The organism is Rhodococcus baikonurensis, from assembly GCF_040489275.1.
In the GTDB taxonomy this organism is placed as follows: domain Bacteria; phylum Actinomycetota; class Actinomycetes; order Mycobacteriales; family Mycobacteriaceae; genus Rhodococcus_F; species Rhodococcus_F baikonurensis.
This window is the reverse complement of the sequence record NZ_JBEUOQ010000009.1, coordinates 1-230,686: the sequence shown is the minus strand read 5'-3', so window position 1 is coordinate 230,686 and position 230,686 is coordinate 1. Positions and strand designations below refer to the sequence as shown.

Annotated in this window: 189 protein-coding genes and 1 pseudogene (1 of these 190 cut by a window edge); 90 read left to right on the top strand and 100 right to left on the bottom strand. The window is 62.9% G+C overall.

Annotated features, from left to right (window positions below; translation table 11 throughout):
- Both ABWI03_RS21585 and ABWI03_RS21580 read left to right on the top strand, forming a co-directional pair.
- Nucleotides 1-728 carry the end of an arabinosyltransferase domain-containing protein gene (locus ABWI03_RS21585; protein WP_298776791.1) on the top strand. 2,548 nt of this gene lie to the left of the window's left edge, so only the last 728 of its 3,276 coding nucleotides appear in the window; its start codon lies beyond the left edge, outside the window; its stop codon occupies nt 726-728.
- A gap of 73 nt (nt 729-801) precedes the next feature.
- A complete protein-coding gene (locus tag ABWI03_RS21580; protein ID WP_124566837.1) occupies nt 802-4,104 on the top strand; it encodes an arabinosyltransferase domain-containing protein in 3,303 nt (1,100 codons plus the stop codon).
- Here the strand turns inward: ABWI03_RS21580 and ABWI03_RS21575 are convergent.
- Nucleotides 4,101-5,051 (bottom strand): DMT family transporter, encoded by a 951-nt coding sequence (locus ABWI03_RS21575; RefSeq protein ID WP_298776685.1) that lies wholly within the window; start codon nt 5,049-5,051, stop codon nt 4,101-4,103. The genes ABWI03_RS21580 and ABWI03_RS21575 overlap by 4 nt on opposite strands.
- Before the next feature lie 73 nt (nt 5,052-5,124).
- On the opposite strand from ABWI03_RS21575, the gene ABWI03_RS21570 reads away from it, so the two are divergent.
- A complete protein-coding gene (locus ABWI03_RS21570) occupies nt 5,125-6,036 on the top strand; it encodes a LysR family transcriptional regulator (protein WP_298776688.1) in 912 nt (303 codons plus the stop codon).
- Here ABWI03_RS21570 and ABWI03_RS21565 read toward each other — a convergent pair.
- The 17 genes from ABWI03_RS21565 to ABWI03_RS21485 all read right to left on the bottom strand — a co-directional run bounded on the left by ABWI03_RS21565 (nt 6,033) and on the right by ABWI03_RS21485 (nt 32,277).
- Entirely contained in the window at nt 6,033-7,574 is a 1,542-nt protein-coding gene (locus ABWI03_RS21565) for an acyl-CoA carboxylase subunit beta (protein ID WP_095969492.1), read from the bottom strand. The two genes, ABWI03_RS21570 and ABWI03_RS21565, sit on opposite strands and share 4 nt — an antisense overlap.
- Nucleotides 7,571-12,496 carry a polyketide synthase Pks13 gene (gene pks13 / locus ABWI03_RS21560; RefSeq protein ID WP_298776693.1) on the bottom strand — a complete coding sequence of 1,642 codons (4,926 nt, stop codon included), beginning with the start codon at nt 12,494-12,496 and terminating at the stop codon, nt 7,571-7,573. The genes ABWI03_RS21565 and pks13 overlap by 4 nt, the downstream gene beginning before the upstream one ends.
- Nucleotides 12,497-12,533: 37 nt before the next feature.
- Nucleotides 12,534-14,423, bottom strand: a complete 1,890-nt coding sequence (fadD32, locus tag ABWI03_RS21555) for a long-chain-fatty-acid--AMP ligase FadD32 (RefSeq protein WP_003943899.1) — start codon at nt 14,421-14,423, stop codon at nt 12,534-12,536.
- 182 nt (nt 14,424-14,605) lie between these two features.
- Entirely contained in the window at nt 14,606-15,601 is a 996-nt protein-coding gene (locus tag ABWI03_RS21550) for an LLM class F420-dependent oxidoreductase (RefSeq protein ID WP_298776696.1), read from the bottom strand.
- A 206-nt stretch (nt 15,602-15,807) separates the two neighbouring features.
- A complete protein-coding gene (locus ABWI03_RS21545) occupies nt 15,808-16,761 on the bottom strand; it encodes a cutinase family protein (protein WP_298776701.1) in 954 nt (317 codons plus the stop codon).
- Nucleotides 16,762-16,770: 9 nt separating this feature from the next.
- Nucleotides 16,771-17,322 (bottom strand): DUF732 domain-containing protein, encoded by a 552-nt coding sequence (locus ABWI03_RS21540; RefSeq protein WP_095969488.1) that lies wholly within the window; start codon nt 17,320-17,322, stop codon nt 16,771-16,773.
- A gap of 106 nt (nt 17,323-17,428) precedes the next feature.
- On the bottom strand, nt 17,429-19,312 hold the full coding sequence (locus ABWI03_RS21535; protein ID WP_095969487.1) for an alpha/beta hydrolase-fold protein: 1,884 nt from the start codon (nt 19,310-19,312) through the stop codon (nt 17,429-17,431).
- Nucleotides 19,313-19,565: 253 nt separating this feature from the next.
- Complete coding sequence (locus ABWI03_RS21530) at nt 19,566-20,576, bottom strand: alpha/beta hydrolase (protein ID WP_298776708.1); 1,011 nt, start codon at nt 20,574-20,576, stop codon at nt 19,566-19,568.
- Between the two features lie 330 nt (nt 20,577-20,906).
- Nucleotides 20,907-22,826 (bottom strand): arabinofuranosyltransferase AftB family protein, encoded by a 1,920-nt coding sequence (locus ABWI03_RS21525; protein WP_298776710.1) that lies wholly within the window; start codon nt 22,824-22,826, stop codon nt 20,907-20,909.
- A complete protein-coding gene (locus ABWI03_RS21520) occupies nt 22,804-23,709 on the bottom strand; it encodes a decaprenyl-phosphate phosphoribosyltransferase (protein WP_003943808.1) in 906 nt (301 codons plus the stop codon). Before ABWI03_RS21520 ends, ABWI03_RS21525 begins: the two co-directional genes overlap by 23 nt.
- A complete protein-coding gene (locus tag ABWI03_RS21515) occupies nt 23,706-24,239 on the bottom strand; it encodes a phosphatase PAP2 family protein (RefSeq protein ID WP_003943893.1) in 534 nt (177 codons plus the stop codon). The genes ABWI03_RS21520 and ABWI03_RS21515 overlap by 4 nt, the downstream gene beginning before the upstream one ends.
- Nucleotides 24,220-26,133, bottom strand: a complete 1,914-nt coding sequence (locus ABWI03_RS21510) for a glycosyltransferase (RefSeq protein WP_298776713.1) — start codon at nt 26,131-26,133, stop codon at nt 24,220-24,222. Before ABWI03_RS21510 ends, ABWI03_RS21515 begins: the two co-directional genes overlap by 20 nt.
- On the bottom strand, nt 26,130-27,344 hold the full coding sequence (gene glf / locus ABWI03_RS21505) for a UDP-galactopyranose mutase (RefSeq protein WP_064113799.1): 1,215 nt from the start codon (nt 27,342-27,344) through the stop codon (nt 26,130-26,132). Before glf ends, ABWI03_RS21510 begins: the two co-directional genes overlap by 4 nt.
- Nucleotides 27,345-27,413: 69 nt before the next feature.
- Nucleotides 27,414-28,337 carry an MBL fold metallo-hydrolase gene (locus ABWI03_RS21500; protein ID WP_298776720.1) on the bottom strand — a complete coding sequence of 308 codons (924 nt, stop codon included), beginning with the start codon at nt 28,335-28,337 and terminating at the stop codon, nt 27,414-27,416.
- A gap of 110 nt (nt 28,338-28,447) precedes the next feature.
- A complete protein-coding gene (locus ABWI03_RS21495) occupies nt 28,448-29,599 on the bottom strand; it encodes an acyl-CoA dehydrogenase family protein (RefSeq protein WP_007731824.1) in 1,152 nt (383 codons plus the stop codon).
- A 2-nt stretch (nt 29,600-29,601) separates the two neighbouring features.
- Nucleotides 29,602-30,783 (bottom strand): thiolase family protein, encoded by a 1,182-nt coding sequence (locus ABWI03_RS21490; protein WP_353798869.1) that lies wholly within the window; start codon nt 30,781-30,783, stop codon nt 29,602-29,604.
- Between the two features lie 90 nt (nt 30,784-30,873).
- A complete protein-coding gene (locus tag ABWI03_RS21485; RefSeq protein ID WP_095969479.1) occupies nt 30,874-32,277 on the bottom strand; it encodes an amino acid permease in 1,404 nt (467 codons plus the stop codon).
- Nucleotides 32,278-32,447: 170 nt separating this feature from the next.
- Here ABWI03_RS21485 and ABWI03_RS21480 point away from each other — a divergent pair, with 170 nt between their 5' ends.
- Nucleotides 32,448-33,941, top strand: coding sequence for a PucR family transcriptional regulator (locus tag ABWI03_RS21480; RefSeq protein ID WP_298776725.1), 1,494 nt, complete (start codon nt 32,448-32,450; stop codon nt 33,939-33,941).
- A gap of 105 nt (nt 33,942-34,046) precedes the next feature.
- On the opposite strand, the gene ABWI03_RS21475 is transcribed toward ABWI03_RS21480, so the two are convergent.
- The gene (locus tag ABWI03_RS21475) at nt 34,047-35,609 is read right to left on the bottom strand and encodes a SpoIID/LytB domain-containing protein (RefSeq protein WP_298776727.1); all 1,563 of its coding nucleotides are present in this window, start codon (nt 35,607-35,609) and stop codon (nt 34,047-34,049) included.
- A 331-nt stretch (nt 35,610-35,940) separates the two neighbouring features.
- Here ABWI03_RS21475 and ABWI03_RS21470 point away from each other — a divergent pair, with 331 nt between their 5' ends.
- Nucleotides 35,941-37,926, top strand: a complete 1,986-nt coding sequence (locus ABWI03_RS21470; RefSeq protein WP_298776729.1) for an N-acetylmuramoyl-L-alanine amidase — start codon at nt 35,941-35,943, stop codon at nt 37,924-37,926.
- Nucleotides 37,927-37,963: 37 nt separating this feature from the next.
- On the opposite strand, the gene ABWI03_RS21465 is transcribed toward ABWI03_RS21470, so the two are convergent.
- The 3 genes from ABWI03_RS21465 to ABWI03_RS21455 are packed head-to-tail and all read right to left on the bottom strand — an operon-like array spanning nt 37,964 to nt 40,332.
- Complete coding sequence (locus ABWI03_RS21465; protein ID WP_095969678.1) at nt 37,964-38,785, bottom strand: HAD family hydrolase; 822 nt, start codon at nt 38,783-38,785, stop codon at nt 37,964-37,966.
- 53 nt (nt 38,786-38,838) lie between these two features.
- Complete coding sequence (locus tag ABWI03_RS21460; protein WP_095969475.1) at nt 38,839-39,573, bottom strand: lysophospholipid acyltransferase family protein; 735 nt, start codon at nt 39,571-39,573, stop codon at nt 38,839-38,841.
- Nucleotides 39,574-39,576: 3 nt separating this feature from the next.
- Nucleotides 39,577-40,332 (bottom strand): lysophospholipid acyltransferase family protein, encoded by a 756-nt coding sequence (locus ABWI03_RS21455; protein ID WP_298776732.1) that lies wholly within the window; start codon nt 40,330-40,332, stop codon nt 39,577-39,579.
- Nucleotides 40,333-40,425: 93 nt separating this feature from the next.
- Here ABWI03_RS21455 and ABWI03_RS21450 point away from each other — a divergent pair, with 93 nt between their 5' ends.
- Nucleotides 40,426-41,265: a hypothetical protein gene (locus ABWI03_RS21450; RefSeq protein ID WP_235171024.1), complete on the top strand. Its 840-nt coding sequence runs from the start codon at nt 40,426-40,428 to the stop codon at nt 41,263-41,265.
- Nucleotides 41,266-41,275: 10 nt separating this feature from the next.
- Here ABWI03_RS21450 and ABWI03_RS21445 read toward each other — a convergent pair whose 3' ends face one another.
- The 4 genes from ABWI03_RS21445 to ABWI03_RS21430 all read right to left on the bottom strand — a co-directional run bounded on the left by ABWI03_RS21445 (nt 41,276) and on the right by ABWI03_RS21430 (nt 50,002).
- Nucleotides 41,276-44,458, bottom strand: a complete 3,183-nt coding sequence (locus ABWI03_RS21445) for a beta strand repeat-containing protein (RefSeq protein ID WP_298776735.1) — start codon at nt 44,456-44,458, stop codon at nt 41,276-41,278.
- 249 nt (nt 44,459-44,707) lie between these two features.
- Complete coding sequence (locus ABWI03_RS21440; protein WP_353798870.1) at nt 44,708-47,629, bottom strand: beta strand repeat-containing protein; 2,922 nt, start codon at nt 47,627-47,629, stop codon at nt 44,708-44,710.
- Between the two features lie 658 nt (nt 47,630-48,287).
- The gene (gene serS, locus ABWI03_RS21435) at nt 48,288-49,541 is read right to left on the bottom strand and encodes a serine--tRNA ligase (protein ID WP_095969471.1); all 1,254 of its coding nucleotides are present in this window, start codon (nt 49,539-49,541) and stop codon (nt 48,288-48,290) included.
- A gap of 65 nt (nt 49,542-49,606) precedes the next feature.
- A complete protein-coding gene (locus ABWI03_RS21430; RefSeq protein ID WP_095969677.1) occupies nt 49,607-50,002 on the bottom strand; it encodes an ankyrin repeat domain-containing protein in 396 nt (131 codons plus the stop codon).
- 70 nt (nt 50,003-50,072) lie between these two features.
- On the opposite strand from ABWI03_RS21430, the gene ABWI03_RS21425 reads away from it, so the two are divergent.
- From ABWI03_RS21425 to ABWI03_RS21400, 6 genes are all read left to right on the top strand, one after another.
- Nucleotides 50,073-51,179 (top strand): septum formation family protein, encoded by a 1,107-nt coding sequence (locus tag ABWI03_RS21425; RefSeq protein ID WP_003945397.1) that lies wholly within the window; start codon nt 50,073-50,075, stop codon nt 51,177-51,179.
- A 3-nt stretch (nt 51,180-51,182) separates the two neighbouring features.
- The gene (locus ABWI03_RS21420; protein ID WP_124566866.1) at nt 51,183-51,533 is read left to right on the top strand and encodes a metallopeptidase family protein; all 351 of its coding nucleotides are present in this window, start codon (nt 51,183-51,185) and stop codon (nt 51,531-51,533) included.
- Nucleotides 51,534-51,667: 134 nt separating this feature from the next.
- Nucleotides 51,668-51,967 carry a PE family protein gene (locus ABWI03_RS21415; protein ID WP_095969468.1) on the top strand — a complete coding sequence of 100 codons (300 nt, stop codon included), beginning with the start codon at nt 51,668-51,670 and terminating at the stop codon, nt 51,965-51,967.
- Nucleotides 51,968-52,034: 67 nt separating this feature from the next.
- A complete protein-coding gene (locus tag ABWI03_RS21410) occupies nt 52,035-53,288 on the top strand; it encodes a PPE domain-containing protein (RefSeq protein ID WP_298774467.1) in 1,254 nt (417 codons plus the stop codon).
- Entirely contained in the window at nt 53,288-54,106 is an 819-nt protein-coding gene (locus tag ABWI03_RS21405; RefSeq protein ID WP_298774469.1) for an ESX secretion-associated protein EspG, read from the top strand. Before ABWI03_RS21410 ends, ABWI03_RS21405 begins: the two co-directional genes overlap by 1 nt.
- 40 nt (nt 54,107-54,146) lie before the next feature.
- Nucleotides 54,147-56,249 (top strand): acyltransferase family protein, encoded by a 2,103-nt coding sequence (locus tag ABWI03_RS21400; protein WP_298774473.1) that lies wholly within the window; start codon nt 54,147-54,149, stop codon nt 56,247-56,249.
- Between the two features lie 9 nt (nt 56,250-56,258).
- Here the strand turns inward: ABWI03_RS21400 and ABWI03_RS21395 are convergent, their stop codons facing one another.
- The 3 genes from ABWI03_RS21395 to ABWI03_RS21385 are packed head-to-tail and all read right to left on the bottom strand — an operon-like array spanning nt 56,259 to nt 58,508.
- The gene (locus tag ABWI03_RS21395) at nt 56,259-56,927 is read right to left on the bottom strand and encodes a histidine phosphatase family protein (RefSeq protein ID WP_042453186.1); all 669 of its coding nucleotides are present in this window, start codon (nt 56,925-56,927) and stop codon (nt 56,259-56,261) included.
- Nucleotides 56,924-57,838: a prephenate dehydratase gene (gene pheA / locus ABWI03_RS21390; protein ID WP_095969464.1), complete on the bottom strand. Its 915-nt coding sequence runs from the start codon at nt 57,836-57,838 to the stop codon at nt 56,924-56,926. Before pheA ends, ABWI03_RS21395 begins: the two co-directional genes overlap by 4 nt.
- Nucleotides 57,839-57,869: 31 nt before the next feature.
- Nucleotides 57,870-58,508 (bottom strand): hypothetical protein, encoded by a 639-nt coding sequence (locus tag ABWI03_RS21385; protein ID WP_298774478.1) that lies wholly within the window; start codon nt 58,506-58,508, stop codon nt 57,870-57,872.
- 139 nt (nt 58,509-58,647) lie between these two features.
- Between ABWI03_RS21385 and ABWI03_RS21380 the strand changes: the two genes are divergently transcribed.
- From ABWI03_RS21380 to ABWI03_RS21360, 5 genes are all read left to right on the top strand, one after another.
- Nucleotides 58,648-59,427 carry a DUF2470 domain-containing protein gene (locus ABWI03_RS21380; protein WP_070796761.1) on the top strand — a complete coding sequence of 260 codons (780 nt, stop codon included), beginning with the start codon at nt 58,648-58,650 and terminating at the stop codon, nt 59,425-59,427.
- A gap of 10 nt (nt 59,428-59,437) precedes the next feature.
- Nucleotides 59,438-60,259 carry a CPBP family intramembrane glutamic endopeptidase gene (locus tag ABWI03_RS21375; protein ID WP_095969462.1) on the top strand — a complete coding sequence of 274 codons (822 nt, stop codon included), beginning with the start codon at nt 59,438-59,440 and terminating at the stop codon, nt 60,257-60,259.
- Between the two features lie 160 nt (nt 60,260-60,419).
- A complete protein-coding gene (locus tag ABWI03_RS21370) occupies nt 60,420-61,640 on the top strand; it encodes an LCP family protein (protein WP_298774936.1) in 1,221 nt (406 codons plus the stop codon).
- Nucleotides 61,641-61,739: 99 nt separating this feature from the next.
- Nucleotides 61,740-62,210 (top strand): hypothetical protein, encoded by a 471-nt coding sequence (locus ABWI03_RS21365; protein ID WP_235171017.1) that lies wholly within the window; start codon nt 61,740-61,742, stop codon nt 62,208-62,210.
- Between the two features lie 37 nt (nt 62,211-62,247).
- Complete coding sequence (locus tag ABWI03_RS21360) at nt 62,248-62,796, top strand: ferritin (RefSeq protein WP_095969459.1); 549 nt, start codon at nt 62,248-62,250, stop codon at nt 62,794-62,796.
- A gap of 11 nt (nt 62,797-62,807) precedes the next feature.
- On the opposite strand, the gene ABWI03_RS21355 is transcribed toward ABWI03_RS21360, so the two are convergent.
- Nucleotides 62,808-63,749, bottom strand: coding sequence for a cytochrome c oxidase assembly protein (locus ABWI03_RS21355; RefSeq protein ID WP_298774482.1), 942 nt, complete (start codon nt 63,747-63,749; stop codon nt 62,808-62,810).
- A gap of 126 nt (nt 63,750-63,875) precedes the next feature.
- Here ABWI03_RS21355 and ABWI03_RS21350 point away from each other — a divergent pair, with 126 nt between their 5' ends.
- Nucleotides 63,876-64,520: a DsbA family protein gene (locus tag ABWI03_RS21350; RefSeq protein WP_124566873.1), complete on the top strand. Its 645-nt coding sequence runs from the start codon at nt 63,876-63,878 to the stop codon at nt 64,518-64,520.
- Here ABWI03_RS21350 and ABWI03_RS21345 read toward each other — a convergent pair whose 3' ends face one another.
- The 3 genes from ABWI03_RS21345 to ABWI03_RS21335 are packed head-to-tail and all read right to left on the bottom strand — an operon-like array spanning nt 64,521 to nt 66,476.
- A complete protein-coding gene (locus ABWI03_RS21345) occupies nt 64,521-65,468 on the bottom strand; it encodes a M56 family metallopeptidase (RefSeq protein ID WP_095969457.1) in 948 nt (315 codons plus the stop codon).
- A complete protein-coding gene (locus ABWI03_RS21340; RefSeq protein WP_298774485.1) occupies nt 65,465-65,824 on the bottom strand; it encodes a BlaI/MecI/CopY family transcriptional regulator in 360 nt (119 codons plus the stop codon). Before ABWI03_RS21340 ends, ABWI03_RS21345 begins: the two co-directional genes overlap by 4 nt.
- 28 nt (nt 65,825-65,852) lie before the next feature.
- Nucleotides 65,853-66,476 (bottom strand): M23 family metallopeptidase, encoded by a 624-nt coding sequence (locus tag ABWI03_RS21335; protein ID WP_095969456.1) that lies wholly within the window; start codon nt 66,474-66,476, stop codon nt 65,853-65,855.
- Nucleotides 66,477-66,655: 179 nt separating this feature from the next.
- Here ABWI03_RS21335 and ABWI03_RS21330 point away from each other — a divergent pair, with 179 nt between their 5' ends.
- Both ABWI03_RS21330 and ABWI03_RS21325 read left to right on the top strand, forming a co-directional pair.
- On the top strand, nt 66,656-67,582 hold the full coding sequence (locus tag ABWI03_RS21330) for a cation diffusion facilitator family transporter (RefSeq protein ID WP_298774487.1): 927 nt from the start codon (nt 66,656-66,658) through the stop codon (nt 67,580-67,582).
- Nucleotides 67,583-67,736: 154 nt separating this feature from the next.
- Entirely contained in the window at nt 67,737-68,282 is a 546-nt protein-coding gene (locus ABWI03_RS21325) for a ferritin (RefSeq protein WP_024487904.1), read from the top strand.
- Here ABWI03_RS21325 and ABWI03_RS21320 read toward each other — a convergent pair.
- Genes ABWI03_RS21320 through ABWI03_RS21305 form a run of 4 tightly spaced genes read right to left on the bottom strand, consistent with a single transcriptional unit; the run spans nt 68,279 to nt 71,833 of the window.
- Nucleotides 68,279-69,097 (bottom strand): alpha/beta fold hydrolase, encoded by an 819-nt coding sequence (locus ABWI03_RS21320; protein WP_298774489.1) that lies wholly within the window; start codon nt 69,095-69,097, stop codon nt 68,279-68,281. The genes ABWI03_RS21325 and ABWI03_RS21320 overlap by 4 nt on opposite strands.
- A 53-nt stretch (nt 69,098-69,150) precedes the next feature.
- Complete coding sequence (locus ABWI03_RS21315; RefSeq protein WP_166810267.1) at nt 69,151-70,065, bottom strand: DUF5926 family protein; 915 nt, start codon at nt 70,063-70,065, stop codon at nt 69,151-69,153.
- An 11-nt stretch (nt 70,066-70,076) separates the two neighbouring features.
- On the bottom strand, nt 70,077-70,841 hold the full coding sequence (locus ABWI03_RS21310; protein ID WP_095969452.1) for a glycerophosphodiester phosphodiesterase: 765 nt from the start codon (nt 70,839-70,841) through the stop codon (nt 70,077-70,079).
- Complete coding sequence (locus ABWI03_RS21305) at nt 70,838-71,833, bottom strand: DUF4328 domain-containing protein (RefSeq protein WP_298774493.1); 996 nt, start codon at nt 71,831-71,833, stop codon at nt 70,838-70,840. Before ABWI03_RS21305 ends, ABWI03_RS21310 begins: the two co-directional genes overlap by 4 nt.
- A 414-nt stretch (nt 71,834-72,247) precedes the next feature.
- Between ABWI03_RS21305 and ABWI03_RS21300 the strand changes: the two genes are divergently transcribed.
- Complete coding sequence (locus ABWI03_RS21300; protein WP_296554438.1) at nt 72,248-74,023, top strand: hypothetical protein; 1,776 nt, start codon at nt 72,248-72,250, stop codon at nt 74,021-74,023.
- A 21-nt stretch (nt 74,024-74,044) separates the two neighbouring features.
- Entirely contained in the window at nt 74,045-74,974 is a 930-nt protein-coding gene (locus ABWI03_RS21295) for an LLM class F420-dependent oxidoreductase (RefSeq protein ID WP_298774495.1), read from the top strand.
- 15 nt (nt 74,975-74,989) lie between these two features.
- Here the strand turns inward: ABWI03_RS21295 and ABWI03_RS21290 are convergent, their stop codons facing one another.
- The 3 genes from ABWI03_RS21290 to ABWI03_RS21280 all read right to left on the bottom strand — a co-directional run bounded on the left by ABWI03_RS21290 (nt 74,990) and on the right by ABWI03_RS21280 (nt 77,529).
- Complete coding sequence (locus ABWI03_RS21290) at nt 74,990-75,586, bottom strand: Rv1733c family protein (protein ID WP_235171010.1); 597 nt, start codon at nt 75,584-75,586, stop codon at nt 74,990-74,992.
- A gap of 112 nt (nt 75,587-75,698) precedes the next feature.
- A complete protein-coding gene (msrA, locus tag ABWI03_RS21285; protein ID WP_298774501.1) occupies nt 75,699-76,412 on the bottom strand; it encodes a peptide-methionine (S)-S-oxide reductase MsrA in 714 nt (237 codons plus the stop codon).
- Complete coding sequence (locus ABWI03_RS21280) at nt 76,351-77,529, bottom strand: acyltransferase family protein (protein ID WP_166810272.1); 1,179 nt, start codon at nt 77,527-77,529, stop codon at nt 76,351-76,353. Before ABWI03_RS21280 ends, msrA begins: the two co-directional genes overlap by 62 nt.
- Before the next feature lie 260 nt (nt 77,530-77,789).
- On the opposite strand from ABWI03_RS21280, the gene ABWI03_RS21275 reads away from it, so the two are divergent.
- A complete protein-coding gene (locus tag ABWI03_RS21275) occupies nt 77,790-78,413 on the top strand; it encodes a superoxide dismutase (RefSeq protein WP_003944189.1) in 624 nt (207 codons plus the stop codon).
- Here ABWI03_RS21275 and ABWI03_RS21270 read toward each other — a convergent pair.
- From ABWI03_RS21270 to ABWI03_RS21255, 4 genes are all read right to left on the bottom strand, one after another.
- Nucleotides 78,410-79,759, bottom strand: a complete 1,350-nt coding sequence (locus ABWI03_RS21270) for a YhgE/Pip domain-containing protein (protein ID WP_235171009.1) — start codon at nt 79,757-79,759, stop codon at nt 78,410-78,412. The two genes, ABWI03_RS21275 and ABWI03_RS21270, sit on opposite strands and share 4 nt — an antisense overlap.
- Before the next feature lie 43 nt (nt 79,760-79,802).
- Complete coding sequence (locus ABWI03_RS21265) at nt 79,803-80,951, bottom strand: AI-2E family transporter (protein ID WP_095969445.1); 1,149 nt, start codon at nt 80,949-80,951, stop codon at nt 79,803-79,805.
- Nucleotides 80,941-81,513 (bottom strand): HdeD family acid-resistance protein, encoded by a 573-nt coding sequence (locus ABWI03_RS21260; protein WP_095969444.1) that lies wholly within the window; start codon nt 81,511-81,513, stop codon nt 80,941-80,943. Before ABWI03_RS21260 ends, ABWI03_RS21265 begins: the two co-directional genes overlap by 11 nt.
- Nucleotides 81,514-81,669: 156 nt before the next feature.
- Nucleotides 81,670-83,019: a DUF1254 domain-containing protein gene (locus ABWI03_RS21255; protein ID WP_235171007.1), complete on the bottom strand. Its 1,350-nt coding sequence runs from the start codon at nt 83,017-83,019 to the stop codon at nt 81,670-81,672.
- A gap of 165 nt (nt 83,020-83,184) precedes the next feature.
- Between ABWI03_RS21255 and ABWI03_RS21250 the strand changes: the two genes are divergently transcribed.
- Together ABWI03_RS21250 and ABWI03_RS21245 are read left to right on the top strand one after the other, a co-directional pair.
- Nucleotides 83,185-83,712, top strand: a complete 528-nt coding sequence (locus tag ABWI03_RS21250) for a hypothetical protein (protein ID WP_003944138.1) — start codon at nt 83,185-83,187, stop codon at nt 83,710-83,712.
- Nucleotides 83,713-84,006: 294 nt separating this feature from the next.
- On the top strand, nt 84,007-84,726 hold the full coding sequence (locus ABWI03_RS21245; protein ID WP_124566883.1) for a TMEM165/GDT1 family protein: 720 nt from the start codon (nt 84,007-84,009) through the stop codon (nt 84,724-84,726).
- A gap of 3 nt (nt 84,727-84,729) precedes the next feature.
- Here ABWI03_RS21245 and ABWI03_RS21240 read toward each other — a convergent pair whose 3' ends face one another.
- Nucleotides 84,730-85,755, bottom strand: coding sequence for an Lrp/AsnC family transcriptional regulator (locus tag ABWI03_RS21240; RefSeq protein WP_298774510.1), 1,026 nt, complete (start codon nt 85,753-85,755; stop codon nt 84,730-84,732).
- 98 nt (nt 85,756-85,853) lie between these two features.
- Here ABWI03_RS21240 and ABWI03_RS21235 point away from each other — a divergent pair, with 98 nt between their 5' ends.
- From ABWI03_RS21235 to ABWI03_RS21225, 3 genes are read left to right on the top strand one after another with little or no spacing between them, the layout of a single operon-like run.
- Nucleotides 85,854-87,062 (top strand): MFS transporter, encoded by a 1,209-nt coding sequence (locus ABWI03_RS21235; protein ID WP_095969440.1) that lies wholly within the window; start codon nt 85,854-85,856, stop codon nt 87,060-87,062.
- A gap of 26 nt (nt 87,063-87,088) precedes the next feature.
- Nucleotides 87,089-88,351, top strand: a complete 1,263-nt coding sequence (locus tag ABWI03_RS21230) for an amidohydrolase (RefSeq protein WP_298774513.1) — start codon at nt 87,089-87,091, stop codon at nt 88,349-88,351.
- Nucleotides 88,352-88,384: 33 nt separating this feature from the next.
- The gene (locus ABWI03_RS21225) at nt 88,385-89,836 is read left to right on the top strand and encodes an amidase (protein WP_235171001.1); all 1,452 of its coding nucleotides are present in this window, start codon (nt 88,385-88,387) and stop codon (nt 89,834-89,836) included.
- A gap of 12 nt (nt 89,837-89,848) precedes the next feature.
- Here ABWI03_RS21225 and ABWI03_RS21220 read toward each other — a convergent pair whose 3' ends face one another.
- The gene (locus ABWI03_RS21220; RefSeq protein ID WP_095969437.1) at nt 89,849-90,862 is read right to left on the bottom strand and encodes an ABC transporter substrate-binding protein; all 1,014 of its coding nucleotides are present in this window, start codon (nt 90,860-90,862) and stop codon (nt 89,849-89,851) included.
- Nucleotides 90,859-91,881 carry an ABC transporter substrate-binding protein gene (locus ABWI03_RS21215; RefSeq protein WP_298774517.1) on the bottom strand — a complete coding sequence of 341 codons (1,023 nt, stop codon included), beginning with the start codon at nt 91,879-91,881 and terminating at the stop codon, nt 90,859-90,861. The genes ABWI03_RS21220 and ABWI03_RS21215 overlap by 4 nt, the downstream gene beginning before the upstream one ends.
- 191 nt (nt 91,882-92,072) lie before the next feature.
- Between ABWI03_RS21215 and ABWI03_RS21210 the strand changes: the two genes are divergently transcribed.
- The 6 genes from ABWI03_RS21210 (at nt 92,073) to ABWI03_RS21185 (ending at nt 97,143) form a co-directional block, all read left to right on the top strand.
- Nucleotides 92,073-92,888: a helix-turn-helix domain-containing protein gene (locus tag ABWI03_RS21210; protein WP_353802314.1), complete on the top strand. Its 816-nt coding sequence runs from the start codon at nt 92,073-92,075 to the stop codon at nt 92,886-92,888.
- Between the two features lie 53 nt (nt 92,889-92,941).
- Entirely contained in the window at nt 92,942-93,913 is a 972-nt protein-coding gene (locus ABWI03_RS21205; RefSeq protein ID WP_298774521.1) for a TroA family protein, read from the top strand.
- A 54-nt stretch (nt 93,914-93,967) separates the two neighbouring features.
- Nucleotides 93,968-94,690, top strand: a complete 723-nt coding sequence (locus ABWI03_RS21200; RefSeq protein WP_298774522.1) for a FadR/GntR family transcriptional regulator — start codon at nt 93,968-93,970, stop codon at nt 94,688-94,690.
- Nucleotides 94,687-95,337, top strand: coding sequence for a sterol desaturase family protein (locus ABWI03_RS21195; protein ID WP_298774524.1), 651 nt, complete (start codon nt 94,687-94,689; stop codon nt 95,335-95,337). The genes ABWI03_RS21200 and ABWI03_RS21195 overlap by 4 nt, the downstream gene beginning before the upstream one ends.
- 144 nt (nt 95,338-95,481) lie before the next feature.
- Nucleotides 95,482-95,640, top strand: coding sequence for a hypothetical protein (locus tag ABWI03_RS21190; protein WP_003944172.1), 159 nt, complete (start codon nt 95,482-95,484; stop codon nt 95,638-95,640).
- Nucleotides 95,641-95,730: 90 nt separating this feature from the next.
- Nucleotides 95,731-97,143, top strand: coding sequence for an amidase (locus ABWI03_RS21185; RefSeq protein ID WP_298774527.1), 1,413 nt, complete (start codon nt 95,731-95,733; stop codon nt 97,141-97,143).
- A 20-nt stretch (nt 97,144-97,163) separates the two neighbouring features.
- Here the strand turns inward: ABWI03_RS21185 and ABWI03_RS21180 are convergent, their stop codons facing one another.
- The 5 genes from ABWI03_RS21180 to ABWI03_RS21160 are packed head-to-tail and all read right to left on the bottom strand — an operon-like array spanning nt 97,164 to nt 102,821.
- On the bottom strand, nt 97,164-99,362 hold the full coding sequence (locus ABWI03_RS21180) for an acyl-CoA dehydrogenase family protein (protein WP_298774529.1): 2,199 nt from the start codon (nt 99,360-99,362) through the stop codon (nt 97,164-97,166).
- 4 nt (nt 99,363-99,366) lie between these two features.
- Nucleotides 99,367-100,233, bottom strand: a complete 867-nt coding sequence (locus tag ABWI03_RS21175) for an SDR family oxidoreductase (RefSeq protein WP_007735961.1) — start codon at nt 100,231-100,233, stop codon at nt 99,367-99,369.
- A 41-nt stretch (nt 100,234-100,274) separates the two neighbouring features.
- The gene (locus ABWI03_RS21170) at nt 100,275-101,150 is read right to left on the bottom strand and encodes a MaoC/PaaZ C-terminal domain-containing protein (RefSeq protein WP_296554451.1); all 876 of its coding nucleotides are present in this window, start codon (nt 101,148-101,150) and stop codon (nt 100,275-100,277) included.
- 6 nt (nt 101,151-101,156) lie between these two features.
- Nucleotides 101,157-101,588, bottom strand: a complete 432-nt coding sequence (locus ABWI03_RS21165) for a type II toxin-antitoxin system Rv0910 family toxin (protein ID WP_095969428.1) — start codon at nt 101,586-101,588, stop codon at nt 101,157-101,159.
- Nucleotides 101,589-101,630: 42 nt separating this feature from the next.
- On the bottom strand, nt 101,631-102,821 hold the full coding sequence (locus tag ABWI03_RS21160) for a lipid-transfer protein (protein WP_007735955.1): 1,191 nt from the start codon (nt 102,819-102,821) through the stop codon (nt 101,631-101,633).
- A 102-nt stretch (nt 102,822-102,923) separates the two neighbouring features.
- Between ABWI03_RS21160 and ABWI03_RS21155 the strand changes: the two genes are divergently transcribed.
- Nucleotides 102,924-103,607 carry a TetR/AcrR family transcriptional regulator gene (locus ABWI03_RS21155; RefSeq protein WP_095969427.1) on the top strand — a complete coding sequence of 228 codons (684 nt, stop codon included), beginning with the start codon at nt 102,924-102,926 and terminating at the stop codon, nt 103,605-103,607.
- Complete coding sequence (locus ABWI03_RS21150; protein ID WP_298774532.1) at nt 103,604-104,155, top strand: GNAT family N-acetyltransferase; 552 nt, start codon at nt 103,604-103,606, stop codon at nt 104,153-104,155. Before ABWI03_RS21155 ends, ABWI03_RS21150 begins: the two co-directional genes overlap by 4 nt.
- Here ABWI03_RS21150 and ABWI03_RS21145 read toward each other — a convergent pair.
- The 3 genes from ABWI03_RS21145 to ABWI03_RS21135 are packed head-to-tail and all read right to left on the bottom strand — an operon-like array spanning nt 104,133 to nt 106,859.
- The gene (locus tag ABWI03_RS21145; RefSeq protein WP_298774534.1) at nt 104,133-105,590 is read right to left on the bottom strand and encodes an HNH endonuclease signature motif containing protein; all 1,458 of its coding nucleotides are present in this window, start codon (nt 105,588-105,590) and stop codon (nt 104,133-104,135) included. The genes ABWI03_RS21150 and ABWI03_RS21145 overlap by 23 nt on opposite strands.
- Nucleotides 105,591-105,625: 35 nt before the next feature.
- Complete coding sequence (locus ABWI03_RS21140) at nt 105,626-106,276, bottom strand: DUF6308 family protein (RefSeq protein ID WP_095969423.1); 651 nt, start codon at nt 106,274-106,276, stop codon at nt 105,626-105,628.
- A complete protein-coding gene (locus ABWI03_RS21135) occupies nt 106,269-106,859 on the bottom strand; it encodes a hypothetical protein (protein ID WP_166810289.1) in 591 nt (196 codons plus the stop codon). The genes ABWI03_RS21140 and ABWI03_RS21135 overlap by 8 nt, the downstream gene beginning before the upstream one ends.
- A 158-nt stretch (nt 106,860-107,017) precedes the next feature.
- Here ABWI03_RS21135 and ABWI03_RS21130 point away from each other — a divergent pair, with 158 nt between their 5' ends.
- Nucleotides 107,018-107,785 (top strand): SDR family NAD(P)-dependent oxidoreductase, encoded by a 768-nt coding sequence (locus ABWI03_RS21130; RefSeq protein ID WP_003944195.1) that lies wholly within the window; start codon nt 107,018-107,020, stop codon nt 107,783-107,785.
- 55 nt (nt 107,786-107,840) lie between these two features.
- Here ABWI03_RS21130 and ABWI03_RS21125 read toward each other — a convergent pair.
- Nucleotides 107,841-109,191, bottom strand: a pseudogene (locus ABWI03_RS21125) (putative bifunctional diguanylate cyclase/phosphodiesterase).
- Nucleotides 109,192-110,301: 1,110 nt separating this feature from the next.
- On the bottom strand, nt 110,302-111,858 hold the full coding sequence (locus ABWI03_RS21120; protein WP_298774939.1) for a TM0106 family RecB-like putative nuclease: 1,557 nt from the start codon (nt 111,856-111,858) through the stop codon (nt 110,302-110,304).
- 124 nt (nt 111,859-111,982) lie between these two features.
- On the opposite strand from ABWI03_RS21120, the gene ABWI03_RS21115 reads away from it, so the two are divergent.
- The 8 genes from ABWI03_RS21115 (at nt 111,983) to cysC (ending at nt 119,073) form a co-directional block, all read left to right on the top strand.
- Nucleotides 111,983-112,636 (top strand): DUF6474 family protein, encoded by a 654-nt coding sequence (locus ABWI03_RS21115; protein WP_003944178.1) that lies wholly within the window; start codon nt 111,983-111,985, stop codon nt 112,634-112,636.
- 14 nt (nt 112,637-112,650) lie between these two features.
- Complete coding sequence (locus tag ABWI03_RS21110; protein WP_095969421.1) at nt 112,651-113,166, top strand: hypothetical protein; 516 nt, start codon at nt 112,651-112,653, stop codon at nt 113,164-113,166.
- Between the two features lie 51 nt (nt 113,167-113,217).
- On the top strand, nt 113,218-113,886 hold the full coding sequence (locus tag ABWI03_RS21105; protein ID WP_095969420.1) for a YcnI family copper-binding membrane protein: 669 nt from the start codon (nt 113,218-113,220) through the stop codon (nt 113,884-113,886).
- Nucleotides 113,886-114,404 carry a copper resistance CopC family protein gene (locus ABWI03_RS21100; RefSeq protein ID WP_003944137.1) on the top strand — a complete coding sequence of 173 codons (519 nt, stop codon included), beginning with the start codon at nt 113,886-113,888 and terminating at the stop codon, nt 114,402-114,404. Before ABWI03_RS21105 ends, ABWI03_RS21100 begins: the two co-directional genes overlap by 1 nt.
- 4 nt (nt 114,405-114,408) lie before the next feature.
- Nucleotides 114,409-115,350 carry a copper resistance D family protein gene (locus ABWI03_RS21095; protein WP_298774543.1) on the top strand — a complete coding sequence of 314 codons (942 nt, stop codon included), beginning with the start codon at nt 114,409-114,411 and terminating at the stop codon, nt 115,348-115,350.
- 122 nt (nt 115,351-115,472) lie between these two features.
- Nucleotides 115,473-116,282, top strand: coding sequence for a trehalose 2-sulfotransferase (gene stf0, locus ABWI03_RS21090; protein ID WP_298774545.1), 810 nt, complete (start codon nt 115,473-115,475; stop codon nt 116,280-116,282).
- Nucleotides 116,279-117,193 carry a sulfate adenylyltransferase subunit CysD gene (gene cysD / locus ABWI03_RS21085; RefSeq protein WP_298774547.1) on the top strand — a complete coding sequence of 305 codons (915 nt, stop codon included), beginning with the start codon at nt 116,279-116,281 and terminating at the stop codon, nt 117,191-117,193. Before stf0 ends, cysD begins: the two co-directional genes overlap by 4 nt.
- Nucleotides 117,193-119,073 (top strand): adenylyl-sulfate kinase, encoded by a 1,881-nt coding sequence (cysC, locus tag ABWI03_RS21080; protein WP_124566899.1) that lies wholly within the window; start codon nt 117,193-117,195, stop codon nt 119,071-119,073. Before cysD ends, cysC begins: the two co-directional genes overlap by 1 nt.
- Here cysC and ABWI03_RS21075 read toward each other — a convergent pair.
- Genes ABWI03_RS21075 through ABWI03_RS21060 form a run of 4 tightly spaced genes read right to left on the bottom strand, consistent with a single transcriptional unit; the run spans nt 119,070 to nt 126,049 of the window.
- Nucleotides 119,070-120,440 carry a sulfatase family protein gene (locus tag ABWI03_RS21075; RefSeq protein WP_235170972.1) on the bottom strand — a complete coding sequence of 457 codons (1,371 nt, stop codon included), beginning with the start codon at nt 120,438-120,440 and terminating at the stop codon, nt 119,070-119,072. The two genes, cysC and ABWI03_RS21075, sit on opposite strands and share 4 nt — an antisense overlap.
- A gap of 56 nt (nt 120,441-120,496) precedes the next feature.
- The gene (locus ABWI03_RS21070) at nt 120,497-123,694 is read right to left on the bottom strand and encodes a carboxyl transferase domain-containing protein (protein WP_298774554.1); all 3,198 of its coding nucleotides are present in this window, start codon (nt 123,692-123,694) and stop codon (nt 120,497-120,499) included.
- Nucleotides 123,691-125,388, bottom strand: a complete 1,698-nt coding sequence (locus ABWI03_RS21065) for an AMP-binding protein (protein WP_298774558.1) — start codon at nt 125,386-125,388, stop codon at nt 123,691-123,693. The genes ABWI03_RS21070 and ABWI03_RS21065 overlap by 4 nt, the downstream gene beginning before the upstream one ends.
- A 25-nt stretch (nt 125,389-125,413) precedes the next feature.
- Nucleotides 125,414-126,049 carry a TetR/AcrR family transcriptional regulator gene (locus ABWI03_RS21060; RefSeq protein WP_298774559.1) on the bottom strand — a complete coding sequence of 212 codons (636 nt, stop codon included), beginning with the start codon at nt 126,047-126,049 and terminating at the stop codon, nt 125,414-125,416.
- Between the two features lie 150 nt (nt 126,050-126,199).
- On the opposite strand from ABWI03_RS21060, the gene ABWI03_RS21055 reads away from it, so the two are divergent.
- Nucleotides 126,200-127,576 carry a M20/M25/M40 family metallo-hydrolase gene (locus ABWI03_RS21055; protein ID WP_124566903.1) on the top strand — a complete coding sequence of 459 codons (1,377 nt, stop codon included), beginning with the start codon at nt 126,200-126,202 and terminating at the stop codon, nt 127,574-127,576.
- On the top strand, nt 127,573-129,135 hold the full coding sequence (locus ABWI03_RS21050) for a YfcC family protein (protein WP_124566904.1): 1,563 nt from the start codon (nt 127,573-127,575) through the stop codon (nt 129,133-129,135). Before ABWI03_RS21055 ends, ABWI03_RS21050 begins: the two co-directional genes overlap by 4 nt.
- 1 nt (nt 129,136) lies before the next feature.
- On the opposite strand, the gene ABWI03_RS21045 is transcribed toward ABWI03_RS21050, so the two are convergent.
- A complete protein-coding gene (locus ABWI03_RS21045; RefSeq protein WP_298774563.1) occupies nt 129,137-129,724 on the bottom strand; it encodes a DinB family protein in 588 nt (195 codons plus the stop codon).
- A gap of 18 nt (nt 129,725-129,742) precedes the next feature.
- Here ABWI03_RS21045 and ABWI03_RS21040 point away from each other — a divergent pair, with 18 nt between their 5' ends.
- The 4 genes from ABWI03_RS21040 to ABWI03_RS21025 all read left to right on the top strand — a co-directional run bounded on the left by ABWI03_RS21040 (nt 129,743) and on the right by ABWI03_RS21025 (nt 133,453).
- Nucleotides 129,743-130,990 carry a hypothetical protein gene (locus ABWI03_RS21040; protein WP_298774566.1) on the top strand — a complete coding sequence of 416 codons (1,248 nt, stop codon included), beginning with the start codon at nt 129,743-129,745 and terminating at the stop codon, nt 130,988-130,990.
- A 79-nt stretch (nt 130,991-131,069) separates the two neighbouring features.
- Nucleotides 131,070-132,716, top strand: coding sequence for an MFS transporter (locus ABWI03_RS21035; RefSeq protein WP_298774569.1), 1,647 nt, complete (start codon nt 131,070-131,072; stop codon nt 132,714-132,716).
- Between the two features lie 3 nt (nt 132,717-132,719).
- On the top strand, nt 132,720-133,172 hold the full coding sequence (locus tag ABWI03_RS21030) for a DUF6325 family protein (RefSeq protein WP_298774571.1): 453 nt from the start codon (nt 132,720-132,722) through the stop codon (nt 133,170-133,172).
- Complete coding sequence (locus ABWI03_RS21025; protein ID WP_095969406.1) at nt 133,169-133,453, top strand: SHOCT domain-containing protein; 285 nt, start codon at nt 133,169-133,171, stop codon at nt 133,451-133,453. Before ABWI03_RS21030 ends, ABWI03_RS21025 begins: the two co-directional genes overlap by 4 nt.
- Before the next feature lies 1 nt (nt 133,454).
- On the opposite strand, the gene ABWI03_RS21020 is transcribed toward ABWI03_RS21025, so the two are convergent.
- The 5 genes from ABWI03_RS21020 to ABWI03_RS21000 form a co-directional block, all read right to left on the bottom strand.
- Nucleotides 133,455-134,138 (bottom strand): SagB family peptide dehydrogenase, encoded by a 684-nt coding sequence (locus tag ABWI03_RS21020; protein ID WP_298774574.1) that lies wholly within the window; start codon nt 134,136-134,138, stop codon nt 133,455-133,457.
- Nucleotides 134,135-135,115 carry an ABC transporter substrate-binding protein gene (locus ABWI03_RS21015; protein ID WP_298774577.1) on the bottom strand — a complete coding sequence of 327 codons (981 nt, stop codon included), beginning with the start codon at nt 135,113-135,115 and terminating at the stop codon, nt 134,135-134,137. Before ABWI03_RS21015 ends, ABWI03_RS21020 begins: the two co-directional genes overlap by 4 nt.
- Complete coding sequence (locus ABWI03_RS21010) at nt 135,112-135,906, bottom strand: ABC transporter ATP-binding protein (protein ID WP_298774579.1); 795 nt, start codon at nt 135,904-135,906, stop codon at nt 135,112-135,114. The genes ABWI03_RS21015 and ABWI03_RS21010 overlap by 4 nt, the downstream gene beginning before the upstream one ends.
- Nucleotides 135,903-136,970 carry a FecCD family ABC transporter permease gene (locus tag ABWI03_RS21005; RefSeq protein ID WP_298774581.1) on the bottom strand — a complete coding sequence of 356 codons (1,068 nt, stop codon included), beginning with the start codon at nt 136,968-136,970 and terminating at the stop codon, nt 135,903-135,905. The genes ABWI03_RS21010 and ABWI03_RS21005 overlap by 4 nt, the downstream gene beginning before the upstream one ends.
- 84 nt (nt 136,971-137,054) lie before the next feature.
- Entirely contained in the window at nt 137,055-138,314 is a 1,260-nt protein-coding gene (locus ABWI03_RS21000; RefSeq protein ID WP_298774583.1) for an MFS transporter, read from the bottom strand.
- 92 nt (nt 138,315-138,406) lie between these two features.
- Between ABWI03_RS21000 and ABWI03_RS20995 the strand changes: the two genes are divergently transcribed.
- The 5 genes from ABWI03_RS20995 (at nt 138,407) to ABWI03_RS20975 (ending at nt 143,548) form a co-directional block, all read left to right on the top strand.
- Complete coding sequence (locus ABWI03_RS20995) at nt 138,407-138,595, top strand: streptamidine-related RiPP repeat protein (protein ID WP_003943543.1); 189 nt, start codon at nt 138,407-138,409, stop codon at nt 138,593-138,595.
- 94 nt (nt 138,596-138,689) lie between these two features.
- Nucleotides 138,690-139,502 (top strand): hypothetical protein, encoded by an 813-nt coding sequence (locus tag ABWI03_RS20990; protein WP_298774586.1) that lies wholly within the window; start codon nt 138,690-138,692, stop codon nt 139,500-139,502.
- A complete protein-coding gene (locus tag ABWI03_RS20985; protein ID WP_298774587.1) occupies nt 139,499-140,929 on the top strand; it encodes a CocE/NonD family hydrolase in 1,431 nt (476 codons plus the stop codon). The genes ABWI03_RS20990 and ABWI03_RS20985 overlap by 4 nt, the downstream gene beginning before the upstream one ends.
- The gene (locus ABWI03_RS20980) at nt 140,922-142,259 is read left to right on the top strand and encodes a YcaO-like family protein (RefSeq protein WP_298774589.1); all 1,338 of its coding nucleotides are present in this window, start codon (nt 140,922-140,924) and stop codon (nt 142,257-142,259) included. The genes ABWI03_RS20985 and ABWI03_RS20980 overlap by 8 nt, the downstream gene beginning before the upstream one ends.
- Nucleotides 142,256-143,548, top strand: coding sequence for a YcaO-like family protein (locus ABWI03_RS20975; protein WP_298774591.1), 1,293 nt, complete (start codon nt 142,256-142,258; stop codon nt 143,546-143,548). The genes ABWI03_RS20980 and ABWI03_RS20975 overlap by 4 nt, the downstream gene beginning before the upstream one ends.
- Before the next feature lie 29 nt (nt 143,549-143,577).
- Here ABWI03_RS20975 and ABWI03_RS20970 read toward each other — a convergent pair whose 3' ends face one another.
- Nucleotides 143,578-144,351: an SDR family NAD(P)-dependent oxidoreductase gene (locus tag ABWI03_RS20970; RefSeq protein WP_298774594.1), complete on the bottom strand. Its 774-nt coding sequence runs from the start codon at nt 144,349-144,351 to the stop codon at nt 143,578-143,580.
- A 317-nt stretch (nt 144,352-144,668) separates the two neighbouring features.
- On the bottom strand, nt 144,669-145,625 hold the full coding sequence (locus ABWI03_RS20965) for a saccharopine dehydrogenase family protein (protein ID WP_298774595.1): 957 nt from the start codon (nt 145,623-145,625) through the stop codon (nt 144,669-144,671).
- 51 nt (nt 145,626-145,676) lie between these two features.
- Between ABWI03_RS20965 and ABWI03_RS20960 the strand changes: the two genes are divergently transcribed.
- On the top strand, nt 145,677-146,303 hold the full coding sequence (locus ABWI03_RS20960) for a TetR/AcrR family transcriptional regulator (RefSeq protein WP_003943606.1): 627 nt from the start codon (nt 145,677-145,679) through the stop codon (nt 146,301-146,303).
- A gap of 6 nt (nt 146,304-146,309) precedes the next feature.
- Here ABWI03_RS20960 and ABWI03_RS20955 read toward each other — a convergent pair whose 3' ends face one another.
- From ABWI03_RS20955 to ABWI03_RS20945, 3 genes are all read right to left on the bottom strand, one after another.
- Nucleotides 146,310-146,750 carry a PAS domain S-box protein gene (locus ABWI03_RS20955; protein WP_003943598.1) on the bottom strand — a complete coding sequence of 147 codons (441 nt, stop codon included), beginning with the start codon at nt 146,748-146,750 and terminating at the stop codon, nt 146,310-146,312.
- Between the two features lie 111 nt (nt 146,751-146,861).
- Complete coding sequence (locus tag ABWI03_RS20950; protein ID WP_435054148.1) at nt 146,862-147,596, bottom strand: ABC transporter ATP-binding protein; 735 nt, start codon at nt 147,594-147,596, stop codon at nt 146,862-146,864.
- Between the two features lie 2 nt (nt 147,597-147,598).
- Nucleotides 147,599-148,645, bottom strand: coding sequence for an ABC transporter permease (locus ABWI03_RS20945; RefSeq protein WP_235170943.1), 1,047 nt, complete (start codon nt 148,643-148,645; stop codon nt 147,599-147,601).
- 114 nt (nt 148,646-148,759) lie between these two features.
- Between ABWI03_RS20945 and ABWI03_RS20940 the strand changes: the two genes are divergently transcribed.
- The 4 genes from ABWI03_RS20940 to ABWI03_RS20925 all read left to right on the top strand — a co-directional run bounded on the left by ABWI03_RS20940 (nt 148,760) and on the right by ABWI03_RS20925 (nt 152,867).
- Nucleotides 148,760-149,962 carry a sensor histidine kinase gene (locus ABWI03_RS20940; RefSeq protein WP_296554476.1) on the top strand — a complete coding sequence of 401 codons (1,203 nt, stop codon included), beginning with the start codon at nt 148,760-148,762 and terminating at the stop codon, nt 149,960-149,962.
- Nucleotides 149,959-150,576 (top strand): response regulator, encoded by a 618-nt coding sequence (locus ABWI03_RS20935; protein ID WP_019746299.1) that lies wholly within the window; start codon nt 149,959-149,961, stop codon nt 150,574-150,576. Before ABWI03_RS20940 ends, ABWI03_RS20935 begins: the two co-directional genes overlap by 4 nt.
- Nucleotides 150,577-150,668: 92 nt before the next feature.
- Nucleotides 150,669-151,907: an HNH endonuclease signature motif containing protein gene (locus tag ABWI03_RS20930; protein WP_298774609.1), complete on the top strand. Its 1,239-nt coding sequence runs from the start codon at nt 150,669-150,671 to the stop codon at nt 151,905-151,907.
- A 144-nt stretch (nt 151,908-152,051) separates the two neighbouring features.
- Nucleotides 152,052-152,867: a siderophore-interacting protein gene (locus ABWI03_RS20925; RefSeq protein ID WP_298774612.1), complete on the top strand. Its 816-nt coding sequence runs from the start codon at nt 152,052-152,054 to the stop codon at nt 152,865-152,867.
- A gap of 9 nt (nt 152,868-152,876) precedes the next feature.
- Here the strand turns inward: ABWI03_RS20925 and ABWI03_RS20920 are convergent, their stop codons facing one another.
- Nucleotides 152,877-153,347: a hypothetical protein gene (locus ABWI03_RS20920; RefSeq protein ID WP_298774614.1), complete on the bottom strand. Its 471-nt coding sequence runs from the start codon at nt 153,345-153,347 to the stop codon at nt 152,877-152,879.
- 115 nt (nt 153,348-153,462) lie between these two features.
- Here ABWI03_RS20920 and ABWI03_RS20915 point away from each other — a divergent pair, with 115 nt between their 5' ends.
- Complete coding sequence (locus ABWI03_RS20915) at nt 153,463-154,419, top strand: proline dehydrogenase family protein (RefSeq protein ID WP_298774617.1); 957 nt, start codon at nt 153,463-153,465, stop codon at nt 154,417-154,419.
- A gap of 62 nt (nt 154,420-154,481) precedes the next feature.
- Here ABWI03_RS20915 and ABWI03_RS20910 read toward each other — a convergent pair whose 3' ends face one another.
- The 3 genes from ABWI03_RS20910 to ABWI03_RS20900 form a co-directional block, all read right to left on the bottom strand.
- Nucleotides 154,482-154,925, bottom strand: coding sequence for an SRPBCC family protein (locus tag ABWI03_RS20910; protein WP_166810319.1), 444 nt, complete (start codon nt 154,923-154,925; stop codon nt 154,482-154,484).
- 3 nt (nt 154,926-154,928) lie between these two features.
- Nucleotides 154,929-156,482, bottom strand: a complete 1,554-nt coding sequence (locus ABWI03_RS20905; RefSeq protein WP_200317278.1) for a succinic semialdehyde dehydrogenase — start codon at nt 156,480-156,482, stop codon at nt 154,929-154,931.
- A gap of 78 nt (nt 156,483-156,560) precedes the next feature.
- Nucleotides 156,561-157,877, bottom strand: a complete 1,317-nt coding sequence (locus tag ABWI03_RS20900) for an MFS transporter (RefSeq protein ID WP_166810320.1) — start codon at nt 157,875-157,877, stop codon at nt 156,561-156,563.
- 71 nt (nt 157,878-157,948) lie between these two features.
- Here ABWI03_RS20900 and ABWI03_RS20895 point away from each other — a divergent pair, with 71 nt between their 5' ends.
- Together ABWI03_RS20895 and ABWI03_RS20890 are read left to right on the top strand one after the other, a co-directional pair.
- A complete protein-coding gene (locus ABWI03_RS20895; RefSeq protein WP_298774626.1) occupies nt 157,949-158,920 on the top strand; it encodes a GlxA family transcriptional regulator in 972 nt (323 codons plus the stop codon).
- Between the two features lie 30 nt (nt 158,921-158,950).
- A complete protein-coding gene (locus ABWI03_RS20890) occupies nt 158,951-159,328 on the top strand; it encodes a DUF5313 family protein (protein WP_003943558.1) in 378 nt (125 codons plus the stop codon).
- A gap of 7 nt (nt 159,329-159,335) precedes the next feature.
- Here the strand turns inward: ABWI03_RS20890 and ABWI03_RS20885 are convergent, their stop codons facing one another.
- Both ABWI03_RS20885 and ABWI03_RS20880 read right to left on the bottom strand, forming a co-directional pair.
- Entirely contained in the window at nt 159,336-161,063 is a 1,728-nt protein-coding gene (locus tag ABWI03_RS20885) for an oleate hydratase (protein WP_124566930.1), read from the bottom strand.
- Nucleotides 161,064-161,109: 46 nt separating this feature from the next.
- Complete coding sequence (locus ABWI03_RS20880) at nt 161,110-162,036, bottom strand: TetR-type transcription factor C-terminal domain-containing protein (RefSeq protein ID WP_095969375.1); 927 nt, start codon at nt 162,034-162,036, stop codon at nt 161,110-161,112.
- Nucleotides 162,037-162,151: 115 nt separating this feature from the next.
- On the opposite strand from ABWI03_RS20880, the gene ABWI03_RS20875 reads away from it, so the two are divergent.
- From ABWI03_RS20875 to ABWI03_RS20865, 3 genes are all read left to right on the top strand, one after another.
- The gene (locus ABWI03_RS20875; RefSeq protein WP_003943547.1) at nt 162,152-163,105 is read left to right on the top strand and encodes a cyclase family protein; all 954 of its coding nucleotides are present in this window, start codon (nt 162,152-162,154) and stop codon (nt 163,103-163,105) included.
- Entirely contained in the window at nt 163,102-164,751 is a 1,650-nt protein-coding gene (locus ABWI03_RS20870) for a class I adenylate-forming enzyme family protein (RefSeq protein WP_298774631.1), read from the top strand. The genes ABWI03_RS20875 and ABWI03_RS20870 overlap by 4 nt, the downstream gene beginning before the upstream one ends.
- A 376-nt stretch (nt 164,752-165,127) precedes the next feature.
- The gene (locus tag ABWI03_RS20865) at nt 165,128-166,576 is read left to right on the top strand and encodes a histidine-type phosphatase (RefSeq protein WP_298774633.1); all 1,449 of its coding nucleotides are present in this window, start codon (nt 165,128-165,130) and stop codon (nt 166,574-166,576) included.
- Here ABWI03_RS20865 and ABWI03_RS20860 read toward each other — a convergent pair.
- A complete protein-coding gene (locus ABWI03_RS20860; RefSeq protein ID WP_124566939.1) occupies nt 166,522-166,890 on the bottom strand; it encodes a helix-turn-helix domain-containing protein in 369 nt (122 codons plus the stop codon). The two genes, ABWI03_RS20865 and ABWI03_RS20860, sit on opposite strands and share 55 nt — an antisense overlap.
- A 154-nt stretch (nt 166,891-167,044) precedes the next feature.
- Nucleotides 167,045-167,503 (bottom strand): hypothetical protein, encoded by a 459-nt coding sequence (locus tag ABWI03_RS20855; RefSeq protein WP_003943607.1) that lies wholly within the window; start codon nt 167,501-167,503, stop codon nt 167,045-167,047.
- A gap of 172 nt (nt 167,504-167,675) precedes the next feature.
- On the opposite strand from ABWI03_RS20855, the gene ABWI03_RS20850 reads away from it, so the two are divergent.
- Together ABWI03_RS20850 and ABWI03_RS20845 are read left to right on the top strand one after the other, a co-directional pair.
- Nucleotides 167,676-168,572 (top strand): oxygenase MpaB family protein, encoded by an 897-nt coding sequence (locus ABWI03_RS20850; RefSeq protein WP_166810325.1) that lies wholly within the window; start codon nt 167,676-167,678, stop codon nt 168,570-168,572.
- A gap of 21 nt (nt 168,573-168,593) precedes the next feature.
- Nucleotides 168,594-169,091 carry a hypothetical protein gene (locus ABWI03_RS20845; protein WP_298774636.1) on the top strand — a complete coding sequence of 166 codons (498 nt, stop codon included), beginning with the start codon at nt 168,594-168,596 and terminating at the stop codon, nt 169,089-169,091.
- A 7-nt stretch (nt 169,092-169,098) separates the two neighbouring features.
- On the opposite strand, the gene ABWI03_RS20840 is transcribed toward ABWI03_RS20845, so the two are convergent.
- Complete coding sequence (locus tag ABWI03_RS20840) at nt 169,099-170,169, bottom strand: GNAT family N-acetyltransferase (protein WP_298774638.1); 1,071 nt, start codon at nt 170,167-170,169, stop codon at nt 169,099-169,101.
- Between the two features lie 430 nt (nt 170,170-170,599).
- Between ABWI03_RS20840 and ABWI03_RS20835 the strand changes: the two genes are divergently transcribed.
- From ABWI03_RS20835 to ABWI03_RS20820, 4 genes are all read left to right on the top strand, one after another.
- Entirely contained in the window at nt 170,600-171,304 is a 705-nt protein-coding gene (locus tag ABWI03_RS20835) for a DUF8548 family protein (protein WP_298774641.1), read from the top strand.
- Between the two features lie 314 nt (nt 171,305-171,618).
- On the top strand, nt 171,619-172,284 hold the full coding sequence (locus ABWI03_RS20830) for a uracil-DNA glycosylase (RefSeq protein ID WP_298774642.1): 666 nt from the start codon (nt 171,619-171,621) through the stop codon (nt 172,282-172,284).
- Nucleotides 172,277-173,953 carry a restriction system modified-DNA reader domain-containing protein gene (locus tag ABWI03_RS20825; RefSeq protein ID WP_298774645.1) on the top strand — a complete coding sequence of 559 codons (1,677 nt, stop codon included), beginning with the start codon at nt 172,277-172,279 and terminating at the stop codon, nt 173,951-173,953. Before ABWI03_RS20830 ends, ABWI03_RS20825 begins: the two co-directional genes overlap by 8 nt.
- An 85-nt stretch (nt 173,954-174,038) precedes the next feature.
- Nucleotides 174,039-174,614, top strand: coding sequence for a hypothetical protein (locus tag ABWI03_RS20820; protein WP_298774647.1), 576 nt, complete (start codon nt 174,039-174,041; stop codon nt 174,612-174,614).
- 10 nt (nt 174,615-174,624) lie between these two features.
- Here the strand turns inward: ABWI03_RS20820 and ABWI03_RS20815 are convergent, their stop codons facing one another.
- Genes ABWI03_RS20815 through ABWI03_RS20805 form a run of 3 tightly spaced genes read right to left on the bottom strand, consistent with a single transcriptional unit; the run spans nt 174,625 to nt 177,974 of the window.
- Nucleotides 174,625-175,569 carry a tyrosine-protein phosphatase gene (locus ABWI03_RS20815; protein ID WP_124566944.1) on the bottom strand — a complete coding sequence of 315 codons (945 nt, stop codon included), beginning with the start codon at nt 175,567-175,569 and terminating at the stop codon, nt 174,625-174,627.
- A 36-nt stretch (nt 175,570-175,605) separates the two neighbouring features.
- Nucleotides 175,606-176,769 carry an Rv3169 family protein gene (locus ABWI03_RS20810; protein WP_298774651.1) on the bottom strand — a complete coding sequence of 388 codons (1,164 nt, stop codon included), beginning with the start codon at nt 176,767-176,769 and terminating at the stop codon, nt 175,606-175,608.
- Nucleotides 176,766-177,974 (bottom strand): phosphotransferase family protein, encoded by a 1,209-nt coding sequence (locus ABWI03_RS20805; protein ID WP_298774653.1) that lies wholly within the window; start codon nt 177,972-177,974, stop codon nt 176,766-176,768. Before ABWI03_RS20805 ends, ABWI03_RS20810 begins: the two co-directional genes overlap by 4 nt.
- Nucleotides 177,975-178,098: 124 nt before the next feature.
- Between ABWI03_RS20805 and ABWI03_RS20800 the strand changes: the two genes are divergently transcribed.
- The gene (locus ABWI03_RS20800; RefSeq protein ID WP_095969366.1) at nt 178,099-178,722 is read left to right on the top strand and encodes a TetR/AcrR family transcriptional regulator; all 624 of its coding nucleotides are present in this window, start codon (nt 178,099-178,101) and stop codon (nt 178,720-178,722) included.
- A 30-nt stretch (nt 178,723-178,752) separates the two neighbouring features.
- The gene (rraA, locus tag ABWI03_RS20795) at nt 178,753-179,229 is read left to right on the top strand and encodes a ribonuclease E activity regulator RraA (RefSeq protein WP_003943552.1); all 477 of its coding nucleotides are present in this window, start codon (nt 178,753-178,755) and stop codon (nt 179,227-179,229) included.
- A gap of 15 nt (nt 179,230-179,244) precedes the next feature.
- Here the strand turns inward: rraA and ABWI03_RS20790 are convergent, their stop codons facing one another.
- Entirely contained in the window at nt 179,245-179,472 is a 228-nt protein-coding gene (locus tag ABWI03_RS20790; protein WP_003943569.1) for an RNA-binding S4 domain-containing protein, read from the bottom strand.
- An 88-nt stretch (nt 179,473-179,560) separates the two neighbouring features.
- Between ABWI03_RS20790 and lysX the strand changes: the two genes are divergently transcribed.
- From lysX to ABWI03_RS20770, 4 genes are all read left to right on the top strand, one after another.
- Nucleotides 179,561-182,917, top strand: a complete 3,357-nt coding sequence (gene lysX, locus ABWI03_RS20785; protein WP_124566952.1) for a bifunctional lysylphosphatidylglycerol synthetase/lysine--tRNA ligase LysX — start codon at nt 179,561-179,563, stop codon at nt 182,915-182,917.
- 13 nt (nt 182,918-182,930) lie between these two features.
- Entirely contained in the window at nt 182,931-183,827 is an 897-nt protein-coding gene (locus ABWI03_RS20780; RefSeq protein ID WP_298774659.1) for an alpha/beta fold hydrolase, read from the top strand.
- Nucleotides 183,828-183,898: 71 nt separating this feature from the next.
- On the top strand, nt 183,899-185,308 hold the full coding sequence (locus tag ABWI03_RS20775) for a GGDEF domain-containing protein (RefSeq protein ID WP_298774661.1): 1,410 nt from the start codon (nt 183,899-183,901) through the stop codon (nt 185,306-185,308).
- Nucleotides 185,309-185,313: 5 nt separating this feature from the next.
- Entirely contained in the window at nt 185,314-185,913 is a 600-nt protein-coding gene (locus ABWI03_RS20770; RefSeq protein WP_095969672.1) for a histidine phosphatase family protein, read from the top strand.
- A 6-nt stretch (nt 185,914-185,919) separates the two neighbouring features.
- Here the strand turns inward: ABWI03_RS20770 and ABWI03_RS20765 are convergent, their stop codons facing one another.
- From ABWI03_RS20765 to ABWI03_RS20740, 6 genes are all read right to left on the bottom strand, one after another.
- Nucleotides 185,920-186,909, bottom strand: a complete 990-nt coding sequence (locus tag ABWI03_RS20765; RefSeq protein ID WP_095969359.1) for an ABC transporter ATP-binding protein — start codon at nt 186,907-186,909, stop codon at nt 185,920-185,922.
- Entirely contained in the window at nt 186,909-188,006 is a 1,098-nt protein-coding gene (locus tag ABWI03_RS20760; protein WP_298774665.1) for an ABC transporter ATP-binding protein, read from the bottom strand. Before ABWI03_RS20760 ends, ABWI03_RS20765 begins: the two co-directional genes overlap by 1 nt.
- A complete protein-coding gene (locus tag ABWI03_RS20755) occupies nt 188,003-189,097 on the bottom strand; it encodes an ABC transporter permease (RefSeq protein WP_298774942.1) in 1,095 nt (364 codons plus the stop codon). Before ABWI03_RS20755 ends, ABWI03_RS20760 begins: the two co-directional genes overlap by 4 nt.
- Entirely contained in the window at nt 189,090-190,046 is a 957-nt protein-coding gene (locus ABWI03_RS20750) for an ABC transporter permease (protein ID WP_003943571.1), read from the bottom strand. Before ABWI03_RS20750 ends, ABWI03_RS20755 begins: the two co-directional genes overlap by 8 nt.
- Before the next feature lie 127 nt (nt 190,047-190,173).
- Nucleotides 190,174-191,793: an ABC transporter substrate-binding protein gene (locus ABWI03_RS20745; protein ID WP_124566957.1), complete on the bottom strand. Its 1,620-nt coding sequence runs from the start codon at nt 191,791-191,793 to the stop codon at nt 190,174-190,176.
- Between the two features lie 182 nt (nt 191,794-191,975).
- Nucleotides 191,976-193,571, bottom strand: a complete 1,596-nt coding sequence (locus ABWI03_RS20740) for a Na+/H+ antiporter (protein ID WP_030536674.1) — start codon at nt 193,569-193,571, stop codon at nt 191,976-191,978.
- Nucleotides 193,572-193,597: 26 nt separating this feature from the next.
- Here ABWI03_RS20740 and ABWI03_RS20735 point away from each other — a divergent pair, with 26 nt between their 5' ends.
- Both ABWI03_RS20735 and ABWI03_RS20730 read left to right on the top strand, forming a co-directional pair.
- Nucleotides 193,598-193,918: a UBP-type zinc finger domain-containing protein gene (locus ABWI03_RS20735; protein WP_003943615.1), complete on the top strand. Its 321-nt coding sequence runs from the start codon at nt 193,598-193,600 to the stop codon at nt 193,916-193,918.
- A gap of 292 nt (nt 193,919-194,210) precedes the next feature.
- The gene (locus ABWI03_RS20730; RefSeq protein WP_298774672.1) at nt 194,211-196,523 is read left to right on the top strand and encodes a thiamine pyrophosphate-binding protein; all 2,313 of its coding nucleotides are present in this window, start codon (nt 194,211-194,213) and stop codon (nt 196,521-196,523) included.
- 83 nt (nt 196,524-196,606) lie between these two features.
- Here the strand turns inward: ABWI03_RS20730 and ABWI03_RS20725 are convergent, their stop codons facing one another.
- Nucleotides 196,607-198,226: an ABC transporter substrate-binding protein gene (locus tag ABWI03_RS20725; protein ID WP_235170910.1), complete on the bottom strand. Its 1,620-nt coding sequence runs from the start codon at nt 198,224-198,226 to the stop codon at nt 196,607-196,609.
- Nucleotides 198,227-198,400: 174 nt separating this feature from the next.
- Nucleotides 198,401-198,691, bottom strand: a complete 291-nt coding sequence (locus ABWI03_RS20720; protein ID WP_298774677.1) for a putative quinol monooxygenase — start codon at nt 198,689-198,691, stop codon at nt 198,401-198,403.
- Nucleotides 198,692-198,762: 71 nt separating this feature from the next.
- Between ABWI03_RS20720 and ABWI03_RS20715 the strand changes: the two genes are divergently transcribed.
- Nucleotides 198,763-199,665 (top strand): SDR family NAD(P)-dependent oxidoreductase, encoded by a 903-nt coding sequence (locus ABWI03_RS20715; protein ID WP_124566961.1) that lies wholly within the window; start codon nt 198,763-198,765, stop codon nt 199,663-199,665.
- Between the two features lies 1 nt (nt 199,666).
- Here ABWI03_RS20715 and ABWI03_RS20710 read toward each other — a convergent pair whose 3' ends face one another.
- Both ABWI03_RS20710 and ABWI03_RS20705 read right to left on the bottom strand, forming a co-directional pair.
- The gene (locus ABWI03_RS20710; RefSeq protein ID WP_298774681.1) at nt 199,667-200,392 is read right to left on the bottom strand and encodes a hypothetical protein; all 726 of its coding nucleotides are present in this window, start codon (nt 200,390-200,392) and stop codon (nt 199,667-199,669) included.
- Between the two features lie 149 nt (nt 200,393-200,541).
- Nucleotides 200,542-201,369 carry a hypothetical protein gene (locus ABWI03_RS20705; RefSeq protein ID WP_298774686.1) on the bottom strand — a complete coding sequence of 276 codons (828 nt, stop codon included), beginning with the start codon at nt 201,367-201,369 and terminating at the stop codon, nt 200,542-200,544.
- Nucleotides 201,370-201,627: 258 nt separating this feature from the next.
- Here ABWI03_RS20705 and ABWI03_RS20700 point away from each other — a divergent pair, with 258 nt between their 5' ends.
- On the top strand, nt 201,628-202,176 hold the full coding sequence (locus ABWI03_RS20700; protein WP_298774688.1) for a DUF732 domain-containing protein: 549 nt from the start codon (nt 201,628-201,630) through the stop codon (nt 202,174-202,176).
- Here ABWI03_RS20700 and ABWI03_RS20695 read toward each other — a convergent pair whose 3' ends face one another.
- The 3 genes from ABWI03_RS20695 to gltB form a co-directional block, all read right to left on the bottom strand.
- Nucleotides 202,177-203,073, bottom strand: a complete 897-nt coding sequence (locus ABWI03_RS20695) for a cutinase family protein (RefSeq protein ID WP_172436506.1) — start codon at nt 203,071-203,073, stop codon at nt 202,177-202,179.
- 184 nt (nt 203,074-203,257) lie between these two features.
- Nucleotides 203,258-204,709, bottom strand: a complete 1,452-nt coding sequence (locus ABWI03_RS20690) for a glutamate synthase subunit beta (RefSeq protein ID WP_166810343.1) — start codon at nt 204,707-204,709, stop codon at nt 203,258-203,260.
- The gene (gene gltB, locus ABWI03_RS20685) at nt 204,702-209,300 is read right to left on the bottom strand and encodes a glutamate synthase large subunit (RefSeq protein ID WP_083058061.1); all 4,599 of its coding nucleotides are present in this window, start codon (nt 209,298-209,300) and stop codon (nt 204,702-204,704) included. The genes ABWI03_RS20690 and gltB overlap by 8 nt, the downstream gene beginning before the upstream one ends.
- A 556-nt stretch (nt 209,301-209,856) precedes the next feature.
- On the opposite strand from gltB, the gene ABWI03_RS20680 reads away from it, so the two are divergent.
- A complete protein-coding gene (locus ABWI03_RS20680; protein WP_298774697.1) occupies nt 209,857-211,296 on the top strand; it encodes a phytoene desaturase family protein in 1,440 nt (479 codons plus the stop codon).
- A 58-nt stretch (nt 211,297-211,354) separates the two neighbouring features.
- On the opposite strand, the gene ABWI03_RS20675 is transcribed toward ABWI03_RS20680, so the two are convergent.
- Nucleotides 211,355-212,503 (bottom strand): protein NO VEIN domain-containing protein, encoded by a 1,149-nt coding sequence (locus tag ABWI03_RS20675; protein WP_298774698.1) that lies wholly within the window; start codon nt 212,501-212,503, stop codon nt 211,355-211,357.
- A 600-nt stretch (nt 212,504-213,103) separates the two neighbouring features.
- Between ABWI03_RS20675 and ABWI03_RS20670 the strand changes: the two genes are divergently transcribed.
- Complete coding sequence (locus ABWI03_RS20670; protein WP_298774700.1) at nt 213,104-214,975, top strand: hypothetical protein; 1,872 nt, start codon at nt 213,104-213,106, stop codon at nt 214,973-214,975.
- 299 nt (nt 214,976-215,274) lie between these two features.
- The gene (locus ABWI03_RS20665) at nt 215,275-216,228 is read left to right on the top strand and encodes a pentapeptide repeat-containing protein (protein WP_298774702.1); all 954 of its coding nucleotides are present in this window, start codon (nt 215,275-215,277) and stop codon (nt 216,226-216,228) included.
- A 173-nt stretch (nt 216,229-216,401) separates the two neighbouring features.
- Here ABWI03_RS20665 and ABWI03_RS20660 read toward each other — a convergent pair whose 3' ends face one another.
- On the bottom strand, nt 216,402-219,056 hold the full coding sequence (locus ABWI03_RS20660) for a DEAD/DEAH box helicase (RefSeq protein ID WP_298774705.1): 2,655 nt from the start codon (nt 219,054-219,056) through the stop codon (nt 216,402-216,404).
- A 116-nt stretch (nt 219,057-219,172) separates the two neighbouring features.
- On the opposite strand from ABWI03_RS20660, the gene ABWI03_RS20655 reads away from it, so the two are divergent.
- From ABWI03_RS20655 to ABWI03_RS20640, 4 genes are all read left to right on the top strand, one after another.
- Nucleotides 219,173-222,586, top strand: a complete 3,414-nt coding sequence (locus tag ABWI03_RS20655; RefSeq protein ID WP_298774707.1) for a helicase-related protein — start codon at nt 219,173-219,175, stop codon at nt 222,584-222,586.
- 124 nt (nt 222,587-222,710) lie between these two features.
- Nucleotides 222,711-225,479, top strand: a complete 2,769-nt coding sequence (locus tag ABWI03_RS20650; protein ID WP_298774709.1) for a DUF1156 domain-containing protein — start codon at nt 222,711-222,713, stop codon at nt 225,477-225,479.
- Entirely contained in the window at nt 225,476-227,164 is a 1,689-nt protein-coding gene (locus tag ABWI03_RS20645; RefSeq protein ID WP_298774712.1) for a DUF262 domain-containing protein, read from the top strand. Before ABWI03_RS20650 ends, ABWI03_RS20645 begins: the two co-directional genes overlap by 4 nt.
- A gap of 1 nt (nt 227,165) precedes the next feature.
- On the top strand, nt 227,166-230,531 hold the full coding sequence (locus ABWI03_RS20640; protein ID WP_298774715.1) for a Swt1 family HEPN domain-containing protein: 3,366 nt from the start codon (nt 227,166-227,168) through the stop codon (nt 230,529-230,531).
- The last annotated feature ends 155 nt before the right edge of the window (nt 230,532-230,686 follow it).

The following is a 230,686-nucleotide window of genomic DNA, read 5'->3' as shown; positions in this document are numbered from 1 at the left end:
CGTCGCTGACCACCGGTTGGTACTCACTACCCGAGCGCAACGACGCCGCACCGCTCCTCACCGTCGCGGCGGCGGGACGTATTCGCTACGTCAATTCCGACGGCATCGTCACCCCCGGCGCGGTACTGCAGGTCGAGTACGGCAAGAAGCAGGCCGACGGAAGCGTCGACGCGCTGGGACGAGTCGATCCGATCGACATCGGCCCGTCGCCGTCGTGGCGCAACCTGCGCGTTCCGATGGATCAGCTGCCCGCCGACGCCGACACCGTGCGTCTGGTCGCCAGTGACACCGACATCAGTGCGGACCAGTGGCTGGCGGTCACACCGCCGCGAGTGCCGACGATGCGCACGCTGCAGGATGTCGTCGGATCCACCGATCCGGTCCTGATGGACTGGGCCGTCGGTCTGGCCTTCCCGTGCCAACGTCCGGTCGATCATCTGTACGGCGTCGCCGAGATCCCCGAGTGGCGCATCCTGCCCGACCGCATCGGCGCAGAGTCCACCAACGCCTGGCAGGACCACTACGGCGGCGGACCACTCGGTTGGACCAGCGAACTGCTCTCGGCCAGAGCGTTGCCCACCTATCTGGACAACGACTGGGATCGGGACTGGGGTTCGCTCGAGCAGTACACACCGCTCGATTCGGACGCGGTTCCCGCGCAGATGAACGTCACCACCGAGACCCGGTCGGGCACCTGGACACCGGGCCCGATTCGTTACCAGTCGTAACTGTTACGCGTGGACCTACCAACCACCCGGGCACGGTAGGTCCACGCTCAGCCCTGACATACCATCGGTAGCCGTGCCCGACGCCGTGACAGCTTCACCTCAGACTTCGAGTTCGCCGCCTCCTGCTGGTCAGGATGCCCGCGAGCGTTTCCATCGCACTCGATGGGTCGCGATCATCGCCGGCTTGCTCGGCTTCGTGCTCGCACTGGCAACTCCGTTGCTTCCTGTCGTGCAGACGACGGCGACGGTCAACTGGCCACAGAACGGCGTGATCGGCGACGTCGAGGCACCTCTGATGGCGCAGGTTCCCATCGACGTCAACGCGTCGATCCCCTGCACCGCGGTCAGCTCGCTGCCCGAGGGCGGCGGCATCCTCATGTCGACAGCGCCTGCTCAGGGCGACGGCGCCGCACTCTCCTCGATGTTCGTCCGCGTGTCCGCGACCAGCGTCGACGTGCTCGATCGCAACGTCGTGGTCGCTTCGGCGGCGCGTGAGGACGTCGAGTCGAGTCGCTGCGGAGCCATCGCGTTCAGCTCGGACGTCAATCGGACCGCCGCCGAGTTCGTCGGACTGACCTATCCCGACGGCAACCCGATTCGTGGCCAGCTCGACGGCGACTTCCGCCCGCAGGTGGTCGGTGTCTTCAGCGACCTGCCCGACGGCGCTGCCCCCGACGGCCTCGGCTTCTCGATGACGATCGACTCACGATTCTCGTCGAGCCCCAGCGTCGTGAAGCTGGTCGCGATGATCGTGGCCGTCCTCTCGACCATCGTCGCGCTGATCGCCCTGGCCCGCCTCGACGGCACCGACGGCCGCAAGCACCGACGCTTCCTGCCCGCACGCTGGTGGAAATTCTCCGGCATCGACGGAGTTGTGGTCGGCACACTGGTCGTCTGGCACTTCATCGGCGCGAACACCGCCGACGACGGTTATCTCCTCACCATGGCCCGAGTCTCGCCGGACGCGGGATACATGGCCAACTACTTCCGTTGGTTCGGCGTTCCCGAGGCTCCGTTCGGTTGGTACTACGAAGTGCTGGCCGTGATGGCGAAGATCTCGACCGCGAGCCCGTTCATGCGCCTGCCCGCTCTGCTCGCCGGAATCCTCTGCTGGATGGTCATCAGCCGCGAGGTCGTCCCGCGTCTCGGCCGGGCGGTTCGCCGGAGCAACGTCGCCCTGTGGACCGGCGGGCTGGTGTTCCTGTCCTTCTGGCTGGCGTACAACAACGGTCTTCGCCCCGAGCCCATCGTGGCTCTCGGCGCACTGCTCACCTGGTGCTCCATCGAGCGCGCCATCGCCACCGGACGCCTGCTTCCCGCGGCCACCGCAATCTTGATCGGTGCCTTCACTCTTGCCGCCGCACCCACCGGATTGATGTGTATCGCAGCCCTTCTCGCCGGTGTGCGCCCATTGGTGCGCATCGTCGTCAAGCGTCACCGACTGGTCGGCACACTGCCGCTTCTCGCTCCGATCGCCGCTGCCGGAACCATCGTGCTGGTGGTCATCTTCGCCGACCAGACCTTTGCCGGCGTCATGGAAGCCACGCGCGTCCGAACGATCATCGGGCCCAATCTCGAGTGGTACCAGGACTTCCTGCGCTACTACTACCTCTTCGTCCAGACCGTCGACGGCTCGGTTGCCCGACGCTTCGCGTTCTTGACGATGATCCTGTGCCTCTTCACGACGCTCTTCGTGTTGTTGCGCCGCGGCCGCGTCCCCGGCGCGGCAACCGGTCCGTCGTGGCGCCTGGTCGGCGTCGTCTTCGGCACGATGTTCCTGATGATGTTCAACCCCACCAAGTGGACTCACCACTTCGGTGCGTACGCGGGCATCGCCGGTTCTCTCGCCGCGCTGACCGCCGTCGCCGTGTCCGCGTCGGCCCTGCGCTCACGTCGTAACCGATCGGTGTTCGTGGCCGGACTGCTCCTGATGCTGGCGTTGACGTTCGCCGGTATCAACGGCTACTGGTACGTCTCGAGTTACGGCGTGCCGTGGTTCGACAAGACCATCTCCTACGACGGCCGTGAATCCAACACACTGTTCCTCGCGCTCTTTGCTCTCGCCTTGGCCTTTGCCGCCTGGCAGTATCTGCGTGAGGGATTTGCAGCTCCGCCCGAGAAGCCGAACACGGCCAAGGGCAGACGAATTCGCAAGTTCGCGGCCGCTCCGCTCACCGTGATCGCCGGTCTGATGGTCCTGTTCGAGGTGCTCTCGCTGCTCAAGGGAGCGGTGTCGCAGTACCCGGCGTACTCGCTGGGCCGAAGCAACATCGAGGCACTCGCGGGCAAGACCTGCGGCATGGCCGAGGACGTCCTGGTCGAGACCGACGTCAATTCCGGGAATCTACGTCCGCTCACCGCTCCCGGATTCAACGCCGAGGATCCGTTGTCCGGAGTTGATTCGAAGGGCTTCTCCCCCAATGGGGTTCCGAGCGATCTGACTGCGGATTACATCGAAGTCAAGCAGGGCATGGGCAATACCGACACCCAGAGTGTCGGCCCCAGCTTCGCCACCGGTTCCGGCGCCGGAACCAGCGGCGGCACCGGCAACATCGGCGTCAACGGCAGCACGGCCAAACTCCCCTTCGGTCTCGATCCGTCGAAGACGCCGGTCATGGGCAGCTACCAGCCCGGCGTGCAGGAACCTGCTTCCCTCATCTCGAGTTGGTACGGATTGCCCACTCGCAGTGAAGAATCACCGCTGGTGGTCATGTCCGTGGCGGGCCGCGTGTGGTCCGTCGACAACACCGGTGCGATCACGTACGGCCAGTCGCTGCTGGTCGAGTACGGAAAAACTCAGCCCGACGGAACCGTGCAGGTCCAGGGTTCGTACATGCCGCGGGACATCGGGCCCGCGCCGTCGTGGCGCAACGTCCGCATCCCCATCGACGAACTCGCGCCGGACGCCGACGCCGTTCGAGTGGTCGCGTTCGATCCCAACCTCACAGGCGATCAGTGGATGGCATTCACGCCGCCGCGCGTGCCGAAGCTCGAGTCCCTGAACTCGTACATCGGCAACGAGCAGCCGGTCCTCCTGGACTGGGCTGTCGGCCTTCAGTTCCCGTGCCAACGTCCGTTCACACATCAGAACGGTGTGGCCGAGATGCCGAACTTCCGCATCCTCCCGGACCGTCCCCTGGCCGTCAGCTCCACCGACACCTGGCAGTCCGCGGACAACGGTGGCCCACTCGGGTTCACCGAGGTCCTCGCCGGTGCGACGACGGTTCCGACGTACCTGAAGGACGACTGGGCGCGGGACTGGGGATCACTGGAGCGGTACGACCGGTACTTCCCGAATGCTGTTCCGGCAGAGGTGGAGACGGGCACGGCAACCCGCTCGGGCATGTGGATGCCCGGCGAGATGCGGGTGCACTAGCCTGCGCTGCCTACTCGGGTGACTGCTCGGGTGCGACGTACGGAGACGGCCGAGACCGCTCCGACAACGACGACGCACCCGAGTAGTTGCCCAACGCCTGGCCGTTCGCCGAGCAGCAAAACCGCGAGCAGTACGGCGAGCACCGGTTGCATGAGCAGGAGCGTCGCGCCCACCTCGGCGGGAAGCCGAGGGAGCGAGTGGCCCATCAGCATCCAGCCGAACACCTGGCCCACCAGCGCCAGTGCCGCGAGCCAGCCGAACGCTTCCCAACCCGGGACGAAATCGATCCGGCCCCACAGTGATCCGATCGCGGAGCCGGCGATGCCCGCGGACGTCGTCGAGATCAACACCTGGCTCGCTGCCCGATCCGCCTCGCCCGTCCGGCCGACCACGAAGATGTAGCCGCCGTAGGCGATTCCGGAGACGAGCGAGAGCGCCGTTCCCCACAGCAGTTCGTCGCCAGTGCCCCCGCCCCCGAACACGCCGCCCGCCACGGCGATTCCCGTGAACATGAACGGCAGGGCAAAGACGAAGCGCATCGGAACCTTGTTGCCGAACACCAACCAGGACAGTGTGGGCACCACGATCACCTGCACGTTCACGACGACGCTCGCCATACCCGCGCCGATCATGAGTATCGACTGCGACCACAACGCGAAATCCAGTCCGAGCAGCAGACCACCCAGGACCTGCAGAACGACTGCCCGCCTGCTCGGCTTGCCCACCCGGCGGTACTCCCGCCACGCCAACCACAACAGCGGCGGCAAAGCGAGGAAGCAGCGGAAGAAGACTGCCGTCGAAGGCCCGACATCGGCCAGCTTGATGAGGAGCGAACTGATCGAGATCGCAGCTGCGCCTCCGACGACAAGCAGTCGAGGGTCGATGCGCCCCCGAGGAGTTCGGGTGGGTGTCGGTGTCTGCGCAGTCGCGGAGGTCAGAGTGGTCACTCGACAATGTTCCTGCCGCTAACTATTCAGCACAAGCAAATGTTCAGACCGTATATTCAGTAGTATTACTACCGTGTTGAATCTCGAAAGACTTCGCGCCCTGCACGCTGTCGCCGAGAACGGATCAGTGGCGGCAGCCGCCCGTACCTTGCATGTCACACCGTCCGGCATTTCGCAGCAGTTGAACAAACTCGAGCGCGAGGTCGGTGTTCCGCTCCTCGAACCACAGGGCCGCGGTGTGCGACTCACCGAAGCGGGCCGGATCCTCGCGCGCCGAACCGCAGAGGTTCTCTCGACGCTTGCTCAGGCCGAGGCGGAAATCGCGTCGCTGCAGAGCGAAGTGACGGGCCGCGTACGTATCGGCGCCCTGGTCTCCCCCAGCAGGACGGTGCTGCCGCGAGCCATCGCCGAGATCAGGCACGCACACCCACAGCTCGAAATCACCTTCAACGAAGGCGAATCCGAAGAACTGCTCCCCGCACTGATTCGCCGCGACCTCGACGTCGTGGTGGTAGACAGCTGGAGCACTCTGCCCGTCGAACTTCCCGACGGACTCTCCTTCACACCCGTGTACTACGACGTGGCGCTACTTGCACTCCCGGCATCACATCCGCTGGCGGAGAACAAGGTTGTCGCACTGAGCGAGCTGTCCGAGCATGCCTGGGCGACGTGGACGCGGGGAACGGATTTTCACACCTTCACCGTCAGGACCCTGCGTGCGCAGGGGTTCGACCCTCGAATCGAGTACGAGGTCGCCGAGTTTCCCACCCAGGTCGAATTCGTCGCTCAGGGTCTCGCCGTCGCTTTGATTCCGCGACTGGCGAGAGTTGTACCGCCGGAAGGTGTTCGAATGCTCGACACGGTTCCGCCGTTGGGGCGAGACATCTACCTCGCCTGGCGGACCGACAGCGAGAGGCCGGCCGTCCTGGCGGCGATAGAAGCGCTACGCCGCCAGTTCGACGCTCTCGGTGACAGCCGGAATTAGAGCGGCATCAAGTTGTGCTTGCGCGGGTTCTTGAAGATCGTCTTGTCCTTGAGCAACTTCAGAGCCTTGCGGATTTCGAGACGCGTCTGCGAAGGCTCGATCACCGCGTCGATGTATCCGCGCTCGGCCGCGATGTACGGCGTCGCGACGAACTCGTTGTAGAAGTTGATCAGCTGCGCACGCACTGCGGGAGCATTCTCGCCCGCCTCGGCGAGCTGACGACGTCCCATGATGTTGACGGCACCCTCGGCGCCCATCACGGCGATACGTGCGGTCGGCCACGCGAGGTTGATGTCGGCACCGAGCTGCTTGCAGCCCATGACGGCGTAACCGCCGCCGTACGCCTTACGAACCACCACGGTCACCTTCGGCACGGTGGCTTCGATGTACGAGAACAGGAAACGTCCGCCGCGCTTGATGACGCCGACCTTTTCCTGATCGACGCCGGGAAGGAAGCCCGGTGTGTCGACGACGAACACGAGCGGGATGTTGAACGCGTCGCACAGGCGCACGAAGTGTGCGGCCTTGTCGGAGCTGTCCGCGTCGAGGGCGCCACTGAGGTAGGTGGGCTGGTTGGCCACGACACCGACGGGCAGTCCGTCGACGCGGGAGAACCCGGTGATCACGTTGTGCGCGACCTGGGCTCCGATTTCGTGGAAGGTTCCGTCGTCGAAGATCCGGAGAATGATGTCGTGCATGTCGTAGCCGGCGTTGTCGGCATCCGGCATGAAGGCATCGAGTTCGAGATCCGACTCGGTGATCTCGGGTTCGAGACCCGGGTTGATCAGCGGAGCCTTCTCCTGGCACGAGGACGGCATGAAGCTCAGGTACTCACGCACCCAGTCGAAGGCAGCCTTCTCGTCGGGAGCGACGTGATGGATGTTTCCGTACTCCGCCTGCTTACGCGCTCCGCCCAGGTCCTCGAGGCTGACCTCTTCGCCGGTGACCGACTTGATGACGTCGGGTCCGGTGACGAACATGTACGACTCTTCGGTCGCGACCACGACATCGGTGTTGATCGGGGCGTACACGGCACCGCCGGCGCACTTGCCGAGGATGACCGAGATCTGCGGGCACAGCCCCGACAGCGGCTCCTGACGTGAACCCATGTTGGCGTACCAGGCCAACGAGGAAACGGCGTCCTGGATACGGGCTCCACCGGAATCGTTGATACCGACGACCGGGCAGCCCACCTTCAGTGCAAAGTCGTTGACCGCCGCGACCTTACGGCCGAACATCTCTCCGGCGGCACCGCCGAACACCGTCTGATCGTGCGCGAACACGGCAACCGGACGCCCGTCGACGGTTCCGTGACCGGTCATGACGCCGTCGCTGTACGGGTTGCCCTCGCCCGCCATCTTCACCAGGGCACCGATCTCGATGAAGCTACCGGGGTCGAGCAACATGTCGATGCGCTGGCGCGGCGTACTGTGCCCTGCTGCATCGCGCTTGGCAATGGCCCGAGCCGAGCCGGGTTCCTTTGCCTTCTCCAACTTTTCGCGGAGTTCAGCGAGCTTCTCCGCGGTGGTTGTCGTCACTTCTGAACTCCGGTTTCCGCTGCTTTGGTCTGAGCTGTCTCGATCTGGGCCAGCTTGGTGGTGAGGTCTGCCGCAACCTTCGCGATGTACGGCTCGTCGACGATCTGCAGGTGGTCCCCGCCGATGTAGACGACCTCGAGGTTCTTCACGTAGTCACCCCAGCCACCATCCGCCTTGCGAGTCTTGAATGCAGGCTCGAGCGTCATCAGCTCGTCGTGGTACTTGTCGGCCATGTAGAGCACGACGTCGCCGTCGTAGCTGCTGAACTCGGCCGTCTGGATGGCGCGATTGTCCAACCACGACGTCCGCTGATGCTCGATGATGCCGCCGGGAATCTTGGCGCCGCTCATCTTGATCATGTCCATCAAGATCTGGATCTGATCCTCGTCGGCTTCGGTGGAAGCCAGAACATCGAGCGGCAGCGGCACATCCAGGTTGTAGGTGCGCTTGGCGAACTTGCCGTAGCGCTCCCACCGCTTGCGTCGTTCCGCCTCGGTGTCCGGCACGACCTCGCCGGCCATGACGGTGTCGAGCAGTCCGACCACACGCACGTCAGCGCCCTGCTCACGCAGCAACTTCGCGACCGCATACGACATCACGCCGCCGAACGACCAGCCGCACAGCACGTACGGCCCGTCACCCTGGATCTCACGAAGCAGCGGAACGTAGGCCGCAGCACGGGTTTCGATCGAGCCTTCGACCCGCTCGAACCCGTACATCGGCGTGCCGGCAGGCAGGCGCTTGAGCAAAGGCTCGTACGTCACCGTCGAACCACCGGCAGCATGGAAGACGAATACCGGTACGGCCGTGGAGCCTTCGGGACGAGCACGCAGCGTACGAACGAGTCCGTCGATCTTGCCGTCGTCCTCGAGGTACTGGCGAACGACGTCCGCGAGTTCTTCGATGGTGGTGGAGTCGAGCACGTCGTCGAGCGTGATCTCGCCGCCCGCACGCTCGGAAAGCCGAGCTGCCAGCTTCTCGGCGACCTCGTCACCGACGATCGGCAGATCGTTGAAGATGCCCTTGGCCGACTTCCCGGTGACGACGGCCCACGTCGCAAACGTCAAGCGCTCGGCCGCATCTCGCGGCGGAACGTCGGAGCCGGCGTCGTCGGCAGTTCCGGCACGGGAGGGATCGGCAGGCGCGGCAGCAACCGGAGCAGTCGCCGGCAGTTCCACCGACACCTCGGCGGGAGCAGCGTCCTCGTCAGCAGCATCGGCCGCCAGCTTCTCCGCGGCCTGCTTGTCGGCCATCGCCTGAACCTCTTCGCGATTGTCGATCGCGTAGCGCAGGTACTTGTTGACCTCGTTGAGGCTCGCGTCCTTGACTGCCTGGAGCTGGAGTTGCGGAATGTCGAACTCGTACTCGACGCGGTTCTTGATACGCATCGCCATGAGCGAGTCGAGGCCCAGTTCGATCAGCGGAACCTCGGCCGGAAGATCCTCCGGCGAGTACCCCATCGACTCGGCAACGACGATCTTGAGGCGGTCGTCGAGGCTCTGCGAACCGTTCGGATCCCACTTGTCTCCGGCGTCTTCGACGACCTCGGCCAGGGTTTCCATCGGCGCACTGGTCTTGACCGGCGCACTGACGACCAGCTCGGGAAGCGGCTCACCGGACGTGACGACGGCGTCGAACAGCAAACGGAACGTAGCGCCCTCACGAGCGTGCACCTGCACCGACGCTCCACCCGGGTGCGGGTTGAGAGTTGTCGTCAGGGTCGCAGCACCGGCCAGCTCACCGTGGGGAACCGCAGCCGTCAGAGCGACGTCCGAAAGAACCTGTCCGGCAGCGGCAGTCACGAGCACCGCCAGGTCGGTGACGGCCGAAGCGTCGACCTCCCACACGTGACGGCCGTCGGGCAGAGCGACGTGCGAACCGGGAACGCGGGCCGAACCGCCGGCACTGACGCGAATGTCGAGCCAGTACGGCTTACGCACGAATGCGGTGCGCGGCACCGAAGCGAAATCGCCTGCGGGAAGCAGAGACTCGAGGTTCACGGCATGACCGTGGACGTACAGCTGCGCGAGAGCGGCAAGCACACCCGCGGACTCGTCTTCCTTACGCTTGAGCGTCTGGATGAGCTCCATGTCGTGCAGACCCGAATCGAAAGCGGTAGCCGCCACCGACATCAGCGTCACCGGGTTGGGTGCGAGCTCGACGAAGGTGGTGTGGCCGTGGGCAACCGCACCGCGCACCGCGTTGGTGAAGTACACGCTGTGGCGAAGACCCTTGACCCAGTACGCCTCTTGATGGATCGGCTCGTGGCCGGGACGGTAGAAGGTGTCCTTGTCGACGGACGAGTAGACACCGAGCTTCAACGTCGTCGGCTCGATACCGGCCAACTCCGCGGCAAGCTCACCGAGCAACGGATCTACCTGCGAAGTATGGCTGGCACCCTTGGTCTGCAGGACACGCGCCATCTTGCCGTCAGCCTCGGCGGCCGCGACGATCGCCTCGATGTCCGGCTGCGGTCCACCGATCACCGTGTGCGTCGGAGCTGCGTAGACGCAGACCTCGAGCTTGGGGTACGTGGGCAGCAACGCCTCGATCTCGGATGCGCTGTACTCGAGCAGTGCCATCAGACGGATGTCGTCGCCGACGAGCGCGCCCTCGGCCTCACCCATCAGCCGTGAACGTGAACAGATCACGCGGACAGCGTCTTCCAGGTTCAGACCACCGGAAACGTACGCAGCAGCGGCCTCACCCATCGAGTGCGGAACCACGGCTTCCGCCTCGGCGCCGTGGTGACGCAGCAACGCGGCAAGACCGACCTGGATGGTGAAGATTCCCACCTGTGCGGTCTCGACGTTGTACTCGATCGAGTCGTCGAGGAACATCTCGACCATCGAGTAACCGGCCTCGTCCTGGATCAGCGCGTCGACCTCGTCGACGGCTGCCTTGAAAGCCGAGTTCTCCGTGTAGAGCTGCTTGGCCATCTTGCGGTGCTGCGAGCCGAAGCCCGAGAACACCCACACCGCACCCTTGGGCGACGGCGAGTCGGCCGAGAAGACTCCTTGAGCCGGCTTGCCTGCGGCGACGGCGCGCAGCGAGCTGATGGCCTCGGACCGCGTCTTCGCCAGAACAGCGGCGCGCGAGCGTCCGTGGTTGCGACGCGCGAGTGTGCGCGCGACGTCGGCGAGGGGCGTCTTGCTTCCCTCTTCGGTTTCGAGCCAGTCGGCCAGATCTGCAGCTGCGCGACGACGACGCGACGGCAGCGCGCCGGACACAGCCAGCACAACGGTGCTCTCGGCTTCCACAGGTGCATCGACGACAGGGGCATCCGCTACCGTCTCGGCAGGCACGTATTCCTTGACGACGACGTGCGCGTTGGTACCACCGAAACCGAAACCGGAAACACCGGCGACGGCCTTGCCGGTGTAGCGCGGCCAGTCGGTGGCCTCGGGCGTCACCTGCAGGTGTGCCTTCTCGAAGTCGATGTGCGGGTTCGGACCCAGGTAGTTGATCGTCGCGGGAATCTTGTTTTCCTGCATCGCCAGAACGACCTTGATGAGGCCGGCGGCGCCTGCCGCTGCCTCCAGGTGCCCGAAGTTGGTCTTCGCACTACCGAGCAGTGCCGGCTTGTCGTCGTCACGGCCACGACCGACGACACGGCTGAGCGCGTCGGCCTCGATCGGATCACCGAGATCGGTACCCGTCCCGTGTGCCTCGATGTAGTCGACGGTGGTCGGCAGGATGCCGGCGTCGCGGTACGCGAAACGCAGCACGTCGGCCTGGGCATCGGGATTGGGTGCGAGCAGACCGTTGGAACGGCCGTCCTGATTGATCGCGGATCCGGCGATCACCGCGAGGATGGAATCGCCGTCACGCTCGGCGTCTTCGAGACGCTTGAGCACGACGAGTCCGCCGCCCTCGCTGCGAACGATTCCCTGAGCCTGTGCGGAGAAGGCACGCAGTTTGCCGTCGGGAGCGAGCATCCCGGTCTGGTCGAAACCGAGGGTTCCGGGAGGGGCCAGCAGCATGTTGACGCCACCGGCCAGCGCGATGTTGGAATCACCACTACGCAGCGAACGCACAGCCTCGTGAACGGCAACCAACGACGACGAGCATGCGGTGTCCAGAGCGATGGACGGTCCACGGAAGTCGAAGAAGTACGAGACACGGTTAGCGACGATGGCCGTCGACGTTCCGGTCAGCGCGTAAGGATGCGCCGTCGTCGGATCGCTGACCGCGAGCAGCTGGTAGTCGTTGGCGGAACTGCCGATGAAAACACCGACCTGCTTGCCCTTGAGCCCACTTGCCGGAATGCGCGCGTGCTCGAGCGCTTCCCACGCGAGCTCGAGCGCGAGGCGCTGCTGCGGATCGACGTTGACGACCTCGAGCGGAGACATCGCGAAGAACTCGGCGTCAAAGCCCTTGACGTCGTCGAGGTACCCACCCTTGGTGTTGGCGTTCTCGACCGCGGCCTTGATGGCGGGATCCGACATGAACTCGGCCCAGCGGTCCTCGGGGAGGTCGCTGATGCCGTCGCGTCCGGCCGCCAGCATTTCCCACATGTCCGAAGGCGTGTGCCCGGCACCGGGGAATCGTGTGGACAGTCCGACGATGGCGATGTCGTGCGCGTCCGTCGCGCCGCCTGAGACGTAGTACGACGCGTCGACGGTCTCCTCCGGCGCCTCGGGCTCACCTTCGATGATCCGAGTCGCCAGCGAAGCGATGGTGGGGTGTTGATAGGCAACCGTGGCGGTCAGCGTGACGCCGAGCAGATCCTCGATGTCTCCGCTCAGAGCGACTGCGTCTCGCGAAGCGAGCCCGAACTCTTCCATCGGGCGATCGTCCGTGATCGCCCCGACCGGCTGACCGGTCGCGTTGGCGATCCAATTGCGAAGCCACTCCCGCAGCTGCGCGACACTCATCTCGCTCACGACGTCTTTGCTCTGCGCACCATCTTGTTCAACCATCAACTCACCAAGCCACCGATCATGAAGGGACTGCTCCTCAAACGCTATCGGGGAATGCGGTCTGCTGATAGCCGCCTCGCAGCGTTCCCTCGATATAGCTCGCCTTACATGCGCGGCGAGCGATCTTGCCGCTGGACGTTCGCGGAATCGAACCGGCAGGAACGAGCAGGATGTCTCGGGCTGTAACGCCGTGACGGGAAGAAATCGCCGCACGCACGGTGTCCGCGATCGGCTGCGGATCGGCCTTGCCTGCGCCGGGAGCACGCTCGGCCACGATGACCAACTGCTCCGAGGAATCGTCGTCGTCGAACTTCAGACCCGAATGCGTGTTGGAGAACACGACGGAGGGCAGCTGGTTGGCCGGCACGGCAAACGCAGCGATGAAGCCGGGGCGCAGGGCGGGGCTGGCTTCCTGAGCCGAAGCCTCGAGATCCTGCGGGTAATGATTGCGGCCGTCGACGATCACGAGGTCCTTGACGCGACCGGTGATGTACAGCTCGCCGTCGACGTAGACGCCGAAGTCGCCGGTACGCATCCAGTTGGCATCCGCGGGCGTGCCCTCGGTGTGACTGTCTTCGCTCAGCCGGTTGTCCAGCTTGTTGTGGAAGGTCTCCGCCGTCTCGTCGGGGCGTCCCCAGTAGCCGATGCCGATGTTCTCGCCGTGCAACCAGATTTCACCGACGTGATTGTCGGGGACCTCGGTCAGCGTCTCGGGATCGACGATCGCCGCCCACTGACTACGCGAGACGTACCCACAGGAGACCTGCGCGATGGCGTTCTCGGAGTACTGGTCGACGATGACCATGCGGCCCTTGTTGAGTTCCGTGCGGTCGACGTAGATGACCTTGGCCTCGTCGGAATGCTTGGTCGAGGAGACGAAGAGCGTCGCTTCGGCCATGCCGTACGACGGCTTGATCGCAGTCTTGGGCAGACCGTACTGAGCAAAAGCGTCGTTGAACTTGCGCATCGACGACGTCGTGACCGGCTCACTGCCGTTGATCAGTCCGATGACGTTGCTCAGGTCGAGGGTCTCGCCGTCCTTCGGCAGGCCGCGCGCGGCAGCGTGCTCGAAAGCGAAGTTGGGAGCGGCAGCGAAGGTGCCGGCGCCGTCGGAGACCGCAGCCAGTTCCTTGATCCACCGGTACGGCCGCTGCACGAAAGCACGCGGGCTCATGATGGTGATGTACTTGCCGCCCAGAGCAGGCAGGATGACCGTCAGCAGGCCCATGTCGTGGAACAGCGGCAGCCACGTGACGCCGCGTGAATCCTCGTTGAGTTCGATCGAGTCGACCATCTGGAGCGCGTTCGTTCCGACAGCGCGGTGGGTGATCTCCACGCCGGCGGGAACTCGGGTCGAACCGGAGGTGTACTGCAGGTACGCGATGTCGTCGAGTTCGATGTCTGGACGAACCCACGTCTCACCGACGGTGTCGGGAATCGCGTCGACGGCGATGATGCGCGGACGCTCGGCAGCGGGAAGCGAGCGGAACAACTGACGAACACCGGCCGCCGACGATGCGGCAGTCAGAATCGCAGTCGGCTTGCAGTCACCGAGAACAGCGTGAAGACGGTCGGTGTGCCCGGGCTCGTCCGGATCGAAGAGCGGCACCGCGATGGAACCGGCCTGGATGGCGGCGAAGAACGAAATGACGTAGTCGAGCCCCTGCGGAGCAAGAATCGCGACACGGTCGCCACGCTTGGTGACCTGCTGCAGACGGGCCGCAACAGCGCGCAGACGCACACCGAACTGCTCCCAGGTCAGCTCCAGGGCTTCACCGTCACGTTCGCGTGAGTAATCGATGTACCGATACGCGAGCTCGTCCGCGTTGACACGCGAGTGTTGCTCGACGTAGTCGACCAGCGTGAAGCCTGGTTGCAGGCGAATCTGGCCCTTCTCGTCGAGAAAGCCATCGAACAGCGCGTTCATTCCATCTCCTCCGAAGCGATCACACAAGCACTGTCCTTCATGCCTGCGCCCCAGACTTCCTTCGCTCTCTCGGGTCCATCTTCGATCAATCGAATCGCACTTTGTGCGCAACTCACCTGAATCACTTCATCGATCCCAAACCATCGATATGTTACAGATTCGCATCGTCCGTATTCTCCGGCCTACTCGCCCGCCAGTAACGGGATGATCGGGGCGAACGCTTCCATCTGCGTCGGGAAGACCCCCACATACGACATCGACGTCTTCTCGCGGACCAGTCGAATCTGGTCTGCGATCTCCTCGAAAGTGCCCACAGCCAGGTATGGAGAGTTCAGCAACTCCTCCACGCTCAGCTTACGATCCACTTCGATGTTCGGCGGAAAACCTTGCTCCAGAGCGGCGATTGCCATCTCCGCAGCCTGCTCTCGGTCGTCGGTGATCATGATCATGGTGATGGTCCAGTTGAGTTCGATCTCATCGAAACGCTCGCCGGCAGCTTCGCGGATGCGCTCGACACGTTCGATGGTCTTTTCCATCGTGATTCCGGAGAGCAGAAGTCGCCCGTCACGGTTGGTCGGTGTGGCGACCGAGATGATGTCCGCGTACTTCGCGGCGAGAGCGAGCATCTTCGGTCCGCCGCCACCGACGATGATCGGCGGCCGCGGGCCCTGCCGCGGTCGCGGGCTGCCCTTGAGACCACGCACCTGATAGTGCTTGCCTTCGAAAGTGCATTCCTGCCCGCGCAGCAGTGTGTCGAGAATCTGCAGAGACTCCTCGAGTTTCTCGATTCGAACGCCGGGGCTTTCGTAGGCGATACCGCCCTTGTCGAACTCTTCCTTCATCCAGCCTGCGCCGATACCGAGTTCGAGTCGACCACCGGACAGCACGTCGATGGTCGCCGCGTCCTTCGCGAGCACAGCAGGATGACGGAAGCCGTTGGCCAACACGGCAGTGCCGAGACGAATCTTGTCCGTGGCCACCGCGAGCGCTCCCAGAGCGGCAATCGGGCCGACCTGATTACCCAGGTGATCCGGAATCATGAACGAGTCGTAGCCGAGTTCCTCGGCCTTCTGCGCAAGCTTGACGAAGCGTCGCGCACCACCCTCTTCGGCGTTGCCCTCGCCACCGGCCGCAAACCGGAATTTGCGTAGGGCATCGCTGCCGTGGGTGGAACTCATATAACGATTCTCCTGTGATGGACACGTACGTCGTACTCGGACTTTGAAACCGGACAAATCGAACCTACTCGCCAGTCACTTACGTGACAGCACTGTAGAGGAAGCCCCCGGACCGTGCAGCACTCTACCGGGACCAAACGAGCAGATTACCCGCGAGCGAACTCCCGAGACGCCCGATTGTGACGAATCAACAGTGCGGCGGTGACTCAACTGTGGGGCGGCGTCGGCGCGGCGTCGATCTTCTCCGCAGCCCACTGTGCCATCCATTGGGTGGCCGTCGTGCCGTTCGGATCGACTTGGAAGGAGTTGTACATCGCGTGCACAGGGTTGTTGTAGTACTCGAGCAGGCGCGGCGCCGAACTCAGCCAGTTGGTCGGATTGAGAGCGGCGGCCGGAGCGTCGCAGATACCGTCACTGGGCGCGCAGATCTGATAGGTCCGATCGTTGAGGTCACCGAACCCGCCGGGCCTCGGGCCGGTCATCGTGAGACCGGGAAGTTTCAGCCCGTTCAGTGACAGCTCGGCACCGACGCCGGCAACGCTCGGGCCAACGGTGTTCCCGAACGCCGGATCGCGCCGACCGTCGGCGATCAGACCGACGCCGAGAACCAGATCGGCCGGTACCGCACCGGTACCGTCACCGATGCTCGCGGCGACGTCACCCGCGATCACCGCGCCCTGGGAAAATCCGGTCAGGACGTAGCTCGTGAGCGGGCACTCGGCGTGCCGCTTCATCAGAAAGTCGTTAGTGGCAGTAGTTCCCGCCGCCCGACTGTTGTTGTAGGACTGCTGTCCGTCCGGCGGGATCGCAACCGGATTCGAAAACTGTGCGACGTACGGAACGGTGTAGACGTCGGCCCTCGAAGTATCGAACTGCTCCTGCAGAGGACGGGTCACGTTCAGCATCAACGACGCCGGATTGGCCGTCGGGTTGTACGGGTCGTCGGCAGCGCTCGACTCCCACGTACCCGGTATGGCTACTACCTGGACATCGGGGCAACTGGCCGGCTGAGACACCGGCGGCTCCGGACTCGGCGGGATCGGAGTCGGCGAAGGCACCCGCCCGGCCAGGATGTACCAACCGCCGATCACGACCGCTGCGACCACAAGAATGATCAGCAGCGGGATCAGGCACCCACGACGCTTTCCAGACCTCGCCATGACCCGCGCCTACTTGCAGTAGGTGGCGTTGGCGACGTCGACGTAGATCTGAGCGTTCGCACCTGCCTGCTCGGGAGTGATCTGCTTGCCCTCCGCCGACGCTTCCTGGCCGACGAAGGCAGTCACGAAGGTCAGGACCTCGTCGTCGGTCTGAGGACCGGCAGCGCAGATGTAATTGGCTGTATTGACGGCGATGCTTCCGTCACCGGCCGGGGTGATTCCCTTCGCCTTCAGTCCGTCGAGGAACTTCTGAGCCTCGGGACTGACCTCGACGACTGTGGGACCCGGGAAGCCTTCGATGCTCTGCGGCTGCTCCGGCGGCGCGGTGGCCGCTGCTCCCGGACTGGTGGGCGCAGCCGACGCCGTCGTGGTCGCAGAGGCGGACGCAGACGCCGAACCGCTCGAGGACGAAGCCGCAGCGGACGTCGTGGTGACCGGATTGGAGGTTGCAGTGGAGTCGTCACTACCGCACGCGACCAGTGCGCCACCCGTGGCGAGCGCCAAGGCGCCGACCGCGATCGCGCGTGCACAAGTGTTTCGGTTACCCGAGAAAAGCGACATCAATGTCCGTCCTTGCCTTCAGTCGAAAGTCCATCAACAGGTTACGCAACGCACGCGGGCGGGCACCGATCCGTGATCGGGCCCGCCCGTCGTGCACCACTGTGAGTTAGTGAACTTCTGTCTTGTCACCGATCACCGTGATGTAGCCGAACTGGAAGTTCTGCTGAACACCACCGGGAATGTCGAACTTGTCACTGATCGGGAATCCGAGGCGGCCGCCTTCGTATCCGACGCTCTTCCAACCGTCGAACAGCGGGCCGTTCTCGACGGACCATGCACCGGTGCCGGGGCTCCAGTAGATGTTGCCGCCCTCGAACTCGGTGAAGCGTCCGTTGTCCTTGATCGGAACCTCGTTCGACTTCGGGAATCCGAGCCAGCCGTTTTCCCAACCGAGTTCGCCGTACTTGCCCATGATCATTCCGAGAACGGCATGAGTTCCGTTGGCGCTGCTGTACATCGCGCCGATCTCGAATCCCTGAACCTTGCCGGGCTTGCCGGGGGTCGCGATCTCGTCGGCAGTCGGGTAGCCGAGCGGGCCGCCTTCCCATCCCTGTGCGGACCACTCGGTGAGGATGTCGCCGCTGACGGGGTGAGCGCCGGTCTGCGGGGTCCAGTAGATGGAGCCGTTCTGGAAGTGGTTGAAGCGTCCGCGTCCGTCGGGGGTACCGAGTTCCGGGGTACGCGGGAAGCCGAGCGGGCCGGCCGCTGCTCCGGTGTTCATGTACGCGCCGGCGATACGACCGGCGACAGGCTGGGCGCCCGTTCCACTGGTGAAGTAGATGCGACCGTTGCGGAAGTCCTGTGCCAGGCCACCCGCGACGCTGTACTCGGGGGTGATGCAGTCGCCGATCCAGCCGTTGGCTGCGGCCGTCGCACCGATCGCACCCGAAGTGCCACAAGCCGGCTTCTCGACCTCGACGCCGATGGCGTTGGCCAACTGCGGCCACAGCTGATGAAGCTCGAACTGCCAGTACGGCCACGAGTGGGTTCCGGACGGGCGGTAGTTGACCTGTGCGGGGATACCGAGCTGGTTGAGCTTGGTGGCGAAAGTCTGCGAAGTCAGGCGAGCGAGAATCTCGAGGCCCATACCTGCGTAGTTGGTGCTGACACCGGGAATTCCCGACGGCTGGTCGTAGGGGCCGGTCGTACCGCTACCGCTCGAGACGTACAGGCTGACGCCCTTGAGCTTCTCGGCGAGCGCGTACGGATCATGTGCGGCCCACTGCGGGTTGGACGGGGGTCCCCACATTGCGGCGGAGTTGTATCCACCGGCGTCGGTCATCGCGAACTGGATTGCCTGAGGCATTCCGAGCGAGGTGGTGGTGAGGATGCCGGAGAGCGAAGCGGCGAACTTGAAGAAGCCGGGGTTGCGCGCCGTGAGGAACATCGCGGACGTGCCGCCCATCGACAGTCCGACGACACCGCGTGTCTGCGTGGTCCGCCAGTCCTTTTCGAGGATGGGGGGCAGTTCCTTGGTCAGGAACGTCTCCCACTGGTAGTTCTTGCCGTTGTCGGGCTGGAGCCAGTCGGAGTAGAAGCTGGACTGACCGCCGACCGGGAGGATGACGTTGACGTTCTTGTCCGCGTAGAAGGACTCGGCGTCGGTCTCGTAGGTCCAGGCGTTCTCGTTGTCGGTCGCGCGAAGACCGTCGAGCATCCAGACCGAGGGGAAGCTGGCCGACGGATTGACGTTCCAATCGCGGGCCAACAGGATCTGCACCTGAATCGGGGCGCCCATCGCGGGAGAGTTCACCCACAGCGCGACGCGACGCTCGCTGAGCCAGTCGACCTTCGTGACCGCTGCACCGGTGGGGTTCTGGGTGGCGGCCGGTGCGGCCTGAGCAGGTGCCGGCGCGGCTGCCGCGGTTCCGGCCGTGGTCAAGCCCGCGGCGATCGGCAGAACCAGCATCGCTGCCAGTGCGCCGACGACCTTTGTCCGGAAGGTTGCCCGGGACCGGCGACGGTCCTCCGTGGCAAGGCCTACTCGCATGAGCTCACTCTCTTTCCTTACAGTCGGTCCGCGCGTCGATCGTGTGGCCGCCTGAGCAGCCAGACCCCCGTTGAAACTATTTCTACACGCAAACGATCCCCGCTTGGGGTAGCCGCGCTGTTACTGGTGGTGCAATTGTTACTGACATCGGGCGCTTGTGCAGCACCTGAATACACAAGTGCCGTCCCGGTTCTCCTTCGAGGGAGTCCGGAACGGCACTGGTGAAGTGACTAGGTCACGGGATCGCGCACGATCACCAAGCGTTCATGGTGTCGAGGATCTGGCCGCGAGCCTTCCACAGCTCTGCCGACCAGTACGGCCACGAGTGCGTGCCGTTGGACGGGAAGCTGTAGGTGGCCGGGATACCCAGCGAGTTCATGCGGATCTGGAATGCACGGGTGTTGACCAGGGCGAGAGCTTCGAGGCCCATGCCGTTGGCCGTGTTGTAGTAGTCGATCGGTGCGCGCGGGTGGTCGTATTCACCGGGCAGGCCGCTTGCCGACGAGATGTACATCGACAGGCCCTGCAGACGCGGCGCGAAGACGAACGGGTCGTTGCGCAGCCAGGACGGGCTCCACGGCGGTCCCCACATGGAGTCGACGTTGAAGCGACCGGCATCGAGCATTGCGACGCGGATTGCTTCGCGCATGCCGGGAGCCGAGATGTTCAGGTAGCCCGAGAGCGAGCCGGCGAACTTGAACTGGTCACGGTGGTACGCAGCCAGCGTCAGAGCAGCGCTGCCGCCCATCGAGAGACCGAGAACCGCGTTGTTGGTGGGCGAAACGCCGTAGTTCGCGAGGAAGTTGGGGAGTTCCTGCGTGAGGAACGTTTCCCACTTGTACGTGATCTGCTGGCCGTTGAAGTTCGACGGTGCGTACCAGTCGCTGTAGAAGCTGGACTCGCCACCGACGGGCATCACGAGGGTGATGTTGTCGTTGCGGTACTGGTCCATCGCGTTGGTCTCGAAGCTCCACGCGTTGGCGTCGTTACGCGCACGCAGGCCGTCGAGGAGGTAGAGAGCAGCGTTTCCGCCGCGTGCGGCCCACTGGACCTGGACCTTGATGTTGCCCATCGAGGAGGGCACCCACAGCTCGTCGTATCCGCCCGAGGGAGCGGTGTGGCTGGGAGCAGTGTGCGCGGGCGCAGCAGAGGCGACAGCACTACCGGCAACACCTGCAGCAAGGGGGAGCACAAGTGCTGCGGCACCGATGGCCAACGCTCGGTGCTTGAGGCGCTGGGTCAGCCTCTTTCTGGCAAAACGCATGGATACTGCTCTCTCTCTTCGTCTGCGGAACCCACTCGGTGGAGTGGTTCCGGCGGATTCCGTCGGGGAACAGGCTTTTCTGCCAGCCCGAACGAGTTCGGGTCGGCAGCGGACCTCTTCCAAGTCACACTGCGCTCGCTGGACTTTATGTCACAGGTTCAGCTGTGACAAATAGGTGGACCGTTACGTCCCAGTCTGCGAGCGACGCCGTCTTCACCCCTGGGGGTGATTCAGGTTAGGTGAATCGTCTTCGAGTACATCGTGGTCAATCAATTCGGTGTTACTGAATCGAAATATTCAAACCTTCAACAGCCGGTGATGCTGATCACATCACCGGGGTGGCTCTGGCGGAACGAGCCCGCAGCGTTCCAATTCGTAGGCCGGAACCCGGTCGAATCGGTACTTCGCGAAGTCGAATGCCTGCTGGAAATTCTGCTTGAATCTCGCCCAGGTCAACTCGGAGCGGTACGACGTGAGCAGCTCCTGTGTTTCCGGGCAGGTGATGGCCAGCTTCGCGTCGGCAACCCAGTCTTCGTCGAGGAAGAACGGCAGCCACGGGCGAACGTCGATCATTCCGGTATCCGCGACCACCCAGTCCGGATAGAGATTCTTGTCGTGGCCGATCCGGCCGTCCTCGAGTCGCTCGGTGTGAGCGGCCAAGGGGTACGCCAGCCCCATCTGATCGAGCACCCGAACGTCGAGCCCGACGTTCATGCTCGTCATTCCGAGGTTGAGGAAGAAGACCACGTGCTCGGCCGGCTCCTCGAGCGGCCCCGGCGGGGGGACGACGAACCAGGAATCGTAGTTGGCGGACGGCAACAGCAGCCCGCCCTCCGGAGTCCGTGCGATGGTCTCGACCATGGCACGCATCCGTGGATAGTCGAGGTAGTCCTCGGCAAGGATCGGGTGCTTGTGACCGGTGTTGAGGGCGTAGAACGCTCGCTCGTCGACGATTCCCGAGCGCCCCACCACGGACCCTTCGGGCATACCCGTCGTGTTCGCGGCGAAGAAGGCCCAGATGATCGTGCCGATCCACAGCACCGCCGAGACCCCGAAGATCGCGGTGTCTCGGTTGCTCCCGAACGCTGTCCGCGCCGGAACTCGCAACGGAATGACGGCGACCGGGATGAGCAGGCAGAACAGCACCGGCAACAGGACGCGTCCGTGCATGAAGTCGCCGCCGACGCGCAGAGAGTAGATCCCGAGAATCAGTCCGCTGCCGAGAATGAACGTGACGACGGCCCGCGGCGTGCGCAGAAACTGTTGAAAGCGCTGCCACAGCGGGCGTGCAGGTTGATCGGTGGTGGTGGCCGGTGCGTCCGCTCGGTTTCGCCACACGAGCAGCAGCGCACCGATGAGCAGGAACAGCAGCGGCAGCCAGAGCAGGTACGGCCCGACGAGGTTCCACAGGTACGCAAATCCCTGCGCCCACTTCGCGCCACCGGCGTCCTTCGACACTGCCGTGTTCGGGTACGGCAGGGCGTAATAGCCCATTCGCCAGATCTGATAGCCCACCGGGACAAGTCCCGCCACGACCACGATCAGTGCGCGAATCTTCCAGGTCAGGCCGGCGGAGAGAACGATCATCATCAACGCGGCGGCACCGGGAATTGCCATCTCGGGTCGGACCAGTGGTCCGAGTCCTGCCACGAACGAGAGAGTCAGGATCGACGCCGTGGACGGCGTCGACGCCTGCGCCCACCGAACGAGCAGTAGCCACAGGAGCGCGATCCAGAAGATCACCAAGCACGTCTCGAGGCCGGAAGTGGCGAAATCTCGCGCAGGCGGAACCGCGATGTAGACGAGAACACCGGCCGGTACCAGCAGGATCGTTCCGCCCGCCGACGGCCGTACGCCTCGGTACAGACGACCGGTACCGAGCATCGCCAACACGACGGCAGCAGTCGAGAGTACGAGCGCGATCGTCAGAACGACGTATTCGAGGCGGATCTGTGTGAGCCAGCTGAATGCGTAGACGATGTACGTCCACGCGGTACTCGTGTTCGCCTCGACACGCTCACCCGCGTTGAAGACCGGGCCGTTCCCCGCGAGCAGGTTGCGGACGGTTCGCAAGACGATGAGTCCGTCGTCGGCGATCCAACGACGTTCCCACGCACCCCAGAACATGAGGGCAGCAGCAAGCACCACCCCGCCGAGAAAAACTCCTCGACTGAGGGTGGTGCGGTTCGCCGCAGTGTCGACGTGCGGGTCGGCCTCGGTGCGTGGCTCAGACGAGGTAGACAGCGACACCCACTACTCCGATCCACGCAATCGCGAGGAGTTGCAGCACCCGGTCACCGAGCGCGATCTCCTCAGGCTCTCCGGCTTCGCCGCCGTCGACGTCCACCGCGTATCGCAGCACCGCGATGGTGAACGGCACCATCGAGATGGCGTACCAGTTGGTGCCCTTGATGGCGTCCTGCTGGAACGCCCACAGTCCGTAGCAGAGGACCAGCGTCGTCGCTGCCATCGTCCACACGAAACGCAGGTACGTCATCGTGTAGCTCTCGAGGGACTTACGGATCTTCGCGCCGGTCTTCTCGGCCAACTGCAGTTCGGCGTAGCGCTTGCCGGCCGCCATGAACAGTGAACCGAACGCCATCATCAGCAGGAACCACTGCGAGAGGTCGATCTCGGCGGCAACGCCACCGGCGATCGCTCGAAGCAGGAAGCCGGACGAGACGATGCAGATGTCGATGACGGCCTGATGCTTGAGACCGAAGCAGTAGGCGAGCTGGATGACGATGTACACGCCCATGACCACGGCGAGTTGCCAGTTGGCCAGGAACGACAGTCCGATCGCACCGGCCAGCAGCACGACTGCCATGCCGTACGCGATGTTGACGGGTAGAACTCCGGCCGCGATGGGACGGAAACGCTTCGTGGGGTGAGCGCGGTCGGCTTCGACATCCATCGCGTCGTTGACGAGGTAGATGCCCGATGCCGCCATACAGAACACGACGAACGCCAGCGCGACGGGCAACAGCACGTCGGCTTCGGTGGCGGTTCCGGCCGCGATGGGCGCTGCCAGCACAAGGACGTTCTTGACCCACTGACGTGGGCGAAGCGCCTTGACGATGCCGGCGGGCAGGGACTTCGGGGGTCCGCTGACCGTAGCCGGTTCCTCGCTCATTTATCTCCACATTTCTGTTCGGCTCTGGCTTCTTCGACCCGGCGAACTACCGCCGCGGATGCGGCTCCCAGTGCCGCTCCGGCGAGTACGTCGGTCGGGTAGTGAACTCCCAGGACCAGACGCGAGAGCATCATCGGGGGCACCAGCAACGCCGGTAAGGGTAGCCCGGTGAGTCGACCGATCAGCACAGCCGCCGCCGTCGTCGACGTCGCGTGTGAGGACGGGAAGCTGAGCTTGCTCGGTGTCGAGACGTTGACCTGCACCGAAGGGTCGGAAGGTCGCTTGCGCCTGACCACTCGTTTGATCACGACGGAGGCGGCGTGTGCACCGAATGCTCCGACAGCTGCTCCGGCCCATTCACGTCGACGCGGCTTGTCCACGGCAGCTCCGACGGCAGCGATCGCGATCCACCCGAGGGAGTGCTCACCGAAGTGAGACATACCGCGAGCGACCTTCACTGCTCCCGGAAGCTGCCCGACGGTCGATTGAATCCCGGCCAGAATCTGTACTTCAGGAGATGCCGAAGACACGTTCCCACCTTTCCGTGCTGGTCAGTGAAGGAACGGCGTCCTGGTACTGCTTCTTGAGCTCAGGGAAACGTGCGGCGAGTTCGCGGCGCAACCGTGTGGCTTCCTTGAGCAGTTCGAGCGCAAGCTTGGGATTGCGCTTGCGGTAGACGACGCCGCGGCCGTCGGCTGTGGTGACAGTGACGCCGTCGACCTGTGAGAGCAGGAACCAACGGGCGTCGATGGTCGGCACGTTGAGCTGAGGGCGCTCGAGGTGTTCCGGCTTGGCCGGCTTCACGTTGTGCACTCCTGCCTTGAGTACCCGGGTGATCTTCGCAACGGTCGACAGGGGCAGGCTCACGTCCCCGACATCCGCACCCGAGGGCAGCGGCAGCGCAGTCGACGAGGGCAGTACGACGGCGTCGGAGAATTCCTTGCGCTGGGCGTGCACCTCGCCGAGTGCGGTCGGCAGCATGTTCGCGACATGTTCCGGACCGGCGAGGAAGTCCGCGATTGCCTTGTTCTGGATCGCGACGGTGGAGTACTCGAGGCACAGCAGGTGCTTGAGTGTTGCCTTCACCGTGTTGACGACGAGACCGCGGCCGTTGCCCGGCATGTGGAGGGCTGCCACCACCAGGCGGTTACGGAGGTGGAAGTACGCCTGCCAGTCGATGGCGTCGTCCTTGTCGCTCCACGCCATGTGCCAGATCGCGGCACCGGGCAGCGTGACGGTCGGGTATCCGGCTTTCTTTGCGCGCAAACCGTATTCGCAGTCGTCCCACTTGATGAAAAGCGGTAGCGGCTGCTTGATTTCTTCGGCGACCTGGCGCGGGATCATGCACATCCACCAGCCGTTGAAGTCGACGTCGATGCGGCGGTGCAGGAGTTTCGATTCGCGCAGCGGCTTCTTCGAGAAATCGTGGTCGTATTCGACGTTCGGTGCCGCGGTCCACATGAAGATGCCGCGGTCGACCACTTCACCCATCACGTGGAGGTGGCTTCGTTCCTGCAGGTTGAGCATCTGCCCACCCACCAGCATCGGCGACTTCGCGAAACGCGAGAACGAAAGCGCACGCAGAATCGAGTCCGGTTCGATCTCGATGTCGTCGTCCATGAACAGGATGTGCTGGCACTGCGTCGTCTTGAGTGCCTCGTACATGATTCGGCTGTATCCGCCCGAGCCGCCGAGGTTGCCCTGATCGTGAATGGCGAGCCGATCACCGAGCGCTGCAGCAGCTTCGGCGAATCCGGGTTCGTCACGCACCTTGCGGGTGCCCTGATCCGGCATGATGACGGCCTTGATCACGTCCGACACCAGCGGATCCGAAGCCAGTGCAGCAAGCGCCTTGACCGCGTCGGTCGGACGGTTGAACGTCGGAATACCAACGGCGACAGTCGCTTCGCCTGGAGCCTCGACGGGCGCGTACCAGCCGCCGCTCTCGACGACCACTGCCGTATCGGTGGTGATGTCGAACCAGATCCAGCCACCGTCCTCGAACGGCGCCAGTTCCACCTCGAACTCGACCGCGGCATCGCCGTCGGCAAATTCCTTGCCTTCCACGTGAATTCGCGAGGAATCCGCCTTGGAACGGTAGATGTCGACGCGGCCGTGGCCGGACAGCTCGAGACGAAGGACCACCGATTTCAGGATGGACCATCGACGCCAGTAGCTGGCAGGGAACGCGTTGAAGTACGTGGCGAACGAGACCTCGGTCTCGGCGCCGAGCGCTACCGACGTGCGCGAGGTCGAGTGCGCCCGCCGACTGTTGGACCAGGACTCTTCCAAGTACAACGTGCGGACGTCGAGCGGCTCACCGGCGCGGGGCAGGATGATCCGCTGAAGCAGGGACTTGCCGAGGTAGGTCACCTCGTCGCCGCTGACGGCATCTTCGCCTTCGAGTAGATGACGTGCGTTCATTCGCTCTCCCCTGCCAATTCCGCACCCGTTTCGAGATGCGGGCGCAGGGTGTTCTCGAACATCGTCAGCGCGCTGGCGATCGCCATGTGCATGTCCAGGTACTGGTAGGTGCCGAGACGCCCACCGAAGAGGACCTTGTTCTCCGCGGTCTCCTTCTTGGCGCGTGAGCGGTACGCGGAGAGCTTCTCGCGATCCTCGGGAGTGTTGATCGGGTAGTACGGCTCGTCCTTCGCCTCCGCGGCACGTGAGAACTCACGCATGATGACGGTCTTGTCGGTCGGGTACTCGCGCTCCGGATGGAAGTGACGGAACTCGTGGATACGGGTGAACGGCACGTCGGCGTCGTTGTAGTTCATGACCGGGGTGCCCTGGAAGTCTCCGGTGGGCAGAACCTCGGTCTCGAAATCGAGGGTGCGCCATCCCAGTGCACCTTCGGAGTAGTCGAAGTAGCGGTCGAGCGGGCCCGTGTAGATGACGGGTGCGTCGGGGCTGGCGGTGCGCAGTTCGTCGCGGACGTCGAAGTAATCGGTGTCGAGGCGGACCTCGATCTTCGGATCCTTCGCCATGTTCTCGAGCCACGCCGTGTAGCCGTCGACGGGCAGGCCCTCGTACGTGTCGTTGAAGTAGCGGTTGTCGAAGTTGTAGCGGACCGGCAGGCGGGCGATATTCGCCGCGGGCAGCTCGGTGGGGTCGGTCTGCCACTGCTTAGCCGTGTAGTCACGCACAAATGCTTCGTAGAGCGGGCGCCCGATCAGGGAGATCGCCTTCTCTTCGAGATTGGAGGCGTCCTTCGAATCGATCTCGCTGGACTGCTCGGCGATGAGGGCGCGTGCTTCTTCGGGAGTGAAGTACCGACCGAAGAACTGCGACACGAGACCGAGTCCCAGCGGGAACTGGTACGCCTGTCCCTTGTGCAGCGCGAAGACGCGGTGCTGGTAGTTCGTGAACTCCGTGAACTGGGTGACATAGTCCCAGACCTTCTTGTTGGAGGTGTGGAACAGGTGGGCACCGTACTTGTGGACCTCGATGCCGGTCTCCGGCTCAGCCTCCGAGTATGCGTTCCCCCCCAGGTGGTGACGGCGATCCAGCACCAGCACGCGCTTACCCAGCTGGGTAGCGGCACGCTCGGCGATGGTCAGCCCGAAGAATCCCGAGCCGACGACGATCAGGTCGTACTGGGCACGGGCGGTCTCTGAATTTGCAGCGGTCACGATGTACCAGGGTATCGGACCTGTTCGGAAGCCGAGGGTTGGATGCGTCACCAGGGACGATGCGGCAAGTCAGGACGCTGCGCGACCGAACAGAGCCGACGCCGTCGGCAGACCGTCCGCGTCGAACCGAACCGTGATCGGTTCGTCGACGGAGAAGTGCGCGGGAAGCAGAAGGAGTCCCTCCGACGCGCAGCGTTCGAGAAGTTCGCGGCGGGTGACCCTCGCGATCTCGGGATCCGCGTCGCCGCCCTGACTGAGGTCCGGGTACAGAAACTGGATCGGATGGTGGATCACGTCGCCGGAGATGACGGCGCCGCCGTCGGCAGTGCGGATCTCGATCACGATATGGCCCGGAGTGTGGCCGGGCGCGCTGCGCACGACGACGCTTGTGCCTGCCGATTCGGCCAGGACGTGACCGTCGCCGACCGCCTCCCACTTCGCCCCGTCCAGAACGGGACGGACGCTGTCCTCGAAGGTCTGCGCGAGATCCGAGACCACTCCTTCGTGCGGACCGTCGGCGGCGAGTTGTTCGAGCGCGGCCAGTTCGGTGCGATCGAAAACGTAGGTCGCGCGGGGAAAGGTAGGCCGCCAGGTTTCGGCGTCGAGGGCGGTGTTCCAACCACAGTGGTCGGGGTGCAGATGTGTGCTGACCACCAGATCGACGTCGTCGACGGACACACCGGTGGCTGCGAAGCGGGAGAGGTAGTCGGTACCGAACATGTGATGCGGCAGGAGGTTCGGCCGGTGCTTGCTGTTGCCGTTGCCGGTGTCGACGACGATGGCTTTGCCGCCGATCTCCACCAGGTAGGTGTGGATGGCAAGTACGAGGTCACCGCTACCGGCGTCGAAGAACTCCCGTGTCAGCCGTGCCGACGCGTCCTCGATCTCCGCCTCACCCGCGTGCGGAAAAAGCTCTCGCGGCGGAAACGGCCAGTGTGCCAGCTCTGTCAGTTGGGTGACGCGCGCCGATCCGACGTCGATGGTGAAGCTCATCAGTGATTGCCTTCCGAACAGCTCGATACCGCTTGTAGGCACACACAAAGGCACCCACCGAAATGCTCGGTGGGTGCCTGTTCGGTGTCAATGGTTTTCGACGCCGGTGATCAAAGACTCTTCGCGATGATGCCCTTCATCACTTCGTTGGCGCCGGCGTAGATCTTCTGGACGCGGGAGTCCTCGTACATGCGCGCGATCGGGTACTCACGCATGTAGCCGTATCCGCCGTAGAGCTGCACGCACCGGTCGACGACGGCGCATTGCTGCTCGGTGAGCCAGTACTTGACCATCGCGGCGTCTGCGCCGTCCAGCTCGCCGTTGAGGTGATCCTCGATGCAGTTGTCGAGGAAGACACGGCAGGTGCGTGCGATCGTCTGGCACTCGGCCAGCTCGAAGGCGGTGTTCTGGAACTCGAAGAGGCTGTGCCCGAACGCTTGACGCGCCTTGGTGTACGCGACGGTCTCCTCGACGGCACGCTCGATGGTGCCGATGGCCTGCGCGCCGATGATGAGGCGTTCCTGCACCAACTGTGCCATCAGCTGACCGAAACCGAGCCCCTCGGACTCACCGAGGAGGTTCGAGACGGGAACGCGGACATCGGTGAAGGACAGCTCGGACGTATCGGCGCCGTGCTGACCGACCTTGTCGAGGACGCGGCCGACTGCAAAGCCTTCGCAGTCACGAAGATCCACGATCAGGAGCGAGACGCCCTTGGCGCCGGCCTTGGGATCGGTCTTGACGGCGAGGACGATCATGTCTGCGCTGCCACCGTTGGTGATGAAGGTCTTCGACCCGTTCACGACGTAGTGGTCACCGTCGCGGATCGCGGACGTGGTGATTGCCTTGAGGTCGGAACCTGTTCCCGGCTCGGTCATTCCGATGGCACCGAGGATTTCGCCCGTCGCCATCCCTGGCAGCCAGGCCTTCTTCTGCTCTTCACTTCCGTACTCGAGCACGTAGTGGGCGACGATGCCACTGTGCACGGAGTTACCGAGTGCATAGTCACCGCAGTAGCCCTGCGCCTCGAAGACAGCGAGATCGTGTGCGAAGGTTCCACCGCCCCCGCCGTATTCCTCGGGAATCGAGCAGCACAGCAGGCCGAGCTTGCCGGCTTCGAGCCACACGGACCGGTCGACACGATGCTGGGCGTCCCACTGCTCACGCTTGGCGATCAGTTCACGATCGAAGAAACCACGGGCCAGTTCGGCCACTGCCGTGATCTCGTCGTCGTGCCACGACGGCTTGCGCTTCGTCGCCATGATCAGACCCGCTTCAGCAGGGCAGCGAGTGCCTGACCGCCGCCGATGCACATGGTGACGATGCCGAATTCGAGGTCGCGGCGGACCATGTCGCGGGCGGCACGCAGGGTCAGGATGGCTCCGGTGGCGCCGACCGGGTGTCCGAGGGCGATTGCTCCGCCGTACGGGTTGGTCTTCTCCGGATCCAGGCCACTGTCACGGATGACGGCGATGGCCTGCGAAGCGAACGCCTCGTTGACCTCGGCGGTGCCGATGTCGGACGGCTTCAATCCTGTTTGCGCAAAGAGCTTTTCGAGAGCGAGCACGGGCGCGTAGCCCATCAGGCCGGGCTCCATGGCTGCCGTCGTGACAGTTTCGAGCGTGACCAGTCCGGTGAGGCCGCGCTTGGCTACCTCGGTGCCCGTCGCGAGGACGAGTGCGCCGGCGCCGTCGTTGATGCCCGACGCGTTACCGGCGGTGACGGATCCGCCCTCTTCGAATGCGGGGCGCAGCTTGGCGAGGGTTTCGACGGTGGTTCCGGGCTTGGGGTGTTCGTCCTCGGTGACGGTGACCGAGCGCCGGCCACCGGTCTCGACGGGAGTGATTTCCTCGGCGAATGCTGCCTTGGCTGCGTCGGTTGCAGCGCGGCGCTGTGATTCGACGGCGAACTCGTCCTGCTGCTCGCGGCTGACGCCGTACTTGCGGGCGACGGCTTCGGCGGTGCGGCCCATGTGGGCTTTGCTGAACGGGTCGGTGAGCATGGCGACGGTGCCGTCGACGAGGCTGCGATCGCCGAGCTTGTAGCCCGAGCGGGCGGCGAAGTCGTAGAAGGGCATGCGGGACATGCTCTCGTCACCGCCGGCGAGCGTGATGGCAGCTGCACCCCAGCGCATCTGCATTGCCGCCGACCACACTGCCTGCAGGCCGCTGCCACAGAGGCGGTTGACGGTGTAGGCGGGGACGTTCTCGGGCAGTCCGGCGGCAATGCCGACGCGGCGTGCGTTGTAGGCGTCCGGGCCGACCTGGCCGATGCAGCCCATGACGACCTCGTCGATGTCTTCGGGGGCAACGCCGGCGCGGCTCAGCGCGGCCTTGGTTGCTGCGGCACCCAGCTCGTGCGCGGGTACGTCCTTGAAGACGCCGCCGAAGCTACCGACTGGGGTCCTGGCCCCGTCGACGATGACGATCGGTTCGGGTGTGGTCATGATTGTCCCCATCTGCTGTGCTCACGTCGATTTCTCTGTCCGTGGCCGATACTAGGACATCGAAGTATCTCGCAGATGGGGACGTTGGTGTCAGGGTGTGGGAGCGCTCTCGGCTACCGGCACGACCTCGGCTTCGGTGTCTTTGTGGTTCCGGTAGCGGTAGAGCCCGATACCCACGAGGATCGCTGCGAGTCCCAGGGACACGATCATCTGACTGCGCGTCGAGTCCAGGGTGAGCATGCCGATGCAGAGCGCGATGATGGCGGCGATCGTGGCGTAGGTCAGATACGGGAAGAACCACATCTTCAGCTCGAGTTCCTGGCCCGAGGCTTCGAGCTTGCGGCGGGTGCGCAGCTGAGACACCGAGATGACGAGCCAGACGAACAGCGCGATCGCTCCGGAGGAGTTGACCAGGAACAGGAAGACCTTGTCCGGGGAGAGGTAGTTCATGCCGACGGTCAGGAAGCCGACGATCGTCGAGACCAGGACGGCGCGCATCGGGACGCCGGTCTTCTCGATGCGTGAGAGCGACTTGGGGGCGTCGCCGCGGCCGGCGAGGGAGAAGATCATGCGGCTGGCGGTGTAGAGACCGGAGTTGAGGCAGGACAGAACCGACGTGAGGACGACGACGTCCATGATGTTGCCTGCGGCCGGAATGCCGTAGGAGTCCATGACGGCGACGTACGGGCTGAGCGCGACCGACGCACTGTCCCAGGGAAGCAGGGTGACGACCACCGCGATCGAGCCGATGTAGAAGATGAGAATTCGCCAGACGACGGACTTGACGGCAGCGCGAACGGCTTCGAGCGGGTTGGCCGATTCACCGGCGGCGATGGTGGCGATTTCGGCGCCGAAGAACGAGAACACGACCACGAGGACTGCGGCGAGCATGGCTCCCGTGCCGTTGGGCAGGAAACCGCCGTGACCGGTCAGGTTGGTCATTCCGGGTGCTTCGACGCCGGGCATCCAGCCGCAGATCGCCACGATGCCCATGCCGAGGAACGCGATGATGGCGACGACCTTGATGGAGGCGAACCAGAACTCGAACTCGCCGAACGACTTGACCGAGATGATGTTGGTCAGCGTCAGCACGATCATCAGAATCAAGGCCCAGGTCCACTGGGGAACGCCGGGAACCCAACGATTCATGATGAGAGCACCGGCGGTGGCCTCGATGCCGAGCACGATGATCCAGAACCATGCGTACAGCCAGCCGATCGAGAAGCCCGCCCAGCGGCCGATGGCCTTGTCGGCGTACGAGGAGAACGAGCCGGTTTCCGGCGACGCTGCCGACATCTCGCCGAGCATGCGCATCACGAGGATGACGACGACGCCGGCGAGCGCGTAGGAAATCAGGACACCCGGTCCTGTCTCCTGGATCGCCACACCGGAGCCGACGAACAGTCCGGCGCCGATGACGCCCGCGATCGCAATCATCGACAGATGCCGCTTCTTCAGCGTGTGCTGAAGTGCCGGCTGGTCTGTACTGGACATCAGTACTCCTTGTGGGCTGTTCGGGACGTGGATCTCGGTGACGCTCTTCTGGAGCGCATTTTCGATAGCGCCAGTGTCGGACCTTCGGCAAGCTCGCGTCAGGCTCCACTTTGTACAAACGTGACCGCAGGCACTACAAAGTGGCGAGTCCGAGGTGTCAGACTGGACCCATGCCCATCACGCTCCGCCAGCTTTGTGCGACCGAACAGTTCGGCCTTCGCGTCCTGGCTGGGCACGACCAGCTCGACCGCACCCTGACCTGGGCACATGTCTCCGAACTTCCCGACCCGACACCCTTCCTCGACGGCGGCGAACTACTCCTCATCACCGGGGTGTCACTACCGACGACGGCCGCGGAAACGACCCGATTCGTACGGACCCTGGTGGCGGCCGGAATTGCCGGAATCGGTTTCGGAACCGGCCTCGGATACGAGCAGGCGCCACAGACTCTGGTGGATGCGGCCACCCGTTTCAGTGTGCCCCTTCTCGACGTCCCATTGCGAACACCTTTCATCGCCCTGACCAAAGCGGTGTCGAAGGCGCAATCCGACGACGACATGAAAGCGCTGCGCAGCAATTACCAAAGCCTGCGGCGGCTGCTTCAAGCTGCGGTGACGGTCAACGGCACCCGGGCAGTCGTACGACGGGTGGCGGAATTGATCGGCGGATGGGCGGCTCTGCTGGACTCGGCCGGACATACCGTCGAGATCTCACACACCGCCGCGGCCGCAGGAATCGAGCGAACGGCCCCCGAGCGCGACGCCCGCCCGATGGAAGTCAGTTTCCTCACGAGTGAGAACGAGGACGTCATCTCCCACCCTCTGCTGACGTCGAGGGGAAAGCTGATGGGATACCTCGTTGCCGGCTGCCCCGGCGCCGTCGGTTCTCTGAATCAGGGCATCGTCATCGCAGCCGCGTCTCTGCTCACCTTGATGACGGCTCGAACCCGAGACGCGCAGCTGACGATGAACCACCTGCGCACCGTTGCGATGCATCAGCTCTTCGAAGGCCAGAATGCGCTCGCCCACAACATCTCCGGGGAATTGTGGGGAGGATTTCCAGTCGAGCCTTTCCAGGTCTTCCACGTGGCGGGCCCGAGCGGACTGCTCGAGAGCGTGTCCGTCTCACTGCTCGACGGCCTCAGCCGCGATCTGGCATTCGGCATCACCGACGGTGCGCTGATCGCCGTCGTCTCAGCCACGGACAGCGGGCGAATCCTCGCCCGTGTCAACGAAATCGACGTAACCGTCGGCGTGTCGGACATGTTGTGGTGGGACGATCTCTCGCGCGCCAGACGCCAAGCCGCGCAGGCAGCAGCCGAGGCCGGCGCCCGCAACCTGCCTTCGATGCGGTTCGCCGAACTCTCGGAGAGCGGATTGTCCGCGTTTCTCGATCAGGATCGCTCGACGGCATTCGCGGCGGCACACTTGCGCCCGCTTCTGGAAGCGAAGGGCGGTAGCGATCTCTACCGAACCTTGGCCATGTGGTTGGCACACAACGGGGTGGGCGACGCCGCGGCCACTGCACTCAACATTCACCGGCATACGTTGCGCAGCAGACTCGCTCGGATCGAGAGCCTTCTCCAGCTCGACCTCGGCTCCCCCACCGAACGTGCGGAGTTGTGGCTCGAGTACCGCCTGCTCGGTGACGCTCCGACCATCTGACCGTCAACCGATACAACACCCGAAGCGACCTGAAGGGCCCCCACCGGATTGCGGCGGAGACCCTTCAGAGTCGATACGTGCGAGTTGTTACCGACCGACCTTCCCCTAGCTTCCGCCCGTCGGTATCCACTCGCGGAGCACGTTGGCATCAACTACCTGCGCACCCAAAACCTTTGTCCAGATGATGGTTCCGTTTTCGTAGACACGGAAAGTGCCTGCTTCGGAGGGCAACTGCATCTCCGGGCCGACAGGAGCACCGAGAGTGCCGGTTTCACCGCCGAGCTCCCGATACTTCTTCTCGATCTGCGTCTCCGTAACCGTACCCGATGGATCCTCGGATGGCGAATTGGATTCCGGCACTGTCGATTCCGAATCAGGCGCCACTACCACACCAGCCCCGTCACCAATGGTGAACCAGTCCGATTTGAGGCCGAGTTTCTGACGGAACTGAATACCGGTAGCGCCGACAGTTGCACCCGTACCGACTACCTCGACTGCCGTCACTCGCCCACCGTCGGCACCGAAGCCGTTGCGCGAGAGAATCTTGAGCGACTGCAGCTCGCCGACACCGAAAGCGTCCGCAATCTGCCCTGCGGTCAGATTCACGGTCCAGTCATGATTGGGAGACAGGGCGTCACCAAGATCCTCGACGGCCGGGAATTCACCGCCGGAGCTGTAACCTCCTGTGGACGAAGAGAATTCGGTGGCCACGATCTTGCCGTCACGCGACAGAACGGCGCCGGCGGTGGACCGAACGGCCTCGGTGGTGCGGGGATCTTCCTTACCTGCTCCCCCGTACACCTGGCAGTCCTGTGTATCGCAGGTGTCGGCGTACGAAGACCGATGTTCGGTTGCAGCGTACGAACGTGCTGCCACCGCTTGCGCCCGTAGTGCTTCGGCCCCACCGGAATCGGCCCATTCCGCCTTGGCCTCGACCGGCACCACGCCGAGCAGGTAGTCCTCCATGTCGAGAAGATTCACCGTCCGCGCCGAGCCGTTGTCGAGCACCACGCCGAGGGCACCTCTGTAGGGCGCGTCGTTGTCGCACAGCTTCAGGAACTGGTCGGCGGGTCGATCAGGACTGAGATCCACCGGATCCACCCACGGATGATCGGTGACCGCTTCCCAGACGACTCCGCCACCGCAACCACTGGTGACAACCACCTGTGCACCGCCGCCAGGCAGCGCGGTGAGATGGGCCGCCTCGCCGGGCGCGGTGCGCTGACCGTTGACCACGAGGCCGGCGTCGGAGTAGACGTCGAGTGTCGAGTTGTCCTGAGCGGTCAGCCGCACACTCATCTGCGCGGGCGGCATGGAGTCCAGGACTGTTCCGCCGTAGTAGTGACTGAGGATTCGCTCGCCGGACCAGCCGTCGTTCTTGGCGTAACCGTAAGCGCCCCACTGACCCATTCCGCGGCCATGCCCGTTGCCGTGACCGGAGAGCGTGAATTGCGTGTCGGCGGCGACGGCGTGCAAAATCGACGGCTCGTCAGCACGGATTTGCGTGAAACCTCCGATCGCGACGCCGAGTGCGAGAGCTGGAACCAGCCCGAGGACCGAGACCCGCATCAGCGAGGTCCGCCTCCCGGGTCCGCCCACCAGAAAGCGACCTGCGCGACCGGATGCAGGCTTCTTACCTGCAGTTCCGCTTCTTCCGCTTCTCGCCATCAATGCTCTCCTCATCGCTACCGGCCTCACGAGTCCGCGAAGTCGGTACTCCGCGCGCAGGCCAGTCCACAACGATTTAACTAAAGTCTCACCCTAAGGTTGAGCGTTATGGACTTTTGTGACTAGTGTGGCAAGAGTGTTTGGAGTTAGCAACACCAGTCACACGAGTCACACCAGCATCACGAGTTGCAGACGTACGCGTCCGAAAACTGGAGTTCAACCCCAGAACATGGCATCCGACCTGCTCGGATCCGGTTTTGAAGGATTCCGTTCACGGCCGTCATCGGCCCTGAAGTTCGCTCGCAAGTAACTACAACCGAGGAGTAATCCCTTGCCACACCGTCGACCGAAGCCCTCGCTCGTACTCGGGGCTGTAGCCGCAGTGGCTGTCGCAAGTCCTTTTGCGGTCTACGGCCTCACGAGCACTACGTCCGATGTACGTTCCGCGAACGAGACGACGTCAGTAGCAGTGCCGACCCAGATCGCAGAGGTGCTCCTCGCGTCGGTGCCCGACATCATCATCCCGGTCAAGGAGCTGACCGGTCTCGATCTGCCCGACATCAACCTGGGCGATCTCAGAAACCTCAAGCTCCCGACCGAAATTCCGCTTCCGCCAGGGATCACGTTGCCGACCGAACTCTTCCCGGCACCCGCTGCCCCCGGTGCCCCGACCGAAACCGCTCCGGTTCCTTCCGAGGAAGAGCCAGGCGCAGTGGTCAAGGAAGTCACCCGCGACACTCCGTTCAGCATGGTCGCGTTGACCTCGGACACGATCGCCTCGGCGCAGTCCAAGGTCCGCGCCCTGGCCGAAGACGGCACCTGGGGCCCGTGGTTCACCCCTGACGCCATCGACTCCGCCAGTTCGGATCAGGCCACCAACACCGGTACCGCCACCGAACCCGTCTTCGTCGGCGCCACCAAGTCCATCCAGATCCTCACCCCGCAGGGCGTCGCGGCTCCCGCGCCGGAAGCTGTCCCCGCCCCCGCACCTGCTGAAGCGCCCGCCGAAGCACCTGCACCTGCTGAAGCACCGGTGCCTGCTGAAGCCCCCGCAGCCACCGGCGAACTCGGATACACCCCAGCTTCGGTGTCCAAGCCGCTTCGCCAGGCGACGACGGCAGCAGACGCCGTCACCGCCGTGTTGATCGATCCGGGTGCCAGCGAGGCAGACAGCAATCTGCAGGCCGTCGCAGCGCCGCTCGGCGGCAGCGGGCCTTCCGTCATCACCCGCGCACAGTGGGGAGCTGACGAGTCACTTCGCTGCGACTCCCCCACGTACGACGACTTCATCGGTGGCGCGACCGTTCACCACACCGCAGGTAGCAACAACTACACGAAGGCCGAATCGGCCGGAATCGTCCGCTCGATCTACGCCTACCACGCACAGACTCTCGGCTGGTGCGACGTCGGATACAACGTCCTCGTCGACAAGTACGGTCAGACCTTCGAAGGCCGCGCAGGCGGACTCGACAAGGCAGTTCAGGGTGCACACGCCGGCGGCTTCAACGAGAACACCACCGGTATCGCGATGATGGGCGACTACTCCACCGTCGAGCCTTCGCAGGCGACGCTGAACTCCGTCGGCAAGTTCCTCGGATGGAAGCTCGGCATGGCCGGCCTCGACCCGAAGGGCCGAACGACGATGTACTCCGAGGGCACCGAGTTCACGCCGTACCCGCAGGGCGCAGCAGTCGACCTGCCGATCATCTTCGCGCACCGCGACGTCGGAAACACCGCTTGCCCGGGTGATGCCGCGTACGCACACATGAACGACATCCGGAACATCGCGGCCGCGAATATCGGGGGAACGTTGAACCCCTCGAACCCCTCCAATCCGTCGACGCCTGCGCCCAAGCCGACCACTCCGGTCGACACGGTCACCGGTGGCACCGGTTCGTCGATCCCGGATCTGGTCACCCAGATTCTGCAGATCACCGACAATTCACCGCTCGCGCAGAAGTGGATCGCCGAAGGTGGCGAAATCGGCCGCCTCGGCCAGGCTCTGTCCGGAATTCTGCAGGCGAAGCTCGGCAACCAGGGTGCGCTGTTCCAGAACGGTGCTGTCTACACCTCACCGAACGGCGGAGTGTTCACCGTGCTCGGCGAGATCTTCAAGTCGTGGCAGAGCTTCGGTTCCGACGCGGGTGAACTCGGATTGCCGATCTCGGACGAGTACTCGATCCCGGACGGCTTGCGCAGTGACTTCGAGAACGGTTCGCTGATCTTCAACCAGATCACCGGCATGGTCACGAAGGTCCTCAAGACCTACAACGAGACCTTTGCCCAGGAAATGGCCAACAGCGCGCCTGTCGGCTGACGCTCGAGCAGTACACGTCCTCGGGCGCTGGTGGGTTCTACGACCACCAGCGCTCGAGGACTTTTGCGACCCCGTTCTCCGAATTGGCGTCGGTGACCTCGTCGGCTGCGGCTTTGGCTTCGGGGTGAGCGTTACCCATGGCCACGCCGAGCCGCGCCAAGCCCAGCATCGGGATGTCGTTGGGCATGTCCCCGAAGGCCACCAGACCCGACAGGTCGAAGCCGAACCTTTCCGCCGCGGCAACCAGCCCCGACGCCTTCGTGATTCCCGGTGCCGAGAGTTCGATCAGTCCGTTCTCGGTGGAGTACGTCATGTCGGCGAGTGCACCGACGTGCGGAGCAAGAGCGTCGTACATTGCCGTGCTGGTCATGCCCGGGCGGCGAATCAGGAGTTTGACGGCCGGCGCTGCGAGCACTTCGTCCTCGGACATCTCGGTGTTGTCCGGGTTGAGCCAGGCGTGTTCGTAATCCGGTGAGCTGACGAACTGTGGAGTGGCGGCATCGTGTGCGCTCTCCCCCACCCGTTCCGCGGCCAGCCCCGCCCCGGGGAGCGCGACCAGAGCCAGCTCGGAGAGCTCGGTGAGTGCGTCGACAGACAAGGTCGCGGCGCTGAGGACGCGGTCGGCGTAACTGTCGTAGACAACGGCTCCGTTGGCGCAGACGGCAAGTGGCGCGTATCCCAAACCTTCGACGACGGGCGAAATCCATCGCGGAGGACGCCCGGTTGCCAGCAGGAACGGCGTGCCGGATTCGACGACGGCATGCACGGCGGCGCGGGTGCGGGCGCTGACCAACTCGTCGTGATCGATGAGGGTCCCGTCGACGTCGGAGGCGACCAAGGTCGGGCGGTCAGGGCTGATACGACGGTCTGGGCTCACACCGCCATTGTGCCTGTCGGCTACGACGGTCTCGCTCAGCGCGCCCGCTTCGCGCGTTCCTGTGCGTCCATGGCTGCGGCTTCCTCGGGTGTCGGCGCGCCACCGCCGAGTCGACGAGGCACCCAGTACGCACCGGGCTCGTGCACGAACCCGTCCTGAACGTGGCGCAGGATCGCATCCATCTCGATGCGCAGGATCTCGCTCAGCGCTTCGGCTGGTTCGACCGGATCGATCGGTGCACCCACCTCCACCGAGATCGGGAAATGATTGCGGCCCAGATTCTTCGGTCCGCCCTTGGTGACGATCCGCTGGGCGCCCCAGACGATCAGCGGAATGATCGGCACGCCGGCGTCGATGGCCATCCGAGCTGCGCCGGATTTCATTTCCTTGATCTCGAAGCTCCGGCTGATCGTCGCTTCCGGGTAGACGCCAACCAATTCGCCGCGCTCGAGGGCGTCGACTCCGGCTCGATACGCCTGCGCTCCGGCAGAGCGATCGACTTCGATGACGCCGCATCCACGCATGAGGAAGCCGAGTACCTTGTTGTCCGCAAGCTCAGCCTTGGCCATCACCCTGAGCTTGCGTTTTGCGGTCCCAACCGCCAGAGCCGCCGGGATGAAATCGAGGTAGCTCGTGTGGTTGATCGCGATGACGGCACCGCCGGACACCGGGACGTGCTCCGTCCCGGTGCGGGTGACTTTCACGCCCTGGAAACCGCTCAGACCACGCGCGACTACCTCGACGGCGGTGTAAACGGGTTCGAAGGACATGGGTCAGCCTTCGGACTTCCGTGCCTCGCGTGCTTTGGCTTTCGCCTCAGCCTCGTCGGCATCCATCTTGTCGGCCTGCTCGAGCGTCGGCGCGCTGCCACCGAGGCGGGCAGGCACCCAGTACTCGCCGGCCGGATGGTCGTAGCTCTTCTGCAGATCGAGTAGCAACTCCTGCATCGTCGACCGCAGCTTCGCCGTCAGCTCACTCGCCGGTTCGAAAGGCGCGATCGGCTCGCCGACGGCGATGGAGATCGGAGTGTTGGTGCGGCCCAAACGCTTCGGATAGCCCTTCGTCCAGACTCGCTGAGCGCCCCAGATGACGACGGGAACGATCGGCACTCCGGCCTCGATCGCCATCCGAGCGGCGCCGGACTTGAATTCCTTGATCTCGAAGCTCCGACTGATCGTGGCTTCGGGGTACACGCCCACCAATTCGCCGCGTTTCAGGAAATCGACGGCGGCCTTGTAGGAGTCGGCGCCTGCCCCGCGATCGACCGGGATGTGCTTGAGGGCCCGCATGATCGGTCCGGAAATCTTGTTGTCGAAGACTTCCTTCTTCGCCATGAACCGGATGTAGCGCTTGGGGGTCCGCGCCGGCAGTCCCGCATACGTGAAGTCCATGTATCCGGTGTGGTTGATCGCGATCACGGCGCCACCGGACACCGGGATGTTCTGCTCTCCCTTGACGGAGAACTTCAGGCCCTCGAAAGCGAAGACGGTACGGGCGATGCCGATGACTGTTCTGTAAACGGGATCCACAGTTCGCTAGCGTAGACGGGAATCCGTGATCTGACCCGCAGCAGTTATGGGGTGGATGTTGGTCAGAATGTCGCAAAAGGGGCGTACGAACGAATGAAGTCGGCAGGACGAGCGGCAGTGGGGGCAGTCGCACTCGCCATGACGTTGGCGATAACCGCATGTGAGGACGACGGACGGACGGGAATCCTGACGGACGAACCGTCTCCGCCGACGACTGAAACCACGACGACAACCACTCTCACGCCCACGACCACCACTGCGCCCGCCGCGCCGGTCGCGCCACCTCCGGTTGGTGACGTGCCCGGCAATCCGGCTGCTGCGCCGGCGCTGGCGGCCTGGGCGACGGACCTGGTGTCTTTGGACGTCGACGCGCTCACGAACGCATGCTGGACCATGCCGCCCACGACGATCGCCGACCGATACTCGGACGTGCCCGCCATCTTGACGGCCATCGCCGCGCCAGGTGTCGACGGCCAGTACGCGGTCACCTGGAGCGGCGGCGGACTCTCCGTCGCCGCCAAACGCTCGGAGATCGCTTCCGGCTATGCCTGCCCGTTCGTCTTCCCTGCGGGGCAATCAAACTTCTACACCGCGGCCGACGCTTCCCACGCCGTCGTCAGGTTTCTCTCGCGCGCAACGGGGAGGCCGGTCAACACCCGTGACGTCGAGACGTTCTATCCGCTGATCTGCCCAGGCAACAGCCCGTGGGATCCGGACGGCACGGGCGCCACCGGCCAGCCGCCACTCAAGCTCGATCCGAATCAGCTGGCCGGTATCAAGTCCTTCGACGCCGACGCTGCAACAGTCACTCCGGTTCGAGGCGACTACGTCCGTGTCACGCTGCCCGTCACCGACGGGACGGGTAACTCACGCTCGATGCAGTTCACTCTGTCGATCGGCCCCGAGGGTTATTGCCTCGGGGCCGCGACCTGAACTGTTCCGGTCAGGAACCGAACGGAAGGAAATCGCTCGAACCAGCGCTGCCTGAACCGAGGCTGCCCGTGCCACCGCCGGTTGCGGCCTTGATCTGAATTGCCTGGGCCGTCGAGGTCGAGCCCGTGAATCCGGTTGCGCCACTGAAGATTGCCGAGATCGAGTGCGCACCAGTGGTGGTGAAGGTGTGGTTGAGCGCCGCAATCCCGTTGACCACTGCCACAGCGTCACCGATCGGTGTATCCCCATCCATGAACTGCACAGTTCCACCGTTCTGCACCGAGGTTACGGTCGCCGACAGGGTCACCGACTTGTTCACGACGGCATCGGTAGGCACCGTCACCACAGTCTCTGTGGTGACATCCGAAGGTGCAGGGTCCGTAACGTTCACCGTCCGGGCCGGAGCCGAGGACCCGACTACGCCGGTTCCACCCGAGTACACCGCCGTGATGCTGTGCGCTCCGGCGGAGGTAAACGTATGCGATAGACCAGCGACTCCGGCCGTCACCGCTTCAGGACCGCCGATTGCGACGCCACCGTCGTAGAACTGCACGGTACCGACACCGACAGCGTCATCCGACGAAGTGCGGACGGTGGCCCACAAGTCGGTCGCCACACCAGTTTTGGCGTCAGTGGGGATATTCAGTTCGACTACGGATTCCTGATCGGAAACACTGACCTGAATGGACTTCGCACTCGCAACCGAGTTCTTGAATCCGGAGCCAGCGGTGAAGTCCGCGGTGATGCTCTGAGCACCAGCAGCATCGAAGGAATGCGACAGAGTCGCGGTCCCACCGGAAACCGTCACCGGAGAACCGATCGCCGCACCGTTCGACTTGAACTGCATCGAACCCACAGCATTGGAGGGAGCCACGGTGGCCGTCAGGTTAACCGCAGTACCCGTGACCGCCGTCGCCGGAACCGACAGCGACGTCGTCGTCTCGACATCCACCGGAGCCGGATCGGAAACCGTCACCGTCTGAGCAGATGCCGACGAACTCACAAACCCAGCGCCAGCCGTGAAATCAGCGGTAACACTCTGAGCACCAGCAACATCGAACGCATGGCTCAATGTCGCAACGCCGCCAGTCACCGTGACAGGGGAACCGATAGCCGTGCCGTTCGACTTGAACTGCACCGTACCGACAGCGTTGTTCGGAGCAACCGTCGCCGTCAGATCAACCGCGCTGCCCGTGATCGCCGTAGCCGGAACCGAAATCGACGTCGTGGTCTCGACATCCACCGGAGCCGGATCAGAGACCGTCACCGTCTGAGCAGATGCCGACGAACTGACAAACCCAGCGCCAGCGGTGAAGTCAGCGGTAACACTCTGCGCACCAGCAGCATCGAAGGTATGCGACAGCGTCGCAACACCCGAGGAGACTGTCACCGGTGAACCGATCGCAACACCATTCGACTTGAACTGCACCGTACCGACCGCATTGTTCGGAGCAACCGCCGCCGTCAGATCAACCGCCGTACCCGTGATCGCCGTAGCCGGAACCGACAACGACGTCGTCGTCTCCACATCCACCGGAGCCGGATCAGAGACCGTCACCGTCTGAGCCGACGCCGACGAACTGACAAACCCCGCACCAGCGGTGAAATCAGCGGTAACACTCTGCGCACCAGCAGCATCGAAGGTGTGCGACAGAGTCGCGGTCCCACCGGAAACCGTCACCGGAGAACCGATCGCAACACCATTCGACTTGAACTGCACCGAACCCACAGCATTCGAGGGAGCCACTGTCGCCGTCAGATCAACCGCACTACCCGTAACTGCCGTAGCCGGAACCTGAAGCGTCGTGGTTGTGCTCTGCGCTGAGCTCGAGATCTCAATGGACTGAGCCTGAGAACTCGAACCGCCGAAACCTGCAGTGCCGGAATAGACCGCGGTGATCGAGTGTGTTCCCGTCGTGGTGAACGTATGATCCAGGGTCGCTGCTCCGGCAGTCACCGCGATGGATCCGCCGATGTCCACGCCACCGTCCTTGAACTGGACCGTTCCACCTTCGGCTGCCGGTGCAATGTTTGCGGTCAGCGCGACCGAGGTCTGCTCGACCGCGCTGCTCGGCACCGTGAGCGACGTGGTCGTCTGCACATCGGCAGCAGCCACACTGACTGTGTGCGCCGCCGACGTGGAGGTCAGGAACTCGAGAACTCCGTCGTACACAGCGGTGATGGAGTGATCTCCCGCCGCAGTGAATGTATGAGGCAGTGCGGCAACGCCATTGACGACGGCCACGGGGGCGCCGATGTCAGTCCCGCCGTCCTTGAACTGAACGGTGCCGCCTGTCGGTGCCGGGGAGACCTGCGCAACCAAATCCGTCGATTGACCGATCGTTGCCGACCCGCCGGACGTCACTGCAGTCGTGGTCCCGGCTTGCGCGACGACGTTGACGGTGGCCAACGCCTGACCGCCCGCATTCAACCCACCACCACTCGAATCGCGCGGAGAGCAGTTGTACCGCTCCCAGTACCCTGGCCACAGGGTCTCGTACTGCAAGAACGTGAACGCATTCTTCGGCGAATTGAACGCACCCGAATCACCATCAGTGACACGCAACTTCGGCTGCACCGTACTACCAGCGACACCGGCGACAACCGTCACGTCGATCGCGGGCAGCCGGAAGGTCTTCCCCGCCCCTACCTCGATTCCACCGTCACTGTTCTTGCTCGTGCTCGGGCCGTTGCCACCCTTGTTGTTTGAGTCAGCAGTCTGATTGTTCCCCGAAATACGCAGATGCGTACCCGTGCCATCCGGCGAACCGCCATCGTTGATCCGAATCACCGACGGAGTCACACCGGACAAATTCGACGACGTACCCGCGACAACCTGAGCGTCCACCAACGACACCCCTGCAGGTATATCGAAGTCGTACTTGAGTCGCGTCCACTTACCGACGCTGCGGCCCGCGTGCCCACCCGTCGGCACCGACATCACATTCGGCTGAACGCGATAGGTGAACGTCGACCCCGCCACCACCTTCTCCGGAGCCGACACCGTCACACCCGTCGAATGAAACACATCCGCAATATCAACAGCCAGGTGTTCATAACCATCGCAACCCAGCTTGAACCCGATCGAGTTCTCCACTGCGGGAGATGACGTCGGAGCTGCCGAAGCAACACCACCGGCCACCAGCACGCCACCGACCAACGCCGCCACCACAACCGCGGAACTTCTTCTCACCAACACGAACTCTCCTCAGCTAGCAACAGACGTGGATCGGGAACCGCACGGAAGGAGGTCACTCGAACAGGGCGGAATCGGAATGGAGCTGGACGCTCGTACAGTACCCGTCAAAAGTAGTACTTGTATCAGTAATTTCAGACAAATATTCGCGAATTGCCGGTAGTTCCGCTAACGACCAATCATCGATTCGCGAAGAGCGATGCCCCTTGCACCCGTGGGCGCAAGGGGCATCACGTCATCGGAGAATCAGGAACCGAACGGCAGCGACAACGATCCGAGCGAACCGAAGTCACCGCCCCCGTTACCGACGTTCACAACCGACGCAGTCGACGTGGAACCCGTAACGCCCTGGGCTCCGCTGTAGACCGCGGTGATCGAATGGTTGCCCGTCGTGGTGAAGGTGTGGCTCAACACAGCCTGCCCACCGACAACATCGACGGCAGCACCGATCGGAGTCGTTCCGTCGAAGAACTGGACGGTTCCCGACGTCGCGCCGGAAGAACTGACCACAGCCTTCATCTGCACCGACGTGCCGACCTTTGCCGAAGACGGAGCCGTCAACGACGTGGAACTCTCGACATCCGACGGAGTCGGAACGGTGACATTGACGTCGACGGATTCCGCAGTGGACGACGTGAACACACCGGATCCACTGAATACAGCCGTGACTGCAAAGGTGCCTTCAGCTCCGAACACGTGCGGGAGCTTGGCAACTCCGTCCACAACCGCGACCGGGGCGCCCTGATCGACTCCACCGATCTTGAACTGGACCGTTCCGCCGGATGGCACCAGAGCGTCCGAGGGATCTTCGGACACTGTCGCGAAGAGATCGACGGGGAGTCCGACCTTGGCTTCACCCTGAACGCTCAGAACCGTCTTCGTCGCTTTGTCGACCGGAGTCGGATCGGAGACCGTCACCGTCTGCGCCGACGCCGACGAACTCACAAAGCCAGCGCCAGCGGTGAAGTCAGCCGTAACACTCTGAGCACCAGCAACATCGAAGGAATGCGACAGAGTCGCCGTCCCACCGGAAACGGTCACCGGAGTGCCGATCGCAACACCATTCGACTTGAACTGCACCGTACCGACCGCATTGTTCGGAGCCACGGTAGCGGTCAGATCAACCGCCGTACCCGTGATTGCCGTCGCGGGAACCGACAGCGACGTCGTGGTCTCCACGTCCACCGGAGCCGGATCGGACACCGTCACCGTCTGAGCCGCCGCCGACGAACTCACAAACCCAGCGCCAGCGGTGAAGTCAGCCGTAACGCTCTGCGCGCCAGCAACATCGAAGGAATGCGACAGAGTCGCCGTCCCACCGGAAACGGTCACCGGAGTGCCGATCGCAACACCATTCGACTTGAACTGCACCGTACCGACAGCGTTGTTCGGAGCAACTGTCGCCGTCAGATCAACCGCCGTACCCGTGATTGCCGTCGCGGGAACCGACAGCGACGTCGTGGTCTCCACGTCCACCGGAGCCGGATCGGACACCGTCACCGTCTGCGCCGACGCCGACGAACTCACAAACCCAGCGCCAGCGGTGAAGTCAGCCGTAACGCTCTGCGCGCCAGCAACATCGAAGGAATGCGACAGAGTCGCAACACCCGAGGAGACTGTCACCGGAGAACCGATCGCAACACCATTCGACTTGAACTGCACCGTGCCCACCGCATTGTTCGGAGCAACCGTCGCCGTCAGATCAACCGCAGTACCCGTGATCGCCGTCGCGGGAACCGACAACGACGTCGTCGTCTCCACATCCACCGGAGCCGGATCAGAGACCGTCACCGTCTGAGCCGCCGCCGACGAACTCACAAACCCAGCGCCAGCGGTGAAGTCAGCCGTAACACTCTGCGCACCCGCAACATCAAACGAGTAGTTCAATGTCGCAACACCCGCGGAGACTGCAACCGGGGAACCGATCGCCGCACCGTTCGACTTGAACTGCACAGTGCCGACGGCGTTGCTCGGAGCAACCGTCGCGGTCAGATCAACCGCAGTACCCGTGACCGCCGTCGCGGGAACCGACAACGCCGTCGTTGTCACCACATCCACCGGAGCCGGATCGGACACCGTCACCGTCTGAGCCGCCGCCGACGAACTCACGAAACCTGCACCGGCGGTGAAGTCAGCGGTAACACTCTGCGCACCAGCAACATCGAACGCATGGCTCAACGTCGCAACACCGCCAGTCACCGTGACAGGGGAACCGATAGCCGTGCCGTTCGACTTGAACTGCACCGTACCGACCGCATTGTTCGGAGCAACGGTAGCCGTCAGATCAACCGCACTGCCCGTGATGGCAGTCGCCGGAACCGAGAGCGACGTCGTGGTCTCCACGTCCACCGGAGCCGGATCGGACACCGTCACCGTCTGAGCTGCCGCCGACGAACTCACAAAGCCAGCGCCAGCGGTGAAATCAGCGGTAACACTCTGCGCACCAGCAACATCGAACGCATGGCTCAACGTCGCAACACCGCCAGTCACCGTGACAGGGGAACCGATAGCCGTGCCGTTCGACTTGAACTGCACCGTGCCCACCGCATTGTTCGGAGCAACGGTAGCCGTCAGATCAACCGCACTGCCCGTGATCGCCGTCGCCGGAACCGAGAGCGACGTCGTGGTCTCGACATCGACCGGAGCCGAAGCAATGCTGATTGTCGCGAGCGGACCCGCGCCCGCGTTCAGGTTCGCATTTCCCTTTGCATCGCGCGGGCTGCACCTGGTCGGCGCCCATTGTGTGCCACCAAGGAAACTGGCGCGAGCCAGCTGAGTATTGAAATTCTTGTCGTCGCCGTAGTTGGCGGCAGTACCAGCCGTTCGAATTGTCGGTTGAATTACGCCCGATGCGCCTGCGACCATAGTCACGTCTATCGCGGGCAACCTGAACCAACTGTCGCCGTTGCTGTTTGTGCTGCCGTCCAAGTTCTTCTTGGTTTTGGGAGCGCGGATACCGCCCTCGCTGTTGGTGCTGTTGGCAGCACCATTCCCAACCACCTGATTACTACCTGAAATTCGCAGGTAAGGACCATTTGCATCCTCGACACCCGCATCACTGATTCGAATGACAGAGGGCGCAACACCATCGAGGTTGAACGAAGTCCCCGCGACGATTGTCGCGCTGACGAAGGTCGCGTTGCCCGGCAGCGTGAAATCGTTCTTCAAGCGCGACAGGTTGGTCGTCGTCGCACCTGAATCAGAGTTTGGATAAGAGGATGCATTTGTCTGCATCCGGAAGGTGAATGTTTCTCCGGGAGAGACTGTTTGGGGAGCATCAACTGTAACGGAACTGGTCGTCATCTTGTCGACGGTGAGCACGGACTTCGCCTGACACGCAGTCTGAAAGGTCGTCGTAACGGGAGCCGCGGACGCGGGCGTGCCGACCAGCAGCATCCCGGCGACCATGGCGGTTCCGGTTATGGGCACGGCGAATCGCCGCAACTGAGAGATTTGGGGCATGGGCACTTCCTTCGGAAGGGCAAACATGAGCAGTGGATTCGGACAAAACGTGTGCGCGCCGTCACAACATAACGAAAAAACTAGTACGCGTACTACTTTTGGCAAGACACTTGTCCAATTCACCCCGGACTCACCCTCGTATCACCAGACGCGGGATGGAAAAGCAGGGTATGGAAACCCGATTGAACGCAAAACTACCGCCAAAGCGGCCTATCGACAACGCTTTTGGTGGCCACCACGCCCATCCGCGGGAAAAAGTTGATTTTCCGTCAGTTCGGAAAAAGTTCCAAACCTACCAGTACGAAAGTACGAATCAGGGCCGCGACGGAGTCCGCCGCGGCCCTGATTGTGTTTGTTCAGTGTGTCAGCGAAGCACATCCGTGCCGACAAACGGCACCAATGCCTCGGGCACTCGCACCGAGCCGTCGGCCTGCTGATGGTTCTCGAGAATCGACACGATCCAGCGCGTCGTGGCCAGGGTGCCGTTGAGAGTAGCGGCCGTCTGCGGCTTGCCGTTCTCGTCGCGGTACCGAACTCCGAGGCGACGGGCCTGGAAGGTCGTGCAGTTGGACGTCGATGTCAGCTCACGGTAGGTGCCCTGCGTCGGAACCCACGCCTCGCAGTCGAACTTACGCGCGGCCGAAGAACCGAGATCTCCGCCGGCGACGTCGATCACGCGGTACGGAACGTCGATGGCGGCCAACATGTCTCGCTCCCAGCCGAGCAGACGCTGGTGTTCGGCGTCGGCATCCTCTGGACGGCAGTACGTGAACATCTCGACCTTGTCGAACTGATGGACACGGATGATGCCGCGGGTGTCCTTGCCGTAGCTGCCGGCCTCGCGGCGGAAGCACGAGGACCAACCGGCGTAGCGCTTCGGGCCTTCGTTCAGCTCGAGGATCTCGCCCGAGTGGTAGCCGGCCATGGGCACCTCGGAAGTTCCGACGAGGTACAGGTCGTCATCCTGCAAGTGGTAGATCTCGTCCGAGTGAGCACCGAGGAAGCCGGTACCCGCCATGATTTCCGGGCGTACGAGTACCGGCGGAATCATCATCGTGAATCCGTTGGCGATCGCCTTCTGCGCCGCCAACTGCAGCAGTCCGAGCTGGAGCATGGCTCCGTAGCCGGTCATGAAGTAGAAGCGCGAACCCGAAACCTTGGCGCCGCGTTCCATGTCGATCAGGCCGAGCGACTCACCCAGCTCGAGGTGATCCTTCGGCTCGAAGTCGAAGCTCGGAATCTCCCCGACGTGTTCGAGCACGATGTAGTCGTCCTCGCCTCCGGCCGGCGCGCCTTCTTGTACGACGTTGGAAATCGCGCGGTGTGCGGCGTCGAGCGCGGCCTGCGCTTCGTGCTGCGCGGCCTCGGCTTCCTTGACCTTGGCTGCCAGTTCCTTGGAACCCTCGAGCAGCGCGGGGCGCTCCTCCGGAGATGCCTGGCCGACCTTCTTGCCGAAGGCCTTCTGCTCTGCGCGGAGGTTGTCTCCGGTCAGGACGGCAGCGCGTCGGGACGCATCGGCTTCGAGCAGAGCATCGACCAGTCCTGGATCTTCTCCACGGGTGCGCTGCGACTCGCGGACGATTTCGGGGTTCTCACGGAGAAACTTGAGGTCAATCACGACTTCGAACTTTACCCACTCACCGCAGCTCGCCGACGGTCACGTCCACGTCGGAGAGGGGGAGATCACGATTCGAGCAGACTCAGGTAGTCCTCGCGTCCGAACATCCGAGCCGCGTCGACGGCAGTCGGGTGTCCACCTTTCGGGTCGGCTCCCCCGCTCACCAGCGCTTTCACCACCGCGTCCTCGCCCTTGAAGACGGCTCCGGCGAGGGGTGTCTGGTTCTTGTCGTTGGGCCGGTTGACGTCGGCACCGCGCTCGATCAAGGCAATGACGGCGTCAGCGTGACCGTGGTACGCCGCCAACATGACGAGCGTGTCGCCACTCTCGTTGGTCAGATTGACGGGAACTCCGGCATCGACGTACGACGCCAAGCCGGCCGCGTCGCCGGTTCGTGCCATGTCGAAGAGCCGGCCCGCCAGCTCGACAGCCTCGGGATCGAGTGGGGTGTTTTCGCTCATGACTACAAAATACTCACAGACGCGTTTGTGAGTTTTGTAGTGAAGGTTCGATATCGCCACGGCAACAGGCATGATGGAATCGATGTCCGAAGACAAGATCGAGAAGTCGCCAGATCCGGCAGATCCCCAGGGGACGCCGGCGAAGAAAACTGTCTCAGCGAGTCGCACCCGTCGGGTCCTGGCTGCTGTGGCGGTAGGTGCGGTGGTCGCCGCGATCGCAACGATCGCGATTTCCGGTGGATTGAACAAGGACGACTCGTCCTCGGTCAGTGTCAGTGGTGGCGGTCCAGCAGCGACGGGATCCACTCGCGACGACGCCTTCACCGCGGCGGCCGCCGGCGACTGCCTCAACTGGACGCCTGCGACCGAGTCGGGCGGAGACCGCACGGACATGTCGAAGGTTCAGTGCGGAACTGAACACCGCTTCGAGGTAGCCGGACCACTCGACCTGTCGGTCTTCCCCGGCGCCGAGTTCGGCCCCGGTTCCCGGTACCCGGGCGCCCTTCGATTCGCCGAACTCCGCGACGAGCACTGCACACCCATCGTCATGTCCTACCTCGATTCGAAGTTCGATCCCAAGGGCAAGTTCAGCGTCGGCCTGATGTTCCCGAGCGAATCGGGTTGGGCTTCGGGCGAGCGCGCACTGCGTTGCGGCTTGCAGTTCTCGACAACAACCGGCGAACTTCAACCGTTCGTGGGCCGCGTGGCGGACCAGGACCAGTCGAACGTGTGGGACGTCGGCACGTGCATCGGCATCAACCAGAACCTACCGACCGATCCGGTCGACTGCGCGAAACCCCATGCATACGAGGTCATTTCGGTTATCGACCTCGGCACTCAATTCCCGGGCGCAATGCCGTCGGTCGAAGATCAGGACCGTTACCTCGAGGGCGTCTGCACTCAGGCGTCCAACGAGTACCTGGGTTCCGCAGACGCACTTCGCGACAAGACGCTGACGCTGTTCTGGGACAACATATCTTTGGAAAGCTGGTTGGCCGGTAGCCGTCGCGTCAATTGTTCGATCGGCAAAGAGGTCGAAACCGGCGGGTTCGCCGCGATCACCGGAAGCGCAAAGGGCGACATCCTGATCAACGGCGCCGCCCCGGTCCCGCCACCCGCTGCACCGGAAGGTCGGTCGTTGCCGACGCCGTTGCCCGGCGCAGCTCCCCCGTCGTAAGCCATGACGGTGACTATGACGCCCGACCGGTTCGAGGAACTGGTCGGCGAAGCACTCGATCTGATTCCGCCTGAACTTGCCAAGGCCATCGACAACGTCGTGGTGCTTGTCGAAGCACGTGACGAGGAAGAACCGGGGCTGCTCGGGTTGTATCAGGGCGTCGCCCTGACCGAGCGCGATTCTCACTACGGCGGGTACCTGCCGGACACGGTCACCATTTACCGCGATTCGATACTCGACATCTGCGCATCGGAGGACGAGGTTGTTCACGAGGTTGCAGTGACCGTCATCCACGAGATCGCGCATTACTTCGGAATCGAAGAAGACAGGTTGCACGAACTCGGCTGGGGCTGATCGCAAAGTCGTCCGATTTCGGGGGGAACCGAAAGCGGCCGGTATGCATCAAACTATGTGCGGGGGGATTTCGACGGCTGTGTGCACGACCTCCCGACCACTTATCCGCCCTGGTCAGGAAGGAGTTCGACACTATGTACGTCGACCCTCAAGCCCTAGTTGCCGCCGCAATGGAACTCGAGTCTGCGGCGACGCGATTGCGCGGAATCGTCTCTACTGCGCAGCCGACGCTACGCGTTCTCCCAGCGGGATCCGAAGAAGTGTCCGGTAGCGCGGCCAATTATTTCAACACCATCTCGGGCAGCCTTGCCTCGTCCACCGATCGGGCAATCGAGGAGCTCACCGCTGCTGCGGCCGCTCTGCGCAAGAATGCAGCTGCCTACGAACTCGAAGACCAGCTCACAAAGACCAGCCTGGCCGCCGCACCGATCTGATCGACAGAAATCGAACGCGACACCTTCGAGCGCGACACAACAGTCACACTTCCTGGGGGGAAGAACAATGGTCGGCATCACCGGCGTCATCTGGTATCCACGGGGCGCAGCACCCAACTCCGCAGCACTGGTCGCCGGGGCCGGGCCGGTCCCTCTCGGCGTGGCGGCCGGGGCCTGGTCCACGGTTTCGTCCGGACTGACCGACACCGCAGCGTCCATCTCTCGCGTGATGGCGGACCTTCGCACCGGGTGGTCAGGCGAAGCCGCGGATGCCGCACTGAGCAAGTTCGCACCGTTCCAGGAATGGGCTGCCGCTGCCGCGCTGCTCGCGGGAGAAACCGCAGGTAAAGCCCAAGTGCAGTCCGGTTCCTACACCGTCGCGACCCTGGCCATGCCGTCCTTGGCGGAGATCGCGGCAGTTCAAGCAGCCAAGGTCGCGGCGTACTCCGTCGGCGGTGCCCTGGTCGGCGGTGCCGCTGCCGCCGAGGCTGCCGAAGAAGCTCTCAAGATTCGAGCGGCGGTCACGATGGAAACGTACGACGCCGCAACTGCCCATCTGGCCGTGCAGCAGAACTTCGACTCACCACCGTCCATCGCGGAACCCACAGCTGGGGCATCCGCTTCGGCCCAAAGCCCAGGGCGCGCCGCACAACAGTCCGTCGTGCAAACGGCATCAACGCTCGCTGACGCAGTTGCGGATCCCGTGCGCGCCGCAACCGCTGCTGTCGCATCCGTAGTGTCCAACCCGGTATTTGCCGCCGCTGCCTCACAGGCCGGTGCCATCTCCGGTGGAGCGTCGGCCGCTGTCAGTGCCACGACCGCCGCCGTCACGAGCGCCACCACTGCCGCCTCAGCCCTCGCGACGGCCGGAGCAGGGCTCACCGGACTGGGCGGCGCAGGCCTCGGCGGCGCGAGACTCGGTGCTTCCACACCATCGCTGTTCGGCACCCCGTCGGCAAGCCGGGCACCGGCACAGGTCAGCGCAGCTTCCGCGGCTACCGGAGCCGGAGCAATCGCGGGCTCGTCGTCGAGCAGCAGCACCGGTCGGCATGCTCTTCCTGATCCCTCTACCGGCCAGAGCGCCGCACGCCAGAACCCCGTGACCTCGCCGGTTCAGGGCACCGCGGATACCGTCAAGGTGGATCCGGCCCGAACCGCTGGCGGATCTGCGCCGATCGCCGGCGGCCGTCATACGGTCCAGCCTGAAGACGAGACCGAGTACGACACACCCGATTACCTGAAGCACTTCGAGCACTTCGCCGACGGCCGAACAGTCATCCCGTCCGTGATCGGTGGCGCACTCGAAACTGCAGAGCGTTGATGGTGGACCTCGGCACCTCACCTGATGGGTGGAATTTGCCTGTCGTCGCCCTGTCACAGAACGAAATCGATTATGTACGTGAGCGACTCGGGCTCGATGCGCTTCCCGTGGTCCTCGGTGGCGCGACGGTTCACGGCAGTGCGAGCGCTCACCGTACGGCGATGCAGTCCGCGGCAGATTCGCTCTCCGAGCGCGATCTCCTCCCCGGCGGGGAGATCCATCACGAACTCAGTGCCCGCCTGCGCGTCCTGACCCACCCCAAGTGGGAGTTGGCTCTGCGTCGGCATGCCGGTGGAAGAATTTCACGCCTCTGCGTCGCGCAGGGCGAATTCCTTTGTGTCGAAGCAACTTCAAACGAATCATCGTTCGCGTTACGGAGTGTCACCGCCGAACCTGCGTCACCCGTTGTCACCGCGCTCGGCAGCACCGAAGCAATGCCGATTGCCGTGATCAACGCACCGACCGAGATGCTCAGCCTGGCATTCGGTGCCGCCCCGGATGCAGACAGCGTGACCTCGGCCTTGATCAACGCTGGGATACCCGAAGACGACGCGCGCCAACTGGGTAGTGCCATCGTCACCTGTACCACCTTCGCCGAATTGGTCGGAATACCACACAGTTTGGGAGCGACGACGCTCATGACCGGCGCAGTGACTGTGTACGACACGTTGGCCGGCCGACTCGTAGGTTCGACCACTCGGGCTGCCGACGGCACCGAATGGACGTCCATCAGTTCCGGAACACCCCATCGCCTGCGACAAGCCGTGAATGCACTGGTTACCGAACTCGAGGAATCTACTCGGGAGCCTTCCAGGTAACCTCGGGGCGTCCCTTCAACGCCCGGAGCCTTTCTTCAGCATGCAGTTCTCGCGTCAACCGTCGTCACCGGGCGAACAAGGCTCGGTCGCCACTATCGACCGGCCGGCTGAAGAGCGGGCAACAACACCGCACCGACAAGACCTGAACGGACTGCGTGGCCTCGCCATCGGTTTGGTGGTCGTGTTCCACGTGTGGTTCGGACGGGTATCGGGCGGGGTGGACGTCTTCCTGGTTCTGTCCGGATACTTCTTCGTCGGCTCATTGGTTCGTCGCGCCGAAGCCGGGGGTTCACTGAATCCGCTACCGGCGCTGCGGCGGGTATTTCTGCGGCTGTTCCCCCTGATCGCGGTGGTCAGCATTTTGACCGCACTGGGAACCGCGTTGCTGCTGCCACGCACACGCTGGGCCGATCTGGGTGATCAACTGATCGCGGTGCTCGGGTTCTTCCAGAACTGGCAGCTCGCCAGCACCGCAAGCGACTACCTGGCCGCCGACGGCTCGGTCACTCCCCTGCAGCACCTGTGGTCGATGGCCGTGCAAGGTCAGTTCTACCTCTTGGCCATCGCACTCGTCTCCGTGATCGCTTACCTGGCTTCACGCGTGAATCCCAACTATTTCCGCCCGTCACTCGCGGTCACCCTTCTGATTCTGACCGCAGGATCTTTTCTCTACGCACTCGCCAAATCTTCCCGTCACCAAGCCTGGGCGTACTACGACTCCGGTGCCAGGTTGTGGGAATTGGCCCTCGGTGGTCTGCTGGCCGTTCTGATGACCAGCACGCGCAGTCGGCAGATCGCATCCCTGCCGTTCTCGGTCAGAGCGACGATCGGCTGGGCGGGTCTTTCGTCGATCCTGTTGTGCGGCATAGTGCTCGACGGTGCCCAGCAGTTCCCCGGCCCGTGGGCGCTGGTACCGGTGCTGGCCACTCTTGCGCTGATCCTGTCCGGAGTCGGCGACGACACACCCTGGACGTCGAAGACGCTTGCCCATCCTGCCCTGACGTGGCTCGGCTCGTTCGCGTTCGCGCTGTACCTGATTCACTGGCCGATTCTGGTGTTTGCACTCGTGATCACCGGACGCCCCGAAGCCGGCCCGCTCGGCGGGGCACTGATCATCGCTCTCTCCGTCGCCGGGGCGCTTGCACTCCGGCGCCTGATCGAGGTTCCGGTGGAACGTGGAGGCCGCTCGCGCCGGTACACCGTCCTGGCTTGCGTCGTCACTGCTGCCGTGGTCCTCGCCGCTTCGGTTGCCTGGCAGTCGTACGCGAGCAGTCAGACGACGGGCCAGCGAGCGGTCGATACCCTCGACCTCTCGACCCATCCCGGCGCACTCGCGCTCACCGACGGTGCCGAGGTGCCCAAGGCGTCGATGGTTCCCTCGATCTTCGATGCGCCACTGGACCTTCCGGCCAGTACGCTCGACGGCTGTATCGCCGATTTTCTCGAGCGGGACGTCGTCCACTGCACCTACGGCGACACCGACGCGGACAGAACCATCGCGCTCGCAGGTGGTTCGCACTCCGAGCACTGGCTCACCGCGCTCGACGAACTCGGCAAGAGCCACGGGTTCCGCGTCGACACGTATCTGAAGATGGGCTGCCCGCTCACTGTCGACTCCATGCAGACGTTGTCGGACAACGACTATCCGGATTGCGTCGACTGGTCCCGTGGCGTGCTGACCGAGTTGGCCGACGCCTCACCCGATTTCGTGTTCACGACGGCAACCAGGCCGAGTTCCGACGGCCCTGGCGACGTGACGCCCGAGTCGTACGTGCACGTGTGGCAGGAACTGGGGCGCGACGGTATCGACGTACTCGCCATCCGCGATACCCCCTGGCTGCACCACGACGGCGTCGCCTATCGCGCGATCGACTGTCTGGCGACAACCACGTCACCCGATCACTGCGCGATGCCACGGTCCGAAATGCTCAGCGACGTCAATCCGGCGCCGTCTGCAATTGCCGATCTGACCAACGTCCGTCTACTCGACCTCAGCGACGGCGTGTGTGGGCCGGAGCTGTGCCGGGTCGTGGAGGGAAATGTGTTGGTGTATCACGATTCCCACCACCTGACAGCCAGCTACGTGAGCACGCTGTCCGCTGAACTCGGGCGCCAACTGAGCGTCCAGACCGGCTGGTGGTGAAGCCGGCCGTCAGCCCATCACGTCGTCGGCACCGGGGATGAGCCGGTGCTCGAACGGCGGGTTGACGGTTCCCCAACGCAGGCACTCCCAACCGCCGTCGACCGAAGGCAACAGTTCGACGGTCTCGGTGTTGGCCAAGTGGTTGTTGGCGGCGAACAGACCGGGGACACCGGCAAGTTGGGCGGCGACAAGACGGATCGCAGCACCATGACTCACCACGACGATGTCGCCGCCGTCGCGTGAGCCTTCGAGAAATTCTTCCCGCAACGCATTGACGACGGGGACGTACCGCTCCAGGACGTCGTATCCCGTTTCACCGCCGGGAATGCGGGCGCCGAGGTTGCCGGTGTGCCAGTGATGGAACGTCTCCATGAACAGTCGGTGCGCGGCCTCGTCGGTGCGATCCTCGAGGTCACCGGCCTGGACCTCGTGCAATCCGTCCCGCACGTCCAGGGATACGCCGGCGGCTTGCTCCACGAAACCTGCTGTCTGCCGGGCGCGCAATGCCAAGGACGATACGAGTGCCAGCGGCGGCGCCGAAGCCAGGCCGATGCCCAACGTCTCGGCCTGCGCCAATCCTTCCGGCGTGAGCTTTGCTCCGGGTAGGGCGGTGTCGAGGCGTTTGGCGACGTTCGCCTCCGTCTGACCGTGCCGAACGAGGATGAGCCTTCCGGTCATCGTTCTCCCCCTCCATGCTTGAGTTCGTCGATCCACCGAATCGCTTCTTCGTCCGAAGGAGGTTGTGGCCCGGTCGAATTCGCTGTCGCCCACGACCCCAGGAAGCGGACTCCGGATTTACGATGCAGCGCACGCATCGCCTCGGCCACCAGCGAGTCCTCGACGTGTCCGACGCAGTCCACGAAGAACCGGTAGGTGCCCAATTCCGTTCGCATCGGACGTGATTCGATCCGAGTCAGATCGATACCGCGAGCGGCGAATTCGGAGAGTGCGCGCACCAGGGAGCCGGGAGCGTTGTCCAGGTGAAGCACCAACGCGGTGCGATCGGCACCGGTCCGTGCCGGAACCGGGGCCGGCTTGGTGACCAGCACGAAACGTGTGCGGGCGCCGCCCACGTCTGCGACGTTGTCCGCCAGGCTGTCGAGTCCGAGCATCTGACCTGCCAAAGCCGTGGACACACCGGCGTCGACGGTTCCGGCCTGCACATCCAGCGCTGCACCGGCGTTGGACGAGGCCAACACCACCTCGGCCTGGGGCAGGTTCTCGGAAATCCAGCCGCGGACCTGCGCACCCGCATGCGGGTAGGCCCCGATCGTCCGGACCTGATCGGCGGTGGTCCCGGCCCGAACCAGAATCGAGAAGCTCACGTCCAGGTCGGTTTCGGCAACGATCTGCAGGGGCGAACCGAGAGCCAGTGAATCGAGCGTCGGAGCGACGCCGCCTTCCACCGAGTTCTCGAAGGGAACCACGGCCCCGTCCACGGAGCCGTCCCGAACCATGTCGAGAGTCGCCGGCGGACTGCCTGCCGGTACTCGCTCGACGGTTTCGCCGAACGCGCCCTCAGCCTCCAACTGGGCGAGAGCTATCTCCGTGAACGTTCCCGACGGACCGAAATACGCGATTCTTGGCACGCCTAAAAGATTACGCACCGACCCACGCCGGTCACTGCAAACCCGCGGCACGCAAGGCCGTTTCCACCGCCGGCAGATCCGCGACCTCGATCGTGAGCAGCACCTCGCGCATGGCCGACGCGGCTTCGGGGATCAGGGCGGCAAGTTTTTCCGGCTTCGGATCGACCATCGCAGCGCGCACGTCGTCGCCGCGCAGTGCAGCGACGGTGCCACACAGCAGAGCGATCACCTCGTCGCCGTCAGCCGCGCGGGCTACGAAACCGACGGACTCGTGCGCGAGTACCGCCAGGAAATCAGCCACTTCGGTGGGCGTACGACCGGCGGCGAGTCCGGGGATCCGTCCACCTTCACACAGGCGCAGCGCCGCTTCGGCCGGCGTCAGATCCTCTTCGCCGCCGTCGACGTACACCGCGAGCGGAGCGGGCAGACGTAGCGCGATCGCGTCGTCGATCTGGTCGGTGGTGACGTCGACGTCGAAACGGACGGCCTCGTACGACGCATCCGTGTCCGCGCGCAGTTCTTCCGGATCGATATCGAGGCGGACGACGACCCGGCCGGCCGCTTCGGCACCGATCAGGGCGGACGCCGGCACGACCGGGGGAAAGAGTGCTTCGAGGAGTCCGCGCGAGTTTCTCGGGGCGGGCAGCCCGAGTGAGAGAGGAATGGCCACAGACAAACCGTAACCCCGGCGAAGTCGACGGATTCCACGCGAGTTGCGCAAAAGTCTTGCGATTCACACCGAAGCACCTTAGGTTAGGGTTACCTCATCATCCGATGGAGTTCGAGAGAACACCCGCCAAGGGGGCAGCATGGCAACGAAGACCAGCACCGGCCCGTCCACCGCTGAACGCGTCCGCAGCGCCTGTGTGCGCGCACAGGACGCAGTTCTCGCCATCGAAGGCAGCGATCCCACCGCCACGTCGGTGCATCACCTGCGTTCGAACGGTGACGTCGTCGTTGCAGTCCCTCATGCCTCCGCAGCTGCGGCCCTGGCCTGGAACTCGGGTGGCGGCGGCTTGCCTGCCGTCCTCGAGATCACCGATCACGCACCACTGCGACTGCGTGAGCCCGTGCGCTCCCTCGTGTGGCTTCGCGGCTCGTTGCACGCCGTGCCCGACTACGAGGCGCGTGTCCTCGCCGACGACGTCGCGTCCGAGCACCCCCACCCGGGTCTCCTCGACATCGGCCACACCTCGGTTCTCCTTCGCCTGAGCCTGGCCTCGGCCGTTGTCGCAGACTCGACAGGGGCAGAACCTGTCGCCGTGGACGAACTGCTGAACGCCAGCCCCGACCCCTTCTGGGAAATGGAGACGGCGTGGCTGCAGCATCTCGACGAAGACCACCGCGATCTCGTGGACCTGCTCGTGCGCAAACTTCCCCCGTACATGCGCACAGGACGCGTTCGCCCACTCGGCATCGACCGCTACGGACTGCGCCTGCGGGTCGAGGATCACACCGGTGACCGCGACGTGTGGATGCCGTTCGCCAACCCCGTCGACGACGCTCCCGCGCTGAGCCGCGCCATCCGCATGCTGGTCGGGTGCCCTTTCCTCAACGGCCTCCGATCGGGAGGCGCTGCAAACGGCTAGCGTTGCGCGGGTGAATGCCCGCGAAACCGTCCGCACCTGGTTACGGCCGCCGTCTCCCGTTCGAACCGGCCCGGAACTCGATCCCGCCGCCAGACGCGGAATTCGGATCGAGATCACCATCGTTCTGCTGGTCACCTTCGGGCTCAGCGGATTGTCCGGAATCCTCTCGCTCGCCGAATCCTTGGCGACGCCGGTTGCGCTCTCGGATCAGACTGTTGCGCTCAACCCGTCGCGGGCTGCCATCGACTGGATCGACCTGGCGCGCCAATTACTGGGCGTCGCAAAGCTTCTCGCGTGGGCAGCGCTGGGACTCTATCTGCTGTGGCGCTCGGGGATCGGTCCACGTGCCGCTGGCTTGACTCCCAAACCTCGATTCGGGCGCGACATAGCTCCGGGATTCGGCTTGGCCGCCGTGATCGGTCTCCCCGGTCTGCTGTTCTACCTCGTCGCTCAGGCGCTCAGCGTCAATCTCACCGTCCAGGCCAGCGCGCTCGACGACCACTGGTGGCGGGTTCCGATCCTCGTACTGTCCGCGATCGCGAACTCCGGCGCCGAAGAGGTACTGGTTGTCGCCTACCTGATCACTCGCCTCCGGACACTCGGCTGGAGCGAGAACAAGTCACTGCTCGCGTCGTCACTTCTGCGGGGCAGTTATCACCTCTATCAGGGCTTCGGCGGCGGTGTCGGAAACGTGATCATGGGGCTCGTGTTCGGTCGATACTGGCAGCGCACCGGCAAGCTGTGGCCGCTGATCATCGCCCACGCGCTCATCGACATGGTGGCGTTCATCGGTTACGCCCTCCTGCGCGATCACGTCTCCTGGCTGCCGTGACCGGTACCGTGAACTGGTGACCGGCGACTCCGAATATCCTCAGCGCCCTCCGCGGCGCCAGCCGCCAGGGCCACCTCCGCGTGGGCCGATGCCGCCGAGGCAGAACCCGCCCCGCCAGAATCCACCCCGTCAGGGCCCACCCCCGCAGCGACGTCCACCGATGCCGCCGGAGGGGCCGACGGTCATTCGCCGCGACGGACGTCCACCGCAGCAGAATCCGGCCAATCAGGCCTGGTCACAGGTCCCACCACAAGCGCCGCAGCAACCCAGGCGTGAGGACTGGGCGCCGACCCAACGCCCGCAGCCGTTCCAGGACGACCCCCGCCGTCGGGATCCGCAGCGCCAGGCCAAGTACGCACCCGCGCCGCCGCGTCGAACCCCGCCGAATGCCCCGCCGCGCCCGCCTGAACCACCGAAGCAGCGACGCCCTCGTAAGCGTCGTAGCTGGGGTAAACGTATCGGCATCACGTTGTTGGTGTTGCTGCTCGCGCTGGCCGGTGCGATCTATTACGTCGACAGTTCGCTCAATCGAATCGACGCGCTGCCCGACTACGCGGGACGCGTCGCCGATACTCCGGGCACGAACTGGTTGATCGTCGGCTCCGACAGTCGTGAGGGGCTCACCCCCGAGCAGGAGCAAGCTCTCGCGACGGGCGGCGACACCGGCCCCAAGCGCACTGACACGGTCATCCTGGTCCACGTCCCCAAGAGTGGGAAGACGACCATGGTCAGCATCCCCCGCGACTCGTACGTTCCGATTCCCGGCTACGGCTCCGACAAGATCAACGCCGCCTTCGCTTTCGGTGGTGCCCCCTTGTTGGTGCAGACCGTCGAGGAAGCAACGGGACTTCGCATCGACCACTACGCCGAGATCGGATTCAGCGGGTTCGCCGGCATCGTCGACGCCGTCGGTGGCGTCAACGTGTGCCTTGCACAGCCGATCGACGATCCGCTGGCCGGGATCAACCTCCCCGCCGGATGCCAGGACCTGAAGGGTTCGGACGCACTCGGGTTCGTGCGAACTCGCGCGACGGCACTCGCCGACCTCGACCGCATGAACAACCAGCGCCAGTTCATGTCGGCGTTGCTGTCGAAGGCGACAAGTCCGAGTACATTCCTCAATCCGTTCCGGTTGTGGCCGCTCGTCTCCGATACCGCCAAGTCCCTGCAGGTCGACGAGGGCGATCACATCTGGAATCTGGCCTCACTCGCCTGGGCGCTTCGCGGCGGGATGACCACCACGACGGTTCCGGTCGCCGGTTTCGAGGACGTGGACGGGTCGGGCAACGTGTTGTTGTGGGACACGGCGCGCGCTTCGCAGTTCTTCGACGCCCTGGCCGACGATCAGCAGATTCCGCAGGATCTGATCACCACCGGGTGATCGCCCTGAGTTTCGGTAGTACCCCGGGAGGACGGGCCGAGCGAACAAATCGCTTTCCGGCAGGACGCGAAAGCTGCGGCCGAAAAATACCGTGAAGGTATGAATAAAGCGCACCGCCGATTCCGCACTGTCGCCGTCATCGCCGCCTCGGCCGGAGCGGCACTACTGGCAACGTCCTGCTCCGGAACCTTCGACAAGTTCGACGATTCCAAGGCATACAAGAAGACCGAAACCTTCTCTTTTGCACGGACATCCAACGGAATCGACACACTGCCGAGTTGGGTTCCCCCCGGCGCGACGGGTATCGACGAGGTCATCCGCACCACCGGCAACGAACGTATCCTGCGCATGACTGCGAACATCGCAGAGATAGATCACAACGTCTGCACAGCGATACCCACTGTCGAAGCTCGTCCGGCGTCGCTGTCCGCACAGTGGTGGCCGGCGGGGGTCGAGAAGAGCAGCTCGTTCCAGTGCGGCGACTGGTACGTCGGCGAAACGGACTCGTTCGTCTACGGGTACCGACCGGAAACTCTCGGCTTCATCATCGATCAGCTCGACAAGAAGTAGCTCCCGCTCAGCGGCGACGACCCAGTAACCTGTTGGGATGACACAGGCGAAGAACTCGAGCGAATTCACCACTCTGCTGCGTCAGCAGATCCGTAACGAGTTCACTGCATCACAGCAGTACATCGCGGTAGCGGTGTACTTCGATGCTCACGATCTTCCGCAGATGGCCGCGCGCTTCTACAGCCAGGCCACCGAGGAGCGCGGTCACGCGATGATGATGATCCAGTACCTGCTCGACAACGACCTCGACGTGGACGTGCCCGGCATCGACGACGTCGTGACGAAGTTCGACAGTGTCCGGGCGCCGGTCGAACTGGCGCTCGAGCAGGAGAAGACGGTCACCGAGCAGATCACGCAGTTGGCGCGCACCGCGCGCGATACCGGCGACTACCTGGGTGAGCAGTTCATGCAGTGGTTCCTCAAGGAGCAGGTCGAGGAAGTTGCAAGCATGACAACACTTCTCACCATCGTCGACCGCGCCGGCGACAACCTCTTCCACCTCGAAACGTTTGTCGCACGCGAGATGAACACCCCGGCCGCTGCCGACGCAATGGCGCCGACTCCCGCCGGTGGCGTCGGCGTCTGAGGACCACCGGGCTACCGAGTCTCTGGCCGCTCGACGGCGCTCAGTGATCTGAGGAAATTGTTGTACGCCTCCAGATCACTGTCGCCGTCGATCTCGGCGCGACGGTCCAAGGCGGCATTCATCCGTTTGTCGTCGCGGTTCCAGCGCATCGCGAAGATCACGACCACCACCAGCGCGACGGGCTCACCGTACGACCACGCGAGGGCGCCGGCCAACTGCTGGTCCTGCATCACGTCCACGCCCCACTCCGGAGGCGGATCCACGAACGTGGTCAGCAGCGGCTTTGTCGCCATCATGAGTACGACGCCGATGAACACGTGCAGCGGCATCTCCACGAACAGGTCGAAACACCGGCCGAGGTAGCTCTGTCGCACCGGCAGTGGGCCGGTGGCGAGCACCGGCATGATGAAGAGCAGACCGCTGGCGAGAAAGAAGATCTCGAGCGAGACGTGTCCGGCCGGTAACGCCGAGACGGTGTCGAAGATCGGCGACAGGTAGATCCCGTAGTAACTGAACAGAAATACCGGGATCGTGAACCCGGGGTGCAGCACCCACCGCGCCGGCGGGCTACGCAATGCCGAGAGGGCAAGCGCAAGAACGCCTCTCCCTATCCCTCGGTGCGGCGTCGAACGCAGTAGCAGCAGTCCCGGCGAGCCCAGTACCCAGAGCGGCGGGATCGCCATCGAGAGCGTCAGGTGTTGGAACATCCAGACGCTGAAGAGTTCGTAGCCGTAGCTCTCGACCTTCAGTCCGGTTACCGCGATCAGCAGCAGGCATCCACCCAGGAAACACGCTGTCCGATGCCACGGCCATGGTCGCCCACTCGCGCGAACTCGCTGAGCCCCGGTCCAATACCAGAGTGCAAGAACAACTCCCAGCACAGGAAGAAGCGGGAGGGCCGAAGTATCCCACTCCAGCATCTGCCCGATCGACGGCGGCGGCGTGTCATTCACGAACGCTTCACCAGCGGGCCCTCCTTCGTCTCCATGCGGGTACCGTCGACTCTACACCTAACTACTATGTTGGATAGTATTTAGGAATTCGACGGAAGGTCCAGGTGCACAGCAGTGTCCAGAAGCATGAAGATATCCGCCGCCCTGATCGCGGTGTTCGCGGTAGCACTGATCACGTTCATCACCATCGATCCGATCAGGGCGGACAACGAGAGCACCGATCGGGCGGCACAATCCACCGCCGTCCTCACCGACGACGCGTACCGGTTGACCTCGGCCGCCGACGGCAAGGTGAATCTTGTCGAGTTCCTCGACTTCGAATGCGAAGCCTGCCGCGCGCTGTACCCGACGATGGAGCGAATCAGAGCCGAGTACGAGGATCGAATCACCTTCGGCATCAGATACTTTCCGATTCCGAGTCACACCAACAGCACTCTCGCGGCGCAGGTCGTCGAATCCGCATCTCGCCAGGGCAAGTTCGTCGAGATGTATCAACGGATGTATGAGACTCAGTCGCAGTGGGGTGAATCCGCCGAATCGCAGGAGGCGCTGTTCCGCTCCTACGCACAAGATCTCGGCCTGGACATGACCCGATTCGAATCCGACCTCAGCAGCCGCGGAGTCCGCGAGCGGGTCGAGCGAGACTTCGAGGAAGGTCGACGCCTCGGCGTCCAGGGCACGCCGACCCTCTTTCTGAATGACGTGAAGCTGGACCAGATGCCGACCTACGAAGATCTGAAAGCCCAGATCGACTCGGCTTTGGGAGAATGATCAGGTCAGAACAGCGCAGATACCCGCGGAGACGGCCACCGTCACGGCTGCGGCAACGGCCGTCGTGACAGCGGCCGGCACACACGCCGCCACGGCGCAGGTCAGTCGCCGGGGCGACGCCACCTCGCCGTTGTCGAGGGAACGCAATCGCACCGCGGTCGCACCGCCGCGATCGCCCAAACTCCAGTCCGGCTGAGGAAGCGGCGATTTCGACACCACGGCAAGGGCGGAACGCACTGCAGCCGGACTGGTGACGCGGGCAGCGTGCCGGTCGGCCGACAGTTCCACGATCGCACCGACGGCAGCGGGCGCCGCCGCGAACAACGGCACGCGTGGCAGAACAGCGGCCAAGACTTCACACGCACCGACGATTCGGTGATGACCGCCGCTCAGGTGCGCACGCTCGTGCGCGAGGACCGCGTCACGCTCGCCCCCGGTAAGAGCGGATGACAAGCCTTGCGTCGCAACGACGAATCCCGGCTTTCCGGCGACGCTGTACGCCATAGGCAGCGGATGATCCAACCACAACACGTCGGACTCCGAGTTGTCGCGGCGCGCGACGATCGAGAGAACATCACGATGGAAATCCCGGACCCGCGCGTGCTCACGTGCCTGCTTGCGACCGGCGAGCACGATCCGAACGGCGATCACACCCACCACAGCAACGGCTGTGCCGGTGATCAGTTCACTCACCCATGCACTCGTGCCGTGCGCGAAGGCGCTGAAACACAGAGCGATACCGTCGACCAGACCCTCGACCGGCGCGTGGCTCGGCCACACCAGGACCAAGACCGCGGAGAGAGCGAGATACAGCGCCGACGCCATACTGCCGAGCCACGCCGCGAGAAGCACTGTCGGCGACAACGCCGAGGAGACCGCTCGCAACACTCTCGGAACCAGGAATCCCACGAACACCGCACCGAGAAGCATCGGCAACGCCAATGTCATTGCGAACCTTCCCCGGAAAGACCCCGGCGAAGGGCCTCGTTCTCGGCGTCCGTCATGGTCTTGGCGAAGTGCAGCAGCACGGCAGCGGAATCGGAGCTGCTGTCCAACAATTCGCGCAAAGCCCTGGACGTGGCTTCTTCACGACTGCGACTCGGCCGATAGAAGTAGGCGCGACTCTTCTTCTCACGACTCACCCACCCCTTGTCGTAGAGATGAGTCACGACGGTCAGGATGGTGGTGTACGCGAGTTGTCGGCGCTCACCCAAGATCTCGACCAGATCCTTGACCGAGAGCGCGTCGTCGGACTGCCAGAGCACATCCATGACCTCGGCTTCGAGTCCGCCCAGCCCCTGCATTGCTCCTCCATCGCGTCGTGACAGAACTTCAGTCGCCCGCGGTCTTCTCCCCGAACGACACGCCCCGGGAATTCAGATACGCGAGCGGATCAGTCTTCTGCCCGTCAGATTGCCACACCTCGTAGTGCAGGTGTGGTCCCGTCGATTGTCCACGATTGCCGACGGTCGCGATCAGTTCACCCGCCCGCACCTTCTGACCGGCGACCACGAGCGCCTCGTTGATATGTCCGTAGACGCCGACGGTCCCGTCGTCCTGCTGGATGCGGACCCAGAGCCCGAACCCCGCGGCGGGTCCGGATTCGAGCACGACACCGTCGGTCGCCGAAACGATGGGCGTACCGATCGCGTTCGCGATGTCGAGACCGTAGTGGGTAGTTCCCCAGCGTGGACCGAAGTTGGACGTCATCGTCCCGCTGACGGGGGCCATCACCTGTGGCTTTTCGGCCTCGAACACCGCCCGCTCGGATTCGAGTTGTCTCGTCTTACCGAGTTGTTCGGCTATCCCGGCAAGATCCGTCGTCCGGACAAGGTCGAGAATCTCCGGCACCGACACCGCAGATGCATCCTCGACTGCAACCGGCGGCGGCGACGCGTGCCCGATCGATGTGCCAGACGCGAGGATTGCGCCCGTCGCCACGGAAACCGCAGCCATGCGCCCGCCGGGTCTGATCGGCTCGGATTTTCGATGTCTTCCCACTTCTCGGTCCTCGCGTCGATGGCAAATGAAGGTCTACGCCGCAACCTTACAACTATGTTGCATAGTTTTTAAGACATGCACTATTGCGCATATATGCATATGTGTCTAGGCTGACGTCGACGAAAGGACCTTCGATGTCACACGGACACGGGCACGGAATCTCCCCCGCCGAAGCTGCGACCAGCAACAGCGGCAAGCATGTCAACAAACTGTGGATCGCCGCCGGCCTCGGGTTGGTGACGTTCGTGCTGCAGGTGACGGTCGGCCTCTTCACCTCGTCGCTGGCACTGCTCTCGGACTCGGCGCATGTTTTCACCGACATCTTCGGCATCTTCATGGCGCTCGCCGCAATCCTCGTCGCACAGCGTGCGGCTCGGCGCCCCGACCGCACTTTCGGCATGTATCGCACGGAAGTGTTTGCGGCACTGGCCAATGCGATCCTGCTCTTCGCAGTCGCCGGGTGGGTGCTCTACGAGGCGGCCAGCCGCTTCTCGGATCCGCCCGAAGTCCCCGGCCTGCCCGTCGCGATAGTCGCCGTCGTCGGTTTGGCGATGAACGTCATCGCCTTCCTGATGCTCCGCAGCGGTGCGAAGGAAAGCATCAACATCCGCGGCGCCTACCTCGAGGTCATGGCAGACATGGTCGGATCCATAGGCGTCCTGGTCAGCGGCTTGGTCACGCTCGCGTTCGGTTGGCGCTACGCCGACCCCGTCATCGGCGTCGCCATCGGACTTTTCGTCTTGCCACGTGCCTTCAACCTGGGCCGCCATGCCGTCCGTATCTTGCTCCAGCAGGCTCCCGATCGCATCGACGTCACCTCGATCATCGAGAAGATCAACGCACTCCCGGGAGTCCTCGACGCACACGATCTGCACGTCTGGACACTCACCTCGGGGATGGAAGTTGCTTCCGTTCACGTCACCGCGGTCGGTGACGCCGATCCCACTACCGTGCTCGCGGCCACCCAAACCTTGCTGGCCGAGGATTTCGAACTGGGGCATGCCACCGTCCAGGTGGAACTACAGGGAAGTGACGGTAAATGCGCGGAACTCGCCTGGTGAAAAGGATATTTCTCAATGAAACATTCGATTTCACACCAATGGATAACCGCACCGAATTCGAAGAGAAATTAGGTCTTCTTTAGTTTGGGAACGCTTACCACAATAAGGTCAGACTGGGGTGACAGGGCCCCTGACCTGCACTATCTTGGAATTCATGACTTCTGGGGAGACTCACATGACCAAATTCCACGCACTACTCCGAGACCAGATTCGCAACGAGTTCAACGCTTCGCATCAGTACATCGCGACAGCGGTTTACTTCGACAATGCTGATCTGCCACAGCTGGCAAAGCACTTCTACAAGCAGGCTGTAGAAGAGCGTAACCACGCCATGATGATCGTTCAGTATTTCCTCGATCGCGACATCAACGTCGAACTCACCGGCGTCGACGCTGCGAAGGCCGACTTCAAGGATGCTCGTGAGCCCATCGCTCTCGCGCTGACGCAGGAGAAGACGGTCACCGAGCAGATCGTCCAGCTCGCGAGCACCGCCCGCGAAGAAGGCGACTACCTCGGCGAGCAGTTCATGCAGTGGTTCCTCAAGGAACAGGTCGAGGAAGTTGCAAGCATGACAACACTTCTCACCATCGCGGACCGCGCAGGCGCCAACCTGTTCGACCTCGAAGATTTCGTTTCCCGCGAGATGAGCACCGTCGGTGACACCACTGGTGCGCCGAACGCAGCGGGCGGAACCATCTAGCCTGCAGCACTCACAGATTTCGCCCTCGAGCCGAACGGTTCGCTTCCTGCCAGCAGGATCGAACTGATCAGCTCGGGGGCATCTGTCATCGGTACGTGTCCCAGTCCGGGCAAAACCATCAACTTCGCCTGCGGGAACGGCTTTTTCACGCGCTGCGCTTGATACACGGGCAGAATGAGATCGCGTCGACCCCACGCAACCGTCACCGGCACAGTGGGATCCACGATGGGCGGCAGCACGAATTCCATCTCGAGACCGAGATCGACGAGTTCGTTGGACACGAGCGAACGGCAGTCGGCCAACGCCGCCGCATAACCGACGTGACTCGGATGAGCGAAGAACGCGGCGAGCGCCGGATAGCGAATCAGCTTGTACCGCAATGCGCGTGGCAGACCATCACCCATGAGCTTGGCTGTGCCGCGCAGTGCACGGAACGTGTTGATCGCACGCACCTGATCGAGGTGATTGACAAAGAACCCGGCCGGCGAAAGAGCTGTAGCCGACGCGACGTCACCGCGCGCTGCCAGCGAGAGTGCAATCCATCCGCCGAGTGAGTTTCCGGCGACGTGGGCGCGCTCCCCCGCCGGAGTCACCTCCTTGACGAACTCGCTCACATCGTCGATCAGCTGTCCCATGACATCCGGGCCGAGTTCGGGCAGCAGCGACTCTCCGTGACCCGGCAGGTCGACGGTGACGACGCGTCGGTACGGCGTCAGTTGGTCCACAATTGAATCCCACGCCTGCCGTCGATGGACGATGCCATGGACGAGCACAAGCGTGGGACCGCTACCGGAGATGTCGTGCGACAAAGTCATGCCGCCAACATTAACCGTAACTTTGCGTAACGCCTATAGTTCTGGCGAAAAAATCAGCGCAGCGTGACCTGGCGTCCGCGCAGGCCGTCGCGCGAGCGCAACTCGGCCGAGTTCAGCGGAGCGTCGACGGCCAGCGCCTCGGCAAGACGCTCACCGAGCTCGACGGTTGCCGCTACCCACTCGTTTGCATGCTTTTCGCGGTCGAGGTCGAAGACCGGGACCAACAGGCCGTGGGTACGGAACGAGCCTGCGTAGCGCGAGCCCTCACCCAGGTGCAGCCCACCGGTCGCGTGCACGCGCGCCAGCGCGAGCATCAGATCGTCTTCGCTCTCGGGGCGAACCCAACGCAGGTGCGCCTTCTCGCCGGCGTCGACCCACCACGCGGCAACGAGGCCGTCACCTTCGAGGCGTGCAGACGGCATGATCGCCGAGTTGGCGTGCTGCACGGTGGCGGCAACCTCGGGATCGGTTTCGACGCCCTCGGGGATCCACCAGTTGAAGTCCTGGTGCACCGTGATGTCGAGCAGAGCCGAGGGATCGACAACCGCGGTGACTGCGGGTGTCTCGGAATCGGGGTTCGCGGCAGAAAGCGCGTCGCCGGGGGCTGCGTCCTTGATCCAGTTCACCGAAGCCGCGAGGTCTGCGCCGAGGTCGGCAGAGTGCGCCTGAACCTGCACACCGACAAATCCGGTGGCCGTCTCGCCCTCGTCGCGAACGAGTGCGGCAACAGCGCCGGGGAGGACCGTCGCCAACGTGACGGGACGGTCGGAGCCGATGACCGGCAACGGAGCCGTGGCGGACGGAACGAATTCGCGCAGCGCGACCAGATCGCACTCGGCGGCAAGGCCCTCGAACGGGCGGTTCACTGCGCCGGCAGCGGCTTCACGCTCTGCTTGGCGTGCCGCCAGCTTCTCTGCGCGTGCGCTGCCCTGCTTCGGTCCACTGTTTCTTTTGCTCTTCTTGGCCACGAGGGCAAAATCTACACGCTGCCCAGCCATTGCTTCGTGCGCCCGGGATGGTTGGTTGCGACCCAACTGACCCCGAGCTCACGACACAGGTCCACATCCGCCTTGTCGTCGACGGTCCAGCAGTACGTCGCGCGCCCCGCCGCGGCAGCTCGATCGACCAGATCGGGATGTTCACGCAGCGCCTTGATCGACGGCCCGATCGCCGTGGCGCCGACAGCCGTCGACGCACCACCGCCGAGGTACCGCGACGCGTCACCGAGCAGGACCGTCGGCAGCAGCGGCGCCGAACGACGCACTCGCCAGACGGCAGTAGCCGAGAAAGACATGACGACAGCGCGAGAGTGGTCGGCCGACGGCGGCGACGCGATCCCGAAGCGGTGCAATTCTGCGAGAAGTTTTGCTTCGACCAAGCCGCCGAACCGCACGGGGTGCTTGGTCTCGATGAACAGCTTCACCGGGCGCGCGAAATCCAAGGCGAGGGTGATGAGGTCGGAGAGAGTCAGCAGTTCGGCCGGTTCGCTCGTCGACCCGTAGTCCAGAGCGTTCAGCGAGTCGAGCGTCATCTCGCTGACGATCCCCGTGCCGCTGGAGGTTCGGTCGACCTTGCGATCGTGAACGCAAACCAGGTGTCCGTCGCGGGTGAGCCGGACGTCGCATTCGAGCCCGTCGGCGCCCTCCTCCAGAGCCAACTCGTACGCGGCGAGGGTGTGCTCGGGCAGCGCAGCCGACGCACCTCGGTGCGCAACGACGAGTGGACCGCGACGATCTGGACTCACAGGGCAGCGGTCTCCTTCTCTTCCAGCACCGATTTCTTTTCCAGCACCGATTTCTTTTCCAGCACCGACTTCTCTTCCAGCACCGAGCGCGGCACTGGCACCCATCGGGTTTCCGATTCGGGTTCGCCGCGCCAGCTCTTGCGCTCGATCCGGCGAATCACGACGAGCGTCAACGCCGCGGTGACGGCAGCGACCAGTGCGATGAAGGCGTTCAGCAGTACCCCGTCGGCCATTGCCTGAATACCCGGGCGTGATCGCCAGTACGCGTTGACCACCAGCAACAGAGCGCTGAATCCCCAAAAGCCCCACCAGATCTTCACAAGCAGTGTTCCGCGCGGATCGCGGCGGACCAACTCGAGGACATAAACGGCCGGCATCACCAGGTTGAGGATCGGCACAGCGCAGCCGACGACCACTTCCGACGCTGTGCGCGGATCGGATTCACGGGCACCCGCGAAGTGTTCACGACGCCGACGAAGCAGCCAGCACACAGCGGCGATTGCCGCGAAGACGGAGATCAGCAGTCCACCCAGCTGAGTGAAGTAGACGGCAGCGTCGGAGACCGTGAGCAGCCACTGCGGGATCAGCGTGGTGCGGTTACGCACCAGGATCGCGTATCTGCCCAGTTCGGCGAACACAGCCAGTCCGTAGAAGATGGTCGCGAGCGTCAGCAGCGGCCCGACTCGGTCGGCCATGCGGTCCGCACGCGAGGGCGGCACCGGTGCGGTGTCGACGACGTCGTGGAGTCCCCACTGCGGGACGGCGTCGTATCGCGGCGTGGCGAGGTTACGACGCACTGGTGCGTCCCCCACTCCGCGTGGATCGGACGGGGAACGCGCGATCCAGCGGAAGCCACGACGGTTGGGCGGTTGGTAGATCTCGGTGCGGGTGGGGATGAGGAGGACGCCGCTGCAGCGCGGGCACCACTGCGTTGGGCCGCCGAGGACGGGCCAGCGCGCGGCGCATCGGGCGCAGACCTGAACGACACTCACAACTTCGATTCTGTCACGCCGTATCGGTAACGGCAGCAAATGGATTCACTCCCGATTTGTGATCGAACCTCCACCCCGTTCACCTGCATTGTTCGAATAATGTGACCTCCGCCACTTAAAACCTTGAGTTATCCACAGTTTCCACAGGTTCATCCACAGTTCTGGATGAATGAAACGGGCTTTATCCACAGGTCACGGGCAAGACCCTGAGAATTTGCTGACAGGTGTTAGCGAACGATGCACAGGCTCGAGGATGAATTTGACACCGCAGGTCAGTGAACTTTTGGGCGTCGGCGTCATTTATCCCGGCAAAGTTCACAATGCATTCAGAAATTGCTCCCGAAAAGACAGAAAAGACCGTTATCCCCTTTTTGTCGAAGACCGGTTTTGACACACCTGGAAGCATGGCCGTCGATGACTTCTCCACAGCCCGAGCCAACTCTGACGTTCACCCCGAAACGGGTCGCGCAACTCGCGTTCGTGTTGATCGGATGTCAGCTCGTCATTCGTGCCTGGGTTGCCGCGAGCAATTACTTCTACTGGGACGACCTCATCTTGATGGGCCGCGGAGGACGCTTCCCTCTCTTCTCGAGCGAACTCCTGCTCTACGACCACGACGGTCACTTCATGCCCGCGGCCTTCTTCTTCACCGGGTTGATCACCCGCGTCGCGCCGTACAACTGGGCGCTGTCGGCGGCACTGCTCGTCATCGGTCAGGCCGCAGCGTCGTTGGCGCTTCTGCGCACTCTTCGGTTGGTCCTTGGTTGGCGACCGGCGCTGTTGATTCCGCTGATGCTGTATCTCTTCGTCCCGCTGACGCTTCCGGCGTTCTCGTGGTGGGCAGCCGCGCTCAATGCGTTGCCGCTCCAGATCGCGCTGGCCTGGGCATGCGGCGACGCAATCAAGCTGTACCGCACCGGGCATGTGCGCTACGTGTTCTCGGGCACCGCGGTTTTTGTCGTCTCCTTGCTGTTCTTCGAGAAGGCGGTGCTCGTTCCGTTCGTGGCACTCGCTTTCCTGGTGCTGTACTTACGCACACAAGGTGAAGGAACGCCGATACGAAGTGCGATCACGAAGTGCCGACTCCTGTGGACGGCCTGCGCCGCCGTGCTCGCGATCTGGATTCCGGTGTATCTGACCACTGTCGAATCACCGATCACCGGATACGGCCGTTCGATGTCCACCGAACTGCTGCATCACGGCACGTCTTTGGGGATGCTTCCCACTCTTCTCGGCGGCCCCTGGCGCTGGGAGCGGTGGATCCCCAGCCCCGCCTGGGCCGATCCACCGACGGCCTTGGTAGTCGCGGCCTGGGCCTTGCTGCTGACGACGGTCGTGATGACAGTGCGTGCCCGACGCGGCGCTGCCTGGATCTGGGCCTCCGCCACTCTGTACTTCCTGGCCTCCGTGGTGGCGATGACCGCTACCCGATCCGACGCCGACACCACCTACGAGTTGGCGCAGACCTTGCGTTACTTCACGGATTCGGCGACGGTGTTCGCCCTCGTCGCCGCCCTGATACTCGCTGCGCCTCGGCGGCGTCCGTCTCGGATACCCGTCGCAGTCGCCGCTGGGTTGTCGGCGCTCTTCGTTGTCAGTTCGCTCGTCTCGACCGTCACGTTCGTCGACATCTGGCGCGAGAACCCGACTCGCGACTACCTCGCGAATGCGCGAATGTCGTTGTCACAGAATCAGGATGCTCCACTGCTCGAGCAACCCGTCGCGATCCAGGTGCTCCTTCCCGTCGCCTTTCCGAACAATTTGGCAAGCAACGTTTTCGCGCCGCTGCCTGATCGCCCCGAATTCTCTTCCAGCACTCCGATTCTGCGCACCATCGACGACAGTGGCCAGATCGTCGATGCCGAAGTGACCTGGACGAGAAGGATTCTCGAAGGGACGACACCGAACTGCGGCACCCGTGCCGAAGGCCCGACCGAACTACCCCTCGACGGTCCCTTGGCCGGCTGGGAATGGACGGTTCAGCTCAATTACCTCGCGAGCGCCGACGGAACGATCGATGTTGCGTTGGAAGCCGGCGACGCAGTATCCGTACCCGTGACGCAGGGTTTGCACTCGGCATTCGTGCGCCTGGTCGGCCACGGAAACAGCGTGAAGATCACGCCGACAACGCCGGGACTGACCCTGTGTTTCGGCGCCGGACAAGTCGGTGCCGTCGTCCCGACCCAGTGAAATAGTGGCAGAGTAGAAGTCATGGAGCTGCGTATATTCACCGAACCCCAGCAGGGCGCTACCTACGAACAACTACTGACTGTTGCCCAGATCGCCGAAAAACTCGGCTACGGCGCATTTTTCCGCTCGGACCACTATCTCGCCATGAATTCCGACGGCCTTCCCGGACCCACCGACGCATGGATCACGCTCGCCGGAATCGCCCGCGAAACGTCCACCATCCGCCTCGGCACTCTGGTGACGTCGGCTACGTTCCGTCACGCCGGTCCGCTGGCCATCTCGGTCGCACAGGTCGATCAGATGAGTGGTGGCCGCGTGGACCTCGGCATCGGTGCCGGCTGGTACGAGGAAGAGCACCAGGCGTACGGCATCCCGTTCCCGGCGCTCAAGGATCGCTTCGAACTGCTCGAGGAAACTCTCGACGTCGTGACCGGCCTGTGGCGTACGCCGGTGGGCGAGACGTTCGATTACGACGGTAAGCACGTGCAGATCAAGAACTCTCCCGCGCTTCCCAAACCGCACCAGGTCGACGGTCCGCCGATCCTGATCGGTGGCACGGGCAAGAAGAAGACTCCGGCGCTCGCCGCTCGGTTCGCGAACGAGTTCAACATCCCGTTCAAGTCCCTCGAGGAAACGAAGGACATCTTTGCGCGGGTACGTCAGGCTTGCGTCGACATCGAGCGTGATCCGAACGAATTGGTGTACTCCAACGCTCTCGTCCTGTGCTGTGGCCGCGACGAGGCGGAGATCAAGAAGCGCGCCGAGGCTATCGGACGCGACGTGGACGAGCTACGTGAGAACGGTCTGGCCGGAACGCCTTCGGAGCTGGTCGACAAGATCGGCACTTTCGCCGAGGCCGGTTCACAGCGCGTGTATCTGCAGACTCTCGATCTCGCCGACCTGGATCATCTCGAACTCGTCGCAAGCGAGGTCATGCCCCAACTGCAGTGAGAAATGGGCCGGGATCTACAGCGCGTTCGCGTCGAGGAACGCGCGTAGGTCTCGGTCCCACTGGGCCGAGCGGGACCGGTCGAGAAAAACCCGCACCAGCATGAACGCGATGACCAGCAAGGACATCACGCTGAACCAGGTGAAAACCCCGGTCACCACGGCTGCGACGTCGGCAGCGCTCTGAGTGATCGGCGCTACGGTCTTGTCGCCCTTGTCGTTGACGTAGATAGAGATCTCGGTACCGGCCGGCGTCGTGGAGTCGACGGTGATGTCACCCGTGTGAACCTGACCGTTCCAGTTCCACTGCGCGCTGGCCATTTCGGTGGTCGGCGCAATGTAATCGGCTGTCGATGCGGTGGTCTGCGTCGAATCTGCGGTCGTCGTCGCCGTGATGCTGTGCAATTCGGCGGATTGTTTGGCGATCAGTGCGTTCTGGCTCGAGGCCGTCGCAGCGCCCGCCCATACTGCGATAGGCAGCAGAAGAATCGCGAAAATGATCAGACCGAAGGACATGAATCCTTCGATCCGATCACTGCGGCGAACCATCGGATCGTGGCCTACATGAATGGTGCGTCGGAGCAGCGACGCAGTTCCTCGCGTACTACCTGACATTATGAGCTCAGTTCTCTCGACGACACACTCTTACATCGAGATTCCCTTTGTTTCGATCTAGTTGCAAGTGTTAACGAGCTGAATCACATGTGTCCTCCAACACCTGTTCCAGTTATTCGCTCGGCGGAAGGATGTCCGTCTGCGCCGGGACCTGGTCCTGACGGAGCAATCCGACCGGGCAACTGACGCCGGTGGCATGCACCGGGCAGTAACCGCCGGGATTCTTCGCCAGATATTGCTGGTGGTAATCCTCCGCGTAGAAGAAGTCGCGCAGCGGACCGATTTCGGTGGTGATCGCGCCGTATCCGGCTTCGGCAAGTCGTTCCCCGAAAGCGACAGCCGACGCATGAGCGATTTCTTCCTGCTCCGCGGACGTCGTGAAGATTGCCGACCGGTACTGCGAGCCCTGGTCGTTACCCTGACGCATCCCCTGCGTCGGATCGTGGTTCTCCCAGAAGTGCGCCAGGATCTGCTCGTACGAGATCACTGCGGGATCGAAGACCACCAGCACCACTTCGGTGTGACCGGTACGGCCGGAGCACGTCTCTTCGTACGTCGGATTGGGAGTGAAGCCGCCCGCGTAACCCGCAGCAGTCGTGTACACACCGGGAAGCTGCCAGAACTCCTTCTCCGCACCCCAGAAACAACCCATGCCGACGACGACGGTCTGCAGTTCGGCCGGAAACGGCGGCGTCAACGGATGCCCGTTGACGTAGTGCGCGGTAGGTACCGGCATTTTCTGCTCTCGCCCGGGGAGAGCGTCCTCAGGCTCGATCAGCGTGGATTTTGCGGACGCTCGTCCCAGAATGTCGTCGTACCAGCTCATGCTTCGATGCTACGCGCGAGCGACTGTTTCGCCACGCCGTGATCGCGCGGGCGCCCGGCAGTTCCACCCACCGGTAGCCGATTTCTGCTACCGCGGCCGTGGCCAGAAGGAATAATGCAAACGCCAGCGTCGGTCCGACGTATAGAACAGTGTTCTCGACGACGCGGTACAGGATCAGCGTGTGCACGAGATAGATGACGTAACTGCGCGTCGAGAGCCACGTCACGACCGGCCAACGCGTCGGGACGCCGTCGTAGCGGCCGATGAGGACAACCGCTGCGGCGACTACCGAGATGGTCCACAGATAGTGCTCGCCGGCCCAGTACACGCGGAACTGAGTCGCCACGATGATGACGTGCATCTGGACGAGGACGGCGACGATCAGCCAGCGGCCGGGAGCGAGCTTCGCCCATGCGAGGTACATGATCTGGCCGAGGAAGACGGCAGGCAGCGTCGCGGCGATCTTGGACAGCATCGGCACGGTGTACGGCAACGGCGCGTAGACGTTGTAGAGCAGAACCAGTGAGCAGAGCGCACCACCGGCGAGCGGCATGACGATCGGGCGCAGGCGCAGTATCGGTCGAGCCGCGACGCAAGCGAGATAGAAGAGGAATTGGACGGTGAGAGTCCAGGTCACTCCGAGAACTGCCACCTCGGGCTTGAGAAAGAATCCGCCGAGAAAAAAGCTCATCAACGCTTCGGTATCGGAAATACCTTCCTGACCGCTGAACATTCCGTTGATTCCGAGTCGGACCAGAAGAATGGCAATCGCGGTTGCCACCCAGAATGCGGGCAGCAGTCGACTGAATCGGTTGGTCAAGAACTTTCCGGGACCGTCGCGAATCGCGGACCGCGTCACCAGAGCACCTGTGAGCATCATGAATACCGCGACGCCGACAAAAGAGAGATGTTGGTTGAGTTCGGCCGGCTCGATCAAAACGCCGTAGACGACGTCGATCACCCACCAACCCGAGCCGAGATCGTCGATGACGTAGAAAGAGATGTGGGAGTAGATCACGGCGGCAACCGCCAGGGCTCGCAGCAGGTCAGCGCCCGGAAGATTCACCCGAGGCGCGGCCGCCTCTGGTGATTCCGGGAGGAAAACTGGTGCGGGCATCGCGCAAGTTTAAGGTTCCGTTCACCTTTACGACGAATTTGCGCATATTAGCTTACCCTTAGATCGGACTGAGTTCGGTTTCCCGAACTTTATTCTTTGGTGATTACTACCTGAGCCGGACTGTTGCGGACGGTGTACGAATGTTATTGGGTGGAAACCCGAAGAATGATTTGCACATACGCGAGTGACGTCACGCCGTGACCGGTGATCGACGCACTCTAAAGCACCAGGGCTCACCAGCCCGCAAAGAAGGGACCCTCGTGTCTGTTTACACGCTGCCGGAACTCCCCTACGACTACGCAGCCCTCGAGCCGCACATCTCGGGCAAGATCATGGAGCTGCATCACGACAAGCACCACGCGGCTTACGTTGCCGGTGCCAACGCTGCACTCGAGAAGCTGGCCGAGGCTCGTGAGAACGACACCATCGCAGCGCAGGCCAACCTGCTCGAGAAGAACCTGGCGTTCCACCTCGGTGGCCACACCAACCACACCGTTTTCTGGAACAACCTCAGCGCTGACGGTGGCGACAAGCCCGAAGGCGAACTCGCCGCAGCGATCGACGACAACTTCGGTTCGTTCGATCTCTTCCGCGCTCACTTCTCCGCGAACGCCAACGCCATCCAGGGCTCCGGCTGGTCCATCCTCGCGTGGGACTCGATCGGACAGCGTCTGATCATCGTCCAGCTCTACGATCAGCAGGGCAACATCTCCATCGGCCTCACGCCGCTGCTGCTCCTCGACATGTGGGAGCACGCTTTCTACCTCGATTACCAGAACGTCAAGGGCGACTACGTCAAGGCATTCTGGAACATCGTCAACTGGAACGACGTTTCGGCTCGCTTCGACCGTGCACGTACCCAGACCGCAGGTCTGATCGTCTAGTCACGTTCTTCTTGCGAACGGCGGCGCCTCACCAGGGGCGCCGCCGTTCGTGTCAGCAGAGCACCACCGAGCAGAACCGTCGTCGCTCCGAAGACCAATGCCAGTGTGCGAGTTCCGGAGTCACCGCTGCTCGCGCTGGTCTGATTCACAGCCACCGGATCCGACAGCACCGAGGTCAGCTGAACCTGCTGCGGAGTAGTCATCGCGGGAATACCGGATTTCGCCCCGTCGAGGCCCGTGACCAATGACTTGGCGATCCCTTGCAGCGTCGTGAATCCCTGGGTGATCTGATCGGTCACGTCACCGAGCATCTGCGGCGCCTGATCGGCGATCGGGATGAGGCCGTCGTTCAACTGTCCGGCAGCACTGCTCAGTTGATCGCTCGCGCCTTGCAGCTGCCCGACAGCGGTGCGGACTAGATCACCGAGCTCCGTATCGGGTCCGACGGAGCCACCCAACAGCGCCGGAACGGTGCCCAATTGCGCATTCAGCGCACCGAGATCCGAACTCACACCGGCCAGTTGCGCTGTCACGTCAGGCGGGATCGGAAGGCCGTTCAGCGCAGTCTGCAGCGTGTCGATTCGTGTCTTCAGTTCCGCGGTTTGCGACGACGCCTCCCCCAGCGTCAGGCCCAGTGAGTCCGCGCGCGTGGCCAGCTCTTCCGCCGATCCCGACGCCTGATCGACAACGCCGGACACCTGATCCGCGACGCTCATCAGCTCCAACGCCCCAGACCGTGCGGTCTCGAGGTACGGCAGCAGAGTGCCTGCGCCTGCTTTCACCTGATCGATGGACTTTCCGGCCTCGTTGGTTCCGGCGACCAGAATCTGTGCGGTGGTGAGGTTTTGATCGATCGAGCGTCGGGCCGCCGACGTCTGAGCCAGCAGCCCCTTGATGCCGTCCGCGCCGACCTGCGCCGATACGGCCCGAGTCAACTCGGCCGACTTCTCCGAATCCGAGCCCTTCACCTCGAGGTCGACGCTCGCCTGCCGTGGATCCATGCCGAACATCGACGCGACGGTTTCGCTGAAGTCTTCCGGCACCGTCAACGTCGCGAAGTAGTTGCCGCCGGGGTTGTCGACCACCTGGAAGTCGAAGTCTTCGTTCTTGCCCAGGGTGTCCACCAGCGTCTCGCCCGCCCGAAGTTCCTTGCCGTCGAGAGTGGTTCCGGCGTCGGCGTTCACGATCGCGACGGTGTTCGAGGTGTCGGCACCGCCCGCGAAGATCACGAACCCGATCCCCGCCACCGCAGCCGCGACGATCGCGGCCACACCGCCCACCGCCAGCCGTCGACCGAGGCGTGACGGCCGGCGGTGGGAGTTTTCGGTGGTGTTCTCGGCGCTCATGGGCGAGACGATAAAGCAACAACTTGTAGAAACACTGAGAGCCCTAGTGTGCGGGCGTTGCCGGCTTTTCGGGCTCCTCGGGTTCCTCCTTCGGCATGTCCCGAGGCCCACTGATCAAAATGTCCGCCCAGCGTGTGGCCGGGTCGATGTCGAGCAGGACGGCCTTCACCAACAACGACAGCGGGATCGCCAGCAGCGCTCCGAGCGCCCCGAGAACCCACGACCAGAAGACAAGTGAGAGGAACGTCATCGTCACCGACAGCCCGACGGCGTCACCGACGAACTTGGGCTGAATGATGGACTGGATGACGAAGTTGATGACGGAGTAGACGACGATCACCCACAGCATCAGCCACGGCCCGCCCTGAAGGAGCCCCAGTAGCGCCGGCGGAATCACACCGATGACGAACCCGATGTTGGGGATGTAGTTGGTGATGAAGGACAGCAATGCCCACAGAACGGGTAGCTGAATGCCCATGAGCCACAGCGCGCCACCGTCGAGTACCGCAACGATGAGGCCGAATACCGTCGAGACAACCAGGTACTTGCGGGTTCCGGCGGCAAAGGTGGAGAGCGCGTAGGAGATTTCGGGACGTTGCTCGGACAGCACGTGCAAACGCGAGCGGATGCTCATGCCGTCGAAGGCCATGAACAGCAACAGCGCGAGGATGAACACCAGATCCGACAGAATGCCGAGCAGGCCCTCCAGTCCGCTTTCGAGTACGCCCACCACCTTCGTGAGATCGATACTGCTGAGCGTGCTTTGAATCTGTTCCGTGCTCACTCCGAAGTCGGCCAACTTGTCGCGGCCCTCGTTGAGGAGATTGGTCATCTCCTCGGAGTACTGCGGCAGGATCGTCGCCAACTGGGCTGTCGACACGATCAACGACGCCGCCAACCCGAGCAGAATCAGGTACACGGTGACCAGTGAGCCGAGCATTCCAACCCATTTGGGCCACCCACGTCGCTGCGACCAATCCTGAATGGGCTGAACGGCAATCGTCAGCACCAGCGCAAGGAACACCGGCCCGAGGATGCCACCGAACACCTTCATTCCGCCGACGGTGACCACGGTGGCCGCGAGCCCCAGGAGGACGATCAAACCACGAGGGATCGACCAGTTCTCACTGCCGGACAGCGTGGGGATCGGAGCGGGAGCCGCGACGGCCGGCTTTCCCTTCTTAGAGAACACCGGCTTCCTTTGCCCGGCTCCTGATCTGGAATGCACCCACGATCATGAAGAGGCCGAACAAGATTGCGTACCAACCCAACAACCAGATGAGGCTGATGATGCCCTCGCCTGGCGCGATGAGGAGAATGATGCCGAAAATGACCGCGAGCACCGATGCGGCGAGCAACCAACCCCAACTGGATCCGGGCAGCGCCTTCATCTTGAAGGCGCCGACAATTCCGAAGATTCCGAACATGATGGCGTAGAAGGCAATTATGTACAGCAGGACCAGCGCAGTGATGCCGGGCCAGACCAGCGCGACGATACCGGCGCCCACCGAAACGACGCCGGTGAATACCCACCATCCCCACGAACTCAGGTGTTCACGGTCCCTGATGGCCCGAACGATCGTGATCAAGCCGTCGGCAACGGAGTAGATGCCGAACAGGAAAACCAAGGCCACCACGGTGATTCCCGGCCACACGAGCGCGATGATTCCGAAGATCACGCCGAAGATTCCGCGGATCAGGATCATCCACCAGATCTCTTTGCCGTACTGCACGAACGGGTTCTGCGTGACCATCAGTAGCCTCCGAAGCAAGCGGGTGTCTCTGACCGATTCAACAGCTCTTCAAACAGGGCAATACCGACAGATCGTAGGGCGAGCGTGACCTTTCCGCCCGTCGAAACGCGCGGCTGATACCGAGTTGTGCTCTTCGGGTACGAAGCGAGAGGACCTTCAGCCTGCTTCCCGGATATTTGCTTCCCGAATACCGGGCGCGGTCCACGATCCCGAGAGGACTGCAGCCTTCGGCCAGTACAGGCGCAGAAAAACGTTGAAGTCACCGGACGGGGCCGGCAGCCAGTTCCGCTCCTTCTCGCCACCAGGTGATTCGTGCTGGAGGTAGATGTCCAGGGAACCGTCGTCGGCAAACACCAGATCGCTTCGATCGCCGATGGCGTATCGGTCGATCGGGTTGTCCACGAAGAACTGTCGCTCGTTCATCATGGTGAGCGACCAGAATCCCTCGACCGGCGGCAGCTCGTCCTTCTCGAAATGCAGTACGTACTTCTTCGTGCCGGTCAGCGGCTTCCCGTCGACGTCCGTGGTGGCGTGCGGGTACACGGCATCAGCGTCGAGGTTGGCCCCGAAACCGAGCCAGACGATCAGAGCACGCTGAGCGTAATGAGTTCCGTAATGCCCCAAGCCGCGGTGCATCGTCCACCCGTTCTTCGGACTGCCCTCGGCCTCTTTGGCGATCTCGCTGAGCACGTCCATTCCGGTTCGCGCCGCTCGGTCGAGCGCATCACGCACCTCTTGCGGACGCGACTTCCAGGGCAACGAGGAGCCGATTCCTATGTCGGACAGCTGTTTCATCATCTCGGTGTCCTCCGGACGCGGAGGATTGTCGTCGAGAAGTGCATCGAGAGTGGTGAAGAAGGCCTCGCCGTCCATTGCGGCCACCTGGTCCACCGGCGGTGTGCGCGTGTCGACGGCAGGGTTCACCGGCACTTCCCCGGGCGTGTAGTCCTGTGGGTCACCCGTCCACTCCGACAGAGGAGTAAGTCGCGTCCGGTCCTGCAAGCTGTGCACTTCTGCCAGATCCGTTCCCCCTGAGGTCGCGTAGCGAGCGACTATCCAGTTCATCGCCGTCGGAGAACGCAGCAGCGTCAAACCCTTGGGCACGTTGCCTTTCCAATCCGGCCCGGCTACCAGATACGGTCCTCCGGTCCGCCCCACCGTCCGAGATCCCGGCACCGTGAACACGTCGCTCCACGCGTCGAGGATGGGTACAAGCCAGTACCGCGTGCCGAAGTCCGGCAGTGAGAGCACCTGCGGTTCCGTCGACACGTCCAACCAGCCCGACGAATAGAGAGTGTCCGCATTGGGTGAGACGACATCGGTGAAGGACGCGTCCGGCGTCGTTCGCGCGTAAGCGAACTGGTTGAGCGGGGCTTTCATCGCCACCGGCGAAGGCACCGCCGTCATGACATCCCGCGATACTGCCGCAATCAACAGTGGATATCCGAAGATCCACGCCTGCGTCGCCAGGTCTTCCAGCCGAGAACGGTTCTTCGACAGAGTCATGCCTGCGCATACCACCGCCCTCACCAGCGCAAACCTGGCTGGCACTCTCCCTGTCTTGTGTGCCAGTACCGAATGGGTGCATATTTCGATTACCCAACGAGGTGTGCCGGACCGACGCATGCGCGTCTGCCCGAGATTTGCCCCAGCACCGAGGGAGGAACAGAAATGAACAGAAACGAAGCAATAGGCATTTCTCCGTTCCAGGCAGCCGGATCGTTGCAGGGGTTCGTCATTTCCGGTCGTTGGCCGGACACAACTCAGGAGTGGGCGCAGCTTCTCGCATTGGCTGTCCGAGTGGCCTCGATGCCGGGTTTGTTGCCGACGACGACGGTCTTCGGGGTTCGCGAGGACGTTCCCGAGGACCCGCAGCCGGGCACCGTGGGTCTGGTGGTTGCCGAGGGGCCGGTGCTGGGCGATTTCGCCCTGACGCCCGGACGCTTCTCCGATCATCAGCCACCGGCACTGATCATGCTGCACCCACCGTCGGAAACTACGCCCAGCCTGCCGGAATGCGAGGGCAGCGCATCGGGATGTGTACTACTTCCCGGCCTTCCCTACCTGGGTTTGGAGCATCGGGCGGCGTGGGTCGAAGCAGAGCCGGACGGCACTGTCGTCTCCATGATCAGTCGCGTCGGCATCGATCCGATCAGCGATCCCGACACCGCTGTTTTGGCCATGCTCCTCGCTTCGTGACGGTCTCGGTAAGCGATAAGTTCGGACTCCCAAACTTGCTGTGCGCTTTGCCAATTCGCTTCGACCGCGCTAACGTAAGTGGCAACGAAGGGGAGTAGCCCCCAATCGCCTGTGTCGACATACTGGTTCGACGCGCTCCGTCATGTGCGGATCGCGAAGCACCCGGCCTGGCGAACCGAAGGTCCTGAGGCCTCGGTGGGCGAGACCTTCGGCCGGACAAGCGCACCCACTGCGCCTGCCCAGGCCGGAGGCTCGCATTTTTCCTCCGACCCACACCGACCGGAGGAGTTAATCTTGCTTGCCGCAATACTTTTGAGTTTCGGCGTCATCTTCGTCGCGGAACTCGGCGACAAGTCGCAACTGATGGCAATGACGTTTGCCTTGCGCTATCGCTGGTGGGTTGTTCTCGGCGGTATCACCGTCGCCACCACTCTTGTTCACCTGGTTTCGGTCGCCGTGGGCCACTACCTGGGCGTCGCGCTTCCGACTGCGGCAATCTCCATCGTCGGCGGTATCGCGTTCCTGATCTTCGGCCTCTGGACCCTACGCGGTGACGATCTCACCGACGACGAGCAAAGCAAGGCCGGTCGCGTCACGCGATCCGCCTTCATTGCCGTCGCCTCGGCCTTCTTCCTGGCAGAACTCGGCGACAAGACCATGCTTGCCACCATCACCCTTGCGACCGACAACGACTGGATCGGCGTCTGGATCGGGTCGACGGTAGGCATGGTGGCGGCCGACGCTCTCGCCATCATCGTCGGCTCGGTGCTGGGCAAGCACCTTCCGGATGGATTCATCAAGATCGGCGCCGCGGTGCTGTTCTTCGTCTTCGGTGTCTGGCTTCTGCTCGAGGGCATCTTCCCGGACTCGTCGGCCGGCATCGTCGGCGGTGGCGTTGTCCTGGCCGTGTCCGTGGTGGGTGCACTGGCTCGGATGATCTGGAAGCGCTCCCGTGCGACCGATACCGATACCGATACGCACCTCGTCGACGACAACCGGACCCCGATCGACTGAGACTCAACGAAGCATGTCGCCGGCACCCCAAATCGCGACCGGCACATGACCTTCTGCCACCCCGCTCGGTCCGAGCAGCTGCCCGAACCGTTTCATCGGGTACAGCGAGACACGTCGATCGAGGATCCGCACATTACCGATTCGACGTAGCCGATCCTCGAGGACAAGACTCTGTGCGAGGCTGCTCAGCCACACGCTGATCAACATGTTGGCTGTTCCGGTGGTCGCCACCAACAGCCGGGTCTCCGGCCAACTCGACACGAGTTGGCCGAGTTCGTCGGTGGAGCCGTCCACAGCGACGTCGAAGATCACTTCGAACGGTGAGCCGACGGCCTGTTGGGAGACATCGCAGCGAAAAATCAACTGGTGCGACGCGGTCAGTTGCGCCAGGCGCCGTCGTATCGCGGTCTCGTTCGTTTCACAGATCGCGGCCAGGCGCGCATAGCTGGCACGTCCGTCGCGGCCGAGCGCATCCAACAGGGCACCGTCGGACTGGCGGAACACTGCCGGTGCCTCCGCCGCCTTTGTCGATGCCGGTGCCAGCTGAGCGCGACCGGCTTGCCCCAGAGCCCCCGGCTCCCAACTGAAGCCGTCTCGGTACACCTTCACCCCGACCCGGCTTCTGATCGACAGAATTCCAGGATCAGCAGCAAGGTGCTCACACACCAAAGCGTCCAAACTCTTCTGATCGGCGGCCACCACACCGACGAAGTACTCGAATTCGCCTTCCGTCCTGGCCAACAGATAGGCACAGGACAGTTGACGTAACCGCTCCCCCACCTCGGCAACCGAGTCCTGGGTGGCACTGATCATCAGATAGCCGAAGATGTGGGCTCGCCCGATGGCAACCGCGTTCACCCAGGCATGGCCGTCGGCGACGAGACGACGCCACCGCCGGGCGATCGTCGTCGAATCCATGTCGAGTACCGACGCCAGCTCGGTCCACGACGCGCGGGGGTTGAGCTGAAGTGCATTGACGATCTCCAGGTCAGATTCCGCGATCACAAATGTGTCGGATTCCGGCTTCATCGGTCCAGTATTGCCGGATTGCTGCATTCTGACTGTTGATCACTGCGCATTTGCCAAAGATATGTGAATCACTTCACAGGTTCACGTTTGGAGGCTCGGTGCTTCGCTCCACGAAAGTCACGGTTGCGCTGCTGTTCGTCGCCTACGCGATCGACTACATAGACCGGCTCGCGATCAATCTCGCTCTACCCCTGCTCGGTGAAGAGTTCGATCTCGACTACTCCCAGCGCGGATTGATCATTTCCACGTTCTTCATCGCGTACACCTTGGCCCAGCTGCCCGGTGGACTGCTCGCCGATCGATACGGCGCAGTCCGGATGGCACTGATCGGATTGGTGGCATGGAGTGTCTTCACCGGCCTCACCGCCCTTGCGTGGTCCTTCGGGACGCTTCTGGTTGTTCGCTTTCTCTTCGGACTCGCGCAGGGCGTGTTTCCAGCCGCCGCTGTGAAGCTCGTTGCTGAACGCAGCATCCCGGAGCAACGGGCCACTGCCACGGGCTGGATGAACAGCTCCAACGCGGTCGGCACACTGCTCGCCATTGTCGTTGCGGCAGCACTCCTCCCGTTGATCGGCTGGCGTGGGATGTTTCTGGCCGTCGCGGTGCTCGGAGTACTGTCGCTCGTCAGCATCAAGTTGTGGCTTCCGCCCGCACTGCCGGCGGAGATCGACCGCGGTCCGGATTCCTCGTGGAGCAACATGCGCACCGTGCTTCGCTCACGAGCGATGTGGCTCTTCGCCTTGATGTTCTTCGGGTACGACTTCGTGATCTGGGGAATGTCGTCCTGGGTTCCGTCCTACCTCCACGACGAACGTGGAATCGCCCTCTCGAGCGCAAGTCTCCTCCTCATCCCGGCAACGGTCGTGGCCGCCGTGACCACGGTCATCGGGGGGCGGATCTCGGATCGGTTGGCAGGCAACAGTCGTATCGTCGTGATCCCGTCCATGCTCGCGTGCATAGTCATGCTCGCGTCAATACCCTTCGTCTCCAATACAGCCTTGTTCGTCGTTCTCGTCACCCTCGGATCTGCCGCTGCCTCTTTCGCTTTCATGCCGTGTTTTGCACTACCACTGCGGGCCCTGCCCTCGTCGGTGGTCGGGGCAGCCTCGTCGATGATCATTTTCGGCGGCATGGTCGCCGGAATAGTCGCGCCGCTCGTGTTCGGATTCATCGTCGACCATCTCTCCTGGTCAGCGGCATTCGTATCGCTCGCGCTCGGGCCCGTCGTGGCGATCATCGCGGTTATGGCAGCACCACAGACCCGCGAGAAAATGCTGGACCTCGTTCAACTGAAAATCGCCAACTGAACACCACCATCGAAAGAAGATCGACCATGAACCAACTGCTTTCGAACCTTGAATTCGGAGACCCGTCGCGGCTGCGAACCGTTGAGCCGCACTGGTTCGATCTGTACCAGGACCTGCATGCACACCCAGAGTTGTCCGGTGACGAAACTCGCACTGCTGCAATCGTTGCCGAGGAACTTCGGCGAATCGGCGGCTGGGACGTCACTGTCGGGGTCGGCGGTACGGGTGTCGTCGGAGTACTCACGGGGAGCAGCGGTCCGGTGATCCTGCTGCGCGCCGACATGGACGCGTTGCCGGTAGCAGAAGACACCGGTCTGTCCTACGCCTCCAAGACGGATGGCGTGATGCACGCATGTGGACACGACGTCCACGTAACCGCGCTACTTGCCACGTGCGCAGCGCTTTCCGCGGATCCGGCAGCGATCACGGGGACAATCGTTGCCGTCTTCCAGCCTGCCGAGGAGACCGGCTCCGGCGCTCGTGCGATGGTCGACGACGGAATCTTCGACCGCTTCCCGCGACCGGACCTCTGCCTGGGCCAACACGTGGGGCCGACTCCTGCGGGGATGCTGGTCAGCAAACCCGACATCTTGATGGCCGCATCCGACACGATTCGAGTGGTCTTTCACGGCCGCGGTGGCCATGCGTCCTCGCCGTACGCATGCATCGACCCCTTGTTGATGGCAGCATCTTTCGCGCTGCGCATTCAAGGTCTGGTCGCTCATGAAGCGGCAACTCCGACAGCACCCGTGCTCACGGTCGGAGCCTTGCACGCCGGCACAGCTGCGAACATCATCGCCGACGACGCCGAACTACTGCTCAGCCTGCGAACTTTCAACGCATCGTCGCGCGAACACATGCTCGAATCGGTGGGACGGATCGCTCGTGCAGAAGCGGACGGAGCCGGCGCCGTCGAACAGCCGGACGTTCATGCGTACAACGGCTTTCCGGCTACGGTCAACACTCCGGACGCAACGTCCACGGTGATGTCGGACCTACGCCGGGCCGGGTTGGGAATGTACACTCTGCCGCAACCGCTTTCAGGCAGCGAGGACTTCGGCGTCTTCGGCACTGCCGCCCAATGCCCTTCCGTATTCTGGCATTTCGGCGGGACCGCGCTTCAGAGTTTCGACGAAACTGCCCTCGCCGCGCTCGCCGAGGGGCGGATTCCTCCCGGCACGCCGTCGAATCATTCACCGCGCTTTGCGCCCGATCCGTCCGCGGCTCTACCCGAAGGTGTCACGGCCATGACTGCCGCCGCGTTGGGTGCCCTTGCACGAAGCGCGTGATTCCTACCGACACCCCTCCAGGGAGATAACGTCATGACAGACGAACTGCATTACCTCAGCGCCACCGACGCGATTGCCCACTTTCGCACGCGAGAACTGTCTCCGGTCGAACTGCTACAAGCAGTCGTCGACCGAACGGAGAAGTTCGAACCGCATATCAATGCTTTCACCGAAGAGATGTTCGACGAGGCACTCGCCGGCGCTCGGGAGGCAGAGCGCCGCTACGGCGGCCAAGGACCAGACCCGCGGCCGCTGGAGGGAATTCCGGTAGCTGCCAAGGAAAAACACGCTATCGCCGGAAGGTCACTGACCGAGGGCTCACTGGCTGGGCGCGGCAACATCGCCCGCGAGAACGCGCCGGTGATCGATCGAGTTCTGGCAGCAGGCGGCCTGATCCATGCCCGCACGACGACGCCGGAGTTCTGCGTTGCGGCGTTCACCCACTCTCCACTGTGGGGGGTGACTCGTAATCCCTGGAACCTCGAGTACAGCCCTGGCGGCTCCTCCGGAGGAGCGGGCGCCGCACTGGCCGCCGGAACTACCACTCTGGCAACAGCATCCGATATCGGTGGGTCGACTCGCGGCCCGGCGGGTTTCACCGGCACCGTCGGCCTCAAAGCGTCGTACGGACGCATTCCCGGGGTCGCCCCGCTCTCCATGGATTCCTACCGCGGCGACGGTCCCATGGCCAGAACTGTCGACGACGCGATTCTGTTGGCCAACGTTCTGATCGGGCCGGACCCGCGTGATCATTCTTCGCTGAGGCCGGCGATCACGCTGCCGCACGAGTACCCGTCGGTCGAGGGAATGCGAATTGCCCTGTGCCTGCGGCTCGGTGACTTCCCCATCGAACCTGACATCGAGGCGAATACACGGGCGCTCGCGCAGTCGTTGGTCGACGCAGGAGCGATCGTCGAGGAGATCGAACTGCCGTGGACTCGCGATTCGATGGCGGCAGCGGTGAAAGTGCATTTCGGAACGATCATGGGGGCATCCGTCGCGGAAGTTGCTCGCGCCCACGGTGATCTTCTTGCCGATTACACGCTCGACAATGTCGCGATCACGTCGAAGGGCGCTGCGGAAATGTCATTTCTGGACGGCCTTCGCAAGGAAACGCAGATGCAACGAGAGCTCGCCGAGGCAATGGCTCCTTTCGATGCGCTGATCTGCCCGACCTCCGGCACCATCGCCTTCCCGGCAGGCGAGTCTTTGCTCGACGGCCTCACTGTGGCGGGCCAGCACGTGAACACCACCGCCGAAGCACTTCTCACGTTGCCGTTCAACGTCGCCAATCGGTGCCCCGTATTGGCGGTACCCAGTGGACACGCACACAACGGCGTTCCCACGGGCGTCCAGATCGTCGGCCACACCTACGACGAACCGACCGTGTTCCGGATCGGCAAAGCACTGGAGAAGATCCGCCCGTGGGCATACACCGAGAAGCATCAACCGAGACTGGATGTGGTGACGCCGGCTTCCTCTTGATCGCTGAGGAGGTCAGAGCTTGGCTCTGATCTCCTCGGCGATCGGCTGGAACTGCTCGAGGAACGTCAGGGCCCAACCGAATGACGCGACGCCCTCGTAGTCGAACGAATACACCTGATCGTTCTTGACGGCGCGCAGACGCTGGAAGATGGTGTCGTTCGCCAACTTCTCGTCGATGGGACCCTTGCCACTGTTGGTGATGATGACGTCGGCCTCGTCGAGCAACTCCAACTGCTCCTTCGGGAACCACTCGTTGCTGCCGGCAGGGATTGCGAGTGAGCGGTCGTTGAACTGGAACCCGGCTTCGCTGATGACCGTCGTCTGATACTTGGTCGGCGAGTACAGCGAGAAGCCACTTTCCTCGAAGTACGTGGTGTAGACGACCTTCACCTTGCTCAACACATCAGCGTTGTCGCTACGGAACTTGGCGATCCGCGCCTGGTAACGATCTGCCAACTCCTGAACCTTCGCGCTCTGGTTGAGCGCGTCCGCGACTCCGAGGGCGCGCTCCTTCCACGCGTACTGCCCGTCTTCGGCAAAAACCGCGGTCGGGGCGATCGACCGGATCTGCTCGTAGAGATCCGGGTTGTTCTCCGACAGCAGGTTGGTCATCACGATCAAGTCGGGAGACAAAGCCGCAATCGCCTCGGCGTTCGGCTCGTACCAACGCCCCACCTTCGGGAGGGACCGCAGCGCAGACGCGTACGGTTCCGGGACACCGTCGGCGTTCTCGTAGTCGACCGGCAGTCCGACGGGAGTGAATCCGGCGTCGAACATCGCGGGGCCCGTGTAGTAATCGGCGCTGACCACCCGTTGCGGATTGGTGGGAACCTCCATCTGGCCAAGAGCAGTGTTGATGGTGCGCATCGAGCCCTCGGCAGATTCACCGGAGCTGGTTCCACAGGCCGTGAGCAATCCGATCCCGGCCAGCGCGCCGGCCCCGAGAAAACCTCGCCGGGTCAGTGCAGCGGTGATGCGAGCGAACTCGGCATCGGTGTCGGATGTAGGTAGGAGAAGTGATGTCATGAAAGTGCCTCCAAGGCGCCGGATTCGAGTTCGCTGAGCCAATTGATCGCTGTGCCGTAGTCGGTGACCTGCGTGCTGATTCCGAATGACTGCCCGGACGCGATCGCAGGAATGCGGCTCCACAGCGGGTTGGCGAAGATGGATTTCATTCCCGCAGAATCGGTTCCGTCGGGTTGCTTGGGGTAGATCACCACGGTGACGTCCCGCAGCATTTCGAGTTGTTCGAAGGGAAAAGCCTCGAAGCCGGTGGACGGATTGAGATCAGGGACGAACTCGCCGCGGGTCACGTCGAGGTCGGCGAGCATCGCTCCCGTGACGCCGGTCGGATACAGAATCGAGAAGAGTCCTTCCGAGCCTCCGATTGCGACCTGGGCCCAACGGTTGCCCCGAAGCTGAGCGGAGTATTCGGTGCGGATTCGCTCCTGCATCGCCTGGTATTTCTCGCGGTTCGATGTCAGAGCCGAACCCTTGTTGACCGCGTCTGCCACTCCCTCGGCGACGGTGCGCCAGTCCGATCGATTGCTGCCCGAATACACTGCTGTAGGAGCAATTTTCGAGAGCTCGCGGAACATGTCCTCGTCGATCTCGTAAGCATCGCCCACGATGAGATCGGGCGCAGCAGCGACGACCGCTTCGCGGTTCACCTCGAGAAAGACCCCCACTGAGGACAAACCGTCGACGAACTTCTGCTGCGCGGGCGTGAACTGGTCGATGTACGCGCTGTAGTCGAGCGTCGCCACGGGTTGGGCGCCGACGGCCTGCAGCTGCCACGGAGTGTTGTACGAGACGGCGACGATGCGCTGCGGATCGACGGGAACGTCCACGGGGCCGTAGTGGGTCTGCACCGTCCGAGTTTCGCCGTCCGCACCGCCACCGGCGTCCCCGCTGCTACATCCGGCAAGAGCGAGCATGGACAGTGCGGCGGCACTTCCGCCGAGAAAGCCGCGACGAGTCAGTGCAGCGGTGATGCGAGCGAACTCGGCATCGGTATCTGGCGTCGGTAACAGGAGTGGTGTCATGGGTTTCCTGACGGTCTTCCGAATTAGGGCTACCTAAAATTACTCTCACCTGCGCTGTTTCGGTGAAGCATCATGGCCAACCACTATTTCGATCGAGCCATGGATACGCGTGCCCCCTCGGTCGACGGCAGGAAGCCGGTACGTTCTTGGTTCGTGACGCCATCGCGACAGGACTTCTCCGGCATCATGTTGTGGGGAGCCCCGACCCTGGAACCGGCGACGTGGAGCCGTGGTCCGTCAGCACCATCCGGTTCGAGAGCACCGCAACGGGCGTCTGGGATTTCCATACCCACCACGAACATGAACTGCTGTGGTCGGCGGGTGGGACCGTCACACTCGAAGCGTCCGAACACCTCTGGATGGTTCCGCCGATGCTCGGCATCTGGATACCCGCAGGCACGCCACATAGAGTTCGCTCCGATCACGGCGCCGTCATCTTCGCGACGTACCTGAATCCGGATCATGTCGAGGCCGACCGGACGACAGTGGTCGGCATACCCATGACCGGTGCACTTCGGGAGGTGTTGTTACACAACGAGAACAACGCCATGCCCGACCCGAAGCGACCACGGCTTCAGCAGGTGGCAATCGACCTCATCCATCCTGTTCAGGCCGCGAGTCTCGACATTCCGTTGCCGAGAACGCCTGACCTTCTTTCGATTGCCCGGCAGATCATCGCCGATCCGGCGGACGACCGCACCACTTCCGACTGGGCGCGCACCATCGGCGTGAGTGGCCGGACCTTGATGCGCCGCTTCCAGGCCGACACCGGCACGACGCTCACTCAATGGCGAATTCTGGTGCGCGTCCGCGTTGCATTGATCGAGATCGCCGCAGGCAAACCTGTCGTCGCCGTGGCCCGCGGCCTCGGGTATGCCAACCCTGGAACATTCATCGACCTGTTCAGGCAGGTCATCGGCCACACCCCCGCCGCGTACTTCCGCTCGTTCTCACCTGTCACGAAACCGCATCAGAATGGCACCAAACCCGCACGGGTGACACGTTAGCGTCGTTAGGCAAGGCAAACCATGTTGCCCGAACACGTTGGAGAACACCACAAATGCACCACCGCCGCCGTTTTGCCAGGTCTATCGCGCTCGCGGTCGGCGCGATCCTGATCGGCACGCTCGCCTCGTGCAGCTCGTCCGACGACCAGCCCTCGCCTTCGACCGAGACCATCGACTACAGCTTCGCGGGGTACTCCGCCCAGATACCTGCCGACCCGCAGCGAGTGGTTGTGATCGACTCCCGGACGTCCCTCGAGTTCGCACTTCTCGCCGAATACCCGATCGTTGCCCTCGATTACGACGAGTCGAGCCATCTCGCATCCAAGGTCCCTGCCGATGCGGGGCACCTGGGCGGCAATCTCAGCAAAGAGGACGTGCTGAGCTACAACCCGGACCTGATCCTCATCTCCGTCGGCTGGTACGAGAGCTACAAGTCGAAGAACCTCACTTTCGAGGACATCGCACCGGTTCTGGTGATCCAGGACGGCAGCTCGCCCGACAAGGAGACCGAATCACTCGGCGGTCCTATGGGATTCATGGGCGAGCAACTGGCACTGCTGGGCAAGACCGAAGCCGCCTCGGCAGCACAGGCGCGCTATCAAGATGCTCTCGGCGCCGCTCGCGACGACGTCGGTTCCGTCGCGCAAACCAAGACGATCGCCTTCGTATCGCTGATCGAGGACAAGTTCTTCGTGTTCAACACCCCGAACAACCTGACCGTCGACGTAGCGTCGTCACTCGGGTACACGATCCTGTCCAACGACGCGATCACCGCCGCCCAATCGGCCGCGATCGGTGGCTACAGCGCCGAATTCGGTTGGGAGAATGCGGATGTGCTCGCCGACGCCGATGTCGTCGTTGCCCAGAATCTCGACTCCTGGCCGGGCAACCCGGCGTGGGATCGTGTTCCAGCCGTGGCCCTCGGCAATGTCGCACCGCTCGACTACGACGACAAGGTCGGATTCGCACTCACCTACACGGACTTCCTGAACAAGCTGACGGACATCACCCGCAGCCTGAAGTGAGGTTCACTGGTAATACCACTTGACCTCTCACCAGTGGGCGTTTACGGTCAGTACATGTTCCAACCCGTTGCACGTACCTCGGCCTCCGGCGCAGTCTTCGACCAGATTTCCGTGAAAGTACTGGCCGGAGAGCTGGCTGCAGGTGAAGCCCTGCCCAGTGAGCGGAAACTCGCCGAGGCGTTCGGCGTCTCCCGGCCCGCCGTCCGAGAAGCAATCCAGAAGCTCGCCCAGGCCGGACTGGTAGAAGTCCGCCAGGGCGAGTCCACGTCGGTGCGTGATTTCCGACGCCAGGCCGGACCCGAACTTCTCCCCCAGTTGCTGGTCAGAGACGGCGTCCCCGACCTGACCGTCGTGCGCAGCGTACTTGAAACTCGTGAACTGATGGGACCGCAGATCGCGGTGCTGGCCGCCCGTCGCATCTCCGCAGAATCTGCCCGGAAACTCGACACGGCCGTGGATCAACTAGGGGCCACCGAAGATCCAGTGGAGTTGCAAGACCGCGCTCTGGTGTTCTGGGACGTCGTCGTCGACAGCGCGGATTCCATCGCCTTCCGCTTGATCTTCAACAGCCTGCGCGCCGCGTACGAGCCGGCCATGACTGCACTTGCCTCCGTCATGGTCGCCGAAGTCGGCCAGACCGACCTGTATCGAAAACTGGCTTCCGCCATCACTTCACACGACGAGTCAACCGCCGAGGCGTCAGCAGCGCAGCTCCTCCACACCGGCACGACTGCGATCAGCGACGCTCTCACCTTCCTGGAAGGACTGAAACCATGAGCAAGCCCCTCACTCTGGCCGACGCCGCACGGACGTTCCGCAAGTCACCGACGCCGTGGATGATCGGCACCATGCTGCTGGCCGCCGCGGCGGCGCGCATCTCGTTGGGCGACTGGCAGATCACCGACGCACTGGTTCCACTCGTGATGCTTGCCGCATTCCCCTTCGTGGAGTGGGTTATTCACGTGTTCGTTCTACATTGGAAGCCGCGGACCATTGCCGGCGTCACCCTCGATTCACGCCTGGCGCGCAGCCATCGGGAGCACCATTTCGCCCCGCGAACCGTCTCACTCATCTTCATTCCGTGGCAGACACTCCTGATCGTGATTCCTGTCCTGACGGCCGTCGCCCTCCTGGCATTTCCCCGCGTCGAACTCGGCCTGACGTTCCTGACCTGCATTTCCGTCCTCGGTTTCGGCTACGAGTGGACCCATTTCCTCATCCACAGTGACTACAAGCCGAAAACTGCTCTCTACCGGTCGGTTTGGCGCAACCATCGCAACCATCACTTCAAGAACGAACACTACTGGTTCACCGTCACCACCGCGGGAACGGCCGATCGCGTACTGGGCACGTATCCCGACCCCAAATCCGTCGAGACATCCCCGACGGCCAAGAACCTGCACGGCACCGCGTCGAAGCTGTGAACAAACGTCGATTCCTGGCCCCCAGCTGGCAATGAACTTGAACGTGACTGTGTATCAGTGATTTTCGTTGAAACTCGCCAGAACCGTGCTTAGTGTCGGTGGAGTAAGAAGTTCGAAAACCGCTGTAACCGAAGGACACAACACATGTTCAACGATGTATTCAACAACGTCATTCACCCGATGGTCACGAACTTCCAGCAGTTGGGCCCTCAGCAGTTCATCCCCCAGCAGTTCATTCCGCAGGGCGTGTTCCAGCAGGCGCCGCAAGCAGCCGAGCAGGCTGTGACGATTTTCGGTAGCTGATACCGCAATCCACAGATAGCGCCACTCAGGGGTCGTCCGTCCAATATGCTGGACGGACGACCTGAGTGCCTCCGCCTGACAAGGATCCCCATGACCGCGAACACCCCCGTCCACGCCTTCACCGACGACGCCCTGGGCGATCTCGACGCCACCGGCATCGCCGCCCGGATCGAATCGGGCGAGGTGACCGCGCGGGAAGTCATGGAGGCGTCGATCGCCCGGGCAGAGGCGGTTCAGGGCCAATTGAACGGCCTGGCCTGCACCGATTTCGACCGTGCCCTCGCCAGAAGCAACCGCCCCGCCAAGGGCGTCTTTGCCGGTGTCCCCACCGCGATCAAGGACAACACCGACAGCGCCGGCCTCCCCACCCAGCAGGGCAGCACCGCCTTCACCGCGGTCCCCGCAAAGGCCGACAGCGATTTCGCGAAACAGTTCCTCTCCACCGGGGCCATCTCGATCGGCAAGACCCGGCTGCCCGAGTTCGGATTCAGCGCGTCTACCGAATACATGGCCGAAGAGCCCGTCCACAACCCGTGGAACCCGGCGTATTCGTCCGGCGCTTCATCGGGTGGCGCTGCCGCACTGGTTGCTGCCGGAGTCCTCCCGATCGCGCACGCCAACGACGGTGGTGGATCGATTCGCATTCCCGCCGCTGCCTGCGGACTGGTCGGACTCAAACCCACTCGCGGCCGTACCATCGCCGATCCCGCCGACAAGTCGATGCCGATCCGGCTGATCGCTCAGGGCGCCGTCACCCGCACGGTTCGCGACACTGCACGATGGATGTCAGCGGCCGAAAGTTACTACCGCAATCCACGACTCGCACCGGTTCGCCTGATCGAAGGACCCAGCTCAACCCGCCTGCGCGTCGGCGTGATCACCGATTCCGTGACAGTCACCAAGACCGACGACGAGACGCGCAAGTCCGTCGAAGCCACGGCCGAGCTCCTTGCCGGCCTCGGCCATCACGTCGAAGACGCGGCATTGCCCGTCGGCCCGGAATTCATCGAAGATTTCAGTATCTACTGGGGATTCCTGTCGTTTGCCATCTCCACCGGTGGCAAACAGATGCTCGGACCCGACTTCGGCAAGTCCGGCACCGACAACCTCACCAAGGGCCTGTACTCGCTGTACCGGAAGAACCTGGTGAAGACGCCGCGCGTGCTCTATCGCCTGCGACGCCTCCAGCAGCAGTACAGCGCCATGTTCTTGAAGTACGACGTCGTGCTTTCGCCGGCTCTGGGACACACCACCCCCGAGCTCGGATACCTCTCCCCCGCTCAGCCTTTCGAGGAACTCTTCGACAAGTTGATCGCGTACACGTCGTTCACCCCGCTCAACAACATCTCCGGCGGCCCCGCGATTTCGCTACCGCTGCATCAGACCAGCAACGGTTTGCCGTTGGCTTCGCATTTCTCCGCCGATCTCGGCGATGAGCGCACGCTCCTCGAATTGGCCTTCGAACTGGAAGAGGCTCAGCCCTGGAGAAGAATCCAGGACTGAGCCCCACCCGGTCAATACTGTCAGTCGCGCGGCAACCCGAGCATGCGCTCACCGATCACGTTGAGCTGCACCTCGGTTGTGCCGCCGTAAATGGTGGTGGCACGTCCCGAAATGAGCTGCTCCATCGCCTTGTCGCTGGGCTGACCTGGGATGCTGACCGCTCCGGCAGCACCCAGTTCGGCGACGACGAACTCGGCGATCGACTGGCTGATCTTCATCGCCAACAGCTTGCCGACGCTCGACGTTGTGCTCACGTCGATGCCCGAAAGTTGCTTGAGCACAACGCGAGAGCCGATGAGGTCGATCGCCTGGCTCTCGGCCACCAGCTCGCCGACGCGGTAGCGACCGATCGGGCTCAGGTCTGCCGACTTCGCGAACTTCAGCAGATCGGAGTCCGAGGCGTACGCCTCCATCTTCTGGCTCAGCGCGACGCGCTCGCCGGCCAGCGTCGTACGCGCGACGTTCCAACCGTCGTTGACCTCGCCGACCACGTTCTCGTCGGGGATGAACACGTCGTCGAGGAACACCTCGTTGAACAGCGCCGAGCCCGTCATCTCACGCAGCGGTCGGACGGTGATGCCCGGCGTCGACATGTCCAGCACGAAGTACGTGATGCCCTGATGCTTCGGCTTGGTGGCGTCCGTACGGGCGATCAGCATTGCCCAGTCGGAGAACTGCGCAACCGTGGTCCAGATCTTCTGGCCGGTGATCTTCCAACCGCCGTCGACCTTTTCGGCCTTCGTGGACAATGACGCGAGGTCGGAACCAGCACCGGGCTCACTGAAGAGCTGGCACCACACCAGCTCACCCTGCAGGGTCGGTACTGCCAGTTCCTGCTTCTGCTTGTCCGAACCATGCGCCACGACGGCCTGCACTGCCCAGGTGCCCATCAGGAGCTGTGGCATCGAGATACCCGCAGCCTTGATCTCCTGGGAGATGACGATCTGCTCGAGCGGAGCGGCGCTGCGCCCGTAGGGCTTCGGCAGGTGCGGCTGAACCCAGCCGCCGTCGCCGAGCGCGATCAGCTGGTCGTCCTCGTCGAGCTCGACCAACTTGGCAAGCTCGGCCGCGATGTCGCCGCGGATCTCCTCTGCCTCCGCCGGCAGTTCGAGAACGGAAGCCCGGCTGACACCGTCGAGCGCCTGCTGCGCAACACGATTGGCACGATCCTCGCGAGTACCGAGAATGCCGCGGATCGAGAGCGCGCGGCGGTAGTACAGGTGGGCGTCGTGCTCCCACGTGAATCCGATACCGCCGTGGACCTGCACACAATCCTGCGCTACCTGCACTGCGGCGTCCGGCACGATGACCGCGGCGATGTCGGCGGCAAAATCTGCCGTGTCGTCGCCCTTGTCCAATGCGCTTGCCGCATCCCACACAACGGCGCGTGCCTGCTCGAGCGCAATGCCCATCTGCGCGCACTTGTGCTTGACGCCCTGGAACTGGCCGATGGGTCGCCCGAACTGCACGCGTGTCTTGGCGTACTCCGACGCGGTGGAGACGCACCAGGACATGACGCCGACGTCTTCGGCACCGAGAACGACTGCGGCAATGGACCGTACCCGCGCCTCGGTGAGACCGTCGAGTATCCGTTCGGCGCTGATCTGAACATTGTCAGCTTCGATCCGCGCACTGCCGCGCAGCACGTCGATGCTGTCCTGCACGGTGATCGAGACCGCGCTGCTCTCGAGCACCGCATAGCGAACACCCTCGGGCAACTGGATCGGGACCAGCAGCACGTCGGCGTGTTCACCACCGAGCACACCGTCGAGTGCGCCCGCGATCGTGTACCCGCCGTCCGACGACTCGGCCGCAAACGGCGCACCCAAGGCGACTGCTGCCGTACGACTTCCGTCGATCAGACCGGGCAGAAACTCCAGACCCGCCTTGGAATCGGCGGCACCGAGAACTGCGCTTGCCAATACCGTCGGAACGAACGGGCCGGGAGAGACAGTGCGGCCCAATGCTTCCAGTGCCACCGCCAAGGTCAGCAGACCGGCGCCGTGACCACCCTGTTCTTCCGGAACCGCGAGCCCGAGAAGGTCCTGCCCGACCAGTGCCGTCCAGAACTGCGGGAACTTGTCCTCGGTCCGCGACTCCACCGCCGCGCGCACCTGCTCGGTGGTGATGGTGCGCTCGGCAAAGGAGCGCACCGAATCTGCGAGTGCGGTGTGCTCCTCGCTCAGCCCGAGGCCGAGTTCGTATGCGTTGCGTGCCATGCGCTTACAGACGTTCTGCGAGGTCGGCGGTGGTCCAGGGACCCTCGCTCTCGATGGTGTTCACACCGTGCCAGCCGGCGAGTTCCGTGATGGCTCCGCCCTGAACGGCGTACACCTTGCCGGTGAGCTTGCAGTCCGCGGCCGCGAGATAGGCCACCAACGGTGAGATGTTGGACGGCGCGAAGGCGTCGAACTCGCCCTCGGGTACCTCGGCGGCAAACAGTGCCCCCATGCCGGGTGTCGCCAGCGTCAGCCGAGTGCGTGCAATCGGCGCAATTGCGTTGACGCGCACGCCGTATCGATCGAGCTCGTCAGCGGCCACCAAGGTCAGGGCTGCGATGCCCGCCTTGGCGGCACCGTAGTTACCCTGGCCCGCATTGGGCATGAACGTACCCGAAGCCGACGCAGTGTTGATGACCGAAGCATTGACGGTCTCTCCCGCCTTGCTCTGGTCCTTCCAGTAGGCGGCAGCGTGGTGCAGCGTCGCCGCGTGCCCCTTCAGGTGCACGGCGATGACTGCGTCCCACTGACTCTCGTCCATGCCCGCGATGAAGGCGTCGCGAAGAATGCCGGCGTTGTTGACCAGCACGTCGAGTCGACCGAACTCGCTGACGGCCTGCTTGACGAGGCCCTCGGCCCCGTCCCAGGTGGCAATGTTGTCTGTGTTGGCAACGGCCTTGCCGCCTGCAGCGACGATCTCGTCGACTACTTGCTGTGCGGGACCGGCATCTGCGCCGGATCCGTCGTTTGCTCCGCCGAGATCGTTGACCACGACGCTCGCACCCTCGCGAGCGAAGAGCAGCGCATGCTCACGGCCGATGCCGCGTCCTGCTCCGGTGATGATCGCTACGCGACCGTCGAGACTTCCCATCAGTTCAGATTCCCATCAGTTCAGTTGTCGGACATGAAGACTCATTTGTCGGAGATGACCGCGAGGCCGTCCTTGATGACGAGGTCACCGACCGCACTGGTTTCGTACGAGTACGACGTGGCTCCGTCCGCCGAACCCGACTTGTAGAACACCGTCTCGATGTCCTGGGTCGGGAGGACCGGCTTCGCGAATCGCACTGCGAGACGGCGCAACCGCTCGGTCTCTCCGCCCGCCAGTTCGGTCAGGGCGCCCCATGACGTGAACGCCATCGTGCACAGTCCGTGGTTGATGATTCCGGGCAGCCCGGACATCCGAGCGATCTCCTCGTCGAGGTGGATCGGCATCGGATCGCCGGAGGCCGGTGAGTACCGGAACGTCTGGTCCTCGTCGATGTGCTGATTCACCACCGCAGCCGGACTACCCGCGCGAAGAGCGTCGTCGAATCGGTGTTCGGGAGCCTTCTCGCCCAGTCCGGGGCCCGCGTCGACCTTGCGGAAGAATGCGGTCATCCACTGCTCGTTGACCAATTCACCCTTGTCGGTTTTGGTTTCGATGTAGATGACGACGGTGGAACCGTTGTCGCGGCCCTCGAATCCGATGGGTTTTGCCCGGGCCACCAGATGGTCGCCGGGGTAGATCGGACGGTGGAACAGGAAGTCCTGCTCACCGTGAACGAGCTTCATCAGCAGTTCCACCGGTGCCACCGACAGCGCTGCCGGTGCCATCGACATGAAGACGGGTACCACCGCGAAGACCGGCGGAGCGATCTCGCCCTTCAGATGTCGCTCGATGGGATCGTTGGTGGCAGCGGCATATTCGGCGATGCGCTCGGCCGTCACCTCGAAGTGCTCCGGATCAGTCCATACGTCCAGCCCGGACGTATCGAATTCGACCGCGTTGGTCTTCGGTGTTGTCATCGAGCGTTATCCGACCAACTCGGCGAACTTGGCCAGCGAGGCCTCGAGGTCAGCCTTGGCGTTCTTGGCAACTGCCTTGCCGATCGGTCCGACGATCATGGTGCCCTTGAAGCTGGCGTCGACGGTTGCCTTCGAGCCCGAACCGTCGGCCTCGACCGAGAGAACGAATTCGACGGTGACACCGGCCATTCCGGTACCGGCAATCTTGACCATCTTCGGAACCTCGACCTCTTCGACGGTCCACTCGATCTTGTTGGCCATACCCATCACGGAGACGACCTCGGTGAACTTGGCGCCCAACGCAACCTCGGTGGGGAGTTCACTCTTCCAGCCCTGGTGAATGGTGAGCCACTCTTCCCAACGAGACAGGTCGGAGAGCGCATCCCAGGTCTTCTCGGGGGATGCGGGCAGTACGGCGGAGACGGAAACGGAAGCCATGATGAAACTCCTAGTGGGTAGCTAGCGGATTGAGGGTGTGATTCAGCGTGCGTAGGGCTTGTATGCGGTCACGACAACTGCGCCGCCGAGTCCGATGTTGTGTTGGAGGGCGACCTTCGCGCCGTCGACCTGACGCTTGTCGGCGGTGCCGCGGAGCTGCCAGGTGAGTTCGGCGCACTGTGCGAGGCCGGTTGCGCCGAGGGGGTGCCCCTTGGAGATGAGGCCGCCGGACGGGTTGACGACCCAGCGTCCGCCGTAGGTGGTGTCGTCGGCGTCGACGAGCTTGCCGCCGTCACCTTCGGCGCACAGTCCGAGCGCCTCGTAGGTCAACAACTCGTTGGTGGAGAAGCAGTCGTGGAGTTCGATGACGTCGACGTCGTCGGCGGTGATCCCGGCCTGCGCGTACACCTTCTCAGCGGCCTTACGGGTCATGTCCGCGCCGACAAGACTGATCGCGCTCTTGTCCTCGAAGGTGCTGTTCATGTCGGTGACCATGGCCTGTCCGACGATCTCGATCGCCTGAGCAGCGAGCCCGTGCTTCTCGACGAATGCTTCGCTGGCGATGATCGCCGCGCCGGATCCGTCCGAGGTAGGCGAGCACTGGAGCTTGGTGAGCGGCCCGTGGATCTGCCGTGCTTCGAGGATCTGCTCGAGGGTGTACTCGTCCTGGAACTGCGCGTACGGGTTGTTCAGTGAGTGCTTGTGGTTCTTGACGGCGATCTTCGCGAACTGCTCTGCAGTGGTTCCGAAGCGTTCCATGTGCTCGACGCCGGCCGCGCCGAACATGTACGGAGCGGGCGGCATCGCGAACTCCTGCAGCTCGGCGAGAGCGAGGAGGTGCCGCATGAGTGGCTGTTCACGGTCGTCGTAGGTGGATCCGAGGGACCCGGACTGCATCTTCTCGAAGCCCAGCGCCAAGGCGCAGTCGGCCTGACCACTCTTGACTGCCTGCGTGGCGAGGTAGAGCGCGGTCGATCCCGTCGAACAGTTGTTGTTGACGTTGACGATGGGGATTCCCGTCAGACCCAACTCGTAGACAGCCCGCTGACCTGCGGTGGACTCGCCGTAGACGTAGCCGACGTATGCCTGCTCGACCTCGGTGTAGTCGATACCCGCGTCTTCGAGCGCCTTGGTACCCGACTCGCGTGCCATGTCGGGGTAGTCCCACTCGCGGGCTCCCGGCTTCTCGAACTTCGTCATGCCGACGCCGACGACAAAAACCCTGTTACTCATTGCCACTCCTGAAGAGAACGGTATCTGTGTGTGACACGCTGTCCCACCAAAGTATGTGAGACATCTTGTCCAGTCAATGGCGGGGTGAGTATCGTTCGATTTATGACAAAAACAGCCGAGTCGGCGCAGCCCGACGGGCGCAGCACTCGCTGGAACGATCACAAGGAGCAGCGCAAAGCGCGGATCCTCGACGCAGCACTCGATGCAGTCAACGAAGGCGGCGCCGACGTCGGCGTCCAGCAGATCGCCGAGCGCGCCGACGTCCCCCGTTCCGTTGTCTACCGAATCTTCAAGGATCGAGCCGACCTCGACGAGCAGCTGCGAGTCCGCATCCTCGAGATGATGATGACCGACCTGACACCCACTCTCACGCCGCAGGGCACGGTCGGCGAGGCCATCTCACGGGCAGTCGAGACCTACCTCCAATGGATTGTGAAATATCCACGACTGCACCACTTTTTAGGCAAGGGCTCGCCGAGCACGCGGGCCACCGGTTCGAAAGTGGTGACCGGAACCAAGACGGCCATCGCCGTCCAGTTGGGAAACCTCTTGGGCGCGATCCTCACCAGCCGTGGCAAACCGTCGAAGATGGCGGAGCCCTTGGCTTTCGGCGTGATCGGATTGGTCGACGTCAGCGTAAACCGTTGGCTCAGCCAGCCGGGTTCCGATGTGACCAGTGCGGAATTGGCCGAGTTCCTCGAGCGTTCCATCTGGCAGGTTCTGGACGGCAATCTCCGGAGCATCGGCGTCGACATAACTCTGTCGACTCCGATCGCCGACCTGTGACCGTCACCGAACTACCCTGGGCACTCGACGGATGCAGCCTTCAACTGATCCACGTTCCATCACTCGCCCTCCACGCGCTGGGTGAAGATAACGCGGCTCTCGCAATGGAACTCGCGCCGAACCTCCTGACCCCGTATCTCCTCGGCGAAGAATGCCAGGGCTTGTGGCGCTACCGGAGCAAGCAGATAGCAGAGAATCCCCTCGACAGCGCGTGGATCACCCGCATCGCCGTCGATGCCCGCACCTCGGCGCCGGTGGGGTTGGCCGGATTTCACGGCCGCCCCGATGCGCGCGGGATGGTGGAGATCGGATATCGCATCGACCCGGCGTTCCGGCGCCAGGGACACGCTCGAACTGCTCTCGAGATACTTCTGGACATCGCCAGTCGCGAATCCGAAGTACACGTCGTTCGAGCGACCGTCAGCCCGGACAATGCTGCGTCTCGAAACCTGATCAGCCAGTACGGTTTCAACGAAGTCGGTGAGCAGTGGGACGAAGAAGACGGTCTGGAAACCATCTTCGAAGTCAGCGCCTCTCCGGAACCGTGACAGCCATCAACCCGCTGGTGCTGTCGGTCCAGTGAATGGCACGATCCTCCAGCATTACCGGCGTCCACAACCTGTATGTCTTCACCTGATGGTGATGACGACACAGGCATTGGAGGTTGGTCACAATGGTCCACCCACCACGCCGCGGATCGGACGGATCGAATTCGGTGATGTGGTCGAGTTGGCACCTGTTTGCGGGCACCGAACAGCCAGGGAACCGGCAGTGACCGTCGACGGCCCGCACCAGCGCTGCCAGTGCCGCTCCCGGAGCATAGGTCAGCGCACCGGGAGGTGGATCGGGCTGGGCGCCATGCCCATCCGATCTTCGAACTATGTCCGGGGTTCTCGCGACCAACCGTTGCATTGCCCGAATCCGATCTCCGCAGCCTTTCGGTTCGCGACTTAGGCGATCACGTCGGGTGACAAGCGGGAGTGCAGTCGAAGCATGTTGTCGGCGCGGTCGATTCCCGGCGGCCTGGGCGCGGAAGTCGGCGAACAAAGCCTGCCAGGTGGAATCAGCAGCAAGCTCGCGAGCAAAATCGGGGTCGATCGGCCCGTATCCGTCGATGCTCGCGGCATCTGACGTCAATCCGAGAAGCGTCGCCAGGTCACACACGATGTGCAGCAGAGGCTTCCGACGTGAGGGCGCAGTCGATCGAGCTGGGGTGGATGCTGCCTCGCACGTTTCGCTGCCACACTGGCAAGTCAGCCCCTGTTCGCCGTGCAGGAGAGCAACCAGCGCGTCAGCCCGGCGCGTCGAGACGTTTCGTGGATCGCGGTTACAGACGCTTCCGGCGGCCTCGTTGATCAGGCCGAGCGCCTCGACGGCCTCGTTTGCGCTGAGTGTTGCCTGCAACTGTGCCAGACCGTGACGATCGGCACGCGTGCGAACGTCGCGGTGCTCCAGCATCTTCCGGCGACGTTCGGCGGCAGCATCCGGATCGTAGGCAAACAGCTGACGTTCGATGTCACGCTCCAATTGACCGGGCGGAAGACGGTGCGCGGAGGCAAGTATTCGGCGCTCGAGTGCTGCGATCGCTTCGGGGTCGGCCCCGGTGAGCCCGTCGACGATCTTGCGCACACGCGCATAGTCCAGCTCGCCGGCAGCGAAAGCCGCCTTGGTGAGCGGAAGGAACTCGCGCAGGGCGTCACCGATCTCGATGTGGACTTCGGCAGTACGACGTGAGCACGTGAGCATGACCGCGATCTCGTTGCACGCGATCCGCCACGCCTTGTCGACATCACCGGACACATCGAGTTCCGCATTGAATCTCGACTCCGACAACATCGATGCGCCGAGCACCTTCTGCGCGGCGAGCATGTTCTCACTCTGCGCCGTCGCAAAAAGCATGTCCGGCAACACGAGTGGGTCGACGACAGGACGGCTGTCATCTACGACTGTCCCCACACCGCCCGCCGATCTATTATCGAACATACATTCGATACTAGATCGACCCACCGACAAGAAAGCTAAGTCGCCGGTTTGTATCCCTTCCCCTGCATCCAGGCGAGCACATCCAGCACCCGGATCGCCGGAATGGCATCGTCCAGTCCGGCCCGAACGCGCAAGTCGAGCAATCGCACGTGCAACTCTCCGTCGCACAAGGCCTCTCGTACGGGTTCCAGATGGGCAGCCTTCGTTCCCAACTCCCGCCCGATGACGTCGTCGTAGATCGGGTAGAGCCGCGGACGCTTACGGGCGATGAGCTTGGATGCCATCGTGCGCCCGACGCCGTGAATCTCTCGGAGCGCCGTTTCCAAACGCCACACCGGAGATTCCGGAGTGAAGGGGTCGGGTTCGTTCGAAAGATCGCGATCCGGTCCGACGTCAACCAGAAGGTGGTTGAGCTCGGCGTTGTTCTCGCCGAGAAGAAAGAAGGCTCCCTGAGCCGGAACCTGAACCGACAAAAGCGTCACCGCAACAAGATCTTCTGCGGTGAAGATGTTTGCATCACGATCGCGATTGCCACTGGGATCCCAGGAATCCCACAGTGCGCCGGTTCGCAGATAACCCGTCTTGCGGAGCGGTCGTGTGAAGTATTCCTGCAGCACGTCGACCGCGCCGTCATCGTCCCCGTCTCGCAGCACACGCGGGAGTCGGATGGGCAACTGATCAACCATGGTCGAGTGACCTTTCCAGTACATATTTGGCGAACCCGGAGTTGTGGTACTGCCGAAATGGACCCTTGCCCTTGGCAACAAGATGCTCCGCGAGTGGACGAACCGTCGTCATGTCGACGGGCAGTTGCGCAAACTGCTCCAACGCATCCGAGTCCTCGAGACTGCAGTCGATCACGGTCCCGTCGCCGTCGGCCGACGCCAACTCCGTGCGTCTGATGGCGACCAGATCGTGCTTGGCATCGAGTTCTTCGATGCTGCAGCCGGTTCGCGACTCCAATGCCGAACTGGAAACGTACACGGACATGACGTGCTCGATCGGCTCACCGCCGACCAGATGGCACTCGACGCTCAGAATCTCCATCGGACCGATGTTGAGAGTGAACAAGCGATGGCGCTCCGCCGATCGATTTGTCGAAGGCAGGCAACTGATCGTCCACTGTTCGATCTCGACGGCGGCGGGCGCGTCGAACGCGTAGGAGAGAACTTCGGCAATCAGCTCGGCAAGATCTTCGAAGAGCGGGTCGCGCTGCAACCGCTCGAAATTCTCGACAGAAGCGGCGGGACGCACAGGCGCCTTGCTCACGCAGGTCCCCTCTCGTCCGGTGCTTTGCTCTCAGACCTCGCGTCCAAGGTACCCAGCCCGGCGCGGGTCTTGCGCGTTCGCCCTCACATGCACCCTCGCGTTATGGTTCTCGACACGCACCACCGCCTTACCGATCGCTAACTCGAGGAGCACACGAAGTGGAAATCAAGGGAACCGCAGCACTGGTCACCGGAGCGGCATCAGGCCTGGGCGCCGCAACAGCCAAGCGCCTCGCCGACGCCGGCGCTACCGTCTTCGGCCTGGATCTGCCCGCGTCGATCGAGCGCGCAGGTGACAACGTCCCCGCCGGCGTCACCCTCATCCCCACCGACGTGACCAGCGGCGAAGAGGTCGAAGCAGCGATCAACCAGATCGTCGAGTCGGGCTCCCCGCTGCGCATCGTCGTCAACTGTGCCGGTGTCGGCTGGGCCGGACGCATCCTGTCCAAGAAGGGCCCGCACGACCTCGAGCTGTTCCGCACGGTCATCACCGTCAACCTGCTCGGTACCTTCAACGTCATGCGCCTGGCCGCCGACGCCATCGCCAAGACCGAGGCCGTCGACGAGTCGGGCCAGCGCGGCGTTGTCATCAATACCGCTTCCGTTGCCGCCTTCGAAGGCCAGATCGGCCAGATCGCGTACTCCGCCTCCAAGGGTGGCGTGCACGGCATGACTGTTCCGGCTGCCCGCGACCTCGCGCAGTTCGGCATCCGCGTCAACACCATCGCTCCCGGCATCATCGACACCCCGATGCTCGCAGGCGTCACCGACGAGTACCGCAAGGGCCTCGAAGCCGGCGTCCCGTTCCCGTCGCGTCTGGGCCAGCCGTCCGAGTACGCACAGCTCGCGCAGATGATCGTCGAACACGACTACCTCAACGGCGAGACCATCCGCATGGACGGCGCACTCCGCATGGCGCCGCGCTAACCTCCCTGCTGTGCGCCTTTATTAACCGCCCGCGGTTAATAAAGGCGCACAGTTGTCAGAACGAATGAAAATACCCACCGCTGGTTTGTGCAGTTGCGCTCAGATATTCGGCCACCTCGGCCGCGGGTATCGGCCGACTGATGTAGTAACCCTGAACCAATTCGCAACCGGCGGTGCGCAGGAGCCTCAACTGGTCGGCCGTCTCCACGCCTTCCGCCAATGACTGCATTCCGAGCGCCTTCGACACCTCGACCACCGACGTGACGACTGCCGAATCACCCTCGCTCAATTCGGTGATGAACGACGGTCGATCTTGAGAATGTCCAATGGCAGTTTCTTCAAACTCTCGAAAGACGAATAGCCGGTCCCGAAGTCGTCCAGGGCGATCGCAATCCCGGTGGCACGCAGACGATCCAGTTCGGCGACGGCAAGCTCCTCTACCGCTCCCGTCTCTGTGATCTCCAGCTGGAGCCGTTTGCTGGACAGACCGGACGCCTCCAGCGCATCGTTCACGGCCGATCCGAAGCCGGACGACATCAGTTGCACCGGAGAGACATTCACCGTCACGTAGGTGTCATCGGGCCACGTCGTCGCTTCAGCGCAGGCCATGTGTAAACCTGAAGCCCCAGCGGGACGATCAAACCCGTCTCTTCCGCGACGTCGATGAAAATGTGCGGCGCAAGCACTCCACGCACCGGATGATTCCAGCGAAGCAGTGCCTCGAAACCCTCGACGCGGCCGGTGTCCGCACGAACCTGCGGTTGGTAGTACAGCTCGAACTGCCGAGACTCGATCGCAAGCCCAAGCTCTTGCAGGGCCGATGCTCGCTCCCTGGCCCGCGCGCGCAGGACCGGCGAGTATTTTCCGACCCGGTTCTTGCCGGCGGATTTTGCCGCATACAGCGCCAGGTCCGCGGACATGACAAGCGTGTCCGCGTCTTCGGAATCTGCCGGTGAGCTGGCATAACCGATCGATGCACGAACCTCGATGCGATTCCCCCGCACGAAAAACGGCTCACGCAATGCGCCCAGATAGCGGGCAAACACCTCGCCGCCGTCCCCTGTTCCCCGCAGGACGACGCCAAATTCGTCGCCCCCGATTCGCGCACACATGGCGCCGTCGACCAATCGATTGAGCCGTGCAGCAACGGAAATCAACAATTTGTCACCGACAGGGTGCCCCAGCGTGTCGTTCACCGACTTGAAATTGTCCAGGTCGAGGATGCCGACCAGAACCTGCTCGCCGGTCCGGACGGTGCCGAGTGCGTCGGACAGCTCCGAGCCGAACGTCCGGCGATTAGGGAGCCCGGTCAGTCCGTCGGTTGCAGCAAGCCACAGAATGCGCCGCTCGTAGTTGTACTTCTCGGTGATGTCCGAGCCCACACCTCGCCAACCCACGAACTCCATGGCCTCGGAAAGCCTGGGATGACCCGACAGAGACCACCATCGGTCGACGCCGCCAACACGAACGGGAACGACGACCTCACGAAACGGCATGAGGCGGTCGAGGTGATCTCCGATGACCTGGACCGCGGCTCGACCACTCTTCGTCGAACCGACGTCGAGCCGATCCAACAATCCGCGCAGCGACAGGGTTCGCAGGTCGGAGACGGGAACTCCCGAGATCTGTGACAGCCGAGCGGAGGTGTGCGACAACGTCCCGGTGGTGTCGACTTCCCACAGCCAGTCGCGTGACCCGCCCTCGAAATCGTCGAGAAGTAAACTGACCGTCTGGCGCTCGGCAGCAGCCTCGAACTCTGCAAGACAACGACTTCGGAACGACGCCCACAGATAGACAACGCCGACGCACAGAATGCTGATGTAGACGACGAGTTGAAACGAAAGGACGAAGTACTCGGCCGTCGCCCCGGCAAGCATGACGAACAACAATCCCAGACCGTGCACCAGAATCCAGGCCAAACCCAGCGACCGAACAGTCGACAGCGCAACTGCACCGGCACCCACCACGCCGGCGATGGTCGCGATCAGAACCAGCTTTCGCGAACCGTCTATCACCGGAAGCATCTCGGCTGCAAGGATCGTGTACAGAACGCCCAGCAGTACCACCTCGAGCATCAGTGCCCAGTAGTCGTACCGCGTCGTGTGCTTGGGCGAATAGCTCTCTCCCTGAATGACCCTCGGCAACCACACACGCACCGAATTGAGAATGACTGCGAGCGCTGCCGCTCCCCAGATCACACGGAAATCTTCGCGCCCCGGAGGCACGACATAGGCCAGCAAGGCGCATGCACTGAAGAAATTCGCGACGTTGGCCAGTGGAGCGACCGTTGTCACTTGGCGGACTTGGCGCGCGAAGAGGTCACGTCGCTCGACGTCAGACAGTTCGGCGTCGCTCGCACTCGAAGTCAGCCTGCTCAGCATTCAATACCCTCCATCGTGGAGCCGACCAGATGAAGGTAGCGCGGATACGGGTTCCAGACACACGATGACGAGAAACTTCGAATCGAAACATCCTGTTAAATAGGACGTTTCAGACAATAGCGACAGAGGTCAGTGCTACAGCTCGGAAGCCAACGGAATTTCCTTCTCCGCGCGGTCCGTCATCCACTCACGTAGGACCTTGGTGGCAATGACGTCGTCCTCGTTGTACTGCAGGATGCGTGTCCGTTGCGTCTCGTCCGGCTCACCGTCGTAGCCGACCGCCTCGCGGTACCACGCCATCGACGCTTCACCACCAGCTTCGGCGTCACGCCAGTTGAACCCGGCCACGGGCGCAATCTTCTTGAGTCCCTTGCCGTTCGGGCAGATGAACTGATCACTCACCGCTTGATAGATGTCGACCCACTGCGGGCTGTCGATGAACTCACGGATCTCGTCCTTGCTCGGAATCCCGGGTTCACCGGCAAACCTGCGCGCCGAGTCCAACAACCACTTGTCCTCGGCCGAACGCGAATAGCAGTATGCGGCAAAGGTTTTACCCGAAGCAGCCGCCGCGGCACGCTCCGCCATCAGCCAACCCCAGAACTCCGCGAACGACCGCGCCTCGTCACGCGTCGGCAGCGGATCCCACGTCGCGAATCCTCGATACATCGAGAAGCCACCGACATTGAGCAACGTTCCCCACAGGTAGGCGCCGTGCTCCTGATAGCTCTCCATGTCGACGTCGATCTCGATGTCCGCCCGGGTCACCGAGATCTTCTCGAACCGCCGCACCAACGGGGCGTCTGCCAACCACGCCTTCGCGATCACCACTGCGTCGTCGAAATTTCCGTGCGGCCAATCCTCGAGCGGCTCACCTTCCCAGGCGGCCAACTGATCGATCGTGTTGCAGCCGACATCACGCAGAAGCTCGGCTCGCGATCCGACAGCGACAAGGCTGACGTCGCGGTTTCGGACCAACTCCTGCTTGCATTCGGTCCACCACGGGCACGATTTGCACTCGCTCACCTGTGACGGGGACGTCAGCACCTCACCGCGGGCAACAGCGATGCGGTCGGCGAAACGCTCGTCGTAATCGTCGAGAATCGCGCTGAGGTCGTGGACGAGGATGCAGTCGCCGTTGTAACCGATCGCGCCGGCTGTCAGAGACGGGCTAGCCAGCCCACGACGCTCGAGCATCCGATAGACCTGCGCGACGCGCATCTGATCGCGGACCTGACTGCGGACCTTGCGTTTGGGATCGACCGCTGGCTCCCAGTCGAAGAGCCCCGAGGTGATCGCGCCCTGGCCTGGATCGGTCACCTTGTGATTGACGACAATGACAGGGATGTACCCGCCGCCTCCCTCGTCACGGATGAGCATTTCGCATCGGCCCTTGCGGCCGGTGTCTCGCTCGACCGGCAACACGGCGCCCCAGATCCGGTCCGCGCCGGCCTCACAGGCAGCCAGAGTGTCTCGAGCCTGAGCCGACGCCGATTGATCGGGGTTGATCTTCACCCAACGCGCGGGAGCAGCACCGATCACCAGTTCGGCGATCTCGGCACGCTTTGCGATCGCGGCATCCTGGCGTTGCTTCACGCCGGTGTCGACGGGTTCCGAAGCCGATTTCCCGGGAAACAACCCGTCCAGACGCACCCGATGGCGGCATCGGGTCAACGCCCCCGAATCGATGATCGGGAGCTGGGGCGCGGGGTTGTTAACGGAACACACGATGACGAAGATTATGTGCTCCCCTAGGCTGAAGCCGAAGCGCAGGTACCTGGCAACACACAAACACCTGGAAACGGGGTCCTTTTCGATGGGGTTGTTCAAGAAGCGAAAGTCTCGTGCCACCCGCAAGGCGGAGGCAAAGGCTCTCAAGCACAAGGCTGAGGTCGAGGCGAAGCTCAACGCCAAGAGCCAGCGTAAGCGCGACAAGGTCGAGACCAAGTCGCTCAAGAAGCTGGAGAAAGCCGAGATCGAGTCACAGCACAAGATCGAAAAGGCGCAAATCGCGACCCTGAAGGCGCAGGAGAAGGCTGCTGCGAATCAGGGCCTGACCGTCGCCAAGGTTCGCAAGTACCTGGGCGTGGCACGTCTGCTTGCCCCTGTTCTCCTGCCGATCGCGTACCGCGCGGCTACGGCAGTTCGCGCCCAGCTCGACACCACGCGCGCACAGAAGATGGGCATCGCCGTCGACCAGCTCGGCGACTACACCGGTCACGGCGCGAAGTTGAGCGCTCGTATCGCCGGTGCCGAGAGCTCGGTCACCGAGATCCTCAGCCGCAAGCCCGACGACGCGGAGACGCAGCGTTTCGCTGCCGCCATCCGTGAGCGCCTCGGCGATCTCAGCACGGCAGTTCGTGCTGCCGAGCAGATGCCGCAGGCTCGCCGAAAGGCAGCTCATCAGGCAATTTCTTCCGAACTCGACGGCGTCGAAGCAGATCTGCTCGCACGCCTCGGCGTGCGCTAGACCTGAGAAAGACAGTGAGAGCAGCCGAGCAGACCGCGACCCTCCGGGGGACAGCTGTCGGTTCCGCTTCGGCTGCTCTCGCTGTCGCTGCGCACGGAATCGGTGGAGGTGAGCTGCCACAGTCGTCTTCGCTGACCCTGCTGCTCGCAGTCTGCGCAACCGTCGGTGCCGTCACAGCCACCCTCCCCGCCCTCTCGCGGGGGCCCGCCGCCCTGATCGTGGCTCTGGGCCTGGGTCAGCTTGCCGCGCACACCACCATGACGCTCTCCGAGCACGCTCATTCGCCCGCTCCGGGATTGGTGATGCTCGGTGCTCACGCCGGTGCCACCGTCGCCTGTGCGCTGGCGGTCCTGGCTGCCGAGCGCCTCTACCGGGTTGTCACTCACGCTCTTCACGTCGTCCTGGCGTCCCTGGCGCCCGCCGCCGTCACTTCCCGCGGCCACACCGTCTCGACCGGAATCCATCACGGACCTGTCGACGCTCTGCTTCGCGCCAGCATCTCGCGGCGCGGTCCTCCTGCCCTGGTCTGAAGATTCGTAGAACTCCCCACCCCTTCACCAGACCAGAGGACACTTCCCGACATGAAGAACACCCTGATTTCGCGTGCGGTTGTCACGACCGTCGCTACCGGCAGCGCGGTGCTGCTGGCCGCCGGAATTGCTTCAGCACACGTCAGCGTCGTCGCACCGGGAGCCACCCAGGGCGGATACTCCGTTCTCACGTTCCGCGTGCCCACCGAATCCGACACCGCTTCGACCACCAAGCTGACGGTGGCACTCCCCGACCTCAAGTCGGCACGTACCGAACCGATGCCCGGCTGGACCGCTGTCGTGGAGAAGGACCCCACCTCGCTGGTCGCGAAGTCCGTGACCTGGACGGCCGATCCCGGCGTCGGCATCGCCCCCGGCCAGTTCCAGCAGTTCGTCCTTTCTGCCGGCCCGCTGCCGGAGCAGGAAGAGGTCGAGTTCAAGGCCGTCCAGACGTACAGCGACGGCAACGTCGTCAACTGGGATCAGGAAGAGCTTGCCGACGGCAGTGAGCCGGACAAGCCCGCGCCGACGCTGACTCTCGCCGCGTCCACCGGTGACGCGCACGGAGCGCCCTCTGCCGATAACACTGCCGAGACGTCCGCTGCCTCCGAATCTTCTTCGTCGGACAACACCGCCCGCTGGCTCGGCGGCGTCGGCCTGGTGCTCGGCGCGTTGGGCGCTGCACTCGGCCTCGGCGCACTGGTCAGGAGCAAGCGCTGATGAGTACCCGGATCAAGGTCATCGCCGTCGGCATGCTCGCGATGCTGGCCACGATGCTCGGAATGGGCACAGCCAGCGCGCACTCCGCAGTGGTCGGTTCCAACCCCGAAAACGGTGCGTCGATTCAAGTTGCACCCGATACGGTTTCGGTCACGTTCAACGAGGCCCTGCAGGCGCAGTTCGCGGCACTGACCGTCACCGGTCCCGACGGCAACCTCTGGACCAAGAGCGATCCGTCCGTCGAAGGTCCCACTGTCAGTGCAGACCTCGGTGATCTCGGGCCGACCGGCGTCTACACGATCGCGTACCGCGTCACCTCCGCTGACGGCCACCCCGTCAACGGAACCCTGACGTTCACCCTCACCGAGGCGGGGTCGGGCACTCCCGGCGCTGCCGCCGCGTCGAGTACGGGTGAGTCGGAGTCCGGCAGCATGCCGGTGTGGATCTTCATCGTCGCCGGCGTCGTCGTGTTCGGCGGTGCGCTGTTCTTCGTGCTCCGTAAGCCGAAGTCGAGCTGATCGCGTGACGGGTACGGCAAACAGGTGGTGGTTGCTGTTTGCCGTACCCACAGCTCTGCTGGGAGTCCTGATCGCCTGGGGGCTCGCGAGTCCGTCAGGACCCGAATCGTCGAGCACGGTCCGCGTTCTCGCGATCGGATGCGGCTCGTTGACGCTCGGCATCGCGACGCTTGCCTGGATGGGCCGCAGTGAACGCCGCCCGGCAACATCCCCCGCCGTCATGTGGACTCAGCTCACCGCGGTGGCAGCAGTGTGGCTCGTCGCCGAGATCACGCTCCTCGTGCTCAATGCCGCAGCGGCCGACGGCGCCCCGGTCACCTCGCTGACCATCGGGCACTTCGGCGCATTCGTCTCCGAGGTCAACGTCGGCCGCGTCGGCGTCGCGATCATCGCGTGCGCGTTTGCCGTCGTCTGTTACGGCATCTACGGATTCACAAACCCCGAGACGGTGCCCGTCGCACCGGCATTGGTCGTCTCCGCGTTGGCGCTCGCTGCCCGCCCGATCACCGGGCACATGGCGCAGCAGAGCTTCGGATCGATCCTCGACGCCGTTCACGTCCTCGCGGCGGCCCTGTGGTTCGGCGTGCTCGCCGCACTCGCCCTTGCCGTACCGTCGCGCGGTTCATGGGCGATCTGGTTGCCCAAGTACTCCGCCCTCGCCTGGCGATGCGTCCTCGCGTTGGTCGTCACCGGTATCGTCAACGCCGTTGTGCGACTCGACTCACTCTCCGCCTTCTACGACACCGCATACGGCCGGGTGATCCTCGCCAAGATCGTGGTGATCGCGCTGCTCGTCGCCCTGGGATGGTGGTGGCGCCGGACGTGGGTGGTCGTGAGTGCTGCACACCGCATGAGTTCGGACGGATCCCTGCGCCGCGCCATCGGTGAAGTTGTGTTCATGGCCATCGCTTTCGGGCTCGCCGCGGCCCTTGCGACAACTGCGTAAGACGTGCATCAGCGCAAGATTTCGTGACCCGCACATTTAACGTTTCACGTCGAGATTTAACCTCTACGTGAGTTTATTTTCCCAGCTTGCGGCGGTTTCCGGCCGCCCTTAGCGTTGCTCGCATGACGGAGGCCCAACGCTCGTTTCTCGTCTGCGCTTCGCAGCGCAGCGGCAGTACTTTGCTGGTCGAATCCCTGCGAGCAACCGGGGTCGCGGGTGAGCCGGAAGAGTTCTTCCAGTACCTCCCCGAGACCTCTCGATCGCCTCAACCGAGGCAGTGGTTCGAGGACGTCACGGACGAGTCCGTCCTGAGCCTGCTCGCCCCGTTTCACCCGGGCACGCCGGACACTCGCACCTCCGAACAGTGGCGCACACAACTACTCGAACTCGGCCGAACCCCCAACGGAGTCTGGGGCGGCAAGCTGATGTGGAATCAGACGCCGCTCCTGCTCGATCGCGCGGCCGGACTGCCGTGGCGCAGTGGGACGGACCTTCGTTCGGCACTCCACGACACCCTCGATCACGACCTGCAGTTCATCCACGTCTATCGAGAAGATGTTGTCGCTCAAGCTGTGTCGATGTGGCGCGCCGTGCAGACACAGGTCTGGCGCGACGACGCGACTCCACCGAATCTCTCGGACGGTGCGCAGTACAACGCGCTCGGAATCGCGCACCTGGTGACGATTCTCGGTGAGCAGGAACGCCACTGGAAGCGCTGGTTCGAGGAGGAGGACATCTCTCCCATCGAGATCGGGTTCCGCGATCTCACCGAAGACCCGCAGTCCGTGGTCGCAAAAACTCTCATCTCCCTCGGCCTCGACGGACAACTGGCCCCACCACCGCCGCTGCGCCGTCAGAGCGACGGACGATCCCGCGAATGGGTGCAGCGCTACCGCATCGACGCCGAACAGAACGGATACCCCGTCACATGAGCACCGTCACCGATGTGGTCGACGAACTCCGAGTTCTCGAATCCGAAGCGGTTCACATCATTCGAGAGGTGGTGGCAGAGCTCGAAAGACCGGTACTGCTCTTCTCGGCCGGCAAGGATTCGATAGTCCTGCTTCGACTGGCCGAGAAGGCGTTTCGGCCGTCCCCGCTCCCCTTCCCGGTTCTGCACGTCGACACCGGTCACAATTTCGAGGAGGTCATCGAATTTCGCGACCGCCGAATCAAGGAGGGTGGACACACACTTCTGGTTGCCTCCGTTCAGGATTCGATCGACCAGGGCAGAGTGCAGGAGTCGACCGAGACCAGCGGATCGCGAAACCGCCTGCAGACCAGAACCCTGCTCGACGCTCTCGAAGGTGGAAGGTTCGACGCCGCGTTCGGCGGCGCCCGCCGGGACGAGGAACGCGCGCGAGCCAAGGAACGAGTCCTCAGCTTCCGTGACGAGTTCGGCCAGTGGGACCCGCGAGCGCAACGGGCCGAACCGTGGTCGCTCTACAACGGTCGGATCAGACGCGGCGAGTCCGTTCGTGTCTTCCCCCTGAGCAACTGGACCGAGCTCGACATCTGGCGCTACATCGCCCAGGAGGAACTGGAACTGCCGTCCATCTATTTCGCGCACCAACGGCGGGTGTTCGAGCGCGACGGAATGCTCCTCGCTGCTTCCGAATTCAGCACAGACGCCGAGAACGCCGCGGCAACGAGCGAGTGGGTGCGATATCGAACCGTCGGCGATCTGACCATCACCGGCGCCGTTCGATCGCACGCCACCACCATCGACGACGTCGTCACCGAAATCTCGGCCGCGACGGTGTCCGAACGAGGCGAGACTCGCGCAGACGACCGAACGTCGGTCGCCGCGATGGAAGACCGAAAGCGTGAGGGCTACTTCTGATGACCACCACCATCACTCGCCAACTCCTGCGGCTGGCAACGGCGGGTAGCGTCGACGACGGCAAGAGCACGCTGATCGGCCGACTGTTGCACGACACCGACAGCCTGCCAACCGATCACCTCGATTCCGTGACCGACGAGCACGGTGTCGCCGACCTGGCTGCACTCTCCGACGGACTACGCGCCGAGCGTGAACAGGGCATCACGATCGACGTCGCGTACCGATTCTTCTCCACTCCGACAAGAAGTTACGTACTCGCCGACACCCCGGGACACGAGCGCTACACGCGCAACATGTTCACCGGAGCCTCCAATGCGCACGTGGCGGTCCTGCTGGTCGACGCGAGGACCGGCGTGCTGCGTCAGACGCGTCGGCACGCCAGAATCGCTGCGCTACTGGGTGTTCCGAACCTTGTGGCCGTGGTGAACAAGATCGATCTGGTGGATTTCGACGAAGCGAGGTTCGCTCAGGTGCAGGAAGAACTGCGAGCCTTGGCGCGGCAAGTCGGACGCGAGGACGTACTTGCCATCCCGGTCTCCGCGAAGGCCGGCGACAACGTCGTGACGCGTTCCGAGAACACCGCGTGGTACGACGGGCCGACACTTCTCGAATATCTCGAAGGCGTCGAACTCCATGCGCCTGCGACACACATCGAGGAGCTTCGGCTTCCCGTGCAGTGGGTTTCGCGTCCCGATCCACAGAATCGGCGCCGGTACACCGGCCGAATATCGGCAGGCACACTGAGCGTCGGAGACGAGGTAGTGGTCCTGCCGTCCGGCTCGAAGAGCACCGTGATCGGCCTCGACACCCTCGACGACAACCGCACTACCGCCGTTGCACCACTGTCGGTTTCGGTGGAACTGGCCGACGACATCGACGTCGGACGTGGCGACGTTCTGGTCAGCGGAGGTGCGCAGGCCCACTTGCCGGTTCTGGCCCGAGAACTCGAAGCCACGATCTGCTGGTTGTCGAACACGCCACTGCGAGCCGGCGATCGGATAGCACTCAAACATACGTCCCGGACCGTGCGAGCGACCGTTCAAGAACTGCACACCCGACTCGATCCCGAGACGCTCGACGAGCAGGACAGCCCGGTGGAGTTGGGGCTCAACGACATCGGAACGGTGACGCTCCGAACCAGTTCCGTGGTGGTCGCCGATACCTACGACCATAATCGGGACTCCGGCGCGTTCATTCTGATCGACGAGCAGAGTAACGACACCGTCGGCGCAGGCACCATTCTCGAACCACGCGTCGTCGTTCCCGGTGAACAGACCCGCAACGACATCAAATGGCATCCGTCCTCACTCGAACGTCAACGGCGGTGGGCGTCTACCACCCAGAAGGGCGCGACGATCTGGTTGACCGGCCTGCCCGCCTCCGGAAAATCCACCGTAGCTGTGGCTGTCGAACGTGCGCTGGTCGACGCGGGACGCACCGCGTACCTCCTGGACGGTGACAACGTCCGCCACGGTATCTCCGACGATCTCGGGTTCTCACCGGGAGATCGGGCCGAGAACATCCGGCGCGTCGGACATCTCACTCGACTGTTCGCCGACGCCGGCGTGGTGGCCATCGCGTCGATGGTTTCGCCACTGCGTTCGGACCGGGCAATTGCGCGTGCTCTCAACGAAGCTGCCGGGCTCACCTTTCTCGAAATTGCTGTCACCACTCCCGTCGAAGAATGCGAACGCCGAGATCCCAAGGGCCTGTATGCACGTGCGCGAGCGGGTGAACTGAAGGGACTCACCGGTATCGACGCGCCGTACGAGACCCCGGAGGACCCGGACCTGGCTTTCGACACGACGGGGGCTGACATCTCCGAGTTGGTCGAGCGGGTCATCGCATTGTTGGAAGAACGCGAAGCCACCAGGCCCTAGGGGTTTTCGGTGTCCGACTCGAGATAGCCGCGGTCCGCGCTGTAGGCGGACCGCACGTTGGGTCGGACACCGATCTTTTCGAGATATGCCGCCATGCGGTGCACGGCCATCGCGCTACCCAATGCCTCGTCGGGAAGACGATCATCCGTTTCGGCGCGCCACGTGTGAAGCTGCGAGGACAATTCCGCCTGTACCGCCGACACTTCCGGTCGATCGATCAGATTGATCTTCTCGTCAGGGTCGGACCGCAGGTCGTACAGCTCCCGAGGCGCACGTACCGCCAGATGCTCGGTGCCGAGCGCCTTTCCGGAGAGACTGTCCTCGATGTCGAGCGGTAGATCCAGAGCCGGGCGGACGGCGTAGTTCTCGATATAGCTGTAGTCCTTGGTGCGCACCGCTCGAATGGGATCGAAGCTGTCGTGAAAGGTCTTCTCCGTGAACAAGGAAGTCCGGACGGGCTCGGAAGGCTGGGTTCCACGATCGACGAGGGCATCGGCGTGCGAGCGACCTTCCACCTCGGCGGGGACATCGATGCCGAGGAGATCGAGAATGGTCGGAACAAGGTCCACACCGCTGAAGAGTGTCTCGTATTCCTTTCCGCCACTGCGATACCGAGCCGGAGGGCGAGCGATCAACGCAATTCCGGTACCCGGGGCGTAGAGCGTCGACTTGGCACGCGGGAACGCGGCGCCGTGATCGGTGAGGAAGAAGACCCACGTGTTCTCGTCGAGCCCCTCTTCCTCGAGCGTCCCGAGCAGATCACCCACCGCGGCGTCGGCCACCTCTACGCTGCCGTGGAATTCGGCCAGATCCTCGCGTACCTGCGGCACGTCGGGAAGGTATCCGGGAACCTCCAGCGCTGCGGTGTCCGCCGGTGTGTAGCGATCGGCCGGGTACGGCCGATGCGTTTCGAAGAACCCCGTGGTGAGCAGGAACGGCTCGGGTGGGAAGCGTCGTAACCAGTTCTGGGCACGCGGAACCACGTAGTCGCAGAACGAGTTGGTGACGTCGTACTCGTGATAGCCCAGTCGCTTCGGATACGCAGTCTCGTGCTGCATGCCGAACAGCGAGGTGTACCAGCCGTTGTCGGAGAGGATTTGCGGGAGCGTCTGCACCTCGGCGTGGTACTCCCAGCCGTGGTGCGCCAACCCGATCAGACCGTTGTTGTGCGGATACCTGCCCGAGAAGAGCGAACCGCGCGAAGGTGAGCACAGCGGCGCCGTCGCGTGTGCGTCGGTGAAGCGGATACCTTCTGCTGCCAGTCGGTCGAGATGGGGGCTGTTGACCCCGGCGACACCGTAACTCGCGAGGTGTCGCCCCAGGTCGTGCCAATGAATGATCAGGACGTTATCTCGCGCAGCCGACACGTGGGCAAGGCTAGTTGCCCCGCCCACGTGCGGCAACAGCTCGAATCAGCAGGATCTCAACTGTTTCTGCCGAGCTGCCTGATCCAGGCTCGGGTGTCGGCCGGATCGATGACGTCGTCCAGTTCGAACGTGGTCGCCGCCATCAGAGCCTTGCCCTGTGCGTAGGCCAGTTCCACGAACTGACCGAACAGGGTTTCCCGAGCCTCCGGATCTTCGACGGACTCGAGTTCCTTGCGGAAACCGAGACGCACCGCGCCTTCCAGACCCATCGGCCCGATCTCGCCGGTCGGCCACGCCACCGTGAACTCGGGTGCGTGGAAGGAACCACCGGCCATCGCCATGGCGCCCAACCCGTAACCTTTGCGCAGGATGATCGTTCCGAACGGCACCGTGAGGCGAGCACCGGCAACGAAGAACCTGCCGAACCTTCGGACCGTCGCTTCCTCCTCCGAGTCCGGGCCCACCATGAATCCCGGTGTGTCGCACAGGGTCACCAGAGGAATGCGGTGCGCTTCCAGCAGCTCCAGGAAATCCGAAGCCTTGTCGGAGGCTTCCGCGTCGATCGCTCCGCCGAGATGCTCGCTGCTGTTCGCCAGCACACCGTACGGAACTCCTTCGACGCGAACGAGTGCAGTGACTACACCGCGACCGTAATCTCGACGCAGTTCCAGGACGCTGTCGACATCCGCGATCGCCTCGATCGCTCCACGAACGTCGTACGAGCGCAGGCGATTCTCCGGCACCACGTGCCGCGAGAGCCGCGGATCCGGAGCCGCCCACTCTCCGCTCGCGCCCTGGAAATAGCCGAGGTACTGCTTGGCCAGGGCCACAGCATGAGCGTCGTCGTCAGCGACCAGGTGTACGACGCCGTTGCGGCGCTGCACGTCGATGGGGCCGATGTCCTCGGGGCGGAAGTTTCCGAGCCCGCCGCCCTCGACCATGGCAGGGCCTCCCATGCCGATGTTGGCGTCGGGCGTCGCGATCAGTACGTCGCACGCGCCGGCCAGGGCCGCGTTGCCCGCGAAACAACGACCGGACACGACGGCGACCATGGGCACCCGTCCGCTCAGAGCCGCCATGGCTCGGAACGTTCCCAGCTCGAGGCCCGCCCCCGCGCCCGCGTCGGTGTCGCCCGGGCGACCGCCGCCACCTTCCGCGAACAGAACCACCGGAACTCGCTTGCGATCGGCGATCTCGAGCAGGCGGTCGGTCTTGGCGTGATTGCGCATGCCCTGGGTACCGGCAAGCACCGAGTAGTCGTACGAGATCACGACGCTCTCGCCGCCGCTGATGGTCGCCACTCCGCCGATCAGTCCGTCGGCGGGTGTGTTGGCGATCAGGTCTTCCTCGCTGCGTCGACTGCGCTGCGCTGCCAGCGCGAGAGCGCCGTACTCGACCAGGCTGTCGTCGTCGACCAGGTCGTAGACGTTCTCGCGAGCAGTCCGGCGTCCCAGCTTGTGGCGCTTGGCCACAGCTGCGGGCCGCGCCGCGTCCAGGGTCACCTCGTGGCGAGCGATGATCTCCGCGAGATCGGGGCGGACGTCGTCGAGGTCCACCTCGTCGACCTCGGCGAGCTTCGAGCCCGCGCTTGCGCTACGAACGACGAGCAATGGTTCGCCCGCTCCGACCGATCGTCCCGGTGACGACAACACTCGGACCACTTCGAGGTCACCGGGCGCCGAAAGTACATGCTGCATCTTCATCGCCTCGAGGACGGCAACCTGGCCTCCCGCATGGACACCGTCACCGACGGCGGCAAGTTCGACGACGATGCCCGCCATCTGTGCACGAACCACGTCTTCGTCCGGTGCCACGTCCACGTTCGAGGAAGGCGTTTGCGGACCGGCTTCGGGAACAAGATCCGCCAATCGCGAACCCAACCAGTCGACGTCGACCAGACCGTCGCGGAAGTCCTTGTCGGACAATATGGCCTGCAGGAATTCGAGGTTGGTCGCCACACCGTCGATGGTGAACTCACTCAGAGCTGCAATCGACTTGCGCACTGCAGCAGGGAAATCCGATCGACGCGTGTGGGTGACGACCTTCGCCAGCAGCGAATCGTACCGCGCACTCGGCGAGAGGCCGACCGTACCGAAGGTGTCCACTCGCACGCCGGGCCCGCCCGGAGGGGTGAAGTTGTCGAGGGTGCCCGACGACGGCAACGCATTGCCGTCCGGCGTCATGGTTTCCATGTTGACGCGAGCCTGGATCGCGATTCCCGATGCGATTGCCACGGATCCGACTGTCTCCGAGTCCTTCTCGACAGCGGTGATTCCGGTTGGCAGGTCCAGATTCTCGAACGGAACTCCGTCCGCGATCGCGAGCTGTACGGCGACGAGGTCGACTCCGGTGACCTCCTCGGTCACCGTGTGCTCCACCTGAATTCGGGGATTGACCTCGAGGAAGACGAATCCGCGTTCCTCGACCAGAAACTCGACGGTCGCGATGCCGCGGTAGCCGACCTCGGCGCACAGCCTCGCGGCCGCAGCGTGAAGACGCTCGCGCAGGGCCTCCGACAGCCCCTGCGCGGGCGCAACCTCGATCAACTTCTGATGCCGACGTTGGACGCTGCAATCGCGGTCACCCAGAGCGAGCGCGTGAGTTCCGCCTTGCCCCGGTGCCGCCACGATCTGCACTTCGATGTGCCGAGCGTGCTCACTGAGTACCTCGGCGAACAGTGCCGAACTACCGAACCCCGACTGGGCTTCGGCCGCACACACACGGTACGCGTCGTCGAGAGCTTTCGGGTCCCGCACCGCGCGCATGCCGCGACCACCGCCACCGCTGAGCGCCTTGATCATGATGCCGCGGGAGTTGCGCTCGAAGAATTCACGTACCTCCGCGAGGTCGGCATTCGCCGATGTCGACGGCAGGACCGGTACGCCCGAGTCGACAGCCGCGGTCCGGGCGCCGGCTTTGTCTCCGAAAGTCCGGAGGACCTGGGCGTCCGGGCCGACGAAGACGATGCCCGCCTCGGTACACGCCTGCGCGAATTCGGCATTCTCACTGAGGAATCCGTAGCCCGGGTGCACGTGCGTGGCGCCCGTTTCGGCCGCGATCTTCAGCAGTGCGCTCTGATCGAGATACGCGGATGCGCCCGAAGCTCCGAGCGGCACCGACTCCGTCGCCGCCGAGACGTGCGGACTGGACGCGTCGTCCTCGGCGTAAACCGACACCGTTTCGATCCCGAGTTCACGGGCAGTTCGAATGATCCGCAGCGCAATTTCGCCGCGGTTCGCAATCAGCAGTCTCACTTTTCCCCCTGAGTGCGCTCGAACAGATCACCCTTGCGCACCTTTCCTGTTGCAGTCATCGGAAGCGCCTCGAGCACTTCCACTTCGGGCACCTTGTACGTGGCCATGTTCTCCTTCGCCCACGAGACGATCTCGTCGGCCGCGGTGTCGGAACCCTCGACCAGCTGGACAAACGCAAAAGCAACCTGCCCCTTGTCCTGATCCGGTTTCGGCACCACCGCAGCCTTTTCGATCGCGGGATGGAGCATCAGCAGCGCTTCCACCTCGGAGGGAAAGACACTCATGCCGTTGGTCTTGATCATTTCCTTGTTACGCGCCAGGTAGTGCAAACCACCACGCTCACTGAACTTTCCGACGTCGCCTGTCTGCAACCAGCCGTCACGAATGGCGTCGGCGGTGGCAGCCTCGTTGCGGTAGTACGCGGAAAGGATCGACGGACTGCGCACGATGATCTGTCCGTGCTCGCCGACGGGAACCGGCCTGCCGTCGTGATCGACGATCAGAACGTCGGTACCGGGCACCGGAATTCCGCAGAACACCGGCTCGCTTTTCAGGTCGTAGTCGCCGTCCTGGAAACCGAGGGTGATCGTGTCCGCGGTGTGGGTTTCGGTCATGCCGTAGCTCGCTTCGCGCAGAACACCGCCGGTAGCCTCGCGCCACCGCTGGCGCGTGGCCGGATCGAGTTTGAGAACGAACGAGACTGCCATGGCATTCTGGAGTGTCGAGAGATTTCGCTCCGCGAACCCTGATGTGTCCATCATTTCGACGTAATTGTCGACGGTTCCGACCAGTGAGGTCACACCGTAGGTCTCGACCGCGTCGAGCGTGGTCTCCGCATCCCAACGATTCAGCAGGACAACGGTTCCGCCGTTGACGAGCGGAACCAGAATGCCGAAGTCCTCACCCGCGATCCAGAAGATCGGCAGAAACACCAGAGATACCGGCGGATTGGCACCCACCTGGTCACCACCGGCAAGCGTCGCGGTGGCCGCGGTGTAAACCATGTGACGCTGAGTGTGCTCACAACCCTTGGGCATTCCCGTCGTTCCGCCCGTGTAGTTCAGGGCGGCGAGGGAATCGAGTTCGGTGGCAACGGGAGTCGCACGCTCACTGGTGATGATCGACTGCCAGTCGCTCAGGCGCGGATCGTCGACCTCGAAGGGCAGTTCGACGGTGGGGATCGCGGTAAGCATGTCGGAGACGGCAGTCTTCGCGACGTGTTCGAGTGGTGTCTGCGAACGAATCTTCTTCACCAACTTCGAGAAGGTGTTCTGCGTCAGAAGAACCGTGACACCCGCATCGTTGAGTTCGTGTATCAATTCGTGTTCACGGAAGAGCGGATTGATCGGCACGTGAACCGCACCGACCTTGAGAATGCCGAGCATCGCGATATGGAACTGCGGGCAATTGACCAGGTGAACGCCGACGCGATCGCCGCGTTCGACTCCGAGTGAAAGCAGCCATCCGGCAAAACGATCCGAAAGCTCGTCGTATTCGGAATACGTGACGACCCGGCCGTAGAAGACGATTGCGGGAGTATCCGGCCGCTCGACCGCCCAATGCCGCAAGTAGTCGACAAGTCCCCCACCTTCGAGCGGATACTCGACGGCGCGGGGAATGCCGGCGGGCCAATGCGCTTGTTGCAGCGCGGAGATTTCCGCCAGAGCCGCTTCGAGCACGTCTTGTTCTGCCACCGATCACTCCATTCGTAAAAGAAATCTATTTCGACTCTTCGAACCCGATCAACCGCTCGGACATCGTCGTCATATCCGCAATGAACTGGTTCTGCTCTTCGAGACTCGCCTTACTCAGTCGTGCTCCACCGGCCATCTGTGCGTCCGAGATCATCTGAACGAGCACCGGGGGCGAAACGCAGGGATCCACGTCGTGAACCTGTTGAATCCGTTCGACGAAGCGCACGTAGCGGCTCACGAGCTTTTCGCGAACCGCCGACCAACTGCGCTCGACCTCGGAATCCACCCGCGCCCGATGCTCGATCACCGCGAGCAGGTCACCGTAGGTGTACACGGCCGTGATGAACGCCGACGTGGTCGTTCGGAGAACTTCGCGTAGATCCTCGGCCGCCGGGCCCTCCATGTGCTGAGCGTCGAGGAACCGTCGACACATCATTTCGGCGACGGCACGGAAGACCTCGTCCTTCGAGGAGAAGTACGCGTAGAAGGTCGCCCGGGAAACATCAGCCCTGGTCGTGATCGTCTCGACGGTCACAGCGTCGTATCCGAGTTCGCCGAAACAGAGCGCAGCGGTATCGAGCAGGCCGGCCCGGCGTGGACCGTCCCCGAGCTTGCGGGCTGTCCGCGCTCGCTCCTGCGTTTCGCTGGTGGTCACCGTCACAGTGTGTGTTGACGTTGACGTCAATGTCAAGAACCGACCCCGCGTCGACCGAATTGGATCTTTTGTTCGGGTTGCCCTTTCACAGCCCATATATCGGGTGTAAGACTCTGCCTCTAATGCTTTTCGCCTTTCCCAGAAGGAGTCAGTTCCGTGCCGGAAGAATCCGCCTCACCCTCCTATTCCACAATCAAGGAAACAGTTGCAGCTTTGATGCCGGAACTGGAGTCGGAACTTGTCGAACTCGTTCGTATTCCGTCGATAGCAACAGAGGGTTTCCCCAGCAAACCCCTGTTCGAGGCTCACGACCTGATCGTTTCTCTACTGGAAAAGTCCGGAGTCACGAAGATAGAGAAACTCGAGATAACAGGTAAAACCGCGCCCGTCATCATCGCAACAGTTCCCGGCCCCGCCGGGTCCCCGACAGTATTGATGTATTCGCACTACGACGTCGTTCCCGCCGACGACATCGAACTCTGGGATTCTCCGCCTTTCGAGCCGACCAGACGCGACGGCGCGATATACGGCCGCGGTACAGCAGATTCGAAGGCAAATGTCATCGGCATGATCGGCGCACTTCGCGTATTCGACGGAAAGCCGCCGGTGACGGTCAAGCTCGTCATCGAAGGCCAGGAAGAATTCGGCAGCCCCTTCGACAACTATCCGCCCGAAGCCCCCGAATTGTTTGCGGCCGACGCAATGGTCATCGCCGACGTCGGCAGCGTTCGCCCCGGATCGCCGACTCTGACCGTCGCATTGCGCGGATCCGCCCAGGTGATCGTCGAACTCACCACTCTCGGAGCCGACAAGCACAACGGCCTCTACGGCGGCGCCGCACCGGACGCCCGCCTCGCGCTCATCCGCGCACTGGCGTCGCTGCACGACGACAACGGTGACGTCGCCGTCGACGGCCTCCTGCGCGAACCGTGGACCGGCAGTTCATATACCGAGGACGAGTTTCGCACCCTCGCCGAGATCCGCGACGGGCTTCCGCTACTGGGCACCGGCGGCATCGGCGAACGCATCTGGTCGGGCCCGGCCGTCACCGTGACCGGAATCGACGCTCCTCCGGTGGACGGTGCCGTCAATGCCGTCGCCAGCACCGCCCGCGCCGTGATCAATCTGCGCGTGCACCCGCGCCAACCTGCCACCGAGGCGCAGGCTGCTCTGGTCCGGCACCTGGAAGCCTTGCGGCCCTTCGGGTTGGCGTTGACCGTCACTGCAGGAGAAACGGGCGACGGGTTTGCCGCGGCCGAAGGCGGACCGGCCTTCGACGCAGCGCTGTCAGCACTCTCGCAGTCATGGGGTGAGCCGGCCGGACTGATGGCAGGCGGCGGATCGATCCCCCTCGTCATGGCCTTGGATACAGCAGTGCCGACCGCTGAGAAGCTGTTGTTCGGCGCCACCGACGGCTACGCGAACATCCACGGCCCCAACGAACGCGTCCTGCTCGACGAGCTGGAGAAGGCCGTCGTCGCCAAAGCCCTGTTCTTTCAGGAGTATGCACACACCTTCGAGGGGAAGAAATGAGCACCGAGACCGACACGGGATCCGCGCAGACACCGGCCAAGAAGAAGTTCGAGTTCCCCGGTGCGGTCACGATGCTCGCGATCGTCACCGTCCTGGTCTGGGTTGCAGCACTGTTCATTCCGGCCGGACGCTTCGGCGTCGACGTGGACGGCTCACCCGTTCCCGGCAGCTTCGAGACCGTCACGTCTCCGCTCTCGTTCTGGGAACGAATCCAGCAGCTGATCCTCTCCCCCGTGAACGGCCTGTACGGCGTGCAGGATTCGATCACCGGGTTCGTCGACACCGACAACATCGGACGGCTCTTCGGCTCGGTCGGCGTCGTCCTCTTCATCATGGCGCTCGGTGCGTTCATCTCCGTCAGCTTTGCCACCCGCAGCCTCGAAACCGCTGTCTCCCAACTCGCCACCAAGCTCAGCGACAAGGGCTGGCTGCTCATCACCGTCATCATGGTGCTGTTCTCGCTGCTGGGTTCGACGATGGGCTTCTCGGTCGAGACCTTCGGCTTCTACGCCCTGCTCATACCGCTGATGACGGCACTGGGTTACGACCGCATGGTCGCGGCCACCATGATCATCCTCGGCGCACTGGTCGGAAACATGGCGTCGACGGTCAACCCGTTCTCGATCGGCGTCGCCTCGGGTGAAGCAGGCGTCTCCATCGGTGACGGCATCGTGCTGCGCGTGATCCTGTGGATCGTATTGACCGCAGTAGCAGTGGTATTCGTTCTCCGCTACGCCGCGAAGGTGAAGAAGGACCCGTCCAAGTCGCTCGTCGGTTTCGACATCGAGGACGACGAAGACGAGGAGCCGGCCGAGCCGGTGGACATCGACGGCAAGCTCACCGGAACTCAAAAGCTGGTGCTGCTCATCACCGGGCTCACCTTCGGATTGATGATCTTCTCCGTCATCCCCTGGTCGAGCATCTTCGGAGCCACCACCGGACCGGCCGAGTACGACGCGTACCACGTCACCACCACCGAACCCTACTGGTTCGAGTTGAACTGGTGGTTCCCGCAATTGGCGATGCTGTTCATCCTCGCCGCAGTTCTCGTCGGCATCGTCGCGAAGATGGGTGAGAAGAAAATCGTCTCCCTGATCACGCGTGGAGCCGGCGACATGGTCGGCCCGGCAATCGTCATCCTGCTCGCTCGCGGCGTCTCGGTGATCATGACGAACACCGAAACCCTCGACACCATCCTCAATGCGATGGAGCAATTGGTCAGCGGCGCTTCGGCCGGAGTCTTCGCGATCCTCGTGATGCTCGTCAACATCCCGTTGGCGTTTCTGATCCCGTCCAGCTCCGGTCACGCCACCCTGGCGATGCCGCTGCTCGCTCCGCTCGGCGACTTCGCCGGAGTCAGCCGCGCACTCGTCATCACCGCCTTCCAGATGGGCCACGGCCTGATGCTGATGGTCGCCCCGACCAACGTCGTCGTTGTCGGCGGGCTGGCGATGGCGAAGGTGGGCTACGACAAGTTCCTACGCTTCGTCTGGCCACTCCTGCTGATCAACTTCGTGATCGTCGTCGTGGTGATCGGGGCGGCAGCAGTATTCGAGTAGTTCAGGCGTGGTCGGCCTCGCGTGCCGCCGTCTCCAGACGGTCGTTGTACTCGGCCCACCACGCCTGATCACCGGGAGCCAGATTGTCGTCGCCCGCCTTCATCCCCGCTCCGCCGTCGATCAACTCCCGGACGATGTCCGCATGGCCGGCGTGCCGATGGATCTCGGTGACGACGTGAACGAGTATCCGATGCAACGTGACGTCGCGCCGATTCTCCGGCCAATGCTTCACGAAGCCGGGGGCATCGAGATCGTGCTCCTCGATCGTGGCGTCGGCGAAAGCCCAGGTACGGCGATAGGTTTCGACGATGTCGGCCCTGGACTCGTCGGCGCGGGCCCACATGTCGACGTTGAGTTCCTCCGAACGCAACCACGCAGGTAGATCGGGAACACGTCGGCCGAACGTCGGACCGAAATACCCGAGCTCGACGCCGATCATGTGTTTGACCAGACCCAACAAGTTGGTCCCTGTCCGGGTCATCGGACGCCGAATGTCATACTCCGACAGCCCGTCGAGCTTCCAGACGAGCACGTCGCGCGCTGCCTGCAGGTACCGCCGGAGATCTTCCTTTTCCGAGTTGGTGGTCATGAAACCAACCTAAACCGAGTGGAGCACACATTGACAGCGGTGGAGGATCTGACCGAGGTTGCCTCCCGGGCCGTCGCCGCCGAGCGTGACGCCAGATCGGTGCGCTGGCACAACCCGACGGCGGTCCGCAAAGCCGCCGCGTCCGTCCGCGATTCGCTCGACGACGAACGAACTGCGCTGAGCCGACCGTCGTACAGTGGGTTGTCGCCCTCGCCGCACATGGCGCACCAACTCGAACTGATCACCCGGTTGCAACCACCGCTTCCCGCCGACGCCACCATCGGTACCGCCGCGCAGGCCGAGGCCGACGCCGTTGCCGCGGTCACCACTGCACGGATAGCCCTGCGCGCCGCCCACCTTGCGGTTCTCGAAGCACGCGTCGCTGCGCTCGATGCCGGTGACACCGATACCGTCGCCGCTGCGATTCGCGGTTACGTCCCGCTGACCTCGGGCAACCCCGTCGTCCGGCATGTACAGGGTCTCGGCTCGCGGATCCGTGAGGAAGCACGGCACGTCGTGAGTGGCAAGCCTCGGTCGATCGCTTTTCGGCTGGGGCTGAGCCTCGGAATGGGCTTGGCATACCTGGCTTTCATCCGCCTCTTCCAGTGGGACGCCAAGGAAGATCGACTGCCTTACCTTGCGCTGTACGCACTCTCGGGTGTGGTCGGAAGCGTCGTGTGCACCAATGCACTCAGCTTCGACGCCGGCCGCGTCCGTGCTGCGTTGTCCGGCGGCACCAGGCTCTGGCACGTACTGGTCGCGAAGAACGCGGTGATGCTGCTTCTCGTCGGCAGCGCCGGGTTCCTGCTCAGCGCCGTCCTCGCCTGGCGCTCCGGAAGCAGCGCTGATCTGGTGAAGGCGTGCGGTCAGGTGCTGACCATGATCCTGCTGTGGCTCGGCGTCGCCAACGTGATGTCCGTGGCGTTGCCGCTGCGGGCCGAACCGATGACGGCACGGCGCCACGACGGCACGTGGAAGCAGTTCCTGCTGTCTTTCTTCATCTCCTACGGTGTCGGACTGATCGTCAATCTGATGCTCTACTGGCGAGTCTGGGCCAAGACGACGCTGCTCGAGCAAATGGGCGGACCATGGATTCCGGTCCTGTTGCTCCTCGCGAGCGCGGCGGCTACCTGGCTGCTGCTGACCGTCCTGGCCGTACTCGTGGCCGAGCAACCACGCTTCCGACGCGCCTTGCAACGGGAGATGGTGGTCTACCGCGAAGAAACCAACCACCTGCAGGCGACCATTCAGCACAATTCCGGCTAATGTAACCGTGCGTGGCTGATCCGGGCACGTCGCGAGTACACCCCGAGTACACGCAGTGTCGAGGAAGGCGTGACCCATCATGTCCGTAAAGCCTGGCGCAGCCGCCACAACGGCCGCCGTGAGTACCGCCTCCTGGCTACCACTCGTCGTGGTGGTCCTGACCCAGATCCAGGCGTCGTTCGCCGTCAACGCCCTGACCGTCTCGATGGCCGGTATCACCACCGACCTCGACACGCCCGCAACAAGTGTCGGCACCGCGATCACCGCGGGCACCTTCGCCATGGCTGCCTTCATTCTGCTGGGAGCCAAGATCGGCGCCCGGTACGGAACGCGTTCGGTCTTCCAGATTGCGGTCGCGATTCACGGCCTCGCGATGGCCGCGGTTGCTCTGAGTCAGAGCCCGGCAATGCTGTTCGTGGCGCAAGCTGCGTCCGGCGCAGTGATCGCCCTCATCGCTCCCGCATTGACGGTCTTCATCGCCACGAACTTCAGTGGCGATCAGCAGGCAAAGGCCATCGGTTACCTGGCAGCAGCAATCCCAGCAGCCGGTGTGCTGGCACTGCTCATCGCCGGTTCCTTCGCGACGACGATCGGGTGGCGTTACTCGTTCGCTCTCGTCGTGGCGCTCGCCGTGGTCAACCTGATCCTGAGCTTCCGTGTCAAACCTGTTCCCCCACAGAAGGACATCACCATCGACTGGGCCGGCGCCGCCATTGCTGCCGTTGCCGTCATCCTGCTCAGCTTCGGATTCAGCGGCCTGAACTCGTGGGGCGTCATCCTTGCCACCGACTCTGCGCCGTTCTCGGTCATCGGTGTTTCACCCGCGGCAATCCTGATCGTCCTCGGCACCATCTGCGCGCAGGGCTTCTTCCAGTGGACGCGAAGCCGCAAGGCACAGAACAAGCCTCAGCTCTTCAACCTCGACGTTCTCAAGACCGGCGCCGAGCGCGCCACCACGATCTGCATGGCGACGATGATGTTCGTGGGAACGGCGGCCAACTTCCTCATTCCGCTGTACATGCAGATCATCCAGGGCCGCACCAGCTTGCAGACGTCGTTCTCGATCATCCCGTACACACTCTCGATCTTCATCGCGAGCACCGTCGTCGCGCGCCTGTACAAGACGTACTCCCCGCGCCTGATCGCACGAGCCGGGTTCGTCGTTGTTGCCGCTGGACTCATCCTGTTGGCCTTCACCATTCGTGGCGACTGGCATCAGATCTTCGTCGTCATCGGGCTGATCACTCTCGGCCTCGGGCAGGGCGCCATCGTTGCGCTGGTGTTCAACACCCTCCTCACCGCAGCCCCCAAGGAACTGGCCGGTGACGTCGGTGCCTGGCGAGGACTGGTACACAACATGTCCGGCAGCGTCGGCATCGCGGTGGCCAGCGTGTTCGCCGTCGGAATCCTCGGTACCCTCGTCAGCGCGCAGCTGATCGACAACCCCACCATCCCGGCATCGCTCAAGGTCGAGTCCGGGATCAATCTCGACCAGGTCAACTTCGTCCCGAACGATCAACTCGTCGTGACGCTCGAAAACACCTCGGCGACACAAGCGCAGATCGACGAAGCCATCCGGATCAACACCGAAGCGCGCCTGCGCGCACTGCGAACCTCGCTGCTCGTACTCGCCGGACTCTCTCTGCTCGCCGTCATTCCGGCCGGGCGCATGCCCAACGAAGTACCTGCTCTGGAAGAACCGCAACCCACGAAGGGCAAGAAGTAACCGATGTCCAACCCAGACCAGTTCGGCCCCATCGAATACGTAGCCGTCGAGTTTCCCAGCGGTGCACCGACCTCCGCGGGATTCGAGCAGCTGCTCACTCTCGTCGACTCCGGAGCGATCCGCATCCTCGACCTCGAGTTCGTCACCAAGGCCGCCGACGGATCGGTATCCGTCGTACCGGCCTCCACCTTCGAACTCGAAGATTTCGATCTGGCGCAGTTCGACGGCGCTGCCTCCGGACTGCTCGACGCCGGCGACATCGCTGCCGTTGGTGACGAGTTGGCCGCCGGAAGTGTTGCCGCCCTACTCGTCTACGAGGAACTGGCCATACTGCCTGCCATCGATGCCTGGACACGCAGCGGCGCAAAGGTTGTCACCGAAGGTCACCTGAGCTTGGACGAACTGGCTGATGCACTCGACAACACCGCACCGGAAAATACGGAGAAGGACGCATGAGTTTCTTGAGGCGAGCCGGCCGGGTAGCCGTCGCGAGCTCCATTCACGGCAATGTTCAGCGCCGTCAGCGGACCCGTTGGGCCGCCGAAGATCAGGCTCGCGCAGCCCAGGCCCAGCCGGTGCCGCCGATTCCGGATCTACCGCCCCTGCCGCCGCAGGCAGCCCCGACAGCGTCGATGGACGCGAAGATCGAACAGCTCACCAAGCTGGGCGAACTCAAGAACGCCGGCGTATTGACGGACGCCGAGTTCGAGACCCAGAAGGCGCGCATTCTCGCCTGAACTAGCCGGGCCGCCCGAGGGCAAAAGCCATGACGGGAAGCTGCGTCGTCGCGAGATTCAACAGAGATGCCACTCGCGGATCGGTGAATCCTGCGATGGCACAGCCCACAAGTCCCATCGCCTCGGTCACCAGGTACAGATTCTGAACCAGCACACCGGCATCCACGTGCATCGTGCGGTAGTGCCGCATCGCATACTTCTCGAGCGGTGCTTCCGCGTCGGCGACCACGAACAGAAGAACCGGGAACACGTCGACGAACTCGGGTTGGAGAAGGCTCGCACGAAGGTGCTCTCGTACGTCGCCCAGCCGGACAGCTTCGGCGCGGTCCGGGGCGTATCGGTACACCCCGACTCCGAGCGGATCACTGGGCTGGGTGACAACCATCAACACCGTCAGTTCGCGCATCCCGCCGGCCGTCGGACTACTGACCAGACTGTGGTGCAGCACATTTGACAGTTCGACTGCTCCCAACGCAACTGCTGCCGGGTTGTAGCGACTCCGTCGTGCCTGCAAGATGTCCGGAAAGTCCCGGGCCGGTAGTGGCGTCGGGGCCGGTAATTCAACGAACTCAGACGTCACCGGCGGCAGTGCGCCCTCGTCGAACGGTCGCTCCGACGGACTCACCGTCCGGTCCAGCGCAGCATGCAGCGATACGACGGCCTCGATCCGCTCGAGTGCGGTCACGAACCCGGGTGCAGCAGGCGGGAAACCTCGGCAGCGCCGTCTATCGATACCAACTCGCCTGCGAACCACGCCTCCGGGACGGCAAAGATCGCATTAGACGCCGCGGCGGGAGTGCCGGCAAATGCCGTGCGGGCAGCCTCGAGGGTGGATGCCCGCGTCGACTCGGTGGAGTAGACGACGAGGATTGCCTGCGGCGACTTCGCGAGTACCGACTCCGTCGCTACCTGGCCGAAGTACTTTCCGTCAGGGAGGTCGCTCTCGAAGAGGTTCTTTCCCCCGGCCGCCTCGAGCACACTGCTGTAGAGACCCCTTGCCAGAGCGTAGGACTGCCCCTCCGAAACCTGAAGCATCACAGTGGGAACCGGCTCCTTCCCGGCCACGGACGCCTCGGTGGCGGCGAGCGACTTCTTGCCGTCTGCCAGGAGAGTTGCCGCTTCGTCGCTCGTTCCCGTCAAGGCGCCGAGAGCGTCGAGATCGGACCAGACGTCGTCGATCCGTCCTTCGGTGACTGCCTTGTGGCAATAGCCGCTGTTCACGAAAATCGGGATGCCGAGGTCGCGTAGTTCGTCCATGCTCTGCAATCGGTCACCGTCGAACCAGTATTCGCCGTCGGAGACGATCAGATCAGGACGGGCGTCGAGCAGTGCTTCTTTCGCGGGAACTCCGGTGCTCAGTACCGGCACGGCGGCGAACTGTTGCGCGAGATCGGGACTCGGTGGTGAGAGGTCGGTATTCGATTGTCCGACAATGCGGTCGGCGGCGCCGAGCTGAATCAGAAGCTCCGTCATCGACGGATACAGCGAGACTATCCTTTCAGCCGACGTCGGTAACGTGATGTCACGATCACAATTCGTGACAGTGATCTTCTCGGAGGACGCTGCCGCCGAATCCACAGTGGAGTTCCCGCAGGCGGTCAGTACAGCTGTGGTAGCTACTGCCGAGCAGAACAGCGCGGCAGTACGTTTCGATGTTTTCAAGACACTGCTTCTTTCGTAGGTAGGAGCGGAGGGGCGAACGAGAGCAGGGGACGACCGGTCAACGGATGAGTGCCGAGATGCACCTGAACGCCGAATACTTCGGACAACAGATCCTCGGTCAGAACCTCGGCGGTCGGGCCCGACGAGACAACCGCACCCTCCGAAAGCAGACACACGTAGTCGCAATAGGCGGCGGCCAGAGCAAGCTCGTGGATCGCGACAACCGTCGTGGTACCGAGTTCGATGACCAGTTCCATCAATTCGAGCTGAGCGCGGATGTCGAGGTGGTTGGTGGGCTCGTCCAGGACCAGCACCGACGGCTGTTGAGCAATGGCCCTCGCCAACATCACACGCTGCTTCTCACCACCGGACAGTTCAGCGAAGAGCCGTGATTCGAAGCCGCGCATACCGGTTCGTGCCAGTGCGGCACTGACGATGTCCCGGTCGATTTCACCCAGTCGGGAGAACGCGCTGTGATGCGGCGTTCGGCCCGTCGCGACAACCTCGCGGACACTGAACGAGAAGTCGGATGAATGCTCCTGCCCGACGACACCGATGATGCGGGCAGCCGATCGGGGCGAGAGATCGTCCCAGACATTCACCTCGTCCACCTTCACGACTCCGCTTCGAGGCTTCATCGAGCGATACAACGCGCGCAGGAGGGAGGACTTTCCGCTGCCGTTCGGTCCGACGAGCCCGACCACACTTCCCTCCGGTGCTTCCAGATCCACACCCGAAATCACCAGGCGCCCGCCCAGAACGATCTGAATTCCGCTGGCCGACAATCTCACGACTGCGCACCGCCGTCCCGTCGAAGCAACCAGAGAAAGAACGGAGCGCCCAATCCCGCGGTGATGATCCCGAGTGGCAATTCGTTGGGCGCATCCAGCATTCGAGCTGCAAGATCCACGATCACCAGGAAGGTGGCGCCGACGAGCGCGGTGGCGGGGAGCAGCTTGCCGTGATCGGATCCGACGAGGAGCCGTACGGCGTGCGGCACGAGTAGCCCCACGAAACCGATTCCGCCGGCGACGGATACGACCACAGCGGTCAGCAACGACGCGATCACCAGCAACAGCAATCTGGTACGACGCACATCGACGCCTACCGATTGCGCACTCTCGTCACCCATCGCCAGCGCATTGAGTTGGCGCGATTGCGTCAGCAACACCGCTGCGCACAAGGTGATTACCGCGGCCGACACACCGAGATCCGACCAACTTGCCCCGCTCACCGAACCGAGTAACCAGAAGAGCACTCCCGAAAGCTGGCTCGGGTCGGCACGCAGCTGCACGAAACTTGTTGCAGCCGAAAGTAGATAGCCGATGGCAACACCGGCCAGGACCATGCGTAGCGGGACGAGCATTCCCTCGCGCCTGCCCAGAACGAGAACCGCGATCAGGGAGATCATCGCTCCCAGGAAGGCCGCCACCGGGACACCGATCGACAGCCCGGTTCCGATGCCCGTCGTCATGATCAGCACCGCGCCGAAGGACGCTCCCGAACCGACACCCAGAATGTAGGGATCGGCAATCGGGTTGCGCACCAATGCTTGCAGCACGGCGCCGGCCAGAGACAACCCTGCGCCGGCCAATGCCGCGATCAGAATGCGCGGGACCCGTAGTCCCCATACGATCCGATCGAGCAGTGGATCGACCGGCGGGCCACCGACGTGAGCGTACAACACTGCGAACACGTCGGCGAAGGACAGCGACGCAGCACCGGACCACACTGCGACGGTGGAGACCGCGACGAGCACAACGGCCGTGGCCAATAGAAACGGACCGTACCCACGCTGGCCGACGGGGTGTGCACGCGACGGCGCGTCAGGTACTGCTTCGCTGGTCAGCGTCATCGCGCTCCTGAGTTAGTGGCGTTCGCAGTCGTGAACAGGTGGATCTAACCATAACGACAGTCGTTTTCATTAATAGTGACATGCTCATCTGTGCGGGTGAGGGTCGGACCGCAGAGCGCTCGCCCATGCGAAGAGTGCCCCGACCAGCGCAAAGATGCACGCAACAAGGTAAGCGGTGCCGATGTCCCACCGTCCGGCAATTACCCCGGCAATCAAGGCACCCACCGGCGAACCACCCCAGGCGACCATCCGCGCCGTGGTGTTCACCCGGCCCTGAAGGCGATCCGGCGTCAGGCGTTGCCGTGCACCGATCCCATTGAGGATGGTGACAGTCGCACAGCCGGAGTAGACGGCCAGAGCAGTGATCGCGGAGGCGGTGTTGCTGGTTGTCGCAACTACGAACAGCACCGCCGGGGCGATGGTCAACGCACCGATCGTGATCGCCCCTACCGGCCACCGCGCCGGTAGGCGCGGGAGCAAGACTGCGCCCACCACACCACCGACGGAGACTGCTGTCCACACGGCCCCGATCATCGGACTCGACGTCGAAATCCCCAGCCTCTCGGTCGCGTACACCACCAGGAGCGCCGTGACAGCGCCCTGCGTCAGCGAATTGACGAAGCCGACGCCGGTCAAGGCTCGCAGGAGCGGAGACTGCCAGAGAAAGCTGAGGCCTTCGCGTATGTCACGCGCAATTCCAGGTTCCGACTTCTTCGGCACCGCAGGGGTAATCGAAAACGAGGCTCCGATCGACGCCATGGCCAGTCCGGCCAATACATAGGCCAGCGCATCAGCACCCAATGCGTAGGCCGGGCCGATCGATGCCACGAGCACTCCGGCAATCGCCGGAAAGGCAACATCGATCAGCGTGCCGGCCGTCCACAGCGCACTGTTGGCGGCCGGTATCCTCTGCCGACCGACCAGAGCAGGCAGCGCTCCGAAAGCTGCAGCGTCGAACCACACGAAACACGTTCCGATGCACATCGATACGCCGACGGCATGCCACGCGGTCAAGACACCAAGCGCCTGGGCCACCGGAACACTCGCCAAGGCAAGAGCAGCTGCGGCCTGCGCACACAGGATGACCGTGCGCCGATCGACTCGGTCTGCCACCGCGCCGGCGAACAAACCGAACACGAGGTACGGCAGAACCGTCCCAGCGGCCGCGAGCGAGGTGAGAAACGGAGACCGACTGATGTCGAACACCAGGATCGGCATGGCCACTCCGGTCACCGCCGCACCGGCCACGGCAATCGTGCGGGCGGTGAAGAACAATCGAAACGATCTGTCCCGAAACACATGTGGTTGCGCTTCGACGGATCCCGTCGTCGGGGTCTCGCTCATGTATGCACTCTCTTGTACCTGTTGCTCTCCGTCGCGATCTTTCGTACGGTGGCATCGTAATGGAAATGGTTTCCATTACGGAAGGGATGACAATGAGCAACATTTCGTTCGACAGCGTCTCCAACTCGGCTCCGGCCAATGCACTCCAGGGCGTCGGCACCAATGCCCTCGTCGACAACCCGTTCACTTTCGAGCCGGTTGCCGAGGCTACGTCAGCACACGCTCTGCAGGGTGTGGGTACCAACGCTCTCGTCGACAACCCTTTCAGCTTCCAGAGCTGAAACCTTCCTTGATCCAGCCTGTTTCGACAGTCTGATCTGCTGATGACCCCGCCCGCATCCGACTCGTCGGGTGCGGGCCTCGACAAGGAGATCCGTGTACGCCCTCGCCGACGGACACCAGCTGTACCCGACCCCGGACGGTTCTTGGCACTACCTGACACCGGACGAGAACGCAGTCACGATCGGTGCGCCTGCCGAAAATCTCGCGGAACTCGACAGCTTCCTCCGACGGTCGAACTCGCCGCTCGGCGCGGGATCGATCGAGATCGCCGACGCCCTCCTCGCACGCGGCGTGCTGGTTGTTCCAGGTGAAGTACCGGAGATTCCAGTCCTCCGACATGTACTGGTCGACGGAACCGGGCCCGTTGCCGATGCCTGCATCGCCCTGCTCTCCGAAGCTCTTCCGGATCTCGAAGTCATATTCACCACTGCGCCAATCGAAGACGACGTTGCGGCATCGGACCTCGTACTGTCGGTTGCCGACGCTCCCCCTCACGACGCGTGGTCGGAACTCGATACCTGGTGCCGCCGCAGCCGAACTCCGTGGCAACGCGTCCACTCCGAGCTGGGCGAGATATACATAGGCCCCTTCTTCGACGGAATCGACAGCTCGAGCTACCGGGACGTCTGCGGACGACGGCTTGCCGCGTCGCGTGTACCGGATCATCTGCAGGCACTGTGGAAACACCTCGCCGGCAGCGACCGCCGTCCGCTTGAACTTTCGCCCACCGCAGCCGCAATGGTCAGTGCACTTGCATGTTCGGTCGTCGTGGCTGGTTCCTACGGCGCACCGCAATCACACCTTCACCACCAGATCCGGATGAATCCACGAACCCTCATGACGACTCGCCATCCCGTGTTACCACTGCCAGGCGGCGTTCTCGACCCTTTGCCGACGCTCCGGTGATCTCCCTCGGTGTCGAGGTTCCGGCCGCTGACGGTTCTCTGCTCGCTACGGATGTGCTTCTCCCATCAGAGTCTTCACCTCGAGGGCTGATCGTGATCCGCACCCCGTACGGGCGTGGGTGGCATCTGGCCGAGGGAATCGAATGGCGATCGCGAGGAATTGCGTTCCTCTGTCAGGACGTGCGTGGGCGGCACGATTCCACCGGCTCTTGGGAACCGTACGTCCACGAGCGAGAGGACGGCGCCGCCCTGGCCGAGTGGCTGCAGGATCAGCCTTGGACGCCGAAGTGCGTCATCGCCAGCGGGGCTTCGTACGCGGCAGGAACCGCCTGGGCATTTGCTGCCGAGACCAACAGCGCCGATCGGTCATTTCGCGTTGACGCCGTCGTCTCCAAAGTGCCGACCATCGGAAGCGATCGAGTCAAACGTGATCCGTCGGGGATACTTCTCCTCGCCGAGCATCTGGCGTGGTGGGGCGAGCACGGAGATTCCTCGTCCTCCCGTGAGGGATTCATCCCGGCTCTGATGCGCTCGGATTCAGCTTTGCTGGAACATCTCCCGGCGCAGTCGATGATCGAGAAGGTCGGCCTGACCTCCGATTCGCCGGGTTGGGTGACGCCGATCAACCGGGCTCGTGAACGCCAGCCGTACGGCAGCGACGATCTCGTCTCCGCGGACGACCTGTCCGAACTCGATGTCGCCGGATTACACATCGGAGGTTGGGACGACGCGATGATCCGGGAGACGCTGAGACACTACGCATCCGTGGAGCGCGGACCACAAAGTTTGATCGTGGGCCCCTGGGCGCATGACCTCCGCCCCGGAATGGTCGGCGAGACAAGTTTCGGCCACCTTCAGGTCGAGTGGATGGAATCGATATTCTCGGCGCGGCCCGCGACCATCAATCGGGTGTTCGACCGGGGTGCCGGCGAATGGTCGACCGAACCGTATGTCATGGGCGCGAATCGCGTTCGTCTCGAACCAGATCCGGGGACGGCACCTTTCAGCTTCACGCACCACGCGGACGAGGGCCGAAACGACTGTGTTGTCTGGACTTTCGACATGGAGGTCGAGTGTGTGCTGTCGGGAACGCCTTCGGCGGAGTTGACAGTGCATTCGCCCGAGGGCGAAGCCGACTGGATCGTCGAGCTGAGCATCGTCGACAGCGCCGGAGTCAGCAGGTCGATCGCTCGTGGGGCCGGCGTCAGCCTTTGCTCCGGCACGTTGACCATAGATCTCGATCCCGTGTTGCACACCCTGCGTCCCGGTGACGTTCTGTCACTGCAGATCGCCGGCTCGGACTTCCCCCGCCTCGCACGCAATCTGGGAGACGGCGATCGCTATCGGGGAACCCGCTGTACCGCACTGCACCAATCATTTTCCGGGTCGTTGACCCTGCCGATACTCGGAGGAACTGACGGTGAATGACTTGCTCGTCGACGCCCGGAGCGGCGTACTGACCTCACTCGACCCCCACATTCGCTCCGACATGCCGACGGGTTGGGTCGGGTGGGCCGCGAGGGTGGCCGATACCCGCAACTTCGGCGGCAGCAGACGGTTCCGCGCCGACCCTTACGGATTCGGGGCTTCGATACGCGACGACGCCGCGGCCCGCGGCGCGGCAACCGGTGAGGCCGTCGAGCGGTATTGCGGCAACGTGATCCCCGAAGATCTGGTCCGCAGCAGCGCGTCGGCGCTGGAGCGGTCCGGTGCACGGGTCGTCGATCCGGCGAGTTTCGCGCTGTACAGCGAGGACCAGTACCGCCTTGCCGGGTTCCCCTTTGTTCCCTTCACCTCTGCCCTGGATATTCGCTGGGCACTCGGTCACACCATGGACGAGAAAGTGCCCACCTATGTGCCTGCAGCCCTGACGTATCTCGGGTACTACACAGGCGCCCGTCGCGGAGAACCACCGATCGCATCGTTGCAGTACGCCGGAATCGCTGCGGGGCGCTCACGCGCCGAGGCCGAGATGTCAGCTCTGCTGGAACTTCTCGAACGCGATGCCACCGCACTGTGGTGGTGCGGAGACCGGTCACTGCCGGCAGTCGAACTCGCCGACTGGGAGCGGTTGCCCGCGCACCGACAGCTCGGAGATCTGGAGAGCGACACTCGACGCGTCAGAGTGCTGCTGCTTCCCTCCCCCTTCGGCATTCCCGTCGCCGCAGTGTGGATCAGGGACGACCGACGTGGACTGGTCGCCCTGGGCACGGCTTGTCGACCGACCGTGGAAGCTGCAGTATCGAAGGCCCTTGTCGAGGCGTACGCCGTACTGGCCATCACGATCGACCTCGCCGACCCCGACGGACCGACCTGGCGCAGCGTGGCGGACGGAACGCTGCCCGCGCACCTGTACAAACCCTTTCGGACCGACCGTCGTTACCGAGACGAATTCGAGGCGCGATGGAAGGACGTCGTCGATCTGCCGACCGTCGCCCAGCTGTATCTCGACCCCGTGATGGCCGAGGCAGCGGAAGAGCATCTTTTCGACTACACCGAAACACGCTCGGTATCAGAGATTCCCGACGAGGCGCCGTTGAATCTGAATTCTCTGATTGCTCTCCTGACGTCCCGAGGGCACCAGCCGATTTCCGTCGATCTCACCACTCGCGACATCTCGATCGCCGGGTTACACGTCGTCCGTGTCCACTCGCCCGGCCTGTACAACAATGCCCCGGCAGCTTTTCCCCTTCTTGGAGGTAGCAGATTGACCAGCGCATCGACCACCCATCTGCATCTGCCGGTCCCTCTCGCATGAGGTCGTTGCTCGTCGACCGCCGAACCGGGATCATTCGAGAGTTGGTCGACGCCGTTGTTCCCCAGCACTTTCCGCCGGAGTTCAAGCTGATTCACTCGTATGTCTCCGACTCGGCACGCTTCTCACCCTGGTCCAGCGACTCGGCGGGTGCCGGATACTGCTTCGATCTCGGTGACCGTGCGCGACCTACCGCTGCCGCAATAGGTGAAGCGGTGGAACGATATTGCGGGAACATCGTCGCCAAACCGATCGTCCGCGGATCAGCCGAGACGGTGATCGGCGCAAGCATCGACCTGTCACGACTCGCGCGTTTCGGCGCCACCCAGTACGCGCAGCCACGGTTCCCGTTCGTCGAACCAACCGACGATCTGGAGATGGACTGGACTCTCGGAGTCGACCTGATCACGGGTTCGGATATCTGGGTGCCGGCCGAACTCGTCTGGGGTTCCTATCCTCATTTCGTCGCCCGGACGGGCCCGGCGATCTCACCGGTGGCTCAGGCGGGTCTCGCCGCCGGTCCCACGACGAGGTTCGCGATACGGAATGCACTGCGCGAGATAGTCGAGCGCGACGCGATGACGCTCTCCTGGACCGGAAGGCGCGGCGTTCGGATCGTCACCGGGATGCCAGAGCAGCTCCTTCGACTGGGCAATCACGAAACCCTGTCGACTAGATGGCTGGCATTCGAGAGTGATTTCGGGATCCCGGTACTCGGCGCCCTCGTCCGCGACCACCGCACCGGATACTCCACCATGGGAACCGCCTGCCACGAGGACGCACAGACCGCTGCGTTCAAGTCGCTCGGCGAAGCGCTTCAGCTGCAACTTCTTTCCGCCGACTACGACGACCCGGAGAGCGGCATCGGTCGAGCCGCAGCCTCCCCGAACAGCCCGCTTGCGCCGTGGCGAGCCGATCGACGCTACGCGGACGTCTACCGATCGGACTTTGCCGACGTCATGGACTACGGATGCCACTTGCAACTCCACCTGGACCCGGAGATCCAAACACGATTCGAGAGTGAGCTGGCAGGTGCCGTCGACGGCGAGGTGGAACTCGACTCTCTGACGTCACCCATCGACACCGAAAGCGCACTGACAGGCTCGGGTTTCAGGCCGGCATGGGTCGACCTCACCACTACTGATGTTCTCCGAACTGGCCTGCATGTCGTCCGCGTCGTCGTACCCGGTTGTCTCACCAATGCGGCCGCCGGATTGCCGTTTCTCGGATCGCCGCGACTAGTCGACAGTCTTGCCGGACATCCGTCTCGCACCATCCCATTGCCGCACTGACAGTTCGTTCAGGCCGTGATGGCGTGGGCTCACGGTTCCGGCAACGGAAGGATGCCGAGATTGGCGTCGAGACCCCCGTCGACGACGAGCGTCGTACCGGTGATGTAGCTCGCCGCGGGGGACGCGAGGAACCAGATCGCCTCCGCCTGCTCGACAGGTTCGGCGAATCGGCCCAGAGGAATTCGTCGTTCGATTGCCGCCAGCAGTGTCGGATCGGAAGTGACGTTCGCAGTGATCCCGGTCCGGGTCAGACCCGGCGCGAGGGCGTTGATCCGAACGCCGACCCCGGCATAGTCGATTGCGAAGGCGCGCACCAGATTCACGAGAGCGCCTTTGGTGGCGTTGTAGGCCCAGTTACCGGGATCACCCCGCAGACCGGCGACGGACGCGGTGAAGACGGCAGAGCCCTGGCTTGCGCGTAGGGCCGGAATCGCGGCCCGCAGTCCGTGGATGGGACCCCGAAGATTGACGCCGATGATGCGGTCGGCATTCTCGATGGCACGGGGAGACTCGAGCGGAGGTGTGCCCCCAGTCCCGGCATTGAGGACGGCAGTGTCGAGTCGGCCGAAGTGTTCGAGTGCGGCATCGACAGCCGCCTTGTTGACCTGCTCCTCGGTGACACTACCGACTACCGTGACCACGCCGTCGAGTCGATTCAGAGATTCCAGCCCACGTTCGGAGACGTCGACGGCCACCACGGCATGCCCACGCGAGGCGAACAGTTCGACGGTGGCCTTACCGATTCCCGATGCGGCTCCGGTGACCAGAGCGACCCGGCGTGTATCGGCGGACGGTGTACTCATGATGAGCCTTTCTACAGGTGAATTCGAGCGGGATCAGCGCGATTGAGTTCGACGTGCGTTCGACCACCACTCCGTTCTTCCTCACTGAAACGCGGGAGCCGATCCGAGTGACTCGACAGGGTCGAGTATCAAGTCATTTGGATCATGATGGTTTGAACTATGTTGCGCTGCAACTGAAACCATAGATCACAGTCGGCAACTCCCGCACCCTCGACGTCGAACCGGGGCGTTCCGACGGCCTGCCTACAGTCTCGATCGGGTGGGCGAACTTCCGGAATCGGAAGACTTCGGACTCGAACTGGTGGCACGACGGTGGATTACCGTTCGCTGCTCGCACCCACCCATTGCCGCACCGACAGTTCGGGAACCGCAGCTTGCAACGACTCGGCGGTCTCCAGCGAGTGAAACCACGTCGGCTTCGAAATCGCGGCGCCTTCAAGCACCTGCACTGCGCGCGCGGCGATTGCTGCCGTCGCGGCCGACTGGCCACGCCCCGAAACCCACAGTGCCGGGCCCGTATCCGTTCGAGCCATCGCTACCCAACGATCCGAACCCCACAGCTTCTTCGGCACCACCTTCTGGAGAGCGGGCGCCCACGTCATGGCGGCAAGCCCAAGCGTCGCGGTGGACGTGTCCAATCGCAGGTACGTCCGCACCGGTACGCCAAGGTCGCGCGTCAGGGCATGTTGGTCCGAAAAATCGGCCCGCACAGCAGGGCCGGTGCGGTAGCCGGTCGCATCGGCCGGCATTCGAAAGCTCTTCATTCCGGTGTAGTTCCGGATCGATCGCCCGCCGGGATCGGGAAAACTCGTGCCCAACATCCCGTACGTCCACGCCGTCGCGGCCGGTCCGTGTAGTTCTCCTCCGCCGAGGCCGATCATGATGTCCACGGGTCCGTCGCCGAGTCGATGCGCCTCGGCGGCAAGGACACTGGTCAATCCGGGCGCCAACCCGACGCCCATCAGGACAGGTCCGTCGACCGCTTCCAGTTCTTCGCAGTAGTTCGAGGTCGCGGTGACGTCGACGAATGCCGCCCCACTGCGTACCGCTTCTTCTGCCAGGCGAAGGTCCTCGAAACCCGAGGCATTCACCACGACATCGAAGTCTCGAACCACAGCCGAATACGCGCCGGGCTCTTTAAGATCAACGACGACGTCAGCGCGAGCACGATCGCGCCCGGCGGAGTACGCGGAGATTTCGGGGACCTTCGCGAGTTGTTTCATCAGGGGAACCCCGACGGCACCGTAGCCACCGAGTACCAGAACCTTCGTCATTATTTCGCCTCCCGAGTCGCTAGAGTTCGACTCTAGAGTTAAACTCTAATCATGACTGAGGTACTTCGGGAAGACACGTCGGCGCGGCGCAAGATCATCGAGGCAGCGCGCGAAGTTTTTGTCGATCCCGGCTACGCGGCCGCCACGATCAAGCAGCTCGCCGCGGCGGCGGGCGTGTCGGTGCAGAGTGTCTATTTCGTGTTCGGCAACAAGCCGAGCGTGCTGTCAGCACTGCTCGACGTGGCCGTTGCGGGCGACGAGGAAAAGACGGCCACTCTCGACCGTCCGTGGGTGGCGGCAGCGCTCGGCGCCCCACATCCACTCGGGCAACTCCGGATTCAGGTTCACCACGGACGGCTCATTCTGGAGCGCACCGCGGACATCCTGTTGGCCCTGCGGGCCGCTGCTTCCGCGGACGAGGACGCCGCCCGGTTGTGGCAAATCAACCGCACTCAACGACGCACGGTTCAGGAACATCTGATGGTGGGCATCGTCGAAAAAGCACCGACCGTCGACCTCGAAACAGCCGTCAACGTGGCACTCACGCTACTCAGCCCCGAGACGTACACCGACCTCGTGGTCGGCGCAGGTTGGACCGGCCAACAGTACGAAGAATGGGTGGTCAACACCCTTGCTGCAACCCTCGGCCTGGACCGGACGGTCAAATCCCGAAAATAACCGGGTCTACTTGGTGGGCTTGTCGTCGATGTGCCGCGGGTTGTTCCACAGGCGCTCCGTCAGATCGTGGAGGACGGCAAGCGTGATCGTGTCGTCGTCCCGTCGGAGCAGCGACTGACTGACCGTCGCCCGCACCAACGTGCTGTCCGAGTGCACGAACTCCTTGACCGAACCCGGCTCGGAACTCAGTTCACGATGAGCCTGCTCGGCACTGACGTCGTCGGCATCCTTGTCGTAGAGGATGTCCTGCAAACGCAACGCCGAGACGGCCTTCTTGGGATATCCCAGCATGTCAGCGAAGGACGGATTGGCAAAAACGATGCTGCCGTCGCGGTGAACGGCCATGACCGGCACCGGAAGCCTGTCGAGGAGAATCAGGGCAGGCATCTGCTCCAGATCCGCGATCGGCGATTGTGGCGGCTGCGCAACGTTGCGGCGGCGTTCCATAACACGTCCTCTCAAGTTGCCCGAGTCGACAACAGTCTAACTGCCCAGCAAATCGCGGGTTGACTTCCCGCCCGGATGCAGTGACGAATGCCCGAATCGTGCCCGCCTGAGTCACGCCGCGAGCGCCTCCTGATCCTCCGTCAAGGAACCGTCAACAACACGATAGACAGTATCCATCCGAGACAGGTGACTTCGGTCGTGTGTCACGAGAAGGGTTGCCGCCTCGTGTTCCCGCACCACCCCGATGATCAGATCCATGACAGCGGCACCGCGCTCCTGATCGAGCGCGCTGGTGGGCTCGTCCACCACCAGCAGCTGCGGATCGTTCATCAATGCCCGCGCGAGATTGACCCGCTGTCGCTGTCCGCCCGACAGCTGGGACGGCCGTTTTCCGCTCTGATCCGCGAGCCCGACAGCGTCCAGCAAATCCATCGCTTTTGATTTCACGTCTGTGCGGCGGGCCCGCGAGGTGAACACGGACTGCCCAAGATGCGCCATCACCTCGAGCTGTTCCAGAGCCGTCAGCGACGACACGAGATTGGACTGCTGGAAGACGATCCCGATCGACGAGCGTCGCAGTTCCGACGCCGCCCGCCGACTCAGCGCTGCAATGTCGGTGCTGCCTTCCGGCGTCCGGAGATAGACGTGCCCGGAATCCGGACGGATCAGGGTCGACGCCACTGACAACAGGCTGGACTTGCCCGAACCCGAGGGTCCGGTGATCGCGGCGATCTCGCCGCGGTGCAGCCGCAGAGACACGTCGTCCAGCGCCGTCACCCGCGATTGCCCGTCGGGAAACGTCAGATCGACGTTCTGGATGTCGAGAACTGTGGTGCCGGTTGTCATGGTCATCGTGCGCTCCCCAATGCTGTGAGTGGATCGGTGGTCGAGAGGAATCGAAGTGCAAAGGCCGCGCCGAGCAGACCGAGTCCGATCAATGCCACGGCAGGTACGACGGTGGTGGATGCGTCCAGCACAAACGGCATGGCGTCACCGATCAGCGAGCCGGCCACGGCCGTCAGCCCGATTCCGACGGTGACGCCGGCAATCAGGACGATGAGGGCCTGACCCAGTGCGTCGCGTACCAGAGAACCGGTGGTTGCGCCGAGCGCTTTCAACGTCGCGATGTCCGGGGTTCGCTGGATCGTCCACACCGTGAAGAACGCACCGATCACCAGGGCCGAGATCGCGAACAACATGAGCGTCATCAGGGTCAACGACCCGTTCTCCGATTTGTACGAACCGATCGCGTCAAGCGAACCGCTGACCGTCGTCGACGTCGTCGCGGCTGACTTGTCCGTTGCGGAAGCGTCGGAGGCTCCGCTGACAGCCAGTACTGTCGCAACTCCGCCGCGTGGATTGGCCGCCTGCCAGTCATCGAGCGTCATCCAGACGACAGGCGAATGGCTGTACCAGTCGTCGCCGCGAACGTCACTGACGGTGAACTGCTGCGTACCGACGCTCACCTGGTCGCCGGCGGCCGCCCCCAGATCGCGGGCGGCACCTTCGCTCAACACCACCGTGCCTGACGCCGACGGCGTTACGTCACCGAAACCGCCGTCAGCACCGAACAGGGCCACCGACTTCTGATTTCCGTCGGCCAATCCTGCCTTGCCGCGGCCGATTCCGACGGGATCGACGTCCTTCGCGGCGCCGGCCCAGGCGTTGACCTGGTCCTGCGTGAGCGCCGACTCGTCGAACGACGCCCCAGCTCCGGTGTCGGCAAACACCACCGTGTCGGCATTCATGGCCTCGATGGCCGACACGTTCTGATGGCGAAGTCCTGCAGTCAACCCACTGAGAAAACTGACCAGAAGTGCAACCAACAGAACCACGACGGAGATCAGCGCGAAACGACCTCGCGCTGCCCGTAAGTCCCTCATTGCGACAAACACTGTGAATTCCTTTCCTGTGCTTGCCTCTACGCTCTCGCGGATGCAGACTCTTTCCATCGCACCTCGGATCGACATTCCAGCGCTCGAAAGAACCATCCCGGTTTACAACTTTTGATGGATGAACCAGGCCCGAACCTCGCTAAGCTGGGCGAGATGCACCGATCTCCGCTCACGCCTGTCTTCGCCGGCTTACAACTGGGCCTGCATGTCCTTGTCATGGCGCTGGCCGGTGTGGTGTTTCTTCGAGCGCTGATCGACGAATCCGACCTGACCGCGACAATCACCGCGTTGGCCGTGATCTTTGTTGCCGTCTATCTGTTCGGAGTCGCCAAAAGGCTGCGCGGCAACGCTGCCCGCTGGTGGCTAGCGGTGCTGACCCTCGTCTGGATCGCGACGATGGCGGTATCCGCCGACGCCGCCTACCTCGCGTTCGGACTTTTCTTCCTCTATCTCCATATTCTGCGACGCCCCTGGAGCCTGCTAGCCGTCACCGCGGCAACAGCTGTCGCCGTGATCGGCACCGGGCTGCATCGTGGATGGACGATCGCCGGCGCCGTCGGCCCGATCATCGGCGCCGCCGTGGCGGTTGCCATCGGTCTCGGCTATCAAGCGCTGTACCGCGAGGCAGCCGAGCGCGGTCGTCTCATCGACGAATTGATGAACACCCGTGAAGAATTGGCGTCGACGTCTCGCGATGCCGGAAAATTCGCGGAACGCGAAAGACTCGCGGCCGAGATTCACGACACCGTAGCCCAAGGACTTTCGAGCATCCAGATGCTCCTTCACGCTGCCGAACGCGCCGATCCGGAGAGCCCGGCCATCCGTCAGATCAGCCTCGCACGGGAAACCGCTGCGGACAGTCTTGCCGAAACCCGCCAACTCATAGCCGAATTGACACCCGCGGCCCTGGACGGTCAATCGCTCGCCGATGCGCTTCGTCGAATCTGCGAACGCGCGAGCAGTCCTGAACTGGAAGCGCGCTCCGTGGTCGAAGGTGAGGCAATCCGGCTGCCGATGCCCCTCGAAGCAACACTGGTGCGCATCGCGCAGGGTGCGGTGTCCAATGTTCTCCGCCATGCAAATGCAACCAGAATGGCTGTGACACTGACCTATTCCGACAACACAGTCAGCCTCGACGTGGTCGACAACGGCCGCGGCTTCGACGTGAAAGTCCTCGACCGTGGACCGGCGGAATCTTTTGGCCTCAACGCAATTCGACGACGCGTCGAGTTGCAGGGCGGAACGTTCTCCATCGAGTCCGAGCCGGGACACACCGCCGTCGCGGTGACGTTTCCCCTCGAAACCGGTGAACAGTGATCCGCCTGCTGCTCGCCGACGATCACGCGATCGTGCGCGCCGGGCTACGAGCGCTGCTCGAAAGCGAATCCGACATCGAGGTGGTCGGCGAAGCAGGGACCGCCGAGGAAGCCATAGCCTTCTGCGCCACCACGCCGGTCGACCTCGTGCTCATGGACCTGCGGTTCGGGCCAGGCAAGACGGGGGTCGACGCCACCCGCGCGGTATGCGCGCTGCCGAATCCGCCGCACGTACTCGTCGTGACCAACTACGACACGGACGCGGACATCTTGAGCGCCGTCGAAGCCGGAGCCAGCGGCTATCTGCTCAAGGACACTCCACCGGTCGAGCTGCTGTCGGCCGTCCGCGCCGCCGCAAGCGGGGACAGCGTTCTCTCCCCCGCCATCGCGTCGAAGCTCATGACTCGCGTCCGTAAGCCCGAAACCAGCCTCAGCCCAAGAGAAATCGAGGTGCTGAAGCTGGTGGCGGCGGGACGCTCCAACCGCGAGATCGGTAAAGAACTGTTCCTGAGCGAGACCACAGTCAAATCGCATCTGGTCCACATCTTCGGCAAGTTGGGCGTGAAGTCGCGGACGTCGGCGGTAGCTCGTGCACGGGAGTTGGGTTCGATCTGACGTTTGTCCGACTTGTCGAAAGTAGCTGTACAGCAGCAATTTTCGATTTCGATTCCCTTGTGTTCGAATCTTTGTTCGAATATGATTGTCGCATGGACAGTCGGGATGCGTGGCAGCTGGATGGTGAGGACCTCAAGAGTGAGGTTCTGGATCTGGTGCGCGCCCGGCACGAGTTGCAGTCGCGGATGGTGTTGCTGATCGTGGAGATGTTTTCCCGGGATGTTCTTGGCGGGAAGGGTTTCCGGGCGATCGCGCAGTGGTTGCATGGTTCGACGAATCTGGAGATCGGGGAGTGCAGTCTGCTGGTCGGGTTGGCGCGGTTGTTGATGCTCGAACCTGTGGTGGGCGATGCGTTTCACCGGGGTGATGTGGATGCGTTGAAGGCCCGGCAGGTGGCGTCGTTTTGTCAGCATCCACCGAAGAACATGACCCTGGCCGATGTGGACAAGGCCCGCGGAATCCTGCTCGGCCTGGCGTCGAAGAACATTGCCGATTGTGATGCGGTGCGGGCGGCGATCCGGCGGATCGAGAAGCAGTACGGCAAGCGTGAGGACGGAGTTCCGGTCGGCGAGGATTCGGAGCGCAATGAGTTCTACGCCTCGAAAGGCTTGTACGGGCGGGTCTCTGTGAAGGGTGACTTGGATGCTGTGAACGGGGCCCGTCTGATCACCTTGTTGTCTAGCCTGTCCGCTCCGACACCGGAGAAGGACGGCGTCAAGGACACTCGCACTCCTGCTTTACGACGCGCGGACGGGTTTTGTGAGTTGTTGCGTCGGTACGAGCGGGCGGGGTTGGGTCCGATCGAGGGTGGGGTGAAACCTCACGTCACGGTAACGGCCAGTGCGAAAGACATGACAGATCTGCAAGCTCTGAAAGACCTCCTGCCGTCGACCGAAGAACTCGGGTTCGCGTGGACGGATTGGGTGGGCCCGATCAGTATCGACACCGCCCGGATGCTCGCCTGCGATTGCACCGTCACCCGGATCCTCCTGGATGAGAACGGTGTTCCGCTCGACTGCGGCAAGGAAGCGAGAACCGCGACCGTTCCGCAGCGACGGGCGTTGGCAGTTCGGGATGGTGGGTGCGCGTTTCCAGGGTGCGGGACTCCGTCGGGGTGGTGCGATGCTCACCATATCGTTCACTGGAATGATGGTGGCCCAACAGATCTCGATAATCTGATCTTGTTGTGCGGCCACCATCACCGGACACTGCACCACACGGAATGGAGAGTGGAGATCGGAGCGGATCGGAAGTCGGTGTTTTATCCGCCGATGTCGATCGACCCGTATCAGCAGCCGATCGGAGGGAACAGCCCACCGACAGCCGCCTGAACGGACATAACTGAAAATGCCAGCGTATGCACCGGGGAGAAACCATGCCTCGGGGCATACGCTGGCGTTTTCAGCTGTACTTGATGTCCGTCTTGCGACAGCATCTGTCTCCACTTCGACACGCAGGACCCTTAGGGTCGAGGAATGTCTTTCTGCGAACCCGCCCGCGTTGTCACCGTCACGTCACTGACCCCGCACATGCGGCGAATCAGCATCGAAGCAGAAGGTGACTGGCACTGGCCTACCGGCGGACAGGGCGACGAGCGCATCGACATCGCGTTCCCGAAACCCGGTGAAACAGAAGCAGAATACGACTACTTCAACAATCCCGACTACGGCAAGGCCGATCTCGGAACCGAGCCACCGTGGCGGCACTACACCGTGCGCAAGGTGCACGACGGCGGCCGACGTCTGGACATCGACTTCGTCGTGCACCCTGGCGGTATTGCAGCGGATTGGGCCCTGCGGGCCGAACCAGGTCACCTACTAGGCGTCTTCTGGTCGGACAGTTCGCGTTCCCATTACCAAGCACCGGCGGGTCCTCGTTGGCAGCTGCTGGTCGCAGACGCCACGGGTCTCCCCGGACTGGGCAGGATTGTCGAAGAACTTCGAGAGGGCGATGTCGCACAGGCGATCATCGAGGTCGAAACCGAAGAGGATCGACAGGAATTCGTCACTCGCGGCGACGTCACGTACACGTGGCTCGTGGGGAGTGGTCTCGGAAAGGCGCCGAGCGCGCTGTTCGAGGCTGTGGAGAAGGTCGAGTTTCCCGAATCCGAACCGGCCGACGTCTACGCCTGGGTGGCGTGCGAAAGCGCAACCAGCCGTCGTATTCGTAAGCATCTGAGGGAAGTTCGAGGAATCGCTCGCGACAAGCACAATGTTGTCGGGTACTGGCGAGAGGGCGTCGACGGCCACGTTTCCGGCATGAACAGCGAAGAAGTCACCGTCGGCGCCTGAGCCCCGTGATCACTCTGCCGGCAGCGTGTCGGCAGATTCTGCGACTGTAGCTTCTGCGTCAGCCGGCTCTTTGTCGGCCGGCTGCACGTCAGCGGGCTTTTCCGCCAGCATCTCGAACAATGCCCGGCGTGCTTCGGCGAGAATTGCCTCTGCCTTGGCTACCTGCTCAGCGGTCCCACCTGCGGCTACCGCGACGGCGGCACCTCGGAGTAGACCCATCGCGGGGCGGAGAGTTGCGCCGGCTTCGCCGAAGTGAGGGCGGCCGTGTCCGCGCTGGTCGGGTCGACCGAATTCACGCTGACCTTGGCGACCACGTCGGCCTTCAGGGCGTCCTTCAGGACGTCCTTCTGCTCGATCCTCGAAGCGACCCTCGGGGCGCTCTCCCTCGAATCCTCGACGGAAACCATGTCCACGATGCGGGCCTCGACGGCCGTGCTCGCGACGTTCTTGCATTTCTGGGTTGTTGTGTGGGGCGTACATGTTGTCCTCCTGGACTGTCTGTGTTTGTTTGACGTATCGACGATATATCGACAATAGATCGAACGCAAGGGTTCGAAGAATAATTCCCGCCCACTCATCCGGATACGCTGAAGCCGTGAACACGGATCTGCAAGCCCAGGCCGCCGACGTCCTACGCCGCCTCGCACTCGACGAATCCCTGAAAGAACGCACCATGGCGGACGCTGCAACGGCAGCACTCGCACGGAAAGTGGCCGCTCGCTACATCGGCGGCGAAACCATCGACGACGCCTTCGATCGTCTTCCCTCGATCTTCGCCCGAGGGCACAAGGCGAGCATCGAATACACCGGGGAAAGCGTCCGGGATCCCGAGCTCGCGAACGTCGAAACCGATGTTTTCGTGGAACTGGCGGAACGGATCGGCACGTCGGGTGTCGACAGCACCGTGTCGTTCGACCTCTCACACATCGGCTTGGTGATCGATCCGGAGCAGTGCTTTCGCAATGTCGTGCGCCTGGCCGAGGCCACGGAACGCGTGGGTGCCGAGCTGATCATTTCCGCCGAAGCGTCCGATCGCACCGACCTGGTCCTCGACATGCATGCGCGGCTGACCGAGCGTTTCACTCACGTGGGGATCACCGTTCAGGCCCGACTGCACCGGACCGCAAAGGATCTCGCCGCTCTGCTGGACCGACCCGGTCGCATCCGTCTCGTGAAGGGCGCCTTCCTCGAAGCCGAATCCGTCGCCTACCCGCGCGGTAGTGCCGAACTGCGCGGGGCGTATCTCGACTACGCAGCCCGGATCGTCGACTCGGGCCACCAGGTTTCCATCGCGACGCATGACCACGACATCCTCGAAGCATTACGCGCCGAGCATGATTCGAAGCTCAGAGCCGAACATGTGGAGTTCGAGATGCTGCTCGGCCTCGGTACCGAGCAACTGGACGCACTCCGAGCAGCGGGGTTCACCACACGCGAATACGTCATCTTCGGAACACAGTGGTGGCTGTACGTGCTCAATCGTATTGCCGAAGAACCGGAGCGTGTCTATACCGCGCTCATCGATGCTGCGCTTGGCAGCACTGCAAACTGATCGGCAGTAAACAGAAAGTGGGGCTGCACTCGAATCGAGTGCAGCCCCACTTTCGTATGTGTCTAGCTCTCCAGAAACGCCTTGATGCGCGCCAGAGTGGTTTCCATTCCGGTCTGCATCAGCTGATCTCGGCCCCGGCCGAGTAGGCCGCTACCCGACATCATGCGCACGTAAAGCGCAGGCGTCGCATAGATTTCACGAGTCTCGGTAAGCACAGTGCCCGTTCCCGAAGGCTCGAGCACAAAGGTCCACCGCGCTTTCGGCTCGTCCGATTCGAAGGAGAACTTCCGGCAGTCGACCACGTCGACCACCGTGCAGTGCGTGCTCCACCGAATCAGGCCGTGCTTGTTGGTGCCCTTGAACTTTGCACCCACGGTTCCCGGGGTTCCGGAAGTCCATGTTCCGCCGGTGTTTTCAGGACTGAAGCGACCCATACCTTCGATGTCGCTGACAACCTTCCACACCGATACCGGAGTTGCCTCGATGTATGCGCTGGCGGTTTCCACCCGTTACCGGCCCGGAACCCAGGACATGATCTTGATGGCGTGAGGCATGAGCTTTGCCCACGCCTTGGCCGGAAGTCCGCGCGGTCCACCGAGATTCATGACGCGAGTGGTAGCAACGGTCTGCGGCTCGGTGTACTTGATCAGACCTTCGGCGCCGTGACGACGTCCGACGCCCGAGACGCCCATGCCGCCCATCGGTGCAGCGGTGCTGCCCCAGGTAGGTGCGTAACCCTCGTCGACGTTGACGGTGCCGGCGTGGATGCGCGCTGCGATGGCTTCGCCGGCAGCCTTGCTTCCCGCCCACACACTGGCGTTGAGGCCGTACTCGGTGTCGTTGGCCTGCGCGATGGCCTCTTCGACGTCCTTGACGGGGTAGATCGAGACCAGCGGCCCGAAGGTCTCGTCGCGGTAGCACTCGGCGTCCTCGGGAACCCCGGTGAGCAGGGTGGGCTCGTAGAACAGCGGTCCGATGTCCGGACGGGCCTTGCCACCGGCAATGACGGTGGCGCCCTTGACGACTGCGTCGTCGACATGAGCAGAGATTGCCTTGACCTGGGCCTCGGATACGAGGCTGCCCATCTCGATTCCGAATTCGTAACCGGCGGCGAGGTTCATCTTCTTGACGCGGTCACCGAACATACGGATGAACTCGGGTGCGATGGACTCTTCGACGTAGATGCGCTCGATGGAGATGCACAGCTGACCGGAGTTGGAGAAGCACGCACGCACAGCGGCGTCGGTGACCTCGCGCAGGTCTGCGCCGGCCGCGACGATCATCGGGTTCTTGCCACCGAGTTCGGCGGAGAAGCCGATCAGTCGACGGCCGGCCTGCTCGGCGAGAAGCTGACCGGTCGCGGTGGAACCGGTGAACATGAGGTAGTCGGTGTTCTCGACCAGCGCGGTGCCGACGACGGAGCCCGGTCCGGGAACCACGGCGAAGAGGTCGCGGGGCAGACCAGCCTTGTAGAGCAGTTCGACGCAGGCGAGGGCGCAGTACGGCGTCTGACTGTCCGGCTTGAGGACAACGGCGTTGCCGGCGAGCAGCGCGGCGATGGCGTCGGACACGGCCAGCGTCATCGGGTAGTTCCACGGCGAGATGACGCCGACGACACCCTTGGGCTGGTAGCGGACGACGGTCTTCGTCAGACCCGGGAGCATGCCGGAGACACGACGCGGACGCAGCAGCTTCGGAGCCACACGTGCGTAGTGACGCGACGTCATCGAGATGTCGAGGACTTCTTCCTGAGCTGCGGTACGCGACTTCCCGGTCTCGGCCTGAGCCATGTCCATGAGGGCGTCGCGGTTCTCGAGAATGAGGTCGCGGTAGCGGTGGAAGACGGCAGCGCGGTCGAGGACGGAGCGCTTGGCCCATTCCTTCTGGGCGACGCGGGCACGGGCGATGGCGGCAAGTGCGTCGTCGGCGGTGCCGACGGGGATGGTCGCCAGCTCCTTGCCGGTGAACACCTCGGTGATGGACTTCGTCGGGCGATCGGCAACATTGTCGATGGCGATCAGATCGGCGAGCCGCGAGAAGGTCGCAGCGGACGGAGCAGGCATTTCAGTACCCCTACTGGTGAGTAGTTCTTGGAGTTACACACAACTTACCCCGTCGGTGGTACCGATCACAGTGCCGAATCAGACAGAGTCAACCAATACTGCCTCTTTCGGACGTTTTGCGATCAACAACGACATGACTGCAGCGATCGCGCAGAGCGCGCCGGCCACCAAGAAGGCAGCGTCGTACGAGCCGATCTGATCGCGAACGAGGCCGGCCAAGAAGGCCACCAGACCCGCGCCGATCTGATGAGATGCCAGCACCCAACCGAACACGATGGGAGCGTCGGCGCCGAAGTGCTGACGGCACAGCGCGACGGTCGGCGGAACCGTCGCCACCCAATCGAGCCCGTAGAAGATGACGAACGCGATCATCGGCGGATTCACGGTGTTGGCGAGCAACAAGGGCAGAAAGAGCAGCGAGATGCCGCGGAACAGGTAGTAGATCCCGAGGAGTTTTCGCGAGTCCATCCGATCGGTGAACCAACCCGAAGCGATGGTGCCGACCATGTCGAGGATTCCGATCAACGCCAGCAGCGACGCGGCCGTGGTGATCGGCATCCCGTGATCGTGCGACGCCGGAACGAAGTGCGTTCCGATCAGGCCGTTGGTACTCGCGCCGCAGATCGCGAACGTACCGGCGAGAAGCCAGAACACCTTGGTCTTCGACGCCATGACCAGTACCGAGATCGCCCGGCCTCCGGCGCCGCCGCGCTGGTAGACAGGCTTGGCGGGTGGGGCGTAGTCGGCGGGCGCTCCGTACGGCGTCGTTCCCACGTCGGACGGATAGTTGCGCAGGAACAGCAGAACGAACGGCACGACGGCCAGCGCGGCAAACGAGACCGTGAAGGCGACGCTCTTCCAGTCGTACGTTTCCGCGATCTTCGCCAGGACGGGCAGAAACACCAGCTGACCGGCAGCACCACCGGCCGTCAGGATGCCGGTCACGAGACCGCGTTTCTCGACGAACCATCGATCTACGACGGTGGCGACAAACGCCAGCGCCATCGAACCGGTGCCGAGTCCGACGAACACGCCCCACAGCAGGATGAGCTGCCAACTCGAGGTCATGAAGATCGTGAGACCACTGCCGAGCGAGATGAGCGCCAACGCCGAAGTGACAACCGCCCGGATGCCGAACCTTTCCATCAGGGCAGCAGCGAACGGCGAGGTCAACCCGTACAGGATCAAGTTGACCGAGACGGCGGCCGAGATGCTGGCGCGAGACCACCCGAAATCCTCGTGCAGTGGATCGATCAGCACGGATGGGGCAGCGCGGAAGCTCGCCGCACCGACCAACGCCAGGAATGCCACGATCGCGACGGACCAGGCGCGGTGAAAGCGCGGCGGGCTCACCTGATGTTGGCCCGATTCGGGGAGAGCGGTCTCAGAAGTCACAGAGAGAATTCTGCAGTTCGGATTCGATCGAGAACAGTGGCCAGATTGCCAATATATGAAAGAATCGAGCCATGTCTGGTCCGCATCGCGTCGTCGCACTGGCTCTGAACGGAGTCATTCCCTTCGAGCTCGGTATCCCGGCGCGCATTTTCGGGCGCGCCCTCGACGTCGAGGATCGGCCGCTGTACGAGATCCTGACGTGCACCGTCGACGGCAATCCCGTGCAGACCGACGCAGACTTCAGCATCTCGGTCGACCACGGGAGCGAGCTGCTCGCCACCGCCGACACCGTCGTCATTCCCGCGTCGTACGAACTGGGTCCGGCCTACGAAGACGGTTACCTCTCCCCCGAGTTGGCCGCAGCGTTCCGACACATCCGCCCGGGCACTCGACTGGTCTCGATCTGCACCGGTTCGTACATCCTCGCCGCGGCGGGTTTGCTCGACGGACTTCGCGCCACGACGCACTGGCGCAACACCGACCATTTCCAGCGTGTCTACCCCAAGGTGAACGTGGATCCCGACGTGCTGTTCGTCGACGAAGGCCACATCCTGACCTCGGCCGGTGTGGCGTCAGGGGTCGATCTCTGCCTGCACATCGTCAGGCGCGACCACGGCATGGAAGTGGCGAACACCGTCGCGAGGCGTTGCGTCGTACCGCCGTGGCGCGACGGTGGCCAAGCGCAGTACATCCGGCGCCCGCTGGCCGACAAACCCTCGGAATCGACTGCTGACGCTCGGCATTGGGCCCTCGAACATCTCGGCGACCCGATCACCTTGGCGGACCTGGCGACGCGTGCCAACATGAGCGTCCGTACGTTCAGTCGTCGATTCCGCGACGAAGTCGGAACGACGCCGAACCACTGGCTGACCAGCAGACGCGTCGATCGAGCACGCGAGCTGCTGGAGGAATCCGACCTGTCGATCGATGCAATTGCCGCTCGAACCGGCTTCGGGACCGCGACATCGATGCGTCAACACATGAACGAGGCGCTCGGCGTTTCACCGAGCGCCTACCGACGTACGTTCAAGGCACCCGCGTAAGCGGCGGTACCAGGCACTATCCTGGAAGCCATGGCCGAACAGACTCGCCCGAACTTTCCCCAGTACTGCGGATACCTCCTGGGAAAGACCCTCCCCGACCGGTACCAGGACTGGGTGCGAAACGATCTGGTCGGCCCGGGTGCACAGGCCCGCTACATCATCCGCTTCACCGTGCCGGCGACGCTGATCCTTCTGCTGTTCCTCTTGATTCCGGGACCGATCTGGATTCCCTTGGCCATGATGGCCTTGTTGCTCATCCCGCTCGCGTACTTCGTCGTAGCGCTCGGGACCATCTACCGCCGTCACCGCCTGCTGAGCCATGGACTCGATCCCGAATTGCTCGACGAGAAGGCCCAGCGCCGCGCCGATCGCACTCGCGAGGACTACGAGAAGCGGCACGGTCGCTGAGCACCCTTCAGCGGAACATCGTCACTGCGGCCTTGGCGAGAACCTTCGGGTCCTTCTCGTAGTGATGCATCTTGGTGAGCTTGTCTTCCGGAATCCCCAGGAACTTGTAGACGGCCACCTGAGCGCAGCGCACCGAGTACTGCTCGGTGAACACCATGTCGAACGGCAGCTCCGCGAACTGACTGATGAAGGCCAGGTTCTTGGAATGCTTCGGCACCACCAGCGGCCGGTCACCCACGGCACGCCGATTGAACAGCGCACTGGCGTAAGGCATGTGGCTGGGAATCGAATTGACGACGCTGTCCATGATCTCTTGTCTGCGCGCGGCCAGCGCACCGTTCTCGTCGAGCGCCTCGAGGTGTCCGAGCGTCTCTTCCAGCATTTCCCGGCCGGTCATCTCGATGAACGGCTTCTTCACGTAGTCACCGTTCTTTCGCGGGAACAGACAGTAGCCCCAGAAGACTCCTTCGTTCTCCTTCTGCGCGTGATAGTGCGGCTGATGGTGAACCACGATCGACAGAAGTACGTTCGAGTCCACGAAGGTGTTGAGCGCATTTCCGGGGAGCTGCTTGGTGATTCGGGAAATCTCGTTGATGAGCTCGTGTGACGAGGTGGTGACGGTGAAGCTGGTCCACTCACTCTGCTCCCGATCTCCGAAGAACTTGTCGGGATTCCCGAGATCGTAGAAGTGCTCGGTTGCCTGCTTCCACAGCAGCGCACTCGGCGCGTACCTCATGTCTTCCACGATCGGGGTATCCAGATCGCCGATCGACGAACTGTCGGTGATGCTGCCGTTGGTGTCGAAGACGAAATCGCCCTCCGCTACGTCGATTCGGCCCTTCTCACCGGTGCGGACGTTCTCGTAGTCGAGTCCCGTCACGGTGATCTCGTCGCGAAGCGGAGTGTCCTTGAACACGAACTCCGTGATCTTCAGTTCGTTGACGAACTTCACACCCTTGCCTTCGAGGAAGGTCCGCATCGGCAAGATGATGCTCTCGTACTGGTTGTACGGGGACCTGGTGACACCCGCGAGAGTCTGAATGCGACTGAACTCGAGAATCATTCGATTCATGTACCGGCGCAGCTCCATCGCCGAACTCACCCGCTTGAACGCAAATGTGGTCTCCCACATGTACCAGAAGTTGGTGGTGAAAAAGTGCGGAGTGTCCTCGAACCACTGCTCGATACTGATGTCGTCGAGTTTTGCCTCGTCCGACTCCGGCATCGTCATCAGCTTCGTCAACAAGTATCGATCCTTGTTGTCGAATTGCATGTGCTTGTAGTCGTTCTCGCCCTTGTTGCGAATACCGTCGCGGTCGATCAACCGTGCAACGTCGTGTGTCGGATGCGCGTGGTCGAAATCGAGAATGTCATCCGTCACCGACTTTCCCGGGTTGTCCAGCGACGGAACCGCACTCAGCACGTCCCAGAGGTTCTCGTAGGTCTCCTCGTTGAGCATGCGACCACCACGGTTGATGAAGCCCGCGTCGTTGCCTAGCTCGCGATGGCCGTACTGGTGCTGGAAAGTAGCGGCGGATTCGCCGTCGTTCGCTCCGTGCATGTCCAGGCCCATGATGGTGATGTCCTCACCGCTCCACTTACCGTCCCGAATCAAATAGACGGCAGCCGAAAGATTTCCGATGCCGGCACCGATCATGTACGCCTTGTGAGACAGCTTGGAAGACATTGTTTTTCGTTCCTTACTCGAGTCGCGGTACGGATACCTTCCAAGCATGGACCCCTTTGCCCGCAGGCGCATCACCCGAACCGGATGACGTCCGTCACGGTCGCTGAAGGCGCACCAGATCTAGCGCAAAACGCGCGTAGTCGCGTGCAATTTCCTCGGGCGTTTGCGGTCCGCTCGGCCGATACCATTGCGCGACAGAGACACACATCACGACGATTGCACGCGCGGCCTGTCGCGGCCGATCCGTCTCGAAAACGCCGGCGGCGATTCCGTCATCGACTTGCTTCGTCATCAACCATTGCTGGTAGTTGCGTGATTCCGTGATGCGCAACCTGTTCTCGGCTGTGAGACTGCGCATTTCGCTGGCACCGAGAAATCCTTGATCGCGCCGATAGATATGGAACAAGGTCACACATTCGACAAGGAAAGCCAGTCTTTCGCAGGGACTTTCGCCCTCGTCGATCGCCGCCAACGATCTCGTGTTGAGCTCTGCCATGGTGAGGTCGAGAATTTCGGCCAACATTTGTTGCTTACTGGAATAGTGGTGATAGAGACCCGGAACACTCATCTGCGCACGTTTGGCGATCTCACGCATCGCAGCGCCGTGATATCCGGTCTTCACCATCTCCGCGAGCGCGGCCGCCAACACCGGATCGAACGAACTCGGGCCGAATCTTCGCCACTCGTTCGGAAGGAAATGCGTATTCGGGTCGGCGTCGTCGCCACCCCATCGTGGCTGTTCCGGCGGACGCACTATCGCAGCCGGGAGCAGAGCGTCGAAACGCACTCCGAGAATCCCGCCGATTGCCGCCAACCGGTCGACGCTGACCCTGGTCTTTCCGGTCTCGACGGCGCTGAGGGTAGCCGCGCTGACGTCGAGACGCCTGGCCAATTCGCGCAGCGAGAGCCCGCTGTGACGCCGGGCTTGCCGGATCGACGCTCCGATCAGGACAGCATTCTCGAATTCGGTCACATTGTTCAGTATTCCCGAACATAGGATTTCCAACAATGCCATGACCACGGCAATCGCTGAACCTGTTGACTACTGATTATCGGCCTGAACATGATGTGGATCACAAAGACCCAGGTCCGCCCGAGCGATCGTTCGGTGTCGGTAGCGAGAGGATCAGATCACCATGACCGAGGCGCCATATCTTGGAGAACTCCTGCGCGACGCACCCAGCAACTGGGGCAAGTGGGGAGAGTCCGACGAGGTCGGTTCACTGAATTACCTCGACGCCGGACAGGTGCTTCGTGGCGTCGGAACCATCAAGCAGGGTTCCGTGTTCACACTTCAACGGCTCATCGGCGACCCCAAGGGTGATCCCGTGTGGCCGGGACGCAGCCCTGCCGAGCGCACACAGATCTTCGACGAGAGCAGCTGGGACGGCGACGACGCACCCAACTTCCCCGGCGGTCTGCATTACGCGGACGACAAGATCGACGCGTTCCTGCAGGGTTCGACGCAGTACGACGCACTCGGCCACGTCTGGTACGACGGCGCGCTGTGGAACGGATACTCCGCTGACACGACTGTCGGCGGCCTCGAGAAGGCCAGCGTCGAACCGATTGCCGACCGTGGCGTCGTCGGACGCGCAGTGCTACTCGACATGGCGAAGTTTCGCGGCAAGGAGAATCTCGATAAGGCCGAAACCTTCACGCACCATGATCTTTTGGCCTGTGCCGAAGCGCAGGGTGTCACCATCGAGAAGCGCGACATTCTCGTCATCCGCACCAACTTCCTCAAGCTGTTCTTCGACCAGGGCGAAGCCTTCTACGAGGGATTCTGCGAGCCCGGCCTGATCTACAGCCCCGAACTCGTCCAGTGGTTCCAGGACATGGAGATTCCGAACCTGGTGACGGACACCATCGCCAACGAGGTCACCACCGATCCCGAAAACGGTGTGGCACTGGTGCTCCACAACGCTCTGATGCGCAACCTCGGCGTGGTGTTCACCGAGATCTGCGATCTGGAGAAGCTGGCCGCAGACTGTGCGTCCGACGGCCAGTACACGTTCCTGTACGTCGCCGCACCACTCAAGGTCGCCAAGGCCAGCGGCTCTCCCGTGAATCCGGTTGCCATCAAATGACATACGAAGATCGCCCTTGGTTGGCGTTGTACCGTAACGACGTTCCCCCCGACATCGACGTCGAGCACCCCACGATGCTCGAGATGTTGGCGGCCACGGTCCGCTCCGATCCGGACGCCACAGCTGTGAAGTACTTCGACGGTCAACTCAGCTTCGCCGAGCTGGACCATCAGAGCGATGCCCTGGCCCGAGCACTCCGAGCCGGTGGACTCGTGAAGGGTGACCGCGTTGCCCTGTTCCTGCAGAACGTTCCACAGTTCGTGCTCGCCCTCACCGGAATCTGGAAAGCCGGCGGCGTCGCAGTCTCGATCAATCCCATGAGCCGTGAGCGAGAACTGGGATACCAACTCGAAGATTCCGGAGCTGCCGTTCTCATCGCACTCGAGGGGCTCTACGAGTCCGTGGGCCGCAATGTCGTCTCGGACTCGCCGGTGAGGCGCGTCATCACCACCTCGGAACTCGAGTACCAAAGCCGCAACGATCCAAGAATTTTCGACGGAATCGCTAAGAAGGATCTCGGTACCGACGATCTTGCGACGCTGATCGACCAGCATCGTATCGGCGATCCGATCACTACCGACGCTGCACCGGAAGACATTGCGGTACTGACGTATACATCGGGAACCACTGGTCCACCGAAGGGAGCGATGACCTCTCACGCGAACATGACCTTCAACGCCCAGGTGTACCGGGACTGGCTGGGGCTCACCCCGAAAGACACCGTTCTCGGCGTAGCACCGCTCTTCCACATCACGGGGTTGATCGGTCACATCGCGGTATCCGTACTGACGAGAATGCCGCTGGTGCTGGCCTACCGCTTCCAGCCCGAGGTGATGCTCGACGCGATTCGTGAGCACCGACCGACGTTCACCGTCGGCGCCATCACCGCGTTCACAGCATTGCTCAACACTCCAGGTTGCGCGCCGGAAGACTTCACCTCCATGCGGCTGCTGTATTCCGGCGGCGCACCCATCTCACCGACCGCCGCCGAGGCCGTCCGAGCCATGACCGGTGCTGCGCTGCACAACATCTACGGCCTGACAGAGACCACGTCGCCGACCCATGCCGTTCCCGTCGGCGCGGATACGCCGGTCGACCCCACGTCCGGGGCACTGTCCGTCGGTGTTCCAGTACCCAACACCGTGGTCCGCATCGAAGACGAGGGCGGTGCGGTCCTGCCGATCGGAGAGATCGGCGAGCTGGTCGTCCGTGGTCCACAGGTGGTGCGCGGTTACTGGAACAAGCCGGAGGAGAGTGCGTCGGCCATTCTCGACGGGTGGTTCCACACCGGCGACGTGGGGTTCATGGACGAAGCCGGCTGGTTCTACGTCGTCGACCGCAAGAAGGACATGATCATCGCTTCCGGCTACAAGGTGTGGCCACGCGAGGTCGAAGACGTTCTCGCCGAACATCCCGCGGTCCGCGAGGCAGCTGTCGTCGGGATCGCCGACGAATACCGCGGTGAGACGGTGAAGGCATTCGTCAGCCTCGTCGCGGGGGCGTCGGTGACGCCGGACGAACTGATCGATCACTGCAAGCAACGGATGGCGGCGTACAAGTACCCACGGTCCGTCGTGCTGGTGGAGGAGCTTCCCAAGACCGTCACCGGCAAGATACTGCGACGGGAACTGCGCACGACCTCTTGACGCCGACGGCGGGCGGGCCTCCAGGCTCGCCCGCTGTCTGATCGCACACTTTTTCGCGTCGACCGCGCCATCGGGGTAATGGAACAGTAATATGTGCTGAGTACCCACGGACAAACGGGAGACATCAGTGAGCAAGTTCGGACGTAAGAAGCAGCCCACGCCCAAGAGCTACCAGTGGCTGGCCATGACCCTCATCGCGTTGTCGCTGTCCGTCTCGATCGGGATCGCCGCCAAACCCTCCTGAGCTCGGCGAATCCGAAACTTGTAACCCTGCGTCCATCTGCACATGGACAAATAGGCGCAAATCGGACGCTTAGCTGTTCTAACTTTCCTTCCGTCGTGCCACCTCGGCACCGACGGAGAGGATTCACACACCATGCGAAGCCCACGCTTCGGTTTGCTGGCGGCTGCCGGCGCGGTCGGACTCGTGCTCGTTACCAGTGGCGCTCAGTCCATCGCCGCGGCGTCGCCCTTTGGCTCGCTCGACACCGCGTCGAGTTCCGGCTCGGCTGAGACCCCGGCGTCGACCGACGGCGGCTTCACGTCCAAGACGCCGTACTCACCCGGCCAGCGTATCGCCGACTATCAAGCACCACCGACGGGATACTCGCCCGTGTACACGGAAAGCGTTGCGCGCCACGGCTCCCGGGCACTGTCGAGCCTGAAGTACGACGACCTGAGCCTGCAGCTGTGGGAACTCGCCGAAGCCGAGAACGCATTGACTTCCGTCGGCAAGGAATTCGGACCGGCGCTTCGCGATCTCATGGCCGCGAACAAGAAGCTGGGATACGGCAACCTCAGCGGACTCGGAGTCACCGAACATCGGCAACTCGGAGCACGGGTCACCGAGCGCCTCCCCCAACTGTTCGACGCCATCGCTGCGCAACAGGGAACCATCACGTTGACCTCGTCGGGTGTCGACCGTGCCGTGGACAGCGCCGAGAACTTCGCCCAGGGCCTGACCGGTGCGTTTCCGGCCGTCGCCGGCGATGTTGCGCCGGTGACCACGGATGCCGACCTTCTCTACTTCCACGACTCGGATGCAAACGCCGACTACAAGGACTACGAGGATTCCGATCCGCGATTGAAGGCCGTCGACGATCAGATTGCCGATCTTCCCCGCACCCGCGAGGTCTCGCGGCACATGATGATCAAGCTCTACTCCGAGGACTTCGTCAACCGCCTGAGCGCGGGCGAGTTCTCACTCGTCGACCGCGGCAAGGGTTCCAGCACGATCGACAACGAGGTCGACGCCGCGTACATGCTGTACAACACGTACATCATCACTCCGGGCATGGCCGAAGAAGGCAAGTGGAATTTCGAGCGGTTCATCGAACCTGCGGACGCGCAGTGGCTCGCGTACACGAACGATGCCGAGGACTTCTACGCCAAGGGCCCGGGCTTCACCGGTGAAGACGTCACCTACCGGATGGCAACCGTCTTGCGCGACGAGTTCCTGCGCGGCTTACAAGAACACACCGGGGCCGCCGCCGTACCGGGAGCGGACTTCCGGTTTGCCCACGCAGAAACGATCATCCCCTTCGCCGCGCTCTTGAAACTGCCGGGAAGCACCGTCTCACAGGCCGAGGGTGACCTGTACACCTATGCGAACAACCCCTGGCGCGGAGCGCAGGTCAGCCCGATGGCCGCCAACGTGCAGTGGGACGTGTTCGGCGGACCGGACGGTAAGCGCCTGGTCCGAATGCTCTACAACGAGCGCGAGACAGCGTTTGCTGCCCCGTGCGCTCCGGTGAACTCCGGGAGTTTCTTCTACACGCCGGACGAACTGGCCCGCTGCCTACCGGAGATTTCACCGGCAGCCTGAGATCCGGACCGAGGTCGACGAGGGCGCGCCCATGCCTGGTGCAACGCCAGCATGCGCGCCTTTTCGTCGTCTTCCATCAACAAGGCGTCGCAGATACGAACGATGACGGGGGCCGAAACACCAACGGACGTACCCTGTTCCAGCCGTTGGTAGTGATTGAAACTGATGTCGGCGATCTGCGCGACATCACGCCGGCTGAGGCCGTGCATGCGGCGAGCACCCTCGCATCGCATGCCGACCTTCTCGGGCGCAAGACTGTTTCGTTTCTCGACGAGCATCTGGCTCATCAACTGACGCGCGCTCGACCCATTCACGTCGCCACCTTTTCCATCCCTGAAATATGCTTTCAAATAACATGTTTCAGAATATGGGATGACGCGGACACAGCGGTATCTCCGAGATGACAGATAATCACGCGATACCGCCAACCCTGTGCCCGTTCACGCTGTATAGATCAGGCTGTGAGGATCAGGCTATGAACCTGCCGATCGTCGGATTCGACTGGCAGATGGGACTACTGCCCCAGTTGATCGAACCGAATGCCGTCGCAACGACATTGCCGACGCCGGTGTTCACCGTCGCGGACAAGTACGGGTAAGTACCGACCAGGTCGACGATTCCGGACTTGCCCGTGTCGGTGTTGACCCACGCAACGGTCACCTGACCCGCCGCCGGGATGGGCGCAGCCGCCGGGAACGAATCGAAGCGGATGTCACCCTTGGCGATGGGCGGATTGGACTCTGGTCCGGACTGGCCGGTGAGTCCGGTCAGCGAGGCCAGCGACCCCTGATTCGGACACCCGATGGTGACGGCGGCGCCACCGAAAGGATGGGGCGGATCAGCCGAGGCGACTCCGGCGAACATGACGCTCGCGGCAATCGGTAGTCCGATGGCCGCGAAAACCCCGGCCGTGCGTGTGACGCTCATAGCTGCTCCTCGGGTCGACAACACTTTCCGGATACCCCTGGTACAACGCCCGAAACGATGGACAGTCGACTATTCACACCCCCCTAGACAACGCGTGTTGTCAGAACTACAGTCGGTGGTGCAGCTCACACCTACCTCTGCCGCGCGCAGACCAGTCCCAGGGAGTGTTCAGATGAAGCGCTACGACCTCCGCAGTCGCACGGATCGACTCGATCCCGAAACCGATTACGAAGAGATGTCGCGCATTCTCGCGGCGCAAGAGTTTCCCTGGGACATCAATCAGGCGCTCAGCTTCGCCCTTTTTCGCACGTACGCCGTTCCCTCGATCGGCAAACTTCTCTTCTCCACCGGGGAGTTCACCGACAAGGTTCAGAAGCGCTACGACGACACCAGCCTGATCCTCGACGCCATCCTCGAGCACGGCCTCAGCAGCACCGAAGGCCGCAAGAGTGTGCGTCGAATGAACCAGATGCACGGTTCGTACGACATCTCCAACGACGACATGCTCTACGTTCTGGCCACCTTCGTCGTCACCCCGGTCAGATGGCTCGACGAGTACGGCTGGCGGAAGATGACCGAGAACGAGATCGTCGGGTCGACGAACTACTACCGCCACTTGGGCAGGTACATGAACATCAAGGACACGCCGGACACCTACGAGGGGTTCGTCAGACTTCTCGATGACTATGAGCGCAAACACTTTTCATTCGACCCCGGCGCTCGGGCGGTCGCCGACTCCACTCTCGACCTGATGTGCACCTTCCCGCCCAACAATCTGGCGCCGAAGTCTCTGGTCAAGGGATTCGCCTTCGCCCTCATGGACGATCACCTACTCGACGCCTTCCACTACAAGCACCCGAGCACCGCGATGCGCGTCGTCTCACGCGGCGCGCTGAAAGTCCGCGCGCGTCTGCTGCGGTTCTTCCCGGTGCGCACGAAGCGGAAATTCGCCCGCGAGCTGCCCAACATCCGCAGCTACCCGAGCGGTTACAAGGTCGAAGACCTCGGCACCTTCCCCACGGGGTGCCCGGTCAAGCACCTGCAGGCAGACCAGCAAGCCCAAGCGTAGACGCGTTGGGATACTCGAACGGTGGCGCAACTCTGGATGCTCGAGGATCTCGAACCGTGGCGCGACACCCCCATGCCTGGCGATACGTGCGAACCGACGACCTACTGGGCCAGTCCCGAAATGCTGGACCTTCCTGCCGAGGTGTGCTGCGAAATCGATGCACGCATCACGACCGTGACAATCGACGGCCGCACTGAGCACATAGCCCATCTCGGACACGGATTTACGACACTGATCGGCGACGATGTCGGAAGCGTCGGCGAGGTGCGGCTGAGAGGTTGCCTGGTGTGGGATCGCTACCTCTGGACGCAATACCGCACGCAGCCCACCGGGCGCGTGCGGGTGAAAGCGCGGCCCGGCCACCTCGTTCAACACGAAACACTCTTGACGACAATTCATTCCGGTCTCTTCAACGTCGTCTTCGACGGGCCGACGGTGTACTGCGAGACGGGTCAGGTCCCCACAAATTTCGGCGTCCGCTGGAACACACTGGTCGTCGAACTCGAGACTTGGCCGTGATCGGTCGTCAGTGCCAATACGGCGGAACGATATCCGGGTCGTCGAGGACGGCATCGATCCGCGAATCGGCCACAATTCGAATGATCGCTTCCTCGGGGGCGGCGATGATCGCGAAATGTGGGTCGACATCATTGGTTATGCACCATGCATGATCCGCCGGCCAGATGAAGGCCGGATCAGGGGAAGAACCCCACGGCCAACGAACTGAGTTCTCCACGCTCCAATCGGCGTAGTCGGCAAGCGTTCCACGCAAGAGCCAGTAGTCACGATTGGGGATCTCGAACCGCGGAACGTCATCACCGACTGCCGACCCCCACCCGGTCCACATGCAGAAATAGCACTCGTCGGGTGTGGTTGTGTAACTGGACAACACATCCAGGGCAAAGCCGATCAGCACTTTCTCTTCCGGCCCGGTCTGATCGAAATCGACATCATTCGATTTCTGACCGGGAAAGCTCGGATCTGGGATGAACCGTAAGCGCGCATACTTCGGAAATCCGATCGGGCCGCGCCCTGCCAACTGATACCAAGGCAGATCCTGATCGACCAGCCAATCGGTAGCCGCCAGATCTGTGCACAATGTCAGGCCCGTGCTGGGCTCATCCGTATCCCTCATGGCCGAGTGACGGAGGAGTCTCGCGCCGTACGACGCAGGGTGATCAATTTCATGGTTTGTCTCGACGTCGAGTCGACGCCCCTCTTCTTCGAACTCCATCAGCGCATAGAACCTGCGGGCCCGATCGTTGAGTGTGTAAACCTCGAGTGTCACCTCGTCGTGCATGGTGGTGGCGTGTTCGACCAACGCCCTCCCGACTCCCAACCCCTGTGATGCCGGCGCGACGAACAGTCCCCCGATTTCGGAGCCGATCATTCCCAACAGGCCGACAACTTCGGAGTTGTGCTCAGCCACCCAATTATCGGCCTGGATCAGATAGACCTCTCGCATCTTCTGCTCCCGATCGCCCGTTCCCTCACCCACAAGGAACGGATGGGCTTCACTGGCAGCATTCGACCACAGGTCGACGACCACGTCCTCATCCGAGGGTAAGTAGCGGCGAATGATCAGATCCTGGTTCACAATCCGACCATACCCTCCGGTATCAGAGGACTTACCGGTGTCGGAGGCAATCCATTCGAAATCGTTTCGATCTCAGGATGATCCGCAGCATTAACGCGGAAAGCATTGATGAACAATAGCTTTCGATCTTCTCCAGGCAATGCGCCATTTGCTCCGCAGCATCATTGCACTCGGCTTCTCGAACCACCACTACGGTGAGTGCAGCGGTCCGACATTCCGCGAGTTGATTGTGCGCATAGATAGTGCCTAGTTTATTCAGACGCAAAACGAACTACTCTCGTCGAAATCGATTTCGTCGCATTTGCATCACCCCCCAACATCGCCCTCCAACAACACCGCGCCTTACCCATTACTTACAGATTTGTCAGAGGGGTGGTGCATAGTGCATCGAGAACTTCACTGAGCGCATATTCAGAACAGAGGACATAGCATGCCCGCAACAACAGATGATCGGGTTGACCTTCTCGCAAAGCGCTGCGACAGCGATCTCGGCGACCCCGACCTGTGGTTCCGACCCGACGGTTATCCGCACAGTCTTGCCCTGTGCATCATCGACTCGATCGCGTCTACCGGCGCGCACTACAACTCTGTCAAGAACCTCCTGCGTCACTACATCGAATATCGGCAGGCCCAGGGCGGCAATGCGGATACCGATAATGCGGGAGCTCTACTGGCCACCTTCACAGAACTCGGCGGTCCACAGCAATGGGCTGAGATGACGAACAATCGCAAACCAACCTCGACGAGCAAGGGTGCTCCGCTCAAGGCTGCGGCTATTCACGCGGCTGCTGTTCAGCTGCGTGAGCAGGGAATCGACAGTACCTATGACCTCCTCAACGCCGCCCCAAGCAAAATCGAGGAGGCAAAGAAGGCATGGATCCGAGTGCCGGGACAGCGCTCCGGGATCACCTGGAACTACTTCTTGATGCTCGCGGGTATTGGGGGTGTGAAAGCTGACCGCATGGTCATCCGCTTTGTGGCGGATGCGATCGGATCTGCGCCCGAGAATGTCAGCCCCACTGACGCGGCGAACCTGGTGAAAGCGGTAGCCGAGAAGTCGGGCCGCAATGTCACACATCTTGATCATGCGATCTGGCGATTCGAATCCGGCCGACCCGTGAACCAGCAACACTGAGCACAAAGCGAGGATTCGATCGAGATCTCCCCGAAGCACGGGAAAAGTTGACCAGCGACGCACGGTTCGAATAAGAAGTTTCAATCTGATGGCGGTTGCGGAATTTGGCCGTGCGCTGCGCAGAATAGACCGGGAGTGGAGAACAGATGAGTGGCACGAAAAAGAATTCATCCGCTGAAGGGGTGGTGGAATTCATCAGTTTTCTCATCGTCCTGGCGATTGTCGTCGGCGGGATTGTCGCCGCATGCTCCTGATCGTCATTCGTTGCATAAAGTACCGACCTCCACCGTTCCAAGGAGTACTGACATCAACGCATGGCCACCGCTATGAGTAACGGACGCAACGCCGACCCGGCCGTTGTCGCCGAAAAGAAGCGCCGCATCCACGACCCCCATGTGGCGCCGTTGAACTCGCTTGCGAATCGGATAGCCGACGCCGAAGGCATTCCTCATGGATACGTGCCCTACGTGGATCCAGACCAGGGCGGAATCGATGCACGGGTCTTTGTCCTGCTCGATAATCCGTCCACGAAAGCCGAAGCCGGCACGGGATCTGGCCTACTCAGCCTCGACAACAACGACCGCACTGCACGCAACTGCCGCGAAGCGTACTCACGTGCCGGCATCTCGTCCTCAGACGTCGTGCATTGGAATGTCGTCCCCTTCCCCGTTTCCGGCGTCAAGAACGGTGGTTCGACGCCCGCCGAACGCGCCCGCGGGACCCAATGGACTACCGAATTCGTGGGGTTGTGCCCAAACCTGGAGATCGTGCTGCTGCTGGGCGTCGCAGCTCGAGATGGATGGAACCGTGCAGGAATCGAACGGGACCTGTACGTCATCCCGGGAAGGGTTCCACACTGCTCTGACCGGGGCTTGAACTCACCCGGAGGACGAGAGCGATTCGAAACCGCGGTCTCCGCGGTCGCCCACAGACTCGCCGCAAAAACACGACACCGACAGGATGCACGCCCCGATGAATGACACACCGGCTGTGAAGAACTCCATTTCCCCTGCCGTTGCCGATGGCAGTGGTCCAGGAACCGAACTCGCTATATCCGTTGAGCCCGAAGGTATTCTCGTCGCCGGAGACCCAGAGGTCGTTGCCGGGTATCTCGCACGAATGACCGATCTCGCCGGCGAAGCCCTGGACGTGTCCGGCGTCAGCAAGTCATCCATGGCCGGAGCTGCGGCCGCAGCGTTCGGCGTGCAGTCCATTCTCGCCCAGGCCGGTCAGTTCGTGCGACTGTCCCCGGAAAGCGTTCAAGCCTTGAAAACTCACCGGGTCCTCCCCGGGGACAACGGTTTCTTCCGAATGACCGTTGTCGATCAGAGCGGAAAATTCCGGAATCAACTGCAATGGCAGAAGGTGCCTCTCGGTCCCACTCAGGCGCTGTCCCTGCAACTACTCGCCGTGCAGGTCGCACTCTCGGCAGCGATCGCGTCGGTGAACGAGTCGATCGCCCGCGTCGACGGCAAAGTCGAACAGCTACTCGTCCTTGCTCAAGCGACCCGCGTCGGAGACGTAGTCGGGCACTTCTCCACCCTCGACCGTCTCGTGGCCACTCTCGACGACCACGACGCGCTTCCGACTGCCGACTGGGAATCGGTTGCCGGACTCCGTCCCGCGCTGATTGTGACCATTGAACGCCTCCGCGAACACGTCAAGCGCACCCTCGCCGGGTTCGATCCCACTCGCCCGGTCCAGGATCGGGCTGATTACCTACGCCGCGCAATCGAAGAAAATCGGCTCGGTGAATCCTTGCACCTGCTGGTGGTCAGCGAGCAGTCGCTGTATCTGTGGCAACGACTGCGGATCGCCCGCGTTCAGGCCACCGAGCCGCAGCATCTGCAGATGGTGCTCGACGATGCGCGCGCCGTGTTGACCGAGCATTTCGAACGCGACGGCCAACTCCTAGTCCATGCTCGCTCGGAGCTGTCGAACTTTGCGCAGATGCGCCGACTCGATGGATTTCGGTGGGGCGCAGCCCACAACCTCACCCACGATATCGTCACGCTCAAAAACGATCTCGACGATTTTGCGCAGGCTCGCGGCAGTCAAGTCATGGGGTGGACCGAGCACGAGAGCCCCAGCGTTATCGACGCCCTCGCAGAGGTGGGAAGTAGAGCAGTCGCCGTCGGCAGTGCGGCAGGAAAGGCGATCGGCTCCGGTGTGTCAGGAGTCGGTGCCGGATTCGGGTGGCTGGGGCGTGGAATTGGGAATTTGGTCGGATCGCAGCAACCGCAACCCGAGAAGATCGACCTACATGCCACCAGCGACATCTCCACGGCCCAGCATGTCGCAGGAGCCCCGGGCGCCACGCACGCTCCCCCGCCGGAACAACCAGCTCGCACCGAAGTCATCGATCCTCGAGTCACCTACGACGACGACATTCTGCAGCTCATGCTATTCGGGCATCTGCAGGTCGACCAGCAGCTGACCTACCGCGACGTCGGGCGCGGGCTGAACTACACCGCGACGGTCACACGGGACGGAGCTCTCGAGGTGAACGGAAAACGCTACGGTGCCCCCTCGGCACCTCTGACCGAACTCATGGGAGAACAGAGGCACGGCTGGAGAGACTGGCAACTCGCAGACGGTCGAAACCTTTCCCAACTGCGACGCGAGGGCCGCACCGAAATGGCCCGGTAAGCGCAGCTAGACTTCCTCGGCGAGTCAGCGGGAGAACAATTCGATTCGTTGCCCCACAATTACCGCCTTGTGCAAGGGTTGTCCGATGACCGATGGTGATCCGACAACTGAGCGTGGAGGTCCGGCATCCTGGTGGAAGGCGACTGCGATTGTCACCGCAGTGCTTGTCGCTCTCACGTGCGGCGTCATCGTGTGGTCCTTCATGCCGCCGGTTGTGTACTTTCCATTCTTTGCGCTCGCCGCCTCAGTGTTGCTCGGTTTGGGTGGAGTGTGGTTGATACTCAGCCTGATTGGTTGGATGAAGTACAAAACCTTGCGTTTGAGCACGATCGCGCCGGTGATAGTCCTCGTCACCGGCGCGCTCGTGACGTTGTCCGTCCCTTCGCATGTTGCGTTTGCACTGTCGAAAGACTCCCTCGAAGCAGTGGCCGCGGATTGCCAGAAGTCGTTGGAAAACCAAACAATTGGCGTCTACCGGGTCCTGCAGGTCTGGCCCGTCGGCAACGGGTGCCGCTTCCATATCGAGGGTGGTCTGATCGATCCGATCGGATTGGCATACTTACCGGACGGCGCACCATATCTCGGCAAGCCCCGCCATGACGGCGACATCGGCTACCAGGAGTTCGACGGCGACTGGTACTCGTTCGTTCAACGGTTCTAGCAGCGTGAAACTAGCCGACTAGCTTGACCTTCAGAAGTGCGATCGTGTCCGCAGTGAGTCCCAGACCTTCGGTGAGATAACCGTCGACGGTTCCGTAATCGCTGGCTATCTGCGCAAGTCCAGCTTCCAGGTACGACGCATCGACACCGAGGGCCGGCTCGAGATTGGTCGCCACCTGCGGGCTCAGGGCTTGAGAGATCTGCGCAAGGATCTTCTCGTTGGTCGCCTGAAGGTAGGTGTTGCTCAACAGATAGTCATCCATGATCGTCTGGGCGGGGACACCGGCAATGGACTGCAACAGCATCGCGGTCCAACCCGTGCGGTCCTTGCCTGAAGTGCAATGGAACAACTGCACCCCGTCACCAGCAGCGATGTCCGAGAGAACCTGCTTGAAGCCGGCGCGGCGCACGGGATCGGTGACAAAACTGCGGTTGGTATCGACCAAGAACTGCTTGGCCTCCTCCGGCGACTTGATCGTCGTCGCGAGCTGGGTCAGATCCTTGAACTCGATCGGAATGTTCGTGTACGTCACACCGTCCGGGAGCTTGTCCGCGCCACCGATGAACGGGTTGGAGATCTCGGTTGCACCACGCAGGTCATAGGCGTCGGCAAGTCCGAGGCCGGTGAGCGTCGCCTTGTCTGCGTCGCTGGTCGCAGTCAGCGCATTGGATCGGTAGATGACGCCGCGCTTGAGGTGTGAGCCGTCGACGGTGGCGTATCCCCTCCCGTCGTTGCCGGCGACGTCGCGAAAGTTGGCCACGGAGGCCAAGTTCGGCGTCGGCGCGAGGACAGGATCGAGCGAGCCTAGATCGACGGATCCGAGCGATCCCGTGTTCAGAGAACCCAGGTCGAGCGGGATGGCCGTGGCGGGAGCAGCAAACAACAGACCTCCGGTGACAACAAGGGCGGCGGCCTTCGCAGTGCGAGCGAACGACATTCGTGAGCGTGTGGACATGTGGCAGTACCTCTCTTTGTGGTTGGTGCGCTGTGGTTACGGTGCGACGTCACCGATTCCGGTGAACCCGTATCGCTGGTGGGGCCCAATGACTACTACCTCGAACAGGCCTGTCCCGGTGCGAGTTACGCCGTCTTCCACAAGGGTGAACCGGGCCAAATTGTCGACCGGGCACAGCATCTTCTTCCACGGTTCGATGTCCGAAACCTTTTCTCGCAGGCCTTGAACCACCAGTTCGCCCTGCCACATCCCGTGGCGCCAATCCTGCTCGAGTCCGTAGCCCGTGCCCACACCGATGTAGTTGGGCAGAATCGGTTCGCAGGTGATCTCCAGGATGTGGTCGGATTCGCCTGGTGCACCGGGGCGCCGGAAGTACAGAGTTCCGCTCTTCACCTCGCGGGTACCGGAAATGAAGGTGAGCTGGTGGTCCGGTCGACCCAACCACTCCGACTCCCGCGAGCGGTCCGCCCAGACGCGCGTCGCATCCTCCAAAATGCGGCGTCCCTGCTGATCTTCTTGAACGACCGTGACGACCGTGAAGTCACCGAATTGCATGATCGAGTAGATCCAGAAGAAGTTCTGACTGCCGGCGATCGACGGATCCGCCTTGCGTCCAGGAGGTTCCGCCTCGCCGACCGGTCGAACACCCCAGGATCGATCGCGATTACCCCGCCACGCCTCCGGGGTGACCGGGATGACGTCACCGTCGACGGTCAGGGATCCGGACCATGTTCCGGTCTGCACAAATCGTTGCGTGTCGAAGGTGACTCGTTCCAGCTGACGGTGGAAATGCCTTGCCTCGAGATTGGCGGGGCCGTCGGACTCGAAGGTGAGGTCGAAGTTCAAGTCCGGCGCTTCGGGACTCGGGTCCAACACCACCCGCAGACGGTGCAGACCCTCGATGATCTCGATCCTCAACGGGCCTACTGACAGGTCCATACGATCGTCACCCAAGGCGCGGGATGCCCGGAAGACGATATGATCGTCGCCGCGCCGAAGAACCGCAAAGCCGTCGCACACACCAAGATTGGGGTACTGACCGAGACCGATGATGAGAAACAGCGGCTCGCTGTCGCCGTCGACGCCGGCATGACAGTTGAAGTAGTAGCGGTCGTAGAAGTTTCGATCCGAGGTGCCCACGCGGCGGATGGTCTCGGCGATCTGATGTACGGGGTAGTCGTCGAGCGGGGACAGTGTCATCGTGCTTCTCCTGGTGCGACCGGGGCCGTAGCGAGCGATTCCCAATAGGTGCCGTCGAGCATGGCTTCGAGTGTCTTGTGGTGTAGGATCATCTCGTCCGGGTTGTCGGGGAATTCGGCCTGACCGAAAGCCACTGCGCGGCTTTGTACTCGGAACATGATCACCGCGTGCCGCAGCGCGGCGTAAAGGATGTAGAAATCCAGATCCGCAACCTGGTGGCCGGAAAGCGAGCCGTAGGCATCGGCCACGTCCTCACGACGCAGGAAGTCCGGCATTCCGGGGAGGCCTGCCATGGCAGCGAGATCCTCGAAGAACCTGTGCTGGAAGATCATCCAGCCGAGATCCAGCTCACGCGGCCCCAGTGCCGCCATCTCCCAGTCGAGGACCGCCGCCGGCTCGAAGTCGCGGTAGATGACGTTTCCGATCCGCGAGTCTCCCCAGCACAGCACTGCGGCACCGGCATCGGTGGGAAAGTTCGCCTCGATCCAGTCGAAACCGCGCTCGATCAACGGAGATCCTGGTCCGTCGGCGGTTGCCCACTCGTAATAGCGGCGCTGCTCCTCGAGATGCGCTCGAAGTGCTTCTGCCCCAGTCGGTTCGGCACCGAAGCCGCACAACTCGGGGAGGGCCAGGTGCGGATCGGCCATAGCGTGCAACTCCGTGAGCACCCGGACCGATGACTCCTGGAGTCGAGAACAGTCGTCCTCTGAAGCCTCCGAGAGCCAGGATCCGAACGTGTACGGCATGACGTCTGGCGGAATTTCGCCGTCGCGCCGTTCCATTACGAAGAACTCACCGCCGAGCGCGTCCGGGTTGCTCTCGGACCAGTACACCCGCGGGACCGGCACCGATGTGTGAGCCGCGACGGCGCTCATGACCCGAAACTGCTGGCCCAGGTTGTACGACGGGAAGATCGGTACCGCACTGTCGCGCGGGGCGATGCGAGCGACCAGGCGATGCTCACCTCGAACCCCGTCCTCGATCCACGTCGCGTCGAAAAGCACAGTTTCGTTGGACATGCCGTTCGCTGCCGGTATCTCGACGGAGGTCACGGAAGGTTTCGAGCCTCGCCACAACACGGTCGCGAGCCAGCCTTCGAGGCTGCGTCGCATCTCTGCCGGGTCGTTGCGGGATTCGCCAGGCCTGGCGAATTCGGCGTAGTCGGGATCTTCGCCTGAGGTTTCTGTTTCGGTTCGAAGGTTCATCACCACTCCTCGTGGTTCGGTGGCGCCGATGCGCACGTGCCGATAGTCGATACAATATGTATCGACTAAAGCCGTGACAGAATGTAACGGCCATCACAGCGATACCGCAAGGGATTTGCCCAAAATGTCCAAAGATTTTGAGACTCAGCACCGCCTGGGCCCGCAGCGAAACCCTGCAATCGACGACGCAGTACTGGACGCGACCAGGCAACTGTTGGAAGAAAAGGGGTACGCGGGCACGTCCATCGACGCCATCGCCACGCGTGCCGGAGTGGGGCGTCCGGCCATCTACCGTCGGTGGCCGTCGAAGGCACACATCGTCAACGACGCGATCTACCCGGTGCTCGACATCGAACAAGGTGCGGACATCGACACCGAACTCGGCACCGAGGGAACGATCGCGGATCAGATTCGCGCGCTTGTCCAGGGCGCGGTGGCACTATTCGCCGCTCCTGCCACGCGAGCCGCTGCACCCGGGCTCATGAGCGAGGTGCGGACGAACAGCGAGCTGCGTGAAGTTCTGGTGGTGCGGCAACTGGCCGGAGTCAGAGTCGAGCTGAACCGTCGACTGGAGGCGGCGAGGGAGCGCGGCGACATCCGAAGCGGCGTCGACGCCGACGCTCTTCTCGACATCATGGCGGGCGCGGCCATCTTTGCGATGTCGGTTCGCGACGTCTCGGACCCGGGACCGTTTGCCGATTCTCTCGCCGACATAGTGCTGAACGGCATACTCCCCGAGGCCCACTAGGCCCGAACCCTGCCGACTATCCTGTGGGGCATGACCGAGCCTGTAGCGACCGCTGACCTTGCCGACGAGATCGGACCCGACATCCGTAGCTGCGACACGCAGTTCACCCAGTTCGGTGGACGTGAAGTGTTTGCCGGTCCCATCACCACCATCAAGTGCTTCCAGGACAACCTGCTCGTGAAGCAGACCCTCAGCGAACCGGGCAACGGTGGAGTCCTCGTCGTCGACGGTGACGCGAGCATCCACACCGCCCTGGTCGGCGACATCATCGCCGGCCGCGGCGTCGACAACGGCTGGGCCGGCGTCATCGTCAACGGAGCTGTCCGCGACTCGGCGATCCTGCGCACCCTCGACATCGGCGTCAAGGCTTTGGGCACCAACCCGCGCAAGAGCACTCAGACCGGTTCGGGCGAGAAGAACGTGCCGATCGAAATCGGCGGCGTCACGTTCAACCCCGGCGAGATCGTCTACAGCGACCAGGACGGCGTCGTCGTTCGCGAAAGCTAGTCGGAAGTCGCGGGATCAGGCGGGGGCTTCCACTTTGGCGGCCATCCCGCCGATCTCGACGACATCGCCGTCACGAAGCTGACGGCCACGACGATCTTCGACCTCACCGTTGACCGACACCATGCCGTCGGCGATCACTTCCTTGGCCTCCGCGCCCGATTCGATGAGGTTCGCGAGCTTCAGAAACTGACCGAGCCGAATCATTTCGTCGCGGATGGGTACTGCTGGAATGTTGTCGGTCATGTCAATCATCTTCCTCCTCCCACAAAACTGGACACGACAGACCACACTTAGCGTGAGGATCTGATCGACCGGTAGGAGAGGAAGCTCGATGGCACCATTGACCGAGGTATCGGACACCACTGCAGAGTTGGTGGAATCGCCACCCGAAAATCCGCGCCAGGCGCGTCGATTCCGCAAAGGGCGGTTCAGCCAGGTTCCCCATATCTCGGGACTGATCCTCGGAGTCTTCTCCGTACTGGTGTTCCTGTGGAGCATCTCGCCGGTACTGCGGCACATCCTCCGCGTCCCACGCGAATACATCGACAGCTACTACTTCGACGCACCGGATACGAGCCTGTCGTGGGCGCTCGTCGTCGCCTTGCTCGCCGCCGCCCTCGCGAGCCGCAAGCGCATCGCCTGGTGGCTGTTGACGATCTACCTGTCGCTGATCACCCTCACCAACATCGCCTCCGCGATCGTCGACAAGAACCCGAACAACGCCGTCGCCGTTGTCGTTCTGCTTGTCGTGATCGGAATCCTCATCGCGGCGAGGCCCGAGTTCTACACACGCGTACGACGCGGCGCCGGTTGGAAAGCGCTCGGCGTTCTGATCGGCGGCATGGCCGTCGCGACCGTGATCGGTTGGGGCCTTGTCGAACTCTTCCCAGGTGACCTACCGCAGAACCAACGATTCCTCTGGGCCTTGAACCGCGTCACCGCAGCCGCTTCGGTCGACAACGAGGTGTTCGACGGCCACCCGCGCGTCTTCGTCAACACGGTCCTCGGTCTGCTCGGCGCCATCGCGCTACTCGCCGCGGTCATGACGCTCTTCCGCGCGCAACGCTCCAACAACGCCCTCACCGGAAACGACGAGTCCGCGATCCGCGGGTTGATCCAGAACTTCGGTGCAGACGACTCCCTCGCTTACTTCGCCACCCGCCGCGACAAGGCCGTCATCTTCGCGCCGAGCGGCAAGGCAGCGATCACGTACCGCGTCGAGATCGGCGTCTGCCTCGCCAGTGGTGATCCCATCGGCGATCCCGAAGCGTGGCCGCACGCCATCGAAGCGTGGCAGGGGCTCGCGTCGCAGTACGGCTGGGCGACGGCCGTCATGGGCGCCAGCGAAACCGGGGCGACGGCGTACAAGAAGGCAGGCTTGAGCGTCCTGCAACTCGGCGACGAAGCGATCCTGCGCACGCGCGAGTTCAACCTCAACGGACGCGACATGCGCCCGGTGCGTCAGGCCGTCACCCGCGTGCGGCGCCACGGCGTCACCGTCCGGATGCGACGCCATCGCGACATCCCGCCCGAGGACATGGCGGCCGTCATCATCCGCGCCGACGACTGGCGCGACACCGACACCGAGCGCGGCTTCTCCATGGCACTCGGCCGACTGGGCGATCACCTCGACGGCGACTGCCTCCTCGTCGAAGCCGTCATGGGTGAAGGCACCGAGGACGAAAGCGTCGTCGGCATGCTTTCGCTCGTGCCGTGGGGACCGAACGGCGTTTCGCTCGACCTGATGCGTCGCAAGCCGACGGCGCCCAACGGTGTCGTCGAATTGATGGTCTCGGAGTTGGCCACACGTTCGGACGAGATCGGCGTCGTGCGGGTCTCACTCAACTTCGCCGTGTTCCGCTCGGTGTTCGAGGAAGGTTCTCGCATCGGCGCCGGCCCGATCCTCCGCATCTGGCGCTCGGTGCTCGTCTTCTTCTCGCGCTGGTGGCAACTCGAAGCGCTCTACCGCTCGAACGTGAAGTACCAGCCGGATTGGGAGCCGCGCTTCCTCTGCTTCGAGGACAACCGTGAGCTGCCGCGCGTCGGATTCGCGTCGGCCATCGCCGAAGGCTTCGTGGTGCTGCCCAGTTTCGGGCGCAAGTCGAGCCAGGTCGTCAAGCACACCGGAACGCATGCGGCGGTGCCTGCAGCTCTGGTGACGTCCGAAGGGTTGCATGCTGACGGCAGCCCACCGGACTCGGCGCCGTCGTTCACGACCAACGGTCCGCGACGCCCCGAGCAGGTTCGGGTGCGTATGAACAAGCTCGCGCAACTCGCCGACGAAGGGATCGCCGCCTACCCCGTCGCCTATCCGCCGACCCACACGATCGCTGCCGCAGCGAAGTCGCCGGAGGGCACCCGCGTACGCATCGCGGGACGCCTGCTGAGGGTTCGCGACTACGGCGGAGTCGTGTTCACGGACGTGCGCGACTGGTCCGGCGACATCCAGGTTCTGGTCGACCAGGACAACGTCGGCCGGGAGAAGCTGGCGGAGTTCGCCGCCGAGTTCGATCTCGGTGACCTGATCGAGGTCAGCGGAACCATCGGGCGCAGCCGCAAGGGCGAGCTGTCGCTCATCGCCGTCGAGTGGCGCATGAACGGCAAGTGCCTGCACCCGTTGCCCGACAAGTGGAAGGGCCTCTCGGATCCCGAGACTCGCGTCCGCCAGCGGTACCTCGACATCGCCCTCAACCCGAAGGCCCGCGAACTGCTCGAGGCCCGAAGCGCCGTCGTGAAGTCGCTGCGCGATTCACTCGGTGGTCGCGGATACCTCGAAGTCGAGACCCCGATTCTGCAGCAGGTGCACGGCGGAGCGAATGCCGCTCCGTTCCTGACACACATCAACGCGTACAACCTGGACCTCTATCTCCGCATCGCACCCGAGCTGTACCTGAAGCGCTTGTGCGTCGCAGGTATGGAGAAGGTGTTCGAGATCGGCCGCGTGTTCCGCAACGAGGGCGTCGACTTCAAACACAACCCCGAGTTCACGATCCTCGAGGCCTACGAAGCCCACAGCGATTACGAGGGCATGATGCGGATGTGCCGCGAGCTGATCCAGGCGGCGGCCGTCGCAGCCTTCGGTCGCGAGATCATCATGCGACCCGGCCCGGACGGCGAACTGGTCGAGGTCGACATCTCCGGCGAATGGCCGGTGAAGACGATGCACGGCGCCGTCGCCGAAAAACTTGGTGTCGACGTCTCCCCCGAGACAAGTCTCGAAGACCTGCAGAAGCTGTGCGACGCCAACGAGATCCCGTACCAGTCCAGCTGGGACACCGGTGCCATCGCGCAGGAAATGTACGAGCACCTGGTCGAGGACTACACCGAGTTCCCGACGTTCTACACCAACTTCCCCACCTCGATGTCGCCGCTCACCCGGCCGCATCGCAGCATCCCCGGCGTCGCCGAGAAGTGGGACCTGGTGGCGTGGGGCGTCGAACTCGGCACCGCGTACAGCGAGCTGACCGACCCGGTGGATCAGCGCAACCGGCTCACCGAGCAGTCGATGCTCGCGGCGGGCGGCGACCCCGAGGCGATGGAGTTGGACGAGGACTTCCTCCAAGCCCTCGAACACGCGATGCCGCCGACGGGTGGTCTCGGGATGGGCGTCGACCGAATCGTCATGCTGATCACGGGTGGCAGCATCCGCGAGACACTGGCCTTCCCCCTCGCGAAACCGCGTCAGTAGTCCGGATTCTCGCGTGCCGGAATTGTTCCACGTGAAACCACCGGGCGAGATCCTGCAGGTCGGCGAGAGCCGACTGCACGTTCTCGCCGAGGGCGACGGCCCCGTCGTCGTCCTGTGCGGCGGGCTGGCGGGCAACTGGTTCGACTGGGATGACTGCGCACGTCATCTTCAGTCGGACCACACCGTCGTCCGCTTCGATCGACCGGGCTTCGGGCTCAGCGAACCGTCGTCCGACGTGCCGACCGTCCGCGGCGAAGCTCAGCGGATCCGCGACGTGCTCGACACTCTGGGATTGAGTGGTCCGGCCGTGGTGGTCGGCCACTCCATCGCCGGCTTCTACGTCGAAGGCTTCGCCCGCTTGTTCCCGGACCGGGCAGCGGGCATGCTGCTTCTCGATTCGAGCGCCGAGAAAGAGCCGAAACGTCTCTTCCCCCGCGACCTTCTCCTGATCGCCTCCTGGGCTGCCGCGGCCTCCTTCAGCACAACCGGACTTCAACGCCTCCTCGGCACCACGACGCGCAAAATCCTCAACCAGTCCGTGCCGCCGAGCGGCTCGTCCGAAGCCACCCTCGAATGGGTCCGGAAGATCTACCGCGAACCGCACTACCTCGAAGCGGCGATGATCGAATACGTCGCGTACACCGATATGGCGCTGGAGCTCACCGCTTTACGACGGTCGAGCAAGCACCCCTTGCCCGACATCGACCTCAGCGTCGTTGCCGCTCACACGGGCCACACCACTCCCTGGTCCATCGCGTGGATGGCAAAGCAGCAGAAACTCGCCACCTACCTCGGCGGGAGCTTTCACGTCCTGCGCCCGGCGCATCACCACGCGATGATCGATCAGCCCGAGGAGTTGGCGAACTTGATTCGGCGTCTCACGCAGTCGAACCGTCGGGATGACACTTAAAGTTACAACTCGGACAGTAGCCGGATCATTGCTAGTCTCGGACAGCTTCTGCTTTCTACGACAGGCTGACCATGGACCGTTCGACACGTCGGGTGCGCTCGTGCCTGATTTTCGTGGCGATCCTCGTTGTCGCCTTGGCGGGCATCGCCGCCCGTCCGCCCGGGTTTCTCTCGACCTTCTGGCCCGCCAACGCGATCCTTCTGGGCATTCTCCTTCGTAACCCTCGCTCGTTCGCGCCGATCGGGCTGGCTGTCGGCGGCGCCGCGCTGATGACAGCGGATCTTGCGACCGGAAGCCCCGTGCAGCGGGCCTTCGAACTGAATGCGATCAACCTGGTCGGAGTCACGACGGGATTGATCGCCGCGAACTTGCTCGGCTGCTTTCCACAGCGAGTGTCCGAAGCGAAATACACCACCAGAATCTTTCTCGTTTCGGTTCTGGCATCTCTGACGGCCGGGTCCGCCAGCGCACTCCGCACTCAACTCCACGAAGGAAGCGGTGCGGCAACCGAATTGGTGGGGTGGTTCTTCGCCGACCTGTGTACGTATCTGATCGTGCTGCCGATCGTTCTTTCGGCACCGACGCTCGAACACATTCTTCGCACTCTCGGGCCCTCGGTACGTCAAAGCCTCCGGCTCAGGCGGCTCGCACAGATCCTCGCGCCGCTGGCCGCACTCCTGGTCTGTCTGCCGCTCGCGTTGGAGGTGCAGGGCGCCCTCGCGTTGCTGCTTCCGATGCCGGCGCTCCTGTGGTGCGCGATGCGCGTCTCGCTGTTCAGCACCTCGCTCCTGGCAGCCGGATGGAGTGCGTGGGCGCTGGTCATGGCGGGCAAGGGGCGCCTGGCATTGGCAGATCCGGTTCACCTGCTGAGCGAAGGCGTGACCACCAGAATCTCCGTCATCTTGATGGCACTCTCCCCCATCGCCGTAGCCGTCGCCACGGGAGCGCAGCGGCGCGCTGAGCGCGAACTCCAACGCATCGCCGAATGCGACGCCCTGACCGGAACACTGAGTCGGCACGCGTTCTTGACCCGGTCGCAGGAACTCCTCGACACCCAGCACACAGCGCAACGATCGATCGCCGTCATGATGCTCGATCTCGACCACTTCAAATCGATCAACGACAACCTCGGCCACCTCACCGGCGATTCAGTCCTCGAACAATTCGGAAACACCCTCCTCGCCACCACCGAAGGGCTCGGGCTCTCCGGCCGCCTGGGCGGTGAGGAGTTTGCCGTCGCGATGGCCGATTGCACCTTCGAGGAAGCCATCCAGCTCGCGGAGCGTATCCGGCAGACCCAGGAGACCCACGCCCGTTCCATTCGCGGCTTCGCGGGGACGGTCAGTATCGGCGTCGCCTGGGTAGACCGGGCGATGCCGGGGATGGAGACCTTGCTCGACATCGCCGACAACGCGATGTACCAGGCGAAACGCGAAGGCCGAAACCTCGTGGTGGCGTTCGATCTCTACATGGCAAGGTGACGTGGGTGCAACTACTCCTGATCCGACACGCGCTCCCCGAACTGGCCGAGGTCACCGAAGGCCGCGCCGATCCCTCGCTCACCGACGAAGGCCGTGCCCAGGCACTTCGGCTGCCCGCAGCACTGGCGCCGTACCGGATCACCGGACTGTTCAGCAGCCCGCAGAAGCGTGCGCTCGAGACCGCGGCCCCGGTAGCGCAGGTATTGGAACTTCCGGTCACCCAGCTCGAAGGTCTGGCGGAATACGACTACGAGCAGCCCCACTACATCCCGATGCACGAGGTCTTGGAACGCGCACCGGAAACGTATGCGCGCATCAAAGCCGGCTGGCTACCCGAGTCGGTGGACGCCGACGCTTTTCGCGAGCGAGTACTCGGCGCGATCGACGACGTGGTCGCGGCGACCGACAACGACGCCACCGTGGCGATCTTCTGCCACGGCGGCGTCGTCAACATCGTTCTGCAGGAACTGCTCGGGCTGGAGCGTCCGTTGACCTTCCCGATCGAGTACGTCTCCGTCACTCGAATTCTTGTTTCCCGGAATGGAAGCCGAAGGGTCGGGTCGATCAACGAAACCGGTCACGTGCGAAACATGTTGCGCGTCTAGCTCAACTCACACGTTGTGGCACGCCACCTGGTGTCCACCCTCGACGAGACGAAGTTCGGGAACTTCCTCCGCGCAGAGATCGGTGGCCAGCGGGCACCGCGTGCGGAACCGGCAGCCACTGGGCGGATTGAGCGGCGACGGCAGTTCGATGACCTTCTGCTCGACGTTCTGCGCCGCCGTGACGGTGGCGTCAGGATCGGGAATGGACGACAGCAGTAGCTGCGTGTACGGGTGCAACGCACGGTTCTGCATGTCTTCCGCCGGAACGATTTCGCAGACCCGGCCCAAGTACATGATCATCACGCGGTCGCTGATGTTCTTCACGACGGCCATGTTGTGCGCAATGAACAGCAGCGACAGCCCGTGACGCTTCTTCGCGTCCTCGAGCAGGTTCAGAATCTGCGCCTGCACGGAGACGTCGAGGCTCGAGACCGGCTCGTCACAGATCAAGACCTTGGGGTCGAGCATCAATGCGCGGGCGATGCACACGCGCTGGCACTGTCCACCCGAGAGCTCGCGCGGGGTCCGGTCCCACACCATGTCCGGGTCCAACCCGACCTCGGCAAGAACCTCGCGCGCCCGAGCTTCGATGGCGGCCTTGTCTTTTCCGCCCCAGATCGACGGACCCTCGGTGATGAGAGCCTTGACCTTGCGTCGCGGGTTCAGCGAGGAGATCGGGTCCTGGAAGATCATCTGCAGCTGAGTGCGGCTGCGACGCAATTCCTCCGCGCCCAGTGCCGTCATTTCCGTCTCACCCAGGCGAATGGAACCCGACGTCGGTGAGGGCAGCTGCATGATCGCCCGGCCCGCCGTGGACTTGCCACAGCCGGATTCACCGACCACGCCCAAGGTTTCACCCGGAGCGACGGTGAAGCTGATCCCGGACACCGCGTGAACGGTCTGCCCTTTGCCGACGTTGAATTCGACGACCAGGTCCTCGACCGTCAGGGCCGCGTCCACCGTCTCTGGCTTTCTGGTATCGGTTGCTGCAGTCATCAGACCATCTCCTTCACCGCGAGCGAGAGGCCCGCTGCGGTAGTACCGGCCTTCTCGTTGGCGACCAATGCCGTTGTGCCTTCCGGGGTATCGACCGGGTAGTGGCACGCGAACGTGTGGCTTTCGGTTGTGTTGTCTCCCGGACCGCCGGGAGCCAGAGCCGGGTCGCCGGTCAGACAGTCGTCCTGGGCGTAACGGCAACGGGCAGCGAAGCGGCAGCCGGTGATCGGCTTCGTCATGTCCGGGAGCCCACCCGGGATTGTCTGCAGCACTGTGTGCGTCGGCGATTCGAGTCGCGGAATCGCGGCCATCAGCGCTTCGGTGTACGGGTGACGCGGACGAGTGAACAGCTCTTCGGTTGCCGACGTCTCCACGACGGAACCGGCGTACATGACCGCGACGCGATCCGATCGACCCGACACCACACCGAGGTCGTGACTGATCAGGATGACGGCCATGTTGAGCTTGTCGTTGAGCGAGGCGAGCAGATCGAGGATCTGCTTCTGCACGGTCACGTCGAGGGCGGTGGTCGGCTCGTCGGCGATCAGCAGTTTCGGCTCGCAGGCCAGGGCCATCGCGATGACGACGCGCTGTCGCATACCGCCAGACAGTTCGTGCGGGTACTGATCGAGCCGACGCTTCGGCTCGGGGATACCCACCATCGACAGGAGTTCCGCAGCGCGATCGCGGGCCGCGTCCTTCTTCAGTCCCAGGTGGAACTTCAAGGATTCGGTGATGTGGGTACCGATGCGCTTGAACGGATTGAGCGAGGTCATCGGATCCTGGAAGACCATGGCGATCTCCGGCCCCCAGAAATGCTTCATCTCCGACTTCTTCATGGTCGACATGTCGCGGCCGGCAAACGTCACCGTTCCGGTGATGTCGAGAGCCGGACCCTTCTGGAGCAATCCCATGATGGTGCGTCCGAGAACCGACTTGCCGGAACCGGATTCACCGACGATGCCGAGAGTCTCGCCGGCGGAGACCTGGATCGAGACGCCGTCGACTGCTCGCAACTGGCCACGGGGAGTGGCGAATACGGTTCTGATGTTGTCCGCCTGCAGCAGCGGAACGCCGTGCTGAGCTGAAGTGGTCACAGCTTACTCCGATACTTCTCGCCGATGAGGTTGAAGGAGAACACCGTCAGGAAGAGGAAGACGCCTGGTACCAGAACGATGAACGGATGCTTCTCCACGATCCCGCCCTGACCTTCCGCAATCATGTTGCCCCACGTCGGATCAGGTTGTGCGATACCGAGTCCGAGGAAGCTGAGTGACGCTTCCGCGACGATCAGGCCGGAGACGGCCACCAGGCCGAGCGCGGCGACGGGGACGAGGACGTTGGGAACCAGCTCGCGCCAGATGACGCGCCATTTGGTGGCACCCATGGCCCTCGCGGCAAGCACGAACTCCCGTTGGGCGACGACGATGGTGTTGGCCCTGGCGATTCGAACCATGCTGGGAATGCAGAGAATCGAGAGTGCAAGGGTGATGTTGCGCAGGTTCGACGTGAGCACCGCCGCCAGTGCGATCAACAGCACCAGAGAAGGGATGGCCAGCAGCGAGTTGGTCAGGATTCCGACGACTGCGTCGACCTTGCCGCGGAAGTAACCGGCCATGACGCCGATGGTTCCGCCGATGATCATGCCGATCAGTACGGCGCAGATGGCCACGGTCAAGGATGCTCGAGCACCGAACAAAGCCCGGGCAAGCAGATCGAGACCGAAGTTGTTGGTACCCAACGGGTGATTTGACAACAGGCTCGGCGAGGCGAAGCCCGGCTCGGCCAAGGTCTTGACCGTGTCCTTGTACTCACCGAGCGGCAGCAGCGGTGCGAAGATCGCGGCCAGGATCAGTGCGACCAGCCAGATGCACGCCAGCCAGTACGAGAGATCGAACTGACTGCCCCACTTGGACGTACCGAGTTTGCCGAGACCTTTGAAGAGGAAAACCAGGGCAACGAGCGCGAGCACGATGCGGACGGTCATCATGATAGCCGAACCGAAGAGTGCGGTGCCGAGCAGCGCAACGCCGACCACCGTGAGAATCGATCCGATCAGGACCAGATTCTTGGGCTGTTCCAACGTCTCGACGGGACCGGGAGCCAGCAGGACTGTCTGCTGCCGGTATGTCATCACCTCGGACGGGGCCGGCGACGGGGCCGCTCCGTCTGGCGTCACTTCAGACATGGACACGACGACTCCTCGGGTCAAGATAGGTGTACAGAACATCGATCGCGCTGTTGACGAGGACGTAGATGACTGCGATCACGACCACCGCGCCCAGCAGCATCGGTGAATCACCCTGCTGCGCTGCGCGGACGATGAGCGTGCCCATTCCGGGCAGCGAGAACAGCGTCTCGACGATCACGGTGCTGCCGATCATGCCGCCGAGAGCCAGACCCATCATCGTGATGAGCGAGAACGACGACGGGCGAAGCGCGTCACTGAAAAGCACTCGCAGCGTGGGCATTCCCTTGGCCTTCGACGCGAGGATGTAATCCTCACGGAGCGTCGTCACCAGGTCGGAGCGGAGAACGCGAGTGAACATCGCCATCTCGAGGAGGCTGATGGTGATCGCGGGAAGTATTGCGTGTGAGAGGTTTCCGGAGAGGCTGTCTCCGATGCGCACCCACTGTGATCGGGGGAACCAGCCGAGCCAGTTGACGGTGACCATGATCAGCAGCAGACCGGCGAGGAAGCTCGGGACGGACAGAACACCGAACGTCGCGGCGCTGATGACGCGGTCGATGACGCCACCCTCGTGGTGCGCCGACCAGAGTGCGAGCGGAACTGCGACGACGAGGGCGATGACCAGACCCATCACTGCCAACTGAACGCTGACGGGGAGAGCGGAACTGATCGCGGTGAGGACGTCCTGCTGCGGGGGAACGAGCGAGTTGCCGAGGTCGCCCTGGAGAGCGCTGGTCAGCCAGTCCCAATAGCGAACCAGGAGTGGGTCGTTGAGCCCGAGCTGCTGGCGAACTTCCTCGTACTCGGCGGGCGTTCGGCCTTCCCCGAGAACGGAGACAGCGGGATCGCCGGGGATCAGTGATGCCAGCACGAAGGTTCCGAAGCTGACGATCAGGATCACAATGACGAGCTGGCCCAATTTCTTACCTATTGCGCCGATGTTCATCGATTTCGTCTCCTTCGGACAGCGAGCTCGCAATACACAGCAGTTCCTCTGATTTCATTTCTTCGTTCGCAGCCGGCCCCGATCCGCTGCGATACGGGCGCGGGGCCGGCCGTGAACTTCAGGCTCTCTAGGACTTCCAAGCTCCGTCGAAGAGCACGATTCCGTCGAGGCTCTGCTCGAGACCGTGAACGTTCTGGTTCCAGACATCGAGTGCGGCGACGTTGCCCCACACCTGCCACGGGACGGTCTCGTTGGCGCGCTCCTGGATCTGGGCCAGGACTGCCTTCTTGTCGTCGTCGGTCGTTGCGACGCCCAACTTGTCGAGGAGAGCGTCCATTTCGGCGTCGGAGTAGCCGGTCGCGTTGTTACGGCCGCCGGACTTGATGCCCGTGTACAGACGCTCGTAGGGATCGGCCTCGGCGAGGCTCAGTGCTGCGGTGCTCATGTCGTAGTCGTGATCGGCGTACATCCGCTTGACCAGATCACCTGCACCGGTGACGTATTCGATCTGAGCGTCGAAGCCGACTGCGTTGAGCATCGCCTGGATCGCCAGTGCCGTTGCCTGCGCGGACGGTTCCTGGATGGAGAGGAAGGTGATCTTGCCGTCGTAGCCGTCGGCCTTGGCCTGATCGAGCAGTTCCTTCGCCTTCGCGGGGTCGACGCCGATCGGTGCGACGTCGTTGTGCCAGCGCGAGGTGTCCTGGAAGATCTCCTGGCCGGGCAGTCCCTTGCCGTTGTTGACGCGGGTGTTCAGCGTCTCCGGGTCGACGGCCAGCGCCATCGCCTGGCGGACACGGACATCCGATCCCGGGCGGCCCGGGGCCATGTTCACGTTCGCGATGTAGCCGAGCGACGGGATGTCGACGAAGCCGGGGTAACCCGACTCGATCAGATCCAGGATCGGAGTGAGCGTACGCATGTACGCGGCGTCGATGCCGCCCGTCTTGAGAGCTTCAGCGGTGGGCTGAGCGCCGACGATGCTGATCAGCTTGAGCTTGTCGATGTTCGGTGCGCCGTCGTAGTAGTCGGGGCGAGCAGCCAACAACAGTTCCTCGTTGGGAGCGAACTTCTCGAGGGTGAAGGCACCGGCACCGATCGGGGTGAACTGGTCACCCTGCTGGGCGCTCGGGGCGACGATCATGCCGGGTCCGGTGGCGAGCATCGACTGGATGCCCGTCCACGGATCAACGAGATTGAATACAACGGTCGTGGCATCGGGGGTGTCGATCGAGGCGACCTTGGAAGCCCACAGGCTCGACTGCGGTCCCTTGTTGGTGACGTAACGGTTGATGCTGTCCGCGACGGCCTTCGAATCGAAAGCCGTTCCGTCGCTGAACTTCACACCGTCGCGCAACTTCAGCGTCCAGGTCTTGCTGTCCGAACTCGCTTCGAGCGACTGGGCGAGCTTGGGCTCGAACTTCTGCGCGATGGGGTCGTAACGCATGAGCACGTCGTAGATGGCGCTGAGTTCGCTGCCACCGGTGGCGCCGGCAACCTGAGCCTTCGCGGGATCGAGAGTCGTGACTGCCGAGTAGCCGCTGAACGTCAGCGTGCCACCCTTGGTGGGAGTACCGGGATCGGCCTGCTCGTTGACCATGCCGATCTTCAGCGAGGAACCGGAATCAGCGGATTCGCCGCCGCCATTGCTCGAGCCGTTGTCGGCGCACGACGCCAGGAACATACTTGCGGTGATCGCCAGCGCAGCCGCAGCCAATCTGCGACTTCCGCGGCGGGAACTACGACTCATTCGAATGCCTCCAAGGCGGGGTAAGACCGTGACGTGATGTTGAACACGAAACAGTCTGTGACGGGAGGCACAGAAAATTGGATCGAGTCTCGCTCAGTGGAATCGGTTAAGTTGCAGGCCTCAACGGTCAGGTAAACCGACCCTGGCCAGCGAATACCCTCACCGACATCAGACCAGCCGGTCTAGTCTCGGTCGAGCGTGGCTTCCTCGAGATCGAGCTCTCGAAGCACCTTCCGAAGAACCTCGTCGTCGATCCGGCCGGCATCGCGCTCGGCGATGAACACACCTCGCTCGGCGTCGATCATCTCGAGGCGCAGCGAGCGGAAGGCATTCGACGGGCTCTCCCCCAGATCCTCGTCGCTGCGTCCGAGCCGCTCCCACGCCGAGTTCGCGCGGTGAGTGTTCCAGCTTCGCAAGATGTCGGCGGCGCGATTCCGGACCTGAGGGACGTCGTCGGCGTCGGCTCCGACCAACTCGTCCAGCCTCGCCGCAGCCGCGCGGGCAGCCTTGTCCTGAGCCGCCGCCTCGGCGCGTGCGTCCGACTGCTCTTCATCGCCCTGCACGCCGAGGACACGGATGACCCACGGCAACGTCAGGCCGTGCAGCAACAGCGTGCCGACCACGACGACAAACGTCAGGAACAGGATCAGCGAACGGCCCGGGAAGTCTTCGCCGCTGTTAACCGTCAACGGAATCGCGAAGGCAGCCGCCAGCGACACGACTCCTCGCATACCGGCCCACGACACGACGAACACCGCCCGCGCGGAAATCTCCGGTTCTCTCGCTCGGATGCGGGGAGACAGCCAGCGCGGTACGTACGTGAACGGGAACACCCAGGCGATCCGGACCACCACGACGGTCACGAGAACGGCAACCGATGCCCAAACGACGATCGAGGTGCTGTACCCCTGCAATCCGTTGACGACACTGGGCAATTGGAGCCCGATCAACAGGAAGACGAAAGACTCCAGGATCAGGTCGACGGCCCTCCACACTGCCGTGTCCTGCAAACGCGTCGCATAGCTCGCACGGGTGGAGCGCTGGCCGAGGAACAATCCGGCTACGACGACCGCGATGACGCCCGACGCGTGAACCTCTTCCGCAGCGAGGTAGGTGAAGAACGGCACCACCAATCCGATTCCGCTCTCCATCACCGGATCCTGGAGTTTGCCGCGAACCTTCGAGATGACGAAGCCCACCGCCAGGCCGATCACCGTTCCACCGACCGCTGCGACGAGGAAGGTCTCGAAGCCGCCGATCAGCGTCGCACCAGTACCCACGGCGGCAGCGAGAGCAACCTTGTACGCCGTCAGAGCGGTGGCGTCGTTGAGCAGGCTCTCGCCGCCCAGCAGGGTCATGATTCGGCGCGGCAGACCGAGCTTGCGTCCGATTGCGCTCGCGGACACCGCGTCCGGCGGCGCTACGATGGCACCGAGAACCAAAGCAGCCGCTATCGAGAACTCCGGCACGATCAGGTAGGCGACAAAGCCCACCGCTGCCGTCGTCGCGAGGGGCAGCCCCACCGCGAGAAATCCGATCGGACGCAGATTCGAGCGCAAAGCCAGGTATGAACTGTCCAGTGCTGCCGAGTACAGAAGTGGAGGCAACACGACGAACAGGACGAGGTCGGGATCGAGTTCCAATTCCGGAACACCCGGTATCTGACAGGCGATCAAACCGACCAGGACGAGGATCAGCGGCGAAGACAGCCCGAACCTTCGCGCGACCGCCGCCACCAGCAACGCCGCTACTACAACCCCCAGTAATATGCCGTTCACCCTGGCAGCATGCAGTATGGAAGGCGATGAAGAAAATCCTGAAGCGAGCAGCAGCTCGCACACAGCAGCCCGCACCCGCTCCGACCGGTTGCGAGGAACTAACCAATGCGCCCGAAACGGACCCGGCGGCGCTGACGCCCGGCGTCTGCCAGGAGTGCGCCGAGTTGGGCGAGGATAACTGGTCTCACCTGCGTATGTGCCTGTCCTGCGGCCACGTCGGATGCTGCGATTCCAGCCCTCATCAGCACGCCACCAACCACTACCGCGAAACCGGGCATCCGGTCATGCGCTCGCACGAGCCCGGCGAATCCTGGCGCTGGTGCTACGTCCACGACCTGATGGATTGACCGCGCGCGACTCGCAGTGCACTGCGCATAGTGCCCACCTGTCACGGCGCACAGCCCTCGGTGTTGCGCACATTGCTCAATCCGTCGGGTAGCTATTGCCCAATCTGTATGCCGATGATGGACTTTGACGCAGAATCTGCACAACAGATCGACAGGTGCGGCTGGACTTTGCCGCACCGAACGGTTCGGCCTCAGGAAGTCCTGCCAAACATCACAACCACATCGTCGGCCCCACGATCTGGGGTACAGGCGGTGCGGTGATCGATGTCAACTATTGAAGGCAGGACCGGCCGTGAACAGCCCCAGCATCAACCAGAACGCTCCCGAATCACTGGCGGAGATCGAGAAGCGCGTTCTGTGGTTGTCGACCGCGATGATCCATCACGCCAACCGTGTCCGGCCGAATCCCAGCGGGCTCAAGGTCGGCGGTCATCAGGCCTCGTGCGCGTCGATGGTCTCGATCATGACGTCCCTGTGGTTCGGCCAACTTCGTTCCGGCGACCGGGTTTCCGTCAAGCCGCACGCGGCTCCGGTGCTCCACGGCATCAACTATCTGCTCGGCGAACTCGACGAGTCCTACCTGACAACGCTGCGCGAGTTCGGGGGCCTGCAGAGCTACCCGAGTCGATCAAAAGATCCTGATCCGGTGGACTATTCGACCGGTTCGGTGGGTATCGGCGCGACGGCTCCCATCTGGGGCGCCATCGCACGCCGATACGTCGACGCCTCCCTCGGCGGTGCCGGAACCGGACGTCAGTACTCCCTCGTCGGTGACGCCGAACTCGACGAGGGCGCTGTGTGGGAAGCAGTTCTCGATCATTCGGTTGCCGAACTGGGTGAAATCGTGTGGATCGTCGACCTCAACCGCCAATCACTCGACCGGGTGGTGCCGAACATCGCGGCAACCCGCCTGGAGCGCATGTTCTCGGGCGCCGGCTGGCAGGTCGTCACCGTGAAATTCGGCGCGCTCCTGGAATCGCTGTTCACCCGGCCAGGCGGCACCGCGTTGCGCGAACGAATCCTGGACATGCCCAATCCGGAGTACCAGCGTCTGCTGCGATGCACGGCCGACGAGGTACGTCTGAGACTGCCCGGCGACGCGGCGGACGCCGACGCGATCACGTCGCTGATCAACGACCTCGACGACGCGACGGTGCTCGCGGCCATCCGCAATCTCGGTGGCCACGACCTCGACGCCCTGCGAGAGGCGTACGCGCAGATCGACGACACCCGTCCCACCGTGATCATCGCGTACACGATCAAGGGCCGGGGCCTGCCGACGCAGGGTCATCCACAGAATCACTCGTCGCTGCTCACCATCGAGCAGTACGAGCACCTGGCGGCGGAACTCGGCATGAATCCGTCGAAGCCCTGGGAACGGTTCGAGGCCGACAGCCCGTCGGGCCGCATCTGCGCCGAAACCGCTGGGCGCCTGGCTCGCCCCAAGGTGGAGCATCTGGTGCCTCCGGCAGTTCCGAAAGATATCGGCCGCACTCCCTCCGGCACGTCCACCACTCAGGCAGCTCTCGGTCGGGTGCTGCTCGACCTCAGCCGCGAAGCGCCGGACGCCGCGAAACGTGTTGTCACACTGAGTCCGGACGTCAGTTCCACCACGAACCTGGCAGGCTGGCTGAACAAGGTCGGGGTGTGGTCCCCTAACGAGCGGCACAACTGGTTTGCCGACGATGCCGAAACGATCATGCACTGGCGTGAGAAGCCCACCGGGCAGCACATGGAACTCGGTATCGCCGAGACCAACCTGGTCGGGCTGATGGGCGAACTCGGTGCAACCTGGAGTCGCTGGGGCCAGCCGCTCTTCCCCATCGGCGTGATGTACGACCCGTTCATCGAGCGGGCTCTCGAACCGTGGTCGTACGGCATCTACGCCGGTGGACAGTCGATCATGGTCGGCACTCCGTCAGGCGTCACCCTGGCAGCCGAAGGTGGTGCGCACCAGTCGATCAAGACCCCCTCCATCGGACTGGAACAGCCGGGTTGCGTCAGTTTCGAACCGGCGTTCGCCGTCGACGTGGAGTGGACGCTCCTCGACAGCATCGGACGCCTCGGCCGCCCCGACGGCAGCTCGTCGTATCTGCGTCTGTCGACCCGCCCGGTCGATCAGGCCCTGGCCGCGGTGCCGACCGATCCGGCTGCGCGAGAACGCCGTCGACGTCAGGTGGTCGCCGGGGCATACACACTGCGACACAACCCTGATCCTGCCGTCACTCTGGTCGGCATGGGTGCCACTGTCACCGAAACGCTGGTTGCAGCCGAAAGACTCGGCGAGCAGGGCATTTCCGCCGACGTGGTGTGCGTGACCAGCCCGGGCTTGCTCTTCGAAGCACTCCAGTCTCGGCGCGGCCTCGCGGACGGTCCGTCGTGGATCCTGGATCAGGTCTTTCCGAGTAGCCGGTCCGCGCCGATGGTGACCGTTCTCGACGGACACCCGCACACCCTCGCGTTCCTGACGGGAATCAACAACGTTCCGGGTGCTGCGCTCGGAGTGAGCCGGTTCGGTCAGGTCGGTTCACTCGAGGACGTCTACCGGTACCACGGACTCGACTCCGACAGCATCGTCCGCGCTGCCCTCGATCTCACTTCTTGACCAATCACACTCTCCGATGCCGAGAAGCGTCCCCGCAGGGACGCTTCTCGGGTCTGGTCAGTTCTTTAGTTCTTCAGAGGCCTTCAGTTCTTCCAGGCCTTGTCGAAGAACATGATTCCGTCGAGGCTCTGCTGAATGCCGTGGACGTTCTGTCCCCATACACCGAGCCACGGAGTGTTGCCGTAAACCTGCCACGGCACAACCTCATTGGCGCGCTCCTGAATCTTGGCGAGCACTTCGATCTTCGCGTCGTTCGACGTCGCTACACCCAGCTGGTCGAGCAGCGTATCCATCTCGGGGTCGGAGAAACTCGCGGCGTTGTTTCGCCCACCGGTCTTGAGGTTCGAGTACAGACGCTCGAACGGATCGGCTTCCGCGAGGTTGGCGGAACCTGTTGCCATGTCGAAGTCGCGGTCGGCGTACAAACGCTTGACGACGTCGGCAACCGAGTTGACGTACTCGATCTGGAAGTCGAAACCGACGGCGTTGGCCATCGACTGCAGAGCCAGAGCCATCGCCTGCGCCGAATTTTCCTGCAGCGTCAGGTATGTGATCTTGCCGTCGAAACCGTCGGCCTTGGCCTCGTCGAGAAGCTGCTTCGCCTTGGCGGTGTCGACTCCCATCGGAGCGACGTCGTTGTGCCAGCGAGAGGTGTCCTGGAAGATGACCTGCCCGGGCAGACCCTTACCTTCGTTGAGTCGGTTGTCGAGTGCGACGGGATCGGTTGCGAGGGCCAAGGCCTGGCGTACTCGCACGTCGGCACCGGGACGACCGGGAGCCGTGTTGACCAGCGAGAGGTACGACAGCGACGGGATGTCGACGAAGCCCGGGTAGCCGGAATCGATCAGATCCAGCACGTTCGGTAGCGACCGCATGTACGCGACGTCCGTGCCGCCACTCTTGAGCGATTCGGTGGTGGACTGCGAACCGACGATGCTGATCAACCGCAGCTTGTCCACGTTCGGGGCGCCGTCGAAGTAGTCTTCCCGAGCGTCGAGGATCAATTCCTCGTTGGGAGCGAACTTCTCGAGAGTAAACGCACCGGCGCCGATCGGGGTGAACTGATCGCCCTGCTGGGCGCTCGGCGCGACGATCATGCCGGGACCGGTGGAGAGCAGTGACTCGATACCGGTCCAGGGGTCGACGAGATTGAAGACGACCGTCGACGGATCCGGAGTGTCTACCGACGCGACCTTCGACGCGTACAGACTCGACTGCGGTCCCTTGTTGGTGACGTAACGATTGAGGCTCGCCGAGACGGCCGCCGAATCCACCGGGGTGCCGTCGCTGAACTTCACGCCGTCGCGCAGTTCGAGGGTCCATGTCTTGAAGTCCGAACTCGGCTCCATCGATTCGGCGAGCTTCGGAACGAATTCCTTGGACGCCGGGTCGTACCGCAGGAGCGTGTCGTAGATCGCGCCCAACTCCGAACCGGCGACCGAACCGGCGATCTGAGTCTTCGCGGGGTCGAGATTCGTGACGGCGGAGTACCCGCTGAACGTGAGCGTGCCGCCCTTGACCGGGTCGCCCTCGCCGGATTGCTCGTTGACCGGGCCGATGGACAATCCTGAACCGGACTCCGGTGCGTCGCCGCTCCCACCCCCGTTCCCGCTGTCAGCGCACGACGAGACGAACAGGCCGGCGGAGACTGCCAGCGCGACGGCGGCAACCTTGCGGTGACCGCGCCGAGAACTGCGACTCATTCAAAACCTCCAGGTCAGAAACTGTGATGTGAAGCATTGTCGAGACAGTTTGTGACTTAAGGCACAGGTATTAGTCGCAGGTCCCGCTCAGTGGAATGAAGCGCGACAATTGGTCAGCTTTCGAGCGACATTCGCAGGTCAGACCCTTAGCGAAGGTCAGGAATTCATTCTGATTCAGGCGCCTTTCAACGGATGAATCGCCGGAGCGCCGTCGAGGAGCGGACCAGCAGCGGCAAGCGCTGCCTGCAAATGCGGGGACTGCATATGGGCATCCAACTCCTCTTGCCCGCGCCAAGTTTCGATCGTTACGAAGGTGCCGGGCGCAGCCGCTGACTCGAACAGCTCGTACGACACACAGCCGACCTCGGACCGACTCGCCTCCGCGAGAGTTGTCAGAGCCGATCGGACGTCGTCCTCGGAACCGGACTTGGCCGGGATGGTTGCAACTACACGAAGCTCGCTCATCGGATACCTTTCGCAGAGAGGAAGTCAGCTAGAGACGCACGCCACAAACGTACACACGAAAAGGGCAACCAATGGGGCTACTGAAGGACGTCACCGGCTGGCGACGCGGATCGAAGTTGCAGCGTCGACTGCGCGATCTCACCGGCACGCTGGTGGTGATCACCGGTGCGGGCAGCGGCATCGGGCGTGAAACGGCCCTCGCCTTCGCGGCCCAGGGAGCTATCGTCGTCGTCTCCGACATCAACCTCGAAAGCGCGCAGGACACTGCGGCGCTCATCAACACACCCACTCAGGCCAGCGGAGCCGAAGCGGTGTTCGGTGGCGGTTCGCACGCCTACCAGGTGGACGTGTCCGACGAGCAGGCCGTGATTCGGTTCGCGGAGACCGTCGCGGCGCATCACGGCGTGCCGGACATCGTCGTCAACAATGCCGGGATCGGGTTCTCCGGGACGTTCGCCGACACCGAGCAACGCCAGTTCGAGCGCGTCATGGACATCAACTTCTGGGGAGTTGTCTACGGCTGCCGGGCATTCACCCCGATGATGATCGACCGGGGAACCGGCGGACACGTCGTCAACCTGTCCTCGGCTGCCGCGTACACACCCCAGAAGGCCCTCACCGCATATTCGACAAGCAAGGCGGCAGTATTCATGCTCTCGGATTGCCTACGGGCAGAGCTGCTTCCACACGGCATCGGCGTCAGCACCATCTGCCCCGGCCTCGTGCACACGAACATCCTCAAGACCACCGAGTTCGCCGGGACCACCGCCGAAGAACAACTCGAGAATCAGACCAAGGTCGACAACTTCTACCGCAAGCGCAACTTCACCCCCGACCGAGTCGCCAGTGCCATCGTGAAAGCGGTTCGCACGAACAAGGCGGTCGTACCCGTGACCGTCGAAGCCAAGCTCGGACGCACGATCAGCCGGTTGTCTCCCGGGTCGATGCGCGTCGGAGCTCGGTTCGAGATCTAGATCAGCTTCCGAAACTCAGGCTGCCCGTGAAACCCTGCTGCACATCGGCTTCCGAACGGGGAAGAACCTCGTAGGTGCTGGCGTACTGGCCACTGAAACCGGTGACGGTGATCGGGCGTCCGACCGCAATGGCGTCGACGTCGATGCCGGTCTGGGTGTTGACGAAGATGACGGTGTTTCCTTCGACGCCGGACACCAGGATCTTGTGGCCGTACGGCAGATCGTCGACGACGGGTCCGCTCACGATTCCGGACACTGTCACGAGACGACCTTCGCTGCCCTCACCGATTGCATTGAGGGGCAGTCGCGCCGGGCTGATCTGGGTAGTCGTGCCGATTACCTCGACGGTAGTCGGGCGAACGACGAGCAGACCTTCCTGGTCCGCGAGGACTCCGGTGACCTGAACCTGATCGCCGAGAGCAATCCCGGAGTTGTTCGGATCGCTGATGTAGATGCCCGAATTGCCGCTCTGGAGACCAAAGCCCTTGTCGTAGAAGCTGGATTCGAATACTCCGGACGGCGTGGTCGCGGTTCCCACGACGGTGACCGTCGTTCCGATGGCCTGCGCACGGGCTGCCGCGATGGAGTCCGCGGACACCTCACCGGCGACTGCTGCCGGCTCCGCCGTTGCTGCAGTGCCGACAAACATGGTGGCTGCGGCCGCAACGGCCAGTGCCGTCACACCCCGCCGCAGGACCGGACCGGCAAGAACGCTGTCTCGAAACATGTTTGAGGACTCCCCTGTGATTTCGTGGCCGCGCAGGCCCTCCTGATGGAGTGCCGCCTTCGCCCACCCTGAGGCACAGGTTATTACAGGTCGGACGCCGCAGCGGTGATGACATTCCGTCACCACCGCTGCGTCTGGGCCTTCGAGTTTCAGGAACCGGAGCTTCCGGACGAACCGCTCGAGCCGCTGGAACCGCTGGATCCTGTTCCGCCACCGAGATCGTCGAGAGGATCGCTACCGGTGAGGCCGCCCGGGTACAGGTAGGCGTCGGCGATCGTGCTGAGCGAGGTTCCCGACGTGGCCGGCACCTTTGCGCGCCAGTTGACGATCGGATTCAGCACTCCGAAGGGCCCGCAGCCACTGGCGGCGGGAAGCGCGAAGCCGGTGGCCTCGTTCCCGACCGGGCTCACCTTGAGCGCAGTCGACGGAAGCACCGTGTAGGTCGGCACCACCGACGGGTCAGGCGCGAGACGGAGATTCACCGGCGCCGCTGCGGAACCCAGGTAGCAGTTGTCACCGAGGAACGCGTTGTTGATCTTCATCCGCACCGGGATGCTCAGATCCATGTCGGTGATGATGCCGTTGAGCGTCGGCGCAGCCGTTGCCTCCACCTCGGCCGTTACTGCGGCCAGGCCGAAGAGATTGCCGAACGGAAGATCGATTCCCAAAACGCCGCCGGGAACCGTCAGCGGCTTGGAGTAGACACCGTTGTGTCCGTCGTCGCGCGGGAGAAGAACGGTGGACTCACCTTCACCGGAGCCGGCCTCGGCGGCAATGATCATGTCGCCTTTTCCGATCGGGAGGTTGAAGCCGTTGTTGTCGAAGGTTCCACTCTGAACCACCACCGACACACAGGATTCGGCAGTAGCCGGACACACTGCGGCGCCCGGTACCGAATTGTCGACCGGGTCCTGAGCCGAGGCCATCGGCGCTGCAAAAGCCAGCACTGCACCTGCGGTACCTGCAATAACGGCCACGCGCGTTACGAGACGTCTGTTGCCGTTCTTGTGAGATTTCTGCACTGATTTCTCCCTGCCGTTTATGTGATGGGGGACGAAACTCGCAGTCATTGCTTGTGTTTCGACCGCCGCCGACAAGGTCTCTGCGGTGTGCTCCTACTCACAAGTAACAACTGAACAGATGTATATCACAGGACTTCGACTTAAAAACAGGGCAAAAGGGAGTTTCCTTAAAACGGACAAACTAAGCGGTACGGTGTGTAACACTCACGGGTGATGAACACGAACAGACTGGTCCTCTGCGTCGCGGCAGCGGGCCTACTCCTCAGCGGCTGCAGCAGCCAATCCGAGAGCGACGCAGCGGAATCCACTTCTGCTGCCACCAGCACCACGGTGGCGGCAACGTCGAGTTCGACTGCCCCCAGTTCGCTCCCCGAATTGCCGACCAGCCCACTCGCCGCACCTGCGGAAGCAGCGCCGAGCATCGTCGAATCGACTCCGCCGGCGGTGTCACTACCGGTAGCGCCTCCGGCGAACGCACCGATCGACGCACGCTCACCGGAAGAGATCGTCGCGAACGCGGGCGAGAAGGGACAGCGGTACATCGCCGCTCTGCGTCTGGCCGGGATCCCGCCCGCCGGAATGGATTCCGCAGAGATCCTCTACGCCGACGGCACCTGCAAGGCACTTGCCGACGGTATGCCGCGGTCCGACGTACTCGCGGAGTTCAACTCCGTCGGCGAGGTGTACTCGCAGATCACGCCGATGTCCTCGCAGCGCATCGCCGAGATCTACGTCGACACCGCGGAGCAGACGTACTGCTGATCAGGCTTTGCCGGCCAACCAGTTGTGCAGCCAGGACGTCGCCGAATTGCCCGCGCCGTCAACGACGTAACGCGTGTAGTCGGTGTGGACCTGTGAGCCGTAGAAGTCGACCAGCTGATCGATGCGACGCGAGTTCGCGCCCGGATCGAGCTGGGCCATCAGAGCGGGGAGCCCGCCTGCGGTGATCAGATCGTTGACGATCACGGCTGCTTCGTCGCGCAGCGCGAGCGCACTGGCCGGAGTGGGATCGGACGCCTGAGCCATGAATCCGGCCAGACGCATCACGAAGTCATCCTTGGGCGTCGAGCAGTACAGGTCACCGACCGCGCACAGCGTCACCGTTTTGCCTGACAGCCAACCGAATCCACCGATACGCGGGCCGCTGGCACCGTTACCGCCGACAGCGGGGCCGATCAGGACGTCGGACTCGGAACGACGGGGATCGGACAGCAAACCGACGCCCTCGACGCGAGTCGGGGGAACAACGCCGATGCCGGTTCCGATCTCGGCGGCGAGATCGCCTGCCGCGTCGGCACCCTGGCTGTATCCGACGATCGCGAAGCGAGTGTCTCCGCACGAGGCAGCCATGGCACCGATCATGCCGCGGGCATTGTCGACTGCCTGCTGCTTCGACTTGGCGTAGACGTTGGACTCCCACGGGAAGGCCGTGGCCGAGTAGGTGACGTAATCGGTCCGCACGGAGCCCGGAAGCCCGTTGGTCACCGGGGCGAGCATGCCGGCGCCGGGCCTGGTGCCCGAGGGCTCCCACGTTCCCGGGATGGCCACGACGTACAGGCTGGGGCAGGGATCAGCCGACGCCACGGGAGAACTGACAACCGGTACCACTACTGCTGCAGCTAGTGCCGACAACACCGCAACGAGACGCCTCGCACGCATGAAACTCCCCTGATTTACCTTCAGCAACCCATACACCACTATCGGTGCTCCGGAATCATACTGTCTGGGCGTTGTGTCTGTCCGATGCACGATTGATGAAGGTTTGTTACAGATCGTGCGAATTGCTTGCAGAAACAAAGCCGCACCCCACCGAATGCGGTGGGGTGCGGCTTTGTGAGAGCCTCTAGCGCTGCGGAGCCGCTGTCGGGTGGATCGGTGACGGAAGGGCCGTGACGCCCTCGAGGTAGGTGTCCACAGCGGCTGCTGCGGAACGTCCCTCGGCGATGGCCCAGACGATCAGGGACTGACCGCGGCCCATGTCGCCGGCCACGAACACACCGTCGACGTTGGTGTTCCACTGGGACGTGCGGGCGACGTTGCCACGCTCGTTCAAGTCGACACCGAGATCGGTGAGCAGACCCGGCTTCTCGGGACCGACGAAGCCCATGGCCAGGAGCACGAGATCGGCTTCGAGCTCGAAGTCCGAGCCCTCGACCTTCTCGAAGCGACCCGACTTCATCTCGACCTCGTGAGCCTTGAGACCGGTGACCTTGCCGTTTTCACCGACGAAGTTCTCGGTGTTGACGGAGAACAGACGCTCGCCGCCTTCCTCGTGAGCGGAAGCCACGCGGAACATGAGCGGGTACGTCGGCCACGGAGTCTGCTCGGCGCGAGTCTCCGGCGGACGCGGCATGATCTCGAACTGGTGGACGCTGGTCGCGCCCTGACGGTGCGAGGTGCCGAGGCAGTCGGCTCCGGTGTCGCCGCCGCCGATGATGACAACCTTCTTGCCCTCAGCGGTGATGGTGGGAGCGTCGAGGTCGCCCAACTGCACGCGGTTGGCGATCGGCAGGAACTCCATCGCCTGATGGATGCCGTCCAGTTCGCGGCCCGGGATCGGCAGATCGCGAGCTGCGGTGGCGCCGCCGGCCAGAACCACTGCGTCGAACTGCTCGCGCAGCTCGTCCGCGGTGATGTCCACGCCGACATTGACGTTGGTCTTGAAGACGGTGCCTTCGGCTTCCATCTGCTCGAGACGGCGGTCGATGTGCCGCTTCTCCATCTTGAACTCGGGGATGCCGTAGCGCAGCAGGCCGCCGATGCGGTCTGCCCGCTCGAAGACCGTCACTGCGTGACCGGCGCGGGTCAGCTGCTGCGCTGCAGCCAGACCGGCCGGACCACTGCCGACAACTGCGACCTTCTTGTTGGTGGCGTGCGCGGCGCGAACCGGCTTGACCCACCCTTCGTCGAAGGCCTTGTCGATGATCTCGACCTCGACCTGCTTGATGGTGACCGGATCCTGGTTGATGCCCAGGACACAGGACGCCTCACAGGGTGCGGGGCACAGACGACCGGTGAACTCCGGGAAGTTGTTGGTCGCGTGCAGACGCTCGATGGCGTCGTGCCAGTGGTCCTTGTAAACCAGGTCGTTCCACTCGGGAATCAAGTTTCCGAGAGGGCAACCGTTGTGGCAGAAAGGAATTCCGCAGTCCATGCAACGGCTGGCCTGGGTCTTGAGGGTTTCCTTCGGGAACTCCTCGTAGACCTCTTTCCAGTCGAGCAGGCGCAACGGCACCGGCCGGCGAACCGGAAGTTCGCGCGACGTGTGCTTCAGGAAGCCGCTTGGATCACCCACGAGCTGCCTCCATAACTGCCTCGTCCACGTTCTTGCCATCCTTCTCTGCGGCCGCGATGGCCAAAAGAACCTTCTTGTAGTCGCGGGGCATCACCTTTGCGAAGTGACCCACCTGCTGCGACCAGTCAGCGAGGATGCGCGTGGCAACCTCGGAGCCGGTTTCGTCGCGATGACGTTCGATGGCGCCCTTCAACCAGGTGAAGTCGTCGCCCGAAAGATCCTCGAGGTCCACCAGTTCGGTGTTGAGGTTCTTCTCGAAAGCCTTGTCGGGGTTGTAGATGTACGCGACGCCACCGGACATGCCGGCGCCGAAGTTACGTCCGGTGGCTCCGAGGATGACCACCTTTCCACCCGTCATGTACTCGCAACCATGATCGCCCACACCCTCGACGACGGCAGTGGCGCCGGAGTTACGGACTGCGAAGCGTTCGCCGACGACACCGCGAAGCAGAGCCTCGCCACTGGTGGCGCCGAACAGGATGACGTTGCCACCGATGATGTTGTCCTCGGCGACAAAGCCTTCCGCTGCATCGAGCGGCGGGCGTACGACGATGCGTCCACCCGAGAGACCCTTGCCGACGAAGTCGTTGGCGTCGCCGTGCAGGCGCAGGGTCATACCGCTGGGCACGAAAGCACCGAAGCTGTTACCGGCGGAACCGGTGAACGTGATGTCGATGGTGCCCTCGGGCAAGCCCTCTCCACCGAACGCCTTGGTGACCTCGTGGCCGAGCATGGTGCCGACCGTGCGGTTGACGTTGGTGATCGCGGACTCGAAGGAGACCGCCTCACCCTTGTCGAGTGCGTTGCGGGCCGAAACGATCAACTGCTGATCGAGTGCCTTGTCGAGACCGTGATCCTGCGTGCCGGTGCAGTGGACGTCCTGGTCCATGAACGCGGACTCGACCTGGGTGAGGATCGGCGACAGATCGAGATTGCCTGCCTTGCTTCCCTTCCAGTGATCGAGAGCGCGCGTGGTGTCCAGCATGTCGACCTGGCCGACGGCTTCGAGCAGCGTGCGGAACCCGAGTTCCGCGAGAAGCTCGCGAACCTCTTCGGCGATGAACATGAAGAAGTTCTCGACGAATTCCGGCTTGCCACTGAAACGCTGACGCAGCAACGGGTTCTGCGTCGCGACACCGACGGGGCAGGTGTCGAGATGGCAGACGCGCATCATGATGCAGCCCGAGACCACCAGCGGTGCGGTGGCGAAACCGAACTCCTCGCCGCCGAGCAGGGCAGCGACGACGACGTCGCGACCCGTCTTGAGCTGGCCGTCGACCTGCACCACGATGCGGTCACGGAGACCGTTGAGCAGCAACGTCTGCTGGGTCTCGGCGAGGCCGAGCTCCCACGGTGCGCCCGCGTGCTTGACGGAGGTCAGCGGGGTGGCACCGGTGCCACCGTCGTGACCGGAGATCAGAACGACGTCGGCATGTGCCTTGGAGACACCGGCCGCGACGGTTCCGACGCCGACCTCGGAGACCAGCTTCACGTGGATGCGGGCCTGCGGGTTGGCGTTCTTCAGGTCGTGGATCAGCTGAGCGAGATCCTCGATCGAGTAGATGTCGTGGTGCGGCGGCGGCGAAATCAGGCCGACGCCAGGCGTGGAGTGCCGAACCTCGGCCACCCACGGGTACACCTTGTGAGCCGGAAGCTGGCCGCCCTCACCGGGCTTGGCTCCCTGCGCCATCTTGATCTGGATGTCGGTGCAGTTGCTCAGGTAGTGCGAGGTGACACCGAAGCGTCCCGACGCGACCTGCTTGATAGCACTGCGACGCAGATCGCCGTTCTCGTCCGGCGTGAAGCGCGACGGATGTTCGCCGCCCTCACCGGAATTGGAGCGGGCGCCCAGACGGTTCATCGCGATGGCGAGAGTCTCGTGAGCCTCGGCGGAGATGGAGCCGTAGCTCATCGCACCCGTCGAGAAACGCTTGACGATCTCGCTGGCCGGCTCGACCTCGTCGATCGAGATCGACGGCCGCTTACCGATGTTGAAATCGAACAGACCACGCAGAGCGGCAAGGCGCTCCGACTGGTCGTTGACCATGGTCGTGTACTCCTTGAACACCTCGTACTGACCTGTGCGAGTTGCGTGCTGGAGCTTGAAGACCGTGTCCGGGTTGAACAGGTGGTACTCGCCTTCACGACGCCACTGGTACTCGCCGCCGACCTCGAGCTCGCGGTGAGCGCGCTCTTCGGGGCGATCGAGGTACGCGATGCGGTGACGTGCTTCGACGTCGGCTGCGATCTGGTCGAGGCCGATGCCACCGAGCTGCGACTGCAGACCGGTGAAGTACTCGTCCGTCAGCTCCTGCGAGAGGCCGATGACCTGGAACAGCTGAGCACCGGTGTACGACGCGAGCGTCGAGATGCCCATCTTGGACATCACCTTCAGGACACCCTTGCCGGCTGCCTTGATGTAGTTCGCGATGCCCTTCTCGAGGGTCAGACCCTCGAGCTCGCCGTTCTGCAGGAACTCGTCGATGGTCTCGAAAGCCATGTACGGGTTGACCGCTGCGGCACCGAAGCCGATGAGGAGCGCCATGTGGTGCACCTCGCGGGCGTCGCCGGCCTCGACGATGAGTCCGACCTTGGTGCGCGACTTCTCGCGAACCAGGTGGTGGTGCACGGCCGAGGTGAGGAGCAGCGACGGGATCGGCGCGTAGTCCTCGGTGGACTCACGGTCCGAGAGCACGACGATGCGTGCGCCACCCTCGATTGCCTGCGAGACCTGGTACTTGATGCCCTCGAGCGCACGACGGATACCGTCGCCGCCTTCCTTGACGGGGTACAGGCCGCGGATCACGACGCTGCGGAAGCCCGGGAATTCGCCGTCGTCGTTGACGTGAACGAGCTTCGACAGATCGTCGTTGTGCAGGATCGGCTGCGGGAGCGCAATCTGCTTGCAGGAGTCCGCATTCGGGTGCAGCAGGTCGCCCTCGGGGCCGATGGTCGCGCCGAGGCTGGTGACAACCTCTTCACGGATCGCGTCGAGAGGCGGGTTGGTGACCTGAGCGAAGAGCTGCGAGAAGTAGTCGAACAGCATCCGGGGACGTGACGAGAGCACGGCGATCGGAGTGTCGGTACCCATCGAGCCCAGTGCCTCGGCACCGGAGAGAGCCATCGGCTTGACCAGCAGGTTGACCTCTTCGTTGGTGAAACCGAAGAGCTGCTGACGCAGCACGACGCGCTCGTGCGACATGTACGTGTACGGACGGTCCGGCAGGTCGTCCATGTGGATCAGACCTTCGTCGATCCACTGCTGGTACGGGTGCTCGGCAGCGAGTTCGTTCTTCAGTTCCTCGTCGCTGATGACCCGGCCCTGCGCGGTGTCCACGAGGAACATGCGGCCCGGCTGGAGGCGGACCTTGCGGACCACGGTGGACGGATCGATCGGCAGAACGCCGACCTCCGACGCCATGACGACGAGGCCGTCTTCGGTGATCCACAGACGCGACGGACGCAGACCGTTGCGGTCCAGCACGGCGCCGATGACGGTGCCGTCGGTGAAGCACACCGACGCCGGTCCGTCCCAGGGCTCCATGAGAGCCGAGTGGTACTCGTAGAACGCCCGACGAGCGGGGTCCATGCTCTCGTGCTTCTCCCAGGCTTCCGGGATCATCATGAGAACTGCGTGCGGCAGGCTGCGGCCGGCGAGGTGCAGCATCTCGAGCACCTCGTCGAAACGAGCGGTGTCACTGGCGCCCTGGGTGCAGATCGGGAAGATCTTGTCCAGGTTCTCGCGGCCGCCGAAGACGTCGCTGTCGATGAGGGACTCGCGAGCGCGCATCCAGTTCTCGTTGCCGGTGACGGTGTTGATCTCACCGTTGTGAGCGACCCGGCGGAACGGGTGCGCCAGCGGCCACGACGGGAACGTGTTGGTGGAGAAGCGCGAGTGGACCAGGCCCAGTGCGCTCTCGACACGATCGTCCTGCAGATCGAGGTAGAAACCCTTGAGCTGCGGGGTGGTGAGCATGCCCTTGTAGACGAACGTCTGGCCGGACAGGCTGGGGAAGTACACGGTCTCGCTACCCGGGCCACCCTTGCCGGCGCCTTCGGAGCCGAGTTCGTGCTCGGTGCGCTTACGCACCACGTATGCACGACGCTCGAGATCCATGCCGGTGTACTTGTCACCCTCGGAGCCGATGAAGATCTGACGGAACGTCGGCATCGCGTCGCGCGCCAGTGCGCCCAGCGAGGAGTCGTCGGTTCCGACCTCGCGCCAGCCGAGAACCTTCAGGCCCTCTTCGACGACGATCTTCTCGACTGCAGCAGCAGCCTCGTGTGCATCGGCGTCGCCCTGCGGGAGGAATGCGATACCGGTTGCGTACGCGCCTTCGGCGGGCAGCGCGAAGTCCACGACAGCTCGGAAGAACTTGTCGGGAACCTGCAGCAGAATGCCCGCACCGTCACCCGTGTTGGGTTCTGATCCGGCAGCGCCGCGATGCTCGAGGTTGACCAGAGCGGTGATCGCCTTTTCGACGATGTCCCTGCTGCGGCGACCATGCATGTCGACAACAAATGCGACTCCACAGGAGTCGTGCTCATTGGACGGGTGATAGAGGCCCTGGGGGCCTGGAAGTTGCTTCATACCCAGCCTTCGTATGCCATAAAGATGCACCGACGACCAGCAGCGCTGATGGCCATCAACTTGCAATGCAAGTCCTTCAAAGCACCGACACGACGATGTGTTCGGTACCACCGAAGTAGCCGCCCTGCGCAGACGCGATGGTGTGCGTTCTGGCACCCGGCGACGTGAGTCTTCGGTCGGTTGAAACTTTTGTGAGTCAACCGTGTAACGAAAACGATAATTCAGAACCCCGGCACGGGCGCAACTAAGGTAGCCCTATAATTGCTCTGAACTGCGGCGATGCAGGGAGCCAGAAGGCCCCTCGACAGATTTCGGAGCTGCGTCTGTGCAGAGAAGTTCCGATTCACAGGATACCGAATCCGCAGGAAACAGGCGCGATGGGCGATGAATGCAACAACTGGCCGCAGCGATAAGAATCAGCTGCGGCCAGTGCGCCTCGAACTGTAACAAAAGTTGATCGATCAACCAAGGTCTAGGCCTGAATTGTTTGCTCGCAGAATGCCATCGCTGTAATTTCCGTAGGCTCACCCTTGAGAAGACGGGTGGCGAAGAGCAAATGACAACAGCAGTAGTGGTGGGCAGTGGTCCCAACGGTCTCGCGGCGGCGATCGAACTCGCCCGCGCCGGAATCGACGTTCATGTCATCGAGGGTGCGGACAAGATCGGCGGCGGCACCCGCAGTAGCGAATACATCGTCGACGGACTCGTCCACGACGATTGCTCCGCCTTCCATCCCACGGCCTTGGCTTCTCCCTACTTCAAGGAACTCGACCGCGAATTCGGGCTCGCCAAACATGGCCTGACGTGGCTGTGGCCCGAGATCGATCTGGTCCATCCACTCGACGACGGCACCGCCGGGGTTCTGTGGCGTGACATCAACCGGACCGCTGACGGATTGGGTGTCGACGGTAAGCGCTGGCTCGACGTCTTCGGATACCTCGCCGAGAACTTCGACGAGTTGGTGCAGGACGTCTTCCAGCCGATCGTGCACGTCCCGAAGCACCCGCTGATGCTCGCCCGTTTCGGGACGGGCGCTCTGCTTCCCGCGACGGGTTTCGCTCGGATGTTCAAGACCCCACAGGCGCGGGCGCTGTTCGGTGGCGTCGCGGCGCACATGTTCGGGACGCTGACCCTTCCACTCTCCAGTGCTGTCGGCTCGATGCTCACTGCTGGAGCCCATGCTCACGGTTGGCCTGTGGCACAAGGTGGTTCGGGGTCAATTGCTGCGGCGCTCGCGTCGATCCTGCGAAGCCTCGGTGGCACTATCGAAACCGGGAACTGGGTGACCAACTACTCCCAGATCGCCGATTACGACATCGTGATGCTCGATATCGCACCAGACGCGGCCGGTCGTCTGCTCGACGGTCGGCAGCCCGACCGCATTGCCCGGGCCTACCGCAAATTCCGCTACGGCACCGCTGCCTACAAGGTCGACTACGCCGTGCGTGGTGACTCCGACGGAAGCGTCGTGCCGTGGACGAATCCGCAGGCCCGCAAGGCCGGCACCCTGCATCTGTCCGGCACGATTTCGGAAACTGCTGCCGTGGAACGCCAGACCGTTCGGGGTCAGATGCCGGACAAGCCCTTCATTCTGTTGGGCCAGCAGTTCTTGGCCGACCCCTCCCGATCTGTGGGAGACATCCACCCGGTGTGGGCGTATGCGCATGTGCCGCATGGCTATCCGGGTGACGCCACCGAAGCGATCACACGTCAGATCGAGCGCTTCGCGCCGGGGTTCCGGGACCGGATCGTGGGCGTCCACGTGCGCAATGTGCCGCAGATGCAGGCGTACAACCCCAACTATGTGGGTGGCGACATCTCCGCGGGGGCGAACACTGCGCGGCAGATCATCGCGCGCCCCCGGTTCGGGCTCAACCCCTATGCCACCGGCGCCCCGGGCGTGTACCTCTGCTCGTCCGCAACTCCCCCGGGCGGCGGGGTCCACGGGATGGGTGGGTTCAATGCCGCGCGGGCGGCGCTGAAGGCGCGGGGTTGAGGCGTCCCCGATGGGGACGACATTTCGGACAAATGACTCGCCACCAGGTGGTGATTGCCTAGTCGTCCGGACTCCATTTCAATGTCACAGGAGTCAGCTCACCCGCGTCGGGGTCGAAAGGAATTATGCGGAAATACCCTGAGTCCTGATCAACCTCGTTGTGTTGGTTAAATTTGATTTCCGACCAGATACCCATCATCGTCGAACCTACATGGGCGAGAGCATGTTCGACTTCGCGCCTAGTCACCAGAACAGCAGCGCCAAGAGTCTGCGTACCTTTGGCTTCCAGATACAGAAGCTCTCCGCCCTTTTCCGCCGTCGCGTCGAAAGGGCTACCCTGCCTGGTATCCGTTATCTCCCAGCCCCGCGAACGATAATGCTGCATCAGTCGGTCTTGTGCAGCATCTTCGATCTTCTTCCGGAGGACCGAATCCTGCAACCGTCCCTGGGTTTTCCCTCTGCGCGGGCGACCTTCTGCCTCGACATCAAGACTGTCGCGGTGCGCCACCCACAACATTTCGAGATCCAAAGCTACGTTTGCCGCCAGCATGATTCCGCCTCCCTGAGGTCGCCAATGCTGTTCAGGCATAGCCTCTTCCAAGGCCTCGGTTGGTAGTCGATCTTCGACCGCAAGGACGGCATCCCACTGTAAGTCGACATAATTTGCCGGACGGTCGGAACCATCCCAATGATTGCTATCGTAAATTTCGCTTCTCACCTTTCCGCTGGCAACTATTCCTCGTCCCTTAGTTCCCTGACGAAGCAGGAAAACCCGGTCGCCTGGGCCAACCCCGCTCTTCCGTCCACCCGTTGACCAGTTGTCCGGAACCCGCTTTCCTTGCGCAGTACGTTCGATGGCGTCGCGATAGTCAGTGCCCCAATCCCATTGATCTGGATTCCACGTAACGATCAACGCGTTGTGCATGACCAGTACCTCCTGCGCGGACTGGTCCAGATCGATGGAATCGATCCTGGTCTCGGACCGAGGTGGCCTCAGGCCGAGATTGTCCCGCGATCCGCCGCGTCGAGCACCGGCGTACCTTGCAGCCTGTTTTTCGGATTGCTCATGCAGTCCACCAGAACGAACGACATATGTTATTTGCCAGTCATTTCCGTTTCGCCGACCAATTACCTGTTGCTTCCCGGCATACTTGGCCTCCGCTCGGGCGTGAGCCTCGATACGGGCAAGATCGGACGATGTTGCCACCGGAACTGATCCTGTCACACAATAGTGCTCAAAAGTTTCCCACCATCCGTACAAGATTCCTCCGATGCTTGGATCCAATACTGAATGGCCAATAGTAAGGTTCGAGCGCATTTCAGTTTCGATTACGACCCGCGCCCGACCGAATTGCGTAGACAATGCTTGGAGCGCCCCCCGAGGACTTCATTTCGGGCAACGAAAAGCGCAGCGTCGGAACAACCCCACCTGATATATACGGGCGCGTGACGAACCGGAGCGATTCGCTCCGATGATATCGGCTGCCGAAGAGATGATCCGTGATCTGGTAGGTGGGTTAGACGTCACGATTCCAGCGATCCAGCGGTGCAGTCCAAGTCGAAGACACTTGCGATGTTTGAGACGGTGTGGGGTCCCCGTTCGTGTGGACCAAGCGCCGCTCACAATCATCTTAACTACCCGAAACGCGTGGGCGTTCTTAGATTTCGCGCAATGCCTGCATCCGGACCGTACCTTGTGGTGCCTCGTGACCGCCGCCTTGTGGAGACGTACCGACCCACCAAACTGTGTCAAGTGGATCTCACGGTTACCATTCTTTTTCTGGCTCAGCGAATCTGAGGAGTTTCCGTGGCAGTCTCGTACCGCTCATATTTTCGCGTTGTCGGTGAAACCGACATTGCTGGGATCGCTCGCCAGCAGGTGTATTCGTGGCAACACTCAAAGGGATGGGACGGTCACGACCTGGTCGAGGGTGATTCATTTCGACTCGCGGAACGTGTCTGGGGCACGCTGCTGACCGAAGAAACGCAGGACGGAGCCCGTAGCGAGCGCTATCACTTCGTCGAAGACGGGGATGGAGGTGTCTGGACGACGGACGTGACCGTTCACGTCGATCGCGAAGGCGACACTGGATGGATATGGATCGAAATCGACAGCCCCGAACGATTCAATGCAAAACCGCCACGGCTCGCGACCAATCTTCTCGATGTACTTCCGGCCTACGATGGCAAGTCTGAACTAGGCCGTTGGCCGGCGCCGGCTCGACTCGACGACGTGGACGCAGTTGTGCGGGTCCTGCTCGATCCTGACCGGAGAGGGCTCGTCTTCGTCGCGGCGACATCGCACCAGCTGCCGGTGGCCGATTGGCGCAATCACGTGGGAAAGCTGCTCAGAGACACGGCGGGCACGGCGATCGAAATCGTCCTCGACGCAAACGCTACCGAAGAGTTCAATGCGCGCGTTCCCGACGGTTATCGGGTTTTTCCCGGCACCGTTCGCACCTTCCTGCCCGGCGTGGACTTCGAGAACGAGCTGGCAGCACCTCGGCACAGAATACTGAGCACAAGCCGCATCGTGTCCGATCGACTCGATGCGCTTAGATCGCTGTTGGGGCGTCGCGCGCGGCAGGTATCACTCGATACTCCTGTACCCAAGACCGCACTCAAAGTTGACCGCCGCCTTCGGAGTCAACTCGACGAGCTGCTCGTCGGGGATTTCCACCCCCCAACAATCACACTTCCGATCCCCGATGCCGTAGAGGAAGATTCAGTAGAGGCAGAGGCGACGGCTACGTCCGAGCGTTTACGGCCATCGCCGGGAACAGACGATCATCACCCTCTGCCGGCGGCCGAGCCGGTGCACACAGAGGACGAGGAAGTGGGTTGGCGTTCGGCTCTGACCCGCCTCCTCGATTCAACCTTGGGCGTTCGCCGGATCAGTGCGGACACGATCGCGAGGCTGGGCGAATCCATCCAGCGAGCAACCCGACAGTCTCGCTCGGCTGAAGGGTTGGCAGCACGCCTGAAGTCCCTCGAGACTCGTGCTGATTCGGACTCCGAACGGATCAACGACCTGCAACGCCAACTTGAAGACGAATGTCTCGAGCGGGCACTAGCAGACACTGATCGCATAGCGGCAGAGAAGAACCTCCGGGCACTCCGACTTGAATTGACACAGCTCGGACACGGAGAGGTTGCGTGGTCCGAGCACGACGATGATCCACTTGACGTCAGGCCCGATGGCTTCGACGATCTGCTGGGGCGATTGAGCGAGTTGGACCGCGTTGTGTTCACGGGGGACGAAGGCCACGCCCGCGCGCTGGACGACCACGACCCGCTCGGGGTATGGGCAGGTAAATGTTGGGAGGCAGTCCTGGCTCTTCAGGATTACGCGGACCTGAGATCAGGGGACGCAAGCATCGGTGGCGTTGACCTGTACTTGGCGAACACCCCGCCAGGACGGCGAGGATACTCACGCAATCGCCATGCCTCGACCGAATCCGAGACGGTACGTTCCACACCTAAACTGCATCGTCCGCGCCTGCTGCCGGTTCCTACCGGGGTGACAGGGGACGGAAAGGTACACATGTGGGCTCACTTCAAGATCGCGAATTCAGCGACGATCAGCCCACGAATGCACTATTACGACGACGTAGCGGGAACTGGCAAGATTTATGTGGGCTACATCGGTCGGCATCTTCCGACAACCGCGAATGTTTGATCACAAATGGAAAACGGCATCGGCCAAACATGCAGTTCGCGTGGCAAAAAAGACTCCGCACAGAGGCCGGCGGCGCTCGGTTGGGGTCGTCCTTGATTGTTCCATCCCATCGATCCCATCGATCAAGAGCGACGATTCGTGTGTTCGTAAGGCGAGACCGTCAGAGCAGTCAATAAATCAGGGGGTTCAAATTGTCGAGCGCGACTGGGGGCACCAGCGACCCGAATCAAACGGGTGACGACTCAGGTGCGAACAACGGTAACCGGCCTCGGAGCGCAGTCGCCGGGTTTGCATCTTCAGTGGGCGCGGCATTCGCGAAACCAGTACCAACGATTTCGACCATCGCACTCGCAATCGTCGCGGTCATTGGCGTGCTACAGAACTCCGACACCCTTGAAGCGACTCAAGATCAGGTCAAGCTCCTCGAGCAGGGGCAGGTAACGGAGCGGTTCGCCAATGCGACGGCTGCATTGGGGGACGAACATGTCGCTGTTCGAATCGGCGCCATCTATTCGTTGGAGAGGATCGCTCGCGATTCAGCGCGTGACCAAGGTGTCGTCGTCGATACCCTTGCCGCCTTCGTGCGCGAAAACGCGCCGGTGGATGATGCAGGATGCAAAACCCCGCGTGTCGAACTCGATGGAATCGGCCGACCGACGATCACCCCCACTGGACGGCTGCCCGAACCGCGTCCCGACCTTCAAGCGGCAGTGTCAGTGATTGGTCGACGCGACCTTGCAAACGACATCGATAGCCGTAACCGCGACAACGTCATAGATCTAAGCGATGTGTGCCTGATCAACTATTCTCTCGATGGCAACTTCAGCGGTGCAGATTTTTCGCGATCGAACTTGTCGTTCGTCGGCGCAATCGGAACCGACTTGTCCTGTGCAGAGTTCGGAGTAGCCACTCTTCATTTTGCGATCCTGTCTGAAGCAAACCTCCAGCGTGCTGACCTAAGCAGCGTCGACCTGTCGCAAGCGGTTGCAGATGGGGCAAATTTGTCGTACGCGGACTTGCGGCTTTCAGATTTGAGCGCGACGGCGCTTTTCGATGCAGAACTTCGGGGAACGGATCTGATCGGCGCAAACCTTGGGACAGCAAAAATTCAACCAGCACGGAATATCGCCGGGCAGGACTTGCCCGGAGCGCGCTTCGCCGACGTATACCACAGTGTTGAGACGGTTTGGCCTGACGGGTTCGAGCCGCCTGCGACTCTACCCTGGCACTCCGGGATCGACAATCGCTGCTGATTCGGTGCTGGATCCGCGATAGCAGTGTGAAGTAAGTCTGATGCACTAGTTATATGAGGCACCGCGTCACCAACTTCCGCACCTCATACAACGAGGTAAAGCATGTAATCGAATGCGCCAATTGGCGTATTGAATTCTCAGCAAACTCCCCCAGAATCATTAACGAACCGAGCTCATTCGCTGACCGAATTATCGAGCAGCGAAACCGGAAACAGGCGTTCACGCTCCGCAGCGATGACGTCACGCGCAAGCTCTGCCTCCGAGATGTCGAACGCCTCCGGCGCGCTCTGCGCGGTATCACTGACCCGGGCGAACTCGTCGAACACCTCACGCTTACGCGCAAGGATCTCGGTGATGTGCGGGTCAACTCCTTCTTCGGTGAGAAGCCGGTGAACTTGAACGGATTCCAGCTGACCCATGCGGCGTGCTCTGGCGATGGCCTGCCATTCGGTAGTGGGTTTGAGTTGCGGCTCACAGATCACTACCACCGACGCTGCTTGAATGTTCAGGCCGACACCGCCGGCTACGATCTGCGACACCAGTGCTGCACCGTGACCGGCGGCGGAGAACTGATCGACCATCGTCTGCCGCGTCGCTGCGGGGACGGAGCCGGTCAACGGCCCGAATACCGTGCCCGGTAATGCTCGGACTATCTGTTCGAGCACTCCACGGAAGTGCGAGAACACGATCACCCGGCGGCCGTTTTCCTCGGATTCCGCGACGATTTCGAGGAGCCGCTCCACCTTTTGCGATCGCTTGCCCTGGGACATTGCGGCTTGCCGCATTGCCATGAAGTTCCCCGCCGCCACGGCATCCCGGTAGGCGCTTGCATCAGCAGACGAGAAGGGGAGCCATTCCTCGACCTCGACCAGGTCGGGCAGCTCGGTGAGCACGTCCTCCTGATTGCGGCGCAGGTAGGCAGGGGCGACTTGCTTCCGGAACAGGCGGGGAGTCAGTTCGGTGGCATCGACGACGAGTTCTGGCCGGAGGTAGCCGACGAGGTTGCGAAACTCGTCGATGCGGTTCTCCAGCGGTGTGCCGGTCAGGAGGATCGTGCGTTCCGCCAAGTCGAGAATTCGGGTGGCACGTTGGGATCGTTGTGCTGCAGGGTTTTTGATGTAGTGCGCCTCGTCTACGATAACACAGCCGAGGTCAGTGACCGCCGAGACGTGGCCGTCGAACCAAGCCAGAGTCTCGAACGTCGTCACGGCGACGCCGCCATTGCGGCTCCAGTTTTGAGCGGCGTTTTCGCGCCCGGGTCCGTGGACGCGGTGGGGACGCAGCCGGGACTTCGACGAGACCTCTCGAATCCAGTTGGTCACCACTGCGGCGGGACAGATAACCAGGGTGTGGTGAGAGCCCTTTGACCGCAGGTGGGCGAGAACCGCAAGCGCTTCGATGGTTTTCCCGAGGCCCATCTCGTCTCCGATGATGACTTTGCGTTGGACGAGGGCGAACCGTGCCCCGAAACTCTGGTAGCCGCGCAGGGACGCATCAAGATATTCGGTGTCGAGTTCCAGGGCGCGGACCGCCTGGATGATGTCGTCGGGGAGGTCGCCGTGAGTTTTTTCTTCGTCTTCGGTGATGAAGCCGAGTTCGGCGAGCAGCGCGAAGTAGTCCGCCGGTCGTGTGAGGAAGTCGTCCCACGGATCAGCCGTCCCGGTCGCATTGGTTGCTCCCACCAGGAGCTGAGCGCGGTAGAGGACCGCATCGATGTCGACTTGGAGTTCAGTGAAGGTCGTGGTGTTGTCCGCGAACAGGACAAGATGGCGGACATCCCGCCCGAGGGCACGCGCCAGCGGGGCGAGTTCTTCGACGCGGGCGAGATCCGCTCCCGGTCCCTTGATCTTCCGCGTGGCATCCCACACCGAGAGACGACGAAGAAGCTCCGTCGTCAACGGTGTCCTGTTCTTGATATCGATCCGCGTCGGCATCTCGTCATACGTTGTCTGCCAGAGGGTTTGGGCAGCTCCGCGTAGTCGAGTCGCGGTGGTACCGCCGATTCCGGGCAGCTGCTCGAGCCGGTTCCCGAGCTCCAAAACGCCTTGAACAGTCGTGATACCGGCATCGGTGAGAGCGTTGACCCGAAGACGGTCCCGCGTTGCTTCCTTGAGACGCTCGACCGGCATCTCGGCCAGCCACGCGCGTGTCTCCGCGCGGCGGACTTCGTTTCCTGCGTTCTCAGCCACGCTCCGCGAGGCCGTTTCGTCTTTGAGAGCTTGCTCAACAGTGGTGATCGCCGCCGGCAACTCTGCCACTGCTGCAGCTGTGAGGATCTCGCTGCAGCGGCCGAAGTCGCTCAACCGCTGTGCCAGGCCAACCCGATCGGACAACGCCTCCGCAGTATCGATCCGATCAGGCAGGTTCGGTCCGGCCAGTCGGGCGAGGATGCCTGTCACATCAGCATTGACTGCCCCGCTTCGAAACTCCACCAAGAATTCCGCCCCATCACGTCCGGCGGCACGTTTCTTGGAGCCCCGCACGAATCGACGAAGACCCGAATTTTCACGAATCTCCCTGCTAGCAGCGGCAGCGTCAATCTGGAGCACCTGCAGCAGTCGTTCTTCGGCGACGGTAAGTGGCGTGAGGGCGGTGGCTGTTGCCAGCTTTCCGAGCAGTACGTTATCGGACGTCCGCAGTGGGAGAACCCGACAGTGCGCCGCTCCATTGCGGTTCACGGACACTGCTGAACCGCGCAGTGCACCAGCCGCGTTTTGGGCTGCGGGCTCGATCATTGCGCGGTGTTCCCGGGCAATGTTCGCCTGGTTGATCCAGGTCGAGACTTCAGCGGTAATTACGCGTAGTTGTTGTTTGTCGTTTCGTTCCATTGCCCTGACCACCGAGTCGGTTTTGTTCAGAACAATAGCCCGGCCTGCTGATGCGATGATCCTCTTTGTCGCACCACTCGGCTAGCGTTGACCAACTGTCGATCAGGAGGTTCAACGTGCAGCTCGAGGAACTGAAGCCGGGATTACGCCTCAACGGGCTCATCCCCGCCGAGGTAGTCACCGTCATCGCAGTGCAGTGGCACGGCAGCGACGCTCTCGAGCTGACCTACAAAACGACCGTCGGAGGGCTCGGTCAACAAGTCATTTTCCGGAAGAACCAGGCTCAGCTCGACATCGCACAGACCGGCAGCCGTCCCTTCGATGCGCCGGCTTCGGACTTCAAGCTTGTCGCCGAAGCGCAGCGCATCGGCCTCGCTGGCTTGTTCGACCCGATGCTCGCCGTCGCGACCAGTGACGTCCAACCGCTTCCTCACCAGATCAGAGCGGTCTACGGGGAGCTGCTTCCGCGCACTCCACTGCGGTTTCTCCTCGCCGACGATCCGGGTGCCGGCAAGACGATCATGGCCGGGCTCTACATCAAGGAGCTGATCCTGCGTGATGACGTTCGCAAATGTCTGATCGTCGCTCCGGGCGGCCTCGTCGAGCAGTGGCAGGACGAATTGTTCTTCAAGTTCGGGCTCCGGTTCGACCTGCTGACGAACCAGTTGATCGACGCCAACATCAATCTCAACGTCTTCGACTCCAATCCGCTGTTGATCGCTCGCATGGACCAACTTTCCCGCAACGAACAGCTGCAGAATCAGCTCGGGGAAACCGAATGGGACCTGGTGATCGTCGACGAGGCGCACCGCATGGGCGCCCACTATTTCGGCGGGAAGTTGAACAAAACCAAAAGGTTCCTGCTCGGTGAAGCACTCGGCGAGATCACTCGTCACCTGTTGTTGATGACCGCGACCCCGCACTCGGGGAAGGAAGAGGACTTTCAACTGTTCCTCACCCTGCTCGACAAAGACCGGTACGAAGGTAAGAACAAAGTCACCGCCGACACCAGCGGCATCATGCGCCGCATGGTCAAAGAAGACCTGCTCACCTTCGAGGGCAAGAAACTCTTTCCCGAGCGCATCGCCGAGACCGTCCCGTACGAGCTGACCTCACTCGAGTACGACCTCTACGAACAAGTCACCACCTATGTCCGCGAAGGGATGAACCGCGCCGAACGCGTCGGCGGGAAACGTAAGAACACCGTCGGGTTCGCCCTTACCGTCCTCCAACGCCGGCTCGCCTCCAGCCCCGAAGCGATCTACAAAAGTCTCGTTCGCCGCACCGAACGACTCGAACGCAAGAAACAAGACATCCTCAACGGCACCTACACCGAGACGGAACCGGGCCTCGATCTGGCGAACCTCGATACCGACGACTACAACGCTGACGAGATCGAAGAATTCGAAGAAGAACTCCTCGACGCCGCAACGGCGGCGCAGACCGTGGAGGAACTCAACACCGAACTGCTCGAACTCGCCGACCTGACACGACTCGCCAAACAAGTCCGCGACGCCGGCACCGACCGCAAGTGGACCGAACTGTCCACGATCTTGCAGGACCATGCCCTCACCACTGACCGCAACGGGCGGCCACGGAAGTTCATCATCTTCACCGAACACCGCGACACCCTCGACTACCTTCAAGCCCGGATCGGCTCCCTGCTCGGTCGCCCTGACACGGTCAAAGCCATCCACGGCGGCGTGCGCCGCGGGGAACGACGACAGATCACCGAAGAGTTCACCAAGAACCACGCCTGCCAGATCCTGCTCGCCACCGACGCCGCCGGCGAAGGCCTCAACCTGCAGGCGGCGCACCTGATGGTCAACTACGACCTGCCGTGGAATCCGAACCGCATCGAGCAACGCTTCGGCCGCATCCATCGCATCGGACAGGAAGAGGTCTGCCGGCTGTGGAACCTCGTCGCGGCCAACACCCGCGAAGGTGAAGTCTTCACCAGGCTGCTCGGAAAGATCGAAGAGCAGCGAAAAGCCTACGGCGGCAAGGTCTTCGATGTACTCGGCGAGGCGTTCGCCGACACTCCCCTGCGCGATCTGTTGTTGAATGCCATCCAGTACGGCGAGCAGCCGGAAGTAAAAGCCAAAATGCACGAGGTCATCGACCACACTGTCGGCGACGGACTCAAGGAACTGCTCGACGAACGCGCCCTCGCCTCGGAGCATCTCGCCGACTCCGACCTCGCCGCGCTCCGAGCCGCGATGGACGAAGCCCGCGCCCGCCGCTTGCAGCCGCACTACATCGAGCTGGCGTTCAAGGCCGCCTTCACCCGGCTCGGAGGTCGCATCACGAAACGGGAAAAGGGCCGCTACGAGATCCCCAACGTGCCCGCCCACCTTCGCGCCAGCAAGCACGGCCCCATCGCAACTCGCTACGACCGGGTGACCTTCGATCTGCCCCACGTCCAACCCGGTGACCTCGCCCGCGCCGATCTGCTCGCCCCCGGCCATCCGCTGCACGACGCCGTGATGGACGAAGCGCTCCGACAGTTCGGTGGCACCCTGACCGCCGGCACCGTGCTGGTGTCCTCCACGCTGGAGGAACCGCAACTGCTCGTCGGTGTCACCGAGGAAGTCGCCGACGCGACCGGCTCTTCGGTGGCCCGCCGCTTCGGCTACGCCTTTGTCGACCAGTACGGCACCGTGACGCCAGCGGGACCGGCACCGTACCTGGACTGCGTGGCGGCCCCTGACGTGCCGGCGGCCACCACCGCACGTTCGCTCCCCTGGCTGGCCGACGCAGAAGACAAAGCGGCGAGCTGGATCATCTCCCATCAGCTCCCCGAGTATCTCGCCGAGGTTCAGCCCCAGCGGGCAGCTGAACTGCACAAGACCCGCGAACTCGTCACCAAACGCCTTCAAAGCGAGACCGAACGGCTCCTCCTCGATGCCGCCGTCGCGGCGGAGAAGGAACAAGGGGGCGACAAGGCCAAAGAATCGTCAGAAAGCCTGAACCGCAAGGCCGTCGAACTCGACCACCGCCTCCGCCAGCGCCTGGAACTACTCGACCAACAAGCCCTCATGTCCACCAAACCACCGCTCATCCTGACCGCGGCCCTCGTGCTTCCCATCGGGATGATCGAAGAAGCCGACCTACCTGCCACAGCGCCGATCCACGCCAAAGAAACCAAGGAAGTCGAACGCCGCGGCGTCGACCTCGTCCTGGCCTGCGAGCAGCGGGTGGGCCGTCAGCCCGTCGAGCAAGCCTTCAACAACAAAGGCTTCGACATCCTCTCCACCGCACCCAACGGCGATACTTACCGCATCGAGGTCAAGGCCCGGATCGACGGCGCCAAGGACTTCTTCGTCACTCACAACGAGGTCATGACCGGTAAGAACGCTGTCCCCCGCTACCGACTCGCTCTCGTCCGTGTCGATCCCCGCGGTGCACAGTTCGACGAGGTTCGCTACCTCGACGATCCCTTCGCCTCCACCGACCTCGGCGATTTCGATGCCACCGGCATCCGGGGCAGTTGGGACAAGATGTGGACAAAGGGGAGAGGACCCTTCTGATGCACTTCAGCAGGTACTCGAAGATTCACCTGGGTGCGACCACTAGATTGGGGCGAAAGGTTAGTGGCGCATACGTGCCGCTTGGGCGGACCCAAGGGTCTGGCCATGACAGGTTGAGGAATTAGTGACAAAGCGCAAACTGATCGAAGTGGCACTGCCGCTGGAAATAATTAACCGAGCGTCGCTGGCAGAGAAGAACCGCAAAGTCGGGAAACCGCAGAACCTACACAAATGGTGGTCACGTAAGCCGATCACTGCTGCCCGAGCAATGCTGCTCGCGCAGCTTATCGACGACCCGTCGTCTCATCCCGACCGCTTTCCGACCGAAGATGCAGTGCGAGCGGAACGAGAACGACTGCATCGATTGATTGCGCGGGCTGTGGAATGGGACGAGATCACAAAGCCTTCGTCCGCACTGATGTCCGCTCTCCGCCCGCTGCTCCCCGATGTAACAGTTACCGACCCTTTCGTCGGCGGAGGGTCCATTCCCTTAGCCGCAGCCCAACTTGGCGTGAACTCCAGCTCGAGCGACCTGAACCCAGTTGCCGTCCTACTCACTAAAGCACTGGTCGAAGCACCTTCGCGCTTCCATAACCGGAAGCCGGTTCACCCGGACAACATCAACGCCCAGTTAACTGATTGGGAAGGATCGCGTGGCTTAGTCGCCGATGTCGAAGCCTATGGACGCTGGATGCACAGTCAAGCGGCCACGCAGCTTCGACCGCACTACCCCGACATCGACGGATTTCCAACGCTCGCATGGGTCTGGGCGCGGACCGTTGCTTGCCCGAACCCCGCTTGCCGAATTGACATACCCCTTGTGAGTAAGTGGTGGCTCGCAAAGAAAAAGGGCAAGGAGACGATAATTGTCCCGCGTATCATCACCGACCAATCGCACCCAAGTGGTCTCCGCTTCGCGTTCTCAACAAGCCGCGACATGAACGAACTCCCTACCAGCGGCATTATGTCTGGACGCACTGGAACCGACTGTCTAAGCTGCGGGTCCTCGGTCCCCGTCAGCCATGTTCGCGAAGAGGGCATGGCCGGGCGAATGGGCACGGCACTAACTGCTGTTGTCGGTGATGGCGGCGCGGGGCGGAAATACTACGCGCCATCCGATGCGCATGTGTCCTCAGCCAATGTGCCACGTCCCGAAACACCTGTAAGCGGCGAAATCTCAAGCAATCCAAGATGGTTCTCCCCGCCGCTCTACGGACTCACGGACTTTTCCAATCTCTTCACGAACCGACAACTGACTGCGTTGACAACCCTCAGTGACCTCGTAGCCGAAGCCCGAGAGATAGCCTTGAAGCACGCCCTCAACACGGGTTCCGAGCTCGGTGAACCGTTGGAGCATGGCGGTAGTGGAGCGGAAGCATACGCTGATGCAATCGGACTTTATCTCGCTCTATCCGTGAGTCGCCTCAGCAACTGGTCCAACAATCAGTGCTCATGGGAGGCCAACGGTGAGGTATCCCAGCAGATGTACTCAGGTCAAGCTATGGGGATGGCTTGGGATATATCCGAAGCGAACGTCTTAGGCGAAAAAAACAGCGGATCGTTCCTTGCCAGCTTGAAGAGCATCGTTGATCCTCTACGCATGGCCCACCTGCAAGGCGACCATCATGTCCTGCAGTGCGATGCACGTAAAGCGCCTCTAGCGAATCATGTAGTGGCAACTGACCCCCCGTACTTCGACAACATCGACTACTCCGATCTCTCCGATTTCTTCTACGTCTGGCAACGTCGAATCTTGGGACAAGTCTTCCCCGACCTCTTTCGGACGATGCTCGTACCCAAGGGCGAAGAACTCGTTGCCAACGCTCATCGATCTGGGGGAAAAGACACGGCAGCAAGCGAGTTCCTCGCAGGGTTTGCAGAGGTGTTTGACCATCTTCGCGAAAGTGTCTCTCCAGAATTCCCGATAGTCGTCTATTACGCGTCGAAGCAGGCAGAGAGTTTGGGCGGGGGCAACAGTCGCTGGTCAACAATCCTTCAAGCGATGGTCGACACGAATTGGCAGGTAGTGCGCACATGGCCTATTCGCACGGAGAACGCAAGTCGCCGTGTTGCGATTGGCAACAACTCTATGTCCACATCTACGGTGCTGGTACTGCGCCCCCGCCCTGCAGATGCTCCGAGAGTAAGTCTGTCGACCTTCCTAGATGACCTTCGAGCCTCACTCCGCAGCGCACTCGACGAGCTTGAAGAGGGTGGTGTGGCGCCAGTTGATCTACAGCAGGCCGCGATCGGCCCCGGAATGGCCGTGTTCAGTCAGTACGGAGCGGTCATTGAGGCTGACGGCTCTCCGATGACGGTGTCGGCCGCACTCATTCGGATCAATGAAGCATTGGATGAAGTCGTAAACGAACAAGAAGGCGACTTCGATCCGCCCACTCGCTTTGCCATCCAGTGGTATCGCTACCGCGGCTATGCTGCCGGTCCATTCGGTGATGCTGACGACATGGCACGCGGAAGGAATACGTCGGTCGGCGCTATGGAGCGCGAAGGAATTCTCGTCACACGTGCGGGAAAGATTGAGCTGATTTCGCCGATAAAGCTACCGGGAAAATACGACAGCGTTGGCAATCCCCATATCAGTCATTGGGAGGTTCTTCACCATTCGATCAAAGCACTTGAGATCGACGGAATAGCTGCTGCAGGCGACTTACTCCGAGGTGTTATATCTCGAGCTGACGGCGGCGTTGATGTCGACATGGTGAAGGAGCTTGGTCACGTCCTGTTCCGTATCGCGGAAGCCAATGGATGGACGAAAGACGCGCTGAGCTTCAACACCTTGGTCACAAGCTGGCCTGAGCTTCTTGAGATCGCCCACGATTCAAAGAATATGCCGACAGCGCAGGGATCCTTCGACTTCGAGGACGACGAATGACACAGCCACTCAAGCCGATCGATGCCGGCGAAGTGCAACTGGGGAAGCTCTTCACCGCCGAGTACGACTTCGCGATCCCCGACTACCAGCGCCCCTACGCTTGGGGCAAGGATGAGACTCTCCAGCTCCTGGACGACCTCCAGAGCGCGCTCGATCGCGATACCGATGAACCGTATTTTCTCGGTTCGGTGGTGCTGGTGAAGGAGAAGGGAATTGCTACGGCTGAGGTGATCGACGGCCAGCAACGACTCACAACGCTCACCATCGTGTTCTCGGTGCTCCGAGACCTCGCGATGAACCCCTCACTTCGCGCGGACATCCAGAAATTCGTGGAAGAACCAGAGGTCGTGTGGGACAACCGACCCGCCAAACCTCGACTGAAACTCCGTGATCGGGACACCAAGTTCTTCCGAGAGAACATCCAAACTGATGGCGCGATCGCGGCGCTCATGAGCTTGAGTGACAACCACGTCAAAACCGATGCCCAGAAGTCGATCCGCGACAACGCTGAGGCCCTCCACGAAGCGCTTGCTGAGTGGACGGACGACGAGCGCAAGCGGCTGTTCGTAATGATGGCGTCGAGAACATTTCTCGTGGTCGTAAGCACCCCGGACCTCAACAGTGCCTATCGCATCTTCAGCGTCATGAACGCGCGTGGCCTTCCCCTGACCCCTCCGGACATCTTCAAGTCCCAGATGGTCGGTGCCATCTCCGAGTCCGACCGCGGCAACTACGCCGACCTCTGGGAAGATTTGGAGGAAGAACTCGGACGAGTCGAGTTCGGTAACCTGTTTCTCTATCTGAGAACCATCGTGTCCCAGGCACGCGCCGAGCGCGGCCTGCTGGTCGAATTTCCCAAGCAGGTGCTGAACAACTATTTGCCGGCTAACGGCAAGGCGTTCATCGACGACCTGCTTGGACCCTATTCCCTGGCCGATCAACGGCTCATCAACCAGGACTTCGATGGTGGCGGTCCGTGGGACGACGTCAATGCCTGGCTCAAGCGACTTGTCCAGCTCGACAACGATGATTGGCGTCCCGCCGCGCTCTGGGCGCTAAAGAACCACAAGGATGACCCGGCCTTCCTCAACTCGTTTCTCCGGAAGCTGGAGCGGCTCGCCGCGAGCTTCTTGCTGCGGCGGGTATATACGACACCGCGAGTCGCCCGGTACCTCGAGCTACTCAAGCAGCTGGATGCCGGCGACGGTCTGGATGCCAAAGCCTTTATCCTCAGCGATGAGGAGAAGAAGCAAACTTGCGAGCGGATTGGCGGGGAAATCTATCTCGTCAAGCAGGTGCGAAAGTACGTGCTGCTACGACTGGATTCGATCATCGCTGATGACCCCGGAGCGTCGTACACCCACAAGATCATCACGGTAGAGCATGTTCTCCCGCAAAATCCGAAGGTCGACAGCCAATGGCTCGACGACTTCACCGAGGATCAGCGGGCGCACTGGACTCATAGGCTCGGCAATCTGTTGCTGCTTAACCGCACCAAGAACAGCCAAGCACAGAACTTCGATTTTGATGTGAAGAAGTCGAAGTACTTCACGAGCGGCAAGGGGGCTGCTCTCTTCGCGTTGACTACTCAGGTACTTAGTTGCCAGGAGTGGACGCCGACAGTAGTCGAGCAGCGCCAGACGGAACTGACGAGGAAACTCACGGACGAGTGGGAGTTGAACTGACATGGCAGTGAGTAACCGTGACCGGATCGATCAGATGTTCCAGGTGCTGGCGCCTGCTCTCGACGACTTCATCTCCTTGGTGATCGGGCAGGTCGATCCGGCGCTGGGCGCGGAGTGGGTCAAGCTGGTGCAGGGCAAGGACTCGAAGAACGGGGCGCCGGCGGGCAAGCTCTACGACCCTCTGGACCCCCAAGTTCAGTTCCGGATGTTGACCGAGAGCAACATCACCGCCAACTACCAACCTCGTTGGTATCCGTTCAACCAAGCGATCGGCCGTACCGGTGAGACGTTTGCCAACGAGTTGCGTGAAGTGCGCAACACGTGGGCTCACAATGGCTCGTTCAGCGACGACGACGCCTACCGGGCACTCGATACCGGTGAACGCCTGCTCAAGCTGATCGGCGCGGCCGCTGAGGCCGAGCAGGTCACGAGTATCCGACTGAACCTGCGCCGCGTCACCGCCGACAAGGCTGACAAGAAGGTACTCAAGTCCGCTGTCGATAACCCCGAAGCCACGGGGCTCAAGCCGTGGCGCGAGGTTCTGCCGCCCCATGCGGACGTAGCCACGGGTAACTTCCACGCCTCCGAGTTTGCCGCCGATCTCTTCAAGGTCGCCAATGGCGGCGAGGTGGACGCCGACTATGCCGACCCTGTGGAGTTCTTCAAGCGGACCTTCCTCACCGAGGGACTCCGCGATCTGATCGGACGGGCGGTGCGACGCCTTTCCGGCGACGGTAATGCTTCACCGGTCATCAACTTGCAGACCAACTTCGGTGGCGGCAAGACCCATTCGATGTTGTCGCTCTGGCACATCGCGGCCGGGCTTCCGGTAGGTCAGTTCCCGCAGGAGACCCAAGAATTACTGAACAGCACCGGCTACACCGGCGAGAAGATCAACCGGGTAGCTATCGTCGGTAACCATCTGAGCCCCTCCGGTGCCACAAAGCTCGATGGCACCCAGGTGAACACAATGTGGGGTGAGTTGGCCTGGCAACTCGGCGGCGCGGAAGGCTATGCGCTGGTCGCGAAAGCAGACGCCGACCGCACACCGCCAGGCCAGGCTCTGCACGATCTGTTGGCGGTGCACTCGCCAGCGGTGATCCTGATCGACGAGTGGGTAGCCTACGCCCGTTCGCTGGTGGGACGCGATGACCTCGCCGGCGGCACGTTCGACGACCAGTTCACCTTCGCTCAATCTTTGACGGAGGCAGTAAAGGGCGCTCCCGGTGTGTTGTTGGCGATTTCCATCCCGGCCTCGGAAACCGGCGACGACGCGGACGCGTATGTCGCTGGTAACGCGGAGGAAGTCGGTGGCGCCCACGGCCTAGAGGCACTCAAGCGACTCCAAAACGTCGTGCGGCGGATCGCCGATCAGTGGCGCCCCGCCTCGCCGAAAGAGTCATATCACATCGTCAAACAGCGCCTGTTCACCCAACCGGACGCTGCAGCGCTGGCCGCGATCGGTGCGTCCGCGCGGGCATATGTGGAGATGTATCGCAAATACACCGACGACTTCCCTCGCGATGCCCGTGACTCGGCCTACGAGGACCGGATCAAGGAAACCTACCCAATCCATCCGGAATTGTTCGACACGCTTTACGAGGAGTGGTCATCGCTGGAGCGGTTCCAGCGTACCCGCGGTGTCCTGCGCTTGATGTCGACGGTGATCCACGCGTTGTGGACTGGTGAGGACGCCTCGCCGCTCATCATGCCCGGTTCGATCCCACTGGCGACCGCGAATGTGAATTCCGAACTGACGCAGTATCTTCAGGATTCATGGAAGGCGATCATCGACGCCGATGTCGACGGACCCAACTCCGAACCGGCACGGATCGACAAGGAGAAGCCGCTGTTCGGGCAGCGGTCGCTGACCAAGCGTCTCGCTCGCACCGTGTTTTTTGGCGCCGCGCCGACTGTCGCGCCCGGTGCCACCAGTAAGGGCATCGGTACCCAGCGGGTGTTCCTTGGTACCGCTATCCCTGGCGACGTGCCCGGAAACTTCCACGCTGCCTTGACCCAGCTCGGTGACCGGGCGACGTACTTCTACTCCGGCTCCGGGAAATATTGGTACGACTTGCAGGCGAATATCAGCCGGACTGCGAAGGATCAGGCCGAGCGGCTTCACAAGGAAGATGTGTGGGCCGAGATCGCCCGCAGGTTGCAGGGGCAAAGCCGCACCCGGGCGGACTTCGCCGGCGTGCACGTCAGCCCCGAATCCAACGCGGACATCCCCGATGTCGATGAAGCCCGGTTGGTCATCTTGCACCCCAAGGTGTCCCACAAACGCGGCACCGAGTCCGCTGCCAAGGAGTTCGCCCGTAAGGCCACCGAGCAGCGCGGCAGCGCAAACCGGACCCACCGCAACATGCTCATCTTCCTGGCTGCCGACGAAGCTCGACTCGAGGAACTCGACCACGCCACCCGCGACTACCTCGGCTGGAGCCATGTCCTCAGTGATGGGGCCGACCTGGACCTGACCCAGAACCAGAAGAACCAGGCCGCACAGAAGCAAGCCCAGGCCGATCAGACCGTCACATCGCGGCTGTTGCAGACCTTCACCTGGGCACTTGTCCCCGCCCAACCTGACCCCGGCGCTCCGTTCCTGATTCGCGAGGTCAAGGTCGAGGGTCAGTCCACCTCGCTGGCCGAGCGGGTCTCACGCCGACTCGGTAACGACGGCGACCTGTCCACCCGGCAAGCTGCCGCCACTATTCGCCTGGCCATCAGCAAAGTCCCCCAGATCTGGAAAGACGGTCACGTCTCCCTCGGTACTCTTTGGGGCCTCTACAGCCAATACCCGTACATGCCTCGACTCCGTGACCGAGGTGTATTGGACGAAGGCATCGTCGACCTGCCGATGATCTGGCAAACGGATGCGTTCGCCCTGGCTACCGGGTACGACGAGACCAAGGCCCGCTACATCGGGCTGTGGATCCCCGACGACAAAGCGGTCGCCCCCGCAGCTAACGACTCCCTGCTACTCGTTCGCCCCGGCGTTGCGACCAAACAACACGACGCCGAGTCTGCGGCTCCGGTGGAGCAGGACGGCGAAGAGTCAAAGCAGACGGAAGAAGGCTCGTCGTCGACCAAGAAACCACCGCGGCCCGACATCGCCTTCCCTGATCCCAAAACCAAGACACGTTTCTACGGTGTAAAGACCCTCAATGCCGACAAGATCGCACTCGACTTCAAAAACATCGCTGACGAAGTGCTCGCCCATCTGCGTACCGATACGAACACCACCCTCACTGTGCGGATCGAAATCGAGGCCAGTAACCATCCCGGTTTCGACGAGAACAAGATCCGCACTGTTTCCGAGAATGCACGCACCCTCAAGTTCGATCAGTCAGGCTTCGAGGAAAATTAAACAACGATTCCCCGCGAACTAGTGTGCACTAAGTTCGCGGGGAAAGACGGCCTAAACAACTGTCAATGGCCACGAAGTTCTCCCCGTAGGCGGCCAGTAGTTCTCCCCGCTGGTGGCCACGGGTTCTCCCCGGTGGCGGCCAGTTGTTTTTCCCC

Coding starts and splice junctions, on each gene's coding strand:
- pks13 (WP_298776693.1), bottom strand. CDS start 12,496: ATGGTTGAACAAGATGGTGCGCAGAGCAAAGACGTCGTGAGCGAGATG.
- fadD32 (WP_003943899.1), bottom strand. CDS start 14,423: ATGAACGCGCTGTTCGATGGCTTTCTCGACGAGAAGGGCCAGATTCGC.
- ABWI03_RS21550 (WP_298776696.1), bottom strand. CDS start 15,601: ATGAGTTCCACCCACGGCAGCGATGCCCTACGCAAATTCCGGTTTGCG.
- ABWI03_RS21545 (WP_298776701.1), bottom strand. CDS start 16,761: ATGGCGAGGTCTGGAAAGCGTCGTGGGTGCCTGATCCCGCTGCTGATC.
- ABWI03_RS21540 (WP_095969488.1), bottom strand. CDS start 17,322: ATGTCGCTTTTCTCGGGTAACCGAAACACTTGTGCACGCGCGATCGCG.
- ABWI03_RS21535 (WP_095969487.1), bottom strand. CDS start 19,312: ATGCGAGTAGGCCTTGCCACGGAGGACCGTCGCCGGTCCCGGGCAACC.
- ABWI03_RS21530 (WP_298776708.1), bottom strand. CDS start 20,576: ATGCGTTTTGCCAGAAAGAGGCTGACCCAGCGCCTCAAGCACCGAGCG.
- ABWI03_RS21520 (WP_003943808.1), bottom strand. CDS start 23,709: ATGAGCGAGGAACCGGCTACGGTCAGCGGACCCCCGAAGTCCCTGCCC.
- ABWI03_RS21510 (WP_298776713.1), bottom strand. CDS start 26,133: ATGAACGCACGTCATCTACTCGAAGGCGAAGATGCCGTCAGCGGCGAC.
- ABWI03_RS21500 (WP_298776720.1), bottom strand. CDS start 28,337: ATGAGCTTCACCATCGACGTCGGATCGGCGCGCGTCACCCAACTGACA.
- ABWI03_RS21495 (WP_007731824.1), bottom strand. CDS start 29,599: ATGGCGACGAAGCGCAAGCCGTCGTGGCACGACGACGAGATCACGGCA.
- ABWI03_RS21490 (WP_353798869.1), bottom strand. CDS start 30,783: ATGACCACACCCGAACCGATCGTCATCGTCGACGGGGCCAGGACCCCA.
- ABWI03_RS21485 (WP_095969479.1), bottom strand. CDS start 32,277: ATGTCCAGTACAGACCAGCCGGCACTTCAGCACACGCTGAAGAAGCGG.
- ABWI03_RS21480 (WP_298776725.1), top strand. CDS start 32,448: ATGCCCATCACGCTCCGCCAGCTTTGTGCGACCGAACAGTTCGGCCTT.
- ABWI03_RS21475 (WP_298776727.1), bottom strand. CDS start 35,609: ATGGCGAGAAGCGGAAGAAGCGGAACTGCAGGTAAGAAGCCTGCATCC.
- ABWI03_RS21460 (WP_095969475.1), bottom strand. CDS start 39,573: ATGTCCTTCGAACCCGTTTACACCGCCGTCGAGGTAGTCGCGCGTGGT.
- ABWI03_RS21450 (WP_235171024.1), top strand. CDS start 40,426: ATGAAGTCGGCAGGACGAGCGGCAGTGGGGGCAGTCGCACTCGCCATG.
- ABWI03_RS21430 (WP_095969677.1), bottom strand. CDS start 50,002: ATGAGCGAAAACACCCCACTCGATCCCGAGGCTGTCGAGCTGGCGGGC.
- ABWI03_RS21425 (WP_003945397.1), top strand. CDS start 50,073: ATGATGGAATCGATGTCCGAAGACAAGATCGAGAAGTCGCCAGATCCG.
- ABWI03_RS21420 (WP_124566866.1), top strand. CDS start 51,183: ATGACGGTGACTATGACGCCCGACCGGTTCGAGGAACTGGTCGGCGAA.
- ABWI03_RS21415 (WP_095969468.1), top strand. CDS start 51,668: ATGTACGTCGACCCTCAAGCCCTAGTTGCCGCCGCAATGGAACTCGAG.
- ABWI03_RS21410 (WP_298774467.1), top strand. CDS start 52,035: ATGGTCGGCATCACCGGCGTCATCTGGTATCCACGGGGCGCAGCACCC.
- ABWI03_RS21405 (WP_298774469.1), top strand. CDS start 53,288: ATGGTGGACCTCGGCACCTCACCTGATGGGTGGAATTTGCCTGTCGTC.
- ABWI03_RS21400 (WP_298774473.1), top strand. CDS start 54,147: ATGCAGTTCTCGCGTCAACCGTCGTCACCGGGCGAACAAGGCTCGGTC.
- ABWI03_RS21395 (WP_042453186.1), bottom strand. CDS start 56,927: ATGACCGGAAGGCTCATCCTCGTTCGGCACGGTCAGACGGAGGCGAAC.
- ABWI03_RS21380 (WP_070796761.1), top strand. CDS start 58,648: ATGGCAACGAAGACCAGCACCGGCCCGTCCACCGCTGAACGCGTCCGC.
- ABWI03_RS21370 (WP_298774936.1), top strand. CDS start 60,420: ATGCCGCCGGAGGGGCCGACGGTCATTCGCCGCGACGGACGTCCACCG.
- ABWI03_RS21365 (WP_235171017.1), top strand. CDS start 61,740: ATGAATAAAGCGCACCGCCGATTCCGCACTGTCGCCGTCATCGCCGCC.
- ABWI03_RS21360 (WP_095969459.1), top strand. CDS start 62,248: ATGACACAGGCGAAGAACTCGAGCGAATTCACCACTCTGCTGCGTCAG.
- ABWI03_RS21350 (WP_124566873.1), top strand. CDS start 63,876: ATGAAGATATCCGCCGCCCTGATCGCGGTGTTCGCGGTAGCACTGATC.
- ABWI03_RS21345 (WP_095969457.1), bottom strand. CDS start 65,468: ATGACATTGGCGTTGCCGATGCTTCTCGGTGCGGTGTTCGTGGGATTC.
- ABWI03_RS21340 (WP_298774485.1), bottom strand. CDS start 65,824: ATGCAGGGGCTGGGCGGACTCGAAGCCGAGGTCATGGATGTGCTCTGG.
- ABWI03_RS21335 (WP_095969456.1), bottom strand. CDS start 66,476: ATGGCTGCGGTTTCCGTGGCGACGGGCGCAATCCTCGCGTCTGGCACA.
- ABWI03_RS21330 (WP_298774487.1), top strand. CDS start 66,656: ATGTCACACGGACACGGGCACGGAATCTCCCCCGCCGAAGCTGCGACC.
- ABWI03_RS21325 (WP_024487904.1), top strand. CDS start 67,737: ATGACTTCTGGGGAGACTCACATGACCAAATTCCACGCACTACTCCGA.
- ABWI03_RS21320 (WP_298774489.1), bottom strand. CDS start 69,097: ATGACTTTGTCGCACGACATCTCCGGTAGCGGTCCCACGCTTGTGCTC.
- ABWI03_RS21300 (WP_296554438.1), top strand. CDS start 72,248: ATGACTTCTCCACAGCCCGAGCCAACTCTGACGTTCACCCCGAAACGG.
- ABWI03_RS21295 (WP_298774495.1), top strand. CDS start 74,045: ATGGAGCTGCGTATATTCACCGAACCCCAGCAGGGCGCTACCTACGAA.
- ABWI03_RS21290 (WP_235171010.1), bottom strand. CDS start 75,586: ATGTCAGGTAGTACGCGAGGAACTGCGTCGCTGCTCCGACGCACCATT.
- msrA (WP_298774501.1), bottom strand. CDS start 76,412: ATGAGCTGGTACGACGACATTCTGGGACGAGCGTCCGCAAAATCCACG.
- ABWI03_RS21280 (WP_166810272.1), bottom strand. CDS start 77,529: ATGCCCGCACCAGTTTTCCTCCCGGAATCACCAGAGGCGGCCGCGCCT.
- ABWI03_RS21270 (WP_235171009.1), bottom strand. CDS start 79,759: ATGAGCGCCGAGAACACCACCGAAAACTCCCACCGCCGGCCGTCACGC.
- ABWI03_RS21260 (WP_095969444.1), bottom strand. CDS start 81,513: ATGGTCACGCAGAACCCGTTCGTGCAGTACGGCAAAGAGATCTGGTGG.
- ABWI03_RS21255 (WP_235171007.1), bottom strand. CDS start 83,019: ATGACTCTGTCGAAGAACCGTTCTCGGCTGGAAGACCTGGCGACGCAG.
- ABWI03_RS21250 (WP_003944138.1), top strand. CDS start 83,185: ATGAACAGAAACGAAGCAATAGGCATTTCTCCGTTCCAGGCAGCCGGA.
- ABWI03_RS21240 (WP_298774510.1), bottom strand. CDS start 85,755: ATGAAGCCGGAATCCGACACATTTGTGATCGCGGAATCTGACCTGGAG.
- ABWI03_RS21230 (WP_298774513.1), top strand. CDS start 87,089: ATGAACCAACTGCTTTCGAACCTTGAATTCGGAGACCCGTCGCGGCTG.
- ABWI03_RS21225 (WP_235171001.1), top strand. CDS start 88,385: ATGACAGACGAACTGCATTACCTCAGCGCCACCGACGCGATTGCCCAC.
- ABWI03_RS21220 (WP_095969437.1), bottom strand. CDS start 90,862: ATGACATCACTTCTCCTACCTACATCCGACACCGATGCCGAGTTCGCT.
- ABWI03_RS21215 (WP_298774517.1), bottom strand. CDS start 91,881: ATGACACCACTCCTGTTACCGACGCCAGATACCGATGCCGAGTTCGCT.
- ABWI03_RS21205 (WP_298774521.1), top strand. CDS start 92,942: ATGCACCACCGCCGCCGTTTTGCCAGGTCTATCGCGCTCGCGGTCGGC.
- ABWI03_RS21200 (WP_298774522.1), top strand. CDS start 93,968: ATGTTCCAACCCGTTGCACGTACCTCGGCCTCCGGCGCAGTCTTCGAC.
- ABWI03_RS21195 (WP_298774524.1), top strand. CDS start 94,687: ATGAGCAAGCCCCTCACTCTGGCCGACGCCGCACGGACGTTCCGCAAG.
- ABWI03_RS21190 (WP_003944172.1), top strand. CDS start 95,482: ATGTTCAACGATGTATTCAACAACGTCATTCACCCGATGGTCACGAAC.
- ABWI03_RS21185 (WP_298774527.1), top strand. CDS start 95,731: ATGACCGCGAACACCCCCGTCCACGCCTTCACCGACGACGCCCTGGGC.
- ABWI03_RS21180 (WP_298774529.1), bottom strand. CDS start 99,362: ATGGCACGCAACGCATACGAACTCGGCCTCGGGCTGAGCGAGGAGCAC.
- ABWI03_RS21175 (WP_007735961.1), bottom strand. CDS start 100,233: ATGGGAAGTCTCGACGGTCGCGTAGCGATCATCACCGGAGCAGGACGC.
- ABWI03_RS21170 (WP_296554451.1), bottom strand. CDS start 101,150: ATGACAACACCGAAGACCAACGCGGTCGAATTCGATACGTCCGGGCTG.
- ABWI03_RS21165 (WP_095969428.1), bottom strand. CDS start 101,588: ATGGCTTCCGTTTCCGTCTCCGCCGTACTGCCCGCATCCCCCGAGAAG.
- ABWI03_RS21160 (WP_007735955.1), bottom strand. CDS start 102,821: ATGAGTAACAGGGTTTTTGTCGTCGGCGTCGGCATGACGAAGTTCGAG.
- ABWI03_RS21155 (WP_095969427.1), top strand. CDS start 102,924: ATGACAAAAACAGCCGAGTCGGCGCAGCCCGACGGGCGCAGCACTCGC.
- ABWI03_RS21145 (WP_298774534.1), bottom strand. CDS start 105,590: ATGTTCGATAATAGATCGGCGGGCGGTGTGGGGACAGTCGTAGATGAC.
- ABWI03_RS21140 (WP_095969423.1), bottom strand. CDS start 106,276: ATGGTTGATCAGTTGCCCATCCGACTCCCGCGTGTGCTGCGAGACGGG.
- ABWI03_RS21115 (WP_003944178.1), top strand. CDS start 111,983: ATGGGGTTGTTCAAGAAGCGAAAGTCTCGTGCCACCCGCAAGGCGGAG.
- ABWI03_RS21105 (WP_095969420.1), top strand. CDS start 113,218: ATGAAGAACACCCTGATTTCGCGTGCGGTTGTCACGACCGTCGCTACC.
- ABWI03_RS21100 (WP_003944137.1), top strand. CDS start 113,886: ATGAGTACCCGGATCAAGGTCATCGCCGTCGGCATGCTCGCGATGCTG.
- stf0 (WP_298774545.1), top strand. CDS start 115,473: ATGACGGAGGCCCAACGCTCGTTTCTCGTCTGCGCTTCGCAGCGCAGC.
- cysD (WP_298774547.1), top strand. CDS start 116,279: ATGAGCACCGTCACCGATGTGGTCGACGAACTCCGAGTTCTCGAATCC.
- cysC (WP_124566899.1), top strand. CDS start 117,193: ATGACCACCACCATCACTCGCCAACTCCTGCGGCTGGCAACGGCGGGT.
- ABWI03_RS21050 (WP_124566904.1), top strand. CDS start 127,573: ATGAGCACCGAGACCGACACGGGATCCGCGCAGACACCGGCCAAGAAG.
- ABWI03_RS21045 (WP_298774563.1), bottom strand. CDS start 129,724: ATGACCACCAACTCGGAAAAGGAAGATCTCCGGCGGTACCTGCAGGCA.
- ABWI03_RS21035 (WP_298774569.1), top strand. CDS start 131,070: ATGTCCGTAAAGCCTGGCGCAGCCGCCACAACGGCCGCCGTGAGTACC.
- ABWI03_RS21030 (WP_298774571.1), top strand. CDS start 132,720: ATGTCCAACCCAGACCAGTTCGGCCCCATCGAATACGTAGCCGTCGAG.
- ABWI03_RS21025 (WP_095969406.1), top strand. CDS start 133,169: ATGAGTTTCTTGAGGCGAGCCGGCCGGGTAGCCGTCGCGAGCTCCATT.
- ABWI03_RS21005 (WP_298774581.1), bottom strand. CDS start 136,970: ATGACGCTGACCAGCGAAGCAGTACCTGACGCGCCGTCGCGTGCACAC.
- ABWI03_RS21000 (WP_298774583.1), bottom strand. CDS start 138,314: ATGAGCGAGACCCCGACGACGGGATCCGTCGAAGCGCAACCACATGTG.
- ABWI03_RS20995 (WP_003943543.1), top strand. CDS start 138,407: ATGAGCAACATTTCGTTCGACAGCGTCTCCAACTCGGCTCCGGCCAAT.
- ABWI03_RS20975 (WP_298774591.1), top strand. CDS start 142,256: ATGAGGTCGTTGCTCGTCGACCGCCGAACCGGGATCATTCGAGAGTTG.
- ABWI03_RS20970 (WP_298774594.1), bottom strand. CDS start 144,351: ATGAGTACACCGTCCGCCGATACACGCCGGGTCGCTCTGGTCACCGGA.
- ABWI03_RS20965 (WP_298774595.1), bottom strand. CDS start 145,625: ATGACGAAGGTTCTGGTACTCGGTGGCTACGGTGCCGTCGGGGTTCCC.
- ABWI03_RS20960 (WP_003943606.1), top strand. CDS start 145,677: ATGACTGAGGTACTTCGGGAAGACACGTCGGCGCGGCGCAAGATCATC.
- ABWI03_RS20955 (WP_003943598.1), bottom strand. CDS start 146,750: ATGGAACGCCGCCGCAACGTTGCGCAGCCGCCACAATCGCCGATCGCG.
- ABWI03_RS20950 (WP_435054148.1), bottom strand. CDS start 147,596: ATGACAACCGGCACCACAGTTCTCGACATCCAGAACGTCGATCTGACG.
- ABWI03_RS20940 (WP_296554476.1), top strand. CDS start 148,760: ATGGATGAACCAGGCCCGAACCTCGCTAAGCTGGGCGAGATGCACCGA.
- ABWI03_RS20930 (WP_298774609.1), top strand. CDS start 150,669: ATGGACAGTCGGGATGCGTGGCAGCTGGATGGTGAGGACCTCAAGAGT.
- ABWI03_RS20925 (WP_298774612.1), top strand. CDS start 152,052: ATGTCTTTCTGCGAACCCGCCCGCGTTGTCACCGTCACGTCACTGACC.
- ABWI03_RS20920 (WP_298774614.1), bottom strand. CDS start 153,347: ATGTACGCCCCACACAACAACCCAGAAATGCAAGAACGTCGCGAGCAC.
- ABWI03_RS20905 (WP_200317278.1), bottom strand. CDS start 156,482: ATGCCTGCTCCGTCCGCTGCGACCTTCTCGCGGCTCGCCGATCTGATC.
- ABWI03_RS20895 (WP_298774626.1), top strand. CDS start 157,949: ATGTCTGGTCCGCATCGCGTCGTCGCACTGGCTCTGAACGGAGTCATT.
- ABWI03_RS20890 (WP_003943558.1), top strand. CDS start 158,951: ATGGCCGAACAGACTCGCCCGAACTTTCCCCAGTACTGCGGATACCTC.
- ABWI03_RS20885 (WP_124566930.1), bottom strand. CDS start 161,063: ATGCTTGGAAGGTATCCGTACCGCGACTCGAGTAAGGAACGAAAAACA.
- ABWI03_RS20875 (WP_003943547.1), top strand. CDS start 162,152: ATGACCGAGGCGCCATATCTTGGAGAACTCCTGCGCGACGCACCCAGC.
- ABWI03_RS20870 (WP_298774631.1), top strand. CDS start 163,102: ATGACATACGAAGATCGCCCTTGGTTGGCGTTGTACCGTAACGACGTT.
- ABWI03_RS20865 (WP_298774633.1), top strand. CDS start 165,128: ATGCGAAGCCCACGCTTCGGTTTGCTGGCGGCTGCCGGCGCGGTCGGA.
- ABWI03_RS20855 (WP_003943607.1), bottom strand. CDS start 167,503: ATGAGCGTCACACGCACGGCCGGGGTTTTCGCGGCCATCGGACTACCG.
- ABWI03_RS20850 (WP_166810325.1), top strand. CDS start 167,676: ATGAAGCGCTACGACCTCCGCAGTCGCACGGATCGACTCGATCCCGAA.
- ABWI03_RS20835 (WP_298774641.1), top strand. CDS start 170,600: ATGCCCGCAACAACAGATGATCGGGTTGACCTTCTCGCAAAGCGCTGC.
- ABWI03_RS20830 (WP_298774642.1), top strand. CDS start 171,619: ATGGCCACCGCTATGAGTAACGGACGCAACGCCGACCCGGCCGTTGTC.
- ABWI03_RS20825 (WP_298774645.1), top strand. CDS start 172,277: ATGAATGACACACCGGCTGTGAAGAACTCCATTTCCCCTGCCGTTGCC.
- ABWI03_RS20820 (WP_298774647.1), top strand. CDS start 174,039: ATGACCGATGGTGATCCGACAACTGAGCGTGGAGGTCCGGCATCCTGG.
- ABWI03_RS20815 (WP_124566944.1), bottom strand. CDS start 175,569: ATGTCCACACGCTCACGAATGTCGTTCGCTCGCACTGCGAAGGCCGCC.
- ABWI03_RS20810 (WP_298774651.1), bottom strand. CDS start 176,769: ATGACACTGTCCCCGCTCGACGACTACCCCGTACATCAGATCGCCGAG.
- ABWI03_RS20805 (WP_298774653.1), bottom strand. CDS start 177,974: ATGAACCTTCGAACCGAAACAGAAACCTCAGGCGAAGATCCCGACTAC.
- ABWI03_RS20800 (WP_095969366.1), top strand. CDS start 178,099: ATGTCCAAAGATTTTGAGACTCAGCACCGCCTGGGCCCGCAGCGAAAC.
- rraA (WP_003943552.1), top strand. CDS start 178,753: ATGACCGAGCCTGTAGCGACCGCTGACCTTGCCGACGAGATCGGACCC.
- ABWI03_RS20790 (WP_003943569.1), bottom strand. CDS start 179,472: ATGACCGACAACATTCCAGCAGTACCCATCCGCGACGAAATGATTCGG.
- lysX (WP_124566952.1), top strand. CDS start 179,561: ATGGCACCATTGACCGAGGTATCGGACACCACTGCAGAGTTGGTGGAA.
- ABWI03_RS20775 (WP_298774661.1), top strand. CDS start 183,899: ATGGACCGTTCGACACGTCGGGTGCGCTCGTGCCTGATTTTCGTGGCG.
- ABWI03_RS20765 (WP_095969359.1), bottom strand. CDS start 186,909: ATGACTGCAGCAACCGATACCAGAAAGCCAGAGACGGTGGACGCGGCC.
- ABWI03_RS20755 (WP_298774942.1), bottom strand. CDS start 189,097: ATGTCTGAAGTGACGCCAGACGGAGCGGCCCCGTCGCCGGCCCCGTCC.
- ABWI03_RS20750 (WP_003943571.1), bottom strand. CDS start 190,046: ATGAACATCGGCGCAATAGGTAAGAAATTGGGCCAGCTCGTCATTGTG.
- ABWI03_RS20745 (WP_124566957.1), bottom strand. CDS start 191,793: ATGAGTCGTAGTTCCCGCCGCGGAAGTCGCAGATTGGCTGCGGCTGCG.
- ABWI03_RS20735 (WP_003943615.1), top strand. CDS start 193,598: ATGAAGAAAATCCTGAAGCGAGCAGCAGCTCGCACACAGCAGCCCGCA.
- ABWI03_RS20725 (WP_235170910.1), bottom strand. CDS start 198,226: ATGAGTCGCAGTTCTCGGCGCGGTCACCGCAAGGTTGCCGCCGTCGCG.
- ABWI03_RS20720 (WP_298774677.1), bottom strand. CDS start 198,691: ATGAGCGAGCTTCGTGTAGTTGCAACCATCCCGGCCAAGTCCGGTTCC.
- ABWI03_RS20715 (WP_124566961.1), top strand. CDS start 198,763: ATGGGGCTACTGAAGGACGTCACCGGCTGGCGACGCGGATCGAAGTTG.
- ABWI03_RS20710 (WP_298774681.1), bottom strand. CDS start 200,392: ATGTTTCGAGACAGCGTTCTTGCCGGTCCGGTCCTGCGGCGGGGTGTG.
- ABWI03_RS20700 (WP_298774688.1), top strand. CDS start 201,628: ATGAACACGAACAGACTGGTCCTCTGCGTCGCGGCAGCGGGCCTACTC.
- ABWI03_RS20695 (WP_172436506.1), bottom strand. CDS start 203,073: ATGCGTGCGAGGCGTCTCGTTGCGGTGTTGTCGGCACTAGCTGCAGCA.
- gltB (WP_083058061.1), bottom strand. CDS start 209,300: ATGAAGCAACTTCCAGGCCCCCAGGGCCTCTATCACCCGTCCAATGAG.
- ABWI03_RS20680 (WP_298774697.1), top strand. CDS start 209,857: ATGACAACAGCAGTAGTGGTGGGCAGTGGTCCCAACGGTCTCGCGGCG.
- ABWI03_RS20660 (WP_298774705.1), bottom strand. CDS start 219,056: ATGGAACGAAACGACAAACAACAACTACGCGTAATTACCGCTGAAGTC.
- ABWI03_RS20645 (WP_298774712.1), top strand. CDS start 225,476: ATGACACAGCCACTCAAGCCGATCGATGCCGGCGAAGTGCAACTGGGG.
- ABWI03_RS20640 (WP_298774715.1), top strand. CDS start 227,166: ATGGCAGTGAGTAACCGTGACCGGATCGATCAGATGTTCCAGGTGCTG.